The 197498-nt window shown below is 65.9% G+C and carries 168 protein-coding genes and 5 tRNA genes (1 of these 173 cut by a window edge); 72 read left to right on the top strand and 101 right to left on the bottom strand.

From position 1 onward, the window contains the following. The first annotated feature begins 450 nt into the window (after nt 1-450). Complete coding sequence (locus F1654_RS12710; RefSeq protein ID WP_150023926.1) at nt 451-3333, top strand: TonB-dependent receptor domain-containing protein; 2883 nt, start codon at nt 451-453, stop codon at nt 3331-3333. Nucleotides 3334-3450: 117 nt separating this feature from the next. Here the strand turns inward: F1654_RS12710 and F1654_RS12705 are convergent, their stop codons facing one another. Together F1654_RS12705 and thiS are read right to left on the bottom strand one after the other, a co-directional pair. Next, the gene (locus F1654_RS12705) at nt 3451-4269 is read right to left on the bottom strand and encodes a thiazole synthase (RefSeq protein ID WP_150023925.1); all 819 of its coding nucleotides are present in this window, start codon (nt 4267-4269) and stop codon (nt 3451-3453) included. 64 nt (nt 4270-4333) lie between these two features. Continuing rightward, a complete protein-coding gene (thiS, locus tag F1654_RS12700; RefSeq protein ID WP_150023924.1) occupies nt 4334-4543 on the bottom strand; it encodes a sulfur carrier protein ThiS in 210 nt (69 codons plus the stop codon). Nucleotides 4544-4645: 102 nt separating this feature from the next. Between thiS and aroQ the strand changes: the two genes are divergently transcribed. The 4 genes from aroQ to aat are packed head-to-tail and all read left to right on the top strand — an operon-like array spanning nt 4646 to nt 7648. Beyond that, nucleotides 4646-5119: a type II 3-dehydroquinate dehydratase gene (aroQ, locus tag F1654_RS12695; RefSeq protein ID WP_233205285.1), complete on the top strand. Its 474-nt coding sequence runs from the start codon at nt 4646-4648 to the stop codon at nt 5117-5119. A 4-nt stretch (nt 5120-5123) separates the two neighbouring features. Continuing rightward, nucleotides 5124-5627 (top strand): acetyl-CoA carboxylase biotin carboxyl carrier protein, encoded by a 504-nt coding sequence (gene accB / locus F1654_RS12690; protein ID WP_150023923.1) that lies wholly within the window; start codon nt 5124-5126, stop codon nt 5625-5627. Between the two features lie 9 nt (nt 5628-5636). Next, on the top strand, nt 5637-6986 hold the full coding sequence (gene accC, locus F1654_RS12685) for an acetyl-CoA carboxylase biotin carboxylase subunit (protein WP_150023922.1): 1350 nt from the start codon (nt 5637-5639) through the stop codon (nt 6984-6986). A gap of 11 nt (nt 6987-6997) precedes the next feature. Beyond that, nucleotides 6998-7648: a leucyl/phenylalanyl-tRNA--protein transferase gene (aat, locus tag F1654_RS12680; protein WP_150023921.1), complete on the top strand. Its 651-nt coding sequence runs from the start codon at nt 6998-7000 to the stop codon at nt 7646-7648. Here the strand turns inward: aat and F1654_RS12675 are convergent. Together F1654_RS12675 and F1654_RS12670 are read right to left on the bottom strand one after the other, a co-directional pair. Further along, nucleotides 7615-8031: a DUF2155 domain-containing protein gene (locus F1654_RS12675; protein WP_233205284.1), complete on the bottom strand. Its 417-nt coding sequence runs from the start codon at nt 8029-8031 to the stop codon at nt 7615-7617. The two genes, aat and F1654_RS12675, sit on opposite strands and share 34 nt — an antisense overlap. Before the next feature lie 40 nt (nt 8032-8071). Next, entirely contained in the window at nt 8072-8485 is a 414-nt protein-coding gene (locus tag F1654_RS12670; RefSeq protein WP_150023919.1) for an NADH:ubiquinone oxidoreductase subunit NDUFA12, read from the bottom strand. 244 nt (nt 8486-8729) lie between these two features. Between F1654_RS12670 and F1654_RS12665 the strand changes: the two genes are divergently transcribed. The 4 genes from F1654_RS12665 to F1654_RS12650 all read left to right on the top strand — a co-directional run bounded on the left by F1654_RS12665 (nt 8730) and on the right by F1654_RS12650 (nt 14415). Then, entirely contained in the window at nt 8730-10706 is a 1977-nt protein-coding gene (locus F1654_RS12665; protein WP_150023918.1) for a glycoside hydrolase family protein, read from the top strand. Next, entirely contained in the window at nt 10703-11041 is a 339-nt protein-coding gene (locus F1654_RS12660) for a hypothetical protein (RefSeq protein WP_150023917.1), read from the top strand. The genes F1654_RS12665 and F1654_RS12660 overlap by 4 nt, the downstream gene beginning before the upstream one ends. 51 nt (nt 11042-11092) lie before the next feature. Next, complete coding sequence (locus tag F1654_RS12655) at nt 11093-11737, top strand: SH3 domain-containing protein (RefSeq protein ID WP_199200578.1); 645 nt, start codon at nt 11093-11095, stop codon at nt 11735-11737. Nucleotides 11738-11838: 101 nt separating this feature from the next. Beyond that, on the top strand, nt 11839-14415 hold the full coding sequence (locus F1654_RS12650) for a TSCPD domain-containing protein (protein WP_150023915.1): 2577 nt from the start codon (nt 11839-11841) through the stop codon (nt 14413-14415). Here F1654_RS12650 and nadC read toward each other — a convergent pair. The 8 genes from nadC to F1654_RS12610 all read right to left on the bottom strand — a co-directional run bounded on the left by nadC (nt 14412) and on the right by F1654_RS12610 (nt 22654). Beyond that, the gene (gene nadC / locus F1654_RS12645; protein WP_150023914.1) at nt 14412-15260 is read right to left on the bottom strand and encodes a carboxylating nicotinate-nucleotide diphosphorylase; all 849 of its coding nucleotides are present in this window, start codon (nt 15258-15260) and stop codon (nt 14412-14414) included. The two genes, F1654_RS12650 and nadC, sit on opposite strands and share 4 nt — an antisense overlap. Further along, a complete protein-coding gene (locus F1654_RS12640; protein WP_150023913.1) occupies nt 15257-16780 on the bottom strand; it encodes an L-aspartate oxidase in 1524 nt (507 codons plus the stop codon). Before F1654_RS12640 ends, nadC begins: the two co-directional genes overlap by 4 nt. Nucleotides 16781-17066: 286 nt before the next feature. Then, nucleotides 17067-18173, bottom strand: a complete 1107-nt coding sequence (gene nadA / locus F1654_RS12635) for a quinolinate synthase NadA (protein ID WP_408628266.1) — start codon at nt 18171-18173, stop codon at nt 17067-17069. Between the two features lie 192 nt (nt 18174-18365). After that, nucleotides 18366-19538, bottom strand: coding sequence for an isovaleryl-CoA dehydrogenase (locus F1654_RS12630; protein ID WP_150023911.1), 1173 nt, complete (start codon nt 19536-19538; stop codon nt 18366-18368). Between the two features lie 31 nt (nt 19539-19569). Continuing rightward, nucleotides 19570-21021, bottom strand: a complete 1452-nt coding sequence (locus tag F1654_RS12625; RefSeq protein WP_150023910.1) for a glycoside hydrolase family protein — start codon at nt 21019-21021, stop codon at nt 19570-19572. 61 nt (nt 21022-21082) lie between these two features. Continuing rightward, complete coding sequence (locus F1654_RS12620) at nt 21083-22090, bottom strand: Kelch repeat-containing protein (RefSeq protein WP_150023909.1); 1008 nt, start codon at nt 22088-22090, stop codon at nt 21083-21085. A gap of 161 nt (nt 22091-22251) precedes the next feature. Beyond that, a tRNA-Leu gene (locus F1654_RS12615) sits at nt 22252-22338 on the bottom strand. 70 nt (nt 22339-22408) lie between these two features. After that, on the bottom strand, nt 22409-22654 hold the full coding sequence (locus tag F1654_RS12610) for a FliM/FliN family flagellar motor switch protein (RefSeq protein WP_150023908.1): 246 nt from the start codon (nt 22652-22654) through the stop codon (nt 22409-22411). Nucleotides 22655-22759: 105 nt separating this feature from the next. On the opposite strand from F1654_RS12610, the gene lipB reads away from it, so the two are divergent. Further along, the gene (gene lipB, locus F1654_RS12605; protein ID WP_150023907.1) at nt 22760-23440 is read left to right on the top strand and encodes a lipoyl(octanoyl) transferase LipB; all 681 of its coding nucleotides are present in this window, start codon (nt 22760-22762) and stop codon (nt 23438-23440) included. Here the strand turns inward: lipB and F1654_RS12600 are convergent. From F1654_RS12600 to F1654_RS12585, 4 genes are all read right to left on the bottom strand, one after another. Next, a complete protein-coding gene (locus F1654_RS12600; protein WP_150023906.1) occupies nt 23415-23957 on the bottom strand; it encodes a hypothetical protein in 543 nt (180 codons plus the stop codon). The two genes, lipB and F1654_RS12600, sit on opposite strands and share 26 nt — an antisense overlap. Before the next feature lie 171 nt (nt 23958-24128). Beyond that, complete coding sequence (locus F1654_RS12595) at nt 24129-24422, bottom strand: DUF4282 domain-containing protein (protein WP_150023905.1); 294 nt, start codon at nt 24420-24422, stop codon at nt 24129-24131. Between the two features lie 271 nt (nt 24423-24693). Beyond that, the gene (locus tag F1654_RS12590) at nt 24694-25176 is read right to left on the bottom strand and encodes a DUF805 domain-containing protein (protein WP_150023904.1); all 483 of its coding nucleotides are present in this window, start codon (nt 25174-25176) and stop codon (nt 24694-24696) included. A 79-nt stretch (nt 25177-25255) separates the two neighbouring features. Further along, nucleotides 25256-27286 carry an acetyl-CoA carboxylase biotin carboxylase subunit gene (locus F1654_RS12585; protein ID WP_150023903.1) on the bottom strand — a complete coding sequence of 677 codons (2031 nt, stop codon included), beginning with the start codon at nt 27284-27286 and terminating at the stop codon, nt 25256-25258. A gap of 179 nt (nt 27287-27465) precedes the next feature. On the opposite strand from F1654_RS12585, the gene F1654_RS12580 reads away from it, so the two are divergent. Then, nucleotides 27466-28308 (top strand): TauD/TfdA dioxygenase family protein, encoded by an 843-nt coding sequence (locus F1654_RS12580; protein ID WP_150023902.1) that lies wholly within the window; start codon nt 27466-27468, stop codon nt 28306-28308. A gap of 21 nt (nt 28309-28329) precedes the next feature. Here F1654_RS12580 and F1654_RS12575 read toward each other — a convergent pair whose 3' ends face one another. The 7 genes from F1654_RS12575 to F1654_RS12545 all read right to left on the bottom strand — a co-directional run bounded on the left by F1654_RS12575 (nt 28330) and on the right by F1654_RS12545 (nt 35008). After that, nucleotides 28330-29565, bottom strand: a complete 1236-nt coding sequence (locus F1654_RS12575) for a mechanosensitive ion channel family protein (RefSeq protein WP_150023901.1) — start codon at nt 29563-29565, stop codon at nt 28330-28332. Further along, on the bottom strand, nt 29562-31160 hold the full coding sequence (locus F1654_RS12570; RefSeq protein ID WP_150023900.1) for a peptide chain release factor 3: 1599 nt from the start codon (nt 31158-31160) through the stop codon (nt 29562-29564). The genes F1654_RS12575 and F1654_RS12570 overlap by 4 nt, the downstream gene beginning before the upstream one ends. 81 nt (nt 31161-31241) lie before the next feature. Beyond that, nucleotides 31242-32327, bottom strand: a complete 1086-nt coding sequence (locus F1654_RS12565; protein ID WP_150023899.1) for a DUF2336 domain-containing protein — start codon at nt 32325-32327, stop codon at nt 31242-31244. A gap of 109 nt (nt 32328-32436) precedes the next feature. After that, entirely contained in the window at nt 32437-32862 is a 426-nt protein-coding gene (locus tag F1654_RS12560) for a PAN/Apple domain-containing protein (protein WP_150023898.1), read from the bottom strand. Between the two features lie 45 nt (nt 32863-32907). Beyond that, nucleotides 32908-33966, bottom strand: coding sequence for a Leu/Phe/Val dehydrogenase (locus tag F1654_RS12555; RefSeq protein ID WP_150023897.1), 1059 nt, complete (start codon nt 33964-33966; stop codon nt 32908-32910). A 168-nt stretch (nt 33967-34134) separates the two neighbouring features. Continuing rightward, nucleotides 34135-34746, bottom strand: coding sequence for a uracil-DNA glycosylase family protein (locus tag F1654_RS12550; protein ID WP_150023896.1), 612 nt, complete (start codon nt 34744-34746; stop codon nt 34135-34137). Further along, entirely contained in the window at nt 34733-35008 is a 276-nt protein-coding gene (locus tag F1654_RS12545; RefSeq protein ID WP_150023895.1) for a DUF3253 domain-containing protein, read from the bottom strand. Before F1654_RS12545 ends, F1654_RS12550 begins: the two co-directional genes overlap by 14 nt. A 23-nt stretch (nt 35009-35031) precedes the next feature. On the opposite strand from F1654_RS12545, the gene F1654_RS14130 reads away from it, so the two are divergent. Continuing rightward, nucleotides 35032-35754, top strand: a complete 723-nt coding sequence (locus tag F1654_RS14130; RefSeq protein ID WP_150023894.1) for an acyltransferase — start codon at nt 35032-35034, stop codon at nt 35752-35754. Here F1654_RS14130 and F1654_RS12535 read toward each other — a convergent pair. Next, nucleotides 35751-37031 (bottom strand): NupC/NupG family nucleoside CNT transporter, encoded by a 1281-nt coding sequence (locus F1654_RS12535; protein ID WP_150023893.1) that lies wholly within the window; start codon nt 37029-37031, stop codon nt 35751-35753. The genes F1654_RS14130 and F1654_RS12535 overlap by 4 nt on opposite strands. Nucleotides 37032-37160: 129 nt before the next feature. Between F1654_RS12535 and F1654_RS12530 the strand changes: the two genes are divergently transcribed. Beyond that, a complete protein-coding gene (locus F1654_RS12530) occupies nt 37161-37352 on the top strand; it encodes a DUF1289 domain-containing protein (protein WP_150023892.1) in 192 nt (63 codons plus the stop codon). Nucleotide 37353: 1 nt separating this feature from the next. Here F1654_RS12530 and F1654_RS12525 read toward each other — a convergent pair whose 3' ends face one another. The 3 genes from F1654_RS12525 to F1654_RS12515 all read right to left on the bottom strand — a co-directional run bounded on the left by F1654_RS12525 (nt 37354) and on the right by F1654_RS12515 (nt 39553). Continuing rightward, on the bottom strand, nt 37354-38169 hold the full coding sequence (locus F1654_RS12525; RefSeq protein WP_150023891.1) for a sulfite exporter TauE/SafE family protein: 816 nt from the start codon (nt 38167-38169) through the stop codon (nt 37354-37356). Beyond that, the gene (gene dusA / locus F1654_RS12520) at nt 38166-39173 is read right to left on the bottom strand and encodes a tRNA dihydrouridine(20/20a) synthase DusA (RefSeq protein ID WP_150023890.1); all 1008 of its coding nucleotides are present in this window, start codon (nt 39171-39173) and stop codon (nt 38166-38168) included. Before dusA ends, F1654_RS12525 begins: the two co-directional genes overlap by 4 nt. 62 nt (nt 39174-39235) lie before the next feature. After that, entirely contained in the window at nt 39236-39553 is a 318-nt protein-coding gene (locus F1654_RS12515; protein ID WP_150023889.1) for a hypothetical protein, read from the bottom strand. Between the two features lie 145 nt (nt 39554-39698). Here F1654_RS12515 and topA point away from each other — a divergent pair, with 145 nt between their 5' ends. From topA to rpmG, 6 genes are all read left to right on the top strand, one after another. Continuing rightward, a complete protein-coding gene (gene topA, locus F1654_RS12510) occupies nt 39699-42332 on the top strand; it encodes a type I DNA topoisomerase (protein WP_150023888.1) in 2634 nt (877 codons plus the stop codon). Further along, nucleotides 42329-44593 carry a ribonuclease R gene (rnr, locus tag F1654_RS12505; protein ID WP_150023887.1) on the top strand — a complete coding sequence of 755 codons (2265 nt, stop codon included), beginning with the start codon at nt 42329-42331 and terminating at the stop codon, nt 44591-44593. Before topA ends, rnr begins: the two co-directional genes overlap by 4 nt. After that, nucleotides 44574-45278: an NUDIX domain-containing protein gene (locus tag F1654_RS12500; RefSeq protein ID WP_150023886.1), complete on the top strand. Its 705-nt coding sequence runs from the start codon at nt 44574-44576 to the stop codon at nt 45276-45278. Before rnr ends, F1654_RS12500 begins: the two co-directional genes overlap by 20 nt. Further along, the gene (locus F1654_RS12495) at nt 45275-45886 is read left to right on the top strand and encodes a hypothetical protein (RefSeq protein ID WP_150023885.1); all 612 of its coding nucleotides are present in this window, start codon (nt 45275-45277) and stop codon (nt 45884-45886) included. The genes F1654_RS12500 and F1654_RS12495 overlap by 4 nt, the downstream gene beginning before the upstream one ends. Nucleotides 45887-45983: 97 nt before the next feature. Further along, complete coding sequence (locus F1654_RS12490) at nt 45984-47150, top strand: MFS transporter (RefSeq protein WP_150023884.1); 1167 nt, start codon at nt 45984-45986, stop codon at nt 47148-47150. Between the two features lie 111 nt (nt 47151-47261). Continuing rightward, on the top strand, nt 47262-47429 hold the full coding sequence (gene rpmG / locus F1654_RS12485) for a 50S ribosomal protein L33 (protein ID WP_009800672.1): 168 nt from the start codon (nt 47262-47264) through the stop codon (nt 47427-47429). A 51-nt stretch (nt 47430-47480) separates the two neighbouring features. On the opposite strand, the gene F1654_RS12480 is transcribed toward rpmG, so the two are convergent. Together F1654_RS12480 and F1654_RS12475 are read right to left on the bottom strand one after the other, a co-directional pair. Further along, nucleotides 47481-48833 carry a PleD family two-component system response regulator gene (locus tag F1654_RS12480; protein WP_150023883.1) on the bottom strand — a complete coding sequence of 451 codons (1353 nt, stop codon included), beginning with the start codon at nt 48831-48833 and terminating at the stop codon, nt 47481-47483. Between the two features lie 10 nt (nt 48834-48843). Beyond that, a complete protein-coding gene (locus F1654_RS12475) occupies nt 48844-49209 on the bottom strand; it encodes a response regulator (RefSeq protein WP_150023940.1) in 366 nt (121 codons plus the stop codon). A 167-nt stretch (nt 49210-49376) separates the two neighbouring features. Here F1654_RS12475 and F1654_RS12470 point away from each other — a divergent pair, with 167 nt between their 5' ends. Together F1654_RS12470 and F1654_RS12465 are read left to right on the top strand one after the other, a co-directional pair. Then, nucleotides 49377-50276 (top strand): ROK family protein, encoded by a 900-nt coding sequence (locus F1654_RS12470; RefSeq protein ID WP_150023882.1) that lies wholly within the window; start codon nt 49377-49379, stop codon nt 50274-50276. After that, nucleotides 50273-51538, top strand: a complete 1266-nt coding sequence (locus F1654_RS12465; protein ID WP_150023881.1) for a DNA polymerase IV — start codon at nt 50273-50275, stop codon at nt 51536-51538. The genes F1654_RS12470 and F1654_RS12465 overlap by 4 nt, the downstream gene beginning before the upstream one ends. 31 nt (nt 51539-51569) lie before the next feature. Here F1654_RS12465 and F1654_RS12460 read toward each other — a convergent pair. Beyond that, nucleotides 51570-51646: transfer RNA gene (locus F1654_RS12460), tRNA-His, on the bottom strand. Between the two features lie 112 nt (nt 51647-51758). Beyond that, the gene (locus F1654_RS12455) at nt 51759-52574 is read right to left on the bottom strand and encodes a M48 family metallopeptidase (protein ID WP_150023880.1); all 816 of its coding nucleotides are present in this window, start codon (nt 52572-52574) and stop codon (nt 51759-51761) included. Between the two features lie 162 nt (nt 52575-52736). Here F1654_RS12455 and F1654_RS12450 point away from each other — a divergent pair, with 162 nt between their 5' ends. The 3 genes from F1654_RS12450 (at nt 52737) to F1654_RS12440 (ending at nt 57754) form a co-directional block, all read left to right on the top strand. Beyond that, a complete protein-coding gene (locus F1654_RS12450; protein ID WP_199200577.1) occupies nt 52737-54839 on the top strand; it encodes an AsmA family protein in 2103 nt (700 codons plus the stop codon). Between the two features lie 96 nt (nt 54840-54935). After that, the gene (gene ggt / locus F1654_RS12445) at nt 54936-56702 is read left to right on the top strand and encodes a gamma-glutamyltransferase (RefSeq protein ID WP_150023878.1); all 1767 of its coding nucleotides are present in this window, start codon (nt 54936-54938) and stop codon (nt 56700-56702) included. Nucleotides 56703-56809: 107 nt separating this feature from the next. After that, nucleotides 56810-57754: a beta/gamma crystallin-related protein gene (locus F1654_RS12440; protein WP_150023877.1), complete on the top strand. Its 945-nt coding sequence runs from the start codon at nt 56810-56812 to the stop codon at nt 57752-57754. Nucleotides 57755-57816: 62 nt separating this feature from the next. Here the strand turns inward: F1654_RS12440 and map are convergent, their stop codons facing one another. The 4 genes from map to sfsA form a co-directional block, all read right to left on the bottom strand. Next, a complete protein-coding gene (gene map / locus F1654_RS12435; protein WP_150023939.1) occupies nt 57817-58644 on the bottom strand; it encodes a type I methionyl aminopeptidase in 828 nt (275 codons plus the stop codon). A gap of 98 nt (nt 58645-58742) precedes the next feature. Beyond that, entirely contained in the window at nt 58743-60335 is a 1593-nt protein-coding gene (locus F1654_RS12430) for a M28 family peptidase (RefSeq protein ID WP_150023876.1), read from the bottom strand. 55 nt (nt 60336-60390) lie between these two features. Next, nucleotides 60391-60873 (bottom strand): acyl-CoA thioesterase, encoded by a 483-nt coding sequence (locus tag F1654_RS12425; RefSeq protein ID WP_150023875.1) that lies wholly within the window; start codon nt 60871-60873, stop codon nt 60391-60393. After that, the gene (gene sfsA, locus F1654_RS12420; RefSeq protein WP_150023874.1) at nt 60870-61568 is read right to left on the bottom strand and encodes a DNA/RNA nuclease SfsA; all 699 of its coding nucleotides are present in this window, start codon (nt 61566-61568) and stop codon (nt 60870-60872) included. Before sfsA ends, F1654_RS12425 begins: the two co-directional genes overlap by 4 nt. 71 nt (nt 61569-61639) lie before the next feature. Between sfsA and F1654_RS12415 the strand changes: the two genes are divergently transcribed. Both F1654_RS12415 and F1654_RS12410 read left to right on the top strand, forming a co-directional pair. Further along, a complete protein-coding gene (locus F1654_RS12415) occupies nt 61640-62377 on the top strand; it encodes a competence/damage-inducible protein A (protein WP_150023873.1) in 738 nt (245 codons plus the stop codon). Between the two features lie 102 nt (nt 62378-62479). After that, complete coding sequence (locus F1654_RS12410; protein WP_150023872.1) at nt 62480-63103, top strand: ATP-dependent Clp protease proteolytic subunit; 624 nt, start codon at nt 62480-62482, stop codon at nt 63101-63103. A 6-nt stretch (nt 63104-63109) separates the two neighbouring features. Here the strand turns inward: F1654_RS12410 and purD are convergent, their stop codons facing one another. Continuing rightward, on the bottom strand, nt 63110-64399 hold the full coding sequence (purD, locus tag F1654_RS12405) for a phosphoribosylamine--glycine ligase (RefSeq protein WP_150023871.1): 1290 nt from the start codon (nt 64397-64399) through the stop codon (nt 63110-63112). A 145-nt stretch (nt 64400-64544) separates the two neighbouring features. On the opposite strand from purD, the gene xseA reads away from it, so the two are divergent. Further along, nucleotides 64545-65984 carry an exodeoxyribonuclease VII large subunit gene (gene xseA / locus F1654_RS12400; protein ID WP_150023870.1) on the top strand — a complete coding sequence of 480 codons (1440 nt, stop codon included), beginning with the start codon at nt 64545-64547 and terminating at the stop codon, nt 65982-65984. Here xseA and F1654_RS12395 read toward each other — a convergent pair. Both F1654_RS12395 and F1654_RS12390 read right to left on the bottom strand, forming a co-directional pair. Next, nucleotides 65981-67336, bottom strand: coding sequence for a globin-coupled sensor protein (locus F1654_RS12395; RefSeq protein WP_150023869.1), 1356 nt, complete (start codon nt 67334-67336; stop codon nt 65981-65983). The two genes, xseA and F1654_RS12395, sit on opposite strands and share 4 nt — an antisense overlap. Before the next feature lie 104 nt (nt 67337-67440). Continuing rightward, entirely contained in the window at nt 67441-68994 is a 1554-nt protein-coding gene (locus tag F1654_RS12390; protein WP_150023868.1) for an acyl-CoA carboxylase subunit beta, read from the bottom strand. Nucleotides 68995-69030: 36 nt separating this feature from the next. On the opposite strand from F1654_RS12390, the gene tgt reads away from it, so the two are divergent. Then, nucleotides 69031-70152, top strand: a complete 1122-nt coding sequence (gene tgt / locus F1654_RS12385) for a tRNA guanosine(34) transglycosylase Tgt (protein ID WP_150023867.1) — start codon at nt 69031-69033, stop codon at nt 70150-70152. A gap of 3 nt (nt 70153-70155) precedes the next feature. On the opposite strand, the gene F1654_RS12380 is transcribed toward tgt, so the two are convergent. After that, on the bottom strand, nt 70156-71064 hold the full coding sequence (locus F1654_RS12380; RefSeq protein WP_150023866.1) for a LysR family transcriptional regulator: 909 nt from the start codon (nt 71062-71064) through the stop codon (nt 70156-70158). Between the two features lie 83 nt (nt 71065-71147). Continuing rightward, complete coding sequence (locus F1654_RS12375; RefSeq protein WP_150023865.1) at nt 71148-72380, bottom strand: serine hydrolase domain-containing protein; 1233 nt, start codon at nt 72378-72380, stop codon at nt 71148-71150. 307 nt (nt 72381-72687) lie between these two features. On the opposite strand from F1654_RS12375, the gene F1654_RS12370 reads away from it, so the two are divergent. From F1654_RS12370 to F1654_RS12360, 3 genes are all read left to right on the top strand, one after another. Further along, nucleotides 72688-75996 carry a TonB-dependent receptor domain-containing protein gene (locus F1654_RS12370; protein WP_233205283.1) on the top strand — a complete coding sequence of 1103 codons (3309 nt, stop codon included), beginning with the start codon at nt 72688-72690 and terminating at the stop codon, nt 75994-75996. A gap of 150 nt (nt 75997-76146) precedes the next feature. Beyond that, entirely contained in the window at nt 76147-77268 is a 1122-nt protein-coding gene (locus F1654_RS12365) for a baeRF11 domain-containing protein (RefSeq protein ID WP_150023863.1), read from the top strand. Between the two features lie 3 nt (nt 77269-77271). After that, the gene (locus F1654_RS12360; RefSeq protein ID WP_150023862.1) at nt 77272-78390 is read left to right on the top strand and encodes a nitrilase-related carbon-nitrogen hydrolase; all 1119 of its coding nucleotides are present in this window, start codon (nt 77272-77274) and stop codon (nt 78388-78390) included. Here the strand turns inward: F1654_RS12360 and F1654_RS12355 are convergent, their stop codons facing one another. After that, complete coding sequence (locus tag F1654_RS12355) at nt 78391-79740, bottom strand: flavin monoamine oxidase family protein (protein ID WP_150023861.1); 1350 nt, start codon at nt 79738-79740, stop codon at nt 78391-78393. A 19-nt stretch (nt 79741-79759) separates the two neighbouring features. Beyond that, nucleotides 79760-80287: a gamma carbonic anhydrase family protein gene (locus F1654_RS12350; RefSeq protein WP_150023860.1), complete on the bottom strand. Its 528-nt coding sequence runs from the start codon at nt 80285-80287 to the stop codon at nt 79760-79762. A gap of 330 nt (nt 80288-80617) precedes the next feature. On the opposite strand from F1654_RS12350, the gene F1654_RS12345 reads away from it, so the two are divergent. Next, on the top strand, nt 80618-81370 hold the full coding sequence (locus tag F1654_RS12345) for a PhoH family protein (RefSeq protein ID WP_150023859.1): 753 nt from the start codon (nt 80618-80620) through the stop codon (nt 81368-81370). Nucleotides 81371-81431: 61 nt separating this feature from the next. On the opposite strand, the gene F1654_RS12340 is transcribed toward F1654_RS12345, so the two are convergent. The 6 genes from F1654_RS12340 to F1654_RS12315 all read right to left on the bottom strand — a co-directional run bounded on the left by F1654_RS12340 (nt 81432) and on the right by F1654_RS12315 (nt 88248). Next, nucleotides 81432-81653: a DUF3126 family protein gene (locus tag F1654_RS12340; RefSeq protein ID WP_150023858.1), complete on the bottom strand. Its 222-nt coding sequence runs from the start codon at nt 81651-81653 to the stop codon at nt 81432-81434. 125 nt (nt 81654-81778) lie between these two features. Further along, nucleotides 81779-82612 (bottom strand): serine O-acetyltransferase, encoded by an 834-nt coding sequence (cysE, locus tag F1654_RS12335; protein WP_150023857.1) that lies wholly within the window; start codon nt 82610-82612, stop codon nt 81779-81781. Further along, nucleotides 82612-83226, bottom strand: a complete 615-nt coding sequence (locus tag F1654_RS12330) for an NUDIX domain-containing protein (protein ID WP_150023856.1) — start codon at nt 83224-83226, stop codon at nt 82612-82614. The genes cysE and F1654_RS12330 overlap by 1 nt, the downstream gene beginning before the upstream one ends. Before the next feature lie 14 nt (nt 83227-83240). Beyond that, a complete protein-coding gene (locus F1654_RS12325) occupies nt 83241-86336 on the bottom strand; it encodes an efflux RND transporter permease subunit (RefSeq protein ID WP_150023855.1) in 3096 nt (1031 codons plus the stop codon). Beyond that, a complete protein-coding gene (locus tag F1654_RS12320) occupies nt 86336-87478 on the bottom strand; it encodes an efflux RND transporter periplasmic adaptor subunit (protein WP_150023854.1) in 1143 nt (380 codons plus the stop codon). The genes F1654_RS12325 and F1654_RS12320 overlap by 1 nt, the downstream gene beginning before the upstream one ends. Nucleotides 87479-87570: 92 nt before the next feature. Then, complete coding sequence (locus tag F1654_RS12315; RefSeq protein WP_150023853.1) at nt 87571-88248, bottom strand: TetR/AcrR family transcriptional regulator; 678 nt, start codon at nt 88246-88248, stop codon at nt 87571-87573. A 132-nt stretch (nt 88249-88380) separates the two neighbouring features. Here F1654_RS12315 and F1654_RS12310 point away from each other — a divergent pair, with 132 nt between their 5' ends. Beyond that, complete coding sequence (locus F1654_RS12310) at nt 88381-89007, top strand: nitroreductase family protein (protein WP_150023852.1); 627 nt, start codon at nt 88381-88383, stop codon at nt 89005-89007. Nucleotides 89008-89136: 129 nt separating this feature from the next. Continuing rightward, nucleotides 89137-89829 carry a hypothetical protein gene (locus tag F1654_RS12305; protein ID WP_199200576.1) on the top strand — a complete coding sequence of 231 codons (693 nt, stop codon included), beginning with the start codon at nt 89137-89139 and terminating at the stop codon, nt 89827-89829. Between the two features lie 81 nt (nt 89830-89910). Here F1654_RS12305 and F1654_RS12300 read toward each other — a convergent pair whose 3' ends face one another. Beyond that, a complete protein-coding gene (locus F1654_RS12300; RefSeq protein WP_233205282.1) occupies nt 89911-91596 on the bottom strand; it encodes a M28 family metallopeptidase in 1686 nt (561 codons plus the stop codon). Nucleotides 91597-91776: 180 nt separating this feature from the next. On the opposite strand from F1654_RS12300, the gene F1654_RS12295 reads away from it, so the two are divergent. Both F1654_RS12295 and F1654_RS12290 read left to right on the top strand, forming a co-directional pair. Further along, nucleotides 91777-92718, top strand: coding sequence for a bile acid:sodium symporter family protein (locus F1654_RS12295; RefSeq protein WP_150023851.1), 942 nt, complete (start codon nt 91777-91779; stop codon nt 92716-92718). A gap of 24 nt (nt 92719-92742) precedes the next feature. After that, nucleotides 92743-94527 (top strand): N-acyl-D-amino-acid deacylase family protein, encoded by a 1785-nt coding sequence (locus F1654_RS12290; RefSeq protein WP_150023850.1) that lies wholly within the window; start codon nt 92743-92745, stop codon nt 94525-94527. Between the two features lie 81 nt (nt 94528-94608). Here the strand turns inward: F1654_RS12290 and rpsI are convergent, their stop codons facing one another. Both rpsI and rplM read right to left on the bottom strand, forming a co-directional pair. After that, nucleotides 94609-95112, bottom strand: a complete 504-nt coding sequence (gene rpsI, locus F1654_RS12285; protein WP_150023849.1) for a 30S ribosomal protein S9 — start codon at nt 95110-95112, stop codon at nt 94609-94611. A 2-nt stretch (nt 95113-95114) separates the two neighbouring features. Continuing rightward, nucleotides 95115-95579, bottom strand: a complete 465-nt coding sequence (rplM, locus tag F1654_RS12280) for a 50S ribosomal protein L13 (protein ID WP_150023848.1) — start codon at nt 95577-95579, stop codon at nt 95115-95117. 289 nt (nt 95580-95868) lie between these two features. Here rplM and F1654_RS12275 point away from each other — a divergent pair, with 289 nt between their 5' ends. Then, nucleotides 95869-96897, top strand: coding sequence for a hypothetical protein (locus tag F1654_RS12275; RefSeq protein WP_150023847.1), 1029 nt, complete (start codon nt 95869-95871; stop codon nt 96895-96897). Here F1654_RS12275 and F1654_RS12270 read toward each other — a convergent pair. Beyond that, nucleotides 96894-97919, bottom strand: coding sequence for a COX15/CtaA family protein (locus F1654_RS12270; RefSeq protein WP_408628265.1), 1026 nt, complete (start codon nt 97917-97919; stop codon nt 96894-96896). The two genes, F1654_RS12275 and F1654_RS12270, sit on opposite strands and share 4 nt — an antisense overlap. A gap of 229 nt (nt 97920-98148) precedes the next feature. On the opposite strand from F1654_RS12270, the gene F1654_RS12265 reads away from it, so the two are divergent. Beyond that, on the top strand, nt 98149-99327 hold the full coding sequence (locus F1654_RS12265) for an acyl-CoA dehydrogenase family protein (RefSeq protein ID WP_150023845.1): 1179 nt from the start codon (nt 98149-98151) through the stop codon (nt 99325-99327). A gap of 28 nt (nt 99328-99355) precedes the next feature. Further along, on the top strand, nt 99356-100480 hold the full coding sequence (locus F1654_RS12260) for an acyl-CoA dehydrogenase family protein (RefSeq protein ID WP_150023844.1): 1125 nt from the start codon (nt 99356-99358) through the stop codon (nt 100478-100480). Nucleotides 100481-100830: 350 nt separating this feature from the next. On the opposite strand, the gene F1654_RS12255 is transcribed toward F1654_RS12260, so the two are convergent. Further along, nucleotides 100831-102717 (bottom strand): ABC-F family ATP-binding cassette domain-containing protein, encoded by a 1887-nt coding sequence (locus F1654_RS12255; protein WP_150023843.1) that lies wholly within the window; start codon nt 102715-102717, stop codon nt 100831-100833. 96 nt (nt 102718-102813) lie between these two features. Here F1654_RS12255 and ndk point away from each other — a divergent pair, with 96 nt between their 5' ends. Continuing rightward, nucleotides 102814-103236, top strand: coding sequence for a nucleoside-diphosphate kinase (ndk, locus tag F1654_RS12250; protein ID WP_150023842.1), 423 nt, complete (start codon nt 102814-102816; stop codon nt 103234-103236). Between the two features lie 48 nt (nt 103237-103284). Continuing rightward, nucleotides 103285-103360: transfer RNA gene (locus tag F1654_RS12245), tRNA-Thr, on the top strand. 94 nt (nt 103361-103454) lie between these two features. On the opposite strand, the gene F1654_RS12240 is transcribed toward F1654_RS12245, so the two are convergent. Next, complete coding sequence (locus F1654_RS12240; protein ID WP_233205281.1) at nt 103455-104288, bottom strand: formylglycine-generating enzyme family protein; 834 nt, start codon at nt 104286-104288, stop codon at nt 103455-103457. A gap of 222 nt (nt 104289-104510) precedes the next feature. Between F1654_RS12240 and F1654_RS12235 the strand changes: the two genes are divergently transcribed. Next, nucleotides 104511-105926 carry an MFS transporter gene (locus F1654_RS12235; RefSeq protein WP_150023841.1) on the top strand — a complete coding sequence of 472 codons (1416 nt, stop codon included), beginning with the start codon at nt 104511-104513 and terminating at the stop codon, nt 105924-105926. 145 nt (nt 105927-106071) lie between these two features. Continuing rightward, nucleotides 106072-106722, top strand: a complete 651-nt coding sequence (locus F1654_RS12230; protein ID WP_150023840.1) for a TetR/AcrR family transcriptional regulator — start codon at nt 106072-106074, stop codon at nt 106720-106722. A 91-nt stretch (nt 106723-106813) separates the two neighbouring features. Here F1654_RS12230 and F1654_RS12225 read toward each other — a convergent pair whose 3' ends face one another. Next, complete coding sequence (locus F1654_RS12225) at nt 106814-108880, bottom strand: beta-glucosidase family protein (protein ID WP_199200575.1); 2067 nt, start codon at nt 108878-108880, stop codon at nt 106814-106816. Between the two features lie 252 nt (nt 108881-109132). Between F1654_RS12225 and F1654_RS12220 the strand changes: the two genes are divergently transcribed. Together F1654_RS12220 and F1654_RS12215 are read left to right on the top strand one after the other, a co-directional pair. Continuing rightward, a complete protein-coding gene (locus tag F1654_RS12220; protein WP_150023838.1) occupies nt 109133-110464 on the top strand; it encodes a sulfatase family protein in 1332 nt (443 codons plus the stop codon). A 96-nt stretch (nt 110465-110560) separates the two neighbouring features. Continuing rightward, the gene (locus F1654_RS12215) at nt 110561-112882 is read left to right on the top strand and encodes a TonB-dependent receptor (RefSeq protein ID WP_150023837.1); all 2322 of its coding nucleotides are present in this window, start codon (nt 110561-110563) and stop codon (nt 112880-112882) included. Nucleotides 112883-113191: 309 nt separating this feature from the next. On the opposite strand, the gene F1654_RS12210 is transcribed toward F1654_RS12215, so the two are convergent. The 4 genes from F1654_RS12210 to F1654_RS12195 all read right to left on the bottom strand — a co-directional run bounded on the left by F1654_RS12210 (nt 113192) and on the right by F1654_RS12195 (nt 117205). After that, entirely contained in the window at nt 113192-113932 is a 741-nt protein-coding gene (locus tag F1654_RS12210) for a peptidase (RefSeq protein WP_150023836.1), read from the bottom strand. Between the two features lie 68 nt (nt 113933-114000). Then, nucleotides 114001-114837, bottom strand: coding sequence for a transglutaminase family protein (locus tag F1654_RS12205; protein ID WP_150023835.1), 837 nt, complete (start codon nt 114835-114837; stop codon nt 114001-114003). Between the two features lie 11 nt (nt 114838-114848). Next, the gene (locus tag F1654_RS12200; protein ID WP_150023834.1) at nt 114849-115787 is read right to left on the bottom strand and encodes an alpha-E domain-containing protein; all 939 of its coding nucleotides are present in this window, start codon (nt 115785-115787) and stop codon (nt 114849-114851) included. Beyond that, the gene (locus tag F1654_RS12195) at nt 115787-117205 is read right to left on the bottom strand and encodes a circularly permuted type 2 ATP-grasp protein (protein ID WP_233205280.1); all 1419 of its coding nucleotides are present in this window, start codon (nt 117203-117205) and stop codon (nt 115787-115789) included. The genes F1654_RS12200 and F1654_RS12195 overlap by 1 nt, the downstream gene beginning before the upstream one ends. A 323-nt stretch (nt 117206-117528) precedes the next feature. Here F1654_RS12195 and F1654_RS12190 point away from each other — a divergent pair, with 323 nt between their 5' ends. The 12 genes from F1654_RS12190 (at nt 117529) to F1654_RS12135 (ending at nt 129516) form a co-directional block, all read left to right on the top strand. Further along, the gene (locus tag F1654_RS12190) at nt 117529-118035 is read left to right on the top strand and encodes a Na+/H+ antiporter subunit E (RefSeq protein ID WP_150023833.1); all 507 of its coding nucleotides are present in this window, start codon (nt 117529-117531) and stop codon (nt 118033-118035) included. Continuing rightward, nucleotides 118032-118328 carry a monovalent cation/H+ antiporter complex subunit F gene (locus F1654_RS12185; protein ID WP_233205279.1) on the top strand — a complete coding sequence of 99 codons (297 nt, stop codon included), beginning with the start codon at nt 118032-118034 and terminating at the stop codon, nt 118326-118328. Before F1654_RS12190 ends, F1654_RS12185 begins: the two co-directional genes overlap by 4 nt. Further along, nucleotides 118325-118615, top strand: coding sequence for a monovalent cation/H(+) antiporter subunit G (gene mnhG, locus F1654_RS12180; RefSeq protein WP_150023832.1), 291 nt, complete (start codon nt 118325-118327; stop codon nt 118613-118615). Before F1654_RS12185 ends, mnhG begins: the two co-directional genes overlap by 4 nt. Continuing rightward, a complete protein-coding gene (locus tag F1654_RS12175) occupies nt 118612-119541 on the top strand; it encodes a hydrogenase subunit MbhD domain-containing protein (RefSeq protein WP_199200574.1) in 930 nt (309 codons plus the stop codon). The genes mnhG and F1654_RS12175 overlap by 4 nt, the downstream gene beginning before the upstream one ends. After that, the gene (locus tag F1654_RS12170) at nt 119538-119861 is read left to right on the top strand and encodes an NADH-quinone oxidoreductase subunit K (protein ID WP_150023830.1); all 324 of its coding nucleotides are present in this window, start codon (nt 119538-119540) and stop codon (nt 119859-119861) included. The genes F1654_RS12175 and F1654_RS12170 overlap by 4 nt, the downstream gene beginning before the upstream one ends. Next, nucleotides 119858-121333, top strand: coding sequence for a complex I subunit 5 family protein (locus F1654_RS12165; protein WP_150023829.1), 1476 nt, complete (start codon nt 119858-119860; stop codon nt 121331-121333). Before F1654_RS12170 ends, F1654_RS12165 begins: the two co-directional genes overlap by 4 nt. Next, complete coding sequence (locus tag F1654_RS12160; protein ID WP_150023828.1) at nt 121330-122811, top strand: complex I subunit 5 family protein; 1482 nt, start codon at nt 121330-121332, stop codon at nt 122809-122811. The genes F1654_RS12165 and F1654_RS12160 overlap by 4 nt, the downstream gene beginning before the upstream one ends. Beyond that, a complete protein-coding gene (locus tag F1654_RS12155; RefSeq protein ID WP_150023827.1) occupies nt 122808-124496 on the top strand; it encodes a complex I subunit 5 family protein in 1689 nt (562 codons plus the stop codon). Before F1654_RS12160 ends, F1654_RS12155 begins: the two co-directional genes overlap by 4 nt. Nucleotides 124497-125230: 734 nt before the next feature. Beyond that, nucleotides 125231-127447 carry a TIGR01459 family HAD-type hydrolase gene (locus F1654_RS12150; RefSeq protein WP_199200573.1) on the top strand — a complete coding sequence of 739 codons (2217 nt, stop codon included), beginning with the start codon at nt 125231-125233 and terminating at the stop codon, nt 127445-127447. Next, a complete protein-coding gene (locus F1654_RS12145; RefSeq protein ID WP_199200572.1) occupies nt 127441-128583 on the top strand; it encodes a saccharopine dehydrogenase NADP-binding domain-containing protein in 1143 nt (380 codons plus the stop codon). Before F1654_RS12150 ends, F1654_RS12145 begins: the two co-directional genes overlap by 7 nt. Next, nucleotides 128580-129341, top strand: coding sequence for a class I SAM-dependent methyltransferase (locus F1654_RS12140; RefSeq protein WP_150023824.1), 762 nt, complete (start codon nt 128580-128582; stop codon nt 129339-129341). Before F1654_RS12145 ends, F1654_RS12140 begins: the two co-directional genes overlap by 4 nt. Further along, nucleotides 129332-129516, top strand: a tRNA-Pro gene (locus F1654_RS12135). The genes F1654_RS12140 and F1654_RS12135 overlap by 10 nt, the downstream gene beginning before the upstream one ends. 511 nt (nt 129517-130027) lie before the next feature. Here F1654_RS12135 and argS read toward each other — a convergent pair. Together argS and F1654_RS12125 are read right to left on the bottom strand one after the other, a co-directional pair. After that, a complete protein-coding gene (argS, locus tag F1654_RS12130; RefSeq protein WP_199200571.1) occupies nt 130028-131671 on the bottom strand; it encodes an arginine--tRNA ligase domain-containing protein in 1644 nt (547 codons plus the stop codon). Between the two features lie 363 nt (nt 131672-132034). Next, nucleotides 132035-132526 (bottom strand): MarR family winged helix-turn-helix transcriptional regulator, encoded by a 492-nt coding sequence (locus F1654_RS12125; protein WP_150023822.1) that lies wholly within the window; start codon nt 132524-132526, stop codon nt 132035-132037. A 296-nt stretch (nt 132527-132822) separates the two neighbouring features. Between F1654_RS12125 and F1654_RS12120 the strand changes: the two genes are divergently transcribed. The 3 genes from F1654_RS12120 to F1654_RS12110 all read left to right on the top strand — a co-directional run bounded on the left by F1654_RS12120 (nt 132823) and on the right by F1654_RS12110 (nt 139485). Continuing rightward, nucleotides 132823-135435: a TonB-dependent receptor gene (locus F1654_RS12120; RefSeq protein WP_150023821.1), complete on the top strand. Its 2613-nt coding sequence runs from the start codon at nt 132823-132825 to the stop codon at nt 135433-135435. A gap of 157 nt (nt 135436-135592) precedes the next feature. Continuing rightward, the gene (locus tag F1654_RS12115) at nt 135593-137566 is read left to right on the top strand and encodes a tetratricopeptide repeat-containing sulfotransferase family protein (protein WP_150023820.1); all 1974 of its coding nucleotides are present in this window, start codon (nt 135593-135595) and stop codon (nt 137564-137566) included. Then, nucleotides 137563-139485: a BCCT family transporter gene (locus F1654_RS12110; protein ID WP_150023819.1), complete on the top strand. Its 1923-nt coding sequence runs from the start codon at nt 137563-137565 to the stop codon at nt 139483-139485. The genes F1654_RS12115 and F1654_RS12110 overlap by 4 nt, the downstream gene beginning before the upstream one ends. 129 nt (nt 139486-139614) lie before the next feature. Here F1654_RS12110 and F1654_RS12105 read toward each other — a convergent pair. From F1654_RS12105 to F1654_RS12090, 4 genes are all read right to left on the bottom strand, one after another. Beyond that, nucleotides 139615-139689, bottom strand: a tRNA-Glu gene (locus tag F1654_RS12105). Nucleotides 139690-139770: 81 nt separating this feature from the next. Further along, a complete protein-coding gene (gene recJ / locus F1654_RS12100) occupies nt 139771-141552 on the bottom strand; it encodes a single-stranded-DNA-specific exonuclease RecJ (RefSeq protein WP_150023818.1) in 1782 nt (593 codons plus the stop codon). Then, the gene (gene glpX / locus F1654_RS12095; RefSeq protein ID WP_150023817.1) at nt 141549-142508 is read right to left on the bottom strand and encodes a class II fructose-bisphosphatase; all 960 of its coding nucleotides are present in this window, start codon (nt 142506-142508) and stop codon (nt 141549-141551) included. Before glpX ends, recJ begins: the two co-directional genes overlap by 4 nt. Nucleotides 142509-142546: 38 nt before the next feature. Then, complete coding sequence (locus F1654_RS12090; protein ID WP_150023816.1) at nt 142547-142849, bottom strand: hypothetical protein; 303 nt, start codon at nt 142847-142849, stop codon at nt 142547-142549. Between the two features lie 103 nt (nt 142850-142952). On the opposite strand from F1654_RS12090, the gene phaC reads away from it, so the two are divergent. After that, nucleotides 142953-144920 (top strand): class I poly(R)-hydroxyalkanoic acid synthase, encoded by a 1968-nt coding sequence (gene phaC / locus F1654_RS12085; RefSeq protein ID WP_150023815.1) that lies wholly within the window; start codon nt 142953-142955, stop codon nt 144918-144920. Nucleotides 144921-145561: 641 nt separating this feature from the next. On the opposite strand, the gene F1654_RS12080 is transcribed toward phaC, so the two are convergent. The 5 genes from F1654_RS12080 to F1654_RS12055 all read right to left on the bottom strand — a co-directional run bounded on the left by F1654_RS12080 (nt 145562) and on the right by F1654_RS12055 (nt 150956). Next, entirely contained in the window at nt 145562-147094 is a 1533-nt protein-coding gene (locus F1654_RS12080) for an acyl-CoA carboxylase subunit beta (protein WP_150023814.1), read from the bottom strand. An 81-nt stretch (nt 147095-147175) separates the two neighbouring features. Then, complete coding sequence (locus F1654_RS12075; protein ID WP_199200570.1) at nt 147176-148456, bottom strand: tetratricopeptide repeat protein; 1281 nt, start codon at nt 148454-148456, stop codon at nt 147176-147178. An 85-nt stretch (nt 148457-148541) separates the two neighbouring features. Next, nucleotides 148542-149135, bottom strand: coding sequence for a TetR/AcrR family transcriptional regulator (locus tag F1654_RS12070; protein WP_150023812.1), 594 nt, complete (start codon nt 149133-149135; stop codon nt 148542-148544). A gap of 30 nt (nt 149136-149165) precedes the next feature. After that, complete coding sequence (locus tag F1654_RS12065) at nt 149166-150131, bottom strand: class I SAM-dependent methyltransferase (protein ID WP_199200569.1); 966 nt, start codon at nt 150129-150131, stop codon at nt 149166-149168. Nucleotides 150132-150233: 102 nt separating this feature from the next. Continuing rightward, on the bottom strand, nt 150234-150956 hold the full coding sequence (locus F1654_RS12055) for a TlyA family RNA methyltransferase (RefSeq protein ID WP_150023810.1): 723 nt from the start codon (nt 150954-150956) through the stop codon (nt 150234-150236). A 198-nt stretch (nt 150957-151154) separates the two neighbouring features. On the opposite strand from F1654_RS12055, the gene F1654_RS12050 reads away from it, so the two are divergent. After that, entirely contained in the window at nt 151155-151364 is a 210-nt protein-coding gene (locus tag F1654_RS12050) for a cold-shock protein (RefSeq protein ID WP_150023809.1), read from the top strand. Between the two features lie 85 nt (nt 151365-151449). Here the strand turns inward: F1654_RS12050 and F1654_RS12045 are convergent, their stop codons facing one another. From F1654_RS12045 to coxB, 9 genes are all read right to left on the bottom strand, one after another. Beyond that, a complete protein-coding gene (locus F1654_RS12045; RefSeq protein WP_199200568.1) occupies nt 151450-152097 on the bottom strand; it encodes a TetR/AcrR family transcriptional regulator in 648 nt (215 codons plus the stop codon). Nucleotides 152098-152140: 43 nt separating this feature from the next. After that, nucleotides 152141-152851, bottom strand: a complete 711-nt coding sequence (locus F1654_RS12040; RefSeq protein ID WP_150023807.1) for an SURF1 family protein — start codon at nt 152849-152851, stop codon at nt 152141-152143. Further along, on the bottom strand, nt 152848-153144 hold the full coding sequence (locus F1654_RS12035; RefSeq protein WP_150023806.1) for a DUF983 domain-containing protein: 297 nt from the start codon (nt 153142-153144) through the stop codon (nt 152848-152850). Before F1654_RS12035 ends, F1654_RS12040 begins: the two co-directional genes overlap by 4 nt. Before the next feature lie 93 nt (nt 153145-153237). Next, nucleotides 153238-154116 carry a cytochrome c oxidase subunit 3 gene (locus F1654_RS12030; RefSeq protein ID WP_150023805.1) on the bottom strand — a complete coding sequence of 293 codons (879 nt, stop codon included), beginning with the start codon at nt 154114-154116 and terminating at the stop codon, nt 153238-153240. A 104-nt stretch (nt 154117-154220) separates the two neighbouring features. After that, on the bottom strand, nt 154221-154811 hold the full coding sequence (locus tag F1654_RS12025; RefSeq protein WP_150023804.1) for a cytochrome c oxidase assembly protein: 591 nt from the start codon (nt 154809-154811) through the stop codon (nt 154221-154223). Further along, nucleotides 154808-154978 (bottom strand): hypothetical protein, encoded by a 171-nt coding sequence (locus tag F1654_RS13940; RefSeq protein WP_199200567.1) that lies wholly within the window; start codon nt 154976-154978, stop codon nt 154808-154810. Before F1654_RS13940 ends, F1654_RS12025 begins: the two co-directional genes overlap by 4 nt. Nucleotides 154979-154982: 4 nt before the next feature. Beyond that, nucleotides 154983-156008: a heme o synthase gene (locus F1654_RS12020; RefSeq protein ID WP_233205278.1), complete on the bottom strand. Its 1026-nt coding sequence runs from the start codon at nt 156006-156008 to the stop codon at nt 154983-154985. Between the two features lie 36 nt (nt 156009-156044). Then, nucleotides 156045-157664 (bottom strand): cytochrome c oxidase subunit I, encoded by a 1620-nt coding sequence (gene ctaD / locus F1654_RS12015; RefSeq protein ID WP_150023803.1) that lies wholly within the window; start codon nt 157662-157664, stop codon nt 156045-156047. Between the two features lie 14 nt (nt 157665-157678). Beyond that, entirely contained in the window at nt 157679-158545 is an 867-nt protein-coding gene (gene coxB, locus F1654_RS12010) for a cytochrome c oxidase subunit II (RefSeq protein WP_150023802.1), read from the bottom strand. Between the two features lie 237 nt (nt 158546-158782). Between coxB and F1654_RS12005 the strand changes: the two genes are divergently transcribed. Together F1654_RS12005 and aguB are read left to right on the top strand one after the other, a co-directional pair. Then, a complete protein-coding gene (locus F1654_RS12005; protein WP_150023801.1) occupies nt 158783-159379 on the top strand; it encodes a tetratricopeptide repeat protein in 597 nt (198 codons plus the stop codon). Nucleotides 159380-159460: 81 nt separating this feature from the next. Beyond that, nucleotides 159461-160294 carry an N-carbamoylputrescine amidase gene (gene aguB, locus F1654_RS12000; RefSeq protein ID WP_150023800.1) on the top strand — a complete coding sequence of 278 codons (834 nt, stop codon included), beginning with the start codon at nt 159461-159463 and terminating at the stop codon, nt 160292-160294. A gap of 13 nt (nt 160295-160307) precedes the next feature. Here the strand turns inward: aguB and F1654_RS11995 are convergent, their stop codons facing one another. The 4 genes from F1654_RS11995 to F1654_RS11980 form a co-directional block, all read right to left on the bottom strand. After that, nucleotides 160308-162155, bottom strand: coding sequence for an alpha/beta hydrolase (locus F1654_RS11995; protein WP_199200566.1), 1848 nt, complete (start codon nt 162153-162155; stop codon nt 160308-160310). Between the two features lie 56 nt (nt 162156-162211). After that, nucleotides 162212-162688 carry a helix-hairpin-helix domain-containing protein gene (locus tag F1654_RS11990; protein ID WP_150023798.1) on the bottom strand — a complete coding sequence of 159 codons (477 nt, stop codon included), beginning with the start codon at nt 162686-162688 and terminating at the stop codon, nt 162212-162214. A 3-nt stretch (nt 162689-162691) separates the two neighbouring features. Further along, nucleotides 162692-163837: a BON domain-containing protein gene (locus F1654_RS11985; RefSeq protein WP_150023797.1), complete on the bottom strand. Its 1146-nt coding sequence runs from the start codon at nt 163835-163837 to the stop codon at nt 162692-162694. 69 nt (nt 163838-163906) lie between these two features. Beyond that, nucleotides 163907-165307: a helix-turn-helix domain-containing protein gene (locus F1654_RS11980; RefSeq protein ID WP_150023796.1), complete on the bottom strand. Its 1401-nt coding sequence runs from the start codon at nt 165305-165307 to the stop codon at nt 163907-163909. A gap of 137 nt (nt 165308-165444) precedes the next feature. On the opposite strand from F1654_RS11980, the gene aceA reads away from it, so the two are divergent. Continuing rightward, nucleotides 165445-166737: an isocitrate lyase gene (aceA, locus tag F1654_RS11975; RefSeq protein ID WP_150023795.1), complete on the top strand. Its 1293-nt coding sequence runs from the start codon at nt 165445-165447 to the stop codon at nt 166735-166737. 91 nt (nt 166738-166828) lie between these two features. Beyond that, a complete protein-coding gene (gene aceB, locus F1654_RS11970) occupies nt 166829-168427 on the top strand; it encodes a malate synthase A (protein ID WP_150023794.1) in 1599 nt (532 codons plus the stop codon). Between the two features lie 114 nt (nt 168428-168541). Here aceB and F1654_RS11965 read toward each other — a convergent pair whose 3' ends face one another. Beyond that, entirely contained in the window at nt 168542-170977 is a 2436-nt protein-coding gene (locus tag F1654_RS11965) for a TonB-dependent receptor (protein ID WP_150023793.1), read from the bottom strand. A gap of 297 nt (nt 170978-171274) precedes the next feature. After that, nucleotides 171275-173521 carry a TonB-dependent receptor gene (locus F1654_RS11960; RefSeq protein WP_233205277.1) on the bottom strand — a complete coding sequence of 749 codons (2247 nt, stop codon included), beginning with the start codon at nt 173519-173521 and terminating at the stop codon, nt 171275-171277. Between the two features lie 332 nt (nt 173522-173853). Between F1654_RS11960 and F1654_RS11955 the strand changes: the two genes are divergently transcribed. Both F1654_RS11955 and F1654_RS11950 read left to right on the top strand, forming a co-directional pair. Then, the gene (locus F1654_RS11955) at nt 173854-175035 is read left to right on the top strand and encodes a hypothetical protein (RefSeq protein WP_150023792.1); all 1182 of its coding nucleotides are present in this window, start codon (nt 173854-173856) and stop codon (nt 175033-175035) included. Between the two features lie 64 nt (nt 175036-175099). Further along, nucleotides 175100-177157 carry a S9 family peptidase gene (locus F1654_RS11950; protein ID WP_150023791.1) on the top strand — a complete coding sequence of 686 codons (2058 nt, stop codon included), beginning with the start codon at nt 175100-175102 and terminating at the stop codon, nt 177155-177157. Here the strand turns inward: F1654_RS11950 and F1654_RS11945 are convergent. Together F1654_RS11945 and erpA are read right to left on the bottom strand one after the other, a co-directional pair. Then, nucleotides 177154-177825, bottom strand: coding sequence for a nitroreductase (locus F1654_RS11945; RefSeq protein WP_150023790.1), 672 nt, complete (start codon nt 177823-177825; stop codon nt 177154-177156). The two genes, F1654_RS11950 and F1654_RS11945, sit on opposite strands and share 4 nt — an antisense overlap. Before the next feature lie 19 nt (nt 177826-177844). After that, on the bottom strand, nt 177845-178174 hold the full coding sequence (gene erpA / locus F1654_RS11940) for an iron-sulfur cluster insertion protein ErpA (RefSeq protein WP_150023789.1): 330 nt from the start codon (nt 178172-178174) through the stop codon (nt 177845-177847). Nucleotides 178175-178271: 97 nt separating this feature from the next. Between erpA and F1654_RS11935 the strand changes: the two genes are divergently transcribed. Together F1654_RS11935 and F1654_RS11930 are read left to right on the top strand one after the other, a co-directional pair. Continuing rightward, on the top strand, nt 178272-179447 hold the full coding sequence (locus F1654_RS11935; RefSeq protein ID WP_150023788.1) for a deoxyguanosinetriphosphate triphosphohydrolase: 1176 nt from the start codon (nt 178272-178274) through the stop codon (nt 179445-179447). 130 nt (nt 179448-179577) lie between these two features. After that, on the top strand, nt 179578-180126 hold the full coding sequence (locus tag F1654_RS11930; protein WP_150023787.1) for a YceI family protein: 549 nt from the start codon (nt 179578-179580) through the stop codon (nt 180124-180126). Between the two features lie 2 nt (nt 180127-180128). Here F1654_RS11930 and F1654_RS11925 read toward each other — a convergent pair whose 3' ends face one another. Beyond that, a complete protein-coding gene (locus tag F1654_RS11925; protein WP_199200565.1) occupies nt 180129-181337 on the bottom strand; it encodes a serine hydrolase domain-containing protein in 1209 nt (402 codons plus the stop codon). 124 nt (nt 181338-181461) lie between these two features. Here F1654_RS11925 and gltX point away from each other — a divergent pair, with 124 nt between their 5' ends. Together gltX and gltA are read left to right on the top strand one after the other, a co-directional pair. After that, the gene (gene gltX / locus F1654_RS11920) at nt 181462-182859 is read left to right on the top strand and encodes a glutamate--tRNA ligase (protein ID WP_233205276.1); all 1398 of its coding nucleotides are present in this window, start codon (nt 181462-181464) and stop codon (nt 182857-182859) included. A 61-nt stretch (nt 182860-182920) separates the two neighbouring features. After that, nucleotides 182921-184225: a citrate synthase gene (gene gltA, locus F1654_RS11915; protein ID WP_150023784.1), complete on the top strand. Its 1305-nt coding sequence runs from the start codon at nt 182921-182923 to the stop codon at nt 184223-184225. Between the two features lie 1172 nt (nt 184226-185397). Here the strand turns inward: gltA and lpxB are convergent. The 13 genes in view from lpxB to pyrH are tightly spaced (at most 46 nt apart) and all read right to left on the bottom strand, a layout consistent with a single transcriptional unit that may run on beyond the window. Next, the gene (gene lpxB / locus F1654_RS11910) at nt 185398-186585 is read right to left on the bottom strand and encodes a lipid-A-disaccharide synthase (RefSeq protein WP_233205275.1); all 1188 of its coding nucleotides are present in this window, start codon (nt 186583-186585) and stop codon (nt 185398-185400) included. Then, nucleotides 186572-187426: an LpxI family protein gene (locus tag F1654_RS11905; RefSeq protein ID WP_150023782.1), complete on the bottom strand. Its 855-nt coding sequence runs from the start codon at nt 187424-187426 to the stop codon at nt 186572-186574. The genes lpxB and F1654_RS11905 overlap by 14 nt, the downstream gene beginning before the upstream one ends. Before the next feature lies 1 nt (nt 187427). Next, nucleotides 187428-188216 (bottom strand): acyl-ACP--UDP-N-acetylglucosamine O-acyltransferase, encoded by a 789-nt coding sequence (lpxA, locus tag F1654_RS11900; protein ID WP_150023781.1) that lies wholly within the window; start codon nt 188214-188216, stop codon nt 187428-187430. 6 nt (nt 188217-188222) lie between these two features. Continuing rightward, nucleotides 188223-188678 (bottom strand): 3-hydroxyacyl-ACP dehydratase FabZ, encoded by a 456-nt coding sequence (gene fabZ, locus F1654_RS11895; RefSeq protein ID WP_150023780.1) that lies wholly within the window; start codon nt 188676-188678, stop codon nt 188223-188225. Further along, nucleotides 188675-189700 (bottom strand): UDP-3-O-(3-hydroxymyristoyl)glucosamine N-acyltransferase, encoded by a 1026-nt coding sequence (gene lpxD / locus F1654_RS11890; protein WP_150023779.1) that lies wholly within the window; start codon nt 189698-189700, stop codon nt 188675-188677. The genes fabZ and lpxD overlap by 4 nt, the downstream gene beginning before the upstream one ends. 7 nt (nt 189701-189707) lie before the next feature. Beyond that, nucleotides 189708-190316: an OmpH family outer membrane protein gene (locus F1654_RS11885; protein ID WP_150023778.1), complete on the bottom strand. Its 609-nt coding sequence runs from the start codon at nt 190314-190316 to the stop codon at nt 189708-189710. Nucleotides 190317-190320: 4 nt separating this feature from the next. Further along, the gene (gene bamA, locus F1654_RS11880) at nt 190321-192717 is read right to left on the bottom strand and encodes an outer membrane protein assembly factor BamA (protein ID WP_150023777.1); all 2397 of its coding nucleotides are present in this window, start codon (nt 192715-192717) and stop codon (nt 190321-190323) included. A gap of 40 nt (nt 192718-192757) precedes the next feature. Next, on the bottom strand, nt 192758-193945 hold the full coding sequence (locus F1654_RS11875; RefSeq protein ID WP_150023776.1) for a M50 family metallopeptidase: 1188 nt from the start codon (nt 193943-193945) through the stop codon (nt 192758-192760). A 46-nt stretch (nt 193946-193991) separates the two neighbouring features. Further along, nucleotides 193992-195173, bottom strand: coding sequence for a 1-deoxy-D-xylulose-5-phosphate reductoisomerase (gene dxr / locus F1654_RS11870; RefSeq protein ID WP_150023775.1), 1182 nt, complete (start codon nt 195171-195173; stop codon nt 193992-193994). Then, nucleotides 195170-196009 (bottom strand): phosphatidate cytidylyltransferase, encoded by an 840-nt coding sequence (locus F1654_RS11865; protein ID WP_150023774.1) that lies wholly within the window; start codon nt 196007-196009, stop codon nt 195170-195172. The genes dxr and F1654_RS11865 overlap by 4 nt, the downstream gene beginning before the upstream one ends. Beyond that, the gene (gene uppS, locus F1654_RS11860) at nt 196006-196722 is read right to left on the bottom strand and encodes a polyprenyl diphosphate synthase (RefSeq protein WP_150023773.1); all 717 of its coding nucleotides are present in this window, start codon (nt 196720-196722) and stop codon (nt 196006-196008) included. The genes F1654_RS11865 and uppS overlap by 4 nt, the downstream gene beginning before the upstream one ends. Nucleotides 196723-196754: 32 nt before the next feature. Continuing rightward, nucleotides 196755-197312 (bottom strand): ribosome recycling factor, encoded by a 558-nt coding sequence (gene frr, locus F1654_RS11855; protein WP_150023772.1) that lies wholly within the window; start codon nt 197310-197312, stop codon nt 196755-196757. A 21-nt stretch (nt 197313-197333) separates the two neighbouring features. Beyond that, a protein-coding gene (gene pyrH, locus F1654_RS11850; protein ID WP_150023771.1) for a UMP kinase crosses the window boundary here: on the bottom strand, nt 197334-197498 show its 3' end. 615 nt of this gene lie beyond the right edge of the window; only the last 165 of its 780 coding nucleotides appear in the window; the start codon falls outside the window, past its right edge — the gene reads right to left on this strand; the stop codon is at nt 197334-197336.

Genomic DNA, 197498 nt, shown 5'->3' with positions numbered 1-197498 from the left:
GTGTAATTGTCAACACCCTCCACAGTCTCACCGGACATACGACGTCTGATCAGGGTCTGCGGCAACTGGCAATAAAGCCCAGACAGCTTGAAATGATATACCCAATAATCATTCCGCATTTGGCGCCATCTGCGCCCCCTGAGAGATGCAAAAGGCCCCTTGCGCCACTCAACAAGCTGTTCATCAACGTGATTTTCAGGCCTGTATGTTCGAGCTGAAGCCGCTCTGGCTTCAGGGCCAAGGAAGCCGTGTGGTGCGCTTGCGCCACAGAGCCGCAAAATCTCAGCAATTTTCAAGAGATGACAGATTTGCAAGGTTGACGCGACGAATGTGCGACAACTAGGTTCGCCAGCAGATGGTCAGATCCATCTTTTTTGCGGCGATTGTGCTTTTTTGTGGGCAGAAACACGCCGCCCAGGCAATCGAGTTCCGATTGGGGAGAGACACACCATGAGTAAGAGTACGTTCAAAACTTGCCTTCTGGCGAGCACGCTTATTGCGGGCATCGCCACGGCTGCGCCCGCGATGGCGGCGCAGGAAGGCGACACCGCGGATACGAGCGACGTCGTCCGCGTCACCGGTACGCGCATCCAGGCGCCGGGCGTTGTATCCAACAGCCCGATCAGCTCGGTTGACGCTGCTGAATTCGCGATCCGCCAGCCCGTTAACGTCGAGGAGCTTGTCCGCACGCTTCCCGTGGCCTTCCCGGCCATTGGTCCGGGCGTCAACAACGGCCAGGGCGGCGGCTTCACCGTCAACCTGCGCGCGCTTGGCTCCAACCGGAACCTGGTCCTCATGAATGGCCGGCGCATCGTGCCGTTCAATCTGGGCGGTTCGGTCGACACCAACGTCATTCCTGTCTCTCTCATCGAGCGCGCCGACTTCGTCACCGGCGGCGCCGCCGCTGTGTACGGTTCGGACGCCATGTCGGGCGTGGTGAACTTCGTTCTGCGTCGGGACTTTGAAGGTCTTGAGGTCGGCGCCCAGTATGGCACCTCCGAGCAGGGCGACGCCACGCGCCGCCGTATGGACGTGACCATGGGCGGCAATTTCGCTGACGGCCGCGGCAACGCTGTTGTGAGCGTGGGCTACACCCAGACTGATGAGCTGCGCCAGGGCGCCCGCTCATTTGGCGAGTTCTCCATCGACTCAAGCACGGGCAATCCCGGCGGCTCTCCGGTCGCCATTCCGGCCCTGGTTATCCTGCCCGGCGCACGCTCGGTGGCGGACGGCGGCCTGGGCCTGACCGGCAACCAGCAAATTGATCCGAATACGGGTGAACTGCGGAGCTTCTTTGCCCCGTTCAACTTCAACCCGGACAATTTCTACCAGACGCCGCAGGACCGTTATCAGATCCTGGGTTCGGCTTCGTACGAGATCAATAATCACTTCGAAGCCTATACCGACCTGTTGTATGTGCGTTCCAAAGTGGACGCCCAGCTGGCTTCGTCGGCGCTGTTCGGTGTGAACGTGGACGTGCCGATCGGCAACCCGTTCATTCCTGACGCCATGCGCACCCAGCTTTGCACCGAGTTCGGCATTGCTGACTGTACGGTGGGCAACGCCGATGACCTGGTCAACATGACCATCGGCCGCCGTTTCGAAGAGCTTGGCCCGCGTCTGAACGACTTCACCACCACCACGCTCCAGTACACGCTGGGCCTGCGCGGTGATCTGGTGGGCGGCTGGACCTACGACGCCTACTACCAGTACGGTGAATCCGTGCAGGATCAGGTGCGTGGCAACTGGGGCTCGCGTTCGCGTGCCGTCCAGGCGATGAACGCGGTCAGCACGACAGCGTGTATCAACCCGGCCAATGGCTGCGTTCCGCTCAACCCGTTCGGGGAGGAAGGCTCGGTCACCCAGGAGATGATCGACTTCTTCAACCTGGACGCCATGCTCGGCCAGGAAGTGACCCAGGAAGTGCTGCACGGCAGCGTGACTGGCGATCTGGGCTTTGCCAGCCCGTTCGCCAGCAGCCCGATCAGCACGGCTTTCGGTTACGAGTATCGCCGTGTGGCCGCTTCCACCAGCTCTGACTCCGCCTCGCAAATCCAGGGCGAAGTGCTGGGCACCGGCGCTCCGACCCCGGACCGTCAAGGTACGTTCCAGCTGTTCGAGTGGTTCGGCGAAGCCTATGTGCCGCTGGTCGAAGACCGTCCGGGCATCCGGAGCCTGGCTCTTGAGCTGGGCGCGCGTCACACCGAGTTCCGCTCGGGCGGCGAATCCGACAGCTACTGGACCTACAAGGTCGGTGGTGAATGGTCTCCGATGGATGATCTGCGCGTTCGCGGCATGTATCAGCGCGCCACCCGCGCGCCGAGCGTGAACGAGCTGTTCGCTCCGCAAGTGTCGGGCCTGGGCAACCTGGCTGTTGACCCCTGCCAGGGCTCTATCTCCGGCAATCTGGCGTCGCTTTGCCAGCAGACCGGCGTGCCGTCTGCTGTCATCGGCAACCTGCCTGAGCCGCGCGCCGGCCAGGTCAACGTGCTGACCGGCGGCAACCCGCAGCTTGGGCCGGAAGTGGCCGACACCTACACGCTGGGCTTTGTCTACAACCCGTCGTCCGCTCCGGGCTTCTCGCTCTCGGTCGACTGGTGGAGGATCGACATCACTGATGCGATCTCCGCGCCGAGCGTGACCGACATCATCAGCCAGTGCTACAGCACCTCGTTCAACCCGAACCTGACGTTCAACGATGCTTGCGCCCTGGTGCGCCGCAGCCCGTCCTCGGGTAACCTGAACGATCTGGACTCTGACGGCATCGTCCTGGCCCTGAACAATGTGGGCGAGAACGTGCGTGAGGGCTTCGACGTGAACGCCAGCTACATCTTCGACGCTGAAGCCATTGGCCTCAACCCGTCGATGGGCTCGTTCGGCATCCAGTTCAACGGCACGCTGTACACCCAGATCATCAACCAGCCGACGCCGACGTCTACGCGCCGCGACTGCCTGGGCTACTACTCTGAAGCCTGCGGTGGTCCCAAGCCGAAGTACAAGACGTCGACCCGCTTCAGCTGGATGGTTGGCGACTTCGACGCCTCGCTGCTGTGGCGCTATCTGGGCGCGACTGTGGTCGAGCCGGAAGTAGCCAGCAGCTTCCAGCCTGAGTTCTCGTCGATCGGCGTTTACAACTACTTCGATCTGTCGGGTGGCTGGAACTTCAACGACAATCTGCGCTTCACTGTGACCGTGGCGAACCTGCTTGATGAACAGCCCCCGATGCTGGGCAACACCATCGGCACCACGTCCGAGAACAGCGGGAACACCTTCCCGGGAAGCTATGATGTGATCGGCCGTTACTACACGGTGGGTCTGCGCGCGCGCTTCTAGTCTCGCACGCATTCCATGACTTTAAAGGCGGGCCCTCGCGGCCCGCCTTTTTCTTTGCTCGCTGTCTGATCAACCCGGCCAGAATCCTGCAGCCCTGCAGCCTTTATCGCAGGATTGTCAGATCAGGCCGGCCAGGGGGCTGGAGGGGTCGGCATAGCGCTTTTTGGCCATGCGCCCGGCCAGATACGCCTCGCGGCCAGCGATCACGGCGTGCTTCATGGCGCGCGCCATGCGCACGGGGTCGCGCGCCTCGGCGATGGCTGTGTTCATCAGCACGCCGTCACAGCCCAGCTCCATGGCCACCGCCGCGTCCGAGGCCGTGCCCACGCCCGCATCCACGATGACGGGGACGCTCGCCGCCTCGATGATCAGGCGGATATTGACCGGGTTCTGGATGCCCAGCCCTGACCCGATGGGCGCGCCAAGCGGCATGATCGCGCACGCGCCCGCATCCTCCAGCTTGCGCGCATAGACCGGGTCATCGGAACAGTAGACCATCACGTCAAACCCCTCCTTGACCAGCATGTCCGTGGCGCGCAGCGTCTCGGCCATGTCGGGATAGAGGTGCTTGGGATCGGACAACACTTCCAGCTTCACCAACGACCAGCCGCCCGCCTCGCGCGCCAGGCGCAGCGTGCGCACGGCGTCCTCGCCGGTGAAACAACCCGCCGTATTGGGCAGGAAGACGTATTTCGACGGATCGATGAAATCCACCAGGCGCGGCTGGGACGGATCAGAGAGATTCACCCGGCGCACCGCCACCGTGATCATGTCCGCGCCCGAGGCCTCCAGCGCGCGCGCATTGTCCTCATAGCTCTGGTACTTGCCCGTCCCGATGATCAGGCGCGAGGCAAGCGTGCGCCCGGCCACCACGAAGGGGCGGTCTTCGGCCAGGGCGGGGGAGGATGCGGCGGGGGTGTTGGGAGCGTGTGTCATGGCCTTGCGTTCTAGCGCTGCGCCCGCCCCGCGTCACGCCTCCAGGCGCGCCGGGGTGCAGCCCTCACCCGCCGCCAACGAAGTGGACGATCTCCAGCCGGTCGCCGTCCTCGATGGCGATAGCGGCGTAGCCGTTGCGTGGGGCGATTTCCAGATTGCGCTCCACAGCCACCTTGCGCGGATCGAGCTCCAGCGCCTCCAGAAGCCCGGTCAGGGTGAGCCCGGCGGGCAGGGCGCGGGCCTCGCCATTGAGCTGGACGGTGATCTCGGCCATGAGGTGCTGCGCTCCTTGCACGCGGCTTGCTTGTTATACTAGGACATCACGTCGTAAAACAGGAGCCTGTCGTCAAGGCGCCCGGGGCGCCCGGAGCTTTGCGTGTCTGACCTCAAGCCTGTCCATGTGCTCAACGGCCCGAACCTGAACCTGCTCGGCACACGCGAGCCGGACGTTTATGGCCGCGCCACCTTAAGCGATATCGAGGCCCTGTGCCGCGACGCGGCGGCGGGACTGGACGTGGACATCGTGTTCGAGCAGACCAATCACGAAGGCGTCCTTGTCGACCTGATCCAGCGCGCCGGCCGCGAGGCCAGCGCCATCGTGATCAATCCGGCGGCCTACACCCACACCTCCATTGCGCTTCTGGACGCGCTCAAGGGGGTGGACGTTCCGGCCGTGGAAGTGCATCTGTCCCAACCCGCCGCGCGTGAACCGTTTCGCGCGGCGTCCTACGCGGCGCTGGCCGCGGCGGGCAGCATTGCCGGTTTCGGCGCCATGGGCTACGCCCTGGCCGTCGAAGCGGCGGCGCGCCTGGCGCGCGCCCGCCTGGCCGAACGCAAGAAAGGGTCCTGACCTCATGGCGTCCACCCCGTCCCGCCCTCAGAGCGATGCCAAGTTCGTGCGCGAACTGGCCAAAATCCTCAATGACACTGATCTGACCGAGATCGAGGTCGAGCACGGGGATCTCAAAATCCGCGTCGCGCGCGAACTGCCCGCTGCTCCCGCGGTGCATTACGCCGCCGCTCCGGCCGTGACGGCCGCGCCGGCGCCCGCCATGGTGAGCACGCCCGCCCCTGCCCCGGCGCCAGCCGCCGCCGCCGAAGCGAAAGCTGATCCCAAGAGCCATGCCGGTGCGGTAAACTCGCCCATGGTGGGCACCTGCTATCTGCGCCCCAGCCCGGACGCCGACGCATTCAAGAAAACCGGCGATACAGTGAAGGAAGGCGAGACCATCCTGCTCATTGAGGCGATGAAGACCTTCAACCCGATCACCGCGCCGCGTTCGGGCAAGCTGGCCGAGATCCTGGTGGAGGACGCCCAGCCTGTGGAGTACGGCGAGCCTCTCTTCGTCATCATCTAGGGCGCGCTCATGTTCGACAAGATCCTGATCGCGAACCGGGGCGAGATCGCCCTGCGCATCCACCGGGCCTGCCAGGAAATGGGCATCGCCACCGTAGCGGTCCACTCCGAGGCCGACGCCAACGCCATGCACGTCAAGCTGGCCGACGAGAGCGTTTGCATCGGCCCGCCTCCGGCCGGGCGCAGCTATCTGCATGTGCCCTCCATCATCGCCGCCGCCGAGGTGACCGGCGCCCAGGCGATCCATCCCGGCTATGGCTTCCTGTCGGAAAACGCGCGCTTCGCCGAGATCGTGGAGGCCCACGGCCTCACCTTCATCGGACCCAAGCCCGACACCATCCGCCTGATGGGCGACAAGATCACCGCCAAGCAGGCCGCCATGGATGCAGGCATCCCTGTGGTGCCCGGCTCTGACGGCGCCATCACCGACATGAACGAGGCGCGCAAGGTCGCCAAGGCCATCGGCTTCCCGGTGCTGATCAAGGCCGCCGCCGGCGGCGGCGGACGCGGCATGAAGGTGGCCGAGACCGAGGCCAATCTGGAATCCGCGCTGCAGACCGCCTCCTCCGAAGCCAAGGCCGCGTTCGGGGACGGGGCGGTCTATATCGAGAAATATCTTGGCAAGCCGCGCCATATCGAGATCCAGGTGATGGCCGACGAGCACGGCAATGTCATCCATCTGGGCGAGCGCGATTGTTCGCTCCAGCGTCGCCACCAGAAAGTGCTCGAAGAGGCGCCGTCCGTGGCGCTGGACGACGCCGCGCGCGCCAAGATCGGCAAGACCGTCACCGACGCGGTCAAGGCCATCGGCTATCGCGGCGCGGGCACGGTGGAATTCCTCTACGAGAACGGGGAGTTCTATTTCATCGAGATGAACACCCGCCTGCAGGTGGAGCACCCGGTCACCGAGGCCATAACCGGCGTCGACCTGGTGCGCGAGCAGATCCGTGTGGCCGCCGGCATGGAGCTGGGGCTCAAGCAGGATGACGTCCGGTTCAAGGGCTGGTCCATCGAGTGCCGCATCAATGCGGAAAATCCCAACACCTTCACCCCCTCGCCGGGTAAGGTGAGCGAGTTCCACGCGCCTGGCGGGCTCGGCGTACGCCTCGATTCAGGGCTCTATGCCGGTTACACCATCCCACCCTATTACGATTCCATGATCGGCAAGCTGATCGTCCATGGCCGTGACCGCCAGGAAGCTCTGATGCGCCTGAAGCGCGCGTTGGGCGAGATGGTCGTGGGCGGGGTGGAGACCACCATCCCCCTTCACCAGGCCCTCCTGGAGGAGCCCGCCTTCCTGTCGGGCGATTACCACATCCGGTGGCTGGAGAGCTGGCTGGCCGAACGCGCCAAAGGCTAGAAGGCGGGATTATGCGCGGGTTCGGCGTCAGGGAATTGCTCGGCTGCTATGCGCGCGGCGTGTTTCCCATGGCCGAAAGCCGAGACGATCCGCGCATCTTCCTGCTGGAGCCGGACGAGCGCGGGGTAATCCCGCTGGACGCGTTTCACATCCCGCGCTCCCTGCGCCGCACAGTGCGCCGGGACGTGTATCACGTCACAGCCAACCGCAGTTTCGAGACGGTGCTGCGCAGCTGCGCAGCCGCCGCTCCGGGGCGCGAGGACACCTGGATCAATGATCCCATCGCCTCGCTCTATCTCGACCTGCACCGGGCCGGCCACGCCCATTCCATCGAATGCTGGCGCGAAGGCGCGCTGGCGGGCGGGCTCTATGGCGTGACGCTGGGATCGGCCTTCTTTGGTGAAAGCATGTTCTCGCGCCAGACCGACGCGTCCAAGACCGCGCTGGTGCATCTGGTGGCGCGTCTGAAGGCAGGCGGCTTCACCCTGCTGGACGCGCAATTCCTGACCGCCCATCTGGAGCGCTTCGGCGCGGTGGCGGTAACGCGGCGCGATTACAAGGCGATGCTGGCAGAGGCGGCCGGGCAGGAAGCCGATTTCTTCGCCCTGCCCGAAGGCCTGCCGGGCGCTCAGCTCCTGCAGTCGATCACCCAGACGTCATAGACCGGGTGTTCGAGCGCGTTGAGCGCGGGGCTGGAGGCGAACATCCAGCCTGAAAAAATTCGTTCGCCCTCATCCTCAACGCCGAACCCGTCCGTGCGGCGGTCCTTGACCTGCAGGAAGGCGAACACTTCAGGGGGCTCTTCGGGCGGGCGCTTGCGGCAGTAATTGACCGTCACGGTCAGGGCGCCGAACTGCACCGCCTCACCCACTGGCGCCTGGAAGTCGCGGGTGCGGGCGGTGACCTTGTCCAGACCGCGCAAAATCGCCACCGAGCCGGGGCGGCTCGACAGCTCGCGTGCGCCAGACTGCTGGGCCTGGCCCGCGCCGGCCAGCACTGGCGCTGCGATCAGAACGGACACGATCAAGGCGATAACACGGATCATGCCGACCATCCTGTCATGAACACTGGGGCGGAACCAAGGCCTACCGGCCCGGCTCCCACGGCTCGTAATCAGCAGGAGTGGCCTGACGCCGGCGTTCGCCGCCAAAGGCCAGTGAGCCGGCCGGGCGGTAGGCATTCAGCGTGCCGGTGAGATTGGGCGCATGGTCCAGCTCCCACTCCCGGCGCGGCAGCGGCGCCTCAGTGGGCGGCGCTTCGAATGTGTGATGCAGCCAGCCATGCCAGTCGGACGGCACGCGCGAGGCGTCGGCATAGCCGTTATACACCACCCAGCGCCGCGGCTTGTCATCCGCGCCCGTGGCGCCTTTGCGTTCAGTGTAATAGCGATTGCCGAACTGGTCCTCGCCCACCAGCTTGCCCGAGCGCCAGATGGTCCAGGCAGCGCCCGCAGACGCGCCATTCCACCATGTGAATATTTTCGACAGCAAGCCGAGCATGAACAGCCCTCGCGTAACACTAACCCGCGCCCGTATATGCCCCTGCCCGCGCCTGCGGTCCAGTGCTGCGGGACAGTGGCGGCAAGGACAGTCTCTGCCGCCGAACGGCTTTCTCCTCGCTGCGCTCAGTTGGTATATCAACCAAGACGTGCGCTCACGACCTCATAAGGATTGATTAAAACCTGTGATATCGGTTATATTGGTATTCGCTGACCGGGGGGCAGCTGCGTTGAGGGACAAACGCATGGCGCGTTCATCCGCTATCATCACTCTGGCGGTGTTTTGTCTGGCCCTTGTGTTCTGCGGCCTGGTGGCCTGGATCGTCTACCGGCCAGCCAGTGTGCAAATCCATCCCGAGCCCGGCCATGACCGCTATGCCCTGGTGATGGTGGCGGCCCATTACCGCAGCCTGCCCTCGCGTCCCGATTATGTCGCCCACGCCCGTCAGGTGGCGCAGCATGCCCAAGACGCCGGTTACGCCCTGATCGGCGGGGGCGTCATCATTGATCCCACCGAGCATCAGCTGCGGCGCTCCGTTGATGTTCTGGGCAGGCTCACCGAGGCGGGCGCAGAGTCTCTGGTCTATTTCGCCGGTCATGCGGTTCCCGGGGACAATACGATTTTCCTGCTCGCGACCGACACCGGCCCCTTGCCCCTGACCCGCTTCGCAGAGGGCGGCATCCGCCTGGAGGAAATCTGGAGCCACCCGCTGGGTTCAAGCCCGTCGAAAACCACCATCCTGATAGAAACCCGGGGCATGGGCGGCCTGTTCAGCGGCGGCCTGACCAGTTTCGGCACCGGGCTGGACATGTTTGAAGCGCCCCCGGAAGTAACGATCGCGATCAGTGACCGGGACGGCCCTGTCCGCGTGTCCCGCGAGGCGCTTCACCGCACCACGCCGGTGCGGCCGGGGCTGGTGCCCGACGCATGGAGATCTCATCCCGGTCAGGAGGTGCTGTTCACGCCGGCCCTGGTGACGTTGCGTGCGCTTGAGAACCCTGATCTCATCAACAGCCTGGCCGAAGTCAGCTTGGCGGTTCACGAACAATCATCGAGCCAGATCAGCCCGGTGATTTTTGGGCAGTCGGTGCTCGCTGCGGCCATGCCCCGGCGTTACGCTTCACCAGCTCTGCGCGGCCTGTTGGAGACACGCCGGGATGCAACCGGCGATCAGGCTGAAAACGGACCCGCCCCGGACCCGCCAGCAGAGCAGGTCACGGCGGTTATCCCAGAACAGTTTTTGGAGCCGGATTCCGACGCCCAGGCGGAACCGCCGCCTGCCGTAGCCGGCGACAGCCGCACCGGCCAGTCTGTGATCGAGCTGATCCGGATGTTCGAAGCCTTCCGGGCGGACACCTATCTCGACGAGGCGGGCGTGCCCACCATCGGCTACGGGCATACCGGACCAGACGCCCGGCCCGGTAATACCATCAGCTATGAGCGGGCCGTTCAATTGCTGATGCGCGATATCGACATCGCCGCCCGGGCGGTTGACGAAGCCGTCACGCGTGAGTTGACCGACAACCAGCGCAACGCCCTGATATCGCTCACATTCAATATCGGAGCTGAAGCGTTCCGCAATTCCACCCTGGTGCGGCGGATCAATAGCGATATCGAATCGGTCAGCGCCGCCCAGTTCCTGCGTTGGGTGCATGCGCGCGTGCCGGGATCAGGCATGCAGTCGCTGAGCGGACTGGTCAGCCGCCGACAGATGGAAGCCTTCCTGTTTCTTGTACAGGATGAAGGCGTTGACGCCCTGGAGCTGATCCTGAGCTTTGAACCCTTCCGGGAGAGCGCTGCACGCGTGAATGATTGCTCGGTGATCGGTTACGGGCGCGTGCTCTTGCCATGCGACCAGGTGTTCGACGTTCAGATCAGCCAGGTTGAGGCGCTCCAGCTCCTGCGGCGCGAAGCGCGCGCAATTGAAAGCGAGATACGCACCCTGGTCGGCGTGCCGGTCTCAGACGCCCAGATGGCGGCCCTGATTTCCTTTGTCCACCAGAACGGGTTGGAGGCCCTCACACGCTCGCGCATTCTGGCGCGCCTCAATCGCGGCGACCATATGGGCGCGGCCAACGCCATGCGCCTGCACAACGCCTTTCTGGGCGGGCCGGCCATGCAGGTCGGCGCCAGCCAAATCGAACGGCGCGCAGCCGAAGCGGCGCTGTTCTTCGCCCATGGCGGGGATTATGTGGTGACACCGGCGGGCGCCGCCACATGACGCGCGCCCTGCTCATTCTGGCCGCGCTCGCACTCACCGTGGCGATTGCGATCTTCGACGGCTGGACCCCGCTGGGATTCTCGCACGGCCTGCTTTACGTGTTCCCCGTCATGATCCTGCGTCACGAGCCAGCCGCCGCCCAGTTCGCGATGGCAGCGCTGACGGCGGGCCTGATCACGGCAGGGTATTATCTCTCGCCGGCGGGTTTCATTGATGACTACGTCATCCTCAACCGGTGCCTGTCTGTCTTTGTGATCCTTGCGCTCGTTGCCTTACAGACAAGAATTCGCGCCGCAAGCGGAGCAATCTCAAACAGGACGGGTCCGGGAGGCTGACGGCCCTGCGCCGCCCATGCTAGGCTCAGCCCGGCAATGGAGGACGCGGTCATGAACCATGGCGTCATTCTCGCTGGCCTGGTGTCAGCCGCCCTGACGGCCGCCGCCGCCCAGGCCGGCCCGGACTATTACGCGGTCAGCGGAGTGTCAGCGGACAAGCTGCTCAATGTGCGCATGGCGCCGGACGCGGATGCACCGATCATCAGCGCCTTCCATCATGACGCCGCGCCCATCGAGATCGTGCGCGTGGAGAACGGCTGGGGCCTGTTCCCGGCAGGAGAGTTCTCCGGCTGGGTCGACATGAGCTTTCTCACGCCCGTCAGCGCTCCCAAGGTCGCGGACACGCCACTTCCTGAAGGCATGAGCTGCGTGGGGACAGAGCCGTTCTGGGTTGCTGTCATCACGTCTGAAGGCGTCACTTTCAGCCACCAGAATTGGGGCGATTCCCGCTCGCACCGCCTCGACAGCGCTGTCAGCAGTCCAGATGAGGACCGCATCACGTATATCGTGTTCGAATCCGGCTCCGCCGCCATCTCGCCGGGCCAGTGTTATGACGGCATGAGCGACGCCGAGTTCGGCTGGCGCGGAGACTTTGTCCTGGGGCGCGAGGATGACAGCCCGCGCCTGCGCGGCTGCTGCAAGCTTTCCGCCCCTATCGTGGACGGCGATCCCCCCGGCTATGCTCGGGCAGGCTAGGCGCCTTCCGCCCCTTTACGGATTCGCGTCCCCGCCCCTGCCTCCGGTACGATAGCGGTGATTCGCGCGCGCGCCTTTCGCGCCGTCCCCGAGGAGCCGCCATGACCGTCACGCCGCGCCTGACCCTGGCTGAGGCCGCGCCTCAATTCGAGACCCGGCCGCTGGGCGCCGCCGACCCCGACGCCCTGACCGAAGGCGGCGAGGCGCGCCTGAAGGCTCCCCAAGGCTGGAGCGCGCGGGCCTGCGCCGCGTTCGGGGCGCTGGCTGAAGACTGGGCCGATGAGGGCGGCACGCTGGATGCGAAGGGCGTCACCCGGGCTCTGGCCTCGGCGCTGGCGGGCGTGTTTCCCAAAGCCGATCAGGACCTGGCGCGCGACGAGCTCGCCGCCTCGCTGATCGCGCGCGAGGCCTGCCCGGCGCCGGCCCTGTGGCGGGGCGAGCAAATCACCGCCAGTGCGCCTGCGCCCGCCGCCGGGGCGGAGGATCTGGCCGCCGTGATCGATGATCTCAACGCCGGCGCCATGGGCCAGGCCGCCGCCGATGTGGGCGCGCGGGTGCTGGCTGAACGGCTGGAAGCTGTAGCGCTCGCCTGCGTCAATTGCACGGGGTCCGAGAGCGAATGCTTTGATCCGCGCCATAACCGGGCGCTGGCGCGCGCCATCCGCGCCGCCCGCCGCGACGGCGCCCCGGACGCCATGATCGAGCGGGCCATTGCCCGCGCCCGCCAGGGCGTGACCGCGCCCGAAGCCGGGCTTCACGCTGCGCGCCCGGCCCTTGAGGCCCCGCCCGTGCGCCTGACGGCGCGCTTTTTCGATCTGGCCGACGCGGACGAAACCCTCACCAGCGGCGCGTCAGCGCGTGAGCTCTCAACCCGCCTGGCCGAAGCGCTGTGGACCCATGGCCTGCCGCATCTGGAATTTTCCGATATCGCCGCCCCGCCCCCGCCCGCGGCGAGCCTGGAGCTTACCCGTTTCATCACGAACGCCCAGATCGACGAGGCGGGCCTCGCCAGCGCCGCATCCCTGTGGGGCGCGGTGGCCGAAGCCGCAGGCGGGTCGCTCGCCCTCACCGGGCTGAGCGCAGCGTTGTGCAGCCTGCGTCTGGCCTATGACAGCCAGGCCGGGCGCGAGGCCGCCGCCGCCCTGATCCACGCCGCATCGGTCAGCCCCGCCCCGCTCTCCTTGCACCGTCCCGACGCGCTGTCAGCGGCCTTCCTCGATGCAGAATCAGTCGGCGTGCACCCGCCCGCCGCGCTGGACGGCCCGGGCGGGCAGCGTTTCGCACCCTGCGTGGAAGCCGCGCTCGCCGACTTGCCCGAAGCCATGCAGGACACCGCCCGCGCCCATGCGCTGGGCGCGCGGTCCCTGACCGGCCATCAGGCGGACTGGATCGAGGCGCTGGCGCGCCAAGGCGTGGACGAGGCGGCGTTCGCCCGCATCAACGCCGCCCTCGCCGAGGGCGTGCCGCTGCGCTTTGCGGTCAATCGCTGGAGCCTGGGACCCGAGATCGCCCAGCGTTGCGGCATCAGCCCCGAACGCTTCGACCGCGCCGGCGGGCGCCTTCTGGAAGCCCTGGGCGTGGACCCGGTCGATATCGCTGCTGCCGAGCGCTATGTGCAGGGCGCAGGCCGCCTGGACGATTGCACCGCGCTGTCCCCTGAGCGCCGCGCCGTATTCGCCGACCCGGACGCAGGCGCGCGCCTGGCCATGGCCGCGGCGGTGGAAGGCGTTCTGGGCGCCTCCTGCGGGCTGGAGATCGCCCTGCCCGGTTCGGCGTCCATGGACGAGGCCGGCGCGTTGGCCGCCAGCGCCTGCCGCATGGGCCTGCACGCCATCGCCATCCGCCGCGAGGGCGAGGCGCTCTATGATCTGCTCAACACTATCGAGTTCGAGGGCGGCGATTACGGGCCGCGCGACATCATCACCGAAGAGCGCGTCATCGAGCGCGTGGTGGAGACGGTGGTGGAGCGCGCCGCGGCGCGCCGCAAACTGCCCGACCGGCGCAAGGGCTATATCCAGAAAGCCACGGTGGGCGGCCACAAGGTCTATCTGCACACCGGCGAGTTCGAGAACGGCGAGCTGGGCGAGATTTTCATCGACATGCACAAGGAAGGCGCGGCCTTCCGTTCGCTGATGAACAATTTCGCCATCGCCATCTCCATCGGCCTGCAATACGGCGTGCCGCTGGAGGAGTTTGTGGACGCCTATTTGTTCACCCGCTTCGAGCCGGCCGGGCCGGTGGAGGGCAATGATTCCATCACCTACGCCACCTCCATCCTGGACTATCTGTTCCGCGAACTGGCGGTGAGCTATCTGGGCCGCGAGGATCTGGCCCAGGGCGAGGACCAGGGCGCCGACCCGGCCGGGCTCGGGCGCGGCGTGGCCAGCGAAAAGCTCGCCGCCCAGGCCGATCCGGCCAGCCTCATCTCGCGCGGCTTCTCGCGCGGCCAGCTGCCCGACAATGTGGTGATGCTCGCCGGCCGCCCGCGCAAACCCGCCTCTGACAGCAGCGATGCGCCAGCGAACGCCAGCTCAGGCCCCGCCCCCGCCCGCGCGCCCGCGCCGGACTATTACGGCGAGCCCTGCCCCGATTGCGGCCACTTCACCCTGGTGGAACAGGGCGCGCATCTCTCCTGCGAAGCGTGTGACTGGTCCGGCCCGCCGCCGGGTCAGACCTAAACTGCATCCAGCGCCAGATCGAGCACCGGGGCCGAATGGGTCAGCGCGCCGACGCTGATCACGTCGATGCCCGTCTCGGCGATGGCGCGCACGGTCTCCAGGGTCACCCCACCTGAGGCTTCCAGCGTGACGCGGCCCTTGGCGAGATTCACCGCCTGGCGCAGATCGTCCAGGGTGAAATTGTCCAGGAGCACGCTTTCAGCGCCTACCTCGAGCACTTCGGCGAGCTGATCGAGCCGGTCGATCTCCACCGCAATGCGGGTCATGTGGCCGCAAAAAGCGCGCGCGCGGCGCACCGCCTCGCCCGCCGAGCCGCACACCGCCACGTGATTGTCCTTGATCAGCACCGCATCATCGAGGCCGAAGCGGTGGGGCGCGCCGCCGCCTGCGCGCACGGCCTGTATCTCCAGCGCGCGCAGGGCCGGCGTGGTCTTGCGCGTATGGGCGATCACCGCGCCCGTGCCCGCGATCGCCGCGGCATAGCGCCTTGTCAGCGTGGCGACGCCCGACAGCCGGCCGAGGAAATTGAGCGCCGCGCGCTCGGCCGTCAGGATGGAGCGGGCGGGCCCCGACAGGCGCGCGGCGGCGCGTCCGGCAGAGAGCTCGCCGCCATCGCGCACGAACCACTCCACGCCGATATGCTCGTCCACATGGGCGAAGACCTCGTCGGCGGCCTGCACACCGGCGAGCACGCCGTCTGTGCGCGCGGCGATGTCGAACACGGCGCGAGCGTCTTCGGGGATGGTGGCCAGCGATGTAAGGTCGCCGCGCCCGCCCAGATCCTCGTCCAGCGTCAGGGACACGATTTCCGCGACAATGCCGCGCGGCACGGGGGGGATGATCATTCAGCAGCTCCGGCGGCTTTCAGGGGCGCAGGCGCAGCGCGCAGCGCCTCCAGTGTCAGGCGGGTGGAGACGGAGCGGGCGCTCGCACCGGGATGATCCAGCCGGTAATGGGCGCCGCGGCTTTCCGTGCGCGCCAGCGCCGCCGCCGCCACGAAGCGCGACGCGATCAGGGCATGGGCCGCGCCATAGCGCGCTTCGAGGGCTTCGATGACGCCCAGGAGCCGGACGAGCCCTGCCCCCTCGCGCTCCACGCCCGCTTCCGCGCTCATCACCTGACGCAGGCGCTGCAGGGCGGGACCGGGCAGGTCCGGCGCGATGCGGGGCGCAACGCCCGGCGTCAGCGCTAGGGGCTGTGCGCGCAAACGCTGCGCCGCCCTCCGGGCGAAGACCAGACCGTCCAGCAGGGAGTTGGAGGCGAGCCGGTTGGCGCCATGCACGCCCGGCGCGGCGCACTCGCCCACCGCATAAAGCCCCGGCACGCCGGTAAATCCGTCCAGATCGGTCGCGATCCCGCCCATGTGATAGTGCGCCGCCGGGGCCACAGGGATGGGCGCGGCGCGCGGATCAATCCCGGCGCTCATGCAGGCGGCGAACACCGCCGGGAAGCGCTCGGGGAACTCAGCGCCCACCGCTGCGCGCGCGTCGAGGAATGCACCCTCCCCGCTCCGGTTCTGGCGATGCACGGCGCGCGCGACTACGTCGCGGGGCGCCAGCTCGGCTAGCGGATGGACACCCGCCATGAAGCGCGCGCCAGCCGCGTCGATCAGCACCGCCCCCTCCCCACGCAGCGCCTCGGTGGCCAGCGGCGCCGGGTCGCGCCCGATATCGATGGCTGTGGGGTGAAACTGGACAAATTCAGGATCACGGATCACCGCGCCCAGCTCTGCGGCCATGGCCAGCGCCTGGCCCTGGCTGGTCCAGGGCGTGGTGGTGACGGCGTAGAGCCCGCACAGCGAGCCCGTGGCGAGCACCACCTCGCCCTCAAAGGCTTCCAGCGCGCCATCGTGAGCGCGCGCGATCACGCCCGCACAGCCCTCGCCGCGTGCAGGCAGCAGCCCGGCAGCGCGCCAGCCCTCGCGGATCTCGATATGGTCCGCCGCGCGCGCCGCTTTGATCAGGGCGGCGAGAATGCCTGCGCCGGCCTGGTCGCCCTTGACCCGCGCCACCCGCGCCCGGCTGTGGGCCGCCTCGCGCGACAACGCCCAGGCGCCGTCATCCGCACGCTCGAACGGCGCGCCCAGCGTAAAGAGCGCCTCGACCTCAGACGGCCCCGCTTCAGCCAGCAGGCGCGCGGCGTCTGCGTCCACCAGCCCGGCGCCCGCTTCAATCGTGTCTGCCGCATGCAGCGCAGGCGCGTCATCGCAACCCAGCGCAGCCGCCACGCCGCCTTGCGCCCAGGCGGTGGACGCACCCTCGCCCAGCGGCGCGCCGGTCAACAGGATCACCCGGCGCGGCGCGCTATGCAGCGCCGCCCAAAGGCCGGCGATCCCGGCGCCCGCGATGATGACGGGAGAGGTCATGGCATCACCCCCTCACCCCGTCCCTCCCCTCAAGGGGAGGGCGTGCTGATGGTCATGCGGGCGCTTCGGGCGGCTGAGTAAGCGCGAGGCTGCAGCCGCCTTCCCTCCCCTTGAGGGGAAGGCCAGGGTGGGGTGGAGCGGGCTTTGACTGAATAGCGCCTGCCCACAAACTTGCGTTTTCCCGGCGAAAGCCGGGATCCAGACGCACCGGCGTAGCTGGGCCCCGGCTTTCGCCGGGGAAACGCCAGGGTGGAGCGTTCTGCGGGGCGTCATGACCCGCACCCCATCACACGCTCACATACGCCGCTGCGGGCGCGGCCTTGCCGGTGTCAAAGTGCGGCGGCGTAGCGAGGCGCGGCAGGTCGAGCATGGCCTGCAGGCTGGCGCGCGCGAGGTCTGCGATCTCCGGGTCCACATGGACCTCGTGCTGCATGTCGCGCAGCGCCTCGTAAATGCCCTTGAGCGTGATGCGCTTCATGTGGGGGCAGAGATTGCACGGGCGCACGAACTGAACGCCCGGGTTCTCCACCGCCACATTATCGCTCATGGAGCATTCGGTGATCAGGATCGCCTTTTTCGGGGCGCGCTCCTTCACATAGGCGGCCATGGCGCCGGTGGAGCCGGCGAAATCGGCGCGCGCCATCACGTCGGGCGGGCATTCGGGGTGGGTGAGGATCACCGCGTCCGGGTGGGCGGCGCGCAGCTCGTCAATATCGCCGGGCGTGAACTCCTCATGCACCTCGCACGCACCCTTCCAGGTGAGGATTTTGATATCAGTCTGGGCGGCGACGTTACGGGCCAGATACTGGTCGGGGATCAGGATTACCGTGTCCACGCCCCATTGCGCGGCGGCGGCCTCGACCACCTGGACGGCGTTGGACGAGGTGCAGCAGATGTCCGAATACGCTTTCACCTCGGCCGAAGTGTTCACATAGGTGACGATGGGCAGGTCCGGATAGGCGGCCTTGATGGCGCGCACGTCCGCGCCGGTGATGGAGCTGGCCAGCGAGCAGCCCGCTTTCATGTCGGGGATCAGCACGGTCTTTTCGGGCGAGAGGATTTTCGCGGTCTCGGCCATGAAGTGGACGCCCGCCTGGACGATCACGTCTTCCTCGGCCTCGGCGGCCACCTGGGCGAGCTTGAGCGAGTCGCCGGTGATGTCGCCCACGCAGTTGAAAATCTCGGGCGTCATGTAGTTGTGCGCCAGGATCACCGCACCGCGCTCGGTTTTCAGCCGGTTGATGGCGTCGATCAGCGGGGCGAAAACCGGCCACTCCATGGGGGTGACCACGTCCTTCACGCGCGCATAGAGATGATCGGTGCGCGCCTTGACGCCGTCGTCATAGACGAGCGCATCGGCTTCGGGCCAGTCACTGATGGGGGTGCGGATCATGCCGTCCATGGCCGACTCCTTTTGCTCCAGATGAGCATTTCTCGGGCCTTAAGAAACGGCGCGGGTTTGAAGGGGGCGCGCCGCAGTTTTGCTCCAAGTGAGCCTAAGGTGGGAGGTGACTATACGCCCGGCAAGGTCAGGCGCAAGAAAAAATCACGCCTTTATCGCGGATTTGTGAAACCGGGCGGGCCGTCAGCGCGTGGCGTTGAACAGCTCGCGCCCGATCAGCATGCGCCGGATCTCGCTGGTCCCTGCGCCGATCTCGTAGAGCTTTGCGTCGCGCAAGAGGCGGCCCGTGGGGTATTCGTTGATATAGCCATTGCCGCCCAGGATCTGGATGGCGTCCAACGCACACTTGGTGGCCGCTTCCGCGGCAAACAATATGGCGCCCGCCGCGTCCTGGCGCGTGGTGCGGCCCCGGTCGCAGGCCTGGGCCACGGCGTAGACATAGGCGCGCGACGCGTTCATGCGGGTATACATGTCGGCGATCTTGCCCTGGATCAGCTGGAACTCGCCGATGGGCTGACCGAATTGCTTGCGCTCGTGGACATAGGGCATGACCACGTCCATGCACGCCTGCATGATGCCGATGGGACCGGCCGCCAGCACGGCGCGCTCGTAATCGAGCCCGCTCATCAGCACGCGCACGCCGCCTCCAATCGCGCCGAGCACATTCTCCTCGGGCACTTCGCAGTCTTCAAACACCAGCTCGCCGGTCTCCGACCCGCGCATGCCCAGCTTGTCGAGCTTCTGGGCGACGGAGAAACCCTTCATGCCCTTCTCGATCAGGAAGGCGGTGATGCCCTTGGAGCCGCCCTGGGGGGCGGTCTTGGCGTAAACCACCAGCACGTCGGCGCTGGGACCATTGGTGATCCACATCTTGGAGCCGTTGAGGACGTAAGCAGCGCCCTTCTTCTCGGCCTTCAGACGCATGGATACCACGTCAGACCCTGCGCCGGTCTCGCTCATGGCCAGCGCGCCCACATATTCCCCGCTCATCAGCTTGGGCAGGTAGCGTGCACGCTGGTCGTCATTGCCGTTGAGGCGGATCTGGTTGACGCACAGATTGGAGTGGGCGCCGTAGGAGAGCCCCACCGAAGCAGAGGCCCGGCTGATCTCCTCCATGGCGATGCAGTGTTCGAGATAGCCCAGCCCCGTTCCGCCCAGCTCCTCCTCCACCGTCAGGCCCAGAAGGCCCAGATCGCCCATCTCCCGCCACAGATCAGCGGGGAAGGTGTCGGTGGCGTCGATCTCGGTCGCGCGCGGCGCAATGCGGTCGGAAGCGAAGGAGCGCACGGTGTCGCGCAGCATCTCCGCCGTGTCGCCCAGAGGAAACTCGAGCGTGGGATATTGATTGGCTGTCATGCCAAGCGGGATAGCACGCCGCGCGGGGCGGTCAAGCGCGCTTGGCGCGCCCCTCGGTGATCCGGCCCGCCAGCATCCAGGCCGACGCGACGCTGAGCAGCACCCCGCCGGCCAGCAGGCCCGGCCCGGCGAAATTGGCGGCGATGCCTTCAGCCATATAGCGGTCGAAATTGCCAATGAGGTCCGCCGCACCCATGCCGGTCATGGCCAGACCCAGGCACAGATTGGCCGAGAACAGCACCAGCGCGCCGCGCCCGGCGGGCTTGCCGGGGCTATCGGCTGGCGCGGGCGGTTCAGCTTCCACGCCCGCCACATGGGACGGCTCCAGCACCGCATCGTCTTCATGATGGTCCTCAGCCGCCTCGCCCTCCGGACGCTCCGGACCGTCCGCTTCGCCCGACAGGCCCGGCGCGTGTGCGGGCGCTTCCCCAGGATGGGGCGGGGCGATGTCCGGCGCACGAAATGACGGTGAAGCCTGCCCGTCCACTGGCGCCGGGGCGGGGGCCGGTTTGACCAGAGGCGCGCTGACCACGGCGGGGGTCAGGAAGCTGAAGCCCAGGATCGCGTCCCGGCTCATGACCGGTCCAGGGGCTATGATCGGCGCATGTCCGGTGGGCGCGGGCGTTTCAGGATCAGGCGCCGCTTCAGGCCGGGGCTCGGTCTTCATGGAGGCGGCCATGCGCGCGAGCACCGCCTGCACCGCCGCATCCTGCTCCGCGCGGGCCTCCGCCTGATCCCCGGCAGGCGCCGCGTCAGGCCCGGGCTCTGACCCGGGTTCGCTATCGGCGGTCACCATTGCGGGCTCGGGCTCGGGCTCGGGCTCAGGCGCCGGTTCGCTGACCGGCTCAGGCCCGGCGGGCGCCTCAGGCTCAAGCTCCTCAAAGGCGATATCGAGCTCAACGAGTGTGCGCGGCGCCGGATCGGGCTCCGATGGCGCCGGATCGGGCGTTTTTGGAGCGGGGTCGGCGGACCGGTCCCCCGGGCTGCCCTGCGATTGTAGAGATGCGCCATCCCCGGATGCGGACGGGGCGTCCAGGCCGCTGAGATACAGTGCTTTCTCCGCTGCGCGCCGGCGCGCCAGGCGTTCGGAGACCACCAGACGGCCGTCTTCCTCGGCGCGCACCCAGGTCTCCAGGGCCGCCGCCGCCTCGCGGTGCTTGCCCGCCCGGGTCAGGCGCGCCACGTCGGACACCTTGAAGGCATTGGCGCCGACCGAGGCTGCGAACGAGACCAGCGCATCGCGCATGGGGGCTGGCAGATCGCGCCCGGCGGCAGACTCTACCGCCTGCTCGGCCTGCAAAACATCATATATAAGAAGCAGTTCGGCATTGTCCGGCGTGATGGTCACGCCCGCCTTAGCCGCGGCGCTATGGCCATAGCCCACCACCCAGCGCCGCCCGCGCTGCTGCGCCTCGGCCAGGAAAGGCTCGTGAGCCTTGATCAGGTCGCGCGCAGCGCGGGTCGATTTCAAACGCGGTTTCATCGCTGTCCCGTTCCGAAACGGCAAAGCCTCAGGCCGGGGCCGTGTTGCAAGGCCGGGGCCGTCAGCGTGCGGTACGGTCCAGAACGTCAACCGAATCCACTGACGTGAACGGTGCAAAGAAGCCAGCGCCCGCCCCGCCCCCGATCAGCCAGATCTCGCTGCCCAGCGCCACTGCGGCGGCTTCGGTGCGGGTGCCGGGAAGGGATGAGCTGGTTCGCCATTCGCGCGCTCCAGGATCGAGAATGAGATGGTCGCGCAAGGTGCGGCGCATGTCCGAACTGCGCCCGCCCAGAAGATGAATCGCACCGTTCTTGGCCGCCATGGCGTGACCCGCACGCGGCTCGGGCAAGTCCGGGCCGGTTGTCCAGGTCGCTGATTCCGCGTCGAAAATATCAACACCTGGGCTGGTTTCGCCATCACGAGACCCGCCCACGATCCAGATGGCGCCGTCCAGCACCACGGCTGCAGCGCCGCGCCGGCCGACACTTTCCGGCGCTTCCAGGGTTGACCATTCGCGCGTCTCGAGATCGAAGCGGTAAACGCCCGGCGAGCCGTGCTCACCACCCACCGCATAGAGCGCGCCATTCACATGCAGCAGTGAAAACGAGGCCTTGGCGCGCGGCATGGCTGGTTCGCCCTGCCATACATCGCTTTCGGGGTCATAGGACCAGACCTCGGCGCTGGGCTCGGAGCGGGATTCCGAGGAATAGCCGCCCGCCACCCAGATGCGTCCGTGGGCCGCCGCCATGCCGAAGCGCTCCAGCCCTTGCGGCAGGGGCGCGCGCGCGCGCCACACCCCATCGGCCGGATCCAGGGCCTCCACATCATTGCGCGGCTCCACCAGGCCCGTCCCGCCTGCTGCGTAAATCACGCCGTCATGAACCACCGCCGCCAGCCCGGCGCGCGCGGTCTCAAGACGCGGTCCGGGCCGCCAGGGTCCGGACAGGGTGTAAGGTGAAGCCAGCTCGCGCTCGCTCCACTGGCGCGCATCCTCCTGCGCAGAGGCGCCCGCAGACACCAGGGCAAGAGCGGGAAAGGCGAGAATACAAATACTAACTGCGCGCAGCATGGCCAGGTCCTGTCGCTTCCGCCCCCTCAGGCGTCAGGCCCATTGTCTCGCGCCAATCACGGCGGAACAAGGGCCGGGAAAGCCCTTTGGCAGAGCATGAGGCGCGAAAAAGCCCGGCGCCATACGGGCCGGGCTGACTGAGCTCGCCTTGCGGGAGCTTATGGTGCGGTCGAGAAGACTCGAACTTCCACGGGTTTTACCCCACAGCGACCTCAACGCTGCGCGTCTACCAATTCCGCCACGACCGCAAAACCGGAGCGCGCGTGTACCAAGCCCGGAACCGCTTGTGAAGTCCCCCGGTGTAGCGCGACGGGAGGCTCAGGCGGCGAAATAGTCGTGAACGTCAGCCGGGCCTGTAATTGACACCGCCACACGGTCGCCCTGTATGACGATCTCGCCGCGCGCAATGGGGTGATTATTGGCCAGGATCCACACTTCCTCATGCTCGGCGGCGTCCAGCGGTATCACCGCGCCCCGTCCCATGCGCAGGAATTGATGAATCGGCAGCCGTGAGCGGCCGAGCAGAACGGAGATTTCGACCTGGACTTCGCCCAGCTGACTCATGACGACCTGAACCGGTTACCGCTTGTGTGACGCAAGGCCTTGCCTGACCGTGCCGGAGTCACGATGTTCCACGCTGGTTTCCGAGGCGTTAAGGAGCGCTGAACCATGGCGCAAAACCCTGTTGGTTGGGCAGTTTCTCCGGCGCGCGTGCCCTATCCGGCCGCGCTTGCGGCCATGGAGGCTCGCGCTGACGCCATTGCACGCGGCGAGGCCGGCGAACTGATCTGGCTGCTCGAGCACGATCCGCTCTACACCGCCGGCACCAGCGCGGCCCCTGCGGACCTGCGTGATGCCGACCGCTTCCCGGTTCACAAGACCGGCCGCGGCGGCGAGTACACCTATCACGGGCCGGGTCAGCGCGTGGCCTATGTAATGCTCGATTTGCGCACGCGCGGACGCGACGCCCGGGCCTTTGTGCGCAACCTGGAAGACTGGATCATCGAAACCCTCGCCGCGTTCAACGTCACGGGCGAGCGCCGCTGCGGACGCGTGGGCGTATGGGTTGACCGCACCCAGCCTGGCGGACCGCTGCGCGAGGACAAGATCGCCGCCATCGGCATCCGCCTGCGGCGCTGGGTGTCGTTCCATGGCATCGCGCTGAATGTGGAGCCGGACCTGACCCATTATGCCGGCATCACGCCATGCGGAATCAGCGATCCGCAATTCGGGGTGACCAGCCTGGTCGATCTGGGGCTGCCGGTGACCATGGAGGACGCCGATCTGGCGATGAAAAGCGCCTTCGAGCGCGTGTTCGGTCCGGTCAGCCGCGAGGCGGCGCCGGCCTGACATCGCGCCCCATGCGGGCAAACCAGACCGCAAACAGGCCGATCACGATCCAGAACGCCCACATGGACGGCCAGGCGCCCGCATCGGCGATCTGGCGGGCCAGAGCCTCATCGGTGGACAGGCGCTCAGCCAGCGCCTGCTGAAACGCCGGGTCATAGGCCGCCTCGGAGACAGCAGCGGGATCGTTTATGTCCACCCCGCGCTCATCCATCATGTCCATGTAAAGCGGCAGCACCGCGAAGGTCATGGCCAGAACGCCCGCCGCGAACTTGCCCAGCCAGGCCGTCAGCAGCGGAACCACCGCCAGATCCACCCGCCGACCGGCATGGCGCAGGCGGTTGATATGGGCGGCCAGCACGAAAAACGCGATCATCGGCCAGACCACGGCCGCCTGCGGCCCGAGCAGACTCAGGCGCAGGAAATCCACCGCCGCAATCAGGCCCAGCGCGATCCAGTACTGGTCCGCGTCAGCTCGCTGATTGGGCAGAAAGGCGGCGGCGAAATTCACTGGCGGCATCAGCTCACGCTCACGAAGGGACCGAAGGTGAGGTATGGAGGCGGGCGTTTCACGGTTCAAGACAAAGCGGCGCCCGGAGGAGGCCTCCGGGCGCCGCAATGACATGCTCCAATCAACCGGGCAGGAACATAAGCCAGCCGAGCCCGGTTTATGCAGCAGGCCGAGATCAGCTTAAGACCCGATTTTATCCCGAATTTCGCCCAGACGATCATGAATGGAGAAGATCACGATGTAGACCTCCATCGCGAAGCGCCAGAACAAAAGGAAGATGACGCCAATCAATGGCGCGCCGACGAAAGTGGCGAAGCCAGTTACAAAGTCCTGGGTCATTCCGACCAGACCGCCAAGCATTCCAAAGATCACGAACAGGCCAATGCCGATGAGGCCAATCCAGTACAGAATTTTGATCAACGTCGTCGCAATCAGGCGATCAAAATTGATGAAACGCTTGATATATTCAGGCATCGAGCCCTCCCTGCCCACATGATTCAGATCATTGCCAAGTTTTATCGCCGCAATGATTCCAAAGCTATTCTGTCAGAGTTTGAGCGTGCTGGGCACCCCTGACTTGAGCTCCACCGGCAATTCATCCGCCGCCACCGTGGCGCTGGCGGCGTGGTCGCTCACTGACCCTCGTAAACGCGTTGCCTGGCCAGTAAGGCTCGTAGCTGATTCAAGACAAAACGGCGCCCGGAGGAAGCCTCCGGGCGCCGCAATGACATGCTTGTCAGTCAGATCAGGCTGCGCTGTCGGGTGTGGCTGGCGGGGGCGGCGCGCCCGGCGCCGGGCCGAAGCGGTTCTCTCCCTCATCGCCTTTGAGAACACCCACCCAGATCGTGTAGCCGATCCAGACCACAAAGCTGAGCAGGAAGAGCAGGCTCGCAGCGCCTGCGCCCGCGATCAGGGCCGCCACGTCGACGTCATCGCCCGCCATCATCGCCGTAAACACCGTTCCGCCGACCATGACCCCGCCGATAATGCCCAGAAGGATGGACACACCCCAGGGAATGGCGTGCAGCCAGGCGGACTTGCCTGCGTCATGCAGGCGCTTGCCGTAGATCGCGATGCCCACCCAGATCAGGCCCAGCGAGATGAAAAAGCCGAGGATGGGGATAAGGCCGAAGATAACATTGGCGGCGATCAGGATCAGCACACCGATCCAGAAATCCTGCTGTCCGATACGGCCATTGGGGCTGAAAAGCACGTGAGCGATATTCATGGGGCGTCCCTCTTCAAATGATTCCTGACCGAAGGGTCCCCGCACCTGCCCGCAATGTCAATGAAACGTACTGGCCACGCTACTCGAACTCTACCAGCAATTCGTCCGCCGCCACACTGGCGCCCGCCGCGCAATGGACCGTCTTGACCACGCCGTCGCGTTCAGCGCGCAGAACATTTTCCATCTTCATGGCCTCGACCACCACCAGCGGCTCACCGGCCTTGACCTCCTGGCCGGGCTCGACAGCCACCGAGACCACAAGGCCGGGCATCGGGCTGATCACCTGCCCGGCGGTGTCCGCCTGCTCTTTCTCGGGCAGGCGCGCATAGATGTCAGCCACGCGCACCGCGCACACAAGGGCTGTGGCCGAAAAGCCGCGATGGCGCAGGGCATAGCCCTCGCCCTTCTCTGCGAGGAAGACAGCGAACGGCGCGCCATCAAGGCTCGCCTCGAACACGCTCTGGCCCGGCAGCCACGATGTCGTCAGGGTCAGGCGCTGCGCGCTCAGGGCGGGAATCCAGATTTCGGCTGCCGTTTCGCCCGGCTCCAGCGCGCCTGAGCCCAGTATGATCTCCACGTCAAAACGCTGACCGTCCAGCAGCACCGCCCACTCATGGGTGCGTCCCGGCGCTGGCGGCGGCGTCAGGCGTCCGCTGATGCCCGCAGCGCGTTCGGTAAAGACGGTGTGCACATAGGCCGCCGCCGCCGTCATCCAGCGCAGCTGGTCCTCGCGCGGCGCCGTGCCGGAAAACCCTTCGGGAAAGTGCTCCTCGATATAGCCGGTATGGATGCGCCCGGCCCGGAAATCAGGCTCGTCCAGCACCGCCGACAGGAAGGGCGCATTGGACTGCAGCCCCTCCACATGCAGCCGGTCGAGCGACACATTCAGCGCATCAATCGCCGCCTCTCGGGTTTTGCCATAGCCGATCACCTTGGCGATCATGGGATCGTAGAACAGCGAGATCTCGTCGCCTTCGCGCACCCCTGAATCGATGCGCAGGCGGCCCGGCCCCGCCTCGCCCTCGGCTGGCTCCACATAACGCTTGAGCCGCCCGATGGAGGGCAGGAAGCCGCGATAGGGGTCCTCGGCATAGAGCCGCGCCTCCACCGCCCAGCCCTTGATGCGCATATCCGCCTGGGTGAAGGCGAGCTTTTCGCCCGCCGCCACGCGGATCATCTGCTCGACCAGGTCGATGTCATGGGTGAGTTCGGTGACCGGGTGCTCCACCTGGAGCCTTGTGTTCATCTCGAGGAAATAGAAGCTCTTGTCCGGCCCGACGATGAATTCCACCGTGCCCGCGCTGTCATAATTGACGGCCCTTGCCAGCGCCACGGCCTGCTCGCCCATCTTGCGCCGGGTAGCCGCGTCCAGGAAGGGCGAGGGCGCTTCTTCCAGGACTTTCTGATTGCGACGCTGCACCGAGCATTCACGCTCGTTGAGATGGATCACATCACCATGGCGGTCGCCCAAGACCTGGATCTCGATATGGCGCGGGCGCTCGATAAATTTCTCGATCAGGATGCGGTCATCGCCAAACGAGGACTTGGCCTCGTTGCGCGCCGCCTTGAAGCCCTCGCGCACGTCGGCTTCGGCGCGCGCGATGCGCATGCCCTTGCCCCCGCCCCCGGCGGACGCCTTGATCATCACCGGATAGCCGATGTCATTGGCCACTTCGACGGCCTGCTGGTCATCGACGATCTCGCCCTTGAAGCCGGGCACGGTGTTCACGCCGGCTTTCGCCGCGAGTTTTTTCGATTCCAGCTTGTCGCCCATGGCGGCGATGGCGTCCGGGTTAGGGCCGATCCAGCCGATCTTGCGCTTGGCCAGCGCACGCGGAAACGCTGCATTCTCCGACAGGAAGCCAAAACCGGGATGGACCGCCTCGGCGCCCGTCTGCTCGCAGGCGGCGATGATCTTGTCCATGTCCAGATAGGACTGGCCCGGCGCAGGCGGGCCGATGAACACCGCTTCGTCGGCCATGCGCACAGCCAGGGAGTCGGCATCGGCTTCGGAGTAGACCGCCACCGTTGCGATGCCCATGCGCTTGCAAGTCTTGATGATCCGCACGGCGATCTCGCCACGGTTGGCGATCAGGATTTTCTTGAACATGGAATGCGCCAGCCACGCTGCACTGAATGAAAGGTCATGGCCGGTTTAGCCCGCGCACAGGCGCGGCGGCAAGCATGAGCGCTCAGCAAGCCCTTATCGCCATGCTTGACGCCGCCTGCGCCGCCGCCCCAGCATCGCGGCACAAAACATAAAAAAAATATCCATCGGGAGGCAGACTCATGAACGCAATCACAATCACCCCGTCAGGCGCGGCGCTGGGCGCGCGCGTCACTGGCGTGGACCTGACCCGTCCGCTGGAACCTGAGACTGTGGCCGCGATCCGCAAGGCCTGGCTGGAGCATCTGGTGCTGGCCTTTCCCGGCCAGCCCATGAGCCATAATGATCTCGAGCGCTTCACGCAGTATTTCGGCCCGTTCGGCGATGATCCCTTCATCGCCCCCCTGTCAGACCGGCCGCACATCATCGAGGTCAAGCGCGAAGCCCATGAAAAGGCGTCCGTCTTCGCCGCCGCCTGGCATTCGGACTGGAGCTTCCAGGAGACCCCGCCGGCCGCCACCATCCTGCACTCGAAGGTGATACCGCCGGTGGGCGGGGACACGCTGTTCTGCAATGGCTATGCGGCCTACGAGGCCCTGTCCGATGAGACGAAGGCGCGCATTGAAGGGCTGCAGGCGGTCCATTCGGCTGCGCTGGCCTATGCGCCCGACGGGGTCTATGGCGCCAATGACGGCGCGGACCGGTCCATGACCATCCGGCCGGACGAGCGCGCCCGCGACACCCGCCTGCACCCCATCGTGAAAACCCACCCGGAGACCGGACGTAAGACCCTGTTCGTCAATCCGGGCTATGTGAAAACCATTGAGGGGCTGAGTGACGAGGAGGCTTTCCTCCTGCTGATCGAGCTCTATCAGGCCGCCCATGACGAGCGCTTCGTCTACCGTCATAAATGGGAGCCGGACATGCTCTTGATGTGGGACAACCGGTGCACCCAGCACATGGCCACAGGCGGGTATGACGGCCATGCGCGGCTCCTGCACCGCACCACGGTGGCCGGACCCTAGCGTGTTGAAATCATCGGCCGGTCAGCGCCCGCCCCCATCACCGCCGCCATCCTCGCCCCGCGCGATGGCGTCGGCCTGGGGCGCCTGAAGCGCTTCACCGGCGTGCTGGCGCACGGCGGGCGGCACGAACACTTCCGCGCCATCATCCATATAGATGCTGGTGGAGGGGAAGGCGAAGCCGGTTCCGGCCTCTTCCACGATGCGCTTGACTGCGAAGGCCAGCTCTTCCTTGAGCCGCAGCCACTCGCCCCAATTGGTGGTGTGAGTGAAGCAGTAGAGCAGATAGTCGATGGAGGACGGACCAAAACTGTCCACCCGCATGAAGGTCGCCACTTCCGGCGGCTTGGCGAATTCGGGATGGGTCAGGATGAAATCGAGCACCTGATCGCGGATGTATTGCAGTTGTGCGGTGGTGGTCTTGTACTCCACCCCGATGATCCAGCGGATGCGCCGGTGGGTCATGCGGGTGAAATTGGTCACCGCATTGTCGGCCAGCTTGGAGTTGGGCACGAAGACCGGGCTTCGATCGAAGCGCCGGATCAGGGTGGAGCGGAAATTGATCTGCACCACCGTACCTTCCACCACCCCGTCCACCTGGATCCACTCGCCGGGCACGAAGCGCTTCTCGGTCAGGATGAGGATGCCCGCAATCAGATTGCGGAACAGGTCCTGGGCTCCCAGGCCGATGGCGACGCCCAGAAGGCCGAGGCCGCCCAGCACCGGCGCGACGGGAATGCCCCAGATCTGGAGGGCGGCGGCCGCGCCGATGACGATGAACAAGACGCGCAGGAATTTGGCCAGCCAGTCCACCATCACCGGCGTCAGCGCATCGCGCAGCGGCGTCATGAGATGGCTGAGCGGCATGATGGCGTTATGCAGCGCCCAGAACAGAGCAATGATCACCAGCGTCTCGACCACCTGCGTCCCGTCCACCGGCGCAGAGTCGGCATGCAGGTCCAGAATGGTGAAAGCGATATAGACCCCGATGATCACCGGGATCAGCTTCACCGGGCCTTTCAAGGCGGCGATCAGCTTCCCGTCGAGCTTGTTGTCTGTGCGTTCGGAAAACGCGATCAGCCGGCGCAGCACTACATGGGAGAACAGCCCGCGCACCATGAAAGCCAGCGCCAGAACGCCTATGGCGATCAGGCCGTCGCCCACATTGTACCCGGCGAAGCTGGTCTGCCAGACCCGCACCACGATCTCCCAGAGCGTCTCAGCCCCTGTGATCAGACCGTTATCGCCAGCTTCTGTCATGCCGCCCGCTCCCGTGTCGTATCAAAGGTGACGTCAGGCCATTTTTCCTGCGAGTAGCTGACCTCCCAGGCCGATTTGGCCAGAAATACCAGCGCCCCGTCGATATCCTCGGCGATGGCCGTCTTGTGGCGGTCGATGAAGGCGTCGAGCTTGGCCGCGTCTCCTCGGATCCAGCGCGCCGTCTCGAAGGGACAGGGCTCGAACACCACCTCGATGCCGTATTCATCGGCTACGCGCTGGGCCATCACATCGATCTGCAGCGCACCCACCGCGCCGATCACAAACTCCCCGCCGGTCTGCAGGCGGAAGAGCTGGGTGACACCCTCTTCAGCCAGCGATTCCAGCGCCTTTTTCAGGTGCTTGGCCTTGAGCGGGTCTTTCAGTCGCGCCCGGCGCAGGATTTCCGGCGCAAAGTTGGGAATGCCAGACACGCGCCACTTGCCGCTCTCTGACAACGTGTCGCCCACGCGCAAGACGCCATGATTGGGCACGCCCATGACATCGCCTGCGAAGGCTTCGTCGGCGATCTCCCGGTCGGAGGCGAAGAACAGGATCGGATTGGCCACAGTCAACTGCTTGCCGCTATCGGTCTTCAGCTTCATGCCGCGCCGGAACGCCCCCGAGACCAGACGCACAAAGGCCACCCGGTCGCGGTGATTGGGGTCCATATTGGCCTGCACCTTGAACACGAAGCCGGCCACTTCCTTGCCGCCGGGCTCCAGCGCATCCGACGGTCCGCTGGCCGCCTGGGGCTGGGGTCCGGGCGCAATCTCGGCGATGGCGTCGAGCAGTTCGCGCACGCCGAACCGGCGCAGGGCCGAGCCGAAATAGACCGGGGTCAGATGGCCCTCGCGGAAGCTCTGGTCGATGAAGGGCGCGCATAGTTCACGCGCCACCTCCGCGCCTTCGCGCACCTCGTTCAGCTCTTCCGCCGACAGAGCCGACGTGATGGAATTGGATGTCAGATCAAAGCGTTCGCTGGGCTCAGTCTCCTCATCATCGGCGCCGGGACGGCGGTAGAGGATAAAGCTGTCGCGCTTCAGATCCGCCACGCCGCGAAAACGCTGGCCGGAGCCGCACGGCCATTGCATGGGCGCGGCGTCCAGCGCGAGCTTGTCCTGTATATCGTCGAGGAGGTCGGTGACCTCCATCGCTTCGCGGTCCATCTTGTTGATGAAGGTGATGATCGGGATGTCGCGCAGGCGGCACACCTCCACCAGCTTGAGCGTGCGCGGCTCCACGCCCTTGGCCGCGTCCAGCACCATGATGGCGCAATCAGCCGCTGTCAGGGTGCGGTAGGTGTCTTCGGAGAAGTCTTCGTGGCCGGGCGTGTCGAGCAGGTTGAACAGCAAGCCGCGATAGTCATAGGTCATCACAGAGGCCGAGACCGAAATGCCGCGTTCACGCTCGATTTTCATCCAGTCCGAGCGCGTGCGCCGGTTCTGGCCGCGCGCACGCACCTGTCCGGCCAGACGGATGGCGCCGGCTTCCAGAAGCAGCGTCTCGGTCAGCGTGGTCTTGCCCGCGTCCGGGTGAGAGATGATGGCGTAGGTGCGCCGGCGCGCCCATTCGGGCCCGGCTGAAGCGGCGGTCATGGATGATCCCTAGCGGTTAGCGTCCCGCGAGGTAACCGAGGCAGAGCACGCTTTCAAGAGCACAGGGGCCGGGAAACCCCTTCAGGCCGCTTGCGCGTCCTTGCGCAGCTTCATGAAGCGCATGGCCCTTCCAGCGCTTTCCGCGTCCAGATCGTCATAAGCCTTGCCCAGATCGCGCGCATCGGTGAAGGCGTGCTCGCCCGCGCCGGCGCGCAATACCGCCACGGTCACGAACAGGGCTTTGTCCAGTCCCGCCGCCTTGCAGATCAGGGCTAGCCCGTCCGGGCTGTCATGCTCCAGCGCCCTGCGCGCGGCGGTGTAGTCCACTCCGGTCATCTGCGCGAAGCCGGCGGCGAAATGAACCCGCTTCTTCTCGCGCAGGAGACGGACCAGAAGCCCGCCATCGAGCTCCTTGCGCATGGCCTTGGCGGCGATGAAGCGGCGCGCTTCGGCGAGTTCCTTGTCTTCAGCCATGCGCGAAGACAAACGCTGGCGGGAAGCGGCGAGCGCGGCTTCGAGCACGCCGGGCTCGAGACTGTCAAAGCGCGACATGATCTTGTCGCGCAGATGGTTTTCCACCACCAGCATGAGGTCGTTGAGGAGGTCTGCAGGCGTGTCGGCGCGCGCCACAAGCGGCGCCTGAAGGTCTGGACTGGCCTCGGCGCGCCGGGTCACCGCTTCAAACGCCTCACGGTTCAGGCGCGAGCCGGGATTATTCACCAGAGCCTTGACCGCGCGGTCATCGCCACGCTCCACAATGGCGCTGGACAGCTTTTCGCCCAGCCCCTCACGGCCCGCCACGGCGCGAATATGATCCTGGCCGCGCTCATGGACGATGGTGATGAGATCCTCATCCTTCAGGACTTTAGAGCGCGACAGGATCGGCCCGGCCACCTCGATGGCGTCACGCGCCAGCTGCAAGATCAACCCGCGCGGCGCCAAGGCGCTGTCGGCGAACCGCTCTGCCAGTTCGGCGCGCGCGCTATTTGCGGTCTGACTGGCTAACGCCTGAAGCACCGCATCAAACTCGGCCTGCACCTGGCCCGCAGGCGCGGGTTGTTCTTCAAAGAACAGATCGGTCACCTCGCGCAGCAGCGCCCGGCGCCGCTCGGAGGATTTCTCCCGCGCCAGATCCGCCAGCTTGTTCAGACGCGACGAGACAGGCATGCGCGCACAGCTCCTGAGGAAACACCCATCCAGCCTGACAGGGCCGGGTAAAGAAAGCGTGGCGCGCTGAAGAAGGCGAGCGAAAACCCGCGCCAGGATTGCCGGAGCGTTAACCCCCGGCGAGCCCGGCGCCCGACGGTCGGCGCTGCGGCGCAGGACGGGCCCGGTCTGAGGCCTCCAGCGCTTCAAGCGCGGCGCGTTCACGCGCATTGGGCGCGCGCTCGGCGGCGGCGTCTATGCGCGCGATGATGGAAGGCGACAGCCCGGTCACCGAGCCGGGCGAGAAGCGGGCCGGCGTCACTGCGCCCAGAATCGCACAACCGCCTGGACGATCAGGGAAAGCCGGGCGCCAGCTCCAGGCCGCACACCCCTCATTGAGGGCGCAGACCGCGGCGCAGGCGCGCGCGCTCAGCTCAGCCAGCCCGTCCGGACGGTCGATCAAGGGACCGCGCCGCTCATAATCAGCCATCACCGCGCCCAGTGGGCCGGCGGGCGATGCGCCCAGCAGAATCAAAGACAGGATCAGGCTGTTCATGACCCGATCCTGCCTGTTCATGCGTTAGGATTTGATTGCCGGACCTCAGGCCGCCTTGGCCAGTGCTGCTTCGGACAAGCGCTCGCGCGCAAGCTCGTCGGCGATCTGGTTGGCCGGACGGCTTTGGCTGGCGGCGGTGTCGATGATCTCGCCCAGCGTGGACTTGAGCGTTTCCAGCTTGCCACTGACCCATTTGGCGTCAAAGCGCGCGTCCAGCTCGCCCATCACATTGATGATGCCGCCAGCATTGATGACATAGTCGGGCGCATAGAGAATACCGCGCTCCATCAGAGCCTTGCCCATATCACGCGTTTCCAGCTGATTATTGGCCGCTCCGGCCACGATCTTCACTTTCAGCCGCCCGATGGTGGACGGATTGATCACCGCACCCAGCGCGCACGGAGCGAACACATCGGCGTCCACGTCATAAATGGCGTTCGGATCAGTCACGACCTGAGCGCCCAGCTCGCGCGCCAGCGCCTCCAGGGGATCGGCCTTGATATCCGTCAGGAACAGCTCAGCTCCGGCTTCGGCCAGATGGCGGCACAGATAGGCGCCCACATGGCCCGTGGCGCCCTGCACCGCAATGCGAACTCCATTGAGATCGGCTTTGCCCAGGCCGCGTTCCACGCAAGCCTGTATGCCCATGAAAACGCCGCGCGCCGTCACCGGAGAAGGATCGCCCGTGCCGTCCGGCAGACCGACCACATGGCGCGTGGCGCGGCGCGCCGAGACCATGTCCGCAGGAGACACGCCCACGTCTTCGGCCGAGATATAGGCGCCGTTGAGCGATTCCAGCGCGCGCCCGAAGGCCTCAAACAACGCTTCGCGGTCAAACTCGCCCTCGGGGCGCATGATCACGCTCTTGCCGCCGCCAATGGGCAAGTCCGCCATGATGTTCTTGTAGCTCATGCCCTGGGACAGGCGCAGCACGTCGGTGAGAGCCTCGGCGGAGCTGGCATAGCTCCACATCCGGCACCCGCCCACGGCCGGCCCGCGTGCGGTGGAGTGCACCGCCAGTATGGCCTTCAGGCCCGTTTCCGGGTCAGCGGCGAAGAGAATTTTCTCGTGATCATCAAAGGCGGGATGTTCAAACACGCTCATGGGGGAGTCCTTCAAGCGGCGAAACCGGAACAAGGCGGGGAAACATCAAACCGCCGCCGCTTCTTGATGTCGGCGGGTGCGGACTGACGTCCCCGGTAATCTGCGCGGGCGGGATACAGGGCGCGCCCGTGTGGCGCAAGCCTTGGGCTCTGCTGGGGAATTGTCCGGTCAAGCCTGTCCGTCAAGAATGCTGCGAATGCGTATCCGCAGCCAGGGCAAAAGCGCTTGATCAAACCACGGGTTACGCGCCAGCCACGAATTATTACGCCAGCTGGGATGCGGCATCGCAATAAAGTCAGGCAGATACATTCGCCAGTGCAATACCGTCTGTGTCAGGGTCCGTCCGGCCCGCTCACCCAGATGCCAGCGCTGGGCGTGAGCGCCCACAAGCAAGGTCAGGCGCACATCAGGCAGGGCGCGCGTGAACCGGTCTTGCCACAAAGGCGCGCACTCGCGCCGCGGCGGCCGGTCCGCGCCCTTGCTGTCGAGGCCTGGAAAGCACAGCCCCATGGGCGTAATGGCGATGCGCGAGCCATCATAGAACTCGGCTTCGCTCACCCCCATCCAGTCTCTGAGCCGGTCGCCGGACGGGTCCGTGAAGGGCCGCCCGCTGGCCTGAACCCGCACGCCGGGCGCCTGTCCGATAATGCGGATGCGCGCGGCTGACGCGCCTTGCACAACGGGCCTGCAGGGATGGGCCAGCGCTGCCTGACAGACGCGGCAATCGCGCGCCTCGGCCAGCACGGCCTCGAACGTCTCGCGCGCCTCAGACCCCGGCATCGGGCGCGGCTGGCGCGTCTGGAGCGATGGCGATTCGATAGACGCCCTTGAAATTCTCAGGGTCCACCGGCTTGCCCTTGCGCAGGATCACCACCCGGCCCTGACGGGCCAGATGAACAGCAGCGGCGCGCACATGGCGCATCCGCCCATGCCAGTCCTGGGGGAAAGCCTCGCGCGCGGCTTCGGACGGGCAAATGGATTTGCCAGACCCGCGCTGCTCGGCGAGGGTGAGAATCGCAGTTTCAATCCGGTCTTCACTCATGCCTCACACCCATATCCCGCCCCATGCGCCGTGACCACCGCCCATACTGGATGCATTCACTCTGGGAAGCGTTCGAGAACGCCTGGGCGAAGCGCTTCCTCACCCCCCATTTCGAGGCGCTGGGGCCGGACGCCAAGATCGTGCGGCCCTGGAATCTGGAAGTGTTCGGCCCCAATATCCGCGTGGGACGCGCCCTGCATGTGGTGACCCGCAGCGACCAGCCGGTCAGCTTCACCGTCTGGTCCCCGGGCGATGCGCAAGGCGCCATCACCATTGGCGATTGCTGCTTCTTTGCCGGCGGAGTGCGCCTTCTCGCGGGCGGATCCATCACCATCGGAGACGGCGCGCTGATCGCCAAGTCTGTGACCATCACCGATAGCGACTGGCACGGGGCGTATGACCGCATCGATCCGCGCCCCGAGAGCCGCCCGGTCACAATCGGTCGCAATGTGTGGATCGGAGACGGCGCGTTTGTGGGCAAGGGCGTCACGATTGGCGACAATGCGATTATCGGCGCGCGCAGCGTGGTCACCCGCGACGTGCCCGCCAACACGGTCGCCGCCGGCAATCCCGCCCGTCCGGTCAAGGCGCTGGACCCGGACGGGCCGTTCAAGACCCGCATGGATCTGCTGGGCGATCCCAAGGGCCTCAACGCCTTCATGGAGAACGCCTACAAGGACGCCCTGAAGGGCAATTCCACCCTGGGCTGGCTGCGCACGAAACTCTGGCCGAAGGCCGGTGACTAGCCGAACAAGACCATGGGCAGCGCGCCGATTACCGCGCCGGTCATCAGCGTGGCGAGCGTGCCCGAGATCAGCGCACGCGGCGCGAGCTTGAGGATGTCCTCGCGCCGGCTGGGCGCCACGGCGATCAGCCCGCCGATGAGAATGCCCACCGATGAGAAATTGGCGAACCCGCACGCGGCGTAGGTCATGATCAGGCGGGTGCGCGGAGACATGTCGTCAGAGAAGCGCGCCAGCGCGTCATAGGCGAAAATCTCGTTGAGCGCGGTCTTGAAGCCCATGATCGAGCCCGCCGTCTGGGATTCCGCCCAGGGCACGCCCGCCAGCCAGACCAGCGGCGCAAAAACCCAGCCCAGCGCGCGCTCCACCGTCAGCGGCGCGCCGAACACGTCCGGGAACCCGCCCAGCATGAAGTTCAACAGCGCGATCAGCGCGGTGAACACCAGCAGCATGGCGATGATGTTCACAAACAGGCGCACGCCGTCCGACACGCCCGTGGTCAGGGCGTCCATGGAGGAGTGGTAGAGATTGACCGGGATTTTCTCCTTGCCCGCTTCGCCGGCGGCCTCGTCCTGGGGGTGCATCAGACGAGCCAGCACCACGGCCGCCGGCACCGAGATCAGCGATGCGGTCAGGATATGACCCGCCGCGTCCTGCAGGACGCCCGAAAGCTGGCTGACATAGATCGCCATCACCGAGCCCGCCACGGTGGAGAAGCCCACCGTCATGATCAGGAACAAATCGGATTTCGAAATAGTGGGCAGGCGCGGCCGGATCAGCACCGGGCTTTCGGTCATGCCCAGGAAGATGTTGGCCGCCGCACCCAGCGACGCCGCGCCGGAAAGATTGAGGATGCGCCGGAACAGGAGCGCAAAGCCGCGCACGGCGAACTCCAGCACCCGCCAGCGCCACAACAGCGCGGACAGTGCAGACAGCACGATCACCATGGGCAAGGCCTGGAAGGCGAAGGAGAACAGAAATTGCTCGCCCCCCTCACGCACCACAAACGGGCTCTCGCCGCCGCCCAGATAACCGAACACGAAGCTTGTGCCCTGGGTGGTCGCGGCCTGCAGCACCTCCACCACGCCGGTCAGCGAGGACAGGAAAGCGCGTGTGGGCGCAAAGCTGAACAGGGCGACGGCGATGACATACTGGACTGCAACCGCGCCGGCGATCAGCGCCCAGGGGATGGACTTGCGCGGACCCAGCGCCCAGGCGATGGCCAGAAAGGCGAACACGCCCAGGAAACTGCGCGCCTGCAAGCCGAGGTCTTCGATCATGGCCGTATGCTTCCCCGCTTTATGGCGCGCGTGGCGCGCCCTCCCCGTCACCAAGCCGCAACATACCCAAACCGCCGCGCTTGGCCAGCCATGCTTGCCCGCGCCGCGCAGAGGCGCCATCTAGCGCCCATGACCGAACCGATCTGGACGCCCTGCATCAAGGTGTGTTTCGTCGATCCCGCGCACAAAGTGTGCGTGGGCTGTTTCCGTTCGCTTGAAGAGCTGGGCCGCTGGACGCGCATGAGCGACGCTGAACGCGAGGCGGTCAAACCGAAGCTTGAGGCAAGGCGCACAGCTTATGAGGCCGGTCACAAAGCCTGAGCTAGCCCCAGATCGCCGAGCGCATCATGTTGGCGGCCACCAGCGCCAGGCCGATGGCGAAGGCCTGTCTCAGGCGCGCAGCGTTGAGCCGGTGCGCGAGGGCCGCCCCCAGCGGCGCCACGAACACGGCGGCGGCGGCGAGAATCACAAAGCCGGGCAGGCTGACAAAGCCCAGCGAGAGCGGGGCGCGGCCCTCCACCGCCCAGCCAGTGACGATGAAGCCCAGCGCGGCGGGCGCGCCAATCGCCACGCCGAACCCGGCCGCCGTGGCGACCGCCTTGTGAATGGGTTTGCCGAACACCGTCATCAGCGTGACGCCGAACACGCCCCCGCCAATGCCCATCAGCGCAGATAGCACGCCGATAAAGCCCGCCAGTCCCGCTCGCCAGGGCTGGCCGGGCAGATCGTCGCCCAAGCGCCAGTCGCCGCGACCGAAGAAGAATTGCAGGCTCAGGATCAGCGCCATGATGGCGAAAATGAACACCAGGCCGCGCGTCGGGATGGCGCCGGCCAGCGCCGATCCGGCCAGCGCGCCCAGCACGATCCAGGGCGTCCACTGGCGCAAGACCTTGAAATCCACCGCGTCGCGGCCCGCATGGGCGGCGACCGAGCGCAATGAAGTGACCACGATCACCGCCAGCGAGGTGCCCACCGCGGCATGCATGGCGTGATCGGGATAGCCCAGAAGCTTGAGCGTGTAATACATGGCCGGGACCATCACGACCCCGCCGCCGATGCCAAACAGCCCGGCGATCAGCCCGGCAAAGGCGCCCACAGCCAGAAGCGCCAGGATGAAGGCTCCATAGGTCTCGATCATGCCGCCGCCCGCGCCTCCGCCACGGCGTCCAGCGCCGCCTCCACCACGTCCCAGCCCGCGCCAGGGCGGTGGGATTGTTCTGACAGGATCCGGCGCCACTGGCGCGAGCCCGGCAGGCCGGCGAAAAGCCCCAGAATGTGGCGCGTCATGGCGTTCAGACGCACGCCCTCGCTCAGGCGCGCCTCCATATAGGGCCGGTATGCTGCAACGATGTCAGAAGGCGTTCGCGCCTCAAGCGGCTCGCCATAGACGCGCACATCCACCTCGTTCATCAGGAAAGGCGTGTGATAGGCCGCCCGGCCCAGCATCACACCGTCCAGCCCCTCGCCCTCACGCAGCGCCTGATCGAGATCGGCCAATCCGCCATTGAGGATGATCTCCAGCTCCGGTCGCGCGGCCTTCAGCTCACGCACCAGATCATAGTCCAGCGGCGGAATGTCCCGGTTCTCTTTCGGGCTCAGCCCGTCCAGCCAGGCCTTGCGGGCGTGGACAATAAAACTGGTCACGCCGCTTTTCGCCACCGTCTCCACAAAGCCGAACAGGGTCTCGCGCGGATCCTGATCATCCACGCCCAGACGGTGCTTGACGGTCACGGGCACGCTCACCGCTTCGCGCATGGCCTGCAGGCAGTCGCGCACCAGTTCAGGTTCGCGCATCAGGCACGCGCCGAAGCGGCCCGATTGCACCCGGTCAGACGGGCAGCCCACATTGAGATTGATCTCGGCATATCCGAAACCTTCGGCGATGCGCGCCGCCCTGGCCAGATCGTCCGGGTCCGACCCGCCCAGCTGGATCGCCACGGGATGTTCGGCAGGGTCAAACCCGATCAGGCGCGCCGCATCGCCCCGCAACACCGCCTGATCCACCGCCATCTCGGTGTAGAGCAGCGCACGGCGCGTCAGCACGCGATGGAAGGCCCGGCAATGCCGGTCGGTCCAGTCCATCATGGGCGCCACGCAAAACCGGCGGTCAAGCGGTGCAGGGGTTACAGGGCGTGCGGTCATGGCGCGCCATGTACGCCGGAAGACAGGCAAGAGCAAATCAGCCTTGACGGAAGGCGAACCGGTCAGTCCAGCGGCGCAAAACCCTCCGGCCAGGCGATCTCTACACCTTCGCGGAATTCCGGCGGGCCGCTCGTGCGCAACTGGCACTCCTGCCACACCACCGTAGCGGCCGCATTGAGGAAGACAGAACTATTGCTGAGATTGCTTTTATGGGCGAATGCCGCCATGGAGTTGAGCATCTCGATCAGATATCCGGCCGCTTCCTCCGCCGGAGCGGGATCGGTCATCATGAGATAACTGTCTGGCAAAGGGGCTGATTTATTGCTCATCTGCATGACCTGCCCGGCGAAACAATCTGGCGTAACAACTAGTGGCAGCATGGATGTCAGATTGCACCCTTAAATGCAAGGGGCCGTTCCCCGGCGCGCTCATGTTGACTCCATGCAGGCCTTCACCCACTTTCCGCCGCCGCTGCGCCGGATGAACCGCGCATCGTTCCCGCGCCGCTTGTGAGTCGCTCCCGAAATGAACGTCGTTGTCGTTGAATCCCCGGCCAAAGCCAAAACCATCAACAAATATCTGGGCGCGGACTTCACCGTGCTGGCCAGCTTCGGCCATGTGCGCGACCTGCCCGCCAAGGATGGATCGGTGCGCCCTGACGAGGATTTCGCGATGGACTGGGAGGTCGATCCCAAGTCCCAGACGCGCATCAAGGCCATCGCCGACGCCCTGAAAGACGCCGATACCCTGATCCTGGCCACTGACCCGGACCGGGAAGGCGAAGCCATTTCCTGGCACCTGCTCGAAGCGCTCACCAAGCGACGCGCACTCAAGGACAAGCGTATCCAGCGGGTCGCCTTCAATGCCATCACCAAGAAAGCCGTCAGCGAGGCGCTTGAACGTCCGCGCGATGTGGATATGGAGCTGGTGGAAGCCTATCTGGCGCGCCGGGCGCTGGACTATCTGGTGGGCTTCACCCTGTCGCCGGTGCTGTGGCGCAAGCTGCCTGGCTCCCGTTCTGCGGGACGCGTGCAATCGGTGGCCCTGCGCCTGATCACCGAGCGTGAAGGTGAGATCGAGAGCTTCAAGGCTCAGGAATACTGGTCGGTTGAGGCCGACCTCGCCGCACAGGGCGCCCAAGGGGTGTTCCGCGCCCGCCTGTCACGCTTCGAGAACGAGAAGATCACCCGGCTGACCATCGGCGAAGAGACGCGCGCGCGCGCCGCCGAAGCGGCCATCCGCTCAGCAAGCCTGTCTATCGCCTCGGTCGAGGCCAAGCCGGCAAAGCGCAATCCGCCCCCGCCCTTCACCACCTCCACCCTGCAGCAGGAGGCGGCCCGCAAGCTCGGATTTGACGCCCAGCGCACCATGCGCGCCGCCCAGCGTCTCTATGAGGGCGTGGAAATCGGCGGGGAGACGGTGGGCCTCATCACCTATATGCGGACCGATGGCGTCTCGATGGATTCCGGCGCCGTGGCCGAAGCGCGCGCGGTGATCCAGAACGAGCATGGTCCCGACTTCGTGCCCGAGAAGCCGCGCTTCTACACCTCCAAGGCGCGCAACGCCCAGGAAGCCCACGAGGCCATCCGCCCCACCAGCTTTTCGCGCAGCCCGGACTCGCTACGCCTGGAAGCCGACCAGGCCAGGCTTTACGCCCTGATCTGGAAGCGGGCTGTGGCCAGCCAGATGGAAAGCGCGCGCCTTGAGCGCACCACCATCGATATCGAGAATGCTGACGGCTCGCTGGCCCTGCGCGCCACGGGCTCGGTGGTGGTGTTCCCCGGCTTCTTCGCCCTCTATCAGGAGGGCCGCGACGATGAAGAGGATGAGGGCGAGATGCGCCTGCCCGCCGTGCGCCAGGGCGCGGGCGCGAAAGCGGAACAGACCTTCGCCGAACAGCACTTCACCCAGCCGCCCCCGCGCTATAGCGAGGCCTCGCTGGTCAAGAAAATGGAAGAGCTGGGCATTGGCCGGCCGTCCACCTACGCCTCCATCCTGACCGTGCTGCGTGATCGCGATTATGTGCGTATGGAGGACAATCGCTTCGTGCCCGAGGACAAGGGCCGGGTGGTGATCGCCTTCCTGGAAAACTTCTTCAAGCGCTATGTGGAATACGATTTCACCGCAGGACTGGAGGACCAGCTCGACAAGGTCTCGGCCGGCGAGCTGGACTGGAAGGAGTTGCTGCGCGCGTTCTGGCGTGATTTCTCCGCCAGCGTGGAGGGGATCGCCGATCTCAGAGTGGGCAATGTCATCGACGCGATGAATGTGGCCCTCGAACCGCTGATCTATCCCCCGCGAGAGGACGGCTCCGACCCGAGGATATGCCCGTCGTGCAATGTGGGCACGCTTTCGCTGCGCCTGGGCAAGCATGGGGCGTTTGTGGGCTGCTCCAACTATCCCGACTGCCGCTATACGCGCCCCCTGGGGACCAGCGAAGCGCCCGCCAGCGCCAATGGCGACGGCGCCCTTGGCGAGCATCCGGAGACCGGCGCGACCATCTATCTCAAGGACGGCCGCTTTGGTCCCTATCTGGAAATGCAGGTGCAGGGCGAGGACAAGCCGAGGCGCGGCTCCCTGCCCAAGGGCTGGAGCCCGGCTGATCTGACGTTTGAACAGGCGGTCAAGCTGATCGACCTGCCGCGACTGGTCGGCCTGCACCCCGAAGACGGCGAGCCCATTGAGGCGGGCATCGGGCGCTATGGCCCGTTCGTGCGCCATGGTTCGACCTACGCCAACCTACCTAATGCCGAAGAGGTGTTCGAGGTGGGGGTGAACCGCGCGGTGGACCTGATCGCCCAGAAAAAAGCCGGGCGCGGCCAGCGCGGCGGCGCGGGCGCAGCGCCCTTGAAGGAGCTGGGCGAACACCCGTCCGAGGGCGGTCCGGTTCAGGTGATGAGCGGGCGCTATGGCCCCTATGTGAAGCATGGCAAGATCAATGCGACCTTGCCGCGCGGCGCCGATCCGCAAGCCATCACAATGGATGAAGCCGTCATCCTGATCGCCGAGAAAGCGGCCAAGGGCGGCAAGAAGGCTCCGGCGCGCAAGGCGGCCAAGAAACCGGCGGCGAAAAAGCCTGCCGCCAAGAAGGCGCCAGCCAAGAAGTCGGGCGCCAAGAAAGCCCCCGCAAAGAAAACCGCCAAGAAGGATGCGTCTTGAGCCGCGACCCCTATGAAGAGCACGGGTTCACCCGCAAGGGTCTGATCGAGGCGGTCAAGCTTGGCGAGGGCCGGTTCACCAAGCGCGAGCTGGCCCGGGCGCTGGGCCTGTCGGGCGACCAGAAACGCGCCCTGAAAGACGCGCTGCGCGAACTGGAAACCGAAGGCGCGATCCGCAAGACCGGCGCAAAAGCCTATGACCTGACCGGAGGCCTGCCCGCGGTCAGCGTGCTTGAGGTCTATGACCGCGATGTGGACGGCGAGTTTCTGTGCCGCCCCGTCAAGGCCGAGTTGCAAGGCCCGGTGATCCGCCTTGTCCCTGAAAAGAAATCGGGACGCTCGCGCCCGGCAGGGGTTGGCGACAGGGTGCTGGCGCGCCTGACCCCGGACGAGGAAGGCGGCTATGACGCCGAGGTGATGCGTGTGCTGGGCCAGGCCTCCGAGCGCATATTGTGCGTCCTGCGCCAGTCCGGTCCCGGCGAAGCCCGCCTGGTTCCCGTGGACCGGCGCGCGCGCCATGAACTGGTGCCGGCGCGCGGAGAGACCCGCAAGGCCAGTGACGGTGATCTGGTCAGCGTGCGCATCGCCTCTGAACGCCGCTTCGGGTTGAAGACCGCGGTCATCGAAGAGGTGATCGGTTCGGCCAATAGCCCGCGCGCCGGGTCCATCATCGCCATGGCCGAACATGGCGTGCCGGACGGGTTTTCAGATGCCGAACTCAAGGAAGTCGAGGCTGTCCGTCCTGTCAGCATGGGCCGGCGCACCGATCTGCGCGACGTGCCGCTGATCACCATTGACCCCCAGGACGCGCGCGATCACGACGATGCGGTCTGGGCTGCGCCTGACGAGGATCCGGCCAATTCGGGCGGCTGGATCGTGATCGTGGCGATTGCGGACGTGGCCGCCTATGTGCGCTGCGGCTCGGCGCTTGACCGGGGCGCGCGCAAGCGCGGCGTGTCGGTCTATCTGCCCGACCGGGTGGTGCCCATGCTGCCCGAGCGGCTGTCCAATGATCTGTGCTCGCTCAAAGAAGGCGAGGAGCGCCCGTGCCTGGCTGTGCGCATGGTGTTCGACCGCGACGGCGCCAAGAAGGGCCACACCGTCATGCGCGGCTGGATGCGTTCGGCGGCCAAGCTGTCCTATGAGGAAGCCCAGGACGCGATAGACGGGCGCGGCAAGGGCAAGGCGGAAACCCTGCTTGAGGACGTGCTGAAGCCCTTGTGGGGGGCCTATGGCGCGCTCAGACGCGCCCGCTCGCGGCGCGAACCGCTGGAGATCGACGCGCCTGAACGCAAGATCGTCATCGGCGAGGACGGCTCGGTGCAAGGGGTGAAGCTGCGCGAGCGCTTCGACGCCCACAAGCTGATCGAAGAAATGATGATCCAGGCCAATGTGGCCGCCGCCGAGGCGCTGGAAGACAAGCGCACGCCCCAGATCTATCGCATCCACGACGAGCCGGGCACGCAGAAGCTGGACAATCTGGCCGAGTTCCTGCCCCAGGTGGGCCTGAAATGGGCGCGCGGCGACCGGGTCACGCCAGCGCGCTTCAATGTGGTGCTCAAGGCCGCCGAAGGCTCCGAGCACTATGAGACTGTCAACGAGGTGGTGCTGCGCAGCCAGTCCCAGGCGGTCTATGACGTCAATAATATCGGCCATTTCGGCCTCAATCTGGGGCGCTATTCCCACTTCACATCGCCGATCCGGCGCTATGCGGACCTGACCATTCACCGCGCCCTGATCCGCGCTTACGGGCTGGGCGATGACGGGCAGAGCGACGAGGAGCGCAGCGAGCTGGAAGCCATCGCCGAGGAAACCAGCGCCAATGAGCGCCGCGCCATGGCCGCCGAGCGCGATGCGGTGGACCGCTTTATCGCCAGCTGGCTCTCTGCGCGCACAGGCGGGGAGTTTGACGGGCGCATCACCGGCGTCACGCGCTTTGGCCTGTTTGTACGCCTGGATGAAACAGGCGCGGACGGGCTGTGTCCCATCTCCCAGCTGGGCGAGGAGTATTTCGCCCATGACGAATCCGCCCATTCCCTGATCGGGCAGAAAACGGGCGGACGCTTCCGGCTGGGCATGCGCGTCAAGGTGCGTCTGGTGGAAGCCACGCCCGTGACGGGCGGGCTGATATTCGACATGCTGACGCCTCCCGAACCGGGCCGTCCCGATCAGGGCCGCGGGCACGCCCGCTCAGGCTCCAGAGGATTTGAGCGGCGCGGGCGCGGATCCCAGAAGAAAAGCCATGGCCGACGCAAACGCTAGACCCCGCCCTGCCCCGCCCGGCGCAACAGCGCCGGTGCAACGCCCGCGCCTGGCCGCCTCCCTGATTCTGACGCGCGCGCGCCAAAACGGCTCGGTGGAAATCCTGTTCGGGCGGCGCTCGGGCGGGCATGTCTTCATGCCGCAGAAATATGTCTTCCCCGGCGGGCGGGTGGACCGTACTGACGGCTACGCCCCGCTGGCGCGCGAAGTGCGCGAGGAGGTTCAGGCCGTGCTCACCCGGGTGCTCAGCGAGCGCCGCGCCCGAGCCGCAGCCGCAGCCGCCTTGCGCGAGACCGCCGAAGAGACCGGCCTTCTGCTGGCGCGCCCTGGAACCATCGAGCGCCCCCGCCCGGCCTGGAAGCCGTTTGCAGATGCGGGCGTCAAGCCGGACGCCGCCGCGCTGGATCTGGTGGCGCGCGCCATCACCCCGCCGGGGCGCACGCGCCGTTTCGACGCCTGGTTCTTCCGCGCCGACGCCGATCAGGTTCATGGCGAGGCGAGCCTCTCCGGCAATGGCGAGCTGGAGGATTTGCGCTGGGTGGCGCTGGATCAGGCGCGCCATCTCGACATACCGATCATCACCCGCTTCGTCCTGTCGGAACTCGAAGCCCATCTCGACGGCAAGCGCGCTCCAGTGCGCTGTGCGCGCGTCACCTCCAAAGGCCCCAGGGTGGATGAGGTATGAGCGCGCGCGCAATTGATTTCGCCGCCCTGGTGCTGGCCGATCCCCATACAGGACGCCTTGCCCTTGGCCGCAATGACGGCTCTCTGATCGTACCGTGCGTGCGGCCTGAACGCGGCGATGGCGCTGGCGCTGCGCCGGCCCTGCCGCGGGTCTGGCTGGGGGCGGCGGAAATCCGCTCTGGCGCATTTCAGGATGCAGCGCTGCGCGCGCTGTTCGAGTACCTGGGCCAGCTCATCGCCCGGCCTGCGCCTGCTGATGCGGTGCTGGCCAGGGACGGCGGCTGGAGCCGCATGGCGCGGCACGGGCTGATGCCCGACCGGGCCGCTCTGCGTTTTCTGGGGCGCGCGATTGATCCTGCGCACATGCCACGGCGGCGCCATGTACGCGTGTTCTCCGCGCCGCTCAGCGCCGTCTCCAATTCGCTCAAGCGCCGCGGCTGGTGCGAGCGCCTGGTCTGGCTCACGCCGCAATCTGCCGGGAGCCTTGACGATCCGTCCCTGGAACCTTTCCTCGCCCACGCCCTGACAGACCCGGACACAGCACCGGTCAAGGTGACATTTCGGGCGGGACAGCGGCTTATCCAACCGCTAGAGCGTGATCTGACCTGACTGCGTCAGGCCACACGCTCCTAGTCTATGAACCGGAGCGCAATTTATCCGAAAACCGGTTCCCACTTTTCGGATTGCGCTCTATAGCCGCGCCATCATGGCACTGCGTTTTCTCACCGATCCGGCTCTGGGCCGAACCCGCTCCTTATGCGCAGCGATCCTGTGCGCGGCCATGGCCGGGTGCGGCTTCGGCCTGCTGATGCCGCTGGTGGCGCTCAATCTGGAAGCCATGACCGGATCCGGCGCGGTGGTGGGGCTCAACGCCGCCGCTGCGGCCCTGTCCACCATCGTGGCCACCCCCCTGATCCCGCCCTTGCTGGCGCGCACGCCGCCGCGCCTGACCATCGTGGCCTGCGCCGCGTTTACGGGCGTGGGCATCATTGCCTTCCCCTTTCTGCCTGATGTGGTGGTGTGGTTTGTCCTGCGCTTCGTGATCGGGCTGGCGGTCACGGTGATCTTTGTGGCCAGCGAGACCTGGATCAACCAGCTCGCCAAACCGGAAAGCCGGGCGAGCCTCCTGGCGGTCTACGCCACCGTTCTGTCCGGCGGGTTCGGGTCCGGCGGCATATTGCTCGCCGTGCTGGGCGCGCAGGGCTTCGCGCCCTGGATTGCAGGCGGGGCGATCTTCCTTCTGGGCGCCGTTCCGCTCCTGCTCCTACGCGGGCCGGAACTGGAAGCGCCTGACCGGGCCGAGGCCGGTCCGCTGGCGCTGTGGAACGCGGCGCGCCTGGCGCCGGTGGCGATTCTCGCCGGCTTTGTATTCGGAGCGCTGGAAACCAGCGTGTTCGCTCTGGTCCCGGTCTATGCCGAGCGGCTGGGCTTCACCGAAACCGTGGTGGGCTTGCTGGTCGCCGTGGGCGCTCTGGGCGCCATCACCATGCAGATCCCCATCGGGCGCTTCGCTGACCGGGTCGGCCGGCTGACCACGCTGCGCCTGATCGCGGCGGCGGCGGTGGTGCTGGCGCTGCTGATCGCCCTGTCGGGCGCGCGGCTGTGGGCGCTCTACCCGATGATCTTCCTCTATGTGGGGGTGGCGAGCGCCTTCTATACGGTGGGCCTTGCCCTGATCGGCGAGCGGGTGCGGCCCGGACAGCTGGCCAGCGCCAACGCCGCCTTCATCTTCGCCTATGGCATGGGTTCGCTGGCCGGACCGGTCAGCGCAGGCGCAGCCATGGACGCGTTCAATCCCTGGGGCATGCTGGTCGCCCTGGCGCTGTTCGCCGCCGCCTATCTGGTGATCGCGGGCCGTTCGCGCGAGCGCTGAACCTCAAGGCTCACAAGCATTGACACCGGCGCGCGCGTGCGTATGTTCCGCGGCTCGAAAGCGCCGGAGCCGTCTCCGGCGCGCCATCATTTCTGACCGGGTGTTTCGACCATGGCCAAGCCGACAACCATCAAGATCCGCCTGAACTCCACGGCGGGCACGGGCTATTTCTACGTGACCAAGAAGAACGCCCGCACCATGACCGAAAAGCTCGTGCTCAAGAAGTACGACCCGGTCGCGCGCAAGCATGTCGAGTTCAAGGAAGGCAAGATCAAGTAGGCCTTGCCTGCTCTGATCGACCCAGCCTGAATGAAACAAGGCCGCGTGGGCTCACGCGGCCTTTTTCTTGGCGTCCACCACCTGGTTGCGCCCCGAGGCTTTGGCCTCGTAAAGGGCGCTGTCAGCGCGCGCGAGCAAGTCTTCAACGTCGTCACCCGGACGCGCCTCAGCCACGCCTGCTGACAGGGTGACCAAAATGGCCTCTCTGCCCTCTGGCGCCGGGAAAGGCTCTCGCGCCACGGCTGCGCGCACACGCTCGGCAGCCTCCATTGCTTCTCTGACCTGCGCGCCCGGGAAGATCAGGATGAATTCTTCCCCTCCAAAACGCGCCGCGATATCCACCGCCCTGAGCTCACTCATCAGCCGCGCCGAGAAGCCTTTGAGCACCGCATCGCCCGTAGCGTGGCCGAACGTGTCATTGATGCGCTTGAAATGGTCGATATCGATCAGAGCGGCCGACACCGGCTCTCCGCCTGCGGCCAGTCCGTCCAGCGCCTGATTGAGACGTGAGAGTGCATAGCGGCGGTTAAACAGGCCCGTCAGCGGATCCTTGACCGCCATCTCAAGGCTTTCGTCCAGACGGTCGCGCAGGGTGTCGGCATAGGCCTTGCGCCGGATCTGGGTGCGCGCGCGGGCCGCCAGCTCGCCGGCGTCAATGGGCCGGGCGATGACATCATTCACGCCCAGATCCAGAGCGCGCACCATGGTGCGCCGGTCATCGGCCTCCACCACCGCCAGAATCGGCAGCTGACGCGTGGCCGCATCCGAACGCACCCGCGCGCACAGGCGCAGCCCGTCAAAACGCGGATTGGAAACGTCTACGATCATCAGGTCGAACTCACCGGCCAGATACGCAGCTTCGCGCGGATCGCTGACCGCGCGCGCGGTGAACGGCTCGCACAAACGGGCGGCCAGGCGCTCTGCACCCGGGGCGTCAGCGCCCACGACCAGCACCGCGCCACCCTGCAAGGGCGCATCAGGCTCAGCCTCGCACTCGCGTTCACGATGGCGCAGGCGCAGCTCGTCCATCACCAGCTTCAGGCGCAAGAGCGAGCGCACACGCGCAAACAGCGCCACATCGTCCACAGGCTTGGTCAGGAAATCGTCCGCGCCCGCTTCCAGCCCGCGAATGCGGTCGCTGCGCTGGTCCAGCGCGGTCACCATCACCACCGGGATATGGCGCGTGGCCGGCTCAGCCTTCAGCCGCCGGCAGGTCTCGAACCCGTCAATGCCGGGCATCATCACGTCGAGAAGAATCAGATCCGGCTCGTGGGATTGCGCCAGCTTGAGGCACTCATGACCGTCTGCGGCCTGGAGCACTTCGAAATACTCAGCGCTCAGCCGCGCCTCCAGAAGGCGGCGGTTGGTCTCGATATCGTCGACGACTAGGACACGCGCACTCATGGGCGCCTCCCTAGCCGAGAAACTTGCGAACGGTTTCGATAAAGCTGGCCACGGTGATCGGCTTGGACAAATAGCCCTCGCAACCGCCCTGGCGGATCCGCTCCTCGTCGCCCTTCATGGCGAAAGCGGTGACGGCCACCACGGGAATGCCGGCCAGCGCCTCGTCATTCTTGATCCATTTGGTCACGTCCAGCCCCGAAACCTCGGGCAGCTGAATGTCCATGAGGATGAGGTCCGGCTTGTGCTCGCGCGCCATATCCAGCGCCTTGAGCCCTTCGCGGGTCTGCACGGTTTCAAATCCGTGCGCTTCGAGCAGATCACGAAAAAGCTTCATGTTCAGCTCGTTGTCTTCAACGATCAGAACTTTCTTGGACATGACCTGCAGCATGAGCCCGCGCTTTCCCCAATCGCTCCGCCTTTGACGTGAGCTATGACCATCCACGCAGCAGTAAACCCCACTTTCCTTAATCAAGAATGAGTCCGCCCGTTCACGCGCCGGGCGGAACAGGATATGAACACGAAAAACCGGGCCGGGAAAGCGTCATGGCAAGGCTGGGCATAGATCTGGGCGGCACCAAGATCGAGGCCGCAATTGTAGAGGATGACGGCGCCATTCATGTGCGCCAGCGCATTCCCACGCCGCCGGGTTATCAGGCCAAGCTCGAGGCGATCGCCGCTCTGGTTCAATCGGTGGAAAGCCGGCGCGGCGTGCACGGATTGCCGGCGGGGCTCGCCCATCCCGGATCGCACAATCCGCGCACAGGGCTGATGCGGAACGCCAATTCCACCGCGCTCAACGGCCAGGCTCTGGATCGGGATGTCTCCGCTGCGTTGGGCCGGGAGGTGCGTTGCGCCAATGACGCCAATTGCTTCGCCCTGTCCGAGGCGCGCGACGGCGCCGGGGCGGGCGCGCACAGCGTGTTCGGGGTGATTCTCGGCACCGGGGTCGGCGGCGGGCTGGTGATCGGCGGCGAACTGATCACGGGCGCGCACGGCAATGCCGGAGAGTGGGGCCACACCGCCCTGCCCTGGCCCGAAGCGGGCGAGATTCCCGGCCCGCCCTGTTTTTGTGGCCTCAATGGCTGCGTTGAGACCTGGTGCTCGGGTCCGGCGCTGGCCGCCGATCACCGGCGCGTCACCGGACAGACCCTGACCGCTGACGCCATCGCGGCCGCCGCCAGCGCCGGCGACGAGCCTGCGCGCGCCACACTGGACCGGCACGCCGCCCGGCTGGGACGGGCTCTGGCCAGCGTGGTCAATATCGTGGACCCGGAGGTGATTGTACTGGGCGGCGGACTGTCCAACCTGACCGGCCTGCCCGAACGGCTGGAAACAGCGCTGGCGCCCTGGACTTTCACCGATGAACCGCTCACCCGTATCGTGCGCAACACGCACGGGGATTCATCAGGGGTCAGGGGCGCAGCCTGGCTGTGGCCGGCATGAACGCGCCGGGCCGGTGCCGCAAATGCCTGTCGCCAGTAAAGGCTGATGACCACGCCTGCCCGGCTTGCGGCGCCTCCCACAGCGTGCGCCATGCGGAGCTGGATACGCTGTCCATCGCCCATATAGATTGCGACGCCTTTTTCGCGGCCATTGAAAAGCGTGACGATCCTTCGCTGGAACACAAGCCGGTGATCGTCGGCGGCGGCAAGCGCGGCGTGGTGGCCACATGCTGCTATGTGGCCCGGCTCTATGGCGTGCGCTCGGCCATGCCCATGTTCAAGGCGCTCAAGGCCTGCCCGGACGCGGTGGTGATCCGCCCGCGCATGGGCGTCTACGCCGCTGAAGGCAAACGAATCCGCGAGATGATGCAGGCCGTCACGCCCCTGGTCGAGCCCTTGTCGATCGACGAGGCGTTCATGGACCTGTCCGGCACGGATCGCCTGCATGGCGCCCCGCCCGCCCTGACGCTTCTGCGCCTGCAGCGCGCCATCAAAGCCGAGATCGGGGTGAGCGTGTCGGTGGGGCTGAGCTTCAACAAATTTCTCGCCAAGACGGCCTCCGAACTCGACAAGCCCAATGGCTTCGCCGTGATCGGACGGGGCGAGGCGCCGGAATTCTTGCGCAATCTCGCCGTCTCGGCGGTCTATGGCGTTGGGCCCGCCACCGCGCGCAAGCTGGAGGCGGACGGGTTGAAGACCCTCGCCGATGTCCTGGCCCGCCCTGAACGCGAGCTCGTCTCTCGCCATGGCGAGACCGGCTGGCGGCTCCTGCGCCTGGCGCGCGGGGAGGACGCCCGACCGGTCAATCCCGAACGCGAGCGCAAATCGGTCTCGGCGGAAACCACGTTTGATGATGACGTGGCCGCCAAGCAGACCCTGAAAGACCGGCTCTGGCCTTTATGCGTGAAAGTGGCCGACCGGATGAAGGCCCAGTCCGTGGCGGGCCGGGTGGTGACGCTCAAGCTCAAGACCGACCGCTTCCGCACGATCACCCGGCGGCGCACGCTCAATGCCCCCGCCCAGCTGGCCGACACCCTGTTTCGTCACGCCTGCGAGCTCCTCGACGCTGAGCCCGAGGGTGTGCGCTACCGCCTCATCGGAGCGGGCTACGGCGATCTGACCCCGGCGGCGGGAGATTCGGGCGACCTGGCCGACCCGAACGCCTTGCGCCGGGCCACCGCAGAGCGCGCCATGGATGCGGCGCGGGCGAAATTCGGCGATCAGGCGGTGGTAAAAGGGCGCGTGCTCCGGCGCGGCGAGTAGACGCTCGGCGTTCTGCCCGGATTTGCGAAAATGGTACCGCCTCCCCGGATCGAACGGGGGACCTCTAGATCCACAATCTAGCGCTCTAACCAACTGAGCTAAGGCGGCGCGCCATGGGTGCGCGCGGCAGGCGGACGCGCCGCCTACTGCAGGGCGCGGAAACTAGCTCTGGCGGGCCGTGCGCGCAAGGCCTGCGCGCGGCCCGTATGCACCCTCATCGTCAAGCATAGCCGCGGCTGCGGATATGGGAGTTCAGAGCGTTCATACGCTCCTGATCGGAGGGGTGAGTGGACAGGAAGGCCGGCGGCGCGCCGCGCTGGCTCTGGTCCATCATGGACTGCCAGAAAATAACGGATTCCGAAGGGCGGTAATTGGCCCGGGCCATATAATCCACGCCCAGCCTGTCAGCCTCCAGCTCGTGCCTGCGCGAATAGGGCAGAAGCACCCCGAAGGTCAGCCCGGCGCCCAGAACCCCCGCCCAGGCGCCCGCATTCTGCACGTCAGCCTGGTCCAGCGCCACAGCGGCAAGGCCCGTAGCCATGCCCGCGGCCATCTGCTGTGAGGCGCGCTCCTGGGCGTGACGCCCGGCCACGTGCCCGGCCTCATGGCCGATCACAGTGGCCAGCTGGTCGTCATTGCGGGTGGTTTCCATCAGTCCGCGATACAGGCCCACCTTGCCATTGGGCAGCACCCAGGCGTTCACTTCGTCGGAATCAAACACCACGAATTCCCAGGCGTGCTGGCTCATGCCTGATGCATTGGCGATGCGTGACCCCACGCGATCGGCCTGACGGCGCAAGGCGGGGTCATTGCTGACCCGCTCGCGCTGGCGCGCAGCCTGCCAGGTCTGATCAGACAGTTGTGCGATCTGGTCATCGGACACCAGCATGAGCTGGCGCCGGCCCAGAGCCGGATTTTCAGCCGTACAGCCGGTGGCGGCAAAGGGAAAAACGGTCCCGGCCGCCAGCCCCGCAAGCAGTTCGCGCCGGCCCATGCGCACTTTCGGCAGGGCGTCGAATTCCGATTGGCTAAGCATGTCTGTCCCCTTCTCACTCAACACTGTTGGGGCGCCCGGCTGGCGAATATTTTAAAATTCGCCATGGAAACGCCGCACGCTTTCGTTAATCATCATCTCACACCCGGGCTCGGGCGCAAGCCGGGACCGGCGTTAATCGACCCCTCCGGGAGACGCTCCGTCATGCGCACGCTATTTATTCTCCTCCTGCTGATCGCCGCGTTGATCGTCGGCGCCGCGTTGGCCCTGCCCGCCCTGATCTCCTCTGACTGGCTTCGTGATCGCGTCAGTCAAGAGGCGAGCGCCGCCATTAATCGAGAGGTGCGCCTCGACGGCGCGGTTCAGTTACGCGTCTTCCCGCGCCTTCAGGTGCGCGCTGAAGACGCCTCCATCGCCAACGCCCCGGGTTTTGGCGACGAGCCGCTGGCGCAGATGCGCGAGCTGCGCGCCTCGCTGGCCTGGGGACCGCTGCTGTCACAGCGCGTGGAGATCGAGGAATTCGTGCTGGTCGAGCCGGTGATCCGGCTGGAGGCCCGCGCCGACGGCAATAACTGGACGCTGGGCGCCCCGCGCGAGGACGCTGCGCCCGCCAGCGCCTCAGGCGAGGGCTTCGTGCGCCGGCCCGGCGCCCTGCCCTTTGAGGCGGCCTTCGGGGATGTTCGCATCGAAAACGGCTCGGTCTTTTACCGCGATCCCGGCCAGACGCGTCGCATCGAAAATCTCGACCTGTCAGTGGACCTGCCCTCGGTGGACGCTCCGGTGCGCCTGTCCGGCTCACTGAGCGCCGATGACCGGCCCATGCGCTTCACCGCCGAGCTCAGCTCGCTGCGCGGCTTTTTTGAAGGGGCGGAGACGGCTCTGACCCTCGATATGACCGGTGCGCTGGCCGATCTGCGCTTCAATGGCCGTTTTCTGGAAAGCGAGACGCTGAGCTTTGACGGCCGCACCAATGTGGACCTGCCCCTGCCCGCCCTGGCGCGCTTTCTGGGCACGGAACTGCCCGAGGGGCCGGTGTTCCGGCGGTTCACGGCGGAGGCCGATATAGCCGGCTCGCCCGGACGCCTCACGCTGGATCAGGCCAGCATCGTGTTTGACGATATCCGCGCCACGGGCCGGCTCGCGCTGGACTATGAGCGCACGCGCCCGATGATCACCGGCTCGCTGCGCACCGCCAGCCTGGACATCACGCCCTACATCCCCGCCGACGAAACCACCGGGGCCCGATCCAGTGATGGCGCAGTGGGTCCATGGAGCGAGGAGCGCATGGATCTGACCGCGCTGAGCACGGTCGATGCACGCCTGGATGTGCGCGCCGACCGCTTCCGCGCGCGTGACATCGTGGCCGAGAACGTCAATCTCGCCGTCACGCTGGACAACGCCCTGCTCACGGCCAGATTGACCGATTTCCGGCTCTATGGCGGCCAGGGCGTGGTGACGCTCGCCGTGAACGCCCGCCAGGCCACGCCCCGCCTGTCCATCGCCGCTGACATCTCCGCTCTGGAGGCCCTGCCTTTCCTGACGGCCGCCGCCGGTTTTGACCGGCTGCAGGGTCTGGGCCGGATGCAGCTGGACCTTAATGGTTCTGGCGCCAGCCCGGCGGCGTTGATGCGCTCGCTCAACGGCGAGGGCAGCTTCAACTTCGCCGACGGCGCCATTGTCGGCGTCAATCTCGCCCAGGTGATCCGCACGGTGCAGCAGGCGGTCCAGACCGGATCGCTGCCTTCAGGCTTCGCCGATACCCAGCAAACAGACTTCTCGGCCCTGACCGGCACCTTCACCGTGCGCCAGGGCGTGGCGCAAAATCTCGACCTGTCCATGCTCAGCCCGCTTCTGCGGGTGGAGGGCTCAGGCACGCTCAACCTGGCCGAACAGATGATTGATTACCGCCTCACCCCGCGCGCCGTTCAGACCCTGGCCGGTCAGGGCGGTGACACCAACCTGCAAGGTCTTGCTGTACCGGTGCGCATTCGCGGCGGTTTCAATGCGGCGTCAGTCTCTGTCGACCTGGAATCGGTGGCGCGTGATCTGGTGCGCCTGCGCGCGGGATCACTGATCGGCGGCCAGGCCGGGCAGGCCCTGACGGACGGACGGCGCATCGAAGATGTGGCCCGCGACGCGGCGACCGGCGCTCTGCGAGACGCCCTTGGCGGGCGCCAACGCGAGAGTGAGGAAGGTCAGGAGGAAACCCGCGACGACCCGGCCCGGCGCCTGCTCGAGGGCGTGCTTGGCCGCCGTCCCCAGCCGCGTCAGGAGCCCGAGCCTGAAAGTGACGATGACGGACGCTGACCGGGCCTGAGCTTGATCGCTGTAGATTAAGGCTATCTACTGCCTCGCAAATCCGCGCCAGCCTGAGCTGGCGCGCCCAGGGCAGGAGTGTTCGCCATGATCCGCATGATCGCTGCAGGAGCCGCCGCCATGAGTTTTTCCGTCTTTGGCGACATGGCCGGCGCACAGACTTTCCATCCCGGAGAACGCGTCACCGGCGATCATTTCGTCGGGCGCTCGCCGGTGGTCGCAACGAACGGCATGGCCGCCACCTCCCAGCCGCTGGCGACCCAGGTGGCGATCGACATCCTCAAGAAGGGCGGCAGCGCGGTGGACGCGGCCATCGCCGCCAACGCGGCGCTGGGCCTCATGGAGCCGGTGGGCAATGGCATAGGCGGCGATCTCTTCGCCATCGTGTGGGACCCTGAGACCCGTCAGGTCTATGGCCTCAACGCGGCGGGCCGCTCGCCCATGTCGCTGGATTTTGAGACGGTCGTGGAGCGCTCGGGCGAAACCGGCGCCATTCCGCCGCTGGGCGCGCTGGCGGTGTCGGTTCCCGGCGCGGTGGACGGCTGGTTCGAGATGCATGAGCGCTTCGGACGCCTGCCCATGAGCGAGGTGCTGGACCCGGCCATTACCTACGCGGAAGGCGGCTTCCCGGTCTCCAAAACCATCGCCTTCTACTGGGCGCGCAATATGCGCATCCTGGAACAGCGCTACGCCAATGGCGAAATCGAGGAGCTCGCCAACGCCCGCGCCACCTATTACACGCCCGACGGCGCGGCGCCGGTGGAGGGGGAGGTGTTTCGCAACCCGGATCTGGCGCGCACCTACCGCCTGCTCGCTGAAGGCGGGCGCGAGGCGTATTACCAGGGCGAAATCGCCCAGACGATCGACGCCTATATGCGCACGATCGGCGGCTGGCTCAGCGCGGAGGATCTCGCCGCCCACCGCTCGGACTGGATCGAGCCGCTGAGCGTGAATTACAGGGGCTATGACGTGTGGGAGCTGCCGCCCCAGGGCCAGGGCATCGCCGCCCTGCAGATGCTCAACATCCTCAAGGACTATGACCTGGCGGAGATGGGCTTCATGAGCGCAGATGCCCTGCATGTGATGATCGAGGCCAAGCGGCTGGCCTTCGAGGACCGGGCGCGCTTCTACGCCGACCCGGCCTTCATGGATATCGATCCGCGCGCGCTTCTGACGGACGAGTACGCCGACACCCGCCGCGCGTTGATCGCTATGGACCGGGCGATGGAAACGGTGGCGGCAGGCGATCCGGCTATTCTGGAGAGCGCTGATACGACCTATCTCACGGTGGCCGATTCCAGCGGCATGATGGTCTCGCTGATCCAGTCGAACTTCCGCGGTATGGGTTCAGGACTGGTGCCGGACGGGCTGGGCTTCATGCTGCAGAACCGCGGCGAGCTGTTCAGCCTCGATCCCGATCACCCCAACGTCTATGCGCCGGGCAAGCTGCCCTTCCATACCATCATCCCGGCCATGGTCACCCGTGACGGTGAGGCGGTGATGAGCTTTGGCGTGATGGGCGGCGCCATGCAGCCCCAGGGCCATGTGCAGATACTGGTCAATATGCTCGATTACGGCCTCAATGTTCAGGAAGCCGGTGATGCGGCGCGCTGGCGCCATGACGGCTCCAGCTCGGAAGTGGGCCGGATTGGCGATGAGGCCGGTCTGGGCGAGGTGTTCGTCGAGCGCGGCGTGCCCGAAGCGGTGCGTCAGGAACTGGCTGCGCGCGGCCATGTGATCCGCCCCGGGGACCGCTCCTTTGGCGGCTATCAGGGCATCTGGCGCGAACCGCGCACGGGCGTGCTGCACGGCGCCAGCGAGATGCGCACGGACGGAGCCGCCCAAGGCTACTAACGCCCTCAAATTGCTCGACATGAACGTCCGCCCCCCGGCGAATTCATCGCCAGTTCAACGGGGCTGGAGCTAGCTCGCTTCTGTTGACCAGACAGGAGTGACCGATCATGTCCACTTTCATGCGCCTTTGCGCCGCAGCCGCGGCTGTGGCTTTCGCCGCCACCAGCGCGGCTGACGCCCAGAGAGGCGGACGCGGTCCTGACCGCGGCTCTGACCGGCCCGCTATCGTGCTGTACGAACAGGCCAATTTCCAGGGCCGCTCAATCCGCATTGATGGCGATGCGCCCAATTTCGCTTGGATCAATTTCAATGACCGGGCCAGCTCGGCCCGGGTCGAGGGCGGTCAGTGGGAGGTGTGCGAGCACGCCGATTATCGCGGAACCTGTCTGTCGCTGACCGGCGACATCGCCCAGTTCACAGGGCGGATGAATAACGAGATCAGCTCGGTGCGCGCCATCCACCGCCAGCGCCCGGACTCCCGCCGCGGCATCACGCTGTGGTCCGGCCCGGATTATACCGGGCGGTCGGTGACGCTGACGCGCGCCGAGGACAATTTCACCCGCATCAATTTCAACGACATGCCGCGCTCGGTGGAGGTGCATTCGGGCAGCTGGACGCTGTGCGAACACATCAACTATCGCGGCCGATGCGTGGAGCTGGACCGCAATAGCGGCGATCTCGCGCGCTTCCGTATGAATGGCATTATTAGCTCGGCCACCCCTGACGGCTTGCCCCAGAGCCAGCCGGACCCCGGCTGGGGCGGTGGCGCACCGGGCTGGGGTGCCTCACCGGGCGGGATCGAAGGGGCCGCCCTGGGCGTCACCTCGCGCTTCTATGCGCGCCCCGAGCTGCAAGGCGCGGCGATCGCCGCGTGCATCACGCCCGGATCGCGCTGTGGTCAACCCGCCGCCGATCAGATGTGCCGGCGCGCAGGCCTGAACCGTGCGGCCTGGTTCACGTCTGAAAGCTGGCGCGGACCGGTGATCCATGTGGGTGACGGCCGGCGCCAGCAAGGCGGCAACGTCCTCGTCGACGTGCTGTGCATACGCTGATCACGGCAAACGGGCGGAGGGCTCCGGCGCTCCGCCCATCCTGTGTTCTGAACTAAGAGAGTCTACCGCCAGGGCGGGCAATCAAGCCCCGCAGGCGAGCGGGTGAATATCTCCACCCCGTCCGCCGTCACCCCCACCGTGTGTTCAAACTGGGCCGACAGGGACTTGTCGCGGGTCACCGCCGTCCAGCCATCGCCCAGCACCTTCACCCCCGGCTTGCCGGCGTTGAGCATGGGCTCCACGGTGAAGAACATGCCCTCTTCCAGCACCGGGCCGTAACCCGGCTCGCCGAAGTGCAGCACATTGGGCGCGTCATGGAACAGCCGCCCGATGCCATGGCCGCAGAAATCGCGCACCACGGAGCAGCGCTGGCTTTCGGCATAGGACTGGATCGCCCAGCCGATATCGCCAAACGTGGCGCCGGGCTTGATCTCGGCGATGCCGCGCATCATCGCCTCATAGGTCACTTCCACCAGACGCTCAGCCTTGCGGCGCACATCGCCCACCGGAAACATGCGGCTGGTATCGCCATGCCAGCCCTCGAGAATGCAGGTGACGTCGATATTGACGATATCGCCGTCTTTTAGCGGTTTCTCATTGGGAATGCCGTGGCAGACCACGTGATTGACCGAGGTGCAGCTGGACTTGGTATAGCCCTTGTAGAACAGGGTGGCCGGGCGCGCGCCATGGCTGAGAAAATACTCGCGGACCCGGTCATCGATCTCCTGGGTGGTCACGCCCGGGCGTACATGTTCGGTCAGCATGTCCAGCGCCGAAGCCGCCAGCCGGCCCGCCTTGCGCATGCCCTCGAAGTCTGAAGGCGCATGCCGCTTAATGTGGCCATCGCGGCGCGGCGCCGCGTCCAGATCAAGCTCAAGGTCCAGATCCATATCCAGTCCGCCGTCGTTCACGCGTCATGCCTCCAACAGATATACAGTTGGATATACGCAATTGCGCCGCTCAGGGGAACCGGGGGCGCAGCAGCTGTCTAGCGCTGACCGGCGAAAAAGCTGTCTGAATTCCAGCGCGGGGCTTCGGGCGCATTGGCGATGGCCTGGATGATCGCCAGATTGATATTGGCGAACTTGGCGCCCTGATCAAAGCGCAGGGGCTGGCTGAGATCATCGCCGGGCTGGTGGTAATTGCCCGACAGGAAGCCCATGAAGCCGCGGCCTTCATCATGTTCCGGGTCCGGGCTGGAGAAGCCGGTCATCAGAAATAGCGAGGGCACGCCAGCGCGCACGAAATGATAATGGTCAGAGCGCACGAAGAGCGATTGTTCCGGGATCGGATCGGGCGACAGGCGCACCCCGCGCGACGCGGCGGCGGCCTCGGCCACCGGGCCCAGACTGGAATGCTCGGCGCCGAACGCGATCACGTCCTCGAATTCATAGAGGATGACGGGCATGTCCAGATTGACGTTGGCGGCCATGCGGCCCATGGCCGGGGTCGGGTTGGCGGCGATATGGGCCGCGCCCAGAAGCCCTTTCTCTTCAGCGGCCAGGGCGATGAACACCACCGGGCGGGACAGCTGCGGCCCGGCGGTCAGGGCGCGCGCCGTCTCGATCATGATTGAGACGCCAGACGCGTTATCCAGTGCGCCATTGCAGATCGGGTCCTCGGCCATGGGGCGGCAGACGCCGATATGGTCGAGGTGTGCTGTAACGATCACCGCCTCATCGGCCAGCGCCGGATCGGATCCGGGCAGGAGCCCCACCACATTGTCGTCATGGATGGTTTCGCGCGCCGTGCCCTGGGACATGGTCAAAGCGGTATTCAGCGCAAAACCCTCCAGCCGTTCGCCGCGCCGGGCCGCCTCGACCACGTCTTCAAAGGCGCGCGGCGCATTGGCGAACAGATGCCCTGCGGTTTCATCGGAGACATAGGCCGTCACCCGCAGGCTTTCGGGCGCAGCGGCGGCGGCGGTGGTCATGGAGGAACGGCCGGCCATGGGCGCCATGCGCCGGAAGGACCAGCGCGTCAGGCCCTCAGCCGGGATGATGATAAGCCCCGCAGCGCCTGCGTGCGCTGCAAATTCGGCCTTGGTCAGCGGGCTGTTGAGATGGGCCGCCACATCCGAGGGCAAGCCCTCGGGCGCGCCAGCCAGCACCACCGCGATCTGGCCGGCCATGTCCAGCCCGGCATAGTCATCCAGCCCCAGGCCCGGGGCGGTTATGCCGTAGCCTGCGAACACGGCGCCAGCTTCCACAGAGCTGCGGTCATGGACGGCATGGGCGGCGACCACGAAATCCTGGCCCATTTCAAACGCCTGGCCATCAATGGACAGTCCGGCATGCTCGGCCAGCGCGGTCAGGGTCTGCAGCGGCACGCCGGCGCGATAGCCCTCCTCGCCGCCGGGCTCCAGCCCGATCAGGCGAAATTGCGCCTCCACATAATTGGCCGCCAGCCCATAGCCGCGCGTACCCGCCTCGCGCCCTTCCATCAGGTCATCGGCGAGGAAGAGGATATGGGCCTCCACTGCGCCCGGCGTCACATCCAGCGCACGCGGCTCGGGCGCGGCGGTGAGGGAACAGGCGGACACCGCCAGGGCGGCGGCGAGAATCAGCGAACGGCGCAGCATGAGATGGCTCCTGCGGGTCAAACCGGCGCGCACCATAGGAAGGCGAACGCCACTCTCAACGTGTCAATTTGGTCATGAGCGCGTCCGCCGTTGCGGTCAATGCCGCAGGCGGCCTGGCGTAATGGCTCGCAAAGGACGCCGTCATGCGCGCCGGGCGCCCCGTGGAGAGCTGGAAGCAGACCAGTTTCGTGACCGCGCGGAACACGGTCTCGCCCGTATCGGCGCGGCGGAACTGATACCAGCGCTCGGCGCGCAGGCGTCCGTCCGAGCGCGCGATCCAGACCGCGCAGTCAATCGCCTCGCCGCCGCGTATATGGCCGAGATAATCGGCCTCGGTGCGCAGGATCGCCATGCCCCGGTCTTCATCCAGGCAGTGCTGGCGGGTGAGGCCGCAGCTCTCCCAGTGCGCCCAGGCGGTCTCGTCGGCCCAGCGCAGATAGACGGCGTTATTGGCGTGGCCGAAAATATCGATATCGGATGATGTTGCGGCCACTCGGTGGATGAAGGGCGACGGCAGATCCCATCCGGTCTCACTCATAATACCAGCTCCACCGGCCGGGCGAGGGTGATCGCCTCCACGCTCACATCGCAGGCATAGGCCAGCGCCTCCACCCCGTCGCTCAAGGCCGACGCGAGCGCCCTCTGATAGGCCGGGTCGATATCGCCGGCGATGGAAAAGCGCTCGCAATCGGCGCGCTGGATCACGAACAGCTGCACGGCGCGCTCGCCCGCCCGGGCGCGGGCCGCCAGCTCGGCCAGATGCTTGGCCCCGCGTGCGGTGACGCTGTCGGGAAACTCGGCCAGACCCGGCTGTCGCATCAGGTGCACGTTCTTGACCTCCACCCAGGTGCGTGGCCAGCCCTCGCCTTCCATCAGGAAATCGATGCGCGAGTTCGCCCCCAGCGCCGCCTCGCGGCGCACATGCTCATAGCCTGAGAGCTCTGCGATGACGCCAGCATGAATCGCCTCCTCGGCCAGGGCGTTGGGCAGATTCGTGTTGATGCCCACAAGCACGCCGTCGGCCTCCACGATCTCCAGCGTCCAGGAGAGCTTGCGCGTGGGGCTGTCATGACGCGAGAGCCAGCAGCGCGCGCCACGCGCGGCGAGCCCCGTCATGGCGCCCGGATTGGGACAATGGGCCACCGCCAGCCCCACGCCGGGGATGTCCACATCGGCGAGAAAGCGCTTGTAGCGCCGCAACAGGCGCGCTTCGGTCAGGGGCGGCAATTGCATGATCAGCTCTGGCGCAACGGACGGAACGGACCATAATCGCCTGCCCGGCCCCGGCAAGTGAGGATGGTGTCATGAAGTGCGAGGTGAGCGCCGCCGTGCTGCTGATCGGCGATGAAGTCCTGTCGGGCCGCACCAAGGACGCCAATCTCTCCCAGATCGCCGAATTCCTGCAGCCGCTGGGCGTCAGCGTGCGCGAGGCGCGTGTGGTGCCCGACGAGCAGGCGGTGATCGTGGACGCGGTGCGCGCGCTGTCGGCGGCCTATGATTATGTCTTCACCACCGGCGGGATCGGTCCGACCCATGACGACATCACCGCCGACGCCATGGCCGCTGCGTTCGGGCGCGCCATTGATGTGCGCGCGGATGCGCTGGAGGTGCTGGAGGAGTGGTATGCGCGCTCGCAGACCGACATTACCCCGGCCCGCCTGCGTATGGCGCGCATCCCGGACGGGGCCAGCCTGATCGCCAATCCGGTCACCGGCGCGCCGGGCTTCCAGATCGAAAATGTGTTTGTCCTGGCCGGGGTTCCCAAGATCGCGCGGGGCATGCTGGAGGATGTGGCGGCACGCATTGAGGGCGGCGCGGTGACCCATAGCGTCACCGTGCGGCTTGAGGGGATACGCGAGGGCGATATCGCCGAAAGCCTGGGCGCCATGGCGGCGGATAACCCGTCGGTCTCGCTGGGCTCCTATCCGTGGTTTGAAGAGGCGCCCGGCGGCGGTCTGAGACGCGGCGTGGCTCTGGTGGCGCGCGGCACGGACGCCGCGCAACTGGACCGCCTGCGCAGCCAGCTGGAAGCGCTGGGGTGACGCCTTGCCGCGCCGGGAGGCGCGCCCTAGGCTCAGCCCTTGCAAGAGTTCACTCAAGGCGCGCGTCCGCAGCGCCGTTCATTTCAGTCACGAGGACCGGCGATGGCCTACGCGTTTGATGACCGCCTGATTCGCAATGACGACGAGGACGACAGCGACGAGAAGAACGCCCAGCCCGCCGGCGACCATGTCGGCAAGGCGCTGTTCGAGGCGCGCACCATCCTCGTCACCGGCGGCATCAACGACAAGATCGCGCGCGCTGTTTGTGCGCAACTCTTTGCGCTGGCGGCCAAATCGGACGATCCCATCCTGATGGTGATCTCCTCGCCGGGTGGACATGTGGAGTCCGGCGACATGATCCATGACACCATGAAATTCATCAAACCGCGCGTGATCGCGCTGGGGTCGGGCTGGGTGGCGAGCGCAGGCGCGCTGATCTTCGTGGGCGCGGAGAAAGAAGACCGCTACTGCCTGCCCAACACCCGCTTCCTGCTGCACCAGCCGTCGGGCGGCGCAGGCGGGCCGGCCAGCGATATCGAGATCCAAGTGCGCGAGATGCGCATGATGCGCGACCGGCTGAACCAGATTTTCGCCGACGCCACCGGCCAGCCCCTCTCGCGCATCGAGAAGGACACCGACCGCGATTTCTGGCTGACCGCGAAAGACGCCGTGGCATACGGCCTGTGCCACAAGATCGTCAGCCGCCAGGACGAGATCAAGCGCTAGCAGGAACTAGCGTTTGAGCGCACGCCAGGCGATGTCGTTGCGGTGCTGGCCCTCGGGCCAGTCGATCAGGTCCACCGCCTGATAGGCGCGCGACACGGCCTGTTCGAGCGTGTCGCCCGTGGCCGTGACGGTCAGCACCCGGCCGCCTGCGGCGATCCAGTCGCCGTCTTCATTGACCCCGGTTCCGGCGTGAAACACCGTCACGCCCTCGACCGCGTCCGCCGCCTTGATATTGCGAATGACCGAGCCCTTGGCGTAGGCGCCGGGATAACCCGGGCTCGCCATCACCACGCAGGCCGCCGGCTGCGCCGCGTCAAGCTCGGGCAGGAGCCGGGCGAAATCGCGCGCGGGCATGCCCCCGGTGGCGCAGGCCAGCAGCGCCGGGACGATGTCATCGGTAAGCGAGGCCATCAGCACCTGGCACTCAGGATCGCCGAAACGCACATTGAATTCAACGACTTTCGGCCCCTCATCGGTGATCATGAGGCCGATATAGAGCACCCCCTGATAGGGATGACCGGCCTCGGCCAGCGCGTCGATGATCGGCGCGGCGATGGTCTCGTCCACTTCGCTCAGAAGTGCGGGCGTCATCACCGGGGCGGGCGCATAGGCGCCCATGCCGCCGGTATTGGGCCCCTCATCGCCGTCCAGAAGGCGCTTGTGATCCTGGCAGGCCGGCAGGGTCAGCCGGTTCACTCCGTCGGTGAGGACGAAGACGCTGGCCTCCTCGCCCGCCATGAATTCCTCGAGGATCAGTTCGGCGCCCGCCTCCCCGAACTTGCCCGACAGCATGGCTTCGGCTTCGCGCACCGCCGTGTCCAAATCGGGCGCGATCACCACGCCTTTGCCTCCCGCCAGGCCGTCCGCCTTGAGCACGTAGGGCGGCGTTTGGGTGGTCAGGAAGGAGCGCGCCGCATGCATGTCGCGGCATTTGGCGTATCCGGCCGTCGGCACGCCGAGCTGGGCCATCAGATCCTTGGCGAAACCCTTGGACGCCTCCAGCTTGGCGCCCTCGGCGCCGGGGCCGAACACATCAAACCCGCGCGCGCGCAGCCCGTCCGCCAGCCCCAGCGCCAGCGGCGCCTCGGGACCGATAATGATCAGGTCCGGCTCCAGCTGCAGGGCCAGATCGTGCAGGCCCTGAACATCATCGGCGGGCACGTCAAAGCACGGCCCGATCTGGTCCAGCGCCGGACTGCCGGGCGCCGACCACACCACCTCCACCAGCGGGCTCTGCGCGATCTTCCAGGCCAGCGCATGCTCGCGCCCGCCCGAACCGATGATGAGGATGTTCATGAGGGGCCTTTGTCACTGATGCAGGGTCACGGATGCGTGGCGGTCTCTTAGCGGGGCCAGGGCCTGCTTGTCGACCTTGCGCGCGGCCTCTGTTTCACAGCCGCCCTCGCGGGGGCTAGGGTAATGGCCCGCCAGTGAGTCGCACATGACCGAACCTGCCACCAACGCGCATGAATACTCCGTCTCCGAGCTGGCCCGGTCGCTCAAGCGCACGGTGGAGGAGGCCTATGGCCATGTGCGGGTGCGCGGCGAGCTGGGCCGGGTGATCATCGCCAAGTCCGGCCATGTCTATCTGGACATGAAGGACGAGAGCGCGGTCATCGATGCGGTGATGTGGAAGGGGCTCGCCTCGTCCCTGAGCTTCCGGCCCGAGGAGGGTCTGGAGGTGATCGCCGAGGGGCGCTTGTCCACCTTTCCGGGCCGGTCGAAATACCAGCTGATCATCGAGAAGCTGGAGCCGGCCGGCGCGGGCGCGCTGATGGCCCTGCTCGAAGCGCGCAAGAAAGCGCTGGCCGCTGAAGGCCTGTTCGCTCCCGAGCGCAAGCGCGCCCTGCCCTTCCTGCCGCGCGTGATCGGCGTGGTCACCTCCCCCACCGGAGCCGTGATTCGCGACATTCTGCACAGGCTGGACGACCGCTTCCCGGTCCATGTCCTGCTGTGGCCGGTGCTGGTGCAGGGCGAGCAGGCGGCGGGCCAGATCGCGGCGGCGATTGAAGGCTTCAACGCGATCGAGCCCGGCGGGCCGGTTCCGGTCCCGGACGTGCTGATCGTGGCGCGCGGGGGCGGCTCGGTGGAGGATCTGTGGGCGTTCAACGAGGAGATCGTGGTGCGCGCCGCCGCCGCATCGCGCATCCCGCTGATCTCGGCGGTGGGCCACGAGACCGACACCACCCTCATCGATTTCGCCTCCGACCGGCGCGCGCCCACCCCTACCGGGGCGGCGGAGATGGCCGTGCCGGTGCGCCGCGAGCTGGCCGAGCGCGCTCATGCGCTGGGCGAGCGGCTGATGCGCGCCCTCACCCGGCTGGTGGACCGCAAGGGCGCTGATCTGCGCTCGGCGGCGCGCGCCCTGCCCCGGCCCGACGCCCTCCTGGGCGAGGCGCGTCAGCGCGTTGATTTCGCCAGCGGCAAGCTCGACGCCGCCCTGCGTCTGCGTCTGGAGCGCTCGAAAGGCCGGCTCGAAGCGGTTTCAGGCCGCATGCGCCCGGCGGCGCTGACGCGCGATATTTCGGAGAAAGGCCGCCATCTCGCCAGCCTCGCCGCCCGGCTCAAGCTGGCCCAGACGCGCGCCCTGACCGCGCGCAAGCGTGAGCTGCAGGGGCTCGGCGCGCGGCTGAACTCGGTGTCGCACAAGGGCGTGCTGGCGCGCGGCTATGCGCTGGTCACCGATGAACAGGGCAAGCTGGTGCGCCATGGCGCGGCCCTGAACGACGGGCAGGCCGTGACGCTGGAATTCCAGGACACCAAGCGCGGCGCAGTGATTGGAGCCAGGGCGGCGGATTCATCACCGCGCCCGGCCCCTCAAAAACCCAGACCGAAAGCCAAACCCAAACCGCCCCCGGCGGGTCAGGGGAGTCTGTTTTAAGCCGCGCGGATATGATCCAGGAAGCGGGCTACGGAGGCGCGCATGTCTTCTGCCTGTTTGCCCAGATCCTCGGCGGCATGGACCAGCGCGCCCGCGGACTGGCTGGTTTCCTGGGCGCCCGCCAGCACTTGAGTGATGGTGTGAGACACGGTCTCCGCGCTGGCTGCGGTCTGCCCGGTATTGCGGCTGATCTCGGCTGTGGCCGCGTTCTGTTCCTCCACCGCCGCCGAGATCGACGCCGAGATCTCGTTGACCGATTCAATGGCGCCGGAGACCTGTTCGATGGCGCCCACTGCAGTGCGCACCACGCCTTGCACATTTGCTATCTGGGCGGAGATGTCCTCGGTGGCCCGTGCAGTCTGTGCGGCGAGCGATTTGACCTCGCTGGCGACCACTGCAAAGCCCTTGCCCGCCTCGCCAGCTCGCGCCGCCTCTATGGTGGCGTTCAGCGCCAGGAGATTGGTCTGTTCGGCGACATTTTCGATGAGATTGACGATCTCGCCGATCTTCTCGGCGGCGGCGGCGAGCTCGGCCATGGTCTCTCCGGTCTGGCGCGCCCGGGTGTGGGCGCTTGAGGAGCTTTCCGCCGCCTGCCCGGCCCGGCTGGAGATTTCGGCGATGGCGCCGGTGAGCTGCTGAGCAGCCGAGGCGACGGTCTGGGCCGCGACGGTGGCTTCCTCCGCAGCGGCGGCGACGGCGGTGGATTTCTCCGACGTGCCGTCAGCGGTGTTGGACATGGAGCGGGCCATCTGACCCAGCTCTTCAGCCGCCGAAGCGACCGAGGCCACGATGGCTGCGACCGATTGTTCGAACTCGTCCGCCATACGCTTGCGCTCGTTGGCTTTTTCCTCTTCCGCGCACGCCTCTATGGTGGACATGCACAAATCCATATCCAGCATGGCCGCCTTGGTCACGGCATCCAGATCAAGCGCCAGCTCATCACCGGCCTTGCGGGCGCCGAAAATCCCGGCGCGGGCCATGTGGCCGCGCGTGATGGCCGAAACCAGCCCGCCGACAATCTTCGCATAGCCCCCGAAATACCATTGCGGCTGGAGGCCCAGGCGCGCATGGGCCTGGCCGATGCGCTTGACCGACTGCAGATAGACATCGTCAAACCGCGCCTCGCAGATTTTCATCCAGTGCTCGAGCTGCTTGTCGCGGGCGTGGCGGCGCATGGCGTCATCGCGGAACATGGAGTTGACTGCGTCATGGCGGGCGATTTCCGCATAAAACCCGTCCAAAACAGCAGGTAACGCGCCTTCCACCAGCGGCTTGAGCCGCCTCAGCCTGTGCCGGTCATCATCAGAAAAGCCAAGAAATTCAAAACGCTTGTCAAGAGCCTCCGTACGCATGACCTACTCCTTTGTCCCCACTAGGGGTAAGTGAATAAAATATGCATGCGCGATGTATGGTTAATTCAACGTTACAGGTGTCACGTTAACTGGACACCCCTTCATCAAGGCCTGTACCGGCACTGTGGCACGTCCCGCGCCCGCGTGCGCAAAGGTGCTGCAAGGCGCGCGAATTCGGTCAGGACAGACCGGGTTTCGGCCGGATCGATGATCTCCTCGATCCAGAATCGCTCGGCGGTGCGGAAGGGCGAGGCCAGATCGCGCATGCGCGCGGCGAGATCAGCCTTCATGGCGCCGGGATCATCGGACTGTTCGAGCGCAGCCTTGAACGCGGCCTCCACCCCGCCCTCCAGAGGCAACGAGCCCCAGTCGCCTGACGGCCAGGCGTAGCGGTAGCGGAAGCGGGTGTGGTTCATCATGGCCGCGCCGGCCACGCCGAACGCCTTGCGGATCAGGATCGTGCACCAGGGCACGCTAGCCTGATAGATCGCGCTGAGCGCCCGCGCGCCATGACGGATCGTGCCCGCCCGCTCGGCCCGCGCGCCGATGACGAAGCCGGGAATGTCCACGAAATGGGTCACAGGCAGGCGGAAGGTCTCGGCCAGATCGACAAAGCGCGTCACCTTCTGGGCGGCTTCGGCTGTCCAGCCGCCGCCATAGACATTGGGATTGCTGGCCAGCACCGCCACCGGCCAGCCGTCCAGGCGCGCCAGCGCGGTGATTACGCTGGACCCGAAATGGCGGCCCATCTCGAATACGCTGCCCGCATCGCACACGCTATTGAGGATGGCGCGCATGTCATAGCCATAGCGCTTGTCGCGCGGGATGATGGCGCGCAAGGCCGGATCGCTGCGAACCGGATCATCGGTGACGGCCCCGCGCGGCGCGGCTTCTCCGGCCCGGTCGGGCAGGTAGGACAGGAACCAGCGCGCGGCGGCCATGGCGTCGGCTTCACTGGCATAGGCGTCGTCGGCGGCCCCGGCGGCGAGCTGGACATCGGCCCCGCCCAGCTCCTCCTTGGTGACGTGCTCGCCAATACCGGCCACCACGGGCGGGCCAGCGATGAACATCTGGGACTGACCCTTCACCATCACGCAGTAATGGCTCGACACCGCGCGCGCCGCGCCCAGCCCCGCCACAGGCCCCAGCGCCAGAGACACCACCGGCACGCGTTCCAGATTGGCTGTGACCTGATCCCAGCCCGGATTGAACGGGACATAGCTGGCGCCCATGTCCAGGATCGATTTGACCGATCCGCCCCCGCCCGTGCCCTCGATCAGGCGGATCAGCGGCAGGCCGAGTTCCCCGGCCATGGTCTCGGCCTGGATCTGCTTGTCGATGATCGCCGCATCCGCCGCCCCGCCGCGCACCGTGAAATCATCGGCCACCACCGCCACGTCGCGCCCCGACATGCGCCCGCGCCCGAACACGCAATTGGCCGGGGTGAAACTTTCCAGAGCCCCGTCCGCGCCGGTCTGCGCTGTGCCGGTGATGGAGCCGATCTCGCGGAAACTGCCCGGATCGAGCAAAAGATCGAGGCGTTCGCGCACATTCAGCCGGCCCGCCGCCTTCTGGCGCGCCAGCTTGTCCGGCCCGCCCATGCCCCGCGCCAGCGCCTGGCGCTTGCGCAGTTCGCTGATTTCATCTTCCCAGCTCATTGGGCTATGTCTCCGCCGCCTTTTGAATGGATGTCCATGACCAGTTTCCCCTTCAAACTCCTCGCCGTCGACGGCGGTGCGCGCACCGGGGTGTTGAAAACCCCGCGCGGCGACATCGCCACGCCCGCCTTCATGCCGGTGGGCACCGCCGCCACGGTCAAGGCGCTCTATCCTGAACAGGTGCGCGATGCAGGCGCCCAGATCATTCTGGGTAATACCTATCACCTGATGCTGCGCCCCGGCGCAGAGCGGGTGAAGCGGCTGGGCGGCCTGCACGCCTTCATGCGCTGGGACGGGCCGATCCTGACCGATTCGGGCGGCTTCCAGGTCTGGTCTCTGTCAGGCCTGCGAAAGCTGGAAGAGGACGGGGTGACCTTCAAGAGCCATCTGGACGGCTCATCCCATCACCTCACGCCCGAGCGCTCCATCGAGATCCAGGCCGATCTGCTGGGCGCGGACATCTCCATGCAGCTTGATGAGTGCACGCCCTTCCCGTGCGAGCGCGATGCGGCGGCGCGGTCCATGGAGCTGTCGCTGCGCTGGGCGCAGCGCTCACGCGACGCCTTTGGCGAGCGCAAGACCCAGGCGATTTTCGGCATCGTGCAGGGCTCGGTGTATGACGATCTGCGCCGCGACAGCGCCGAAGGGCTCAAACGCATCGGGTTTGACGGCTACGCCGTGGGCGGGCTGGCCGTCGGCGAAGGCTTCGAGATGATGTGCAAGGTGCTCGACGCCACCACGCTGTTCCTGCCGTCCGATCGGCCGCGCTATCTCATGGGCGTGGGCAAGCCGGTGGATCTGGTCGAAGCGGTGGCGCGCGGGATCGACATGTTCGACTGCGTCCTGCCCACGCGCTCAGGGCGCCACGGGCAGGCCTGGAGCGATTACGGCCCGGTCAATCTGAAAAACGCCCGCTTCGCCGAAGACCCGCGCCCGCTGGATGAAAGCTCGGACTGTCCGGCCAGCCGGGACTATTCGCGCGCCTATCTCCATCACCTGGTCAAGGCAAACGAGTATCTGGGGTCGATGCTGCTGTCCTGGCACAACACGGCGTATTTCCAGTCGCTTATGGCGCGCATGCGGGCGGCGATCGACGACAACCGCTTCGAGACCTTCCGCAAGGATTTCCACGACAAGCTGGGCCAGCCCTTCGACTAGGGTTCATGCGGTCTCGCGCGCGCACAGCCCGTCCTTGAACCAGACGGCCAGGTGATCGACGAACAGGCGCACGCGCTGGGCAAGGTAGCGGTTGGACGGAAACACCGCCCACAGATCGCGCCCTTCGGGCGTCCAGTCCTTCATGATCTCCACCACATCGCCTGCATCAATCGCCTCACGCGCGGCCCATTCGGGCGTGCAGGCGATGCCCGCCCCCGACGCCGCCGCGCACACCGCCGCCTTGGCGCCGTTGAGGGTGAGCCGGCCGGAGACCTTGGCCTCGGCCTGCTCATTGCCGCGCTGGAAGCGCCAGAGCATGGGCGCAGGCCGGTTGCGGTCAATAATGCAGTCATGGCGCGAGAGGTCTGAGGGATGCGCGGGCGCGCCCGCCGCCTCCAGATAGGCCGATCCCGCCAGCAGCGACATGGGCGCAGCAGCCAGGCGCCGGGCGATCAGGCTGGAATCATTGAGATGGCCCAGCCGCACGCCCAGGTCATAGCCCTCGTCGACCAGGTCGACCATGCGGTCGGTCATTTCCAGGCGCACCTCCACGCCCGGCCAACGGGTCATGAAGGCTGTGACCGGCGCGATCAGCTTGTGGGCGCCGAAATCCACCGGCGCGGAGACCCGCAGCACGCCCGCCGCCGCCGCCTGCTCGGCGGCCAGGCCGGTTTCGATGGCGTCATACTCCATCAGCCAGGGCCGCACCCGGTCCAGGAGCGCCCGGCCGGCGTCGGTCAGGCGCACCGAGCGCGTGGTGCGCTCCAGCAGGCGCGCCTGCATGCGCTCTTCCAGCGCCGCGATCTGTTTGGAGGCCGCGCCGGGCGTCAGGCCCAGGCGCTCGGCGGCGCGGGTGAAGCTTTCCAGTTCCGCCACCGCCGAGAACAGGCGCAGCGCGTCAATCCGGTCCATATGTTTCCGTCCAGGAATAAAAGCGCCAAAAAACCGGTCTTATATCCCGGTTATCGGCCTGTCACGCGAAATGGCGCTGCCCCCTAGCGCCCGTCATGGGCGTCCAGCCAGTCCAGCGCCAGCACCAGTAGCGCCGTCTCGCCCGGGGTCAGCCCGCTCACCGGGTCATAGGGTTTGGGCTCGTCCGGGTCCTCGCCGGTGACGAAATAGGCGATGGATGCGTCCAGTTCGGGGATATGCCAGGCGCCGCCGAAAAACCCCCAGGCCTGACCGGGATGGCCCACGGCGCTTAAATCAGGGCGTCCGGGTATCTGGCCCTGTTCGAGAATTTGCGGACCCGTTCCCCAGGCGCGGATGCCCGGCCCGCCATCGCCGCGCCAGACCGGCTGTGAAAGGGCTTCACCCGGGCCGCCCGGCGCGAAGGCCTGCGCCAGCAGGGCCAGCTCAATCACATTGGCGCGCAAGCCGCCCTGAGGTGAGAACAGCGAGCCATTGGCGCCCGGCTCATAATCCTCCAGCGCGTGACCGGGCTGGATCAGCACCACCGGCCCGTCGCCCGAGAGCATGGCCGGGCTGTCGATCTGCACCCGCCAGGCGCCATCGATCCAGCGGTGCAGCGCCCCGCCCTCCAGGCGCTCAGCCTTGTCCACACCTGACCAGTTGAAACCTGCGCCCCCCAGCCCGATAGGCTCAAGGGCGTAATGGCGGGCCAGCGCGTCAAAACGCTCTTCGCTGGCGGCCTCCAACACGCTGGCTGCAAGCCCGAACGCCAGATTGGAATAGGTGAACCCTCCGCCCGGCGCGTGCTCACACCAGGCGCTTTCGAACACCGCGCCAAAGTCTTCGCCCAGCTCGGCCCAGTAGCGCGCCGGGTCGCATATCCCGCCTGTGTGAGACAGGAGCTGGCGCAAGCTCACCGTCGCGTCAGGCGCGGCCGGGTGGCTAAAAGGAAAAGCCAGCCAAGGCGCAGCGGGTGCATCGAGATCGATCACACCAGCCTCTGCCATCCCCCCTGCCGTGAGGGCAACGGCGAGCTTGGAAATGGAGGCGGTGCGCACGCGGGTCTGCGGCGTCAAGGGACGCTCAGGCGCGCGCCCGGCGGCGTCGAAGGCCGCAGCGCCCGCAGCGGCGGACCACACCAGCTCGCCCTGACGCAAGATCGCCAGGGCTGCGCCCGGAGCGCGAGCGCCCTCCATCTCCAGAAGGGAATCCAATCGCGCCTGCCAGGGATCCCCGGGCGTCACATCAGGCCCGGCGCAGCTGGACAAGGCGAAGGCGGGCCCTGCGGCAGCCAGAAGGCGAACAGGTGCGATCATGCGGAAATTCTTGCAAACCAAACCTCAAACCCCTCATTCAATTGAGCAATTCTCGCAAACCAACCCTTTTCAACCCATCCTGTATAGACAGGGTCGTCGGGAAGAAAACTGTAGCAAAATTGCTACGCCTGTATCGCAAATTTGTGAAGCATGCCGGAAATCGGCTCTCAAGGGGGCGTCAAAACCATACAATCCTGTAATGATTGATTTGTGCGGCGCAACAAGCGTGAAGCGGCGACACAAAAGACATGCGCCGGCAGGTTAGCCAGCCTGCCCGGCCAGGACAGCAACAATGGGGATAGGCATCATGATATCGCGTTTCAGACACATGTCCCGGCTGCTTGCCGGCGGTTCAAGCCTCGCGCTGGCCGCCGCCGTCGCGCCGGGCCTGGCGTTCGCCCAGGAAGAAGACGCTCCGGCCGCTCAGCGCAGTGATGATGTGGTGCTGGTGACCGGTTCGCGGATCGCGCGCGATCCCAACCTGGCCTCGCCTGTGCCTGTCCAGTCTCTGGACTCCGAAGCGCTCCAGCTCTCGGGCGAGATCAGCCTGGCTGATGTGGTCAATCGCATTCCGGCCCTTCTGGCCTCCACCACCTCTGAACAGACTTTGACTGGCGCCAATGCGCTCAATCTGCGCGGTCTGGGCAGCGTGCGCACGCTCACCCTGGTCAATGGCCGGCGTCATGTGGCCGGTTTTGAAGGCGAGCAGTCTGTGGATATCGGCTCCATCCCGCGCGCCCTTGTGGAGCGGGTGGAAGTGCTCACCGGCGGCGCCTCGGCCATCTACGGCTCGGACGCCGTCACCGGGGTGGTGAACTTCATTCTGCGCGATGATTTCGAAGGCCAGAACTACGATGTGCGCTTCGGCATCTCCAGCCGCGGCGACGCCGAGAACGCCTCGTTCCAGGGCCTTTGGGGCAAGAATTTCCACGAGGGCCGAGGCAATGTCACGTTCGCGCTCGACTACACCTTCGATTCGGTGTTGCGCTTCGGCGACCGCCCCTGGGCGGCCAATAACGGCCTGTCACGCTCGCTGCCTAACCCGGCCCTGCGCTTCCAGCACGGCGACATCACGTCCGCCACGCCCCTGTTCGGCAATTTCTTCAATTTCCAGCAGACCGGACGTTACCCGATCGGGCTGGCGATCCCGGGCAGCGCTCAGGCCTTTATCGACCAGTACAACGCCACTTTCGGCACTAATCTGACGGTCGCCGACCTCAGCCCGGCCGAACTGGCGCTGATCGAGCGGCGCAATAATTCGCCTTCGCGCGCCATCCTGCCCCAGCCGAACTTCTCCATCTCGTCACGCCGCGGCGTGATCTCACCGGGCAATTTCGGGCTGGCGCCGGGCATCGACACCAATGGCAGCGGCATTGACGACTGTCTTGAATCCTTTGTCGGCTGGAACAACTCTCTGGCGGGCACAGGATCGTTCGGCTTCGCTGGCGGGTGCTGGGTTGTGAATGACAACGGCTCGGTGCGGCCCTATCGCGACGGTCTGGTCGCAGGCAATTTCAACCAGTTCGGCGGGGACGGCATCGAGGATGTATTCGACCTCACCTATCTGATCCCGCAAACCGAACGGATCACCGCCAATCTCAATGCGCGTTATGACCTGACCCAGAACACGCGCGCCTTCTTCGAGTTCAAGGCGTCCCAGTCGGTGACCGAGCGCGGCACGCCGCTCAACACCTTCTACGATCTGCTCTACGGCGCGCCGGACAACCCCTTCCTGCCCCAGGAACTGCAGGGCCTGGCCCAGCAGACCGGCGGTCTGTTCATTACCCGCGACCCCACCGATCTGGGCCCCAATATCAACCAGTTCACCCGCGATACCTATCGCGTGGTGGCCGGGCTGCAGGGCGAGTTCGACAATGGTTGGAGCTGGGAAGTGGCCGCCAATTTCGGCCAGTTCACCAACACCACCAAGGGCCGCAACACCGTGCTGCTGGACCGCTTCTTCGCCGCTATTGACGTGGTGAGCGACGCCAACGGCAACCCGGTCTGCCGCTCTGATCTGGATCCCGCGGCGGTGCCGCCGACCACGATCTTCGGCATCCCCGACTTTGATCCGGGCTTCTACACCTTCACCCCGGGAGACGGCCAGTGCCGCCCGGCCAATATCTGGGGCGGCCCCAACTCGATCAGCGCAGACGCGGTGGACTTCATCACCACCACGACTGTTGACGAGCTTCGCCTTGAGCAGACCGTGCTCAGCGGCTTCCTGACCGGCGATTTCGGCAACTGGTTCACCCTGCCTGCCGGCCCGGTCAGCTTCGCCACCGGTATCGAATACCGCCGCGAGTCCAGCCGCCTGAACCGCGACAACGTGGATCTGGGCATCCTGCCGGCCGGCTCGCCCTTCGGCGAGGGCACGCTGATCTCCGACGTGTCGGCGAACGGCTCGCTGGGCTTCAATGCGCTCAGCCAGTTCTTCAACTCGTCAGGCAAGTTTGACGTGACCGACGTGTTCGTGGAGCTGTCCGTGCCGGTCCTGGCCGGCCTGCCGCTGGCTGAAGAGCTCACGATAGACGGCGCCTACCGCTATGCGGACTACTCCACCGTGGGCGGCGCCGAGACCTGGAAGCTGGGTTTCATCTGGACGCCGGTGGATGACATCTCCTTCCGCGGCACCTACTCCCAGGCGATCCGCGCGCCGAACATTGACGAATTGTTCCGCCCGGACAATCCGGCCTTCTTCCGCCCGATCGATCCTTGCGACGCGTCTGAACTGGCCAATGCGCCCGACCCGGCGCTGCGGGCGGCCAACTGCCAGGCGGGCGGCTCCGGCCTGCCGGGTCTGCCGGTGGGCTTCACCGATCCGCTTTCGGCCCGTTTCCCGGGCGTGGCGGGCGGCAATGCCAATCTCCAGGAGGAAAAAGCCGACACGGTGACGCTAGGCTTGGTGTTCACCCCGCGCATCCTGCCGGGCTTCAACTTCACACTCGACTACTGGAATGTGGAGATCGAGGACGGCATTGGCTTTGTGACCGCTCAACAGATCGTCGATGGATGCTATGACTCCACCGACTTCCCCAACAGCGCCTTCTGCGGCCTGTTCGACCGGGAGACGGACTCCAGCTCGCCGCAGTTTGGCGGGTTCCGCTTCCTGCGCCAGTCCTTCGTGAACTTCGCGTCCATCAAGGCGCGCGGCTACGACTTCTCGGCCAGCTACAGCTTCGACTGGCGCGAGTACGACTTCCGCCTGGGCCTGAGCGGCACCCGGCAGGAGCGTCTGGACTTCTTCAACAACCCGCTGGACGCCACCGATGTGACCAACCGGCTTGAAGAACTGCGCCGGCCCGTCTGGGCAGGCAATGCCAGCTTCGGCGTCACCCGCGATAGTCTGTCGCTGGGCTGGAACACCCAGTATGTGGGCCGTCAGGCTCTGGGCGGGGTGGAAGTGGATACCATCGAGGCTCTGTTCGGCGACGCGGGCTGGGCGCCGGAGATGTTCATCCACAACTTCAACGCCGCCTTCCGGCTCAACGACACGGTCCGCTTCTATGGCGGCGTCAACAACGTGTTCGACGAGAGCCCCTATGTGACCGAGCGGGCCTGGCCGGCCGGTCCGCGCGGGCGGTTCTTCTTCTTCGGCGTGGAAGCCAGCTTCTAGGCTTCGCCGGACGCGTGATGCGAAGGCCGGAGCGGCGACGCTCCGGCCTTCTGCATTTCGGACGCGTGAAAGGGCGGCGCAGGCTTGCGCGCGCACGCCCGCAGCGCCCATGATCGCCACCGTTCAAACCCAAGCGGAGGCTCTGCACGCATGCTGCATATCGACCTGCCCACACGCGGCGATCTCGACACTCTCACTCGCGTGCGCGCGGATGCTTGCGTGTCGATCTATCTGGAAACCACGCCGCTGAGCCAGGAGAGTGACGCCGCGCGCATCGCCCTGTCCAACGCCGCACGCGAGGCGCGCAGCCAGCTGGAGACCAACGGCCTGGACAAGCGGCGCCTGGCCGCCCTGATGGAGCAGTTTGAAGATCTCGACGCCGACGCCGAGTTCTGGCGCTTGCAGGCCAATGCGCTGGCCGTGCTGGCCACGCCCGACACCTTGCGCACCTTCCGCCTGGCCAACACGCTCACAGCGCAGACCGAGGTGTCCGACCGCTTCTTCCTGAAACCGCTCCTGCGCGCCGTCACCTTCCCGCACGCGGCCTATGTGCTGGCGCTGTCGGAAAACGCGGTGCGCCTGGTGGAGGTGTTCGCCGAGATGGCGCCGCGCGAAGTGCGCGGCATCGATCTGCCCCGGGACGCCGCCAGCGCGCTGGGCAAGTCCACGCTTAATGACCGCTCTCCTTCAGGCCGCATCCATGGCGCGGAAGGGCAGAACGTGCGATTCCGCCAGTTCGCCCGCAAGGTGGACGCCGCCCTGCGCCCGGTGCTGAGCGGACGCGACACGCCGCTTATCCTGGCCGCCACGGGGCGCCTGGCATCCATCTACCGCTCGGTGAACAGCTATCCGCATCTGTTGCCCGAGGGCATTGAGGACAGCCCGGACCGTCTCACCGAGCGCGAGCTGGCTGACCGGTCGCGCCCGGTGCTGGACAGCGCCTATGCGCGCGAGCTGGGCGAGCTCAAATCCCTGTTCGACACCCGCGCCAAGCAGGGGCGCACGGCCACTGATATCGCCGATGCGGCGCGCGCGGCGACGTTTGGCGCCATCGACGCGCTTCTGGTGGATATCGACACTGTAGTACCCGGCCGCATTAACGAGGAGACCGGCGCCCTCACCCTTTCCGACAAGGCCAGCGCGCAAAGCTATGGCGTTGTGGATGAAATCGCAGCGCGGGCGCTGGCCACCGGCGCCAGGGTGCTGGGCGTTCGAAGGGGCGATATCCCGGGCGGGGGCGAGCTGGCCGCGATCCTGCGCTACGCCAGCTGATACATGGCCGCAGCGCGCTCCATACTGATCGCGCTGGCCTTCGTCACCGGGCTATGGGGCGTGTGGCGGCTGGCGCCGCTGCATCCGTCCCCGGCTCCGGCGGCGATCACGCTTGAACAGCAGGGCGCCCCGTCCGGCCGCGCCCTGATCGCCATTGAGCCGAGTCTTAGCGCTCACGACTACCGCAGCGCACAGGCGCTGGAGGCGGCGCTATCGGCTTATCTCGATAGCGCGCATGACGCCGGCGCTCTTGAGGGCGCGGCCATCGCTGTCTTCCCTGAACACGCCGGCACCTGGCTCGCCGCCGCCAACGCGCAATCGGGCGTCTACCGGGCGCAAACCCTGGACGGCGCCATGGCCGCGCTGGCGCTATCTCGTCCGGTGGGGACGCTGACATCCGTGATCGCCAGCCCTGAGCCCGAGCGGGCCGCCGCCGGGCTGTTCCGGGCTCGCGGGCCCGCCATGGCGCGCGATTACCAAGCCGTGTTCTCCGCCCTCGCCCGGCGTTATGGCGTCACGATCGTGGCGGGCTCCATCGTCCTGCCCGATCCGCGCGTCGAGAATGGCCAGCTGAGCGTCAATCGCGCCGGGCCGCTATACAATGTCACGGCGGTCTTCGCGCCTGACGGATCGCTCCACCGGGAGCTGGTGCGCAAGGTCTATCCCATCCCGTCCGAGGCCGGCTTCACGGCCTCCGCCCCGCCCGCCCTGCCCATCTTCGACACGCCCGCAGGCGCACTGGGCGTGCTGATCTGCGCCGATTCCTGGCATCCGGACGTGTATGCGGGTCTGGCTGGCGCGCCCGACCTGATCGCCGTGCCCGCGTTCCTCCAGCCCACTGGCGTATGGGACGCGCCCTGGGGCGGCTATGTTACGCCCTGGCCGGACGACGCTCCCCGCAGGGACGCAGGGCGGCTCACCGAGGCTGAAGCCTGGATCGCCCACTCCCTGCCCCGGCGCCTGGCCGACACGAGCGCGCAGCTCGGTGTGACGGCCTTCGCCCGCGGCGCACCCTGGGATCTGGGCGCAGACGGCCAGACCCTGATCGCGACGCCGCACAGCCACCAGCTCGGCCCGCGCACGCCCGGCGGCGCGGTGGTGGTGGCGTGGGTGGGGGAGTGATCAGGCCTTGAGCGCGCCCTCCACCTCGCGCGCGGCACGTTCAGCGGCTTCCAGCGCGCCTTCGAAATAACCATAGCCTTCGCGCGCCGTCTCGGTTCCAGCCATGTGCAAGGGGCCCAGCGGGGCGCGCAAATGACGCCCGAGGCTGGTCCACACACCCGGCCCCATGAAGGCGGCGTAGCAGCCGCGCGTATAGGGTTCCGCCGTCCAGTCCTGATCCGCGTAATCCACCGGATGGCGGGCGGCCTCGCCGAACACGGCCGCGAAGCTTTCCAGCACGGCGGCGCGGCGTTCGGCCGGGTCGCGGCCGGACCAGATGCGCGCCTCATCGCCTTCGATAAAGCCCAGAAGCAGGCCGTGCTCGCGCCCTGCTTCGGTGTTGTCGAAGGTGACGCGCACGGGCGCCGGCCCGCCCACCGACTGGCCCGACAGACCCGCCTCGCGCCAGAAGGGGCGCTCATACTGGGCCACGCACTTGATGCACGCGCCCGCCGGCATGCGCCGCCAGAGCGCATCGCGCTGGGCGGGCAGAACGGGGTCAAACCGGATCGCCAGCGCCTGACTGGGCGGCAGGGCGAGAATGGCGCGGCGCGCCTGGAACACGCCAGCTGGCGTGATCGCGCGAACGCCCGCCTGGTCCCAGTGGAGCGCCTCCACCGGCGCCTCATAGGTGATCTGATCGCCAAGCCCTTCCGCCATGCGTTGGGCCAGCCCGCCCATGCCGCCATGGACCCGGTCCTGCTGGGCGCCGCCCTCGACGGACAGCAAAGCATCCAGCGAGCCCCCGGCGCGGGCGTAGAACAGGGCGTGCAGGAGCGACAGCTCATGCGGCTCGGCGCAGAACACCGCCCCGATTCCGATGGCGAACATCTCGCGCGCCTGAGCCGTGAAGCCGTTGCGGGCCATGAAGTCGGCCACCGTGCGCCGGTCCCAGTCCAGCGCTTTGGCATGCGCCCAGGGCTGGTCCAGATCGATGCCGGCGGCCATGGCCTCAAAGCGCGAGAGCATATTGTTGAGGTCCAGAAGGACATGGAGCGGCAGGGCGGGGATGGTCCCGCGATAGCGCTTGAGTCGGCTGTTCAGCGCCACCAGATGATCGCCCTCATTCCACAAGGGATAGGTGCTGGCGCCCAGATCAGAGATCAGGGCGTTAAGGCGGTGCTGTGCAGGGCCCGCCCATTGTCCGCCCAGATCCACCTCGTCGCCATTGGCGAATGTATGGAGCAGCGCGCGCCCGCCAGGCCGGGCGCGCGCCTCAAGAACGCGCACGCTGAAACGCCCAGACAGGCGCCGCGCAGCCTCCAGCCCGGAAAATCCAGCCCCGATCACCAAAACATCGTTTTGCGTCATGGCCCCCGTCCCGCCGCCGTCAGCCCACGGATTTCAGGGAGCGGGCGTAGCGCGCGGCGTTCTCCACATAATGGTCGGCGCTGGCTTTCAGAAGCTCGTCCACGCCCGGCTCGATCTGTTTGACCACCTTGCCCGGCGCGCCCATCACCACCGAGCCGTCAGGGATCTCCTTGCCCTCGGTGATCAGGGCGTGGGCGCCGATGATGCAGTTCTTGCCGATTTTCGCGCCATTGAGCACCGTCGCGCCAATACCGATCAGCGTATAATCACCCACCGTACAGCCATGCAGCATGGCGTTATGGCCCACCGTCACCCCGCGCCCCAGCGTCAGGGGAAAGCCCATATCGGTGTGCAGCACCGCCCCGTCCTGGACATTGGCCTCCTCGCCCAGCGTGATCATCTCGTTGTCGCCGCGCAGCACCGCCCCGAACCAGACCGAGGCGCCCGCCAGCAGCGTCACCTTGCCGATCAACGCCGCGTCCGGCGCAGCCCAGGCGCCGTCCGGGCTGATCTGCGGGCTTTCACCATCGAGCGCATAAAGGGTCATGGGAAGGTCTCCTTGGAAGGGGCGTCTGTGGCGCGGACGCCGCAGGTTTGCGACATCTCAGTGAAGCACTGACTCATACTTCATTCACTGTCTTAGGATGAGACTGTGAGTGCGATTCGCGATCAAGGGCGCGACTCGGCTCGTGCGCAGCCTCGTGCTGCGCCGGGACAGCTGGAAAGGAGGGCCCATGCCGTCCGCACCGCCAAACCGGGACATCCCGCCGCCGGGCGCAGCAGCGCCGGCTTCGGCCCGGACCCTTGAATCTGCCGCATCCGTCGCCCCTCCGCATCCGCGCGAGGGGTTTTTTCTTGCCATCTGGAGGGACTGAATATGGGCAAGCGAGCCGCCAAGCGCCGTCAGGGCGGGTTCAACGCAGAAGCCTATGAAGAGGAGAAAGTGCGCGCGCTCTTTCCCGGTACGGGGTGGAGCCCCGACGAGACCGACCCGATGCGCGACCAGCGCTATATCAAATCAGTCAAGCCGCGCTCCGAGGGGCAGGCGGCGCTGATGGATGCGATCGACGAGCACAATCTCGTCATGGCCCTGGGCCCGGCGGGTACGGGCAAGACCTATCTGGCCGTGGCCAAGGCGGTCGAGGCGCTGGAAGCGGGCGAGGTGGGGCGCATCGTGCTCTCGCGCCCGGCGGTGGAAGCGGGGGAATCCATCGGCTTCCTGCCCGGCGCCATGGAGGAGAAGCTCGCCCCCTATCTGCGCCCGCTCTACGATGCGCTGTCCGACCGGCTGAGCCCGAAACGCCTCAAGGCGCTGATGGCCGAAGGCCTGATCGAGATCGCACCCATCGGATACATGCGCGGGCGCACGCTCAACAACGCCTTCGTGGTGGTGGATGAGGCCCAGAACTGCACCTATGCGCAGCTCAAAATGCTGCTCACGCGCCTGGGCTGGAACTCCACCATGGTGGTCACCGGCGACCCGGCCCAGACCGATCTCCTGCCCGAGCTGTCGGGCCTCAAACCCATCGCCGAACGCCTGTGCGAGGTCGACAATATCGGCGTCATCCAGCTCAAGCCCGAAGACATCGTGCGCCACCCGCTGGTGGCCTCGATGCTCGAAGTGCTCTGAAAGGGGGTGGTTTTTTCGGGGCGGCTGCATGCCGCCCCGCTTGCCGTTCTGATAAGGCAGCCTAATCCAGATCGATATCCAGAATGGTGATTTCGAACGAGTAGGAGGTTTCGCCCTCCTCGACATTCTTGGAGACCACGCCCAGGCATTCGGCGCCGATATAGATCTCGGCGCACTCGTCGGGGCGGTTGCGGAGCTGGACCTTGAGTTCCGGGTTCAGCTTGCCGCGCAGGAAGACCTGGACCTTGGCGGCTTCAGCCGGGGTGAAAACGGGCGCGGCCATCGGCGCTTCCTCTTTATCTGTTGGACGGGATCTGTCTGATCGGATCACGGGCCGGAGCGGCCCTTGTCGAGAGGGCAAACTAGCGCCATTCGCGCCCGGCGCAACACCGGGGCGTCAGACGCGCCTCAGTTCGCGCTGTCTTCACTGAAGGTCTGGTCCATGGAGCGCGCCGGTTCCGCGCAGGCGCCGCCCACGGGCCGGGCGGGCACCCCCGCCACCGTGCAGCGCGCTGGCACGTCCTGCAGCACCACCGAGCCCGCCGCGATGCGCGCATAATCGCCCACCTTGATATTGCCCAGCACCTTGGCGCCCGCGCCGATCATCACGCCGCGCCCGATCTTGGGATGGCGGTCGCCGGTTTCGGCGCCCGTGCCGCCCAGCGTCACCTCGTGCAGGATGGAGACGTCATCGCCCACCACCGCCGTCTCGCCGATCACCACCGAGCTGGCGTGGTCGATCATCAGCCCCGCGCCCAGCTTCGCCGCCGGGTGGATGTCCACCGCGAAGCGTTCCGACATGCGGCTCTGCAGATGGAAGGCCAGAGTTTCGCGCTCCTGGCGCCACAGCCAGTGGGCGACGCGGTAGCTGATCAGGGCGTGGAAGCCCTTGAAATAGAGGAAGGGCTGGAGGAGCGAGCGCACCGCCGGGTCGCGCTCGTCCACCGCCAGCATGTCGCGCGCGGCCTGATCGGCCAGCTCGGGCGCGGCGGCGAAGGCGGCGCGGGCCACGTGATGCATCTGCAGGGCGTCCAGCTGGGCGTCGGCCATTTTCTCGGCCACGCGGTGCGCCAGCGCCTCGGAGAAATTCTCATGACGCAGGACCGCCGCGTTGAGCATGCTCGCCAGCATGGGCTCTTCGGCCGCCGCGGCGGCGGCGTCAAAGCGCAGGCGCGACCAGACTTGGCCCTGTTCGGACTTGATGGCGGTCAGCGGCGTTCCGGTGTTGGCGTCAGCACTCATCACACGCCCTCCCCGGCGCTGGGTTTGAGGACCGCTGCAGCCAGCTCCGGCTCCAGGCGGCCGTGGCGGGCGGCATGGTCTGCGGCGGCGAGCAAGGTCAGGGTGAAGCCGTCGCGTATCTCGCCAGACATGGCCATGGCGAGGGCCTGCTGCAACCCCACGCGGCGCATCTGCATGTCGGCTTCCGATCCCTCGCGCTCGGGCTCGCCCTGTTCCAGCTCCCAGGCGATGAAGCCGATGGCGCGCTCGGTGGTGACCGAATTGGAGACGTCGTAATCGGCGATCTGCGCCCAGCGCCGGGCGGTAAGGCCGGTCTCCTCCTTCAGCTCGCGCCGGGCGGTGAGAAGCGGGTCCACATCGCGCGGCCCCCCACCCTCGGGCAGCTCCCAGCTCCACGCGTCCAGCGCAAACCGGTGCTGGCCCACCAGCATGATGGTCCCGTCGGCAAACACCGGCACGATGCCGATGGCCAGATTGTGCGGCTCGAACACGCCATAGACGCTGGCCTGACCGTCGGGCTGGCGCACCTCGTAATGGCGCAGCCGCACCCACGGGTTCTCGTAGGCGAGGCGCTCGGAGACGATAGTCCACGGGCCGCGGCGGCGTTCGCTCACATCACTCTCCCGCGTCAGGCGGTGACAGGGGCGGCAGGCTCGCCCGCGCGGGCCTTGCGGTCAAACCGCACCAGCAGCGTGAAGGCCGCCGGCGCGAAGATCAGCGCCAGGAGAGCCGATCCGGCCACGCCCCCCGCCACCGCTGCGGCGAAGGGCAGCCAGAAGGCGTCGCCCTCGATGAGCAGCGGTGCGAACCCGCCAATCGTGGTCAGCGTGGTGGCCACGATATGGCGCGTGGCGTCCACCACGGTCTCGCGTATCGCATCGGGATCGCCGGCGCGGGCGAGATGATTGGCGCGCAGGGCTGACAGCACCACGATGGAGCCGTTGATGGACAGGCCCACAAGGCCCAGTGAGCCGACAATGGCGTTAAAGCCCAGCGGCGTGCCGAACATCCACACCCCGAACATGGCCAGGCCCACCGAGAGGAATCCCGCCGCGAAGATCACTCCGGCATAGCGGAAGGAATTGAACGCCAGCACCACCGAGGCGATGATCAGAATGAGCAGGGGGATGGCGGTGGACATCAGATCGGCCATGGCCTCGCCCTGGTTCTCCGCCTCGCCCCCGATCTCGATGCGATAGCCCGGCGGCAGGGTGATTCCTTCCGCCTCAAAGCGGCGCTGGAACTCGGCCAGCACCGGGGCGGGCAGCACATAAGGCTCCAGGAAGGCGTAGACCGGATTGGTGCGCTCCCCGTCCTGGCGGGTTATGGCGGCGGTCTCCGGCGCCAGGGTGAAGCGGCCCAGCGTTGATATCCCCACCGGCGCCCCGCCGCGTCCGGGCAGGGGCGTGGCGCCCAAGCCTTCAATGGCGTCACGGCGCACGTCCGGAGCGATCACCCGTACGGGCAGTTCCTCCACCCCCTCCAGCACAGACCCGCCCGGCACGCCGTCGATATCAGCGCGCAGCCGGCCGGCCAGATCCGTCAGGCGCAGCCCCGCCAGCCCCACCTCGGCCTCGTCGGTCTCCAGACGCGCTACGGGCAGGCCCAGCTCCAGCCCGGCCTGGGTGAAAGTGACGCCCGGCACGCCCGACAGGATGCGGCGGATATCGGTTCCGATACGGTCGAGAACCGCAAAGTCCGGCCCCACCACCAGAAGCTCCACCGGGGCGGGCGAAGGCGGACCCTGCTCGAACGGAATGGCCAGCACCTGCGCATCAGGGAAGGCGGTGATGGCCGCGCGCTGGAAGTCGCGCACCACGCGCGCTGCGGTTTCCTTTGAGTCTGCGCGCACAAAGCCGGAGGCGAAATTGGGCCGGCCCTGCACCACATTCATCATGTTGTAGTAGACACGCGGCGCGCCCGCACCGGCCACCCAGACCACATCCTCAACCCCGTCATAGGCCAGAAGCATCTCGGTCGCCTGCTCAACCCGCGAGCGGGTCTGTTCGATGGAGACGGAGGCGGGCAGCACGAGGCGCACCTGGAACATGTCGCGCTCGGTGGGCGGGAAGAACTGGCTGGGCAGTGTGGTGGCGGCGGCGAAGCCCGCCACCGGCAGGATCAGGCTGAGCGCTACGCCCAGCACGGGCTGGGCGATTACTGCGTCCAGCAGCTTTCTGTAGGCCCAGGCCAGCGGGCGCGAGCGCAGCCCGTCGCGCAGGAAGCCGCGATAGCCCTGCCCGGCGCCCGTATCATCAAACACGACCGCCAGCCCCAGGATCACGGTGAAGGCGAGCACGAAGCTCGATCCCACCGCAAAGATCACCGACACGCCGATCATGGAGATGAACTCGCCTGCAACGCCCGGCATCAGGGCGATGGGCGCGAAGGCGAAAATGGTGGTCAGCGTCGAGGCCAGAAGCGGCCCGAACAGGGTTCGCGCGGCCTTGTCCACTGCTTGCGTCCGGTCCATGCCGCGCGCGCGCAGGAGGCGGTAATCATCCACCACCACGATGGCGTTATCGATCAGGAGCCCTAGCGCCACCACCAGGCCCGTCACCGACATCTGGTGCAGGGGCGAGCCGTAGACATTGATCAGAACCATAACCAGCAGCACGGTGAGCGGCAGGGCCGAGCCCACGATCAGCGCGCTGCGCCAGCCCATCAGCAGGAACAGCACGGCGAACACGATCAGGGCCGAGAAGCCCAGATTGCGCGCCAGGCCCGACAGCCGGTCCACCACGTAATCGGCCTGGGCGAAGATGATGTCCGTCTCCAGCCCCGGATTGGCGTCGGCGAATGCTCCCACCGCGCTCTGGGCGCGCCGGTCCCAGGCATCCACCTGCAGGCTCGGTTCGAGATAGGCGGCCACCAGAATGGTGCGATTATTGTTGCGCAGGGCGAGCGTGGCCTCCGGTTCGCGCAAGCCCCGTTCAATGCGCGCGATATCGGCCAGCTGCAGGAAACCGCCGGGTCCGGCGCTGACCGGCGCGGCGCGCAGCCGGTCCAGGCTGTCGAACGCCCCGGCCACTTCCACCGTCACGTCCAGCGAGCGCCCGGCCAGGCGCCCCGAGGGGACCTTGGCGTCAGAGCGCGCCAGCAGGCCAGCCACATCAGCGGCAGTGAGCCCCAAAGCGGCGGCGGCTTCGGGATCGAGGACGACGCGCACCTCTTCCTCGGGCTCGCCAAACACCGCCGTCTCCTTGGTGCCGGGCAGATTGCGCAGATTGTCTTCCAGATCGCGCGCCAGCCGGCTGAGCGCGCCCAGCGAGCCTTCCGATCCCTCCGGCCAGCGCAGCGCCACGATCAGGGTCGCCGCGCCCATATACTGGCGGTTCACCTCGACCATCTGCACGCCGTCAGGCAGGCTGGGGCGCACTTCTGCGACCCGGTCGCGCACCAGCGACCAGGCCTGCTCCACCCGGATGGGGCTCAGATCGGGGCGAATATTGATATTGAGCTGGGAGACATTGGCGCGGGTGGTGGAGCGCACCTCGTCCAGCTCCATCAGCTCCAGAAGCGCAGCTTCCAGCGGGCGGGTGACCAGCGCCTCCATACGCGCGGCGTCCGCGCCTGGCAGGATCACCGTCACCGCGCCGAAGCGCTCGGTCAGGGACGGATCCTCCTGGCGGCCCAGCACGCTGAGCGCCGCCAGCCCTGCCGCCACCACCAGGAACAGCGCCAGCACAATGAGGCGGGGATAGCGGAAGAACAGCGTGGTCATCACGCCCCGCCTTCGGCGCGCACGCGCTGGCCGGGCGCCACACGGTTGACGCCTGCGGCCATCACCGTGTCGCCATCATTGACCGCACCGCGCACGAACACCGTGTCGCCCTCGGTATGGATCACCTCCACCGGGCGCGGCTCGATGCGGTAGGCGCCATTGTCGGCGATCAGCACATACATGGACCACAGCCCGCGCCGGCCCTCGGTGAGCGCTGTCACCGGCGCCCAGAAGCCGCGCTCCTGCAATGTGGCGCGCACCCGCACCCGACCCACCGCGCCGCTGGAGGCGCCCTCGCCTCCGTCGATGTCGAACACCGCCGTCACGGCGCGCTGCTCCATCTCGATCACACCAGTGACGGTGCGCAGGCGCGCCTCGGCGCGCTGCGATCCGAACTCCACCGGATAGGCGCGCCCGGGCTCCAGCCGTCCGGCCTCGGACGCAGGGATTGAGACGCGCATTTCAAGGCGGGAGTCTTCCACCAGCGTCAGGACCGGCGCGCCAGGGGGGGCGATGGCGCCTTCATCGAGATGACGGGCGGTGACCACGCCGTCAAACGGGGCGGTAAGGGTTGAAAGCTCGAGCCGGACAGCCAGCGCCTCGGCGCTGGCGCGCGCGGCGGCGGCGCGGGCGAGCGCGGCGCGCTGGCTGGCGGCGGATTCATCGAGGCGCTGGCCCGAGACATGGCCGCGATCCACCAGCGCCTGTTGGCGTTCCAGCGTGACCCGCGCCAGACCCGCCTGGGCCTCGGCGGCTGACGCTTCGGCGCGCGCAGCCGAGACCTGGGCCTCAAGAGTGCGGGTGTCGAGCCGGGCCAGAACATCGCCTTCGCTGACGCGATCGCCGATACGCGCGTCAATCGCCACGATCCGCCCGCCGGTCTCAAAGCCCAGGGCGCTCATGCGCCAGGGCGAGACCAGGCCGGGATAGCGCGCCTCCATCGCCGCTTCACTGACATAGCGCGCGGTAAAGGTCTCCACCGGCAAAGGCTCGGCCACCGCCGCCTGACCGGGACCGGCGCCCGCGCTGCGCAGCGTGCTGACCGCGATCACCGCCACGCCCACGAGCACCGCTGCAGCCAGGACGCCCAGCCCTAACCGGCCCGCCTTGCTGCGAATTGAAGAGGTTAGCCCGCCCGCCATATTTTCGCTCCTGCGTGTCAGGACCGTATATAGCTCAGCGAACGCTGTTTGAATAGTGAACGGCGTTAAATTAAATTCACAAGGGAGTTTGCCTAGAAGCGCTCGCCTGCGTCGAGTTTGCCGATCAGGCGCGCCGCGCCGAGGCCCCGCATCATCATTTCGCTATGGAAATCGATGAGCTCGTCCAGCTCCAGCTCCCGCCGGCCCGGCTTTTCGCGGGGAAAATCGGGGATGGACACCGCCAATATGGTCAGCCCGTGGGCCGACGACCACACGCTGGTGGACGCCACATCCAGATCCACATCCCGGAACCAGCCCGCCTGCACGCTCTCGCTGATCATCTGCCTGAGGTGCTCGGATGCGGCGAAGGCGTAAGTGTCCTGGGCCACATCCATCTCGCCGCTGAAACCGGCGAACGCCAGGCGGTAATGGCCTGGCTGCTCCAGCCCTGTCTCCACATAGGCGCGCAGGCACGCCGTGCACAGCATGGGACCGGACTCAATGGAATCGCAGACCTCCTGCATGCGCTTGAGCAAGCGCTCGAAAAACCCTTCGCGGATTTCCTTGAACAAGGCTTCCTTGGAGTCGAAATACTTGTAGAGCGCAGCCGGTGAATAATCGATGCGCTCGGCGATGCGCCGCATGGACAGGCCCGCCTCGCCTTCTTCAGCGAAGATCTCCTCGGCGGCGCCAATAATGGAGTCGCGCACGCGCCGCCGGCGCCGTTCGGCCGGGCTGAGATCATCCTGGACTACGGTCTGAGACGCCATGAGCTGTCCTTGAATACGCACATTTCATATAGGCCAACATCTGAGCATGACCATGAACCGCACCATTGCGCAAGTTTGCCCCCGGGCCGCACACTGGCCCCTCCCCGCCCTTCAAGTCCCGGAACGCCGTCCATGACCCGCATCCTGCCCCCGCCTGCGCCTGAGCCCGGCGCCGCCCTGCCCGCCTGCCATACCAGCGCTGAGACGCTGACGCTCCTGGCGCAGCGGCGCTCCACCCTGGCGCGGGTGATGACCGGGCCGGGTCCCGACACCGGACAGCGCGACGCCCTCATCAGACTGGCGGCGCGGGTTCCTGATCATGGCAAGCTGTTTCCCTGGCGCTTCATCACCTTCGAGGGCGAGGCGCGCGCGCGTTTCGGCGAGATCCTGGAAGCGCGCCTGCGCGATCTGGAGCCGGACGCGCCGCCCGAGCGCTTCGATCTTGAGCGCAACCGCTTCACCCGCGCGCCGCTGGTGATCGCGGTGATCTCGGAGGTGACCGCAAACCACAAAATCCCCGAATGGGAGCAGATCCTGTCGGCCGGCGCGGTGTGCCAGAACCTCCTGATTGCGGCCAGCGCCATGGGCTTTGCCGCACAATGGCTGACCGAATGGTACGCCTATGACCGTCTGACCGGCGCCGCGCTGGGCCTGGCCGGCGGCGAGCGGGTGGCGGGCTTCATCTATATAGGAACCGCCAGCGAGGCCCCGTCCGAGCGCCCCCGCACGCCCGCGCGCGTCACCGCCTGGAGCCGCTGAGAGCGGTCTGACACACGTCCATCCGTGAAAGGCTTGCACGGCCAGCCGATTTAAATGATATATCATTTAAATCGGGCAGGGTTATTGCGCCGCCACGCGCGCTCCTGCCTTGCTGACGGGGAGGCGATGATGATGGAATTCTGGATCCAGCACGAGCTGGCGATTCTGCGCTGGCTGCACATTCTGGCCATGGTCTACTGGCTGGGCGGGGAATGGGGGGTGTTCCAGACCTCCTACAAGGTGGTCAATCCGCGCCTGTCCTTCGAAGAGCGCATGCGCCACATGGACACCGCCTACCGCATCGACATCCTGGCGCGCACAGGCATCATCACGCTTCTGCCGCTGGGCCTGCACATGGGCTATCTGTGGAATGTGCACCCGCTGGGCGGGGGTTGGCTTGTGGCCATGTGGATCGTGTGGGCGGCCTGGATGGGCGTCACCTACGCGGCCTTCATGACCCGCGGCAAGCCGGTCTGGAAAACCCTCAACTTCATTGAGGACTGCACGCGCTATCTGCTGATCCCCACCCTGATCATCACCGCCATCACCTCCTTCATGGGGATGGGGCCGTTCTCGGCGGGCGAGGGCGAGGGCTGGTACGCCGCCAAGGTGCTCACCTATGGCCTGGCGCTGATCATCGGGGTGATCCTGCGCTGGGTTATGCATGAGTGGCAGGACAAGTTCCGCATCCTGGCCGCCGGGCCGGACGCCGCCGTGGAGGCCAGGCTCAACCGCTCCATCGCGATCGGGCGGGGCGTGGCCTATGTCTACTGGATCCTGATCGCCCTGACCTGCTTCTTCGCTTCGGTGAAACCGTTCTGAAGGGGGCGCCGGACGCAAACAAAAAAGGCCGGGCGGATCGCCTCCGCCCGGCCTTTTCGTGTCCGGAATGGGCCTAAAGCCTTATTCCATCATCGCGTCGCGCAGCGCGCGGAACTCATTGCCCTCATGCCAGTTGGGCCAGTCATCGCTGTCGGTGATCCGGCGTGCTGCGGCGTAGAACAGTTCAGCATCCACGACATAGCCCGAGAAATCCCAGTCCGGATTGAACTCGTCGCTGGGCTGGTGATAGCGCGCGCGATAGTCCGCCGCGATCGCCGCGCCATGGTCGCGGCCGAACTCCACATGGTCGATCCCGCCCGAGGCGTAGATCATCGGCACGCCCCGCCGGGCCAGCGAGATATGATCCGAGCGGTAGAACGAGCCCGCCTCAGGATTGGGCTCCGGGGTCAGCACGCGCCCGCGCGCCTGGGCTTCCTCGCGCAGGATGTCGTCCATCTGCGAATTGCCTAGACCCACCACGCGCACATCGCGCACCGGTCCGGTGGGCAGAAGGGCGTCGAAATTGAACCCGCCCACGGTCTGGTTCAGGGGAACCAGCGGATTGCGGGCATAGTATTCCGAGCCCAGAAGGCCCTGTTCTTCGGCGGTGACCGCCACGAACATCACCGAGCGCGCAGGCCGGTTGTCAGCGCTGGCGAAGGCTTCGGCCAGCTCCAGGATCATCGCCACGCCCGTGGCGTTATCGATGGCGCCATTGAAAATCTCCACCTCGCCGGTGTCGGCGGTGCGCTCGCCCAGATGATCCCAGTGCGCCAGATAGATCAGGTGCTCATCAGGACGTTCCGCGCCGGTCACGCGCCCGGCCACATTGCGCGAGTTGATGCGGCGCAGATCATTGTGCATTTGCGAGGACATGCTGGCGCCATTGAGCGGCACGGGCGCAAAACCCGGCTCGGCGGCGGCTTCGGCAAGAGCGTGGAAGTCCAGCCCCACCGCCTCGAACAGACGCTCGGCCACGGATTCCTGGATCCAGCTCTGCACCGGAACGAAGCTTTCATCCCCGCCATCAAGAATGAGCTGCGGCCCGTTCCAGGAGTTTTCCACGATGGACCAGCCATAGCTGGCCGGCGCGGTCTGGTGGACGATGATAGCGCCCGCTGCGCCCTGGCGCGCGGCTTCCTCGAACTTGTAGGTCCAGCGCCCGTAATAGGTCATGGCCCGGCCATTGAAACGGCCCGCCTCGGGGCGGGCATAGCCGGGATCATTGACCAGCATGACCACCGTCTTGCCAGTGACGTCGAGGCCTGCGTAATCATCCCAGCCATATTCCGGCGCCACCACGCCATAGCCCACGAACACCATGTCGCTGTCCTCGACCGCCACATGCTCTACCGGGTCCTGGGACCAGTAGGTCACGTCGCGCCGGCCATGCAGGCCCATGGGCTCGCCATTGATGACGATGTCAAAGCTGGAGCGGCTTTCGTCCTTGGTGGATTCGATCAGCGGCACGCTCTGGAAGAACGTCCCGTTCTCCCCGGCGGGCTCCAGCCCGATACGCTCCATCTCCGCTGCGATCCAGTCCGCCGAGGCCTCGCCGCGCGGATCGCCCGGCATGCGCCCGGCAAACCGGTCATCGGCCAGCGCCTCGATGCGGTAGCGGAAATCGGCTTCGGCAAAGCCCGGGCTGGTCTCCTGATGACCGGGAAACTCCCCGGCCTGTTGCGGCGCCGGCGCTGCGCCCTGCGGCGCCTCGCAGGCGGCCAGCATGAGGGCGGCGGCGCCCGCCCATCCCATCCAGTGTTTCATATCGTGTCTCCTCCCTGATGCGCAGTGATGCGCACTACGGGGCGCATCCTGCATTGCCCGGCCCGCTTGGCAAGCCGCCCGCCCCTCGACATCGCGGCATCGCCCCGCCATGCTGGCGGGCGAACAGCGTTCACCCGTCCGCCGTCAGATGCGCGGGGAACGCCAGGGGAGGACGCCGCCATGGACGCAGCCGCGCTCGACGCTGCGCGCATCAGCCTCGCGCCGGGCGGGGATGTGATCCTGCCCCTGGCCATGGCGGTGATCATGTTGTCGGTGGCGCTGACCCTGAAGCTGGAGAGCTTCGCATTCCTGAAGACCGCGCCCTTGCGCTTTCTGGGCGCCGCGTCGGTGCAGATCATCGGCCTGCCGCTTTTGACCCTGATCGTCATTCACGCCATCACCCCGCCCGCCTCCATCGCGCTGGGCATGATCGTGGTGGCCTGCTGCCCGGGCGGCAATGTGTCCAATTTCTACACCCTGATGGCGCGCGGGGACGCCGCGCTGTCGGTCGCGCTGACCTCGGTGTCGTCGCTGAGCGCGGCGTTGCTCACCCCGGTCTCCATCGTCGTGTGGACGAGCCTGTACGCGCCGTCCGCCGCGCTGGTGGACGAGATCAATCTGTCAGCCCTCACCTTCATTGTCTCCATGACCCTCATCCTCGCTTTGCCGCTGGCGGCGGGGATGGTTTTTGCGCGCTACTTCCCGAACAGCGCGCGCGCCATGCGGCCATGGCTGGTCTGGACGGCCATCGCCGCGCTGGCCATGATGGCCGGCGGCGGTGTGGCGGCCAATGGTGATCTGATCCTGGGCGCCGGGCTGACCGTGGTGGCCATCGCTATCGGCCATAACGCGCTCGCCTTGATGCTGGGGGCCGTCTCGGGCCGGGTGCTGGGCTTTGACGCGCGCGGGCGCCGGGCGCTGACCTTCGAGGTGGGCATCCAGAATGCTGGCCTCGGGCTCGTCATCCTGCTGGGCCAGTTCCAGGGGATTGGCGGCGCTGCGGCCATTACCGGCGCCTGGGCGGTCTGGCATCTGATCAGCGGCGGGGCGCTGGCGGGCTGGTTCAGGTTTCTGGACAGGCGCCGGCGGGCGCGCACCAACGCACTCACCAACGCAGAATAACATAGAAGGACGAGAGGCAAGCTCATGGCCGATTATGACATCAAGATCACCGGCGGGCTGATTTATGACGGGTCAGGCGGCGAGGCCTTCGCCGGCGATGTGGCCATCAAGAACGGTCGCATTGTGGCGGTTGGGGAAGCGCCGGGCAGCGCGCCCGAGACCATCGACGCGGCCGGCTGCATCGTCACGCCGGGCTTTATCGACGTGCACACCCATTATGACGGCCAGGCCACCTGGGACGACCGGCTGGAGCCCTCCATCCGCCATGGCGTGACCACGGCGGTGATGGGCAATTGCGGGGTCGGCTTCGCGCCGGTGCGCGCCAGCGATCACGACCGGCTGATCCGGCTGATGGAGGGGGTGGAGGACATTCCCGGCACGGCGCTGGCCGAAGGGCTGAGCTGGAACTGGGAGAGCTTTCCTGAATACATGGATGCGCTCGACGCCACGCCGCGCACCATGGATATCGCCGCCATGGTCGGCCATGACCCGCTGCGCGTCTATGTGATGGACGAGCGCGCCAGCTTCGACGCCCAGGCCAGCGATGAGGACATCGCCCGCATGCGCGATCTGGTCGCCGAGGCGCTGGACGCGGGCGCCATCGGGTTTTCCACCGGGCGCTCGGACCTGCACCGCACCGCAGATGGCGAATGGACCCCGGCCTCGGAAGCCACCACGCGCGAGCTCACCGGCATCGCCAGCGCTTTTGCGGGCCGTGATCACGGCGTCATCCAAGCGGTGTCGGATTTTGACCTGCAGCGCGATCTCGAGCGCTTCCCGGATGAATGGTCGGTGGTGGACAGCTATGTGCGCGCGGCCGGAGGACGCCCCTTCTCCATCTCGGTCATGCAGCGCGATTTCGCCCCCGACCAGTGGCGCCAGATCTTGAAGGGCCTCGAAGCGCTGGACAGTGAAGGCTTCACCGTGCGCGCCCAGGTCGCCCCGCGCGCCATCGGCGTGTTCCTGGGGCTGCAATGCACCTTCCACCCCTTCATGGGCTATCCCGCCTACAAGGCCATCGCCCATCTGCCGCTGGACGAGCGGGTGCGTGAGATGGCCAAGCCTGAATTCAAGGCCGAGCTGCTGAGCCAGAAATCCGACAAGCTCGCCGGGCCGGGCTCGTCCGTGCCGCCCATCGCCGATCTCCTGATCGAGAACATGGAGTTCGTGGCCGGCAAGCTGTTCACCCTGTCTGGCGATCCCGATTACGAACAGGCGTTGGACCGCTCCATCGGCGCGCGCGCCACAGCGCGCGGGGTCAGCATCTGGGAGGAGCTCTATGACACGGTGATCGCGCGCGAGGGCCGCGAGCTGATCTACATGCCGATCTATAATTATACCGAAGGCGATTACGCCAATGTCCACGCCATGCTCACCCATCCACTCGCCCTGCCCGGCCTGTCCGATGGCGGCGCCCATGTGGGAACGGTGTGCGATGCCAGCTTTCCCACCTATCTGATGAGCTACTGGACGCGCGAGCGCACCCGGGGTCCGCGCATCGCCATTGAGCGCGCCGTGCAGATGCTCACCGCCGATGCGGCCGATTTCCTGAGCCTGTCCGACCGCGGGCGAATCCGCGCGGGGCTGAAGGCCGACCTCAATGTGATCGATCCCGAGCGCCTGCGCGTGCACGCCCCCTATCTGGTGCGCGACCTGCCCGCCGGCGGCCAGCGCCTGCTGCAGAAAGCCGAAGGCTATCGCGCCACCATCGTCTCGGGAGAGATCGTGGTGCGCGATGACGAGATCACCGACGCCAGGCCGGGACGGCTGGTGCGTTCGGGGCAGGTGATGGCCATGGCGGCGGAGTAGGCACACGCCTCCACCTCGCCCGCCAAAACAAAACGGGCGGCCCGAGGGCCGCCCGTCTGATCGTCGCAGAGGCAAGTCCGCTTAGCGCTTCGAGAACTGGAAGCTGCGGCGGGCTTTCTTCTTGCCGTACTTCTTGCGCTCGACCACGCGGCTGTCGCGGGTCAGGAAGCCGCCGGCTTTCAGCACGCCGCGCAGCGTGGGCTCGTAATAGGTCAGCGCCTTGGAGATGCCGTGACGCACCGCGCCGGCCTGGCCCGACAGGCCGCCGCCGGTCACCGTGGCGACCACGTCATACTGGTCGATGCGCCCGGCGGCCTCGAAGGGCTGCTGGAGCAGCATGCGCAGAACGGGGCGGGCGAAATAGACCTGTTGCTCACGGCCATTGACCGTGATCTTGCCAGCGCCCGGCTTGATCCAGACGCGGGCCACGGCGTTCTTGCGCTTGCCGGTGGCGTAGGCGCGGCCATGCTCGTCGATTTTCGGCTCGGCGGCGGTCTCTTCCTGGGGCGCCTCGGGCACCACCGGGGAACCGGCCTGCTGCAGCGCGGACTTCAGGTCCTCGAGGGAACGGGTTTCTTCGGCCATCATCAGCTCCGCGCATTCTTGGCGTTCAGGGATTTGAAGTCGACGACTTCAGGGGTCTGGGCCTGGTGCGGATGCTCGCCACCGGCATAGACGCGCAGTTTGGAGAACTGGGCGCGCGCCAGCGGGCTCTCCTTGGGCAGCATGCGCTTGACGGCCTGCTCCACGACACGCTCGGGGAAGCGGCCTTCCAGAATGCGCCGCGGCGAGGTTTCCTTGATGCCGCCCGGGTGGCCGGTGTGGCGGTAATAGCGCTTGTTCTGCAGCTTGCGCCCGGTGAACACCACCTTGTCGGCATTGATCACGATCACATGATCGCCAGTGTCCACATGGGGGGTGAAATCGGGACGGTGCTTGCCGCGCAGACGGGTGGCGATATAGGCGGCCAGGCGGCCCACAACGGCGCCTTCCGCGTCAATCACGACCCATTTGTGCTCGACGTCCGCGGGCTTGGCGGAATAGGTCTTCATCACGAGAGCCTCAAAAAGAAACAGGCACGTCCGGGACCATCCCGGACGCGAGGTGGCGCGCTGATACGCCCGCGCATGACTGAGGTCAAGAGGCTTTGTGAAAAACACATAAAAACAGCTGCTTGCATGTGCGGTATTGTATTACCGCATATTTTTCTCCCCTTCCAGCCTCTGTTCACTGGCCAGGCGCAAGGTACATCTGGCATGTGACGGCGCCAGGGTCGTTATGTACCATCGCGCCAGCCCCGGCCCGCGCCATTCGCGCGGGCGCCAGACGAGACGCCAGATCATGACCGCACGCCCTCACCGCGCTGACCGCAGCCTCCTGCGCCCGCTCGCCGTTCTTTTTATAGCCGGCGCACTGGCCGGATGTAATTTCTTTGAAAGCCCGGATGAACCGGATGATCCGGCCCGGATCGAGCGCACAGCCATCGTCACCGGCGCGTTCGAAGCGCCCGGCGGGGCGCGCGAGCTGGCCTTTCTGCCTGATGAAAGCGCGCCCGGGAACGGCATGCTGGCCGCAGCGGGACTGCAGGGCGGGCTGTCGATCTTCAACATGGACGGACGCGAACTGATCAGCGCCTCCGGTCCGCGCCTGCGCGGCCTGGCGGGCATTGGCGGTTTCCCCTTGCGTGGAGAAACACTGCCGCTGGTGTTCGGCATGGACGAGAACGGCGCCCTTCGAGGCTATGCCGTGGTGCGCGCCATTGACGAGGTGATCGAGCTGCCGCTGGAGGGCGATCTTCCCGGCGGGTCCAGCCTGTGCCTTTATGGACTGGGTATTGGCTATATTGATCTGGCCATTCTGGCTGATGGTGATGAGGCGCGCATCGTCCGCCTGAGCGATGGCGGCGGACAGGGACTGTCTGTCCGTCAGCGCGAATCCCGCGCCCTGCCCTTCCCCGCACGCTCCTGCGCGCGTGCAGGAAGCGACCTGCTGGTCGCCGGCCCCACCGCCGGGATCGCGCGCGTTGATGAGCGCGGCGAAACGCGCGCCAGCTCCGACCGCCTGCCCGGCTCCAGCATTGCCTATAGCGAACTTCTGGGCCGGCCCGCCGCTCTGATGGTCTCGCCCGAGAGCGGGCTGATGGATGTGCTCGACGCACGCTCGCTGGAACTGATCACCCGCGTGCGGTTTGAGGCCGGGCTCGGCGCGCCGGGCTTTGACAGCCCGTCGGCCCTGGCCCTCACTGACGAGAATTTCGGCGGCGGCGCTTTTTCCAACGGCGTGGCGGCGGCCTATGACCGCGCCGACGGGCGCATCAAGCTGATCGCGCGCGAGGTGATCACCCGCACCACGCTGGCTGAGGATAGTTAGGAGGCGGCGACCCGCCCGGCAGGCTGCTCCACCGCCCGGGCCGAGGCCCAGGCGGCCGCGCCCGCCACCAGGAACAACACCATGGCGCCGGCCTGGTGGGCCAGCGACAGGCCCAGCGGCGCGGCGTTGATCAGGGTGATGATCCCCAGCACGATCTGCGCAAACAGGACCGCCAGCATCACGATCGCAAAGCGGCCCATAATCACGTCGCCGCTGCGCCGCCACAACAGGGCCAGCGCCACCCCGCCCGCCGCCAGCGCATAGGCCGCCCAGCGGTGCTGAAGCTGTACGGCGGGCCGGCTCTCGAACAGCGCCTGCCATAGCGGCAGGCCGGAGAGATAATCCTCGGGCCAGAGCTGGCCGTTAAAGCCCGGCCAGGTGGTGTAGATCATGCCCGCATTGAGCCCGGCGACGAACGCGCCCAGCACGATCTGAAACAACACCGCAGCCCAGAACACCGCGCTCCACTTGAACAGGGGCGAGCGCACCAGAAGCCGCGTCTGCCCATAGCGCAGCTCCAAAGCGGTCCACAACGTCAGGCCCAGGATCACGAATGCCATGGAGAGGTGGGTGGCGAGCCGGTACTGGCTCACATCCACGCGTTCGGTCAGGCCAGACGACACCATCCACCAGCCGATGGCGCCTTGCAGGCCACCCAGCGCAAACAGCACCCACAGGCGCGGGCGCAGGCGCCTGGGCGCCCGGCCGGTCCACAGGAAGAAGACAAAGGGCAGGAAATAGACGAGGCCCAGCGTACGCCCGAGCTGGCGGTGGCCCCATTCCCACCAGTAGATGAACTGGAAATCGCTCATGGACATGCCGCGATTGATTTCCTGGTACTGGGGTATCTGGCGGTAGCGCTCCAGCTCGCGCTCCCAGCCCTCCTGGGTCAGGGGCGGGATGGCGCCGGTGACCGGGCGCCAGTCGGTGATGGACAACCCCGAATCGGTCAGGCGCGTAGCGCCGCCCACCACGATCATGGCGCACACGAAGGCGGCGATGATCACCAGCCACCAGAACATCGCCCGGTCCGTGCCCGGTTCGCTATAGGGTCTGGGGATGGACAGGGCGGTCGCAGGCATGGGCGGCGGCTCCGGGCGCGCGGGACAAACAGATCATGCGCGTACTTATCGGCTGCAGCGGCAGAGGCAAGCGGGCCGCGCGGTTTCGCCGCAAAGCGGGCGCATGCCGGGACTGGTCAGGCGCACACCTTCGGCTTACCCTTTACGTAAACGTCAGGGAGGAAGCGCCATGCCGCTCGACACATTCCGCACCGAAACCCGCGCCTGGCTGGAGGCCAATTGCCCGCCTTCCATGCGCAAACCCATCGCCTCTGAAGCCGATATCTGCTGGGGCGGCAAGGACTGGACATTCACCAGCGAGGACCAGAAAATCTGGCTTGAGCGTATGGTGGAGAAAGGCTGGACCGTTCCGGCCTGGCCCAAGGAATACGGCGGCGCGGGCCTCAGCAAGGAAGAAGCTTTCATCCTCAAGGAAGAGATGAAGGCGATCAATGCACGCTCGCCGCTGGACAGTTTCGGCATCTGGATGCTCGGCCCGGCGCTTTTGAAATATGGCACGCATGAGCAGAAGCTGGAGCACCTGCCGCCCATCGCGCGCGGCGAGATCCGCTGGTGCCAGGGCTATTCCGAACCGGGTGCGGGCTCCGACCTCGCCTCGCTGCGCTCCAAGGGCGTGCTCAATGGCGATCATTACGTGGTCAACGGCCAGAAGGTCTGGACCAGCTATGCTGATCGCTCGGACTGGATTTTCGCCCTGGTGCGCACTGAAGCCGATGCGCCCAAGCATCTGGGCATCTCCTTCCTCTTGATCGACATGGACCAGCCGGGCGTCACCACCAAGCCGATCAAGCTGATCTCGGGCAAGTCGCCCTTCTGCGAGACCTTCTTTGACGACGCCAAGGCCCTTGTCGCCAATCGCCTTGGCGAGGCCGGCCAGGGCTGGGAGATCGCCAAATATCTGCTCAGCCACGAACGCGCGGGCATCGTGTCCGAAGCCGCTTTCGGGGGTATGAACCCGGTCACCGCCGCCCATCAGTCGGGCGAGGTGGACGAAACAGGGCGCCTGGCTGATCCCATCCTGCGCGGCGATGTCGCCCGCCTGACCATCGATGGCCTGGCCTTCGACGCCACCTTGCGCCGCATCAAGGAAGAAGGCGACCATGGCGAGGGCGTGGGCGCACGCGCCTCCATGCTGAAATATGTCGGCACCGAGCTGAACAAGCGCCGCCACGAGCTGAACATGTCCGCCTTAGGGATGGACGGCCTGTTGTGGGAGGGCGACAAGGAGAGCGATGGCGATCCGGCCCGCGCCTGGCTGCGCTCGCGCGCCAACTCCATCGAGGGCGGCACCAGCGAAATCCAGCTCAACATCATTTCCAAGCGCGTGCTGAACCTGCCCGGCGCGTAAGGCATATTGAAAAACAGGGGATTACACGATGTCTTTCGTTCTCAACGAAGAAGAGACCATGCTGCGCGACGGCGCCCAGCAATTCCTGGAAGAGCAGGCGCCCGTCACCGCACTGCGCGCCCTGCGCGATAGCGGCGATCCGGTGGGTTTCTCGCGCGATCTGTGGGCCGCCATGGCCGAAATGGGCTGGTGCGGAATTCTGGTGGGTGAAGACCATGGCGGGGTGGATATGGGCTGCGCCGCCGCCGGGCTGGTGCTCGAACAGATCGGGCGCAATCTGGCCGCCTCGCCTTTCCTCTCCACTGCCGTACTGGGCGCCAGCGCCTTCAATCTGGCCGGAACGGACGCCCAGAAAGCGGCCTGGCTGCCGAAGATCGCGGCGGGCGAGACCGTCATCGCCCTGGCGCTGGACGAGCGCGCGCGCCACAACCCGTCCCACATCACCACCCGCGCGGCGAAGGACGGCAATGGCTTCCGCCTCACCGGCGCCAAGCGCTACGCCGTCAACGGCGCGGGCGCGGACCTGCTGATCGTGGCCGCGCGCACCGAGGATGAGCGCATCAATCTCTTCCTGGTCTCGCCCGAGGCTGCGGGCGTCACCCGCACGTCCCGGCGCACTCTGGACAGCCATGTGCCCGCCGACATCACGTTCGAGGACGTGAAACTCGACGGCGATGCGCTGCTGTCGGGCGCTGAAGACAGCGAGGCGGCCTACCGCCATCTCCTGGACATCGGACGCGCCGCCCAGGCCGCCGAGGCGCTGGGCGTAGGCCAGAAGGCCTTCGACCTGACGCTCGACTACATCCGCGAGCGCGAGCAGTTCGGCGCGCCCATCGGCAGCTTCCAGGGCATGCAGCACCGCGCCGCCCATCTCTATGGCGAGCTGGAGCTGGCCCGCTCGCTGGTGCGCCGGGCACTGACCACGCTCGACACCCAGCCCGCCCAGGCGCCGCTCTGGTGCGCCGCAGCCAAGGCCAAGGCCACTGCCGTGTCGCGCCTGGCCGCCGCGGAAGGCATCCAGATGTATGGCGGGGTCGGCATGACCGACGAGTACGATATCGGCCTCTATTACAAGCGCGCCCAGGCTGCGGGCGAGTTCCTCGGCGATGACGCCTTCAACGCCGGCGAAGTCGCGCGGATGAGCGGGTATTAAAGGCGGGGCGGGACGGTTGGCAGGATAGTTATAAGCCCGCCTGCTTTCCCGGAATGGGCAAAGCCCATGTCCGGGACCCATCCCCGGAACGCTCCAACCGCCTCAGCGGAGGCAAATGAGCGGTGGATGGATCCCGGATCGGCTGCGCCGTCCGGGAAGACAGCGTCTGGATGGTTTTCCCCTGAACCTCCCTTACCCCGCGTTTCCCCGGCGAAAGCCGGGGCCCAGTGGCGGCCGCTGGAGTCTGGGTCCCGGCTTTCGCCGGGAAAACGCAAGGGGGGGATCGAGTGAAATTACTTCAGACTCGGGCGCTATGCCCCACCCTCCCCTCAAGGGGAGGGCAATAAGCTCTAAACCCCCGCCACGCCCTGCGCCGCTTCCAACCTCTCCGCCGCCTCCAGCCAGCTCATTTCGGCCTCGTCGATCAGTTCCACGCAGCGCGCGCGCTTCTTGGTCAGCTCGGCGGCGAGTGTGGGATCCTTCTCCCACAAACCGTTGACGGCGAGACCGGCGTCGATCTTCTCCAGAACGCCTTTGAGGCGCTCGATCTCGCGCTCCCAGCGGGCGATCTGGGCCTTGAGGGGTTTGAGCTGTTCGCGAGCGGCGGCCGCATCCCGTCGCTCCTGTGATTTCTGACCGCCCGCCGGCTGGCCTTTGGGCTTCGGCTTCACCTCGCCCTGAAGCAGGCGCTTGCGGTAATCGTCCAGATCGCCCTCCCAGGGGGCGATGCTTCCGGCTTCCGCGATCCACAGCCGGTCCACGCATTGCTCGATCAGGCTGCGGTCGTGGCTGATCAGGATCACCGCGCCGGGGAAATCATTGATCGCCTCCATCAGCGCGGCGCGGCTGTCGATGTCGAGGTGATTGGTCGGCTCATCAAGGATCAGCAGATGGGCGCCGTCAAACGTGATGAGATTCATCAAAAGCCGCGCCTTCTCGCCCCCTGACAGGTTCTTGGCCGGCGTCTCCTGACGGTCGCGCGGCAGGCCGAAACGCGCCAGGCGCGCCCGGCGTTCAGCCTCGGTGTTTTCCTCCATGCGCTCGAGCACATGGTCATAGGCCGAGTGCTGGGGCGAGAGCGCGTCGATCTGGTGCTGGGCGAAATGAGCCACCACCGCCTTCTTGTGCATGCGCATGGCGCCGTCCGTGACCGGCAGCGCCCCGGTCAGGAGCTTGGCGAAGGTGGATTTGCCCGCGCCATTGCGGCCCAGCAGCCCGATGCGGTCATCGGTATCGATACGCATATTGAGCCCGCGCAGCACCGGGCGCGCACCGTCATAGCCCGTGGCGCACTCCTCAAAGCGCACCAGCGGATTGCCCATGCGGCGCTCGGCGCCGGGAAACTCGAAGGGCGCGACCGGGTCTTCGACCATGGTGGCCACCGGCGCCATCTTCTCCAGCCTTTTGACCCGCGACTGGGCCTGCTTGGCCTTGCTGGCCTTGGCCTTGAAGCGGTCCACGAACGCCTGCAGGCGCCGGCGCTCGTCTTCCTGGCGCTCCACCAGCTTCATCTGCAGGCGCTGGCGCTCGGCGAGCTGGCGCTGGAAGGCGTCAAACCCGCCCTCCCAGACCGTCAGCTTGCACTCTTTCAGGTGCACGATGGCGTGGACGCTGGCGTTCAACAGCTCGCGGTCGTGGGATATGATCAGCGCCGCGCCCGGAAAGCGGGCGAGATAGTTTTCCAGCCACACCGCCCCTTCCAGATCAAGATAGTTGGTCGGCTCGTCCAAGAGGAGGAGATCAGGCGCTGCAAACAGCGTGGCGGCCATGGCCGCGCGCATGCGCCAGCCGCCGGAGAACTCCGCGCAGGCGCGCGCCTGGGCTTCAGTGTCAAAGCCCAGCCCGCTCAGGATCGCCGCTGCGCGCGCTTCTGCCGAATGAGCCGAAATATCCGCCAGCCGGGTCTGGATCTCGGCGATGCGATGGGGATCGCTCGCCGTTTCGGCCTCGGCCATCAGCGCAGAGCGCTCGTGATCGGCCGCCAGCACATGGTCGAGCACGCTCACCGGCCCTGCGGGCGCCTCCTGCTCCACCGTGCCGATTCGCGCGCCGGGCTGGACGCGCACCACGCCGCTCTCGGGCGACAGATCGCCTAGGATCAGACGGAACAGGGTGGACTTGCCCGTGCCATTGCGCCCCACCAGCCCCATGCGGGTCTTGGCGGGCACGAAGAGCGTCGCCTGATCGAACAGGATGCGGCCCTGGATGCGGTGGGTGAGGTCATTGACGTGCAACATGGGCGATGCGCCTAGCACGCCTTCACAGGGCGCGGAAGCACGGCTATAAGCCGCCGCGATCCAATCCTCCCCAAGACCCTAGAAGGAACACATCCCATGGCGCTGCAACGCACCTTCTCCATCATCAAGCCGGACGCCACGCGCCGCAATCTGACCGGCGCGATTAACGCCAAGATCGAGGAAGCGGGCCTGCGCATCGTGGCGCAAAAGCGCATCCACATGACCAAGGCCCAGGCCGAGACCTTCTATGGCGTGCACGCCGAGCGCCCGTTCTTCAACGACCTGGTCTCCTTCATGACCTCCGGCCCGGTCGTGGTGCAGGTGCTCGAGGGCGAGGACGCCATCGCCGCCTACCGCAAGGTGATGGGCGCCACCAACCCGGCCAACGCCGAAGCGGGCACCATCCGCAAGGAGTTCGCCGAATCCATCGAGGCCAACTCGGTGCACGGCTCGGACGCGCCGGAAACCGCTGCGGTGGAGATCGCCTATTTCTTCGCCGGCAACGAGATTGTGGGCTAAGCTCACAATGATTTCACCGCCCCCGCCTGCGCGCGGGGGCGGCCCGGCGCCGGCTTAGCTCAGCTGGTAGAGCAGCGGTTTTGTAAACCGAAGGTCGGGGGTTCGAGTCCCTCAGCCGGCGCCATTTCTTCCCTGTACGGCCCGGAGACATAGGTGACGCGCTCGCCGTCAACCTTACGATCTAAATTTCTGAAATATATGGGCGGCGTTGATCAGCATTATTCCGGAGGCGGGCCGCGCCAGATGGTGCGAAAACCCAGATGTTCGGTGGAGAACGCCTCATCGCCCGGCTGGCGCGCGGCGGGGCGGTAGCGGTGACAATAGGTATCTGAACACAAGAAGGACCCGCCCTTGATCACCCGGAATCCGTCCTGCTCCCACCGGGTCGAGGTCCACTCCCAGACATTGCCGGCCATGTCGTAAAGACCATAGCCATTGGGCGGGAAACATCCCGCTGGCGCCAGCCCCGCGAAGCCGTCCGCCCCCGTGTCCTCGACCGGGAACACACCCTGCCAGTGATTGGCCATGTAAGCGCCGTCAGGCCGGGCCTCATCGCCCCAGACATAGGCCGCGCCCTCAAGCCCGCCCCGCGCAGCGCGCTCCCATTCGGCTTCCGTGGGCAAATCATGGCCCAGCCAGCGGGCGTAGGCCAGCGCGTCCTCATAGGCGATCTGCACCACCGGAAAGGCGCTTCGGCCCTCAATCGAACTGCCTGCGCCTTGGGGGCGCCGCCAGCTGGCGCGCGCATCAAACCGCCACCAGGCCCGGATATCGGACCAGTCGCGCACATGAACGCCGGGCCCGAAAACCGCCCCGCCGCCTGTATCCGGCCCCTCGCGTTCAGCCAGGGTTACATAGCCCGTAGCCTCCACAAAGCGCGCGAAGGCTGCATTGGTGACGGCGTGTGGGCTGATCCAGAACCCGCCCACATCCACCGTGCGCACCGGGCGTTCCTCGGGAAAGAAATCGTGCGAGCCCAGCGACACCGGCCCGTCAGGAATCCAGACCATTTCCGCGCCGGGCCTGGCCGGATCCGGAAGGAAAAGGTCCATGCATGCGGCCTGGCCTGAATCGCGCGCCCCGCAGGCCGCGGCCAGACAGCAGAACGCAGATATCAAAGCCTGTCTGAACACGGGCGGCGCCCTCCGGACTTTATCAAACACCAGTCTTTATGAGACCTCACTATGGACGTGCGGAGCCAGCATGAATAGGGTATTATCCGAATGGATAATGACTGACGCGTCAGACGTCAGCCCGTCCCGGGGAGAACTCTCATGACATCAGGAGCCATGACAGGCCAGGACCATCTGCCCGCCTGGCGCAAGGCCGGGTACGCCAGCGGCGATCTGGGACTGAATATCTACTGGCAGGGCGTCAGCCTGTTCCTGTTTTTCTTCTACACCGACATCATGGGGATACCGGTCTGGTGGGCGGGTTTCACCATCTTTGCCGCTTCGGTCTGGGACGGGATCACCGATCCGGTGATGGGCGGCATCGCTGACCGCACGCGCACCAAGCGCGGGCGCTACCGGCCCTATCTCCTGTTTGCCGCGCCGGTGCTGGGGCTGGGCTTCATCGCCACATTCTTCGCCCCGCCCGGCTTGCCCGGATGGGCCTTGGTGACTTACGCCCTGGTGACCCATCTGGTGCTGCGCACGCTCTACACGGTGGTGTCGATCCCCTATGCCGCGCTGTCGGCGCGCATGACGTTTGACAGCGCCGAGCGCGGCGCGCTGGCGGGCTGGCGCATGCAGGCCGCAGCGCTGGGCGGACTGACCACGGCCTTCTCCACGCCCATGATCGTCCAGGCCATGAGTACGGTCAGTGGCGGCGATCCACGCCTGGGATGGCTGCTGGCGGCGGTGATGATGGCGCTTACGGCCACGCTGATCTTCTGGATCTGCTACGGCGCCACCGCCGAGCCTGAGGACACCCAGGCCGCGCCCCCCGGCCCGGGTCCGGGCCTGCATGACATACTCACTGCAGCCGCCATGCTGCGCCGGAACGGGCCGCTGGTACGAGTATTCATCGCCATCACCATGGCCTCTTTGTGTCTGGCGATGATGTCCAAGATGCTGATTTACTGGTTTAAATACGCCATCGGCAATGAAGCCGCCGCCGGGCCGGCCCTGGCGGTCACGCCGCTTGTCCTGCTGGTGATGGCGCCTGTCTGGGTGGCGGTGGCAAAAGCAACGTCCAAGCGTATCGCTTTCATGAGCGGATGCGCTATCGGATTTGCAGGCTATCTCGCCTTCTTCATCCTGCCCATGCGCGATCCTGCATCGGTATACCTGATGCTGGCGCTCATTGCGGTGGGCGTGTCGGCCTTCGCGGTCATGTTCTGGGCCATGCTGCCCGATACGGTGGAATATGATGAATGGGTGTCAGGCGAGCGCAATGAGGCAAGGGTGTTCGGCTTTGCGACCTTTGCCCAGAAGGCCGCTCTGGGCCTCAATGCACTCTTGCTGGGCGTCTTGCTGGACCTCATCGGTTTCACGCCCAATGAAGCACAGAGCGAAGCGGCGCTTACCGGCATGAAAGCCATCATGGCGTTGATCCCGGCCTTTGGCGCGGCGGTGACGCTGGCGGCCCTGTGGCGCTATCCGATTGACCGGGCCTATCACGCCGGACTGAGAGACAAGATTGCAGCGCGCATGAGCGAATCCAGCATCAAGGAGGCTTCCTTGTGACGGGCATCGCCTTGCTGGCGCCGGGCGAAGAGCGCGGTCATCGCAATCGGTCCGAACCCGAGCTTGTGATTGCATCGGCAGACATCAGGCGCTAGGCCTTGGCCATGAAAGCCGTCAGTCAGGCGTCTGAGTGCGGATAGAGACCATGAGCACCCCAAACAAAACCGACGGGCAGGTCATCGAGCTCGATACGCTCAATGAGTCTTCCCAGCGTGAGCGCGTGCTCGCCTCGGCCCTCGAGGTGTTCTCGCGTGAGGGTTTCGAGGGCGCGTCCACCCGCCAGATCGCGGCGGGCGCAGACTGCAATCACGCCATGATCCGCTATTATTTCGGCTCCAAGGACGAGCTGTGGCGCGCCGCAGTGAGCTTCCTGTTCGAACGCTCCGACAGGGAACTGTCAGTTGACGATGCGATGCGCACCGCCCTGCTGACAGGCGAGCGCAAGGCGTTTGAAGACTGGATCCGGCGCTATGTGGGCTATTGCGCGCGCCATCCCGACCATGCACGCATCATGGTCCAGGCCTCCATCCGGGACGATGAACGCCTGGCCTGGGCGGCGGGCGAGTATATCAAGCGCCAGCACAGCGAAATGCGTCCGGTGCTTTTCGCCATGATGGACAAGGGCGTGCTGCCGCGTTTCGAAACCACGCTGCATGCTGGCTATATCCTGGTGGCTGCTTGCCAGATGCTGTTCACCCTGGCGCCCGAAGTGCGGCTGCTGCACGGGGTTGATGTGACCGATCCCGAAGTCATCGCCCGGCATGCTGACACCGTCATCGCCATGATGTTGCGCTAGCCGCCTGCGTCACTGCGCAGGTTTCCGGTGATGCGCGCCACCGCAACAAACTTGTGAGGGCCAGCGGGCGCGCGGACATGGGCGAGCGCGCCTACAGTTCGACCTGAGCTGAAATCAGCGCTGACGGGGCGCTCGAACCGCCCACATGAATGCCGTACGCGCCCGGCTCGGTGATCCAGGCGCCATTGCGGCGGAAGGCCAGGTCGCGCGCGGCGACCGTGAAGAATACGCTGCGCGTTTCGCCCGGTTCGAGATGGATGCGCTCGAAGCCCTTGAGCTGCTTGCGCCAGCGCTCGGCCAGCTTGCCGGGCGCGGACACATAGAGCTGGACCACCTCATCCCCGGCGCACTCGCCTGTATTGGTCACACTCACCTGAACCGACAGGCCGCCATCTTTATCAGCGCGCGCCTTGAGGGCGCGGTAGTTGAAACTTGTGTAGGACAGGCCATGGCCGAAGGCGAATTCCGGCTCCAAGCCCTCGCGGTCGAATTTCGCATAGCCGTGCCAGAGATCGTAGGTGATAGCGTCTGCGTTTTTGTCGAAATAGGGATAATGGGCCGCGTCACGCGCCACGGTGAATGGCAGGCGCCCGGCCGGGTTTTCCGCCCCGGTCAGAAGATCAGCCAGTGCCCGTCCGCCCTCCATGCCGGGATAGAATATCTGCATCGCTGCGGACACATCCTCGATCCAGTCGCGCACAATCACAGCCGAGCCCGCCTCAATGACCACGATCACCCGGGGATGGACGGCTGCGATGGCCTTTATCAGAGCCACCTGGTCTTCCGGCAGCCCGAGATCACCGCGGTCTCCGCCCACGGGCTTGCCGCCTTGCCTTTCCGTGTTGGCCGCTTCGCTGGCCTCGCGAACGCCCTCAGGCAACGCGTCCGAAACCTGCCCCAAATTGATGTCGCCGGGAATGTATTCACCTTCCTCTTCAGCGGTATAACCGGCTACGATGATCACTGCGTCGGCGCCTGCAACTGATGCCGCCGCCGCCGCGGGGTCGGTTTCATCGCCCGCGAACCAGACACGCTCCTCAGCCAGCGCCTCCTGAAGGCCCGCCAGTGGCGTGATGACGTAAGGCGGGCGCACGCGGGATGAGCCCCCGTCACCGGTATTGATCGTATCGGTAAGGCGTCCGGCTACCGCGATGACCGCCGATTCCGGCAAGGGCAAGGCTGCGCCCTCATTCCTGAGCAGGACTGCAGACTTCACCGCCGCCTCGCGCGCAAGGGCGCAATGGGCGGGACTGGCCACCAGGGACGGGGCATAGGATTCAAGCGGATCCTGTGCAGCCTGCAAAGAAAACAGGACTGTGAGAATGCGCTTGCAGGCCGTATCGACGACCGACGCGGCGATCGCCCCGCTCTCCACAGCCTGGCGCAGCTTGTCGCCGTAATGGACCGGCTCTGGATTTTCCACATCCAGTCCGGCCGCAGCCCCCCAGGGCGAGTAGACGCCCAGCACCCAGTCGGAATGGACAAACCCCTCAAACCCCCATTCCCGGCGCAGAATATCGGTCAGGAGGGTTTGGTTCTCCCCGCAATACTCACCGTTGAGCTTGTTATAGGCGCTCATCACAGTCAGGCAGCCCGCCTCGATGACACGCCGGAAATGGGGCAGATAGACCTCATGAAGGGCGCGCTCATCCATTTGCACATCGATCTTGAAGCGCGCATTCTCCACCGAATTGGCGGCGAAATGTTTGACCGTGGCGGCCACGTTATGGGTCTGGATGCCTTCGCTGAGCGCGGCGCCCATTTCACCGAGCAGATAAGGGTCCTCGCCATAGGTCTCCTGCGCCCGGCCCCAGGCGGGATGGCGCAAGAGATTGATGCAGACCGCGCCGGACAGATTACAGCCTTGCGCACGCATCTCGATGCCGATCACCTCGCCGATGCGGCGTTCCAGATCCGTATCAAAGCTGGCCCCGCGCGCCATGGAGACAGGAAAACAGGTCGACTGTCCCCGCGCCACGCCGCGCGGGCCGTCGCTGAAATAGAAAGCCGGGACTCCCAGCCGGTCACACCGCGCGCCCGCCTGATAGGGGCTCGCCCCCCAAACCCCTCCATCGGCCATGAATTGCTGGAAAAAACCCCGCCCGCTCATCATGGCGATTTTTTCTTCCAGGCTGGCCCGTCTCAGGACAGCGTCCACGCGCTCCTCTATACTGTCTGATGATGGCGGTATGCGGGTCTGTAAGGTCATCAAGGCCTGCCTGTGGGAATGTGGGCGTAGGGTTGCTCGGATCGCCGCGGATTTATCCAATCGGATAAGTGTTTCGGATATCGCGCTTCACGTCAACGCCATGTCCGGCCGGGACGGGCTTGCCAGGAGGACAGGCCTCCGGTCTACTCACCATATGGATAATAAAGCTGGCGCGTCCGGCGGACAAAAGGGCTTTTGATCATGGTCACATCATTTCTGCTCGCCGCAGCAGCCGCTTTGCTGAACGCGCAGGAGCCACGCCCCGTGGAGCAGGACGGCCATGTCCGGCCCAATATCATTCTGATCAATACCGATGACATGGGCGCCGCCGACTGGAGCGGTGGCGGATCGCGCTTTATCCAAACGCCCCATCTCGACCAGATGGCGGCCGAAGGCGTGGTGCTCACAGATTTTTACGCCAGCGCCAATGTATGCACGCCCTCTCGCGCCGCGCTTCTAACCGGGCGCTATGCGGTGCGCTCCGGGCTGGCGCGCGGGGTGATCTATCCCCATTCCGATTACGGCCTGCCGCAAAGCGAAATCACCCTGCCCTCGATTCTGCGAGAGGCGGGCTACGCTACCCAGATCGTGGGCAAATGGCATTTGGGCACCGTGCCGGACGCCCATCCGCTCGAACACGGATTCGACGAGTTTTTCGGCGTGCCCTACTCCAATGACATGAGCCCGTTTCCCCTGATTTCCCAGCGCGAGGTGATTGAAGAGGAAGCCGACCAGACACAACTGACGGCCCGCTATACCGAGGCTGCGATAGACTTCATCGCGCGCCAGGCGGGCCGCGAGCAGCCCTTCTTCATCTATCTGGCCCATACCTTTCCCCACATCCCGCTCTATGCTTCAGACGCCTTTCTGGGCCAGTCCCAGGCGGGGCGCTATGGCGACACGATCCTGGAGATTGACTGGAGCCTGGGCCAGTTGCGGCAGACCTTGGCCGATCACGGGGTGGCGCACTCCACCCTGATCATCTTCACCAGCGATAACGGACCCTGGTTCGAGGGCGAAGCCGGTGTGCGCGGGCGCAAGGGCGACACCCATGACGGGGCCTATCGTGTGCCCTTCGTGGCGCATCTCGAAGGCCTGACGCCGCCCGGCGCAGTGAGCAGGGCCATGGCGATGCAGATCGATTTGATGCCCACCCTGGCCCGGCTGGCCGGCGCAGCCATGCCCGATGACCGCCCGATTGACGGGCGCGATATCACCGCCCTGCTGCAAGGCGGCCAGGAAAGCCCGCACGAGGTGCTGGTCTTCTTCGACAATGACCAGATCGCCGCAATCCGCACCCAGCGGTGGCGCCTGGTGCTGCGCACATTCTACCGCAACTGGCTAGTGCCCCTGGAGCAGTTCGGAGCCGTGCACCTGTTTGACCTGGAGACCCACGGCGACGAGCTGTTCAACGTGGCCGAGGATTATCCCGACGTGGTGGAGAGCCTCTCCGCCCGCCTCGAAACCCTTCGTTCCGAGCTGGAGGGCTTGCCCCAACGCGAAACGCCGCTCAACCTCCCCGGTGACGAATAATTGTTTATCTACAATGTGATGGTCTCTCGAATTTCAGGGCTATCCAAACGGATAACAAACTGCTAGCGTCCTTCCAAAGACTACCGGGAGGAGATCATGAAGCGTACACACAAAGGCCTTTTGGCCTCAGTATCGTTCTTTGCACTGACCTTGGGAGCCGCCGCGCAGGCTCAAGTTGACGTCATCACAGTTACAGCAGAACGGCGCGCGGCCAGCCTGCAGGACGTACCGGTGGCGGTGTCCGCCTTTGACGGCGAAGTGTTGCGGGACGCCGGCGTGAACAGCGCGCAGGACCTGCAGCTGATCGCTCCGTCGGTCACGTTCAGCCAATCGGTCAACGCCCTCAATTCCTCGCAAAACATACGCGGCGTGGGCACGTCGGTGTTCTCCAATGCGGTTGAACCCAGCGTCTCTTTCGTGGTGGATGGCGTGGTGCTGGCCCGCCAGGGGCAGGCCTATGTGGACCTGATCGATATCGAGCGCATCGAGGTTCTGCGCGGGCCCCAGAGCACGCTGTTTGGCAAGAACGCCTCGGCGGGCGTGGTGTCCATCATTACCCGTGGGCCGACCGACACGCTCAGCGCGATTGCCGACCTGCGCGTCGCCGAGGGGGGTGAGCGCGCGTTGCGCGCCACGCTCTCCGGTCCAATCGCTCAGGACCTGGGATTCCGCATAACCGGCAATTACAGGGAAGTGGATGGCCATCTGCGCAATGTCTTTGACGGACAACGCGTCAATGGCGGCGACAGCTGGGGCGTGCGCGGGCGGCTGGACTGGACGCCTGGCGATGCGCGCTTCACCCTGATCGCGGACTATTCCGAACAGGAAGACAATTGCTGCGCCTTCACCCAGGTGCGCGCCACCAGCCCCTTTCTGCAGGCGGTCAACGGCCCGGTCCTGACCGAGGGCCTGGGCAATCGCGATCTCAATATCCGCGCCGTGCCGCAAAGCACGGCCGAAGCCGCCGGCGTTTCGCTGGAAGCTGAATGGATGCTGGGCGATCACACCGTCACGTCCATCTCCGCCTGGCGGACCTGGGATTTCTTCAATTCCGGGGATGTAGACTCCACGCCCGACACCACTGGCACGCCATCCCAATTGCTTGGCCCCAACCCGAACTGGCCTCAGGTCGGCTCGCTCAATATCAATGACGGGCGCACCGACCTCACCCAGTTCAGCCAGGAGGTGCGCATCGCCTCACCCACTGGCGGCGCGTTTGAATACATCGTGGGAGCCTATGCCTTCTTCCTCGATCTGGACCGCCGGTTCGAGCGTGCCATCTGCTTCATTGACCTTGACCCGTGCCCGCAGACCATCACGCCGGCACCGGGCGTCACCCTGCCGGGGCAGTTATCGTCCTTCTTCGACGCCAGTGTCGAGAACCGCAATCTGGCCCTGTTTGGCCAGGGGACATGGAATCTCTCCGAGCGGCTATCGCTGATCGCGGGCGCGCGGATCATCCACGAGCAGATCGACTACACGTCAGTGCGCACCAATGCGACGCTGCGCCCGGGCGATCTGCCTCTGGAGCCGTTTTTCGACGTCACCGGGCGTATTTCCGACACCGGCTTCGCCGCACGGCTGGGCGTAATGTACGAGCTGTCAGACGCGATCAATCTCTACGCCACCTATAACCGCGGCTATAAGGGGCCGACCGTGGACGTGGACTTCAACACCCGCGAAGGCAAGGTGGATCCCGAGACTTCGGACGCGTTCGAACTGGGCCTGAAATCCCTTTTGTTCGACAACACGCTGCAGCTCAATATCGCCCTGTTCCACGCCGTCTTCAGCGATTACCAGGCGCAGGGCTTTAATTCGGGCACGCCTGGCGTGCCGGGTTCGGCGGCCTTCATCCTGGACAATGTGGGCGAAATCTCCACCGCCGGCGCGGAGGTGGAATATGTCTGGGCGCCCACTGACCGGTTCACCCTGCGCGGCGGGGTGACCTATACCGACGCCGAAGTGCGCTCATTCCCCAACGCCCAGTGCTTCCAGCCGGTCTCCCAGGACCCTGACTGCACGCTCCCCGAAGGGGTGAAGGACATTTCCGGAGGGCGCCTGTCCAATGCGCCGCGCTGGCGGGCCGTAACCACGGCGCGCTATGAGCACCCGCTGGCCATGGTTTCAGGCTATGCCTTCGCCCAGGCCTCGGCGCGCTATCAGAGCGAGGTCCAGTACTCGATCAGCCAGAACCCGAACACCATCCAGGACGGCTTCACCGTCGTAGACGCCAGCATCGGCTTCGGCCCTGATGACGGGAGCTATCTGCTCTCCGTGTTCGTCAACAACCTGTTTGACCAGAACTATACCGACTTCCTCCTGCAGCACCCGACGGAGACCGCGACGCTGAACATCTTCCAGTTCGCGCCGCGCCGGGCCGAGCGGTATTTCGGCGCCTCGCTGCGGGTCCAGTTCTAGACCCGGAACCAGCCTCCCTGACCTTGCAACCGGCAATCCCACCGGGATTGCCGGTTTTTCTTTGCCATGGCGCATCTCAGCGCGTTCATGCGCAAAGGATTAAGCCAGGATGCGCAGCGCCGCTCAGGGGCAGCGGCCCTCAATACGGACCTCGTTTTGACAGGTTAGCCGCAGGGCGGCGAAGAGACGCCAAGGCGCTGACAAAAGCACATAGCGCATTGCGTCCTGTCCTGAATGCCGACTTTCAAGGATGGAAAACACCCTCCCCTCTTTCAAGACATTATGCGGGCGGGCCTGGTGGAGCCGGTATCAGCTCTCGATCCAGGGCGGGGCGGGCATGGCGCGGTGGGCCTTGGCGATGGCCTCCGACCATTGCGCGCCCAACTCGCGAAAATAAGGATCATCGGCCTCTATGCGCCGCTGCGATCCGCTGAACCGGTCCGGCCTGATGGTGATCATGTCAAAGGGCAGGCCCACGCCCAGATTAGAGCGCAAAGTGGAATCGAACGAGATCAGGCCCAGCTTGACCGCCTCCACCAGGGGCGTGTCGGGACGCAGGGCCCGGTCCAGGATCGGCTTGCCGTATTTCAGCTCTCCGATCTGGAGATAGGGCGTTTCCGGCCCGCACTCGATGGCGTTGCCTTGCGGATAAATCAGATACAGACCGAGCGGCCCGCCCCTGATCTGGCCGCCCAGAAGCACCGTGGCGCCCATATCCACTGTCTCGGCTTCAAGCCCGGTGGTGAAATCCTGGCGCACCGACTTGATGGTATGGCCCACCAGCTCCACCGCGCGCTGCAGGTCCGGCGCGCTCATGAGGGTTTCGGCCTTATCGGAGCCGGGCAGCTTGACGCCGCTCTTGAGCCGGCTGAGCGCGGTTTGCGTGACGGACAGATTGCCGGCGGTGGCGATGGCGATGACGCGCTCGCCGGGCTGCTCGGTGACGAACAGCTTGCGGTATGTGGAGACATTGTCGACGCCCGCATTGGTGCGGGTGTCGGCGATCATCGCCAGCCCGTCATTGAGCAGCATGCCGACGCAATAGGTCATGAACTGGACGCTCCCGCCCGGGAAAAGGAGCGCCCAGTGATAGCCGATTCCACCGCCAGGCGCGCGCGCTATTGCTGCAGCTGGGACGGGGGCGGCGATGCGGCGGGCGGGCTGTCCACCTGCAGGCTGACGCTGAGGCGCTCACCCTGTCCTCCATAGCTGGCGCCGCGCACCGGCGCCGCGCCCAGATAGTCCAGAGCCGAGGCAACGCGTACATAATTTGCGTCCGGGCAGACGCCATTGGCCGCATCAAATCCGACCCAGCCCAAACCTTCCACCTTCGCCTCGGCCCAGGCATGGGCGGCTTCCTGTCCGGCTTCGCCATCCCTGCGACGCAGATGGCCGGACACATAGCGGGCCGGCACGCCGAGCCAGCGCGCCGCGGCCAGAAAGATATGGGTGTGGTCCTGGCATACGCCCCGGCCGAGCTCGAAGGCTTCCTGTGCGCTATGGCTGACATCCGTCGCGCCAGCATCAAATGCGATCTGCGCATGGATCGAGCTCATGAGGCCGTGCAGCAGGTCGAGCCGGTCCTTGCGCCTGAGCGGATCGGCAAAACTGCGGATCGCCTCGCCGGGCTCTGTCAGGGGTGTTGTGCGCAGGAAGACGAGCTCCGGCTGGCGCTCCGGCCAGCCCTCAAGCGCGCCGGCGGTGTCGGACGTCTCCACCTCGCCGGACACGGTCACCGACAGCGCCTCCACAGGCCCGTCGGTATAGAGCGCATGCATGATATTGCCGAAGGCGTCCTCGCTTTGATGGATGCGCACGTCCGCGTCGGCATTGATCCGCCAGCGGCGCACATGCTGGCTGGCGCATGAGCGCGGCGTCTTGCGCAGGGCCTGGATCACCAGCCGGGGCGCACGGTCATAGCGATATGTGGTCTGGTGTTCGACGCGGATCAGCATGGACGCGCTCCTCAGCTCAGATATTGCTCGGTGATCGCCTGACCCAGCTGATTGTTCGCAGCGAGAAACTCCTCGATGAATTCATGCAGTCCGGACTGGAAGATGGCGTTGATGGACGCGCTTTCCAGCTGGCCCAGCCGGGCCGCAGCCAGGCGCTGGGCCGGACCGCGCCGGCCATAATCGGCCGCCAGGCGCTCCAGCGCATCCACAATGGCGCCCTGGCAGCTGGCCAGCGAACGCGGCATTTGCCGGTTGAGCACCAGCAGGTCGGCCACCAGCCAGGGCTTCACGCTGTCGCGATAGACCCAGCGATAGGCGGTCAGGGCCGAGACCTGACGCAGCAGGGTGGTCCACTGGTAATAGTCCAGCTGCCCGCCCACCGGTTCATCCTCGGGCAAGAGCAGGTGATATTTCACATCCAGCAGGCGCGCGGTGTTGTCAGCCCGCTCGATCGCCGCGCCCAAGCGCAGAAACCAGTAGGCGTCATTGCGCAGCATGGAGCGGCTGGCCGCCCCCTCCACCGCCACGGTGACCGACTTGACCCAGCTCAGGAATTCGGCGAATTCGGCCCGGCGCGCGGGCCGGCCCTGGTCTTCCAGCGCATTCCAGGCGCCATTGATCCCCTCCCATAGCTCCACAGTCAGCGCGGTGCGCACGGCGCGGGCATTGGTGCGCGCCCGGATGATGCAATTGCAGATGGATGAGGGATTTTCACTGTTGAACGCCAGAAACTCGCGCACCGCCAACTCGTCCAGCGTCCGGCCGCTGGCGTCGAACAGCGCGCCTGCGCCCGAGGAGTCCAGCGCGCTGCGCCAGACCTGGTCTGCGTTGTCCTCGCGCGAAGGCACGACCGACAGGCGCAAGGAGGCTTCCAGTATGCGGGCGATGAAATCGGCGCGCTCCACATAGCGGCCGACCCAGAACAGATTGTCAGCGCTTCTGGCCAGCATCACGCATCCAGCACCCAGGTGTCCTTGGTGCCGCCTCCCTGGCTGGAGTTGACGACCAGAGAGCCTTCCTTGAGCGCCACACGCGTCAGCCCGCCCGGCGTGGCCCTGGCGCCCTGCGGTCCTGTCAGCACGAACGGGCGCAGGTCCACATGGCGACCGGCCAGCTGCGTACCGCACAGGGTGGGCGCGGTGGACAGCTGCAAGGTGGGCTGGGCGATGAAGGCGGCCGGATCCGCAATCAGCTTGCGCCGGAAGATCTCGATCTCCTCCTGGGTTGCGGCGGGGCCCACCAGCATGCCGTACCCGCCCGATCCGCCAACCTCCTTGACCACCAGCTCATCCAGACGCGACAGGACTTCCTTGAGCGCATCTGGTTCACGGCACCGCCAGGTGGGCACGTTGTGAAGGATCGGGTCCTCGCCGGTGAAGAAGCGGATGATCTCAGGCATGTAGGTATAGACCGCCTTGTCGTCGGCCACGCCGGTACCCACCGCATTGGCCAGCGTCACATGGCCCGCCTGATAGGCCAGCATCAGCCCCGGTACGCCCAGCGCGCTGTCAGGATTGAAGGTCAGCGGGTCGAGGAAGTCGTCATCGACGCGCCGGTAGATCACATCCACCTTGCACGGCCCCTGGGTGGTGCGCATGAAAACCTGGGCGTTGTCGACATAAAGGTCGGAGCCCTCCACCAGCTCAACCCCCAGCTTGTCAGCCAGAAAAGAGTGCTCGTAATAGGCTGAATTATATGGCCCCGGGGTCAGCACCACCACACAAGGTTCGCGGGCTGCGCTAGCGGGGGCGGCGTCCTTGAGGGTCTGAAGCAGGAGATCGGTATAGGTGTCGACGGGCCGGACCCGGTGCTCGCTGAACAGGTCGGGAAAAAGCCGCATCATCATTTCGCGGTTTTCCAGCATGTAGGAGACGCCCGAAGGCGTGCGCGCATTGTCTTCGAGCACATAGAAGGCGTCCTCGCCGGTGCGCACCAGATCAATCCCGGCGATATGGACCCAGATGTCTCCCGGCGGGCGCCAGCCTGTCATTTCCGGCCGGAAATAGGGATTGGTCAGGACAATGTCGGCGGGAATGATCCCGGCGCGGATACACTCCTGAGCCCCGTATATATCGGCCAGGAACAGGTTGAGCGCATGGACGCGCTGCACCAGTCCCGCCTCCATCATCCGCCATTCGCGCGCCGAGAGAATGCGCGGCACGATATCAAACGGGATCAGCCGTTCACTGGTGTTGTGCTCGCCATAAAGGGCGAAGGTGATGCCCATCCGCCGGAAAAAGAACTCGGCCTGGCGCGCGCGTGCTTCAAGCAGATCAGGCGGCGACTCGTCCAGCCAGCGGGCCAGGGCGCGATAGCTCTCGCGCACCTCGCCTGACCCCGGCTGTCCTGTCATCTCGTCAAAACTCATCACGCCCGTCCTCCCCGCCTGGAGTGTGGGGCTCAATCCGACGCGGCTGCAACAAAAATGTTGCAAAGCAAGATAGTTTGGATCCGGGTGACGGCAACACAGGTCTTTGGCGTGAGACGCCAAAGCCGGGCGCCACGACCACGGCGCCGATATGAGGCTGGGGCAGCGCGGTTCTGGCAGAACATGTCCTGGCCGAGGCTTGCCATAACGAGCGCGCGCAGGCGCACTGCGCGGTCTGCCTCAAACGCACGCCCTTTACCGCGTGTGCATTTGCCTTGGTCCGCTCTGCGTTATTTACTGGGCCGAGACAGCCAGACGGGTTGATGCTTCAGGCCGTGCCAACATCTTCGATCATATCCTTCATCAAGCGCACAGCCCTGCTCGGCCTGGCCTGGCTGGTGATGACCGGCGGAGCGGCGGGTGCGCTTGTCTATGGCCTTGTTGCGGTACTGGCCGCGGCGGCGCTCAGCCTTGTCCTGCTGCCGCCCGGGCCGCGCCCTGCGGTGCTGATCCGTCTGGCGGCGCTAGCGCCGGATTTCCTCGTCAGGTCCATACTGGGCGGAGTGGATGTGGCCTGGCGGGCCCTGCATCCGCACCTGCCCGTAAGGCCGGGCTGGATCAATCTACCAACGCGCATGACTGACGGCCCGGCGCGTGCTCTGTTCGGGGCCGAGACCAGCCTTCTGCCCGGCACGCTCTCGGCGGGCTGCGACGGTGACGGATTGAAGATCCACTGTCTGGATCTGGATGCCCGCACCCGGGCCCGCCTTGAGGCCGAGGAGGCGCGCCTGGCGCGCGCGTTCTCCCAGCATGACGGCCCTGAGCCATGATGGCTGATCTGTTCATGCTGGCGGCGCTGGGCGTGCTCATCTCGATGGCCGGGGCGCTGTGGCGGGCCTGGCGCGGCCCGGGACGCGCGGACCGCATGATGAGCGCCCAGCTGATCGGCGCGGGCGGTGTGGGCCTGGCCGTGCTGATCGCCGCTGCGCGCGAAGAGCCCGCCATTCTGGATGTGGCGCTGGTGCTGGCCCTGCTGGCCGCGTTCGCCGCCCTGGCGTTTGTCAAGACAGTTACGGTTCAGGGCGCGGGCGATCCTGAAAGCGAGGAGGACCCGGCGCCATGAGCCCAGGCGAGCTACTCATCACCGCCCTGCTGGCGCTGGGCGTGTTCTTCTACGCCGCCGGCACGGTCGGCCTGATCCGTTTTCCCGACACCCATTCGCGCCTGCACGCCCTGACCAAGGCGGACAATCTGGGACTGGGCTTCATCGTTCTGGCGGCGGGCCTTCATTGGGGCGACGCCTGGATCGCGGGCAAGCTGGCGCTGATCTGGCTGCTGGCGCTGTTTGCGGCGGGCATGGCCGCCCAGCTGGTGGCGCGCGCCGCCCTCAAGCCGGAGCCGCGCGAGTGAGCCTGGCGTTCGATCTTGCCCTGTGCGCCTTCATTCTGGGCGCCGCCGCTTTGGCGGTGGCCGGGCGCAATCTGTTTGGTTCGGTCGTGTTCTACATCGTTTATGGCGTGCTCATCGCCCTGGCCTGGCTGAGCCTGGGCGCGGTGGATGTGGCGCTGGCCGAAGCGGCCATTGGCGCGGGCGTGACCGGCGTGCTGCTGATCGGCGCCTGGCAGGGTATGAAGGAGGCGGGCGCTCTGGAGGACTCACAGGCGCCGCCCTGGCCAGTACGTCTCTGGGCCGCGCTGGGCGCAGCACTGACGGGCGGGCTCGTGATCACCGCGATTATCGCCCTGCCCGGACAGGACGGTTTGACCCGCACGGTGGCCGATGAGCAGGGCGCGCTGGCGCTCGGCAATCCTGTCACGGCTGTGCTTTTGGGTTTCAGGGCCTATGACACCCTTCTTGAGACGCTGGTGCTCAGCGCTGCGCTGGCGGCGGTCTGGTCACTGTCTCCCGAACGGGTCTGGGGCGGCATACCCGGTCCGAAGCATGTCTCCCGGCCCGATGGGGTCATGGCCAGTTTTGGCCGTCTACTGCCGCCCCTGGGCCTGTTGGTGGGCGTGTATCTTGTCTGGGCGGGCGCCGATCAGCCCGGGGGCGCCTTCCAGGCCGGGACCGTGCTGGCGGCGGTGTGGATCCTAATCGTACTGTCAGGCCTGCGCGATGAGCCGCGCGTGTCCAGCCTGCCCTTGCGTGCGGTCATCATCGCCGGACCGGCGGTGTTTCTGGGCGCAGGGCTCGCCGGGGCGCTGGCCGGGCAGGCGCTTGGCTATCCGCCCGGTTACGCCCGGACAGCGATCCTGATCATCGAATACGCCTTGACCGTGTCGATTGCGGCCACCCTGGCCCTGCTCATCGCCGGACCGGCCAGGCGGTTGTCATGACCGAGCTGCTGGCCGAACGCGGACACGTGTTTGCGCTGACCGGCGCGGCGCTCATCGCGCTGGGCTTTTACGGCTTCATGGCGCAGCGCGCCGTGATCCGGCGCCTGATCTCCTTCAACGTGATCGGCAGCGGCGTGTTCCTGCTGTTCGGCGGGACGGGGTATTCAGCCGCCGGCGTGGATCCCGTCCCCCAGGCGCTGATCATCACCGGCATCGTGGTGGCCCTGGCCCTGACCGCCTTTGCGGCCGCGCTGGCGGTGCGACTGGCGCAGGGCGGGGACCGGGATGATGGGACCGACGACGGGGAGGCGGGTCCGTGAACCTGCTCTTCGCACTTGCCGGCGCCCCTTTGGCCTTTCTGCTGGCCAGCCTGATCGCCGGGCGCCATGGCGCGCGCCTGATCTGGATCGCCGCGCCCGTGATCACGGCCCTGGCCTTCTGGCTGGCGCTCGAAACCCATGCCCGGCCGCAAGGCGGGGCGCTGGGCGGCTGGATGCCGCCGCTGGGCATAGCGCTGGAGGCGGACGGGCTGGGCGCCGTCCTGCTGCTCACTTGTGCTTTGACCGCCTCTGTCACCGGACTGTTTGCGCTGGGCCGCTATGGCGGTGCACGTCCGGAATCGGCCCGGCGCTACACTTTCTGGCCGCTCTTCTACGGGCTTTGGGCGGGAATGAATGCGGTGCTGGTCAGCCGCGACCTGTTCAATCTCTATGTGGCCATCGAGCTGTTGTCGATTTGCGCCGTGGCGCTGGCCGCTTTTGGGTCCCGCCAGGCGGCGGTGAACTATATGATGATCGCGCTGGCAGGGTCGCTCGCCTATCTCCTGGGCGCGGTTCTGATCTATGCCGCCCTGGGCACTCTGGATATGTCGCTCATCGCTCAGCGCGCCCCTGAAGCGCGCGCAAGCGTCCTCATCGCCGCGGCTTTGATCACGGGGGGGCTTATGGCCAAGACCGCCCTGTTCCCCCTGCATGGCTGGCTCCCGCCAGCCCATGGCGCAGCGCCGACTGCGGTCAGCGCGCTGCTGTCGGCCCTGGTGGTGAAAGCCTCTTTCGTCATTCTGGCGCGAGTCTGGTTCGAGGGCCTGCCGGGCCTGGCCGGCGCCGGAGTCATCACCGCGTTTGGCGTTCTGGGCGCTGCAGCGATTGTGTACGGATCCGTGCTGGCGATCACGCAAACCGGGCTCAAGGCCCTGATCGCGTACTCCACCGTCGCCCAGCTCGGTTATCTGTTTCTGGTCTTTCCCCTGGCGGGGGGCGGGGAATCCGCCACGCCCTGGACAGCCGGAGCATGGGGCGCCATGGGCTTTCATCTCAGCGCCCATATGCTGGCCAAGGCCGGGCTGTTCCTGGCCGCAGGGCTGATGATCTATGGCGCAGGCGGCGGGCGTATCGCTGATCTGACCGGGCTGGCGCGCGCCATGCCGGTGACATCTCTGGCCTTCGGGCTGTGCGCGGTATCGCTGATGGGATTGCCGCCCAGTGGCGGGTTCATGGCCAAATATCTCATGCTCATCGCCGCGCTGGCCTCAGGCCAGTGGCACTATGCGCTGGTGATCCTGGCGGGCGGGCTGATGGCGGCGGCCTATCTGTTCAAGCCTCTGGCGCGCCTGTTCGCCGGAACCGGGACTCCTGCCATCCGGGCTTTGCCGCACAGGTCCATGGCGCTGGCGCCGCTGGTGCTGGGTGCGGCGGCGATTGCGCTGGGACTTCTGTCCGCTGAGCCCTATGCGCTCATGGTGTCGGGGCTGCCTGAGGCGGGCGAGGCCGGACTGGAAGAGGCTGAGCCATGAGCGCAGCCATGCTTGTGCCCATACTTCTGGTGCTGGCGCCGCTGGTCCCCGCACTGGCCAGCGCGCTGCTTTCAGGCCGTGCGCGCGCGCGCAACGCCATCAATATCGCTTTCGCCGCTTTCAAGCTGGGGGTCGTCGCCTATGCGCTGGCGGGCGTGGAGGCCGGTGCGTTCTATGAATGGCGCATCGCCTTCGTGCCGGGCCTGGACATGGTCTTGCGCCTGGATGCGCTGGCGCTGCTGTTCGTCACCCTGTCGGCTGTATTGTGGATGGCGACCACGCTCTACGCCATCGCCTATCTGAAGGGCTCTGCGCATCAGGCGCGCTTCTTCGCCTTCTTCAATCTGTGCGTGGTGGCGGCGTCCGGCATCGCCATGTCGGGCTCGTTGATCACCTTCTTTGTGTTTTACGAAATCCTGACGCTGGCGACCTGGCCGCTGGTGGTTCACACCGGCAGCGCCAAGGCCATGGCCGCCGGGCGCACCTATCTGGCCTACACGCTGGCGGGCAGCGCGGCTTTGCTGGCCGGCATCGTCTGGCTGGAAAGCGGATCAGGCCCGGTGGAGTTCGCCGCAGGGGCGGACCTCTCAGCATTCTCACCCCTGGCCGCCAGCATGATCTTCGTCCTGCTGATCGGCGGGCTGGGCGCCAAGACGGCCCTTATACCGCTGCATGCCTGGCTGCCCGCCGCCATGGCCGCGCCCGCCCCGGTCAGCGCGCTGCTGCATGCGGTGGCCGTGGTGAAGGCGGGCGCATTCGGCGTGGTCAGGGTGATCTATGATGTCTACGGCATCGAGACGGTGGCCGCCCTCGGTTTGGGCCTGCCACTGGCGGCGCTGGCCTCGGCCACCATCCTCTATGGTTCGCTCCAGGCCTTGCGCCAGAGCGATATCAAGAAACGTCTCGCCTACTCCACCGTCAGCCAGGTCAGCTATATCGTGCTGGGCGCGAGCCTGGCCGGACCGTTCGCCGTCATTGGCGGGCTGGTGCACCTGGTTCATCAGGGCCTGATGAAGATCACGCTGTTTTTCGGCGCGGGCGTGCTGGCCGAGCGCGCGGGCGTGACCGACATCCGCCAGTTGGACGGCGTCGGGCGGCGCATGCCGGTCACCATGGCCGCGTTCAGCATCGCCGCATTGGGCATGATCGGCGTGCCGCCCGTCGCAGGATTTGTGTCCAAATGGTATCTGGCCATTGGCGGATACCAGTCGGGCGCAAGCTGGGTGATCGCCGTGCTGATCGTCTCCAGCCTGCTCAACGCCGCCTATTTCCTGCCCTTGCTCTATCGCGCCTGGCTGAAGCCTGCTGCGCCGGGCCTGCCGGACCGGAACGCCCTGGCCGCCAGCCGCACCTGGCTGCTGATCGCACCAGGGGCCTTCACGGCCGCCGCAGCGCTGGGCGCCGGGCTGTTTGCCGGTTTTGAACTGAGCCCGCTGAGCTGGGCCGCTCTCATCGCCGAACGGATCTATCTGCCATGAGTGCGATCTGGCTGCTTCCCCTCGCCCTGGCCCTGCCGCTCACGCTGGCGTTGCTGAGCGCACTGCCCATCGTGCGCGACAGAAGCCTGAGCCTGGCCGCCGCAGCGCCCCTGCCGGGCCTGGCCGCCGCCCTGCTCGCGCCGCGCGGAGAGCTTCTGGTCCTGCCCGATCTGGTATTAGGGGCGAGCCTGGCGCTGAGCGAGACCGGCGCGCTGTTTCTGGGCGCGGCCAGCCTGCTCTGGCTCGCCGCCGGGCTCTATGCGCGCTTTTACATGCGCGGCAAGGACCGGGCGGGCCATTTCGCCCTGTTCTGGAATCTGTGCCTGGCCGGAAATCTGGGCGTGTTCCTGGCGGCGGACGCGGTCACTTTCTATGTGGCCTTCGCCCTGGTCTCGCTGATGGCCTTCCCGCTGATCATTCATGACCGCAGCCCCAAGGCGCTCAAGGCGGGCCTCGCCTATATCGTACTGGCCGTCATAGGCGAGGCGGCGCTGCTGGCCGGGCTGATGCTGGCGGCGGGCGCTGCGGGGGGCGTGACAGATATTGACGCCATCGCCGACGCCCTCTGGCTGTCGCAGGACCGTGCGCTCATCCTCGCCCTCCTGATCGCCGGGTTCGGCATCAAGGCGGGCCTGGTCCCGCTCCATGTCTGGCTGCCCGTAGCCCATCCCGCCGCGCCCGTGCCGGCCTCGGCGGTCTTGTCGGGCGCCATCGTCAAGGCCGGTATTTTCGGCCTGCTGATCTTCTTGCCCTTAGGCGAGAGCCTGACGATGAGCGGGGGCGCGCTGGCGGTGCTGGGCTTCGCCGGCGCGTTTGGCGCGGCTCTCTACGGCCTGACCCAGCGTGACCCAAAGGCGGTGCTGGCCTATTCCACCGTCAGCCAGATGGGCCTGATCATGGCCGCTCTGGGCGCCGGACTGGCGGCGGGGCTGGAAGCGGGCGTGCTCACAGCCGCTGCGGCGATCTATGCGCTCCACCACGCCCTGGCCAAGGGGGCGCTGTTTCTGGGCGTGGGCGCCGTACAGGCCGGCTCGGGCGCGGCCGCCCTGCGCCAGCGCGCAGTGCTGGCCCTGATCGCGCTGTCGGTGGCGGGATTGCCGCTCACAGGCGGGTCGCTGGCCAAGCTGGCGCTGAAGGCGCCTCTGGACCCGTTCAGCGAGATGCTGATCACCGCCTCGGCCTTCACCACAGCGCTTCTCCTCGCCCGCGCCCTGGCCCTGTTGCGTCCGGACGGCGCGGCAGGCGCGCGCGCGCCCTTATCACGGTCTCTGCCGGTTCTGGTTCTGGGCGCGGGCGCGCTGGCCCTGCCCTGGGCTGTCTGGCCACAGAGCGGGCTGCCGCATGGTTATGCCTGGCAGGTTCAGGCCCTGGTCTCCGGGGCGGGACCGCTCATGCTGGCGGCGCTGGTTATCCTGGCCGCACAGCGCTGGCGGCTGACCGGGCTGCAGGCCCCGCAGGGCGATTTGCTGGCGACGGCATGGACGGCGCTGGAAATATCGAGCGCATTGGCGGGCGCGATGGCCAAACGCCTTGCTGACGCGCTGCCGCAACCGGGCGGGCGGAGTGCGCGCAGGCTCATGATGAGCGCTGGTGAAATGGCGCACCGGATCGAGCGCGTCCTGGCCAACCGTCTCGCCAGCCTGATGCTTTTGCTGGTCCTGATCACCGCGGCTCTGGCCCTGTGAGGATGAGGGCTGCATCTTCGGCACTCGCCTTATGCGCGCAGCTTGCATGCGCTCCGCGACGCCGCCATGCCGGACGCCTGATGCGATCGCGGCCCCGAATACACCTCAAGTCATAAGAAAAATCAGTGCGGCGAGCAACAAATAATCGTTTTATTGCTTTAATGATTTAATCTATTCGGAGCGATGCATGATATAGCGCTTTCACATTGATGCAATTATCTTTATCTGGACTATTGTGGCTGCTTGTTACAATGTGAACCCCGTATGATCCGTCGAAAATATGGTCCGGATCTTCCATCTGGCTCACTCGCTTGAGTTCGCGGGCGCCGGCACAATAGACCATTATGAGTAGCATATTGACAATCTAAAAACTTTGGGTTGCTATGCGCGACGCTGCCTTTTGAACAAGCATGGCGACGCCAGATGCCTCAACCCTGTGAATATATCACGGCGAATTTCTTCAAGGCCGGCCGCCATAATGAATTATGCGGCAATATTATAATTTATCCCGACCATATCATCAGCGCAAAACAAGCGATTTACCCAAATAAAATAACGATTTGGGGCTGCGCCAACAGATGAAACCTGATGCGCCCTCTCCATATCATCTCAGGTCGAAATTAAACCCTCTGACATTAGAGCTCCCGGTTGAGTGCAGCGCTTATACTTCATTGAAGCGCGCACGCAGCGCACTGTTGGGAGAAGAAGATTCCGGCCACGGGCCAGGACCGTCCATGTTTGATGCCGACGTGGTGTCTTTTGCACACGGCGAGGGTCTGCGCAGAGCCTATCCTGAATCCATTACAGCGATGCGTCACGCCTTGTCAGACCCCACTCTGCTTCCAATTGAAAACTATATGTTTTTGCAGAAATTCAAAAGTTTAAGCGCAGAAATCACCAGACACTTCATGGAGATTGGCGTTCCGCCCGACCTCGCTGGCAATACCGCAATTGATGCAGGCACAACGCGCTTGATCATTGCAGGTCTGGATTTAATGGCTCAGCGCGGCGATACAGTCATTACTTTTTCAGGATTCTATCATCCGCTTGCCGCCTGGTGTGCATATCGTGGATTGAAGCTTTGCGTTATTCCCACTTCGCCCGAGAACAGCCACCGCCCATCCGCCAAGCAACTCTTGCAATGGCTTGAAGAAAACGCTCCCCCCACGCCGCCGATATTAGTGCTGTTTAACCCCTCAATGACTGGTGCAATTTGTGGCGTCAGAGAAATAGAAGAATTGTCGGAGGTTATATTAAATTTCCGAATGTGGGCGATTGAAGACGCCCTGTTCGCCAATTGTGAATTTGACGTTGCAGCGCGCTCAGTCAGATTGGCGGCGGGCTGCGCTGCAGAACAAGTGCTTACTGTCTCCGGAGCCAGCAAGAATTTCGGACTCGCCAATATGCGCATCGGATGGGCTTGCGGCGCCCCCAAACTTATTCATGCCCTGTCTGAATACATTACGACCAGCTCCGCCGCCACGCCCCAGCTCTCTAAAATTGCAGCCCTGCACGCCCTGCGCGCGCCCTCGGAATACTACGAACTCAATAATAAAGAAATCTTGTTCCGAATCAATCTTGCAATCGAAACCATTAATCATGTTGATTTGAATTTGCGTACGATTTTTGAACATGAAAAATCGATCATCAAAGCCGCTCACACTCCCAGCGCCGGACACTCCATACTCATTGATTTTTCCGGATTTGTTAGTTTGCTCAATAAAAAAAATCTTAAATTTGAAGACAGCGCGGATCTCACACGATGGATTTTAGCGTCCGCCAAGGTGGCTTTCGCCCCGGGACAATCACATGGGTTTGAAGGTTATCAGCTCAGAATGAATATCGCCTCAATTGGCTCATCATTAACCTATCCCGCCTCCCTTTCAATTGAGAGTCAATGGAATGGCCAATGGACCAATGCCCAATCCAAGGCCTTTGAAGCGGGTTTTGCCGAAGGCCGGGCCATCATCCAGTCCGCCCTCACAGACCGTGTCGAGCCTGTATTGCGAATGGCGCTTCAAAATCCTCCGGCGCAGGTCAATACAGCCCGCAAAAGCGCACAGAAACCCCGTGCGATTCATGGGATGCGCGAGACTATTCATGAGTGTGATGCCGTGCTCATGGACGTCTGGGGTGTCCTCACTGATGGAAGCCGCGCCCACGCCGGCGCGCAGACAACCTTGCGCCAGCTGGCAAAAGAATGCCGCCCCGTGATATTGATCTCTAATACTTCAAGACTTGGTTCCGATTTATCTCATCACCTTTCACGCATTGGAATCCAGCCGGACTGCTATGCCAAAATTGTAACAGGTGGCGATCTGGCATTCCGGAGCGTACAACGCCGGAAATCAGGATCAACTGAATTGGGCCAAGCGTGCTATGTCTTGGGCTTTCAGCCTGGTGGACATTGGGCAGATGCGGCGGGCTTGAACGTTGTTACCGATATCGAGAAAGCAGACTGGTTGCTCGCTGTTGGCTATATTGATGATGAATATATAAACGACAACCATCTCGAAATTTTAAGGCGGGGCGCAGATCGCCGCTTGCCACTTCTGATCAGTAATGCCGATACATCCATCATCATTAATCAGAAAATGTGTTTGGGGGTTGGAATTCTCGCCGCCCATTATCAATCGATGGGGGGCGCGGTCCATATTTTTGGAAAACCTCACCAGGAAATATACCATGAAGCCGCCATGCATGCGGCCACTCAACTCAGCCGGGATTGCATTGAGCCCCGGCGCATCCTGGTGGTCGGGGACTCATTCAATAGCGACATCGCCGGCGCCGCGTCATTCGGAGCAAAGTCCCTGCTGATCACCGCCACTGGAGTGCATGCATCAGACCTGCATCCCGGAGGCGATGGCTCACTGTGCAACGACACACTGATGCGCTTGTGCCGAGACCATCAATGCGTTCCCGACATGACCCTAGGTTCCGTCACATGGTGAAGCAGGCCCGGCATACGGTCATGGTTCTGGGCTCCGGCGTCATCGGCGGCCAGGTCGCCGATCTGCTTAGCCGCATGGACAATCGATATCACATTATACTTGCTTCACGCACTTTGAATAAAGTCAATGAAAGAGCCAATCTTACAATCACTTCGGCCATGTGCCTGGGCCTTGAGCCCAAGGTGGATATTTATTGCCTTGATGTCCAAAATATCGATCAAACCGCATCCCTTATATCAAGCCTGTCCCCTGATTTAATTATCAACGCCACGTCACTTCAACCTTTTTGGGCGATCTCTTTATTAGAGAAACCTCTTTTCCAACGGCTACAACAGGCCAGGATCGGCCCATGGCTGCCCAACCATCTCGCAACGGCCCGCACCGTCATGCTCGCCGTCGCCGCCAGCGGTTCTCAGGCGTCGGTGATCAATGCCGCCTTCCCCGATGTTGTGAACCCGGCCCTTCACAGCGTCGGATTGGCGCCTTTGGTCGGTGCAGGCAATATCGCCAACCTTATCCCGAGCCTTCAACGCGCCTGCGAAAAGATCATGGGCGCGCCGCGCGACCGGCTGAGCTTGAGGTTCGCAGCCCATCATGCAGCTTGCAACGAGATCTCAAGCACCGGCCGCCCAGACCCCGCCCCCTACGCGCTGAGCCTGATGCTTGATGGCCGAGAGGCTTCATCTGACATCCAGCACAGCGCACTCTTCAAAAGCGTAGTGGATGACTTCCGGCGTGTGAGAGGCATTGCCGGGCAAATCGTGGCGGCTTCCAACGTGGTTGCCGTAGCGGTAGCGCTTCTGGATGAGCGCAATACCCGCGCCATGCATGCGCCAGGGCCGCACGGCCTGCCCGGCGGCTACCCTGTACGCATTGGAAAAGGGGGCGTGTCACTCGACTGCATTGGCGGGTTTGGCTCTGATGAGGCGATATCGGTCAATGAGGCTGGCGCTGTTGTGGAAGGTATTGAAGCCATACTCCCCGATGGAACCATCATATTTACTGATCAGGAAATGACAGTGTTAAAGAATGAATTTGGATACTACTGCAAGAAAATGCATGTCAACGAAGCAAGCCTTCATGCCGAAGAGTTGCAATCTCGCTATCAGTCTTACATCAAAAAGAGCCCCCGATGACGTGTACGATAGACCAATCCGATGAAGCCAGCATCGTAACGCTGAACAGGCGTGGCCGCACATCTACAATACTGAACGAGATTAATGCGTATTTCGTTGACTTGGCGAGCCAGGCTTCAAGGCCTGTGCTCGATATCGGATGCGCCATGGGCGTTGCCGCCCTCGCCGCGCTGCGATCTGGCGCCTTTGTTCACGCGAATGATATTGACCCCGGACACTTACGGATTCTGCAAGACGCCGCGCCTATTGAGCTGCGGGACAGTCTGAAACTCGTGTGCGGCCGTTTTCCGAACGAACTTGCCTATGAGGAAAACCAGTTTGATGCCATCCACGCATCGAATTTATTGAATTTTCTCACTGGTCACGACATCGAAGCGGGTATGCACTGCGTTGCCCGATGGCTGGCGCCGGGGGGACGCTTCGTATCGATCTCGGGTTCGCCGTTTGCGGCTAACATTCGTGGGTTTATTCCCCATTACAAGAATTCGAAAGCCAAAGGTCTGCGCTGGCCTGGAGAGTGCTACAATATACATCAATATTCCAATCACCCTACATTATATGAACTGCCTGATTTTTTACACCTCCTCGACCCTTCAGTACTAGGGCGCGCAGCCAGGGCCGCCGGGCTTGTCGTAGAGAAAGCCGCCTATATTCATCGGCGGCACACCCCCAGCTATATCCGCCTGGATGGCCGCGAAAACGTCGTTCTTGTGGCCCGCAAGCCGCATACGTCAGGAGGGAAAGATTTGCATCTGTAGCTCAATCGGAAAAATAGCTGGAACAGGAAACCGGGAAGCGGCGAGACGTTCATTGTGATTGTCCAGGGCATCGTCATGAGAAAACGGATCGCAAGCGGAATGGGGACCTCTACAGCTCAAGAGCACCAGCTTTGGGAGTTGGAAGGTGCGGGTTCGAATCCCGTCAGATGCGCCACCATTTTGAACGCTATCGCTTCCGGCCTGGCGCGCCCTCAAAGCGCTGGGCCCTGGAAGCCACGAGTATCCAACCTGGATAAGAAAGGAGGTGATTTTCAATGGTGAAAGTTCCAGCTTTCAGGAAAGCTCCAGCGATCGAAGAGATACGCACTTCACTCTCGCGAGTGAGTTCGCGTCTCTCTGCGGTCTCGGCGCCACTCGCGACGCGTTCGGCGCCAGTTATGGGAGTTCCACTCGGAGCGCCACCGCGAGCGGCGGTGCCACTGAGTGCGCTTGACGATGTCAGTGTGCCAGCGGCCCATCCATTCGCAGTGGATGCAGTGCCAGTTGCTGATGCAGCGCGCACCGTCTCCCGTGCACTGACTAGCCTTAATTCGGTTCCAACTCGCTGATCCGGAACCGAAACAAGGCTAGATGCGTACATCCGTAACAACGGATGATGATGCCCTGGAAAAGATGCCCTGGAATAGATGCCCTGGTTCGGCTGCGGAGGCTTGTCTTCCGCAGCCTTACCTGGCGGCCCATCCCAGCGCGCGAGCCCCTCGCATCAAAAGCAGACGCAACAGGGCGTCGGACGGAACCGGCCCGGCCGCTTCCAGCCTGTTATCAGCAAGCCGTATCAAATGGCGAACCACAAGCCGGGGATCTGACTTGATTGCAGCCGTTTCAATCATTCGTGTGAGCCGCTCCGCCTGAAACAACATAAACCTGACGTCCTGACACATCGCGGGCGCAGGCTCGGCGCCCCGGGTCATGGCGAGTGCCCGCGCCACCCTCAAACCCGGGTTCCAGCTTTCGTTGAAGAACAAATCAAAAGACACATCAATTATATCATTCATATCCGAATTCAGCATAGGCGCCATCACGGCTGATTTTATCATTGGGCTGCTTTTTTGAAGCTCACCGTAATCAGCATTTTCGTGAAAATATCTCTCCATTGCATCACAAAGATCATCAATCAGAATGCTATTTCCATGGCTTGATTTCATATCTGAACCATCTGTGCGCACGACCTGGTGGGGCACGAGTTCATACTGACGCCAAGCGCCATCGTCCTGGAGACGGTCAAGCAGCTCCAGTCGAATTTCTGTACTTGTACGCCACTCCTGGCCCATCACATGCACAAGGCGATCTAACCCCGGTATTTCGCCTCGAATTGAATCCCACAGTATGAGAGCGCGCAAATGTTCCGTGGGAAAACCATCTGAACGTGCAAGCACGCAGCGCGCATAATCCGACCGGCCCGTCTCCAAAACAATAGAACCATCAATGTCCTGGAATATAGTAGATTTTCTCTTTAGCTTTTCGATCATTGCATCGACATGCTGTATCGAATTTGATTCAGGAATATTGCGCTCAATAACAACCCCCAGCCTGCTTAATGTATGGGCCTGCTCCTGCATGACACGCGCAATCGCCGCTTTCCAGATTGCGTGAATGTCCTGGTCTCCTGACCGCCACAGGTCGAGAACACGATCGGCCTCATCATCATGCCTTGCCAGCTCCCGTACGATGGGGGCGTCCGCCGACAGGGCGTCTTCGATCTGGAGACCGCAATCGGCTACATATTTCGCGTAAAGCGCTCCAAGCCGGGGTGATAATAATTCAGATCCGTCAAGATATTGCGCCGCACCCGCCGCTATAAGTCCCGCAATTGATTCCGCTATATTGCGGCCAATATCACAGACAACAGATTGGCGCTGGACGTCTGCACCAAGGGTTTCCCATAGAGACGCCAGTGCGTTTCCGATCGCAATATTTCTCAAGTGACCCACATGCAGCGCCTTATTCGCATTCGGGTCACAGAAAGCGACAAGTACATTGTGGTTCTGGAAAGGCCTGCAGGCATCGAAATTGCACGCCAATTGCCAATCCATGCGCGCGGACAAGAAATGTTCTGAAAACCGAAGAAACAGTTTCTGTTTTGAATAGCGGGCAGCCTCAATGCCATCCAAGCGCTCGAAATCCGCCTCAAGTGATCTCCCGGCCGTTTTGGATATGCCCGCCCTGATGACAACTGCCGCATCTGCGTTCGATTTCAGACTGCGGCGAAAGTCTGACTGCAACGCAATTGGCCCCAGACGAGCTCTAATTACAGATTCAATACTTTGGGTCAGATTTATATCGTCAAAATTAATATTTATTGTCTCCATCGCACTTCGCTTTCCGATAAGCATAAGAAGTGGCTAAAAGCGGGTCAAAAAGAAACGATACTGATTGACACGGTCAATCTCCTGAATGGCAGCAAGCTGCCTGCTATTGACGCGTTAAGCTGCACACAACGTGCAACAAAATTATAAATTGCATTTTCCCACACGATGTGACGCCTGTGTCAAATGAATTCAGCCTTTCAGATAGGGGGCGCCGATCTGACCTGGCCGCGGCTTGGCGTGCGGCAGTCGTCCAATAACGCCGCCATCAGGCCGGCTGGAGGCGCCGCTCTGGAAAACCTGACCTGCCCGGCCATACAGCGGGAAAAGACCCGGGCGCCCGTTTTGGATTTGCGCCGCGATGTGTCAGCGATCCGGGCCGGCGGCCTGGGTGACATCGCCGGACCGCTCCAGGATTGGAGCGGCGTCGACATCCTGGCAGTCCATCATTTCCGCCACACGCTGGAGCGCGGCGATGATCATGTGCTGTTCCCACTCCGGCGCCCGGCGGAAGGCGCGCAGGAAACCCGCCTGAAGCAGTTCGGGCGCCGCACTGACCGCTTCCCGCCCGGCAGGCGTTAACTCGGCGATCACCGAACGGCCGTCGCGCGGGCTGCGCCGCCGCGTAACCAGCCCGGCGCGCTCCAGCCGGTCGAGGATGGCCGTCACGGTTGGCGGGCTCAGCGACACCGCGCGAGACAGCGATTTGGGCGTGGCCTCCGCTTCACGGCCCAGCGCCTGGAGCAAAACCAGCTGTGGCGCGGTCAGCCCGGTTTCGCGCTCCAGCTCGCGCGAGCGGATATCAACGGCCCGGATAATGCGTCTTAGCGCAATAAGAATGACGTCATGCTCGCTCATGAAGCGGCCATAGCGCGGCTTTCCAGCCAAGGGAACCGAAATGTGAATATGATTCCTGTGCGAATAAATTTTGCCCGGTTCTGCCCTGTGCCGAGATGCGCTGCGAGCTGTTGCACGATCGCAACATAAGCCTCCAAACCCTTACAAAATTGGCCATAAATCAATCGATTCATAAGCGAGATCGTCCGCGTTCCGCCTCAATTCTCGTCCGGGCGCCTGCAAGCGGTGGCCAAGAACGGCGCGACGCATATAACAAGCCCACGAATTATTTTGATAGCTGAAAGAGGGCATAGCTCATGACAACCTTCCGGCAACGCGCGATGGCCACCACCGTGATGACCGCCGCAGCCGCCGCTCTGACGGGCGCCGCAGCGGCCCAGGTCGACGTGGTGACGGTCACCGCCACCAAGGTCGAGGCTGACGCGCAATCGATTCCGGTCGCCGTCAGCGCGCTTGATGGTGGTGATCTCGACGAGCTGCGGGTGGACAATTTCACCGACTATCTGATCCAGCTGCCCGGCATCACGGCCGGCGGTTCAGGTCCGGGACAGAGCACCATCTATATCCGCGGCCTGGCGTCCACGACGCCCAATCTCACCGTCGCCGGCGTCGCCGGACTGTCGCCCAATGTGGCCTTCTATCTCGACGAACAGCCTCTGGCTCAGCCGGGGCGCAATCTGGATGTCTATGCGGTGGACCTGGAGCGCGTCGAGGTGCTGCCCGGCCCCCAGGGCACGCTTTACGGCGCCAGCTCCCAGGCTGGCACGGTGCGCCTGATCACCAACAAGCCGGTGCTGGGCGAGTTCCAGGCGTCGTCGCGCTTTGGCGTCTCCTTCACCCAGGACGGTGACATGAGCAACAAGGCCGAGGGCGTGGTGAACCTGCCCTTCGGCGATAATTTCGCCGTTCGCCTGGTGGCCTATGTGGACAATCAGGGCGGCTATATCGACAACGTGGCGGGCACGCGCAATGCGTCTGAGTCTGCGCGCTTCCGTCCTGAAGGGACCGTCCGCGCCAATGGCGTGCCGGTTTCGGCCCAGCGCGCCGGCTTCCAGTCCACCGCCGATCTGTCGGGCGTGACCTTCCTGGACGCCGATAATGCCGGGCTGGTGCAGGACAATTTCAACTCCACCACCTATGCCGGCTTCCGCCTCTCGGCGCGCTACGAGTTTGATCCCGAATGGCGCCTGACGGCGGGCTACGCCCAGCAGCGCATCGAGGCTGACGGGGTGTTCTTCGTCGATCCCGAGCTGGACGATCTGCAGATCCAGCGCTTTGAACAGGACCGGATCGAGGACGAGTTCCGCAATGTGAACTGGACGCTGGAAGGGCGCCTTGGCGCGCTGGACGTGGTCTATACCGGCGCCTTCACAGACCGCTCCACTGACCAGCGTGTCGACTATTCGGACTATCTCTTCGTCGGTCAGTACCTGCCCTACTATATCTGCGACGGCTCGGTGACCTATCCGGGCGCGGCCGATCCGGCAGGCGTGTGCCAGCCGCCCAACCTGTATGTGACTTCGGCCTCACAGACCGATGTGTGGACCCATGAAGCGCGCGCCACCACGCCCCAGGACCGGCGCATCCGCGCCACGTTCGGCGCGTTTTACAGCGACCTGACGCTGGTGGAGCGCAATGACTTCACCTATCCGGGCATGATCGCAGCCGAGCCGTTCGGTCCGTTCGCGCCGAACTTCCCCTTCCCCGGCGCGTTCCAGTCTGATCCCGGACCGTTCCCGGCCGGAGTGATCTTCCGCAATGACGTGCGCCGCACCGACGAGCAGCGCGGCGTGTTCGGCGAGGTCACGTTCGACCTCGTGCCCGATGTCTTCGCGGTCACGCTGGGCGCACGCTGGTATGATATCGACGTGAACCTGGAAGGCACGGCCAATTCGTCCTTCTGTAATTCAGGCGGCGTTGACCAGAACGCCTTCGGCACGAATATCTCCGATCTCTATGACGGGTCGGGTTCGTTCACCTTCGTCGGTTCGTGTGATCCGGCGCTGCGCCAGACCTTCACGACAGCTGACAGCCTGGCCGACATCATCGCGGCGGGGTATTCGCCCGCCCAGGCCGAGCAGATCTTCAACTCGGTGCGTGCGCCGTCCTCGGCCCAGACCGACGGGGTGATCACCAAGGTGACGGCCACCTGGACGCCGACCGATCACACCTTGTTCTACGCCACCTATTCGGAAGGTTTCCGGCCGGGTCTGCTGAACCGTCCGGGCGGCGCGCCGGGACCGGGCGACTACACTGTTCCCTTCGCGCTCGACACCGATGATGTGCGCAATTACGAGATCGGCTGGAAGACCGAGCTGTTCGACCGTCAGCTGCGCTTCAACGGCAGCGCCTTCTATGTCGAGATCGACCGGCTGCAGACCACGATCTTCGATCCCAGCATCGTCAACCTGTTCTTCTCCGACAATGCGGCGGATGCGGAAATCCGCGGCGTGGAGGGCGATTTCGTCTGGGCGCCCATGGAGATTCCGGGCCTGACCGTGGCGGGCGCCTTCTCGATCCTGGACACTGAAATCACCCGGGTGATCACGCCGACAGATGACGTGACCGCCGGATCCGATCTGGCCTTTGCGCCGAGCCTCCAGGGTAATCTGCGCGCCCGCTATGAGTGGGGCCTGGACAATGGCTGGATGGCCCATGTCATGCCGCAGATGATCTATTCGGATGGTTCGCGCAGCGATGTCATCGACATCAACTCGGCCAATCTGAGCAGCTACACGGTGTTCTCCCTGTCCGGCGGCCTGACCGCCGATCAGTGGAGCGTTGAGCTGTTCGCCGACAACATCACCAATGAGCGCGCCCAGCTGAGCAATAACTTCGTGTTCGACCGGGAGCGGGTGACGATCATGCGTCCGCGCACCATCGGCCTGCGTGTCGGCGTCCAGTACTGACGCCGGGCGCAACACGATGTTGTCTCAACGGCCTCACAGCCGATAATGGAAAGCGTCCCGCATTGCGGGGCGCTTTCTCTTCTTTTTCTCGAGGCGCGATTTGACTACGGCTTCCAGCTCAACTGACGCCGCCCTGAAAGCGGCCCAGGACCAGGTCATGAAAGGCGCGTTCGCAGACGCGCTGGAGACCCTGGCGCCGGTTCTGGCCGCCGAACCCGGTCATGGCGAGGCGCTCTATATGAGCGCGGTCTGTCAGCGCTATCTGAAACAGTTTGGCGCAGCGCAGGCCACGCTGGACGCGCTCAAGGCGGCCCAGCCCGAGTTTGGCCGCGCCTGGCAGGAGGAGGGCCATCTGCTGCGCGCGCAAGGAGAGTCCCGGCGGGCTCTGGCCGCCTATCAGCGCGCTTGCCAGTACAATCCAGCCCTGACCGCCAGCTGGGCCGTCCAGGCCGACATCCTCACCGAACTGGGTCAGAGCGCCGAAGCGGCCCAGGCCGCCGCACAGGGCGCACGGGTGGCGGGGCTGCCCAAACCCCTGATCGCAGTCATGCATCATCTCCATGAAGGGCGGCTGATGCGCGCCGAGACGCTGTGCCGGAGCTTCCTGAAAGCCAATCCCAAGCATGTCGAAGGCATGCGCCTGCTGGCCGAGATTGGCGTGCGTTTCAACATCACCGACGACGCCGAGTTCCTGCTGGAAAGCGCACTGGAATTCGAACCGGACAATGTCCAGGTGCGCCTGGATTACATCCAGGTGCTGCGCAAGCGCCAGAAATTCGCCGCCGCCCTGGACCAGGCCCGCCAGCTCATGGCGCGCGATCCGGACAATCCGCTCTTCCTGTCCCATTTCGCCATCGAGGCGATGCAGACCGGCGATTACGAGGCCGCGCTGAACGCCTTTGACAAGGTGCTCGAAACCCTGCCCGGCGACCCGGCCACCCTCACCTCGCGCGGTCATGCGCTGAAAACGGCCGGGGAAAGTGAACGGGCCGTCGGCTCTTACAAAGCCGCGCTGGCCAGCCAGCCATCCCATGCCGACGCCTGGTATGCGCTGGCCAATCTGAAGACCTACCGCTTCTCAGATGAGGAGCTGGCCGCAATGGAAAAGAGTGAGGCGGACGGCGCCCTGTCCCACGCCCAGCGCATCCATCTCAGCTTCGCGCTCGGCAAGGCGTATGAAGACCGCAAGGACTTCGAGCGCGCATTTGGCGCCTATGCGCGCGGCAATGAGCTGAAACGCCGCCAGACCCGCTACACGTCAGATCAGATGGAAGAAGAGCTGGAGGCGCAAAAAGCACTCTGCACGCCGGACCTGTTCGCCAGACAGTCCGGCAAGGGTCATGACGATCCCGCCCCCATCTTCATCGTCGGCCTGCCGCGCGCGGGCTCCACCTTGCTGGAGCAGATCCTCGCCTCGCACAGCCAGGTCGACGGCACGCTTGAGCTGCCCAATATCCTGGCCATCGCCCACTCCTTACGCGGACGCGACCGGTCTGACCGCACGCGCTATCCGCGCATCCTGCACGAGATGGAGGGCGGCAAGCTGGAAGCGCTGGGGCGGCGCTATATCGAGGAAACGGCGATCCATCGACAGGGCGCGCCCTTCTTCACCGACAAGATGCCCAATAATTTCCGGCATATCGGCCTGATCCGCCTGATCCTGCCCCACGCGAAGATCATTGATGCGCGCCGCCATCCCATGGCCTCGTGCGTGTCGGGCTTCAAGCAGCTCTTCGCCGAGGGACAGGAGTTCACCTACGGGCTTGAAGAGATCGGGCGCTATTACCGGGCCTATGTGGAGCTGATGGATCATTGGGATACAGTGCAGCCCGGATCGGTGCTGCGCGTCATCCACGAGGATGTGGTGGACGATATCGAGACCCAGGTGCGCCGCATCCTGGACTTCTGCGGCCTGGCTTTCGAGCCCGCCTGCCTTGAGTTTCACAAGACGCGCCGTCAGGTGCGCACGGCCAGCTCCGAACAGGTGCGCCAGCCGATCAATCGCGCCGGGCTGGAACAATGGCGCGCCTTTGAGCCCTGGCTGGATCCGCTCAAAGACGCGCTCGGGCCGGTGCTGGACGACTGGCGGCGGGATGGCGCGCGAGCGACACGGGGGGCTTTAAGCGCATGAAACAGATCGAACCGGCGGTGTTCTTCCCCGCCGCCATCCTGGCCGTGGCCGGCGTCGCCTTCGCGGTGCTGGCCGGCGATCAGGCCGAGGCCGTATTCACCACGATACGCGACGTCATCACCCAGTATGCGGGCTGGGTGTATTCGGTAGGCGTGGGCGCATTTCTGACCGGCGCTTTCGTGGTCGCGCTCTCCGACTGGGGCCGCATCCGGCTGGGGCCGCAGGACAGCGAGCCGGAATATGGCTTCCTGCCCTGGTTCGCGATGCTGTTCTCGGCAGGCATGGGCATCGGTTTGATGTTCTTCGCCGTGGCTGAGCCGTTAACCCACTATTTGAACGCGCCACACGCCGAGCCCGAAACCCTGGAGGCGGCCCAACAGTCCATGGTGCTGACCTTCTTCCACTGGGGCGTTCACGCCTGGGCGGTGTACGCCATTGTGGGGCTGAGCCTGGCCTATTTCGCGTTCCGGCACGGCCTGCCCCTGACCATACGCTCGGCCCTTTATCCGCTGATCGGAGAACGCATTTACGGCCCGCTGGGCCATATCGTGGATGTGCTGGCGATTCTGGGCACGCTGTTCGGAGTGGCCACCTCGCTGGGCTATGGCGTCACCCAGATCAATGCCGGGCTCAACACCCTGTTCGGCGTCGCCATCGCGGTGGAGATCCAGGTCGGCCTGATCGCCGTGATCACCCTGATCGCCACCGGCTCGGTGCTGGCGGGCCTGGATGCGGGCATCCGCCGGCTCAGCGTTTTCAACCTGTCCCTGGCTACAGCCTTGCTGGTCTTTGTGCTCATAGCCGGACCGACCCTGTTCCTGATCAGCGCCTATGTTCAGAATATCGGGGAATATATTTCCAGCCTGGCCAGCCTGACCTTCAATGTGGACGCCTATGGCGATGGCGGCTGGATCAGTGACTGGACCCTGTTCTACTGGGGCTGGTGGATTTCCTGGTCGCCCTTTGTGGGCATGTTCATCGCGCGCATCTCGCGCGGGCGCACGATTCGCGAATTCATTCTGGGCACGCTGCTGGGTCCGGCCCTGTTCACCTTCGCGTGGATGACGATTTACGGCAATTCGGCCCTGCGCCTGGCCTTGAGCGACGCCGCCGCGCCGCTGGTGGAGCTGGTGCGCGCGGAGGAAACGCCGCTGGCCCTGTTTGCGTTTCTGGACACCTTGCCCTTCGCCTCCATCACCTCGGTAGCGGCGATCATTCTGGTGACCACATTCTTCGTCACCTCCTCGGACTCCGGATCCCTGGTCAAAGCCACGCTCGCCACAGGCGGCAGCCTCAACCCGCCCGTATGGCAAAGGCTGAGCTGGGCGCTGCTGGAAGGACTGGTGGCCGGCGTCCTGCTGGTGGCGGGCGGACTGGCTGCGCTGCAATCAGCCACCATCGCCGCGGCGCTGCCCTTCACCCTGGTGATCATTCTGGCCTTTATCGGTCTGGTGCGCGCCTGGTCCATGGAGACCAAGCGGCGCGCCGGCGCCAAGACCGCCGTCCAGCTGCCGGTGGAGGGGGTGGCGGTGCCATGGAGGGTCCGCCTGAAGCTGATGTTCGCCAATCCGCGCGCAGATGAAGTCAGCGCCTGGATGAGTGAGACCGCCGGCCCGGCTTTCGCGGACGTGGCCAAGGAAATGACCCTGAACGGCCTGTCGGCGCAGGTGGAGACGATTGAGGACGGCGTGCAACTGACGGTCAGTCATGAGACCGGACCCGATTTCGTCTACGGAGTCATGCTCAAGACCTATCCTGGCGAGGGAGACGATCCCGAACAGTCCCGGGCCGAGGTGTATCTGAGCGATGGCGGACGCCATTACGATGTCTTTGGCTACACCCAGGTCCAGCTGATCCGCGACGTGCTGCGCCATTACGAGCGCCATCGCCAATGGATGCATCACCTCAGTTTGGGTTAGTGAACGCCGGGCCAGCAGCCTGCCAGGCCCGCGCCGCCTGGCGGGCCGCATCCGCCACATAACAGCAATCACGCCATGGCACGGCCAGTGCTGACATGTGATCACATGCGAATGCGGGAAAACACCGATTGGCAGGCCCTAGGGGAATCGAACCCCTCTTTCCAGGTTGAAAACCTGGCGTCCTAACCGATAGACGAAGGGCCCGCATCGGTGTGGAGCGGTGATATATCCGCCCCCTTCCCTCTATGCAAGCGCCTGCCGTGCATATTCTTCACATGGCGCAGCTCACGGCGCAGGGGCCAGGTCTTCCAGATGCAGCTCGGCGCGTTTGCCGAAGCGGTTATCCTCGGCGCGCAGTTTTCCCGCGGCGTGGAAGCGCGCCTCGCCCGGCGCCAGCAGGGCCTGACCCATGGGCGCATCGGCGCAGCGGAAAGCGATGGCGTCCAGGCGCGCGCCGCCTGCGGCCTCAAAGCTGACGCGCACATGGTCACTGCCCACCCGCTTGGCGAAGCTGCGGCGCAGATCGGCGAAGGCGAAGCGCGGCTCGGGATTGCCCTGGCCGAAGGGCGCTGCGGCTTTGAGCGCCTCGCAGAATTCAAACGACACCGAGGCGGGATGGGCCACCGCGTCCAGCTCCAGCGTGCGCGCAGCCTCGGCCCTGACCCATTCATCGGCCAGCGCTTCGGTGAGGAAGTCGCGCAATGCATCAATACGCCCCGCCTCCACGGTGAGCCCGCAGGCCATGGCGTGGCCGCCCCCGGCGATCAGCAGTCCGGTCTCCCTCGCCCGCGCCACCGCCGCGCCCAGATTGACGCCGGTGCAGGAGCGGCCCGAGCCCTTGGCCAGGCCCGTGTCCGGATCAATGCCGATGACGATGGCGGGCCGGTTGAAGCGCTCCTTCACCCGGCCTGCGGCGATGCCGATGACGCCGGGATGCCAGTGCTCGCCCGCCGCAATGAGAACCGGCGCATCCTCGCTGACGCCCGCGCGTTCCAGCTGGGCCATGGCCTCGTCCAGCACGTCCGCCTCGATGGCGCGGCGCGCGGCGTTATGCTGGTCCAGCTCGGCGGCGAGCGAGCGCGCTTCAGCCATGTCATCGCTGGTCAGCAGGCGCGCGCCCAGATCAGACCGGCCCACGCGCCCGCCCGCATTGATTCGCGGGCCGATAATGAAGCCGGCGTGATAGACGCTGGCCGGGCCGGTGACCCCTGCGATTTCGGCCAGCGCCGCCAGGCCGGGCCGCGTCCAGGCGCTCATCACCCTGAGGCCCTGGGCGGTGAGCGCGCGGTTGAAGCCGGTGAGCGGGACCACGTCGCATACCGTGCCCAGGGCGGCGAGATCGGCGAGCGCCAGAAGGTCAGGTTCGGGCCGGTCCCTGAAGGCGCCGCGGGCGCGCCCTTCCCGGTTGAGCGCGGCCAGCAGCACGAACACCACGCCCGCCGCCGCCAGATGGCCGCAGCCGGACTCATCGCCGGGCTGGTTGGGATTGACCAGCGCCTCGGCTTCAGGCGCAGGCCCATCCATCAAATGATGGTCGATCACCGCCACCGGCAGGCCCATGGCCCGCGCCGAGGCGAGCGGCCCTACGGCCGCCGCGCCGCAATCGAGCGTGATCACCAGCCCCGCGCCGCGGGCCTTCAGGCTCTCGAACGCGGCCGCGCTGGGCCCATAGCCCTCCTCGATCCGGTCGGGCACATAGATCAACGGCGCCTCGCTGACCGCCGACAGCCAGCGCGAGAGCTGGGCAGCGGAGGTGGCGCCATCCACGTCGTAATCGGCGAACAGCGCGATGCGCACGCCTTTTTCCACCGCGTCCCAGATCAGGCGGGCGGCGTCATCCATGCCCTTGAAGCTGGACGGATCGGGGAAGCTGTCGCGCAGGCGCGGGGAAAGAAAGTCCGGCGCGCTCTCAGCGGTCAGGCCACGCGCGGCCAGCAGGCGGGCAAGCGCATCATTGACTCCGGTCACGCGCGCGATTTCGCCCGCTGCCCGGTCGTCGGCGGGCCGCAAGCCCCAGGCGCGCCCGCCCAGCGAGCGCGTCACCCCGAAGAGCGGTCCGGCGCTCACGCCTGACGCGGACGCCGGGTCGCGATCTTCCGGCGCACGCCCGTGACGGAGGAATAGACCAGGGTCTCGGTTTCGATCCAGCGCGCGCTCTGGCGCACACCCTGGACCATGCGGCCATCGGTGACGCCGGTGGCGATCAGCAGGCAGTCATCGCTGGCCATGTCCATGAGGGTGTATTTGCGATCGAGATCGGTGATGCCGACCCGGCGCGCACGGGCGCGCTCATCATCGTTGCGGAAATGCAGCCGGCACTGGATCTGGCCGCCCACGCAGCGCAGCCCCGCCGCCGCCAGCACGCCCTCGGGCGCGCCGCCGCGCCCGATATAGATGTCCACGTCCACGTCCGGGTCAGCGGCCATCATGACGCCGGCCACATCGCCATCGCCGATGAAGGTGATGCGCGCGCCTGCGCTGCGGATGGAGGCGACGATGGCGTCATGGCGCTCACGGTCGAGCACGCAGGCGGTGATCTCGGACGCAGGCACACCCTTGGCCTTGGCCAGGGCGCGGATGTTTTCGGCCGGCTCGACGTCCAGATCGATCACGCCCTCGGGATAGCCCGCGCCAATGGCGATCTTGTCCATATAGGTGTCAGGCGCGTGCAAGAGCCCGCCGCGCGGCGACAGGGCCAGGATGGCCAGCGCATCGCGCATGCCCTTGGCGGTGACGTCGGTGCCCTCCAGCGGGTCCAGCGCGATATCGATCTCCGGCCCTGAGCCCGTGCCCACTTCCTCGCCGATATAGAGCATGGGCGCCTCGTCGCGCTCGCCCTCGCCGATCACGATGCGCCCGCGCATCTCCATGGCGTTGAAGGCGGTGCGCATGGCGTCCACGGCGGCCTGGTCAGCAGCGATCTTGTCGCCGCGCCCCACCAGGGCCGAGGCCGCAATGGCGGCGCGTTCCGCAGCGGTCACCGCATCATTCACGAGGGATTCAAGCCCGTTGGCCCTGGTCATGCGTCAGTCCTTGTCAGTTGGCCGGCGCCGGGCGCCGGCTATTGAGGCGGGGTGGCGCGCGCCAGCTGACGCGCGGCGTAAGTCTCTGCATCCTCTTCCGGGTCACGCACCCCGGCGGCGGCGGCGCGCACCTGGGCGCCACGCTCCAGAACAGAAAGCGCGCCCCGGGACAATCCGGCCATATCTTCGCGGGTCATCCGGCGCTCGGGCACATAGACCGGCGCCGCGGCAGGGCCGGCCTCGGCGATGCGCGCATGCGTCCAGCTGTCTGCGTCCTGTTCGGGCATGTCCAGTCCGGCGCACCCGGTCAGGGCGGCGGCGGCGAGCACAGCGGCGGTCATTCGCACAATCATGGTCTCCGCGCCGCCTGCTGGACGTTGGATAGGCTGACTGCTTTCTATACGCTTACCCGCGCAGCTGTCACGCCCCGGGAGGAGTCGCGCCATGGCCGAGAAGAAAAAACCCGCCCGCCGCACATCATCCGGAGCCCGGGCGCGCAAACCCGCCGCCGCGAAACCCGAGAGCGCCAGGCCTGCGCCGCCCCCCGAAGCCAAGGCGGGCGATGGCGTGAAGAACGAACCGAATCCGGCGCAAGCCGCTGCGGCCGCCGCCTCTCTGGGGCTTGTGTCCGATGCCGATATCGAGCGGCTGGACACCATCTCGCGCAATCTGATGCAGTCGGCCCTGAAGAGCCAGAAGCTGATGAGCGATGTCATGCGCCGCTCCCTGGAGGGCGATCCCTCGCTGGCGCCCAACGCCGATCCGCTGCACGCCGCGCCGGAGCTGATGAAGGCCTGGGAATCGATCCTGTCGGATCCCGAACTCCTGCTGCAGGCCCAGTCCGATCTCTATCGCGGCTATCTTGATCTGTGGGCCGGGACCAACAAGCGCCTGATGAGCGGCGGCGAGGCCGAGCCGGCCATCCAGCCCGAACAGGGCGACAAGCGCTGGCGCTCCAAAGCCTGGAGCGAGCATCCGGTGTTTGACGCCATCAAGCAGTCCTACCTCTTAAACCAGCGCTTCATGCTGAACCTTCTGGCCGGGGCCAAGGGGCTGGACGAGGCGGCCCAGCGCAAGGTGAATTTCGTCACCCGCCAGATGATGGACGCCATGGCGCCCACCAATTTCGCCCTGACCAATCCCGACGTGATCGAAGAGACGATCCGGACGCGCGGGGAGAATCTGGCCCGCGGCCTGACCCAGCTGATGAGCGATCTCGAACGCGGCAATGGCCGCCTGGCCCTCTCCCAGACCGATATGGACGGGTTCGAGGTGGGCAAGGATCTGGCCGCCACGCCCGGCGCGGTGATCTGGCGCAATGAGGTTATGGAGCTGATCCAGTACGCCCCCGCCACCGAGACCGTGCGCCAGCGCCCGCTGCTGATCGCGCCGCCCTGGATCAACAAGTTCTACATCATGGACATGCGCCCCCAGGGCTCCATGATCCGCTGGCTCACCGAGCAGGGCTTCACGGTGTTCCTGATCAGCTGGATCAATCCCGATCCCAGGCTCAAGGACGCCAGCTTCGAGGATTATATCCGCCAGGGTCTGTTCACCGCGCTGGAGGTGATCGAGACGGTCACCGGCGAACGCCAGGTGGACACGGTGGGCTATTGCATCGGCGGCACCATGCTGGGCACGGCGCTGGCCCTGATGGCCGCAGAGGGCGATGACCGCATCGCCTCGGCCACCTTCTTCGCCGCCCAGCTCGACTTCAAGCTGGCCGGCGAGCTTCTGGTCTTCATCGACCAGGAATGGTTCGCCGAGATCGAGCGCCTGATGGACGCCCAAGGCGGCGTGCTGGACGGGCGCACAATGGCCGACACGTTCAACATGCTGCGCTCGAACGATCTGGTGTGGTCGTTCGTGATCAACAATTATCTGCTCGGCCGCCAGCCGCAGGCCTTCGACCTTCTGTACTGGAACGCCGACCAGACGCGCATGCCCAAGCGGCTGCACCTGTATTATCTCGACACCTTCTACCGGCAGAACAAGCTGTCCGAAGGCCGGCTGGAGATCGCAGGCCACAGGCTGGACCTGAAAAACGTCACCATCCCGGTCTTCATGCAGGCCAGCAAGGAAGACCACATCGCCCCGGCCGGCAGCGTCTACCGCTCCGCCCAGAAGTTCGGCGGGCCGGTGCAATACATGATGGCGGGCTCGGGCCATATCGCGGGCGTGGTCAATCACCCCGCCGCCAACAAATACCAGCACTGGATCAACGAGACCCTGCCCGACACCCGCGAGGCCTGGCTTGAAGGGGCCGAAGAACGCCCCGGCTCCTGGTGGCCCCACTGGAAAGCCTGGCTCTACGCCATGAACGATGCGCAAGTTCCCGCCCGCGAGCCCGGCGGCGGCAAGCTGGAGCCGATCTGCCCGGCGCCTGGGGAATATGTGAAGGTGAGGAGTTAGGAACAAAGGCGCCGGCGCCCGCTGGGAAACCGGGTGAGAAACCGGTGAGAAACCGCCCGATTGGTTTCTTATCACGATTATCACCATCCCCCTTCCCCGCCGCATCTGGCCGCTGAGCGGGTCCATGCAGATCTCTGGCTTGCGACCGGTCATGGCGCGAGCATACCCTGAAGCAAGGCGGGGGCGGACAAGGAGACTATCCGAACCTGCCTTCCCGGAAGACGCAAAGCGGCTGTCCGGGACCCATCTCCCATAACGTCCAATCGCCTCAACACCTGCCGATGGCCGGTGGATGGATCCCGGGTCTCCCCCGGATCAAGTCCGGGGTCGCCCGGGAAGGCAGGGTGGGATGATTGGGTTACAAAGCTTCAGGCGCTGGCGCAGCACCCCTCACCTTTATCCTCTCCCCTCTGAGAGGGGAGAGGGGGCTTATGCGTTGAGCTTTATTCGGAAATGCCTGGCGCCTGGCTCGCAGGATAGAATGCGGCGAGGATGCCCCCTCTCCCCCATGACCATGGGGGAGAGGATAAAGGTGAGGGGGCGCGGGAGATCACCTGAACTCACCCCCGCGTTTCCCCGGCGAAAGCCGGGGTCCAGTTGCGCCGGGAAAACGCGAGACTGGAAGCGTGCGGATAAGCCCGTCACAAAGGAATATTATCGTGCTTCTTCCACGGGTTAGTGAGCTTCTTGTCGCGAAGGGTGCGAAGCGCCTTGATCAGGCGCAAGCGGGTATTGCGCGGCAGGATGACGTCGTCGAGATAGCCGCGCGCGGCGGCCACGAAGGGATTGGCGAAGCGGTCTTCATAGGCCTTGGTGTGGGCGGCCATTTTCTCGGGATCGCTTAAGTCCGCGCGGTGGATGATTTCTGCTGCGCCCTTGGCGCCCATCACCGCGATTTCGGCTGACGGCCAGGCGTAATTGATGTCGCCGCGCAGATGCTTGGAGGCCATCACGTCATAGGCGCCGCCATAGGCCTTGCGGGTGATGACGGTCAGCTTGGGGACGGTGGCCTCGGCATAGGCGAACAGGAGTTTGGCGCCGTGCTTGATCAGCCCGCCAAATTCCTGGCGGGTGCCGGGCAGGAAGCCGGGCACGTCCACGAAGGTGATGATGGGGATCTCGAACGCGTCGCAGAAGCGCACGAAGCGCGCGGCCTTCTTGGATGCGTCAATGTCCAGCACCCCGGCCAGCACCAGCGGTTGGTTGGCGACGAACCCGACGGTCTGGCCCTCCAGGCGCCCGAAGCCGATGACGATATTGGCCGCATAGTCCGGGGCGATCTCGAAGAAATCGCCCTCGTCGGCGGTCTTCACGATCAGCTCGCGAATGTCATAGGGCTTGTTGGGGTTGGAGGGGATGAGGGTGTCGAGGCTGTCCTCCACCCGGTCCGGCCGGTCGGCGGTGGCGCGCACCGGCGGCTTCTGGCGGTTATTGAGGGGCAGGAAATCGATCAGCCGGCGCACATGCACCAGCGCCTCGATATCATTGCCGAAGGCGGCGTCCGCCACGCCGGACTTCTTGGCGTGCACCGAGGCGCCGCCCAGCTCTTCATGGGAGACCGTCTCATTGGTGACGGTTTTGACCACGTCCGGGCCGGTCACATACATGTAGCTGGTGTCTTTGACCATGAAGATGAAGTCGGTCATGGCCGGGGAATAGACATCACCGCCGGCGCACGGGCCCATGATCACGCTGATCTGGGGCACCACGCCGGAGGCCAGCACATTGCGCTGGAAAATCTCCGCATAGCCGCCCAGCGCGTCCACGCCCTCCTGAATGCGCGCGCCGCCCGCGTCGAACAGGCCGATCACCGGCGCGCCGTTTTTCAGCGCCGCGTCCTGGATCTTGCAGATCTTGCGCGCATGGGCGAGCGAGAGCGATCCGCCGAACACCGTGAAATCCTTGGCGAAGACATAGACCAGGCGGCCATTGATCGTGCCGGAACCGGTCACCACCCCGTCGCCGGGGATTTTCTTCTCCGCCATGCCGAACTCGGTGCAGTCATGCTCGACGAACATGTCGAACTCTTCAAACGAGCCGGGATCGAGCAGCACGTCGATGCGTTCGCGCGCGCTCAGCTTGCCCTTTTCGTGCTGCGCCTTGATGCGCGCCTCACCCCCGCCCATGCGGGCGGCGGCGCGCTTGCGTTCGAGCTCTTCAATGACGGCTTTCATGGCGGCCCTTCCCGGCAGATCGTCAGAGGTTTCAGAAACCTGACTAGCACCGGGGCGCCCGCGCGGGCAATCAGCGCGCGCCTATTGGCACCGCGCATAGCCGCTGCGCTGGCAGGCGTCGGCCAGGGCCTGCGCCTGACGGCGGCGCTCATCGGTCTCAAGGCGTGCATGGGCCAGCCTCAGGGCGCTGGCCACGGCGCGTGAGAACGCGGTCTGCGCATAATCATGGCGCCGGGCCAGCTCAAACCACATCCAGGACCGCTCGCGCCAGTCATCGCCCGATTGCTGCTCGGCATAGAGCCGGCCCAGATGATACATGGCCTGCGCATCGCGGTCGGCTTGCACCGCGCCGATCAGAAGCGCGCGCCCGCGCGCCTCGTCATGGTCCACGCCCCGCCCCGCGCCATGGGCGCGCGCCAGCGCGATCAGGGCGTCGCGCGCGCCGCCATAGGCTTCGCTCTCCAGCCAGGCGATGATGTCCGGATCCCACACATCCGGCTCGCGATAGGCGCCCTCAAACACCAGCAAAAGCGCGGCGCGCGCCTCCGCAGCCGCGCTGGCCGGTTCGCCGGACCGGATGGCTCGAAAGAGCCAGCTGACCGAAGCGTCCGGGTCCATGCCCTCGCTGCCGCGGGCATGGGTGCCCAGGATATAGGCCGCGCGGGCGTCTCGCCCTGCTTCCCAGGCCCGGGTCAGCCAGAAGCGCTCGCTTTCACGGTCCGGCTCGCCCTCAATGCCGAGCCCGTAGAGCAGGCCCAGACTGGTCATGGAGGGGACATATCCGTCCTCGGCCAGCGGGCGGAACAGCGCCGCAGCGCCTGCCCTGTCGGTCTCGCCGCCAAGCCCTGCGCCCATCATGCGGGCGTATTCGTGGGTCGCCTCGCGCATGCCCGCTTCGCTCGCCGCCTGGAAATGGCGCCGGGACGCGGCCAGATCCCGCCCGGTGCTCAGTTCTCCGGACTGGTGATGGACAGCCAGATTGAAATGGGCCTGCATCACCCCCTGCTCCGCCGCAACGCGCCACAGGGTTTCGGCTTCGGCGCGGTCCTGGGCCACGCCCGCCCCGCTCCAGAGCATGACGGCGAGATTGTTCTGCGCGCGCGGTTCGCCCTGCTCTGCGGCGGCGCGGAACCAGCGCGCGGCCTGTGGCATGTCCGGCGCGCCCAGCTCGCCGCGCGCGAGCATGCGGCCGAGATAGAATTGCGCGTGAGCTGCGCCCGCTTCGGCGTGCGCGCGGATCACCGGCTCTGCGGTTTGCGCCTGTCCGGCCTCATAGGCGGCGATGGCCGCGGCCAGCGCCTCATCGTCCGGCGCCGCCATCCCCAGCGACAACGCCGCCCCCAGCATGATCATCCAGCCCATCGCCTGTCCTCCCCATGCCTGGACCTGAAGGACAGAGTATCGCCTTATCGCGCCCTTGCGCCAGCGATTGATAAGCCGGGCCGGTTCAGCGCGCGGCCAGCGGCCAGAGCGCATCAAACAGATCCACAGGCGGCGCGCCGGACAGGCGCGCGGCCAGGCCGGCGTCCGCTGCGCCCACAATCAGGCCGGCCAGCGCCCCGCCATCGAGATCCTTGCGCACCGATCCGTCATGCTGACCATTGCGGATGATGTGCGCGACGATGCGCTGGCGCTGGGCGCGCCAGTCGGGATCGGCCTCATCCCACAGGCTGTAGGGCAGATGGCGCCAGAGGGCGCTGGCGGCATGGGGCTGGGCTTCGGAAAAGTGCACCATGGCGTCCAGAACGGCGCGCAGGCGCGCCTTGACGCCCACCGCCGTGCGCGAGGCCCGGTCCATGTCTTCGATCAGACCGGCCAGCTCCGGCGCCAGCACCGCGTGCGGCAGCGTCTCCTTGGGTCCGAAATACTTGTACAGCGTGGCCAGCCCCAGCCCCGCCGCCGAGGCCGCCTCGCGCATGCCCAGGCTCTCCAGCGGGCCTGAGCCCAGAAGCGCCAGCAGGGACAGGCGCGCGCGCTCGCGGGCGTCTTCGTCCAGCGCCAGCCCCGGCGGGCGCGCTTGAGCCTGTGTCATCGCTGTCATGGCGCCCCCCGGGACCCTCAGGCGATTGGCCTAGTCAGGCTTGCGGAAGCGCAAGGTCATGCGGTCCGTTTCCCCAATAGCGCGCGCCTCTTCGCTGTCGCTGCTGGGCATGCGGGTCCAGACCCCGCCATCGGCGTCTGCCGGATCGTTCGGATTGGCGTTGATTTCAGAGGCTTCCTCGAACACGAAACCACGCGCCTCGAACGCCGCGATCACATCGGCCTGGCGCAGATAGCCGCGATTGCCGTCGGCGCGCTCATCGGTTTCATCGGCGGGCGCGCGGTGCTGGACCACGCCCACGATCCCGCCCGGGCGCAAAAGCGTCCAGGCGTCATTGACCGCCATGTCCATATTGCCGGTGCGCGCCAGATTGTGCAGGGCGCGGATATAGAGGACGCGGTCCGCGGTCCCGGCCAGATCGTCAGACACCGCGCCAAAGCGGGTCATGGCGTCCACCGTCCCGCCCCACTGGGCGGCGCGCGGCGGGAAGCTGGCTTCCAGGCCAGCGGCGGCGGCGCGGCGCTCTTCGTCCATACGGTCGCCAAAAATCGCCTCGAGCACATCCATGGGATAATTGATGGCGATATAGCCGCCCGCCCCTTCGGTGTAGGGCAGGAGAATGCGGGTGTACCAGCCTGCGCCCGGCAGTCCCTCGGCCACGGTGTGTTCAGGGCGCACGTCGAAGAAGGCCAGCGTCTCGGCCGGGTTGCGCCAGATATCGCGGGCGCGGTCGGAATCGCGGCGCGCATCGGCCAGCACAGCCGCCAGCACGGCGCTGGCGGCGGCCTCGTCCACCGCCCCGGCAGCCGCTTGCGCCGCCTCAGACGCCGTATCGGCCGCGCCGTCCAGCAGCGCCTCGCCCTCTTCGGCCGCCGTGTCCATCGCCTCTTCGGCGGCGCTCTCCAGGCCGTCATCCCCGTTCGGATCAGAAGCCGGATCGGCGCAGGCGGCCAGCAGGGCGGCGGCGGCCAGGGTGGTCAACCAGTACGGCTTCATGTCAGGGCTCCCGTGTGGGTGTTGGTTCAGGCTCGCGGGCCGGTATAACGCAATCCGGCAGGAAAATCGCCTGTTTTCGTGGTGATGCAGGGCGTGATGCGCTCAGTTTTTTACAGCATGGATAAGGCGCTCGCGATTGCCGTCCCCGCCCGCGACAGGGCTGTCCATGACGGCGCGCACCGCCCAGCCCGACGCGTCCAGAAAGCCGCGTGCGGCTGTCATGGCTGCGTGCGCGGCTGCGTCATCCTTGACGATCCCGCCCTTGCCCACATGGGCCGGACCGACCTCGAACTGGGGCTTGAACAGGGCGATCAGCGCCGCCCCGGGCTGCGCCAGCAAGAGCGGGACCGGCAGGACGATGCTCAAAGGGATGAAGCTGGCGTCGCACACCACCAGACCGGGCGCGCCGGGCAGGTCATCGCGCGTCAGGGAACGCGCATCGCGCCCCTCCAGGCTGGTCAGGCGCGGATGATCCTTGAGGCTGGCGTGCAGCTGGCCGCGCCCCACATCCACCGCCGTCACATGCGCCGCGCCGCGCGCCAGCAGGACTTCGCTGAAGCCGCCTGTGCTGGCGCCCACATCAAGGCACAGCGCATCGGCCGGATCGACCCCGAACCCGTCCAGCCCCGCCACCAGTTTCAGCGCCGCGCGGCTGACCCAAGGGTGGGCGGCTTGCGCCTCCACGCGCGCGCCTTCAGCGATGGCGCGCGAGGGCTTGTCGATCACCATCCCGTCCACGCGCACCCGGCCGGCCGCGATCGCGGCCTGGGCGCGCGCGCGGGTGTCGAAATAGCCGTGTCGGACGAGATACTGGTCGGCGCGCATGACCGGGCGGCTCTAGCATGACCGGACGCACCCGTCAGGAGTGGATTGCTATTTCGCCCGCATGGGTGTAGAACCTGCAAATCGAATTTTGGCCGGTTACTTGGGCCGCGTGGCGACACGCTCCGAACGATCCCCCCTGAAATCCGATGTCACCCGCCCTCTCGGGGGCTCTGTTACTCTGTCTACAAGGAATATCCCATGGCTACGGGAACGGTTAAGTGGTTCAACACCACCAAAGGCTACGGCTTCATTCAGCCTGACGGCGGCGGCAAGGACGTGTTCGTCCACGCCAGCGCGGTCGAGCGGGCCGGCATGGGCCCTCTGCAGGAAGGCCAGCGCATCCAGTTCGAGGAAGCGCGCGACCAACGCACCGGCAAGACCGCTGCGTCGGACCTGCAGGCGGTGTAATCCGCTTCCGGCCCCTTATCGGGTCGACATCAGCCCCCGGACCTTTCAGGTCCGGGGGTTTTTGCTGGGCGGTGCAGGAAAAACGTCAGGGCCCGGGGGTGAACAGCAGCGCCAGGCAGGTTTCGATATGGGCCTCCATCTCGGCCTCGCCCAGCGGATCGCGCCCGGTCATGCGCCGGTATTCGGGCGCCAGCGTCATGGGCAGGGTCAGCGCGCCGGACAGGACGAATTTGAGATGCATGGGATCACCCGGCCCCATCACGCCCTCGTCCTGGGCGGCCGCGACCAGATCGGCGATATCCCGGCTCATCGGCCCCTGCCAGGTCTCCACCAGCCAGTCGAGCCGTTCGCTGTCCTGCATGGCTTCCTGGAACACCAGACGCATATAGACCGGCTCGGCGGCCAGAGTGCGCAGATGCGCCTTGATAGCCCCCTTGTAGAAGGCCCGCCCCGTCAGGCCGTCCAGCGCCGCCAGCTCTGCAGCCAGGCGCGCCTGCACCCGTTCATGGACGCGCGAAACCGCCGCGCGCCACAACCCGTCCTTGGTGGCGAAGTGATAGATGATCAGCGGCACCGGAGCGCCCGCCTCGCGGGCGATGGCCGAGACCGAGGCGCCGTCAAAGCCGCGGGCGGCGAAATGGGCTTCCGCCGAGTCCAGAACCCGGGCGCGGGTCTGTTCACGCTGCAGATCGCGGCGTCTGGCGGTGTCTATGGTGCCGGAAACGCGGGCCATGACGTTCACTAGCACCGCGCCGCGCAGGCGTCGAGCTTGGCCCTCAATCCTTGCCGCGCAGCCCCAGGCGTCCGCGCGTGACATGAAACGCGCCCCACACCGCAATCAGGGCCAGCGCCATGAGATACCAGGTCAGCGCATAGGCGCCGTGGCGTTCGGGCGGGGTGGCGGCCAGCCAGGCGGGCAGGCGCCCGTCATCACGCGCCAGCCACCAGGCGTCCAGCAGCGCCTCTTCCTGCATCTCCAGCGCCTGGGCCATCGCGGCGCGGTTGAAGGCGTGAAACTCCCCGCGCGCCGGCGCATCGGGCGCCCCGAATGCGCCCGGGCGCTGAGGCGGCTCCAGGCGCACGCCGCGCGCCGCCGGTCCTGACGGAACGGCCCCCGCGCCGGCGCCCGCGCTGCTGAGCGGTTCAAACCCGGTCTCGGCCAGGATCCATCGCGCCTGCGCGCAATCGGGCAGAGGCGCGGGCGCAAACACCCGCCAGCCCGGCGCGCCCTCAGGGCTGCGGCCATAAACGCGCACGCTGCGGTCCGCATCCGGCCGGGCGCCCGCGACCGGCAGACCCGCCAGAGGCGGCTCGCCGCACAGGACGTCCAGCGCCGCCGGCGCGGCCGACTGCGCCTGTGCGTGCTCTTCCATCAGCGCTGACTTCCAGCCCATGCGCTGGGTCTGCCAGCCGCCCAGCGCCAGAAGCACAGCCAGCGCCATCAGGGTGAGCAGGGTCAGGACCGGATAGGGCCGCAAGACAATCATGGCCCGTCCCCGCGGTCATCCAGACGCCCTTCCGAAGCGTCTTGGCGGTATTGCAGGGCGAACATGGCGCCGCGGAACACCCGCAACAGCGCCAGGCACAAGACCGCCGCCAGCGGCAGCCATAATAGGGCGTGGACCCAGAAGGGCGGGGTGAAGGCGACCTCCGCCACCAGCGCCATCGGCACCAGGATGAAGCCCACCGCAAAGATCACGAACACGGCCGGGCCGTCGCCGGCGTCCTCACGCGAAAAATCCTGGCCGCAATGACCGCAGCGGTCAGCAAAACGCAGCATGCCGGAAAACAAAGCCCCCTCCCCGCAGTGCGGACACCGTCCGCGAAGGCCTGCGAGAAGGGGGTTGGTATGCGTCACGTCTGTCGTGGGGCCTTATGCGTAGGCCACGTAGATGAACACGAACAGGAACAGCCAGACCACGTCCACGAAGTGCCAGTACCAGGCCGCCGCCTCGAAGCCGAAATGCTTCTTGGGGGTGAAATGGCCGGCCATGAGACGCGCCAGGCAGACCGCCAGGAAGATCGTCCCGATGATAACGTGGGCGCCGTGGAAGCCGGTGGCCATGAAGAAGGTCGCGCCATAGAGACTTCCGGAGAAATCGAAATAGGCGTGGGTGTACTCATAGGCCTGCACGCAGGTGAACAGCACGCCCAGGATCACAGTAAGCAACAGGCCCAGCTTGGCGCCCTTGCGGTCGCCATGCTGCAGCGCGTGGTGCGCCCAGGTCACCGTGGTGCCCGAGAGCAGCAGGATCAGCGTGTTGATCAGCGGCAGGTGGAAGGGATCAAAGGTCTCGATGCCCGGCGGCGGCCAGCTTTCCCAGCCCGAGAAGTCCACCCCGATGGGCCCGCCGTCCCAGCTGGCGCCCGCGCGCACGTCATGGAACAGCGCCAGCTCGAAGAACATCCAGAACCAGGCGGCGAAGAACATCACCTCGGACACGATGAACAGGATCATGCCCCAGCGCAGGCCCAGATCCACCACCGGGGTATGATCGCCCTGCTTGGATTCCTTGATGACGTCGCCCCACCAGCCGACCATGGTCCAGCCCACGATCAGGAAGCCCAGCCCCAGGAACCAGGGCTGGCCCTGCCCCAGGAAGAAGTGCGCCCAGTGCGCCGGCTCGGAGACCAGGCCCTTGGTCAGAACCACAAAGCCGATGGCCAGCAGAAACGCGCCAAGAGAGCCCACGAAAGGCCACGGGCTCGGATCAACCAGGTGATAGTCGTGTTTGACGGCGCCGCCGGCCATGCTCATCTCCCCGAACTCAGTCAACGCAAGAGCGCTCTTGCGCGGTGTATAGCCCCGGCATCGCCGGTCATCAATCGCCCCTGACGGGCTGTTTCAGGCCAATGTCAGGACGCGTCCGCAGTCTCCCAGGCGCGCGAATCGCCGGACCGCCAGAATGTATAGGACAGGGTGATGGTCTGAACATCATCCATGGTGCGCTCGCCATCCATCTGGGGGTCCACAAAGAAGATCACCGGCATGTCCATGGTTTCACCCGCAGGAATGGTCTGGTCGGTGAAGCAGAAGCATTCCAGCTTGGCGAAATACGGCCCGGTCTTGAACGGCGCCACATTATAGCTCGCAATCCCCGTGACCGGCTCCGAAGTGGTGTTGGTCACCCGGTAGAAGGCCAGCGCGGTCTCGCCCACGCGCACGCGCATGGAGCGCTGCAGCGGTTCGAACTCCAGCGGGAAATCACGCGCGCGCGATGCGTCAAAGCGCACCGTCACTTCGCGATCCAGGATCTGGCCGGCGTCGAACTGGGCCACCTGGGTGGTGCCGCCATAGCCGGTCACCCGGCAGAACAGGTCGTAAAGCGGCACCGAGGCGTAGGCCAGGCCCGCCATGGAGGCCACCACCGAGGCGCAGATCACCACCACGCGCGCATTGCGGTCGAGCCGGTTGAAGGCGGCAGCGATGGCTTTCGTCGGTTTCATCCTGTCACTCCGGTATTCCAGCTTGTGGTCAGGCGCACCATCGTGACCAGAAAGATCAGCACGATGAAGGCGCCAAGGCCGAGCGCAATGGCCAGATTGCGCCGCTTGCGGGCGGCCTCTTCTTCAGGGGTCAGCCGGACGGTGTCCGGCTCGCGCTCGTCATTCATGGCTCTAACCTGCAAGACCGGGCAGCGCCACATGCGCGCCCGCGCCATGCTCGGCGAGCAAGGCGGCGAATAGCAGCGCCAGATGGGCGATGGAATAGGCGAAAAGGTCGCGGGCCGACTTGTCGCCCGCACGCACCGCATAGAGCGCGTCCTCGGCGCTGGCGGTCTCGCCCGCTTTCGACAGATAGACCCGCACGGCCAGAAGCGCGAACAGCGCGCCGCCGCCTACCATGGCCGCCGCATAAATCCATCCGCCCAGCCCCGTTGCCAGCGGACCGGCGGTGGCGGCCAGATAGAGCCCGGTATAGACCAGGATCTGGAAACGGGTGGATCCGGCCCCGCGCGCCACCGGCATCATGGGCACGCCCGCCGCTGCGTAATCGCCCGACTTGTAGAGCGCCAGCGCCCAGGAATGGGGCGGCGTCCACAGGAAGATGATGGCGAACAGGATCAGCGCATCCAGACTCACCGACCCGGTGGCCGCCGCCCAGCCGATCACCGGCGGAAACGCGCCCGCCGCGCCGCCAATGACGATATTCTGGGGCGTCGAGCGCTTGAGCCACATCGTGTAGATGACGCAGTAGAAGAAGATGGAGAAGGCCAGAAGGCCCGCCGCCACATAATTGGCTGCCAACGCCATCAGCAGCACAGAGGCCAGACTCATCACGCCCGCAAAAGCGTAGGCTTCGGACGCCGGGATGCGGCCCGTGGGCACCGGACGGCGCCGGGTGCGCTTCATCACCGCGTCGATATCGCCGTCATAGGCCATGTTGAAGGCGCCCGCTGCGCCCGCCCCGATCGCGATGCACAAGATCGCCACCGCCGCCGCCAGCGGATGCATCGCCACAGGCGCGGCGACAAGGCCGGCCAGGCCGGTGAACACCACCAGCGCCATGACGCGCGGCTTCATCAGGGCGATGTAGTCGCCGATGCCGCCAACCGCGGGCGCAGCCGCGCCGGCGAGGGACGGTTCGGGCGGCGCTGCGTCTGTAGCGCCGCCCTCTCCAAGGCGTATGGCGGGTCCGGTCAAGGGAGCGCCTTTTCGTTTAGGGTTTGCGAACCGCCGCTATTTGATGCGCGGCAGCTCATTGAACTGGTGGAAGGGCGGCGGAGAGGACAGGGTCCACTCCAGCGTCGTGGCGCCCTCGCCCCACGGATTGGCCTCGGCCGGGCGCCGGCGCACCGCCGCCTCGATCAGCAGGACGAAGAACACCAGCATGCCCACGGCCATGATCACATAGCCCCACGAGGACACCAGGTTCCAGAAGGCCTGGCCGTCCACGTAATCGACATAGCGCCGCGGCATGCCCTGCAGGCCCAGGAAGTGCTGCGGGAAGAAGATCACGTTGGCGCCGATGAAGAACAGCCAGAACTGGGCCCGGGCGAGGAAGGAATTGTACTTCACGCCCCAGATCTTCTCGAACCAGTAGTAGAAGCCGGCGAAGATCGCGAACACCGCGCCCAGCGACAGCACGTAGTGGAAGTGGGCCACCACGTAATAGGTGTCGTGCAGGGAGGTGGTCACGCCCGCATTGGCCAGCACCACGCCGGTCACGCCGCCCACGGTGAACAGGAAGATGAAGCCGATGGCCCACAGCATGGGGGTGCGCAAGGTGAGCGAGCCGCCCCACATGGTGGCGATCCAGGAGAAGATCTTGATGCCGGTGGGCACCGCAATGATCATGGTCGCGGCCACGAAATAGGCCTTCAGATTGACGTCCATGCCCACGGTGTACATGTGGTGGGCCCACACGATGAAGCCGATAAAGCCGATCGCGACCATGGCGTAGGCCATGCCCAGATAGCCGAACACGGGCTTGCGCGAGAAGGTGGACACGATGTGGGAGACCATGCCGAAGCCCGGCAGGATCAGGATGTAGACTTCCGGGTGGCCGAAGAACCAGAACAGGTGCTGGAACATCACCGGGTCGCCGCCGCCGGCCGGGTCGAAGAAGGTGGTGCCGAAATTCCGGTCGGTGAGCAGCATGGTCAGCGCGCCCGCCAGCACCGGCACCGCCAGCAGCAGCAGGAAGGCCGTCACCAGGATCGACCACACGAACAGCGGCATTTTGTGCAGGGTCATGCCCGGCGCGCGCATGTTGAAGATCGTGGTGATGAAGTTGATGGCGCCCAGGATCGAGCTGACGCCGGCGATGTGCAGCGACAGGATCACCAGATCGAAGGCCGGCCCGTTATGGCCTGAGGTGGATAGCGGTGGATACATCACCCAACTGCCGCCAAAGCCGTAATCGCCGCCCACGCCGGGCACGAACATGCTCATCAGCAGAAGGGCGAAGGAGAAGGGCAGGAGCCAGAACGAAATATTGTTCATGCGCGGGAACGCCATGTCCGGCGCGCCGATCATCAAAGGCACGAACCAGTTGCCGAACCCGCCGATCATGGCCGGCATGACCATGAAGAAGATCATGATCAGGCCGTGCATCGTCACGATGACGTTGTAGTTATGTTCATTGCCCCAGAAGCCGCCGGTGAAGACCTGGACGCCCGGCTCGGCGAGCTCCCAGCGGATCAGGCCGGACATGGCGCCGCCAATGACCCCCGCGATGATCGCGAAGACCAGGTACATCGTGCCGATGTCCTTGTGGTTGGTCGAATAGACCCAGCGCTTCCAGTCCCACATGCTGGGCGTGTGATCGTCGTGATGGTCGGCGATGGTCGAGGACATGTCTCTTGCTCTCCCTAGCGGGCGGAGGCCAGTTGCGCGTCAGCGCGCACGGAATCGTAATAGGCGGCGAGCACCTGCGGGGCTTCATAGGGATCATCCTGCGAAGCCTCCACCCAGGCGTCGAACACCTCCTGGGGCACCACATGCACCTCGATGGGCATGAAGGCGTGGCGCAGGCCGCAAATCTCCGAGCATTGCCCGAAATAGATGCCCTCGCGGGTGGCCTGGAACCAGGTCTCGTTCAGCCGGCCGGGTATGCCGTCCATCTTCACGCCGAACGAAGGCACGGCCCAGGAGTGGATCACGTCAGAGGCCGTCACCTGCACGCGCACCACCGCATCAACCGGGACCACCACCGGAACATCGGTGGTCAGATTGCGCAGCGCGGCGAAGGGGTGGCCGGCGATATCCTCGGCCTCAACCATGTTGGACACGAACTCGAACCCGCCATGGTCAGGGTATTCGTAGGTCCAGTTCCACTGATTGCCCGTGGTCTTGATGGTGAAGTCCGCCTCCGGGATCACGTCCTGAGCGTAGAGCAGGCGGAAGGAGGGGATGGCGATCAGCACCAGGATCAGCACCGGAACCAGCGTCCAGACCACTTCCACCGTGGTGTTGTGGCTGAACTTCTTCGGCTCGGGATGGGATTTCTCGCGATAGCGCGCGATCACCCAGATGATCAGGCCGAGCACGAACAGCGAGATCGCCGTGATGATCACCAGCAATATGCCGTGGAACTCATAGATCTGATCCATGATCGGCGTGGCCGACGGCTGGAAGCCAAGGGCCCCGTCCACCGGCGCGCCGATAATGGTCGCCGAGGCGGCGGCTGAAAAACAGACAAAGGCGGCAAGGGCGCCCAGTAGAGCCGAGAAACGCATGGTTCCCCCGAGAACTTGATTGTGTCACGACGCAGGCCCGTCACCAGACCCCCGGTCAGCGCGGCGGAATATAGAACCCGATGCACGCGCTGTCAGCGCGGTATAAGCGCCTTTTTGCCGCAATGGCCATTGTTTTTTCAGCCCGCAACGCCCCTGACTGCGCTGGCCCGCGGCTCTGGGCTTTGCTAGCCTGCGCCTATTCGCCGCGCCCTGGCGCATGCCCGGAAGGATAATCACATGACCACGCCCGCCCGCTCGCCGCTTCGCCCGATCACCATGGCGATGGCCGCCGGCGCCCTGTGTGCGGCGGCCAGCGCCTCCGCCCTCGCCCAGGCCCATCAGGCAAGCGATCCGGCGCTGGATTCCGCGCGCGCCGAGTGCGAATCAGCCGCTCACGCCAGCGCCCCGCCGGCGCGCGCCCTGGGCGCATGTGATCTTGTGCTGCGCGCCCCCGGCCAGACGTCCTCGGCCCGCGCCCGTGCGCTGACCAATCGCGGCGTGATCGCGCTCAAGCGCAATAATGTGGGCCCTGCGCACGAGGATCTCGAACAGGCTGTGCAATATGATCCCGATCTGGCCAGCGCCTGGCTCAGCCTGTCGGCGGCGCGAATCCGCGCCGGTGATTCTACCGGCGCCATCGAGGCGGCCCGCGAGGCGGGCGAGCGGGGCGCAGACCGGTCACTGGTGACATTCAACACCGCCATCGCCCTGGAGCGCGCCGGGCGTTATGACGAGGCTTATGAGGCCTATGCCGAAGCCGCGCGCCTGGACCCGGACAACGCTCTGCTGGCCGCCCAGCCCGCCCGCTTCACACGCCATCAGGGCGCCAGCTGAGCCAGGATCACGCCAGATGACCGCATGCGCGCGCCATGCTAGGCGTGCGCGCCCCATCAGCTTGCCAGTGAGTTCGGGTCCATGAGCGACACCATCCGCATCGCCGTCCTGCAGAGCGCGTTCAGCCTCGACATGGATGAGAACATCAAGACGGTCTCGGAGCTGGTGCGCGAGGCCGCCGGCCAGGGCGCGCAGGTGATCCTGCCGCCCGAGCTCTTCCAGACCCATTATTTCTGCAAGACCCAGGAGGAGCGCTGGTTCGCCCACGCCTATCCGGCCATGGAGCACCCGTGCGTCACCGCCATGCAGGCGCTGTCGGCCGAGCTGGATGTGGCCATCCCCGTCTCGATCTTCGAGCGCGAGGGGCCGCGCTATTACAATTCGCTGGTGATGCTGGACGCGGGCGGCAAGGCGATGGGCGTCTACCGCAAGAGTCATATCCCCGACGGGCCGGGCTATCAGGAGAAGTATTATTTCCGCCCCGGCGACACCGGCTTCAAGGTCTGGGACACGCGCTTCGGACGGGTGGGCGTGGGCATTTGCTGGGATCAGTGGTTCCCCGAAAGCGCGCGCGCCATGACGCTTCTGGGCGCCGAGGTCCTGCTCTATCCCACCGCCATCGGCTCAGAACCCCATGATGACAGCCTGGACACCGCCGCGCGCTGGCGCCGGGCCATGCAGGGCCATGCGGTGAGCAATGTGATCCCGGTGGGCGCAGCCAACCGCACCGGCGACGAGGACGGCCAGCGCTTTTACGGCACCAGCTTCATCTGCGACCATACCGGCGAGGTGAAGGCGGAACTGGGCCGCAGCGAAACCGGCGTGCTCGCCGCCAGCTTCGACCGCCGCTTCCTGGACACCCACCGCGCCGCCTGGGGCTTCTTCCGCGACCGGCGGACGGAGTTGTATCTGTAGGGCGCTACTGCGCTTACTCACACCCCTTGGCGGCGATGATCACGGCTTCAAGGATGGCGCCTGAAGGTATGTCGCCATGTCCGGCATCCGTCACGGTGCGCCAGGTCATGCAGGCACCCGGATTGGCGTCAAGGCGTTGGGCCATGCTGAAGGCGGACAGCCAGCTTGTGACCGTATCGGCCGTTCCATGCACGAACACCACGGGCAGCTGATCGAGCGGCGCCGTTTCCAGCGCGGCCCAGAATCCGTCGCTGAGCGCATCCCGGCGCAGCTCGAACGCTTCCAGAACCGGCACGTCCCACTGGCCTTCGATAGCCGCCATGCCGGCTTCATATCCGGGAAAGCTGGCGAACAGCACCACGCCATCGATGTCCGCGCCGCCCCCGGCGATGAGCAGTTGCAGGATGAGATAGGCGCCAAAACTGTCACCAAGCAGGATCACCGGACGTCCGGGATTGTCGCGGCGCGCCTGATCGAGCACCGCACGTACGTCTTCAACCATGTGCCCCACGGTCCAGAGGGGCTCCGCCAATCCCTCGATCTCGCGTGTAAAGCCAGTATTGCCCCGGTAATTGGCGCCATAACCCAGAGCGCCCTGACTCACCAGACGCTCAAAAAACCATGGCAGCTCCGGATAGGCGCGTGCAGACGGCCCGCCATGCACATGCACCACCACGACGCCGTCCAGATCACGCGACGCGGCCGAGGGCTCTGGCGCGAGCCGGTAGTGCGTCAATGTCTGCCCCTCCGGCGTGACGGTGCGCACTTCGCTGACAGGCGCGCGCGGCCGGCATTGGGCCAGACGCTCTTCCCTGATGGCGCCGTCTTCATGGGTGACACGCACAATGCGCTTATGGCCCTGCGCAAAGCCGGTCAGCAGGTAGGGGCCATCGGCGCGCGCCGCCGACAGCCTGGCCAGCTGGAAGCCGGTCTGGCTGATCCAGTCTGACAGGGCGTCAAAGCCACTCCCCTCAGCTAACCCTTCCACCCGCGCGGGAAGATCCAGCGATAACAGCCCGGCCAGCTCTCGCCCGGCCGTCACAACCGGTAAGGATACAGGCCGGCCCGAACGCGGCATGATAACGCTGAGCCCGCTACGGCTGGCGAAGATGAGCGGGCGCACCGTTCCGTCCGATGGATAGCCGCCCGACAGAAGAATGCCTGACCGGCCCTCATGGCGGGCGGGCCAGCCGTTCCAGCCCGCCTGGCCCAGCCAAGCCTCTGGCGTGCTGGGCCAGGCCGCGATCTCGTGTGCTCCGCCAGCGTCATGGATCACAAAGCGGTAAACGTCTTCTGATGCGGACACGATCAGGACGCCGTCCTCACCGGGCAGAGGGAAAGCGGCGCCGCTGACTGGCAAATCCAGGCGAGGTGATTGCCTCAAACGCCCCTGGCCAGCCGCCTCCAAGCGAGTCAGATGGCGCGTGCGTGATCTTGAAACCAGAATTTCCGGGCCGCCATCAGGCGGCATGAAGAGCTCGGCGTCGTCCGATTGATGGAGCAAAGGCCACGGCCCGTCTTCAGGCGAGGCGGCCCAAAGCCACAGGACAGACCCGTCAACAGGGTCTGGATGCGCCAAGCGCCGCGCGCCGCGTGCGCCGACAAACACCACGCCTTCGTCAACGGATGAATAGATCAGTCCGCCGGACGGCTGGAACACAAACTCCGTGGCGGACGTAGCCAGAACTCGATAGCCGCCATCATGATCTTCACGGTAAAGCCGCCCCCCGGCGCTGAGCACGCCAAGCCGCCCCTCGCCATCAAGCGCCAGGCGCCCGGCCGAGCACAAATCAGGCGCAGACGCGCGGTCAGGCCCGCTGCAGGCGGCAACAGACAGTGTGGCCGCAGTCAGAAACGCCATGCCTGATTTTAATGTCGGCATAGCCAAGTCCCGCCCAAACCTCTGGGCTTGAGCCCCTACCCCGCCAGGGCCTTGGCCTGATCCACCCAGCCATCGCGGGCGATGCGGCCGCGGGCGTTGAGGACTTCGTCAAAGCGCGCCACGTCCGCCTCGCTCCAGGCGGCGATCTGGGCGTAGCGGGTCACGCCCGCCTCCGCCAGTTTTTCCGCCGCCTTGGGGCCGAGCCCGCGAATGGCGGTGAGATCATCTGAACCCGCAGCGGCTGGTTCCGGGCTGGCGGGCTGTGCATCAGGCGCGGCCCGGGGGGCGGGCGCAGCGTCCGGCGCCGGTTCCGATTCAGCCGCAGGGGCCGCATCCGCCGCGGCGGGCTCATCGCCATCGGGGCGGCCATCCATGCGGGTGGCGAAGCCGAGCTGGCGCGGCGCCGGGGCGGCCGCCTCGTCGGAGCGTCCGCGCACCACCCAGCCCGCGATCACGCCGGCGGCGAAGAACAGCGCCAGCAAAATCCACATTTCCCAGATCAGCCAGAGCATGAATCAATTCCCTTCCGTTTGGTCTTCGCCGTTTTCGCCGTCATCTTCACCGTCATCTTCGCCGTCATCTTCGCGGTCAGCCGCGCTTTCCTCATCGGGCGCCGCCGGGGCGGTCGAGGACGCAATAAAGCCCAGGCGCTCGGGCGCTTCGGACGGCAGAGCCAGCGCGCTCATACGATCAGCATCCGCCCCGCCCCCGGCCATGGCCGCAATGACAGTTTCCGCCTGGGCCAGGGCCAGCGCCTCCGCCTCATCATTATCGGCCTCGGCGCGCACCGCCACAGACAGAACCACATCCGCGCAAGCGGCAAACGCCTGGCCTGCGCGGCGCGCGCTATGCAGGCTGCGATTATTGGACACAAAGCGCGCGGTGCCGGGCGTGAAGGCGATGGCCTCCAGCCCCAGCGCGCCGGTGACCAGCATCTCGCACAGCTGGGCGTCGCGCACCGTGCGGTCGAAACCGCCGCCATCGGTGCGCACCAGCACTTCAGTGCGGAAGGCGCCCGGCGCCACCGAGATGGCGGCGCGGATGGCGTTGACCGTCTGGGCGTTGCCGGCATGACCGGTCAGGGCCAGGCGGTCGCGGCGGATCAGCCCGGCGCCCGATTCCATGCGCGCCAGTTCGGTGAGCATCAAGCGCGCGGCCCGCTCCCAGCCTTCAGGCGCAGCGCCAGGCGCCAGCACCAGATCCACCCGCGCGCCATTGGGAAACCGGTCCTCGGCATGGGCGCGCAGACGCGCGATCGCCTCGGCGTCCGGGGCGTGGCCGCGCAGCACCAGGCGGCGGCTGACCAGATCAGCGCGCAGGGAGAATTCATCATCCTGGCTGGCCAGCCGGGTCTCGTCGATGACGCGCGTGACGCCGCCCGCCACCACTCCGCCCGCCCATGTCGAGCGCGATACGGCGGCCAGGGCGCGCTCGCGCGCCTCGCGGCTGGGGGCGCGGCCTGTGAGCGTGGCCACCTGGCCATTCATGGACACCTGAGCCCAGCCATCATCGCGCACGCGCTCCAGCGCGGCCTGGGCGCTCGTTTGCAGGCGCGCTTCGAGATTGCCGGCGGACATGGGGCTGGTGTGAATCGCCAATACGCCCAGTACGATAAAACCGGCCAGCGCGATCAGTGCGGTCTTGCGGCGGGGAGAGAGCATGGGGAGCAATTTTCCGGAATCGAAGCTGTTGTGAGACGACCATACACGCCTGCGCGGCGCGGGCGAAGGCTAGTCTTGTGCAAAAGCGAAGGGTGCGGCGCCGCGCACATGGGGATCGATCCGCAAGGACTTCTGCAAGGGCGGCAGCACGCGTTCGGCGCAATCGCTGCGTTCGCACAGACGGCAGGACAGGCCCACCGGCGTGAAATCCGCCGGCGCATAGGCCAGGCGCCCGGCCTCCTTGGCGTCACAGCCCACCGCAATCGCCGACAGGGCCGAACCGCCATCGGGCAGGGCCCGGCTGACCGCGCGCGCGATGGAGATGAAGCGTGCGCCATCGGGCAATTCCAGCCCCTGCACATGCACGCGCTCGGTGGCGCGGAAGGCGTCATGCAGGCGCCAGCGCACGCAGCCCCCGCCGGAACGGGCGAAGGCCAGCACCCCGCCGCCAAAGCGCTTGGCGATATTGCCGGCCTGGTCCACCCGGATCATGAAAAAGGCGATGCCGCGCGCGCCGGGCCGGTTGAGCGTGGTCAGCCGGTGGCAGACCTGTTCATGACTGGCCGAGAAGCGCCGGCGCAGCACGTCCATGTCATAGCGCGCGCTCTCAGCGGCCCTGAAAAACGCGTCATAGGGCATGAGCACGGCGGCCGCGGCGTAATTGGCCAGGCTCGCCCGGTAGAGCGCGCGCGCCTCGGCGCTGAGGCCCGGCGGGCGCGCGGCTTCCGCATCCAGCGCCTCGCCCATCTCCAGCTGCACCAGCGTCACGGCAATATGAAAGGCGCGCGCCGAGGGCGAGAGCAGATCACTCAAGAGGAGCTTGCGGGCGTGGAAATCATAGCGGCGCAGCGCGCCCGCCATCACGCTGTCATCATAAACGCGCACCGCCGCGCCATGAGCCGATTTCAGGCGCGCGGCCAGCGCCGCCTCCAGCGACACCGCTTCGGGCAGATCCGCACGCAGCGCCTCGGCGCCGGTCTCCAGGGACGGGAAATGATTCTGCGCCGCGTCGAGCGCATCGCGCACCTCTTCCAGCGCCGACAGACCCGTCCCGGACAAGCCCTCCTCGGCGCGCAAAGCGAGATCGGCGGCCGCCGCGCTGGTCTCGCGATAGGCCTGGTATAGCCGCGCCAGCGCCTCGGCGGCGCGCGGATGGGCGTCAGCCAGATCGGTCAGGTCGCGCTGGTCGAGATCGGCGCCTTTCAGGACGGGGTCAGACGCGGCCTCCTTAAGATCGGCCAGCAATTGCCGGTCGCTCTCGGCGGCGAAGGCGCGCACATCAATGTCAAAGGCTTCCGCCAGCGCCAGCAGCACGCGCGCCGTCACCGGGCGCTGATTGCGTTCGAGCAGGTTGAGATAGCTCGCCGACACGCCCAGGCTCTCGGCGAACTGGGCCTGGCTCTGGCCCATGTCCCGGCGCAGGCGGCGCAGGCGCGCCCCGGCGAACAGCTTTTCCAGCGCCTCGGCCATTTGTCACTTTCTTTACATAATGACATGCTTACACATTCCATGTGTATACGCTGTTTCTCCTTTTTATGCCAAGCCCTGTCGACCGCTGCATGGGCGCCTGTCTACATCCCCACAGATTTTCTCATGAGGGATGTGACATGACCAGCTTCTACGATCTCGTACCCGCCGCCGCCCCGGGGCGCTTTGACGGCATCACCCGCAATTACAGCCCCGAGGACGTTTTGCGCCTGCGCGGTTCGGTGCATGTCTCCCACACGCTGGCCGAGCGCGGCGCGGCCAAGCTTTGGGAGCTGCTCAACAGCGAGCCCTATATCAACGCGCTGGGCGCCCTGTCGGGCAATCAGGCCATGCAGATGGTGCGCGCGGGGCTGAAAGCGATCTATCTGTCGGGCTGGCAGGTGGCCGCTGACGCCAACACCGCCGGCGCCATGTATCCCGACCAGTCGCTCTATCCGGCCAACTCCGCCCCGGAGCTGGCGCGCAAGATCAACCGCACGCTCCAGCGCGCCGACCAGATCGAGGTCGCCGAGAGCGGCAAGGCGAGCCGCGACTGGTTCGCGCCCATCGTGGCCGACGCCGAAGCCGGGTTTGGCGGCACGCTCAACTGTTATGAAATCATGCGCGCCTTCATCGAGGCGGGCGCTTCGGGCGTGCATTTCGAAGACCAGGTGGCCGCCGAGAAGAAGTGCGGGCATCTGGGCGGCAAGGTGCTGATCCCCACCAGCCAGCACGAGCGCAATCTGAACGCCGCGCGCCTGGCCGCCGACGTGATGGGCGTGCCCACGATCACCGTGGCGCGCACCGATGCGGAATCGGCCACGCTGATCAATTCCGACATTGACGAGCGCGACCACGAATTCATCGACTATGACGCCGGGCGCACGCCCGAAGGCTTCTACCGGCTAAAACCCGGCATGGGCGTGGAGCACTGCATCAAGCGCGGTCTGGCTTACGCCAAGGTCGCCGACCTTCTGTGGTGGGAGACCTCCAAGCCCAATCTGGACGAGGCGCGCCGCTTCGCCGAGGCGATCCAGAAAGCCTATCCGGGCAAGATGATGGCCTATAACTGCTCGCCCTCGTTTAACTGGGAGAAGAACCTGGACAAGGCCACCATCGAGACCTATCAGCGCGAGCTGGGCGCCATGGGCTACAAGTTCCAGTTCGTCACACTGGCCGGCTTCCACCAGCTCAATTACGGCATGTTCGAGCTGGCCCGCGGCTATCGCGACCGCGGCATGGGCGCCTATTCGGAGCTGCAGCAGGCCGAGTTCGGCGCCGAGAAGGACGGCTACACCGCCACGCGCCACCAGCGCGAAGTGGGCACGGGCTATTTCGACCTGGTCAACATGACCCTGTCGGGCGGCGCGGCTTCCACCACCGCCATGGGCGAGAGCACCGAAACCGACCAGTTCAAACCCGCCGCAGAATAGGCGTCCGGGGGGACGCTTTGTGCGCCCGGATCCGGCTTGGCGCCGGGTCCGGGCGCTGCTTTGATTTGCAGCCGAAAGAACGGATGAATTGATGAACACTCTGCCCGACGGCGTCGCCATTCATGGCGCAATGCACCCCGGTTTCGACTCAATCCTGACTGCTGACGCCCTGGCTCTGCTCGCTGACGTGCACCGGCGCTTTGACGGCGAACGCCAGCGTCTGCTGGCCGAGCGCGAGACGCGTCAGGCCCGGCTGGACGCCGGTGAGGAACGGCTGGATTTTCCGGCCGAAACCGCTGCCATCCGCGCCGGCGCCTGGACTGTGCCCCCGGCTCCGGCTGACCTTCAGGACCGGCGCGTGGAGATCACCGGGCCGGTGGACCGCAAGATGGTGATCAACGCCCTCAATGCGGACGTGAAATGCTTCATGGCCGATTTCGAGGACGCCTCTACGCCCAGCTGGACCAATATGGTGGAGGGCCAGATCAATCTGCGCGACGCGGTCCACCGCACCATCGCTTTCACCGATCCGGCCAATGGCAAGTCCTATGCGCTCAAGGACGATCCGGCCGTGCTGATCGTGCGCGCGCGCGGCCTGCATCTCGATGAGGCCCATGTGCGCGTGGATGGCGCGCCGGTGGCGGGCGCGTTTTTCGATTTCGTGCTGTTTCTGGTCCATAACCACGCCGAACTCGCCCGGCGCGGCACGGGACCGTATTTCTATCTGCCCAAGCTGGAGACGCGGTTCGAGGCGCGCCTGTGGGCGCTGGTCATCCGCCATTGCGAGACGGCGCTGGGCATCAAGCCTGGAACCGTGCGGGTCACCGTGCTGATCGAGACCATCACGGCGGTGTTCGAGATGGACGAGATCCTGTGGGAGCTGCGCCAGTCCATCACCGGGCTCAATGCCGGGCGCTGGGACTATATCTTCAGCTATATCAAGCGCCAGAAGGGCGACCCGGGCCGCATCCTGCCCGACCGCGCCCAGGTGACCATGACCGCGCCCTTCATGGCGGCCTATGCCAAACGGCTCATCGCCGTGTGCCACCGGCGCGGCGCCCACGCCATGGGCGGGATGAGCGCCTTCATCCCCGTCAAGGGCGATGAAGCGGCCAATGATGCGGCGATGGAGCGGGTGAAGGCGGACAAGACGCGCGAGGCGGGCCTGGGCCATGACGGCGCCTGGGTGGCGCACCCGGCGCTGGCGCCGGTGGCGCGCGCCGCTTTCGATGCGGTCATGCCCGGCCCCAACCAGCTGTCCAGTCAAGGCGATCTCACCGAGGACCGCCAGGCCCTGCTGGCCCCGTGCGAGGGCGCGATTACCGAAGCCGGGCTGACCGGCAACGCCGATGTGGCGATCCGCTATATCGCCTCCTGGCTGCAGGGACGCGGCGCGGCGCCGATCCATAATCTGATGGAAGACGCCGCCACCGCCGAGATCAGCCGCGCCCAGCTCTGGCAGTGGCGCGTGCATGGCGCGAAGACCGATGACGGTCGGGTGATTGACGCAGGACGCGTCAGCGCCGTGATCAAGGCCGCTTCAGAGGCCATCAAGGCCGAACTGGGCGCCAATGCCTGGCGTGAGGGCCGGTTCGACGAGGCCGCGTCGATTCTGGAGACGCTGGCCCTGTCCGACGGGTTCGAGGAATTCCTCACCCTGCCCGCCTATGAGAAGGTCAGGGAAGCCTGAGCCTGTCCGTCTTGCTGAAATGATCGGCGCATGAAAAAGGCCGGGCCCGTCAGGACCCGGCCTTTCTCTTTGATCCCTGCTCCGGGCCTTGCGGCCCGGTTCAGGTCTGACCGCCTACCATTCGGTGCGCAAGGTGACGCCCCAGGTGCGCGGCGCGCCCAGGAAGCCGCCGAACGTGCCGGTCTGGGCGAACTGGTCGAACGCGACCTGCACATAGGTCTCGTCGGTCAGGTTGCGGCCCCAGAGCTCCACATTCCAGCGCCCGTCCAGCGAGCCCAGGCCCACACGGCCATTGACCATGGTGAAGGCAGGCTGCTCCTTGCCCGGCGCCAGGTCCGAACCGGTGTTGTATTCAGACACCCAGCGGGCGTCGACAGCGGCCCGGAACAGGAGATTGTCGGCGATCGGCTGGGAGTAGAGCGCCTGACCGGTGACGAAATTCTCCGGTGAGAGCGAGATATTGCGGCCGGCCAGATTGGCCGGCGTGTCCGGCGTATTGCCATAGCGGGCGCGCACGTGAGCGTAGCCGCCGGAAATATCCAGACCCTCGATCGGGGTGGCCCAGGTGAAGTCAAGCTCCACGCCGCGCGCCTCGATCTCCGGGATGTTCTGAACCACGAAGGCCAGCCCGGTGAAGGTGTTCAGCTGGAAGTCGGTGACTTCCTGATAGAAGGCGTTGCCGTTGAGCTGCAGCACATTGCCGAACAATTGCGATTTGAAGCCGATCTCCCACGCATCAATGGTTTCGGGCAGGAAGGAGCTGTCGGAATCGGTGAACGAACCGCCCGACACCGGGCCGTTGAATTCACGGTCCAGGTTGAAGCCGCCCGCCTTGAAGCCGCGCGAGAAGCCCGCATAGACCATGACATCGTCATTGACGTCATAGGTGGCGCGGATCGTGCCGGAGATTTCCTCATCGGTGCGCGAACGGTCATAGCCGGTGGCGTCCAGACCGGTGCGCGCATAGGGCAGGCAGATCAGCGGAACCAGGCCGGCCAGCGGCGTGCCCGCCGAACCCGCGATCGGATCGGCGCCGAACACGGTTTCAAGGAAGGCGCAACCGGGCACCGGGCTGGTGTCAAAGGTGGCGAAGACGCGCTTGTTCTCGTTGGTGTAGCGCAAGCCGCCCGTGATCGCGAGCTGGTCGGTGAGCTGGTAGGTGTTGTGCGTGAACAGCGCCCAGCTGGTGGAGGTCTGGTTATAGACGTCCTGGTTCACGCCCGACCCGCCCGGCAGGGCCTGGCCCGGAGCGAACAGCGGACCACCGGCTACAGCATTGAGGGTGTTGGAGATGAAGAGCGGATCAGCCCCGTTCGAGGCGGCCAGGCCCAGATAGACCTCCCAGTCCGCGCCGAAGCGGATGGCGTCGTTCAGCGTCAGGTCCTCGTGGGAGATGATGCCGCCCACCAGCCAGTCCAGATCGCCGGTCACGCCGGTCAGGCGGATTTCCTGGTCAAAGCGGGTGACGTTGGTGGAGTTGCCATCGGCCCGGTAGGCGATGTCGGCGGAGGTGAAGTCGATGTCCTGGGTGCGCTGGTTGCGCCAGTCGCGCCAGGCCGTGATCGTGGTCAGCGTGCCGATCGGCATCTCGATGTCGAACTCGGCCGAGAAGCCGTAATCGGTGACTTGCTGCTGGTATTCACGATTGGCGAAGGCGCGGCGCTCGGACGGATCGGCCGGGTTCAGAACCTGGCCGCCCACCGCGCCGATCAGCGCGGCCGGTCCGGGGGCGGTCTGCCATTGCACCGCCGAGCAGCAGAACTCATTGCGGCGGGTGTAATCGGCGATGAAGCGCCCTTCGACCATGTCGCTCGGCGCCCACAGCGCCTGAGCGCGGAAGGTGTAGTAGTTGTTGGTTTCAGAATCTGTTTCGCGGGTCCCGCCCGGCTCACGCACGGTCAGGTTCGTAAAGCCGTCACGCTCGCCCACAGCTGCGAACAGGCGCACCGCCAGTGTGTCGCCGATCGGGCCGGTCAGGTGGCCTGAATAGCGGCGGTAATCGAAATTGCCGAACTCGCCCTGCAGCGAGCCGCCGAATTCGAATTCCGGCGATGCGGTGACCACGTTGAGCACGCCTGCAGAGGTGTTCTTGCCAAACAGCGTGCCTTGCGGGCCGCGCAGCACTTCGATGCGCTCCAGCTCGCCCAGATCAGAGAAACCCACACCGTTACGGGCGCGGAACACGCCGTCGATATAGACGCCCACCGAGCTCTCAAGGCCGAAATTGTCGCCCACAGTGCCGATGCCGCGAATACGCGCCGTGGTGATGGTCTCGGCCTGGGTCGAGGTCACCATCAGGCCCGGCGAGATGGAGATCAGGTCCTTGATGTCCTGCACGCCGGCCGCGCGCAGCTCTTCTGCACCGTAGGCGCCCAGGGAGATCGGCACGTCTTGCGCTGATTGCTGGCGCTGCTGGGCCGTCACGGTGACGACGTCGATGGTGCGGCGGTCGCTGGCGCCCTCCGTGTCGGTCTGCGCGTATACCGCACCCGACAGGGCCATAGAGGACACAGCGGCGAAGAGGCAGGCTTTCGAAAGGCGTTGGGTCATACTTCGGGATCCTCCTGATGCGTGTTGCTGTCTGTGAGATCAGCAGCAATGCTGCAGCGCAACATTCTTTGATGTGTTGTACAGTGGCTGATTTGTAGACGATTTTGAACCAGCACTCGCAGCTGCGAGATGACTTTATATGCCATCAATGCCAGTCATGGCGGAGCAATTTATATAACTGTTGCATCCGGGCCACGCCGGGCGGCGTGACCGTGAAACGGCGAACGCCCGGCTCTCCTCTCGAAAAACCGGGCGTTCTTCCTCCCTGACCGGTCTGTGCCGGTTTCAGTCTGCCGGTTAGCGGCGGAAGCGCAGCTCCACGCCGTAAACCCGGCCCTTGTTGAGCGGCGAGAACGTGCCGCCAAGCGGGACGGGTCCCAGCATGGCGGGCAGCTGGGTGTCGCCGCCGAAAGTCACCTCATTGGTGAGGTTCTTGCCGTAGAAGGACAGAACCGTGCCGCCGTCATGGAAGCCCAGCGCCACGGACGCATCCAGGATCCCGGCGGAATCGAAGAAGCCGAGATTATTGTCCGTATAGGCGTTGCGGTCGCGGAAATTATAGCTCACCGAAGCGGTCAGATTGGCGCCGCCCCAGTTGTCGAGCGGGGTGTCATAGATGGCGCCGACGCCATAGGTCCACGGCGCCAGCCGGGGGATATCGAGCGCCAGATCCGCATCATCGATCACCCCATCGCCGTTCAGATCGAACAGCACGCGCTTGTACTCCCCGTCCAGATAGCCGAGCTGGCCATGGATGATGAAGTTTTCAGACAGGAAGGCGCGCGCCTCCACCTCGAAGCCGCGAATGCGGGCGTCGGCCGTGTTCTGGATCAGCTGCACCACGCCGGTCGCCGCGCTCGGCAGGTTGACCTCGCGCTGCATGTCGGAAATCTCGTTCCAGAAGGCCGCCGCATTCACACGCAGCGCGCCGTCCAGGAAATCTGATTTCATACCGGCCTCAAAGGAATCCACCTGCTCCTGGTCATACGGGCCCGGCGCAAAGGTCGGGTCAGTATTGCGCAGATTATAGCCCCCCGAGCGGAAACCGCGGGTCCAGAAGGCGTAGAGCTGGCTGTCATCGCCGAGATCATATTGCAGGCCGACCTTGGGCGCGAAGGAGGTCCAGGAATCGGTATCCTCAAACACGCCCGCCCCCCCCGTGGGCACGGTGCAGCCCGATCCCACGACACACGGCGCGCCAGGCAAGAGCGCCTGGATGCGCGCGCGCTTGCGCTCATAGGAATAGCGCCCGCCCAGATTGATCGTCAGCCGGTCCGTGGTGTGGATATCGAACTGGGCGAACGCGCCCCAGGTCATATGATCGATATAACCGCCGCCGATCGGCACCGAGGCCCCGCCCAGCAGCCGGCGGCGCTCGACATAGTTGATGGTCTGATCGAAATAGAACACCCCGGTGGTGACATCGACATTATTGAACACGCCCGCATAGCGCAGCTCGTTCGACCACTGGTCCTGCAGGTTCGACGCGTCCGCATGGAACAGGAAGCCGGGCGTGGCGTCGATATCGCTGGTGGACGAGCCTTCCACATCGCGCCAGCCGAAGATATTGGTGATGGTGCCGTCGCCGAAGTCCACACGCAGATTGGCTTCAGCCGTGACGCTGTAGGCCGTATTGCTATACTCGCCCGGCTCATCGATGGAGAAGCGGAAGCTGTTGCGGTCAAACAGGCCGCCTATGCCGGCGCCATTGACATGGTTCTGTCCTGCCGGACCGTCACCGGTGTTTTTCGAATACTGGCCGCGCACGATCAGTTCGAAATCGTCATTGGGACGCCAGGCCACCGCCGGGCGCACCACCCAGGTGCGTGAGGCGCCGTGGCTGGAGCCGTCAAATTCGTTGGTGAACCAGCCCTCATCCTTGGAATGATACACCGCCAGCTTGGCCGAAAAGCCTTCGGCCAGCGGACCGTTCAGCACAGCGGACGCGGTATAGCGCGGGCCGGTCTCCACCCCGAAGCGAGCATTGAGGCTCGGGTCCTCGCTGGGCGCGGTGGTGCGGATCAGAACCGCGCCGCCGGTGACATTGCGCCCGAACAGAATGCCCTGCGGCCCGCGCAGCACCTCGATGCCTTCCAGGTCGAAATTGTCGAACACCAGCCCGGCATTGATGCCCTGATAGACACCGTCAATGAACACGCCCACCGTGGGGTCGACACTGGGTATGGAGCTGTTGATGCCAATGCCGCGAATGGTGAAATTGGCGATGCCCGGCGCGGTGCCGATATCCTCCAGCTGCACATTGGGCATGATATAGCTCAGCGAGGACAGGTCCTGGAACTGCAGGGCGTCCAGCTGTTCGCCTGAATAGGCGGTGACCGCCACGGGGGCCTCCTGTACGTCCACCCCGCCAGGGCGCTTGGTGCCGGTGATCGTGATCACGTCGCGCAAGACCGATTGCGCGCTCTGGGCCTGCCCCTCTTCTGCTTGTTCAGCTTGCGCGGTTTCAGCCAGAGCCGGCGCCCCGAGCCCCAGCGGCGAAACCGCCGCCAGCAGGATCGCCACGCGCGTCATACGTGAGTGCATGATTCTGTCCTCCCCATTGGCGGCCCGGCGCTGCGCCCCCTGCCGCCTGCCTGCGGCTGCCCGCCGCTTGAGGCCCATCATGGCCGCGCCTGAAGCATTTGCAAATACGCCAAGGTCCGGATGCTTGGCGTAAAACGTCTCTTTGTATGATTTTGAATCAGAATTTATAAAACTGTTGCATGCTAAACACGTCCACGATTTGCTGCACTTGCGCTATAATCGGATAAATATTGCTGCAGCTGCGAAATTTCGTGAAGCGGCCACGCTTACCATCTGACAAGATGTGGCGCGCCATACTCCACCCGCCCGGCCCCGCCGGCGGGAGCGCGACCATGCATGACGAAGTGATGCAGCTGCTGAAATGCCATCTGGCCAGTGTCGATCATGTCGATGTGGGGCGCTATCAGTTCGTCAATCTGGAGCCGGTGCGCGAAGCGGCCGGAGCGCTCTGGCCGCAATTGCGCGAGCGCGCCTTCCTGGCCTCGCGCACCATTATCGAGCGCCGGATTGCAGAAGACGATCTGATCATTCCGTGCGCTACCGGTTATCTGGTGATCTTCAAGGCGCTCACCGGCGGTCCGGCGCACCGGCTGACCACAAAAATCCGCACCGAGCTTGAGACATTCTTTCTGGGCGACAAGGAGCTGGCGGACCTGAAGGTGGCGGCCAGCTCGGAAAAGCTTTCCCTGTCCGAATTCGAAGAAGCGCTGGCGCGCTCACAGGCCGAGACCGAACCTGAGCCGGTCAGGACGGCGCAGGGGCCGCAACAGGCCAAGGATGTCCTGGGCATCGACATGCTCGATTACATGCCGGTCTGGGATGCGCGCAAGGAGGCTGTCGGCGGTTTCATGTTGCGCGCGCGCCGCCTGAACAAGGACAGCCGGAGCTGGCTGGTCAATGGCGATATCCTGCGCGGGGCGCGCAAGCCCGAAACCCGTCTGGCGCTGGATGTGATGGTGCTTGAGCGCGCGGTGCGCAGCCTGGAAAGCCTGATCAGCGCCGGATCGCGCTGCGCACTGATCATTCCGGCAGGATATGACAGCCTCAGCCAGCCGCGCCTGCGTTCAGACTATGTCACGCGCCTGTCCACCCTGGCGCCTGCCCTGCGCGCCATGATCTGGGTGCGGCTGGACGGCGCGCCGGCGGATGCGCCCCTGGCCGCGCTGGCCGAGACCGGGCGCATCATCGCCCAGCACGCAGGCAAGCTGTTCATCCATGCCCGCTCCGACGCCCTGTCCCTAGCCCCCTACGCCGAGATGTCGCCGGCCCTGATCGGAACCGATTTCCCGACCGGATCAGAGGCCGCCATACGCACCGATCTGGAGCGCTTTATCGCCCTGGCGCGAAGGGCGGGACTGGAAACCTATCTGGACAATCTCAACAGCTGGGAAGAAGTGCGCCTCGCCGCCCGATCGTCCGCCCGCCTGCTCAGCGGCCCCTCTATCGGCGTGTTTCGAGAGCCGCGCGCGCCCTATCATCTCAGCCGGGCCGGCTTGCTGGCGCGCGCGGCCTGAAGGCTTGCCGCCAGGGGACGCCCGCCCTACCCTCGCGGTGATCCCATCAGGAGACCGCAAGCCCATGATCCTGCTCGCTTTCACCGCCAGCCTCACCCTTGGAGCGGCGGCCTCGGCCGCCATCGCCGATGACGCCGCTCACGGCCCGATGCGTTTTGAGGACGTATTCAGCCTGGAAATGGCCGCTGACGTGCAGATCAGTCCGGACGGGCGCGCCATCGCCTATCAGCGCCGCTCCGCCGACATCATGACCGACCGCATGCGCGGCGCGATCTGGGTGGTGGATTTCGACGGGAGCGGCCACCGCCCGCTGGTCACCGGCGCGGGCGATTATTCAAGCCCGGTCTGGACGCCGGACTCCTCGCGCCTGGTCTATCTGTCCAATGAGGACGGCCGCACCGAGTTGCGCATGGCCTGGCTGAGCGATGCGCGCTCTGTGCGTCTGGCGCGCCTGCCGCGCGGCGCCTCCCAGATCACGGTCTCGCCCGACGGCACGCAGATCGCCTTCACCATGTTCGCGCCGGCGCGCGGAATCGAGGTGGATATCGGCCTGCCCGAGCGGCCCCAGGGCGCCGAATGGGCGCCGCTGCCGCGCGTGGACGAGACTTTCGCCTATCAGTCTGACGGCATCGGCGATCTGCCGCCCGGGGCGAGCCAAATCCATGTCCTGCCTATTGATGGCGGCGCGCCGCGCAAGATCACCTCGGTGGAGAGCGGATCGGTCAGCGGGCTCAGCTGGACCGCCGACAGCGCCGAAATCCTGTTCAGCCATGCCGGGCAGGCCGAGGACGGATTTGATTTTCGCACGGCGCATATCTGGGCCGTGCGCGCCGCAGATGGCGCCAAGCGCCAGATCACCGATCTGCCCGGCGCCGCGCGCGCGCCCCGCGTCAGCCCGGACGGGCGCACGCTGGCCTTCCTGCGCACCTATCGCGAGGAGTTCTCCCATCAGGACAACAAGCTCTACACGGTCTCCCTCTCCGGCGGCGAGCCGCGCCGCCTGCTCTCCGATCTCGACCGGGGCGTCGCCCAGGCCGAATGGGACGGCTCGGGGCGCGGGCTTTGGGTGCGCTTTGACGATGTCGGTCATACCGTGCTGGCCTATGCCGGTCTGAATGGCGGGCTGGACCGCATCACCGATCGCATTGGCGGCCTGACCATCGGGCGGCCCTACACCACGGGCATGTTCTCGGTGTCAGGCAATGGCCGCTGGGCCGCGCCGCTGGCGAGCGCGCAGGATCTGGCCAATGTGGGCGCCGGCCAGCGCCGGGGCGCAGCGCGTACCCTGACCGATCTCAATGCCGGCGTGCTCGGCGCGCGCGATCTCGCCCGTGTGGAGCGCTTTACCTGGGAGAGCGCGGCGGACGGGCGCGAGATCGAGGGCTGGATCGCCTATCCGCCCGGTTTCGATGCCTCGCGCCAATGGCCGATGATCCTTGAAATCCATGGCGGGCCGCACACCGCCTACGGGCCGCAATTCTCCGGCCAGGTCCAGCTGATGGCCGCGGCGGGCTATGTGGTGTTCTACACCAATCCGCGCGGCTCAACCTCCTACGGCCAGGACTTCGCCAACCTCATCGACAAGGATTATCCAGGTAACGACGTGGATGATCTGGAATCAGGCGTGGACGCCCTGATCGCGCGCGGCTTCATCGACGAGAACCGGCTTTACGTCACCGGCGGCTCGGGCGGCGGCGTGCTGACCGCCTGGCTGATCGGAACCAATGAGCGCTGGCGTGCAGCCGCCGTGGGCAAGCCGGTGATCAACTGGACCAGCTTTGCGCTGGCTTCCGATATTGGGCCGGTGATCCACCGCTACTGGTTCGGCGTGACGCCCTGGGACGCACCGGAAGAGTACTGGCGCCGCTCGCCGCTGTCGCTGGTCGGCAATGTCAGCGCTCCCACCATGGTGTTTGTCGGCGCCGAGGACCGGCGCACGCCGGTGGGGGAGTCGGAACAGTATTTCAACGCGCTCCAGATCCGCGGCATTGAAAGCCGCCTGGTGCGCATCCCCGAGACCTATCACGGCATCGCCGATTCCCGGCCCTCGCGCCTGCTGTACAAGACCGGCCACATCATCGCCTGGTTCAACCAGCATGGCGGGCAGGAAGAAGCGGATTAGAAGCCCTCAAACCGGGTGAACTCGTCCACTTCGGCACGGCGTGAGCGCAGCGTGTTGACCACAGCGTCCGGGTCGGCGTGGCCGATGGCCATGCCGCAATAGACTTTCAGCGGCGCCTCAACACCCAGCGCCTGGCCCACCGTGCGGCAATGGGGCGTCCAGGCTTCCTGCATGCAGGTGGCCAGGCCGCGGCCTTGCGCCGCCAGGCACACGCACATCATGAACATGCCCAGATGCGCCCACTGGTTCGGGTTCATGCGCGCATCAATGGCGAAGAACAGCGCCTGGGGCGCGCCGAAGAAGCGGTAATTCTCCATCAGATGGGCGAAGCGCGCGGCCTTGTCCTCGCGCGGCACGCCCAGCAGCGCATACATGTCCTCGCCCACCTGGAAGCGGCGCGAGCGGTAAGGCTCCCACAGGCTTTCGGGATAGACCGGGAAATCGGCCTCATTGGCGAAGGGGTCGGTTTTGAGCTTCTCCTGCACCGCGTCCATGACGCGCTGGCGCGCCTCGCCGGCTACTGCGATCACATGCCAGGGCTGGACATTGCCGCCCGACGCCGCCCAGCGCGCCTCCTCCAGAATCGCCTCGATATCGGCCTTGGAAACCGGCGTATCGAGAAAGGCGCGCGTGGAGATGCGCGCCTTGAGCGCTTCGGAAACGGTCATTGGGGAAGCCCTCTAAGGATCAAACCGCGAAGCTCACCCCGCAGCCGCAGGCGGCGGTGGCGTTGGGATTGCGGATCTGGAAGCTGGCGCCGATGAGTTCGTCCACATAGTCGATCACCGAATCGGCCAGGAATTCCGCGCTCATGGGATCGACCAGCACGGTGGCGCCGTCGCGCTCGATGCGCAGATCGTCTCCCGCCGCTTCGGCTTCGAGATCGTATTTGTAGGAAAAGCCCGAACAGCCCCCGCCCACCACCGAGACGCGCAGGAAAGCCTTGTCCTGGCTGGACAGCACGGCCTTGATCTGGCGCGCGGCCGTCTCTGACAGGGTGATCTGCGGGTCGCTCATCTTCGCCTCTGCTCCGCTAAACGCCGCTGCCGGTTTTTGTTTACCGGCGCACCACAGTATATGGACCGCCACTGCCCGTCATGGAAGACCCTGCCCGATGACCCATCCGCGCGCACCCTATGCCTGTGACCCTGCCCGCAGCCGGGGGCGCGCCTTTGCGCAGCCTGAAAGCGCCATGCGCACCGCCTTCCAGCGCGACCGCGACCGCATCATCCATTCCAGCGCCTTCCGGCGGCTGAAAGAGAAGACGCAAGTGTTCGTGGCCCATGAGGGCGACGCCTACCGCACGCGCCTGACCCATTCGCTGGAAGTCGCCCAGATCGCCCGCACGCTGGCGCGCGCGCTGGCCGTTGACGAGGATCTGGCCGAAGCCGCCGCCCTGGCCCATGATCTGGGCCATCCGCCCTTCGGCCATTCGGGCGAAGATGCGCTGCAGGACGCCATGGCGCGCTTTGGCGGGTTTGACCACAACGCCCAGACCCTGCGCGTGATCACCAAGCTGGAACACCGCTACCCGCAATTTGAAGGGCTCAATCTCTCGTGGGAAACCCTCGAAGGCGTGGTCAAACATAACGGCCCGCTGATGGCCAAGGGCGACGGGCCGGAGGTCCTGCCCTGGGGCTTTAGCGCCTATGAGCGCTGGCGCGAGCTGGAGCTGCACACCCATGCCGGGGTGGAGGCCCAGATCGCGGCCCTGTCCGACGACATCGCCTATAATAATCACGACATTGATGACGGCTTGCGCTCGGGCATCCTGACGCTGGACCAGCTCATGGACCTGCCGCTGGCCGGCCCGGTCTTCCGCAGCGTGCGCAAACGTTTTCCGGACATCAGCGAGGACATCCTCATTCACGAAGCCGTGCGCGAGCTGATCGGGCTGATGGTGGCCGACGTGCTGGCCGAGACCCGCCGGCGCCTGGCTGAGAGCGGCGCGGACAACCCCGAAGCGGTGCGCGCGCTGGATCAGCCGGTGGTCGCCTTCTCTGAAAGCATGACCGAACAGCTCGCCGCGGTGCGCCGCTTCCTCTATGCGAACCTGTATCTGCACTACAAGGTCAAGCGCATGAAGGAAAAGGGCAAACGGGTGGTGCGTGAGCTGTTCACGGCTTTCCTGGGCGATCCCCAGCTCCTGCCCACGCCCTGGCAGGCGTCCTGCGATGGCGCGAGCGGCCAGGCCACGGCGCGCACGGTGTGCGACTATATCGCCGGCATGACCGACCGCTACGCCGTGGAGGAGCACCGCAAGCTCTTTAGCGTCGACGGCTGGCGCTGAGCGTTTCCATCCGGGAAGCACGCCTTTTCAGGCATGGCGCATTGTCTGTGCGCCCGGCTTCCATATCTACTGGGCTGACAGACCGGACCCATCGGCCTGCAAGACCACAAGCTTCAACGAGGTCCTCCCCATGCGCCTGACCGCCGCCAGCCTCGCCGTGATGATCGCCGCCGCCAGTTCCGCCAGCGCCCAGGACTGGGTGCTGGACCATGACGCTAGCGCGGTGAGCTTCGAGATCGCCATTTTCGGCGCCCCGGCCGAGGCGCGCTTTGACGATTTCGACGCCCAGATCACGCTGGATCCTGAAGACCTCGCCTCGGCGCGCATCGAGGCCGTGGTGCGCACCGCCAGCGGCGCCATGGATATCAGCGACTATCAGCAAGCCCTTCTGTCCGGCGACGGACTGGCCCCGCGCGCCCATCCCGAAGCGCGCTTCTCTTCCGAAGATGTGCGCGCCACCGATGAGGGCTATGAGGCCCATGGCGTCCTGACCGTGCGCGGCTCGGACAGCCCCGCCGTGCTGAGCTTCACGCTGGAGATCGACGGCGGGCGCGCCGTGGCGCGTGGCGGGTTCGACCTGTCACGCACCGATTTCGGCATCAGCGCCGCCAGCTGGGGCGCCAATAATGTGGGCGAGGCGGTCCGCGTGCGCGTCCATATCGAGGCCGACGCGGGCTGAGCTTATTCCAGTATCGCCGCCATGATCTGCTCCAGCACCGCGCCGGTCTGGAGCCGGTCGATCCAGCGCACCACCACCACCAGATCATGCTCGGGGCTGACAAAGACCACATTGGTCCCGGCGCCCAGATAGGCGAAGGCGGCAGCCGGCGCGTTGGCCACGCGGAAACCCGGCCCCTCACCGTCCGGCTGGTTGAGGAAGAAGTTCATATAGCCATAGCCCGGCGCATGCTCGCCCGGGGTGAGCGAGGCTTCAAACCAGCTGTCTGACAGGAGCCGGTCATCGCCCCAGCTTCCCCGGTGAAGGCCGAACAGGCCCAGCCGGGCCAGGTCATAGGCGGAGATGAACAGCCCCCCGCCCCAGTGCCCGCCCCCGGTGGAGGCCATCATGGCGCGCCCGCTAATCTCGACCTGCGCGTTGTCGTAAGGGCGCCACGACCAGGTGTCCGAGGCGCCGATCGGGTCCATGATGCGCGCACGGAAGACATCCGGCAGCTCCTCGCCGAACACATGCAGCGCGGCCAGGGCCAGCGCATTCACCCGCACATCATTGTATTCATAGGCCGCGCCCGGCTCGGGCGGTCCGGCGCGCAGCTTGGAGGCCGGGTCCTCGCGCGAGGGACGGTCCGCCCAGGCCGGCTTGCCGTAAAGCTCGCCCCACCAGCCCGAAGTCTGGCGCAGCATCTGGTCCCAGGTGACCGGCGCATTGTGATCGGTATGGAAGCGCGCATCGTCCACATAGGGCGCCACCGCATCATCGACGCTGGCGATCAGGCCGTCATCCACCGCCAGCCCCACCACATGGCTGAGCGCCGTTTTGGTGATGGAGAAGGTCATGTCCGCCCGCTCCGGCTCGCCCCATTCGGCCACGATATAGCCGCCGCGCACGATGACGCCCGACGGCGCGCCGCGCGGCGCCAGCGGGCCTATGGGGCTGGAATGGGGCTCGAACGCCCAGGTCAGCGGCACGCTGACGGTGAGATCACGCGCCGGGCTGACCGCCTCCAGCTCAGGATCATGGCGGGTCTCGTTGGCGATGGCGAAATCAATGGCGCCCTGCAGCGCTTCGGCGTCAAACCCCATGGCCGCCGCATCGCGCCGCTCCCACTGGTCATCCCCGCGCGCAGGCAGATAGGCCTCCTGCGCCAGCGCCGCGCCGCTCAGCATCAGCCCTGCCAGGCCCGCGCCCAGCGCTGTGGTGATCATGCCCATGGTCAGTCTCCCTGAAAAAGTCTTTGTCCGGTCATCTTGGCCTGAACGGCAAGGGGAGGCTATCACTGCGCGCGCCCGGCGTGCTAAGTCATGCCACCCTTCGCAGTGCAACACCCCTTCGCAAGTGCAACACAACCGGACCGTCATCACGCGCTTTGCGCCCTCGCCCACGGGTTATCTGCATATTGGCGGCGCCCGCACGGCGTTGTTCAATGCCTTGTTCGCCCGCCGCCATGGCGGCCAGTTCAGGCTGCGCATCGAGGACACCGACCGGGCGCGCTCCACCGATGACGCCGTGCAGGCGATTCTCGACGGCATGGGCTGGCTGGGCCTGGACTGGGATGGCGAGACGGTCTCGCAACACGCCCGGGCGGATCGTCATCGCGAAATTGTGAACCAGCTCATGGCGCGCGGCGCGGCCTTCCGCTGCTGGTGCACGCCTGAAGAGGTCGAGGCGCTGCGCGCCGAGGCGTTCGCGCAAGGGCGCGCCCTGCGCTCGCCCTGGCGCGAACGCGACCCGTCTGAAGGCCCGGACGCGCCCTATGTGGTCCGCTTCCGCGCGCCTGACCGCGACACCGCCATCACCGACGCGGTGCAGGGCGAGGTGCGCTGGGCGGCCAAGGAGTTCGACGATCTGGTGCTGCTGCGCTCGGACGGCGCGCCCACCTATAATCTCGCCGTGGTGGCCGATGACCATGATATGGGCGTCACCCACATCATCCGCGGCGATGACCACCTGACCAATGCCGGGCGCCAGCAGCAGATCTATGACGCGCTGGGCTGGCAGTCGCCGGTCTTCGCCCATATCCCGCTGATTCACGGGCCGGACGGCAAGAAGCTGTCCAAGCGCCATGGCGCGCTGGGCGTGGAGGCCTATCGCGACATGGGCTATCTGCCCGAGGGTCTGCGCAATTATCTCCTGCGCCTGGGCTGGTCGAAGGGCGATCAGGAGCTGTTCACCGACGAAGAGATGGCCGCCGCCTTCGATCTGGAGGGGCTGAACAAGGCCCCTGCCCGGCTCGATTTCGACAAGATGGCCAGCGTCAACGCCTTCCATATGAAGCGCGCGGACTCAGCACGGCTGACGGATCTGCTCTGGGCGCGGCTGGAGACAAAACCGGGCTTGCGGCTCGATGATACGGGCCGCGCCTGGGTGGCGGCGGCCATGGATATGCTCAAGGAGCGCGCCTCAACCCTCGCCGAGCTGGAAGACCAGGTCTATTTCATGTTGCGCTTGCGTCCGCTGGCCATTGAAGGCAAGGCGGCCAAGGCGCTGGATGAAGAGGCGCTGGCGCGGCTGGCCCGCCTGCGCAGCGCGCTGGACGGGGCGAAGGACTGGAGCGAGCCGGCGCTCGGCGCACAACTGAAAGCTTTCGCTGAGGCTGAAGGCGTAGGTTTTGGCAAGGTGGGGCCGCCGCTGCGCGCCGCGCTCACCGCAGGCGCGCCCGCGCCCGATATGGGTTTTGTACTGGCCGTGCTGGGACGCGAAGAAGTCCTGGCCCGGCTCGATGATGTGATTTGACGGACGCGCCGGGGGCGACGCCCCTTCAGGAGCGCCCGTGCGTTGAAGAAAGGATGCCAGGATGAAAAACAAGGTTGAGAACAAGGGCGCCGCCCAGCTCACGATCAATGGCAAAAGCTTTGACCTGCCCGTGCTGGGCGGTTCGGTGGGGCCGGACGTGATTGACATCCGCACGCTCTACCGCGATGCGGGCGTGTTCACCTATGACCCCGGCTTCACCTCCACAGCCAGCTGTGAAAGCCAGATCACCTATATCGACGGCGACAAGGGCGTGCTGCTCTATCGCGGCTATCCCATCGAGCAGCTGGCTGAAAACGCCAGCTTTATCGAGGTGGCCTATCTGTTGTTGCACGGCGAGCTGCCCACCAAGGACAAGCTTTACAATTTCGACTGGACGATCCGCCGCCACACCATGCTGCACGACCAGTTCGACCAGTTCTTCCGCGGCTTCCGCCGCGACGCCCACCCGATGGCGATCATGGTCGGCACGGTGGGGGCGCTGAGCGCCTTCTATCACGACTCCACCGACATCAATGATCCCCAGGCGCGCACCATATCGGCCCATCGCATGATCGCGAAAATGCCGACCATCGCGGCGCGCGCCTACAAATACTCCATCGGCCAACCCTTCATCACGCCGCGCAATGATCTCGACTACGCCAGCAATTTCCTGCGCATGTGCTTCGCCGTTCCGGCCGAGGATTATGAGGTCTCCCCCACGCTGGCGCGCGCCATGGACAAGATTTTCATCCTGCACGCCGATCACGAGCAGAACGCGTCCACCTCCACCGTGCGCCTGGCCGGCTCGTCGGGCGCCAACCCGTTCGCGTGCATCGCTTCAGGGATAGCCTCGCTGTGGGGCCCGGCCCATGGCGGCGCCAACGAGGCCGCGCTGACCATGCTCGAGGAGATCGGTTCGGTGGACCGCATCCCCGAATATGTGCGCAAGGCCAAGGACAAGAACGATCCCTTCCGCCTGATGGGCTTCGGCCACCGGGTCTACAAGAATTACGATCCGCGCGCGAAAGTGATGCGCGACACCTGCCATGCCGTGCTCGACGAGCTGGGCGTGCGCGACGAGCCCCTGCTGGCGGTGGCCATGGAGCTGGAGCGCATCGCGCTGGAAGACGAGTATTTCGTGCAGAAGAAGCTCTATCCCAATATCGACTTCTATTCGGGCATCACGCTGCGCGCGATGGGCTTCCCCACCGAGATGTTCACCGTGCTGTTCGCCCTGGCGCGCACGGTGGGCTGGATCGCCCAGTGGAGCGAGATGATCGAGGATCCCAGCCAGAAGATCGGGCGCCCGCGCCAGGTCTTCACCGGCTCGCCCGAGCGCGCCTATGTGAAGCTGGGCGACCGGTAGTTCTCAGGGCGGGATGCCGCTGTCTTATCGCCTCCCCCGTAGTGGGAAGGGTGGATTGGCGTAGCGAAGCCGGGGGGCGCCGCCGCAAGGCGGCAACTGGCAAATGTACACGCGCTGCCACTCCACCCCACCCTGACCCTCCCCTCAAGGGGAGGGAAACAAGATGCGCCTTCCTTTTCCCCTCCCCTCAGGCGGGGGAGGAAAGAAGTCCCCTCTGCACTCACCCCCCAATCGCGTCCACGCCAAACCACCGCCCGGCCTTGCGGCCGGCGGGGATGGCGGGGTGCGCGCGGCGGGTCCCCAAGCGGACCGGCTGCGTGGCTGTGGCCTGGCGACAAGGCCAGGCAGTATGGCCGGCAGGTCCTTCAGGACCCGCCGCGCGCGGACGGCGTTATCCGGGCTTCGGCTCCCGCAGATTATCTCCGCAGGACGTCACTGCCGAACGGGCGTGGACGGGGTCGATTGCACCCCGCCGGTTCACGCATCAGGCGCGCCGGCGATGTCTGGTCTCGAGGCCCGCCCCCAGCGGCCCAGAACCTGACCGCGCGCCTTGGCCCCAAAGCGGGACCCGGGGATGGACCCCGAGGTCTGGCCTTGCAGCGAGGCGCGTGGCCCGGCCCAGCGGCTGGGCTGGGGGAATCGACGTCCGGGCACGTCCGGATGGACATCACCGGCGCCCACCGTCCGAACAGGCCGTGAGGCGGCGGCCAGGCCGCCTCGCCCGCTCTTTTGCGCCGGGCGCGTCACCCGGACGCTCGAGGCGCCGTCCCCGCCCCGCGCAACTGCCGGACGCCTCGCGACAGCGCCCCCGCCTGCGGGGCGAGTGAGGGGAGTATGCAGGCAAGGGGAGAGGGCGGGGATAAGTTGGGGCGCCGCAAGGCGGGCGCCCGGTCGCCAATGCCCCAGGACGGGCCGTTCTTATTTATCTTGCCCGGCCAGTATAATAAAAGAACACACTGACAAAGAATGCCATAATCACAACAGCCATCAGGACAGGACCCCTATAAAACAGGGCTAAAATCATCAATGTATAAAAATACAGCCCGCCAAGCACATCAATCGATCTGACCGCAAGCGTTTATAGATATAACGAATAAAAGAATTTTGGCTGTTTTTCTATTCATCGCGATTTAAATGCGGTTCCGCATTGGATTGCCAGCCATACCCGAGCTTCATGCCGGGCCCGATGGCGAGCCGTGACCGCCCCGCACCAGATCCAGCACTGTGCGCGCCGCCACCGTCGCGGGGTCGCCGCCCTCGCCGGCCATGACGCGCGTCACCTCGCGCAGGCGCTCTGACAAGGCGGCCCGGCCGCGCGCATCCTCCAGCATGGCGTAAGCCGCCCCGGCCAGCCGGTCGCCGGTGCAGTCCATCTGGATGTATTCAGGGATCAGCGCTTCATCCGCGGCGATATTGGCCAGCGAGATATATTTCGCCTTCATCAGGAAGAACCGCGCCAGGAACCAGGTCACCCAGCCCACCCGGTAAGCGGCTATGGTGGGCACGCCAAGGCGCGCCAGCTCCAGCGTCACCGTCCCCGAGCAGGCCAGCGCCACATCGGCGGCATGGAAAGCGTCCAGCTTCTGCGCCCCGTCCACCACGATCAGCTCTGACAGGGACGGCTCGGCCGCGATCAGGGCGCGCGCCGCATCGGCGATGGAGGGCGACAGGACGGTGACCAGGCGTGTTTCGGGGCGGGCTTCCTTCAGCCGGCCCGCCGCCGCCGCGAAGGGCTCGAACAGGCGCTCCAGCTCCGAACGCCGGCTGCCGAACAGCATCAGCAGCATCTCTTCATCCGCGCCAATGCCATGTCGAGTGCGAAACGCCGCCCCGTCACCTGACAAGTCGCGCGCCAGCGCCGGATTGCCCACAAAGGTCGTGGTCAGACCGTGGGGTTCAAAATACGGCGCGTCAAAGGGATGGATGGCCAGCAGATGATCGGCCGCTTCAGCGAGCGTTTTCGCCCGCCCCTGACGGGTGGCGAAGACCTGAGGGGCGACATATTTGATCCGGGCGATCTCCGGCGCATCCGCCTTCAACCGCCAGGCCACGCGCACCATGAAGCCCCAGGAATCAATCAGCACGGCGGCGTCCGCGCCGAAGGCCGCAGCTTCCGCCGCCGTCTCGGCTGCGCGCGCCTTGACCCGGCCATAGGCTTTCACGCCCTCGGCAATGCCCAGCACGGACAATTCGGAGATATCAAAGGGAGACACCACGCCGCGCGCCGTCATCTGGGCGCCGCCCACACCGGCGATGACCACGTCCGGCGCCCGCGCGCGCAGGGCGTCGATCAGCTCCGCGCCCAGCACATCGCCCGAGGGCTCTGCGGCGGCGATGAAAATGCGCTCAGGCCGGGCCATCATCGCCGTCCGTGATCCAGACAAACAGGCCATGCGCCCCGGCGGCGCGCGCCACCGCATCCGCGCCCAGGATCAGCGCCCCGCCGGCGGGAACCACAAGGCCCGCCAGCCCCGCGCGCGCAGCGCCTTCAACAGTGGATACGCCGATGACGGGCAGATCGATGCGGCGCTCCTGCACCGGCTTGGGCCGCTTGGCGAGCACGCCGCGGCGCGCCTGCGGCGTGCCGCGCAGCGTCTCGGGCAGCGCCGCCACCCGCGCCAGCATGGCGTCCGTGCCCTCCTGGGCCTCCACCGCCAGCACCAGCCCCGCGCACGCCACCGCGCCCTGACCGATATCTTCCGAGCCGATCACACCGGCCACATGCAGGGCCCTGAGCGCATCGGCGCGCGCGGCCTCATCCGGGCGCACCGCACCGAGATAACCGGGCTTCGCGGTCAGCTCGCCGGCAATCTCGTCAGCGCCGGCCACGATCAGGCCTTCCTCCTCGAACACGGCGATCACGGCGCGCAGCAGGGCGTCATCCCCGCGCGTGGCGGCGGCCATGATGCGCGGCAGGATGCTTATCGTCTTCAGGTCAGGTCTGAGCTGGCTGAAATCGGGCCGCGCCACCTGGCCCACAAGGCATATCGCATCGCAGCCAGCCGCTTCAAAGTCCTTGAGGATCGCGCCGATCTCGCCCAGCCGGCGTTCGCTGGCGCTGTCGAACCGGGCCGGGTCGGCGAACCCCTTGAGCGCGACCACCGCGCCCAGCCGGCCATCCGCGCGCGCCGCCTCGGCCACATGCACCGGCAGGTCTCCGCCGCCGGCCACCAGGCCCAGCCTGGACCAGGGCCGGGCCATGTCAGCGCGGTTCCGGAATGGCGAGCGGACGCGCCGCAGGCGCCTTGATGAATTCGATGATGTCCATCACCTCGCGCGCGCCGGCGAACAGGCGCGCAGCATCCTCGATGCGTTCGTTGAAGGCGCCTTCCTCGGCGTAGAGCAGGCGATAGGCCGCGCGCAGATTATGGATGGTCTCGCGCGAGAAGCCCCGGCGCTTGAGCCCGACCAGATTGAGCCCGGCCAGCCAGCCGTCATTATCCACCATGCCGTAGGGGATGACATCGCCCGTGACCGGCGCGCCGCCGCCGATGAAGGCGTAGCGCCCCACGCGGCATTTCTGATGCAGGGCCGAAAGCCCGCCCATGATCACAAAATCACCCACGGTGGATTCACCGCCCAGAGTGGCGTTATTGGCGAACACCACATTGTCCCCGACGATGCAGTCATGGGCCACATGAGAGCCGACCATGAAATACCCGCCCGAGCCCACGCGGGTGACGCCGCGCGCGGTGGGGGTGCCCAGATGCATGGTGACATGCTCGCGCAGCGTATTGCGCACGCCGATCTCCAGACGCACCTCGCCGTCCTTGTACTTGAAGTCCTGGGGCGGCTCGCCCACCGCCACAAAGGGGTGCAGCACGCAATCCTCGCCCAGGCGCGTCCAGCCCTGGATCGAAACATGGGACAGAAGCCGCGTGCGCGCACCGATCTCCACATGCGGGCCGATCACGCAATACGGGCCGATCTCCACGTCCTGGCCAATACGCGCGGAAGGGTCGATGAGAGCGGTGGGGTGGATTTTGGACATGACCGCCTATGCCTGCCGCTGGGCCGAGGTGGCGGAAAACTCCGCATCCGCGCAGCGCACGCCATTGACCCGCGCCTCGCCCTTGAACTTGAAAACGCCGCGCCGGCTGGCGACCACCTGCACCGGCATTTCCAGCACATCGCCCGGACGCACCGGCCTTCTGAAGCGGGCGTTCTCCACGCCCATGAAATAGATCACGGTGTTGGCGATATCGGCGTTGAGGGTCTTGGACATCAAGATGGCGCCGGTCTGGGCCAGCGCCTCGATCACCAACACGCCCGGCATGACCGGATTGTCGGGGAAATGGCCGGGAAAATAGGGATCGGCGGCGGACACGCATTTGATCCCGGTGATGGACTGGCCCTCGACATAATCGACCGCCCTGTCCACCAGCAGGAAAGGAAAACGGTGGGGCAGGCGGCGCAGGATTTCGTCCGGGGTGATTTCAGCTTGCTCGGTCATGAAGATCCTTCCGGCTTGGACCGGCCCGGTTTGCGTGCGCTCTCCCGGCGCAGCCAGGCGGTTTCACGCATCCAGCCACGCATCGGCTGGGCCGGCGTGCCGCCCCAGGTTTCGCCCGCAGGTATATCATGCATTACGCCTGAACTGGCCGCCAGCCGGGCGCCCGCGCCCACTGTGACATGATCGGCCAGCCCCACGCGCCCGCCCAGCATCACCCCGGGTCCGGTTTTCACGCTGCCGGACAGCCCGGCCAGGGCGGCCATGATGGTGTATTCGCCCAGTTCCACATTATGGGCGATCTGGCACAGATTATCGATCCGGCAGCCCGTGCCGATCACTGTATCGCGCAACATGCCCCGGTCGATGGTGGTGTTGGCGCCGACCGTGACGGCGTCGCCCATCATCACCCGTCCGGCATGCAGCAGGGAAAGCACTTCGCGGCCCTCATAGGCCAGGCCAAAGCCCGATTCGCCGATAATGGCGCCGGCGGCGATCTCGCAGTCCCGGCCCATGATCGTGCAAAGGATCACGGCGCGCGCGCCGATCCGGCAGCCCGGGCCAATGTCCACGCCCGGGCCGATCACGGCGCCCGGACCGATCACCACATCCGCGCCGATCCGTGCGTCAGGCCCGATCACCACGCCCGGCGCAAGGCGCGCGGAAGGGTCGATCTGCGCTGACGCGGCCACCGGCTCCGAGCCCTCATGCTCGCGCACCCGCAACAGGGCCTGCAACGCACGGGCGAAGGCCGCGCGCGGAGCAGCGTGCACCAGCACAGCACTGGCCGAGCCGATGAGAGAGACGGCGTTTTCAGGCGCGATGACGCATGCGCCATGGGCGTCCAGCGGTTCGGCAGGCGCCTTGTCGATGAAGACAAGCGCGCCCGAAGCCGCCCCGGCGAGCTCGGCCACATCGCAAACCTGCGCCTCGCCATCGCCCTCCAGACGCGCGCCGGCAAGAGCGGCGAGGCTGGAGGCTGTCAGCGGGCCGAGCCGCTCGAAGAAGCGCGGATCGGCCCCCATGACAGGCTTACTGGTTGTTGTTGTTGGCGTTGCGCTGAGGCGCACGCACGCGGTTCACCGGCGTGGTGGTGATGCGCGCGTTGAGCCGCTCGATCACCACATCGGTGATGTCCACGCTGCCCGACGTCATGACGGTGACCGACTGGTCCAGCAAGATCACGCCGCTACGCTCGGACATCACTTCCTGCATGATCTCCTGCAGAATCGGGACGACAGGCTGCAGGGCGGCCTGCTCGGTCGCCGCCAGCTCCTGCTGGCGCATGCGGCCCTGGGCCTCGAGATTGCGCATATCCTGCTGAAGCTGGCCGAAACGCTCGATCAGGTCGGGGCGCTGGCGGATGGCTTCTTCGGTCATGGCCGAGGTCTCGGTGGTGAGCGCCTCGTTTTCAGAACGCACAGCCGCCTGGATCGGCTGCAGCTCACTGGTCATTTCCGTGCCGATGCGTTCGAGCTGGGCGGCGATGTGCTGGCCCACCGCGCTCTCGTTGAGGGCGCGCTCCTGGTCCACGACAAGGATTTGCTGAGCCGACGCCGCGGCGCTGGCGGCTGCGGCCAGAACCAGGGCCGTGAGCATACGCAGCGGCGCGCCGGAGAGATTGATACCAATACGTTTCATAGTCTTAGAACCCTGTCATTGTGCTGAAGCGGAAGAAGCGTCCGCGGTCATAGTCTTCCTTGATGAAGGCGTGCGCGAAGTCGAACCGCACCGGCCCGAAAGGCGAATCCCAGAAGACGGACAGGCCGCCCGAGGCGCGTGGAGCCAGTTCGTCCACCGTGAAGATCGCATTCAGACCGCCCTCATCATCCACTTTGTCCTCGCCCGGCAGCAGGCCGAGCGTGCCGAACTCGGTGAACAGGCTGGCGCGCACGCCGTACTGTTCAGGCAAGCCGGTCGGGAAGGCGAGCTCAAAGGCGCCGATAGCATAAAGATTGCCGCCCAGCGCATCGCCCGCAAACAGGCGCTCATTGCCGTCGCTGTCCAGGCGCCGCTGCACGACGCGCGGACCGATGCCTGCGGTTTCGAAGCCGCGGAAGCTGTTGCCGCCCTTGAAGAAGCGGTCATTGACCCGGGCCACGTCCCCGCCCCATGAGAGCAGATAGCCTGCGGTGCCGGTGAAGCTGAGCACGACATCGTCACGGAACACGTTCCTGTAGACCCCGCCCGACAATTCGGAGCGGACATACCGAACATCACCCCCGATTCCGGCGAAATCTTGGTTGAAACTGATCTGGAATCCGTTCGACGGGTTGATGAAGTCATCCACCCGGTTCCAGCTCAGCGAATAACCGACCAGGGAGGTGGTGCGCGAGCCCGCCGCGCGGCGGATGGATTCGGCGACGCCTGAGAAGGCGGTCACCTCGTCGACCCGGATGGTGTAGTTCAGACCCGCCTGCACCGAACGCGTCAGCGGGAAGCCGGCGCGCAGGCTCAGACCCGTGGACTGGGTCTGGAACGAGGCCTCGCGCGAGAAGTCCGAGCGCACGGTGAACAGGTCGAAGCCCGCCGCCAGATTGCGGTCAAGGAAGCGCGGCTCGGTAAAGCGGATATCCACCTGCTCGCGCCGGGAGCTGGCCGAGACCCGCAAGCGCAGGAACTGGCCGCGTCCGCGCAAGTTCCGCTCCGAGATGGAGAAGTCGATCAGGAAGGCGTCAAGCGAGGAGAAGCCCGCCCCGAAGGCCAGCTCGCCCGTGGGCTGTTCGGTCACGCGCACCTGAACGCGCGCGCGGTCCGCCTGGCTGCCCTGGACCGGCTCGATTTCCACATTTTCGAAGAAGCCCAGCCGGCGCACGCGCGAACGCGACACGTTGAGCAGAGCCTGGTTGAAGGCGTCGCCTTCCACAATGTCCAGCTCGCGCCGGATCACCCGGTCCAGCGTGCGGGTGTTGCCGACAATGTCGATGCGCTCGATATACACCCGCGGGCTTTCATTGATCACATAGGTGATGTCCACGGTCTGGGTGTCGCGGTTCACCTGCACGCGCGGATTGATATTCACGAAGGCATAGCCCGCCGCACCCGCTGCGAAGGTAAGGGTCTCGATAGATTCCTCGATCTTGCTGCCCACATAGAGATCGCCCTCCTGGGTGGGCACGGCGCGTTCAAGCAGTTCGATATTGAGATCTTCAATACGGGTTTCGACCGAGATATTCCCGAAGCGGTAGCGCTGGCCCTCGTCCAGGGTGAAGGTGATGAAGAAGTCGCGCTGGTCCGGGGTCAGCTCGGCCACCACGGAGGTGACGCGGAAGTCCGCAAAGCCCCGGTCATTGTAGAAGTTCCGCAGCTGTTCGCGATCGAACTCGATGCGGTCATGGTCGTAATTGTCGTGTGAGGAGAAGAAGCGCCACCAGCGCGCCTCCGTCGTCACGATCTCGCCGCGCAAACGCCGGTCGGAAAAGCGCTCATTGCCCACAAACGCAATCCGCCGCACGCCGGTGACAGGGCCTTCGGCGATCTCGAACACCAGATCGACCCGGTTCTGTGACAGCTCCACGATCTGGGGCGTCACCGTGGCCGCGAAGCGGCCGGCGCGCCGGTAGACTTCAAGAATGCGCTGCACGTCGGCCTGCACGCGCGCGCGGGTGAAGATGGCGCGCGGCTGCAGCTCGATCTCGTCGGTGATGCGGCTGTCGCGCACGGCGCGATTACCCTCCAGCACCACGCGGTTGATGATCGGGTTCTCCTCCACCTGCACCACCATGGTCGAGCCATCGACCGCAATGCGCACGTCAGAGAACAGATTGGTGGCGTAAAGGGTCTGGATCGACAGGTTGATCAGGCGCGGATTGGGAATCTCACCGGGCTGGACCAGCACATAAGAGAGAATGGTGGCCGCCTCGACGCGCTGATTGCCGCGCACCAGAATCTGCAAGACGGGGCGCTGGGGCGCGGCCTCGGCCAGAGCGCTGTCAGGAGGCTGGACCTCCGGGGCTGGCTGTACAGGGGTTTGAGCGGACGCCGCGCCGGTGATGCACAGCGCGGCCCAGATCGCCGCAAAAGCCAGAAAAATACGCGTCATGAAACCGCCTCGTCCCCTCGGCTGCCAGCCTGCTTCCGGATCAGAAGAACAGACCGCGCAAATAATTCAAATCATTCCATGTCGCCACGACCAGCAAGGTCAGGACGAGGCCGACTCCGATCCTGAAACCGATCTCCTGCACCGCCAAGCTGGGCGCGCGCCGGGTGACGGCCTCGTAGGCGTAATACACGAGGTGGCCGCCGTCGAGAACCGGGATGGGCAGGAGATTCATCAAACCCAGCGCCACCGAGATCACCGCCGACAGGGCGGCCAGAGACAGAACCATGCGCCAGACCCGCTCATGGGCGGGCGGCGAATCCTGTGCAGGGGCGGCGACGGACACATTGGCCACCTGGCCCGCCGTGGTGGCGATTCCGATGGGTCCGTTGATCATTTCGAACGAGGCGCGGCCCGTCACCAGGCGCACCATATAGTCGCCGATCATGGACACGGTTTCCCAGGTCCGCCGCACGCCATATCCCGGCGCCTCAAGGAGTGAATAACGCACCTGTTCGGGCCGGCCGGTCTGGGAGCTGACGCCCAGAAAACCCATCGCCCGCTCGCCGCCCAGGCCATCAGCGCGAATCTCGCGGCGCGGCGTGGCGTTCAGGCGCACGATCTCATCGCCCCGCTCGACATCAAAGCGAATGTCCTGGCCGGTGCGCACGATCACGGCCTGCGAGATGTCGGTAAAGCTGCGCGCCGTGCGCCCGTTGATGGCCACCACCCGGTCGCCGGGCTCAAACCCGGCGATTTCGGCGGGCGAGCCGGCCTGCACCTGGCCAATCACGGGCGGCGTTATGAACTCCCCGCGCGCCATGCCCAGAGCGGCGAACACAACGATCGCCAGCAGGAAATTGGCCAGCGGCCCGGCCGCCACGATGATGGCGCGCTGCCAGACCGGCTTGAAATGAAACACGCTGTCAGCGTCCGCGCGCCCGGCCCGCAATTGTTCCAGCGCCTGGTGGTCGGGCGCGCTGGCGGCGTTTTCATCACCGCGAAAGCGCACATATCCGCCCAGAGGCAGGGCGGCGATGCGCCAGAGCGTGCCCTGCCGGTCGCGCCAGGTGGCCAGCGTGGGGCCGAAGCCGACCGAGAACACCTCGGCGTGCACGCCGAACATCCGTCCGGCCCACATATGGCCCAGCTCGTGGATCACCACCACGAAGGAGATCACCGCCACAAAGGCGGCGACGGACAACAGGCCAGCGCCAAACAGCTCGGTCATGCGTCACCCTCAGTTATATCCGGCACAGAGCGTCTTTGCCGTGCAGCTATCGCGCCAGTTTCGCCGCCGCCTTGCCCGCCAGGCGCCGTCCCAGCGCATCAGCGGCCAGCACGGCGTCCAGACTGCCGGGCGCTGGCGCGCCGTCAACGCCCCCCTCGCTTGCGGCCAGAGCCTCCGAGACCACTGCGGTGATGTCAAGAAAGCCGATCTGTCCCGACAGGAATGCGGCCACCGCCACCTCATTGGCTGCATTGAGCACCGCCGGCGCGGCGCCGCCCGCTGCGAACGCCCCGCGCGCCAGCGCCAGGGCGGGAAAGCGCTCCAGGTCAGGCGCTTCAAAGCTGAGCTGGCCGATCTGCGCCAGATCCAGGCGCTCCACCGGCGTCTCCATGCGCGCGGGCCAGGCCAGGGCGTGGGCGATGGGCGTGCGCATGTCCGGACAGCCCATCTGCGCCAGCAGTCCGCCATCGGCGTATTCCACCAGCCCGTGCACGATGGCCTCGGGATGAACCAGCACATCCACTTGCTCTTGCGGCAGGGCGAAAAGATGGCAGGCCTCGATGATCTCCAGCCCCTTGTTCATCATGGTGGCGCTGTCGATGGAGATTTTCGCGCCCATGGACCAGGTGGGATGAGCCACCGCCTGGGCCGGGCTGGCCTGGCGCATGGTCTCGAGGTCCGCCCTGCGGAACGGCCCGCCCGAGGCGGTCAGGATAATGCGGCGCACCTGATCACGCTGGGCCGGATCAAAGGCCTGGAACACGGCATTGTGTTCGGAATCCACCGGCAGCATGACCGCGCCGGAGCGCGCGGCCTCCTCCAGCATCATCACGCCGGCGCATACCAGCGCTTCCTTGTTGGCCAGCGCCACACACGCCCCCCGGCGCACGGCGGCCAGGGTCGGCTGCAGCCCGGCGGCGCCCACAATGGCGGCCATCACCCAGTCTGCCTCCATGGCCGCAGCATCCAGCACGGCCTGGGGACCGGCGCCCCAGGTAACGCCGGTTCCGGCAAGCGCGGCTTCCAGCGCGGGGCCCGCACGTTCATCCGCCACGGCGCAGAAGCGCGCGCCGACCCGGCGGGCGGCGGCGGCCAGGCTTTCAGCATCGGTATTGGCGGTGAGCGCCATGACGTCATAGGCGCCCTCAGGCGCGCGCGCGATCAGGTCCAGCGTGGCCTGGCCCACAGAGCCGGTCGCGCCCAGCAGGGTGACGGTGCGCGCGCTCACAGGCCCGCCCCCGGCCAGCCGTCCGGGCCCAACGCCCGCCAGGCGCCGGCAAACAGTACCGCCAGCATCAGCGCATCCACACGGTCAAGCACCCCGCCATGGCCCGGGATCAGATCGCCCGCATCCTTCACGCCAAAGCGGCGTTTGGCCAGAGACATCGCCAGATCGCCCATGACGGCGGCCAGGGCCGTGGGCAGGGCGACCATGGCTGCATAGACCGGATCAAAGCCCACCAGCGCCGCCACGCCTGCGCCCGCCGCCGTACCGCATATCAGCCCTGCGGCCAGGCCCGCCCAGGTCTTGTTGGGGCTGGCGGCGGGCAGAAGCTTCGGCCCGCCGATCCAGCTGCCCGCCAGATAGGCGAAGGTGTCCGCCGCCCAGACCACCGCCAGCAGAAAGAGAACGGCGGTCAGCCCGCCCTGCTCGCCCTCGCGCAAGGACACCAGCATGGCCGCCGCGCCCGCCACATAGGCCGCGCCGATCATGGCGTCCAGGGCGCGCCCGCGCCGGCGGCGGTCAAGGCCGGCGCATACCGCCCCGCCCGCGATCCAGGCCAGCGTCCACAGCGGTTCGCCCTGCCCGGCCAGCAGCGCAGCGCCCACCGCCGCACCGGTGGCGATGGCGAAGGCGCGCGGCGGGGCGGCGCGGTCGGACATGCGCACCCATTCCCACGCCATGGCGGCGGCGAAAGCGGCCACGAAAATGGAAAACGCCGTTCCGCCGGCCCAGACCAGGAGGATGGCGACAGGCGCCAGCACCAGCGCAGAGACCACGCGCTTGACGAAGACCGGATCGCCCGGCGCGCCCCGCCGGCGCGCGGTATTGTCAGCGCTCATGCGCGCACCGCGCCGAAGCGGCGCTCGCGCCTGGCGTATTCGTCCAGCGCCGCACGAAGATCGGCTTCACCGAAATCCGGCCAGAGCACATCAATCAGGATCAGCTCGGCATAGGCGGCCTGCCACAAAAGGAAATTGGACAGGCGCCGTTCGCCGCTGGTGCGGATCACCAGATCGGGATCAGGCAGGCCCGCCGTATCCAGATGCGACTCCAGCCCGGCTTCGGTGAGTTCGGAGAGATCGCCGCCCGACGCCCTGGCTGCGCGCGCAGCTGCGCGCACCAGCTCGTCGCGCCCGCCATAATTGAAAGCGATGGTCAGGTGGAATTTGTCATTATGGCGCGTGCGCGCCTCCACCCGGTCAATGGTGGCCTGAAGGTCCGCCGTCAGCCCCTTGCGCCGGCCGATAATGCGCACGCGCACGCCCTCGGCGTGCAGGCTTTCCAGATCGGCGGCCACATACTGGCGCAGAAGATCGAACAGCGTGTCGATCTCGGCGGCGGGACGGCGCCAGTTCTCGGTGGAGAAGCTGAACAAGGTCAGATGGGTCAGGCCCAGATCGCCCGCCGCGCGCACCGCCTTGCGCACAGCCTCCACGCCGGCCTTGTGGCCAAACGCGCGCGGCAACCCGCGCGCGGCGGCCCAGCGTCCATTGCCGTCCATGATGATGGCCACATGGCGCGGCAGCCGGTCCTTGGCGTCAGGCTGCGCCATGCGGCGGCCTCCCTTGATCTGGCCAGCAAGGCTCAGACCTGCGTGATTTCTTCCTGCTTGGTCTTGAGCAGCTCGTCTATGACGGCGATGTGGTTGTCGGTGGCTTTTTGCACCTGATCGGCGAGCTTCTTGTGTTCGTCCTCGCTGATCTCATTATCCTTTTCCGCCTTTTTCAGGGCGTCCATGCCGTCACGGCGCACATTGCGCACGGCGATGCGGGCCTGTTCAGCGTAACCGCCGGCGGTCTTGGCCAGTTCAGCGCGGCGCTCCTCATTGAGCGGCGGGATCGGGATGCGGATCAGCGCGCCTTCCATGACCGGGTTGAGGCCCAGCCCGGAATTGCGGATCGCCTTGTCCACCGCGCCGGCCAGATTGCGGTCCCAGACCTGCACCGAGAGCATGCGCGCCTCGGGCGTGCTGACCGTGCCGACCTGGTTGATCGGCGTGAGCGAGCCATAGGCGTCCACCTTGATCGGATCGAGCAGGCCGGCGCTGGCGCGGCCCGTGCGCAGGCCGGTGAATTCCTTGCGCAGCGCGTCTACCGCGCCATCCATGCGTTTTTCGATGTCTTTGAGGCTGAAACCGGACATGCTTGTCTCCCGAACTCGGCTTTACCGCCCGCCTGTGTGGCCGGATTCGCCCGAAGGCCCCACTACAGTGCAGGTGCCCTGACCGTCCAACACGCGCGCCAGCCCGCCCTGTTCGCGGATATTGAACACCACGATGGGAATCTGGTTGTCGCGCATCAGCGTCACGGCCGAGGCGTCCATCACTTT

This window comes from Alkalicaulis satelles, assembly GCF_008630495.1.
Taxonomy (GTDB): Bacteria; Pseudomonadota; Alphaproteobacteria; order Caulobacterales; family Maricaulaceae; genus Oceanicaulis; species Oceanicaulis satelles.
Note: the sequence above shows the minus strand (reverse complement) of the source record. Positions and strands in the feature narration are given on the sequence as shown.

Excerpts from the sequence above, each read along its gene's own strand:
- F1654_RS12260 (WP_150023844.1), top strand. The coding sequence starts at position 99,356 with ATGTCTTTCGTTCTCAACGAAGAAGAGACCATGCTGCGCGACGGCGCC.
- F1654_RS12425 (WP_150023875.1), bottom strand. The coding sequence starts at position 60,873 with ATGAGTGAGACCGGATGGGATCTGCCGTCGCCCTTCATCCACCGAGTG.
- F1654_RS11925 (WP_199200565.1), bottom strand. The coding sequence starts at position 181,337 with ATGGGCATGATCACCACAGCGCTGGGCGCGGGCCTGGCAGGGCTGATG.
- F1654_RS12045 (WP_199200568.1), bottom strand. The coding sequence starts at position 152,097 with ATGGCCCGCGTTTCCGGCACCATAGACACCGCCAGACGCCGCGATCTG.
- F1654_RS12075 (WP_199200570.1), bottom strand. The coding sequence starts at position 148,456 with ATGGGCTGGATGATCATGCTGGGGGCGGCGTTGTCGCTGGGGATGGCG.
- aat (WP_150023921.1), top strand. The coding sequence starts at position 6,998 with ATGCGCGGGTTCGGCGTCAGGGAATTGCTCGGCTGCTATGCGCGCGGC.
- F1654_RS12360 (WP_150023862.1), top strand. The coding sequence starts at position 77,272 with ATGGCCGCAGCGCGCTCCATACTGATCGCGCTGGCCTTCGTCACCGGG.
- F1654_RS12040 (WP_150023807.1), bottom strand. The coding sequence starts at position 152,851 with ATGATTGTCTTGCGGCCCTATCCGGTCCTGACCCTGCTCACCCTGATG.
- F1654_RS12675 (WP_233205284.1), bottom strand. The coding sequence starts at position 8,031 with ATGATCCGTGTTATCGCCTTGATCGTGTCCGTTCTGATCGCAGCGCCA.
- frr (WP_150023772.1), bottom strand. The coding sequence starts at position 197,312 with ATGTCCGGTTTCAGCCTCAAAGACATCGAAAAACGCATGGATGGCGCG.
- F1654_RS12395 (WP_150023869.1), bottom strand. The coding sequence starts at position 67,336 with ATGCGTACGGAGGCTCTTGACAAGCGTTTTGAATTTCTTGGCTTTTCT.
- fabZ (WP_150023780.1), bottom strand. The coding sequence starts at position 188,678 with ATGACCGAGCAAGCTGAAATCACCCCGGACGAAATCCTGCGCCGCCTG.
- F1654_RS12595 (WP_150023905.1), bottom strand. The coding sequence starts at position 24,422 with ATGCCTGAATATATCAAGCGTTTCATCAATTTTGATCGCCTGATTGCG.
- F1654_RS12005 (WP_150023801.1), top strand. The coding sequence starts at position 158,783 with ATGACCACGCCCGCCCGCTCGCCGCTTCGCCCGATCACCATGGCGATG.
- F1654_RS12070 (WP_150023812.1), bottom strand. The coding sequence starts at position 149,135 with ATGACAGCGATGACACAGGCTCAAGCGCGCCCGCCGGGGCTGGCGCTG.
- ggt (WP_150023878.1), top strand. The coding sequence starts at position 54,936 with ATGATCCGCATGATCGCTGCAGGAGCCGCCGCCATGAGTTTTTCCGTC.
- F1654_RS14130 (WP_150023894.1), top strand. The coding sequence starts at position 35,032 with ATGCGCCGTGACCACCGCCCATACTGGATGCATTCACTCTGGGAAGCG.
- F1654_RS12305 (WP_199200576.1), top strand. The coding sequence starts at position 89,137 with ATGATGGAATTCTGGATCCAGCACGAGCTGGCGATTCTGCGCTGGCTG.
- F1654_RS12630 (WP_150023911.1), bottom strand. The coding sequence starts at position 19,538 with ATGACAGCCAATCAATATCCCACGCTCGAGTTTCCTCTGGGCGACACG.
- F1654_RS12705 (WP_150023925.1), bottom strand. The coding sequence starts at position 4,269 with ATGACACACGCTCCCAACACCCCCGCCGCATCCTCCCCCGCCCTGGCC.
- F1654_RS12495 (WP_150023885.1), top strand. The coding sequence starts at position 45,275 with ATGAGCGCGCGCGCAATTGATTTCGCCGCCCTGGTGCTGGCCGATCCC.
- F1654_RS12235 (WP_150023841.1), top strand. The coding sequence starts at position 104,511 with ATGACATCAGGAGCCATGACAGGCCAGGACCATCTGCCCGCCTGGCGC.
- rpsI (WP_150023849.1), bottom strand. The coding sequence starts at position 95,112 with ATGGCCGAAGAAACCCGTTCCCTCGAGGACCTGAAGTCCGCGCTGCAG.
- F1654_RS11960 (WP_233205277.1), bottom strand. The coding sequence starts at position 173,521 with ATGCACTCACGTATGACGCGCGTGGCGATCCTGCTGGCGGCGGTTTCG.
- F1654_RS12665 (WP_150023918.1), top strand. The coding sequence starts at position 8,730 with ATGGCGCGTTCATCCGCTATCATCACTCTGGCGGTGTTTTGTCTGGCC.
- F1654_RS12575 (WP_150023901.1), bottom strand. The coding sequence starts at position 29,565 with ATGACAGAAGCTGGCGATAACGGTCTGATCACAGGGGCTGAGACGCTC.
- F1654_RS11885 (WP_150023778.1), bottom strand. The coding sequence starts at position 190,316 with ATGAAACGTATTGGTATCAATCTCTCCGGCGCGCCGCTGCGTATGCTC.
- F1654_RS12240 (WP_233205281.1), bottom strand. The coding sequence starts at position 104,288 with ATGGACCTTTTCCTTCCGGATCCGGCCAGGCCCGGCGCGGAAATGGTC.
- F1654_RS12275 (WP_150023847.1), top strand. The coding sequence starts at position 95,869 with ATGACCGCACGCCCTCACCGCGCTGACCGCAGCCTCCTGCGCCCGCTC.
- F1654_RS13940 (WP_199200567.1), bottom strand. The coding sequence starts at position 154,978 with ATGAATGACGAGCGCGAGCCGGACACCGTCCGGCTGACCCCTGAAGAA.
- F1654_RS12655 (WP_199200578.1), top strand. The coding sequence starts at position 11,093 with ATGAACCATGGCGTCATTCTCGCTGGCCTGGTGTCAGCCGCCCTGACG.
- nadA (WP_408628266.1), bottom strand. The coding sequence starts at position 18,173 with ATGATCCGCACCCCCATCAGTGACTGGCCCGAAGCCGATGCGCTCGTC.
- accC (WP_150023922.1), top strand. The coding sequence starts at position 5,637 with ATGTTCGACAAGATCCTGATCGCGAACCGGGGCGAGATCGCCCTGCGC.
- F1654_RS12340 (WP_150023858.1), bottom strand. The coding sequence starts at position 81,653 with ATGGCCGCGCCCGTTTTCACCCCGGCTGAAGCCGCCAAGGTCCAGGTC.
- F1654_RS12295 (WP_150023851.1), top strand. The coding sequence starts at position 91,777 with ATGGACGCAGCCGCGCTCGACGCTGCGCGCATCAGCCTCGCGCCGGGC.
- F1654_RS12515 (WP_150023889.1), bottom strand. The coding sequence starts at position 39,553 with ATGCTGCCACTAGTTGTTACGCCAGATTGTTTCGCCGGGCAGGTCATG.
- F1654_RS12650 (WP_150023915.1), top strand. The coding sequence starts at position 11,839 with ATGACCGTCACGCCGCGCCTGACCCTGGCTGAGGCCGCGCCTCAATTC.
- gltA (WP_150023784.1), top strand. The coding sequence starts at position 182,921 with ATGAAAAACAAGGTTGAGAACAAGGGCGCCGCCCAGCTCACGATCAAT.
- uppS (WP_150023773.1), bottom strand. The coding sequence starts at position 196,722 with ATGGCGCAGCCTGACGCCAAGGACCGGCTGCCGCGCCATGTGGCCATC.
- F1654_RS12290 (WP_150023850.1), top strand. The coding sequence starts at position 92,743 with ATGGCCGATTATGACATCAAGATCACCGGCGGGCTGATTTATGACGGG.
- F1654_RS12215 (WP_150023837.1), top strand. The coding sequence starts at position 110,561 with ATGAAGCGTACACACAAAGGCCTTTTGGCCTCAGTATCGTTCTTTGCA.
- rplM (WP_150023848.1), bottom strand. The coding sequence starts at position 95,579 with ATGAAGACCTATTCCGCCAAGCCCGCGGACGTCGAGCACAAATGGGTC.
- F1654_RS12220 (WP_150023838.1), top strand. The coding sequence starts at position 109,133 with ATGGTCACATCATTTCTGCTCGCCGCAGCAGCCGCTTTGCTGAACGCG.
- F1654_RS12110 (WP_150023819.1), top strand. The coding sequence starts at position 137,563 with ATGAAACAGATCGAACCGGCGGTGTTCTTCCCCGCCGCCATCCTGGCC.
- F1654_RS12410 (WP_150023872.1), top strand. The coding sequence starts at position 62,480 with ATGGCCTACGCGTTTGATGACCGCCTGATTCGCAATGACGACGAGGAC.
- nadC (WP_150023914.1), bottom strand. The coding sequence starts at position 15,260 with ATGATCATCCCCCCCGTGCCGCGCGGCATTGTCGCGGAAATCGTGTCC.
- F1654_RS12270 (WP_408628265.1), bottom strand. The coding sequence starts at position 97,919 with ATGTTCTGGTGGCTGGTGATCATCGCCGCCTTCGTGTGCGCCATGATC.
- F1654_RS12560 (WP_150023898.1), bottom strand. The coding sequence starts at position 32,862 with ATGAACAGCCTGATCCTGTCTTTGATTCTGCTGGGCGCATCGCCCGCC.
- cysE (WP_150023857.1), bottom strand. The coding sequence starts at position 82,612 with ATGAGTGCTGACGCCAACACCGGAACGCCGCTGACCGCCATCAAGTCC.
- F1654_RS12380 (WP_150023866.1), bottom strand. The coding sequence starts at position 71,064 with ATGGACCGGATTGACGCGCTGCGCCTGTTCTCGGCGGTGGCGGAACTG.
- F1654_RS12490 (WP_150023884.1), top strand. The coding sequence starts at position 45,984 with ATGGCACTGCGTTTTCTCACCGATCCGGCTCTGGGCCGAACCCGCTCC.
- phaC (WP_150023815.1), top strand. The coding sequence starts at position 142,953 with ATGGCCGAGAAGAAAAAACCCGCCCGCCGCACATCATCCGGAGCCCGG.
- F1654_RS12375 (WP_150023865.1), bottom strand. The coding sequence starts at position 72,380 with ATGATCGCACCTGTTCGCCTTCTGGCTGCCGCAGGGCCCGCCTTCGCC.
- F1654_RS11905 (WP_150023782.1), bottom strand. The coding sequence starts at position 187,426 with ATGGCCCGGCCCTGGTCCAGGCTGGGCCTGGTGGCCGGCGGCGGAGAC.
- F1654_RS12200 (WP_150023834.1), bottom strand. The coding sequence starts at position 115,787 with ATGCTGGCCAGAAGCGCTGACAATCTGTTCTGGGTCGGCCGCTATGTG.
- F1654_RS12115 (WP_150023820.1), top strand. The coding sequence starts at position 135,593 with ATGAAAGGCGCGTTCGCAGACGCGCTGGAGACCCTGGCGCCGGTTCTG.
- F1654_RS12450 (WP_199200577.1), top strand. The coding sequence starts at position 52,737 with ATGCGCACGCTATTTATTCTCCTCCTGCTGATCGCCGCGTTGATCGTC.
- F1654_RS12155 (WP_150023827.1), top strand. The coding sequence starts at position 122,808 with ATGAGTGCGATCTGGCTGCTTCCCCTCGCCCTGGCCCTGCCGCTCACG.
- map (WP_150023939.1), bottom strand. The coding sequence starts at position 58,644 with ATGGATCTGGACCTTGAGCTTGATCTGGACGCGGCGCCGCGCCGCGAT.
- lpxB (WP_233205275.1), bottom strand. The coding sequence starts at position 186,585 with ATGGCCCGGCCTGAGCGCATTTTCATCGCCGCCGCAGAGCCCTCGGGC.
- F1654_RS12625 (WP_150023910.1), bottom strand. The coding sequence starts at position 21,021 with ATGAAACCGCGTTTGAAATCGACCCGCGCTGCGCGCGACCTGATCAAG.
- topA (WP_150023888.1), top strand. The coding sequence starts at position 39,699 with ATGAACGTCGTTGTCGTTGAATCCCCGGCCAAAGCCAAAACCATCAAC.
- F1654_RS12055 (WP_150023810.1), bottom strand. The coding sequence starts at position 150,956 with ATGCGCGCCGACCAGTATCTCGTCCGACACGGCTATTTCGACACCCGC.
- glpX (WP_150023817.1), bottom strand. The coding sequence starts at position 142,508 with ATGACCAGGGCCAACGGGCTTGAATCCCTCGTGAATGATGCGGTGACC.
- F1654_RS11875 (WP_150023776.1), bottom strand. The coding sequence starts at position 193,945 with ATGACCGAGCTGTTTGGCGCTGGCCTGTTGTCCGTCGCCGCCTTTGTG.
- bamA (WP_150023777.1), bottom strand. The coding sequence starts at position 192,717 with ATGACGCGTATTTTTCTGGCTTTTGCGGCGATCTGGGCCGCGCTGTGC.
- F1654_RS12555 (WP_150023897.1), bottom strand. The coding sequence starts at position 33,966 with ATGAGCGTGTTTGAACATCCCGCCTTTGATGATCACGAGAAAATTCTC.
- F1654_RS11935 (WP_150023788.1), top strand. The coding sequence starts at position 178,272 with ATGACCCATCCGCGCGCACCCTATGCCTGTGACCCTGCCCGCAGCCGG.
- F1654_RS12120 (WP_150023821.1), top strand. The coding sequence starts at position 132,823 with ATGACAACCTTCCGGCAACGCGCGATGGCCACCACCGTGATGACCGCC.
- F1654_RS12255 (WP_150023843.1), bottom strand. The coding sequence starts at position 102,717 with ATGTTGCACGTCAATGACCTCACCCACCGCATCCAGGGCCGCATCCTG.
- F1654_RS12470 (WP_150023882.1), top strand. The coding sequence starts at position 49,377 with ATGGCAAGGCTGGGCATAGATCTGGGCGGCACCAAGATCGAGGCCGCA.
- dusA (WP_150023890.1), bottom strand. The coding sequence starts at position 39,173 with ATGACCGCACGCCCTGTAACCCCTGCACCGCTTGACCGCCGGTTTTGC.
- F1654_RS12590 (WP_150023904.1), bottom strand. The coding sequence starts at position 25,176 with ATGAATATCGCTCACGTGCTTTTCAGCCCCAATGGCCGTATCGGACAG.
- F1654_RS11985 (WP_150023797.1), bottom strand. The coding sequence starts at position 163,837 with ATGCTCTCTCCCCGCCGCAAGACCGCACTGATCGCGCTGGCCGGTTTT.
- F1654_RS12205 (WP_150023835.1), bottom strand. The coding sequence starts at position 114,837 with ATGCTGATCCGCGTCGAACACCAGACCACATATCGCTATGACCGTGCG.
- F1654_RS12145 (WP_199200572.1), top strand. The coding sequence starts at position 127,441 with ATGGTGAAGCAGGCCCGGCATACGGTCATGGTTCTGGGCTCCGGCGTC.
- F1654_RS12310 (WP_150023852.1), top strand. The coding sequence starts at position 88,381 with ATGACCCGCATCCTGCCCCCGCCTGCGCCTGAGCCCGGCGCCGCCCTG.
- F1654_RS12315 (WP_150023853.1), bottom strand. The coding sequence starts at position 88,248 with ATGGCGTCTCAGACCGTAGTCCAGGATGATCTCAGCCCGGCCGAACGG.
- F1654_RS12620 (WP_150023909.1), bottom strand. The coding sequence starts at position 22,090 with ATGCTGCGCGCAGTTAGTATTTGTATTCTCGCCTTTCCCGCTCTTGCC.
- F1654_RS12530 (WP_150023892.1), top strand. The coding sequence starts at position 37,161 with ATGACCGAACCGATCTGGACGCCCTGCATCAAGGTGTGTTTCGTCGAT.
- F1654_RS12580 (WP_150023902.1), top strand. The coding sequence starts at position 27,466 with ATGAACGCAATCACAATCACCCCGTCAGGCGCGGCGCTGGGCGCGCGC.
- F1654_RS11955 (WP_150023792.1), top strand. The coding sequence starts at position 173,854 with ATGCATGACGAAGTGATGCAGCTGCTGAAATGCCATCTGGCCAGTGTC.
- F1654_RS12325 (WP_150023855.1), bottom strand. The coding sequence starts at position 86,336 with ATGACCACGCTGTTCTTCCGCTATCCCCGCCTCATTGTGCTGGCGCTG.
- accB (WP_150023923.1), top strand. The coding sequence starts at position 5,124 with ATGGCGTCCACCCCGTCCCGCCCTCAGAGCGATGCCAAGTTCGTGCGC.
- F1654_RS11995 (WP_199200566.1), bottom strand. The coding sequence starts at position 162,155 with ATGGCGTTTCTGACTGCGGCCACACTGTCTGTTGCCGCCTGCAGCGGG.
- aceA (WP_150023795.1), top strand. The coding sequence starts at position 165,445 with ATGACCAGCTTCTACGATCTCGTACCCGCCGCCGCCCCGGGGCGCTTT.
- aceB (WP_150023794.1), top strand. The coding sequence starts at position 166,829 with ATGAACACTCTGCCCGACGGCGTCGCCATTCATGGCGCAATGCACCCC.
- F1654_RS12545 (WP_150023895.1), bottom strand. The coding sequence starts at position 35,008 with ATGAGTGAAGACCGGATTGAAACTGCGATTCTCACCCTCGCCGAGCAG.
- F1654_RS12300 (WP_233205282.1), bottom strand. The coding sequence starts at position 91,596 with ATGAAACACTGGATGGGATGGGCGGGCGCCGCCGCCCTCATGCTGGCC.
- F1654_RS12150 (WP_199200573.1), top strand. The coding sequence starts at position 125,231 with ATGTTTGATGCCGACGTGGTGTCTTTTGCACACGGCGAGGGTCTGCGC.
- erpA (WP_150023789.1), bottom strand. The coding sequence starts at position 178,174 with ATGAGCGACCCGCAGATCACCCTGTCAGAGACGGCCGCGCGCCAGATC.
- ctaD (WP_150023803.1), bottom strand. The coding sequence starts at position 157,664 with ATGTCCTCGACCATCGCCGACCATCACGACGATCACACGCCCAGCATG.
- F1654_RS11980 (WP_150023796.1), bottom strand. The coding sequence starts at position 165,307 with ATGGCCGAGGCGCTGGAAAAGCTGTTCGCCGGGGCGCGCCTGCGCCGC.
- argS (WP_199200571.1), bottom strand. The coding sequence starts at position 131,671 with ATGGAGACAATAAATATTAATTTTGACGATATAAATCTGACCCAAAGT.
- xseA (WP_150023870.1), top strand. The coding sequence starts at position 64,545 with ATGACCGAACCTGCCACCAACGCGCATGAATACTCCGTCTCCGAGCTG.
- F1654_RS12390 (WP_150023868.1), bottom strand. The coding sequence starts at position 68,994 with ATGAGCTGGGAAGATGAAATCAGCGAACTGCGCAAGCGCCAGGCGCTG.
- coxB (WP_150023802.1), bottom strand. The coding sequence starts at position 158,545 with ATGCGTTTCTCGGCTCTACTGGGCGCCCTTGCCGCCTTTGTCTGTTTT.
- F1654_RS12050 (WP_150023809.1), top strand. The coding sequence starts at position 151,155 with ATGGCTACGGGAACGGTTAAGTGGTTCAACACCACCAAAGGCTACGGC.
- F1654_RS12265 (WP_150023845.1), top strand. The coding sequence starts at position 98,149 with ATGCCGCTCGACACATTCCGCACCGAAACCCGCGCCTGGCTGGAGGCC.
- F1654_RS12415 (WP_150023873.1), top strand. The coding sequence starts at position 61,640 with ATGAAGTGCGAGGTGAGCGCCGCCGTGCTGCTGATCGGCGATGAAGTC.
- purD (WP_150023871.1), bottom strand. The coding sequence starts at position 64,399 with ATGAACATCCTCATCATCGGTTCGGGCGGGCGCGAGCATGCGCTGGCC.
- F1654_RS12230 (WP_150023840.1), top strand. The coding sequence starts at position 106,072 with ATGAGCACCCCAAACAAAACCGACGGGCAGGTCATCGAGCTCGATACG.
- F1654_RS12345 (WP_150023859.1), top strand. The coding sequence starts at position 80,618 with ATGGGCAAGCGAGCCGCCAAGCGCCGTCAGGGCGGGTTCAACGCAGAA.
- F1654_RS12710 (WP_150023926.1), top strand. The coding sequence starts at position 451 with ATGAGTAAGAGTACGTTCAAAACTTGCCTTCTGGCGAGCACGCTTATT.
- F1654_RS12430 (WP_150023876.1), bottom strand. The coding sequence starts at position 60,335 with ATGCTGCGCCGTTCGCTGATTCTCGCCGCCGCCCTGGCGGTGTCCGCC.
- F1654_RS12535 (WP_150023893.1), bottom strand. The coding sequence starts at position 37,031 with ATGATCGAAGACCTCGGCTTGCAGGCGCGCAGTTTCCTGGGCGTGTTC.
- F1654_RS12090 (WP_150023816.1), bottom strand. The coding sequence starts at position 142,849 with ATGACCGCCGCTGTGCTCGCCGCCGCCGCCCTGACCGGGTGCGCCGGA.
- F1654_RS12660 (WP_150023917.1), top strand. The coding sequence starts at position 10,703 with ATGACGCGCGCCCTGCTCATTCTGGCCGCGCTCGCACTCACCGTGGCG.
- F1654_RS12525 (WP_150023891.1), bottom strand. The coding sequence starts at position 38,169 with ATGATCGAGACCTATGGAGCCTTCATCCTGGCGCTTCTGGCTGTGGGC.
- F1654_RS12320 (WP_150023854.1), bottom strand. The coding sequence starts at position 87,478 with ATGGCGGGCGGGCTAACCTCTTCAATTCGCAGCAAGGCGGGCCGGTTA.
- F1654_RS11930 (WP_150023787.1), top strand. The coding sequence starts at position 179,578 with ATGCGCCTGACCGCCGCCAGCCTCGCCGTGATGATCGCCGCCGCCAGT.
- F1654_RS12190 (WP_150023833.1), top strand. The coding sequence starts at position 117,529 with ATGCTTCAGGCCGTGCCAACATCTTCGATCATATCCTTCATCAAGCGC.
- sfsA (WP_150023874.1), bottom strand. The coding sequence starts at position 61,568 with ATGCAATTGCCGCCCCTGACCGAAGCGCGCCTGTTGCGGCGCTACAAG.
- F1654_RS12585 (WP_150023903.1), bottom strand. The coding sequence starts at position 27,286 with ATGTTCAAGAAAATCCTGATCGCCAACCGTGGCGAGATCGCCGTGCGG.
- aguB (WP_150023800.1), top strand. The coding sequence starts at position 159,461 with ATGAGCGACACCATCCGCATCGCCGTCCTGCAGAGCGCGTTCAGCCTC.
- F1654_RS11950 (WP_150023791.1), top strand. The coding sequence starts at position 175,100 with ATGATCCTGCTCGCTTTCACCGCCAGCCTCACCCTTGGAGCGGCGGCC.
- F1654_RS12640 (WP_150023913.1), bottom strand. The coding sequence starts at position 16,780 with ATGACCTCTCCCGTCATCATCGCGGGCGCCGGGATCGCCGGCCTTTGG.
- F1654_RS12455 (WP_150023880.1), bottom strand. The coding sequence starts at position 52,574 with ATGCTTAGCCAATCGGAATTCGACGCCCTGCCGAAAGTGCGCATGGGC.
- mnhG (WP_150023832.1), top strand. The coding sequence starts at position 118,325 with ATGAGCCCAGGCGAGCTACTCATCACCGCCCTGCTGGCGCTGGGCGTG.
- F1654_RS12370 (WP_233205283.1), top strand. The coding sequence starts at position 72,688 with ATGATATCGCGTTTCAGACACATGTCCCGGCTGCTTGCCGGCGGTTCA.
- F1654_RS12185 (WP_233205279.1), top strand. The coding sequence starts at position 118,032 with ATGATGGCTGATCTGTTCATGCTGGCGGCGCTGGGCGTGCTCATCTCG.
- rpmG (WP_009800672.1), top strand. The coding sequence starts at position 47,262 with ATGGCCAAGCCGACAACCATCAAGATCCGCCTGAACTCCACGGCGGGC.
- F1654_RS12610 (WP_150023908.1), bottom strand. The coding sequence starts at position 22,654 with ATGAGTCAGCTGGGCGAAGTCCAGGTCGAAATCTCCGTTCTGCTCGGC.
- F1654_RS12365 (WP_150023863.1), top strand. The coding sequence starts at position 76,147 with ATGCTGCATATCGACCTGCCCACACGCGGCGATCTCGACACTCTCACT.
- F1654_RS12475 (WP_150023940.1), bottom strand. The coding sequence starts at position 49,209 with ATGTCCAAGAAAGTTCTGATCGTTGAAGACAACGAGCTGAACATGAAG.
- F1654_RS12035 (WP_150023806.1), bottom strand. The coding sequence starts at position 153,144 with ATGCTGCGTTTTGCTGACCGCTGCGGTCATTGCGGCCAGGATTTTTCG.
- F1654_RS12600 (WP_150023906.1), bottom strand. The coding sequence starts at position 23,957 with ATGCCGCCAGTGAATTTCGCCGCCGCCTTTCTGCCCAATCAGCGAGCT.
- F1654_RS12440 (WP_150023877.1), top strand. The coding sequence starts at position 56,810 with ATGTCCACTTTCATGCGCCTTTGCGCCGCAGCCGCGGCTGTGGCTTTC.
- ndk (WP_150023842.1), top strand. The coding sequence starts at position 102,814 with ATGGCGCTGCAACGCACCTTCTCCATCATCAAGCCGGACGCCACGCGC.
- tgt (WP_150023867.1), top strand. The coding sequence starts at position 69,031 with ATGACCAGTTTCCCCTTCAAACTCCTCGCCGTCGACGGCGGTGCGCGC.
- F1654_RS12670 (WP_150023919.1), bottom strand. The coding sequence starts at position 8,485 with ATGCTCGGCTTGCTGTCGAAAATATTCACATGGTGGAATGGCGCGTCT.
- thiS (WP_150023924.1), bottom strand. The coding sequence starts at position 4,543 with ATGGCCGAGATCACCGTCCAGCTCAATGGCGAGGCCCGCGCCCTGCCC.
- F1654_RS12080 (WP_150023814.1), bottom strand. The coding sequence starts at position 147,094 with ATGAAAGCCGTCATTGAAGAGCTCGAACGCAAGCGCGCCGCCGCCCGC.
- F1654_RS12480 (WP_150023883.1), bottom strand. The coding sequence starts at position 48,833 with ATGAGTGCGCGTGTCCTAGTCGTCGACGATATCGAGACCAACCGCCGC.
- F1654_RS12500 (WP_150023886.1), top strand. The coding sequence starts at position 44,574 with ATGGCCGACGCAAACGCTAGACCCCGCCCTGCCCCGCCCGGCGCAACA.
- F1654_RS12065 (WP_199200569.1), bottom strand. The coding sequence starts at position 150,131 with ATGAAGCCGTACTGGTTGACCACCCTGGCCGCCGCCGCCCTGCTGGCC.
- F1654_RS11865 (WP_150023774.1), bottom strand. The coding sequence starts at position 196,009 with ATGAGCGCTGACAATACCGCGCGCCGGCGGGGCGCGCCGGGCGATCCG.
- F1654_RS11990 (WP_150023798.1), bottom strand. The coding sequence starts at position 162,688 with ATGCTCTGGCTGATCTGGGAAATGTGGATTTTGCTGGCGCTGTTCTTC.
- lpxD (WP_150023779.1), bottom strand. The coding sequence starts at position 189,700 with ATGGGGGCCGATCCGCGCTTCTTCGAGCGGCTCGGCCCGCTGACAGCC.
- F1654_RS12170 (WP_150023830.1), top strand. The coding sequence starts at position 119,538 with ATGACCGAGCTGCTGGCCGAACGCGGACACGTGTTTGCGCTGACCGGC.
- F1654_RS11965 (WP_150023793.1), bottom strand. The coding sequence starts at position 170,977 with ATGACCCAACGCCTTTCGAAAGCCTGCCTCTTCGCCGCTGTGTCCTCT.
- F1654_RS12160 (WP_150023828.1), top strand. The coding sequence starts at position 121,330 with ATGAGCGCAGCCATGCTTGTGCCCATACTTCTGGTGCTGGCGCCGCTG.
- F1654_RS12565 (WP_150023899.1), bottom strand. The coding sequence starts at position 32,327 with ATGCCTGTCTCGTCGCGTCTGAACAAGCTGGCGGATCTGGCGCGGGAG.
- F1654_RS11945 (WP_150023790.1), bottom strand. The coding sequence starts at position 177,825 with ATGACCGTTTCCGAAGCGCTCAAGGCGCGCATCTCCACGCGCGCCTTT.
- F1654_RS12125 (WP_150023822.1), bottom strand. The coding sequence starts at position 132,526 with ATGAGCGAGCATGACGTCATTCTTATTGCGCTAAGACGCATTATCCGG.
- F1654_RS12140 (WP_150023824.1), top strand. The coding sequence starts at position 128,580 with ATGACGTGTACGATAGACCAATCCGATGAAGCCAGCATCGTAACGCTG.
- F1654_RS12030 (WP_150023805.1), bottom strand. The coding sequence starts at position 154,116 with ATGGCCGGCGGCGCCGTCAAACACGACTATCACCTGGTTGATCCGAGC.
- F1654_RS12350 (WP_150023860.1), bottom strand. The coding sequence starts at position 80,287 with ATGACCCTTTATGCGCTCGATGGTGAAAGCCCGCAGATCAGCCCGGAC.
- F1654_RS12195 (WP_233205280.1), bottom strand. The coding sequence starts at position 117,205 with ATGAGTTTTGACGAGATGACAGGACAGCCGGGGTCAGGCGAGGTGCGC.
- F1654_RS12210 (WP_150023836.1), bottom strand. The coding sequence starts at position 113,932 with ATGACCTATTGCGTCGGCATGCTGCTCAATGACGGGCTGGCGATGATC.
- F1654_RS12465 (WP_150023881.1), top strand. The coding sequence starts at position 50,273 with ATGAACGCGCCGGGCCGGTGCCGCAAATGCCTGTCGCCAGTAAAGGCT.
- F1654_RS12570 (WP_150023900.1), bottom strand. The coding sequence starts at position 31,160 with ATGACCGCCGCTTCAGCCGGGCCCGAATGGGCGCGCCGGCGCACCTAC.
- lipB (WP_150023907.1), top strand. The coding sequence starts at position 22,760 with ATGGCGCAAAACCCTGTTGGTTGGGCAGTTTCTCCGGCGCGCGTGCCC.
- F1654_RS12025 (WP_150023804.1), bottom strand. The coding sequence starts at position 154,811 with ATGAAACCGACGAAAGCCATCGCTGCCGCCTTCAACCGGCTCGACCGC.
- F1654_RS12550 (WP_150023896.1), bottom strand. The coding sequence starts at position 34,746 with ATGCCGGGGTCTGAGGCGCGCGAGACGTTCGAGGCCGTGCTGGCCGAG.
- lpxA (WP_150023781.1), bottom strand. The coding sequence starts at position 188,216 with ATGTCCAAAATCCACCCCACCGCTCTCATCGACCCTTCCGCGCGTATT.
- F1654_RS12355 (WP_150023861.1), bottom strand. The coding sequence starts at position 79,740 with ATGACGCAAAACGATGTTTTGGTGATCGGGGCTGGATTTTCCGGGCTG.